Origin of the sequence: Phytohabitans rumicis (assembly GCF_011764445.1) — a bacterium.
In the GTDB taxonomy this organism is placed as follows: Bacteria; Actinomycetota; Actinomycetes; order Mycobacteriales; family Micromonosporaceae; genus Phytohabitans; species Phytohabitans rumicis.
The window spans coordinates 7,967,300-8,197,985 of the sequence record NZ_BLPG01000001.1 but is presented as its reverse complement, the minus strand read 5'-3'; the positions used below and the strand labels follow the sequence as shown (position 1 = coordinate 8,197,985).

At 72.1% G+C, this 230,686-nt stretch carries 204 protein-coding genes and 15 pseudogenes (2 of these 219 cut by a window edge); 129 read left to right on the top strand and 90 right to left on the bottom strand.

Annotated features, from left to right (window positions below; genetic code table 11):
* Positions 1-1,246, bottom strand: partial view of an aminotransferase class I/II-fold pyridoxal phosphate-dependent enzyme gene (locus Prum_RS37150; protein WP_218577551.1) — the 5' portion only. The gene continues 245 nt to the left of window position 1, outside the view; 1,246 of the gene's 1,491 nt are visible here — the first part of the coding sequence; it begins with the start codon at positions 1,244-1,246; the stop codon falls past the left edge of the window.
* A gap of 89 nt (positions 1,247-1,335) precedes the next feature.
* Positions 1,336-4,347, bottom strand: a complete 3,012-nt coding sequence (locus tag Prum_RS37145; protein ID WP_173081237.1) for a putative bifunctional diguanylate cyclase/phosphodiesterase — start codon at positions 4,345-4,347, stop codon at positions 1,336-1,338.
* Positions 4,348-4,441: 94 nt separating this feature from the next.
* Here Prum_RS37145 and Prum_RS37140 point away from each other — a divergent pair, with 94 nt between their 5' ends.
* Both Prum_RS37140 and Prum_RS37135 read left to right on the top strand, forming a co-directional pair.
* Entirely contained in the window at positions 4,442-5,185 is a 744-nt protein-coding gene (locus tag Prum_RS37140; protein WP_173081235.1) for an N-acetyltransferase, read from the top strand.
* Between the two features lie 100 nt (positions 5,186-5,285).
* Complete coding sequence (locus Prum_RS37135) at positions 5,286-6,239, top strand: hypothetical protein (protein ID WP_173081233.1); 954 nt, start codon at positions 5,286-5,288, stop codon at positions 6,237-6,239.
* Between the two features lie 665 nt (positions 6,240-6,904).
* On the opposite strand, the gene Prum_RS37130 is transcribed toward Prum_RS37135, so the two are convergent.
* Positions 6,905-7,309, bottom strand: a complete 405-nt coding sequence (locus Prum_RS37130; RefSeq protein WP_218577550.1) for a winged helix-turn-helix transcriptional regulator — start codon at positions 7,307-7,309, stop codon at positions 6,905-6,907.
* A gap of 94 nt (positions 7,310-7,403) precedes the next feature.
* Between Prum_RS37130 and Prum_RS37125 the strand changes: the two genes are divergently transcribed.
* Both Prum_RS37125 and Prum_RS37120 read left to right on the top strand, forming a co-directional pair.
* Complete coding sequence (locus Prum_RS37125) at positions 7,404-7,979, top strand: dihydrofolate reductase family protein (protein ID WP_246278345.1); 576 nt, start codon at positions 7,404-7,406, stop codon at positions 7,977-7,979.
* Entirely contained in the window at positions 7,973-8,782 is an 810-nt protein-coding gene (locus Prum_RS37120) for an MBL fold metallo-hydrolase (RefSeq protein ID WP_173081229.1), read from the top strand. The genes Prum_RS37125 and Prum_RS37120 overlap by 7 nt, the downstream gene beginning before the upstream one ends.
* On the opposite strand, the gene Prum_RS37115 is transcribed toward Prum_RS37120, so the two are convergent.
* The 5 genes from Prum_RS37115 to Prum_RS37095 all read right to left on the bottom strand — a co-directional run bounded on the left by Prum_RS37115 (position 8,779) and on the right by Prum_RS37095 (position 13,699).
* Positions 8,779-9,444 carry a response regulator gene (locus Prum_RS37115; protein ID WP_173081227.1) on the bottom strand — a complete coding sequence of 222 codons (666 nt, stop codon included), beginning with the start codon at positions 9,442-9,444 and terminating at the stop codon, positions 8,779-8,781. The two genes, Prum_RS37120 and Prum_RS37115, sit on opposite strands and share 4 nt — an antisense overlap.
* Positions 9,441-10,562: a sensor histidine kinase gene (locus Prum_RS37110; RefSeq protein ID WP_173081225.1), complete on the bottom strand. Its 1,122-nt coding sequence runs from the start codon at positions 10,560-10,562 to the stop codon at positions 9,441-9,443. Before Prum_RS37110 ends, Prum_RS37115 begins: the two co-directional genes overlap by 4 nt.
* An 18-nt stretch (positions 10,563-10,580) precedes the next feature.
* A complete protein-coding gene (locus tag Prum_RS37105; RefSeq protein WP_173081223.1) occupies positions 10,581-11,309 on the bottom strand; it encodes a class I SAM-dependent methyltransferase in 729 nt (242 codons plus the stop codon).
* 73 nt (positions 11,310-11,382) lie between these two features.
* Positions 11,383-12,843: a benzaldehyde dehydrogenase gene (locus Prum_RS37100; protein WP_246278344.1), complete on the bottom strand. Its 1,461-nt coding sequence runs from the start codon at positions 12,841-12,843 to the stop codon at positions 11,383-11,385.
* 61 nt (positions 12,844-12,904) lie between these two features.
* Positions 12,905-13,699, bottom strand: a complete 795-nt coding sequence (locus Prum_RS37095) for an IclR family transcriptional regulator (RefSeq protein ID WP_173081220.1) — start codon at positions 13,697-13,699, stop codon at positions 12,905-12,907.
* 121 nt (positions 13,700-13,820) lie between these two features.
* On the opposite strand from Prum_RS37095, the gene Prum_RS37090 reads away from it, so the two are divergent.
* Genes Prum_RS37090 through Prum_RS37065 form a run of 7 tightly spaced genes read left to right on the top strand, consistent with a single transcriptional unit; the run spans position 13,821 to position 19,763 of the window.
* Positions 13,821-15,131, top strand: coding sequence for an ABC transporter substrate-binding protein (locus Prum_RS37090; protein ID WP_173081219.1), 1,311 nt, complete (start codon positions 13,821-13,823; stop codon positions 15,129-15,131).
* Positions 15,128-15,412 (top strand): ATP-binding cassette domain-containing protein, encoded by a 285-nt coding sequence (locus tag Prum_RS54085; RefSeq protein WP_218577549.1) that lies wholly within the window; start codon positions 15,128-15,130, stop codon positions 15,410-15,412. Before Prum_RS37090 ends, Prum_RS54085 begins: the two co-directional genes overlap by 4 nt.
* Positions 15,370-15,852 (top strand): ABC transporter ATP-binding protein C-terminal domain-containing protein, encoded by a 483-nt coding sequence (locus Prum_RS52535; RefSeq protein ID WP_281369083.1) that lies wholly within the window; start codon positions 15,370-15,372, stop codon positions 15,850-15,852. The genes Prum_RS54085 and Prum_RS52535 overlap by 43 nt, the downstream gene beginning before the upstream one ends.
* Positions 15,849-16,559, top strand: coding sequence for an ABC transporter ATP-binding protein (locus tag Prum_RS37080; protein ID WP_246278343.1), 711 nt, complete (start codon positions 15,849-15,851; stop codon positions 16,557-16,559). The genes Prum_RS52535 and Prum_RS37080 overlap by 4 nt, the downstream gene beginning before the upstream one ends.
* Complete coding sequence (locus Prum_RS37075; RefSeq protein WP_173081217.1) at positions 16,556-17,434, top strand: branched-chain amino acid ABC transporter permease; 879 nt, start codon at positions 16,556-16,558, stop codon at positions 17,432-17,434. The genes Prum_RS37080 and Prum_RS37075 overlap by 4 nt, the downstream gene beginning before the upstream one ends.
* Complete coding sequence (locus Prum_RS37070; RefSeq protein ID WP_173081215.1) at positions 17,431-18,417, top strand: branched-chain amino acid ABC transporter permease; 987 nt, start codon at positions 17,431-17,433, stop codon at positions 18,415-18,417. The genes Prum_RS37075 and Prum_RS37070 overlap by 4 nt, the downstream gene beginning before the upstream one ends.
* Positions 18,411-19,763 carry an aldehyde dehydrogenase family protein gene (locus tag Prum_RS37065; protein ID WP_246278342.1) on the top strand — a complete coding sequence of 451 codons (1,353 nt, stop codon included), beginning with the start codon at positions 18,411-18,413 and terminating at the stop codon, positions 19,761-19,763. Before Prum_RS37070 ends, Prum_RS37065 begins: the two co-directional genes overlap by 7 nt.
* A 154-nt stretch (positions 19,764-19,917) precedes the next feature.
* On the opposite strand, the gene Prum_RS37060 is transcribed toward Prum_RS37065, so the two are convergent.
* A complete protein-coding gene (locus tag Prum_RS37060; protein ID WP_173081213.1) occupies positions 19,918-20,502 on the bottom strand; it encodes a TetR/AcrR family transcriptional regulator in 585 nt (194 codons plus the stop codon).
* A 21-nt stretch (positions 20,503-20,523) separates the two neighbouring features.
* Here Prum_RS37060 and Prum_RS37055 point away from each other — a divergent pair, with 21 nt between their 5' ends.
* Both Prum_RS37055 and Prum_RS37050 read left to right on the top strand, forming a co-directional pair.
* Positions 20,524-21,156 carry a hypothetical protein gene (locus tag Prum_RS37055; RefSeq protein ID WP_173081211.1) on the top strand — a complete coding sequence of 211 codons (633 nt, stop codon included), beginning with the start codon at positions 20,524-20,526 and terminating at the stop codon, positions 21,154-21,156.
* A gap of 203 nt (positions 21,157-21,359) precedes the next feature.
* On the top strand, positions 21,360-22,637 hold the full coding sequence (locus Prum_RS37050; protein WP_173081209.1) for a vanadium-dependent haloperoxidase: 1,278 nt from the start codon (positions 21,360-21,362) through the stop codon (positions 22,635-22,637).
* Between the two features lie 505 nt (positions 22,638-23,142).
* On the opposite strand, the gene Prum_RS37045 is transcribed toward Prum_RS37050, so the two are convergent.
* The 10 genes from Prum_RS37045 to Prum_RS37000 form a co-directional block, all read right to left on the bottom strand.
* Positions 23,143-24,366, bottom strand: coding sequence for an alanine racemase (locus Prum_RS37045; RefSeq protein WP_246278341.1), 1,224 nt, complete (start codon positions 24,364-24,366; stop codon positions 23,143-23,145).
* Positions 24,367-24,378: 12 nt separating this feature from the next.
* Positions 24,379-25,134 carry a hypothetical protein gene (locus Prum_RS37040; RefSeq protein ID WP_173081207.1) on the bottom strand — a complete coding sequence of 252 codons (756 nt, stop codon included), beginning with the start codon at positions 25,132-25,134 and terminating at the stop codon, positions 24,379-24,381.
* The gene (locus tag Prum_RS37035; protein ID WP_173081205.1) at positions 25,095-26,279 is read right to left on the bottom strand and encodes a hypothetical protein; all 1,185 of its coding nucleotides are present in this window, start codon (positions 26,277-26,279) and stop codon (positions 25,095-25,097) included. Before Prum_RS37035 ends, Prum_RS37040 begins: the two co-directional genes overlap by 40 nt.
* A gap of 34 nt (positions 26,280-26,313) precedes the next feature.
* A complete protein-coding gene (locus Prum_RS37030; protein WP_173081203.1) occupies positions 26,314-27,129 on the bottom strand; it encodes a hypothetical protein in 816 nt (271 codons plus the stop codon).
* A 30-nt stretch (positions 27,130-27,159) separates the two neighbouring features.
* Entirely contained in the window at positions 27,160-27,591 is a 432-nt protein-coding gene (locus tag Prum_RS37025; protein ID WP_173081201.1) for a hypothetical protein, read from the bottom strand.
* Positions 27,592-27,686: 95 nt separating this feature from the next.
* The gene (locus Prum_RS37020; protein ID WP_218577547.1) at positions 27,687-28,745 is read right to left on the bottom strand and encodes an ABC transporter ATP-binding protein; all 1,059 of its coding nucleotides are present in this window, start codon (positions 28,743-28,745) and stop codon (positions 27,687-27,689) included.
* Positions 28,730-30,313 (bottom strand): ABC transporter permease, encoded by a 1,584-nt coding sequence (locus Prum_RS37015; RefSeq protein ID WP_173081197.1) that lies wholly within the window; start codon positions 30,311-30,313, stop codon positions 28,730-28,732. The genes Prum_RS37020 and Prum_RS37015 overlap by 16 nt, the downstream gene beginning before the upstream one ends.
* Positions 30,310-31,305 carry an extracellular solute-binding protein gene (locus Prum_RS37010; RefSeq protein WP_173081195.1) on the bottom strand — a complete coding sequence of 332 codons (996 nt, stop codon included), beginning with the start codon at positions 31,303-31,305 and terminating at the stop codon, positions 30,310-30,312. Before Prum_RS37010 ends, Prum_RS37015 begins: the two co-directional genes overlap by 4 nt.
* A gap of 39 nt (positions 31,306-31,344) precedes the next feature.
* A complete protein-coding gene (locus Prum_RS37005; protein ID WP_173081193.1) occupies positions 31,345-31,632 on the bottom strand; it encodes a helix-turn-helix domain-containing protein in 288 nt (95 codons plus the stop codon).
* A gap of 85 nt (positions 31,633-31,717) precedes the next feature.
* On the bottom strand, positions 31,718-32,296 hold the full coding sequence (locus Prum_RS37000) for a helix-turn-helix domain-containing protein (protein ID WP_173081191.1): 579 nt from the start codon (positions 32,294-32,296) through the stop codon (positions 31,718-31,720).
* 179 nt (positions 32,297-32,475) lie between these two features.
* On the opposite strand from Prum_RS37000, the gene Prum_RS36995 reads away from it, so the two are divergent.
* The 11 genes from Prum_RS36995 (at position 32,476) to Prum_RS36950 (ending at position 40,592) form a co-directional block, all read left to right on the top strand.
* The gene (locus tag Prum_RS36995) at positions 32,476-33,519 is read left to right on the top strand and encodes an NADH-quinone oxidoreductase subunit B family protein (protein ID WP_246278340.1); all 1,044 of its coding nucleotides are present in this window, start codon (positions 32,476-32,478) and stop codon (positions 33,517-33,519) included.
* A gap of 6 nt (positions 33,520-33,525) precedes the next feature.
* Positions 33,526-35,289, top strand: a complete 1,764-nt coding sequence (locus tag Prum_RS36990; protein ID WP_173081189.1) for a nickel-dependent hydrogenase large subunit — start codon at positions 33,526-33,528, stop codon at positions 35,287-35,289.
* Between the two features lie 35 nt (positions 35,290-35,324).
* Positions 35,325-36,170: a NifU family protein gene (locus Prum_RS36985; RefSeq protein ID WP_173081187.1), complete on the top strand. Its 846-nt coding sequence runs from the start codon at positions 35,325-35,327 to the stop codon at positions 36,168-36,170.
* Entirely contained in the window at positions 36,167-36,823 is a 657-nt protein-coding gene (locus tag Prum_RS36980; RefSeq protein WP_173081185.1) for a DUF5947 family protein, read from the top strand. The genes Prum_RS36985 and Prum_RS36980 overlap by 4 nt, the downstream gene beginning before the upstream one ends.
* On the top strand, positions 36,823-37,464 hold the full coding sequence (locus Prum_RS36975; protein WP_173081183.1) for a DUF6084 family protein: 642 nt from the start codon (positions 36,823-36,825) through the stop codon (positions 37,462-37,464). Before Prum_RS36980 ends, Prum_RS36975 begins: the two co-directional genes overlap by 1 nt.
* On the top strand, positions 37,461-38,669 hold the full coding sequence (locus Prum_RS36970; RefSeq protein ID WP_173081181.1) for a hypothetical protein: 1,209 nt from the start codon (positions 37,461-37,463) through the stop codon (positions 38,667-38,669). The genes Prum_RS36975 and Prum_RS36970 overlap by 4 nt, the downstream gene beginning before the upstream one ends.
* A 100-nt stretch (positions 38,670-38,769) precedes the next feature.
* On the top strand, positions 38,770-39,135 hold the full coding sequence (locus Prum_RS36965; protein WP_218577545.1) for a hydrogenase maturation protease: 366 nt from the start codon (positions 38,770-38,772) through the stop codon (positions 39,133-39,135).
* A 2-nt stretch (positions 39,136-39,137) separates the two neighbouring features.
* On the top strand, positions 39,138-39,242 hold the full coding sequence (locus Prum_RS55415) for a DUF6893 family small protein (RefSeq protein WP_371871317.1): 105 nt from the start codon (positions 39,138-39,140) through the stop codon (positions 39,240-39,242).
* A 14-nt stretch (positions 39,243-39,256) separates the two neighbouring features.
* Positions 39,257-39,595, top strand: coding sequence for a hydrogenase maturation nickel metallochaperone HypA (locus Prum_RS36960; protein WP_173081179.1), 339 nt, complete (start codon positions 39,257-39,259; stop codon positions 39,593-39,595).
* 8 nt (positions 39,596-39,603) lie between these two features.
* Positions 39,604-39,858: a HypC/HybG/HupF family hydrogenase formation chaperone gene (locus Prum_RS36955; RefSeq protein WP_173081177.1), complete on the top strand. Its 255-nt coding sequence runs from the start codon at positions 39,604-39,606 to the stop codon at positions 39,856-39,858.
* A complete protein-coding gene (locus Prum_RS36950) occupies positions 39,855-40,592 on the top strand; it encodes a DUF6390 family protein (protein ID WP_218577544.1) in 738 nt (245 codons plus the stop codon). The genes Prum_RS36955 and Prum_RS36950 overlap by 4 nt, the downstream gene beginning before the upstream one ends.
* A 731-nt stretch (positions 40,593-41,323) precedes the next feature.
* On the opposite strand, the gene Prum_RS36945 is transcribed toward Prum_RS36950, so the two are convergent.
* From Prum_RS36945 to Prum_RS36935, 3 genes are all read right to left on the bottom strand, one after another.
* A complete protein-coding gene (locus tag Prum_RS36945) occupies positions 41,324-43,531 on the bottom strand; it encodes a glycoside hydrolase family 3 N-terminal domain-containing protein (protein ID WP_218577543.1) in 2,208 nt (735 codons plus the stop codon).
* Complete coding sequence (locus tag Prum_RS36940) at positions 43,477-43,734, bottom strand: hypothetical protein (RefSeq protein WP_173081175.1); 258 nt, start codon at positions 43,732-43,734, stop codon at positions 43,477-43,479. Before Prum_RS36940 ends, Prum_RS36945 begins: the two co-directional genes overlap by 55 nt.
* Before the next feature lie 113 nt (positions 43,735-43,847).
* On the bottom strand, positions 43,848-45,362 hold the full coding sequence (locus tag Prum_RS36935) for an LLM class flavin-dependent oxidoreductase (RefSeq protein ID WP_173081173.1): 1,515 nt from the start codon (positions 45,360-45,362) through the stop codon (positions 43,848-43,850).
* Positions 45,363-45,473: 111 nt separating this feature from the next.
* On the opposite strand from Prum_RS36935, the gene Prum_RS36930 reads away from it, so the two are divergent.
* Positions 45,474-45,908: a MarR family winged helix-turn-helix transcriptional regulator gene (locus tag Prum_RS36930; protein ID WP_246278339.1), complete on the top strand. Its 435-nt coding sequence runs from the start codon at positions 45,474-45,476 to the stop codon at positions 45,906-45,908.
* A gap of 60 nt (positions 45,909-45,968) precedes the next feature.
* On the opposite strand, the pseudogene Prum_RS36925 reads toward Prum_RS36930, so the two are convergent.
* The 3 genes and pseudogenes from Prum_RS36925 to Prum_RS36915 form a co-directional block, all read right to left on the bottom strand.
* A pseudogene (locus Prum_RS36925) lies at positions 45,969-47,452 on the bottom strand (M20/M25/M40 family metallo-hydrolase).
* 85 nt (positions 47,453-47,537) lie between these two features.
* Positions 47,538-47,951 carry a VOC family protein gene (locus Prum_RS36920; RefSeq protein ID WP_173081171.1) on the bottom strand — a complete coding sequence of 138 codons (414 nt, stop codon included), beginning with the start codon at positions 47,949-47,951 and terminating at the stop codon, positions 47,538-47,540.
* 37 nt (positions 47,952-47,988) lie between these two features.
* Entirely contained in the window at positions 47,989-48,705 is a 717-nt protein-coding gene (locus tag Prum_RS36915) for an SDR family NAD(P)-dependent oxidoreductase (RefSeq protein ID WP_173081169.1), read from the bottom strand.
* A gap of 77 nt (positions 48,706-48,782) precedes the next feature.
* Between Prum_RS36915 and Prum_RS36910 the strand changes: the two genes are divergently transcribed.
* The 4 genes from Prum_RS36910 (at position 48,783) to Prum_RS36895 (ending at position 51,978) form a co-directional block, all read left to right on the top strand.
* Positions 48,783-49,403, top strand: a complete 621-nt coding sequence (locus Prum_RS36910; RefSeq protein ID WP_218577542.1) for a TetR/AcrR family transcriptional regulator — start codon at positions 48,783-48,785, stop codon at positions 49,401-49,403.
* A 253-nt stretch (positions 49,404-49,656) separates the two neighbouring features.
* On the top strand, positions 49,657-50,127 hold the full coding sequence (locus Prum_RS36905; protein ID WP_173081167.1) for a hypothetical protein: 471 nt from the start codon (positions 49,657-49,659) through the stop codon (positions 50,125-50,127).
* Positions 50,128-50,131: 4 nt separating this feature from the next.
* A complete protein-coding gene (locus tag Prum_RS36900) occupies positions 50,132-50,764 on the top strand; it encodes a PadR family transcriptional regulator (protein WP_173081165.1) in 633 nt (210 codons plus the stop codon).
* Positions 50,761-51,978, top strand: coding sequence for an FAD-dependent oxidoreductase (locus Prum_RS36895; RefSeq protein ID WP_173081163.1), 1,218 nt, complete (start codon positions 50,761-50,763; stop codon positions 51,976-51,978). The genes Prum_RS36900 and Prum_RS36895 overlap by 4 nt, the downstream gene beginning before the upstream one ends.
* On the opposite strand, the gene Prum_RS36890 is transcribed toward Prum_RS36895, so the two are convergent.
* Genes Prum_RS36890 through Prum_RS36880 form a run of 3 tightly spaced genes read right to left on the bottom strand, consistent with a single transcriptional unit; the run spans position 51,947 to position 54,623 of the window.
* Positions 51,947-52,714 carry a putative protein N(5)-glutamine methyltransferase gene (locus tag Prum_RS36890; protein WP_173081161.1) on the bottom strand — a complete coding sequence of 256 codons (768 nt, stop codon included), beginning with the start codon at positions 52,712-52,714 and terminating at the stop codon, positions 51,947-51,949. The two genes, Prum_RS36895 and Prum_RS36890, sit on opposite strands and share 32 nt — an antisense overlap.
* A gap of 28 nt (positions 52,715-52,742) precedes the next feature.
* On the bottom strand, positions 52,743-53,159 hold the full coding sequence (locus Prum_RS36885; RefSeq protein WP_173081160.1) for a hypothetical protein: 417 nt from the start codon (positions 53,157-53,159) through the stop codon (positions 52,743-52,745).
* Positions 53,160-53,213: 54 nt separating this feature from the next.
* On the bottom strand, positions 53,214-54,623 hold the full coding sequence (locus tag Prum_RS36880) for a hypothetical protein (RefSeq protein ID WP_173081158.1): 1,410 nt from the start codon (positions 54,621-54,623) through the stop codon (positions 53,214-53,216).
* Positions 54,624-54,695: 72 nt separating this feature from the next.
* On the opposite strand from Prum_RS36880, the gene Prum_RS36875 reads away from it, so the two are divergent.
* The 6 genes and pseudogenes from Prum_RS36875 to Prum_RS36850 all read left to right on the top strand — a co-directional run bounded on the left by Prum_RS36875 (position 54,696) and on the right by Prum_RS36850 (position 62,828).
* Positions 54,696-55,604, top strand: a complete 909-nt coding sequence (locus Prum_RS36875; protein ID WP_173081156.1) for a LysR family transcriptional regulator — start codon at positions 54,696-54,698, stop codon at positions 55,602-55,604.
* A gap of 681 nt (positions 55,605-56,285) precedes the next feature.
* A pseudogene (locus Prum_RS36870) lies at positions 56,286-58,807 on the top strand (sensor histidine kinase); the annotation flags it as partial.
* Positions 58,808-58,917: 110 nt separating this feature from the next.
* Positions 58,918-59,598: a response regulator gene (locus Prum_RS36865; RefSeq protein WP_173081154.1), complete on the top strand. Its 681-nt coding sequence runs from the start codon at positions 58,918-58,920 to the stop codon at positions 59,596-59,598.
* Positions 59,599-59,670: 72 nt separating this feature from the next.
* On the top strand, positions 59,671-61,347 hold the full coding sequence (locus tag Prum_RS36860) for an aminotransferase class V-fold PLP-dependent enzyme (RefSeq protein WP_173081152.1): 1,677 nt from the start codon (positions 59,671-59,673) through the stop codon (positions 61,345-61,347).
* 22 nt (positions 61,348-61,369) lie between these two features.
* Positions 61,370-61,843 (top strand): Pycsar system effector family protein, encoded by a 474-nt coding sequence (locus Prum_RS36855; RefSeq protein WP_173081150.1) that lies wholly within the window; start codon positions 61,370-61,372, stop codon positions 61,841-61,843.
* Positions 61,844-61,883: 40 nt separating this feature from the next.
* Positions 61,884-62,828 carry an acyltransferase domain-containing protein gene (locus Prum_RS36850; protein ID WP_173081148.1) on the top strand — a complete coding sequence of 315 codons (945 nt, stop codon included), beginning with the start codon at positions 61,884-61,886 and terminating at the stop codon, positions 62,826-62,828.
* A 185-nt stretch (positions 62,829-63,013) separates the two neighbouring features.
* Here Prum_RS36850 and Prum_RS36845 read toward each other — a convergent pair whose 3' ends face one another.
* Positions 63,014-63,739 carry a GGDEF domain-containing protein gene (locus tag Prum_RS36845; RefSeq protein ID WP_173081146.1) on the bottom strand — a complete coding sequence of 242 codons (726 nt, stop codon included), beginning with the start codon at positions 63,737-63,739 and terminating at the stop codon, positions 63,014-63,016.
* An 81-nt stretch (positions 63,740-63,820) separates the two neighbouring features.
* Between Prum_RS36845 and Prum_RS36840 the strand changes: the two genes are divergently transcribed.
* Positions 63,821-64,021 carry a DUF397 domain-containing protein gene (locus Prum_RS36840; protein ID WP_173081144.1) on the top strand — a complete coding sequence of 67 codons (201 nt, stop codon included), beginning with the start codon at positions 63,821-63,823 and terminating at the stop codon, positions 64,019-64,021.
* 132 nt (positions 64,022-64,153) lie between these two features.
* On the top strand, positions 64,154-65,038 hold the full coding sequence (locus Prum_RS36835) for a Sco1979 family transcriptional regulator (RefSeq protein WP_503826932.1): 885 nt from the start codon (positions 64,154-64,156) through the stop codon (positions 65,036-65,038).
* Between the two features lie 458 nt (positions 65,039-65,496).
* Here the strand turns inward: Prum_RS36835 and Prum_RS36830 are convergent.
* Positions 65,497-66,263: pseudogene (locus Prum_RS36830) on the bottom strand (SAM-dependent methyltransferase).
* 88 nt (positions 66,264-66,351) lie between these two features.
* On the opposite strand from Prum_RS36830, the gene Prum_RS36825 reads away from it, so the two are divergent.
* Entirely contained in the window at positions 66,352-67,248 is an 897-nt protein-coding gene (locus Prum_RS36825; RefSeq protein ID WP_173081142.1) for a ketopantoate reductase family protein, read from the top strand.
* Positions 67,249-67,409: 161 nt separating this feature from the next.
* Here the strand turns inward: Prum_RS36825 and Prum_RS36820 are convergent, their stop codons facing one another.
* Positions 67,410-68,375, bottom strand: a complete 966-nt coding sequence (locus Prum_RS36820; protein ID WP_173081140.1) for a zinc-binding dehydrogenase — start codon at positions 68,373-68,375, stop codon at positions 67,410-67,412.
* Positions 68,376-68,419: 44 nt separating this feature from the next.
* Positions 68,420-69,178 carry a S1 family peptidase gene (locus Prum_RS36815; RefSeq protein ID WP_246278337.1) on the bottom strand — a complete coding sequence of 253 codons (759 nt, stop codon included), beginning with the start codon at positions 69,176-69,178 and terminating at the stop codon, positions 68,420-68,422.
* 33 nt (positions 69,179-69,211) lie between these two features.
* Here Prum_RS36815 and Prum_RS36810 point away from each other — a divergent pair, with 33 nt between their 5' ends.
* Positions 69,212-70,315: a sulfite oxidase gene (locus Prum_RS36810; protein ID WP_173081138.1), complete on the top strand. Its 1,104-nt coding sequence runs from the start codon at positions 69,212-69,214 to the stop codon at positions 70,313-70,315.
* On the opposite strand, the gene Prum_RS54670 is transcribed toward Prum_RS36810, so the two are convergent.
* Together Prum_RS54670 and Prum_RS54665 are read right to left on the bottom strand one after the other, a co-directional pair.
* Positions 70,316-71,068 (bottom strand): metallophosphoesterase, encoded by a 753-nt coding sequence (locus tag Prum_RS54670; protein ID WP_308785404.1) that lies wholly within the window; start codon positions 71,066-71,068, stop codon positions 70,316-70,318.
* A complete protein-coding gene (locus Prum_RS54665) occupies positions 70,984-71,490 on the bottom strand; it encodes a hypothetical protein (RefSeq protein WP_308785403.1) in 507 nt (168 codons plus the stop codon). The genes Prum_RS54670 and Prum_RS54665 overlap by 85 nt, the downstream gene beginning before the upstream one ends.
* Positions 71,491-71,568: 78 nt before the next feature.
* On the opposite strand from Prum_RS54665, the gene Prum_RS36800 reads away from it, so the two are divergent.
* Positions 71,569-72,372: a DUF1206 domain-containing protein gene (locus Prum_RS36800; protein WP_173081136.1), complete on the top strand. Its 804-nt coding sequence runs from the start codon at positions 71,569-71,571 to the stop codon at positions 72,370-72,372.
* 10 nt (positions 72,373-72,382) lie between these two features.
* Here the strand turns inward: Prum_RS36800 and Prum_RS54080 are convergent, their stop codons facing one another.
* Positions 72,383-72,508: a hypothetical protein gene (locus tag Prum_RS54080; protein WP_281369082.1), complete on the bottom strand. Its 126-nt coding sequence runs from the start codon at positions 72,506-72,508 to the stop codon at positions 72,383-72,385.
* A 15-nt stretch (positions 72,509-72,523) separates the two neighbouring features.
* Positions 72,524-72,676 (bottom strand): hypothetical protein, encoded by a 153-nt coding sequence (locus Prum_RS36795; protein ID WP_173081134.1) that lies wholly within the window; start codon positions 72,674-72,676, stop codon positions 72,524-72,526.
* Between the two features lie 17 nt (positions 72,677-72,693).
* Between Prum_RS36795 and Prum_RS36790 the strand changes: the two genes are divergently transcribed.
* A complete protein-coding gene (locus tag Prum_RS36790; protein WP_173081132.1) occupies positions 72,694-73,317 on the top strand; it encodes a hypothetical protein in 624 nt (207 codons plus the stop codon).
* Between the two features lie 420 nt (positions 73,318-73,737).
* On the opposite strand, the gene Prum_RS36785 is transcribed toward Prum_RS36790, so the two are convergent.
* Positions 73,738-74,073, bottom strand: a complete 336-nt coding sequence (locus Prum_RS36785) for a DUF952 domain-containing protein (protein WP_173081130.1) — start codon at positions 74,071-74,073, stop codon at positions 73,738-73,740.
* A gap of 40 nt (positions 74,074-74,113) precedes the next feature.
* On the opposite strand from Prum_RS36785, the gene Prum_RS36780 reads away from it, so the two are divergent.
* Positions 74,114-75,016 (top strand): SMP-30/gluconolactonase/LRE family protein, encoded by a 903-nt coding sequence (locus tag Prum_RS36780; RefSeq protein WP_173081128.1) that lies wholly within the window; start codon positions 74,114-74,116, stop codon positions 75,014-75,016.
* Here Prum_RS36780 and Prum_RS36775 read toward each other — a convergent pair.
* Positions 74,985-76,256 carry a chloride channel protein gene (locus tag Prum_RS36775; protein WP_218577541.1) on the bottom strand — a complete coding sequence of 424 codons (1,272 nt, stop codon included), beginning with the start codon at positions 76,254-76,256 and terminating at the stop codon, positions 74,985-74,987. The two genes, Prum_RS36780 and Prum_RS36775, sit on opposite strands and share 32 nt — an antisense overlap.
* A gap of 80 nt (positions 76,257-76,336) precedes the next feature.
* Between Prum_RS36775 and Prum_RS36770 the strand changes: the two genes are divergently transcribed.
* The 4 genes from Prum_RS36770 to Prum_RS36755 all read left to right on the top strand — a co-directional run bounded on the left by Prum_RS36770 (position 76,337) and on the right by Prum_RS36755 (position 79,569).
* The gene (locus tag Prum_RS36770) at positions 76,337-76,549 is read left to right on the top strand and encodes a rhodanese-like domain-containing protein (RefSeq protein ID WP_173081126.1); all 213 of its coding nucleotides are present in this window, start codon (positions 76,337-76,339) and stop codon (positions 76,547-76,549) included.
* A gap of 18 nt (positions 76,550-76,567) precedes the next feature.
* Entirely contained in the window at positions 76,568-76,792 is a 225-nt protein-coding gene (locus tag Prum_RS36765) for a hypothetical protein (RefSeq protein WP_173081124.1), read from the top strand.
* A 642-nt stretch (positions 76,793-77,434) separates the two neighbouring features.
* On the top strand, positions 77,435-78,970 hold the full coding sequence (locus Prum_RS36760; protein WP_173081122.1) for a DHA2 family efflux MFS transporter permease subunit: 1,536 nt from the start codon (positions 77,435-77,437) through the stop codon (positions 78,968-78,970).
* Entirely contained in the window at positions 78,967-79,569 is a 603-nt protein-coding gene (locus Prum_RS36755; protein WP_173081120.1) for an acyl-CoA-like ligand-binding transcription factor, read from the top strand. The genes Prum_RS36760 and Prum_RS36755 overlap by 4 nt, the downstream gene beginning before the upstream one ends.
* Here the strand turns inward: Prum_RS36755 and Prum_RS36750 are convergent.
* From Prum_RS36750 to Prum_RS36740, 3 genes and pseudogenes are all read right to left on the bottom strand, one after another.
* Positions 79,566-80,390 (bottom strand): YhjD/YihY/BrkB family envelope integrity protein, encoded by an 825-nt coding sequence (locus tag Prum_RS36750; protein WP_173081118.1) that lies wholly within the window; start codon positions 80,388-80,390, stop codon positions 79,566-79,568. The genes Prum_RS36755 and Prum_RS36750 overlap by 4 nt on opposite strands.
* Positions 80,391-80,778: 388 nt before the next feature.
* Positions 80,779-81,096: pseudogene (locus tag Prum_RS36745) on the bottom strand (class I SAM-dependent methyltransferase); the annotation flags it as partial.
* A 113-nt stretch (positions 81,097-81,209) separates the two neighbouring features.
* Complete coding sequence (locus Prum_RS36740; protein ID WP_173081116.1) at positions 81,210-82,712, bottom strand: hypothetical protein; 1,503 nt, start codon at positions 82,710-82,712, stop codon at positions 81,210-81,212.
* A gap of 100 nt (positions 82,713-82,812) precedes the next feature.
* On the opposite strand from Prum_RS36740, the gene Prum_RS36735 reads away from it, so the two are divergent.
* Both Prum_RS36735 and Prum_RS36730 read left to right on the top strand, forming a co-directional pair.
* A complete protein-coding gene (locus tag Prum_RS36735; RefSeq protein WP_173081114.1) occupies positions 82,813-84,048 on the top strand; it encodes a clostripain-related cysteine peptidase in 1,236 nt (411 codons plus the stop codon).
* Positions 84,049-84,105: 57 nt separating this feature from the next.
* Complete coding sequence (locus Prum_RS36730; protein WP_173081112.1) at positions 84,106-85,689, top strand: CHAT domain-containing protein; 1,584 nt, start codon at positions 84,106-84,108, stop codon at positions 85,687-85,689.
* 27 nt (positions 85,690-85,716) lie between these two features.
* Here Prum_RS36730 and Prum_RS36725 read toward each other — a convergent pair whose 3' ends face one another.
* Positions 85,717-88,074 (bottom strand): ABC transporter permease, encoded by a 2,358-nt coding sequence (locus Prum_RS36725; RefSeq protein ID WP_173081110.1) that lies wholly within the window; start codon positions 88,072-88,074, stop codon positions 85,717-85,719.
* Positions 88,071-88,762, bottom strand: a pseudogene (locus Prum_RS36720) (ABC transporter ATP-binding protein). Before Prum_RS36720 ends, Prum_RS36725 begins: the two are co-directional and overlap by 4 nt.
* A gap of 132 nt (positions 88,763-88,894) precedes the next feature.
* On the opposite strand from Prum_RS36720, the pseudogene Prum_RS54075 reads away from it, so the two are divergent.
* Positions 88,895-90,076, top strand: a pseudogene (locus Prum_RS54075) (sensor histidine kinase); the annotation flags it as partial.
* A gap of 72 nt (positions 90,077-90,148) precedes the next feature.
* Positions 90,149-90,877 (top strand): annotated as a pseudogene (locus Prum_RS52525) (response regulator); the annotation flags it as partial.
* 165 nt (positions 90,878-91,042) lie between these two features.
* Here the strand turns inward: Prum_RS52525 and Prum_RS36705 are convergent.
* Positions 91,043-92,644 carry an LTA synthase family protein gene (locus Prum_RS36705; RefSeq protein WP_173081108.1) on the bottom strand — a complete coding sequence of 534 codons (1,602 nt, stop codon included), beginning with the start codon at positions 92,642-92,644 and terminating at the stop codon, positions 91,043-91,045.
* 88 nt (positions 92,645-92,732) lie between these two features.
* Here Prum_RS36705 and Prum_RS36700 point away from each other — a divergent pair, with 88 nt between their 5' ends.
* From Prum_RS36700 to Prum_RS36690, 3 genes are read left to right on the top strand one after another with little or no spacing between them, the layout of a single operon-like run.
* Positions 92,733-93,125 carry a GntR family transcriptional regulator gene (locus Prum_RS36700; RefSeq protein ID WP_173081106.1) on the top strand — a complete coding sequence of 131 codons (393 nt, stop codon included), beginning with the start codon at positions 92,733-92,735 and terminating at the stop codon, positions 93,123-93,125.
* An 11-nt stretch (positions 93,126-93,136) separates the two neighbouring features.
* On the top strand, positions 93,137-94,030 hold the full coding sequence (locus Prum_RS36695; protein WP_173081104.1) for an ABC transporter ATP-binding protein: 894 nt from the start codon (positions 93,137-93,139) through the stop codon (positions 94,028-94,030).
* The gene (locus Prum_RS36690) at positions 94,027-95,001 is read left to right on the top strand and encodes an ABC-2 membrane transporter-related protein (RefSeq protein WP_173081102.1); all 975 of its coding nucleotides are present in this window, start codon (positions 94,027-94,029) and stop codon (positions 94,999-95,001) included. The genes Prum_RS36695 and Prum_RS36690 overlap by 4 nt, the downstream gene beginning before the upstream one ends.
* A 63-nt stretch (positions 95,002-95,064) precedes the next feature.
* On the opposite strand, the gene Prum_RS36685 is transcribed toward Prum_RS36690, so the two are convergent.
* Positions 95,065-96,069, bottom strand: a complete 1,005-nt coding sequence (locus tag Prum_RS36685) for a LacI family DNA-binding transcriptional regulator (RefSeq protein WP_246278335.1) — start codon at positions 96,067-96,069, stop codon at positions 95,065-95,067.
* Between the two features lie 91 nt (positions 96,070-96,160).
* Between Prum_RS36685 and Prum_RS50080 the strand changes: the two genes are divergently transcribed.
* The 9 genes and pseudogenes from Prum_RS50080 (at position 96,161) to Prum_RS36650 (ending at position 105,863) form a co-directional block, all read left to right on the top strand.
* On the top strand, positions 96,161-96,775 hold the full coding sequence (locus Prum_RS50080; RefSeq protein ID WP_218577540.1) for an MFS transporter: 615 nt from the start codon (positions 96,161-96,163) through the stop codon (positions 96,773-96,775).
* Complete coding sequence (locus Prum_RS50075; RefSeq protein ID WP_371871411.1) at positions 96,775-97,302, top strand: MFS transporter; 528 nt, start codon at positions 96,775-96,777, stop codon at positions 97,300-97,302. The genes Prum_RS50080 and Prum_RS50075 overlap by 1 nt, the downstream gene beginning before the upstream one ends.
* A 260-nt stretch (positions 97,303-97,562) precedes the next feature.
* Positions 97,563-98,222 carry a slipin family protein gene (locus Prum_RS36675; protein WP_218577538.1) on the top strand — a complete coding sequence of 220 codons (660 nt, stop codon included), beginning with the start codon at positions 97,563-97,565 and terminating at the stop codon, positions 98,220-98,222.
* Positions 98,223-98,252: 30 nt separating this feature from the next.
* Positions 98,253-99,152, top strand: coding sequence for a CE1 family esterase (locus tag Prum_RS36670; RefSeq protein WP_173081098.1), 900 nt, complete (start codon positions 98,253-98,255; stop codon positions 99,150-99,152).
* A gap of 226 nt (positions 99,153-99,378) precedes the next feature.
* A pseudogene (locus Prum_RS52520) lies at positions 99,379-99,741 on the top strand (Rieske 2Fe-2S domain-containing protein); the annotation flags it as partial.
* The gene (locus Prum_RS50065; RefSeq protein ID WP_371871409.1) at positions 99,657-100,706 is read left to right on the top strand and encodes an RHO alpha subunit C-terminal catalytic domain-containing protein; all 1,050 of its coding nucleotides are present in this window, start codon (positions 99,657-99,659) and stop codon (positions 100,704-100,706) included. The pseudogene Prum_RS52520 and the gene Prum_RS50065, both read left to right, overlap by 85 nt.
* Positions 100,703-102,148, top strand: coding sequence for a glutamine synthetase family protein (locus tag Prum_RS36660; protein WP_218577535.1), 1,446 nt, complete (start codon positions 100,703-100,705; stop codon positions 102,146-102,148). Before Prum_RS50065 ends, Prum_RS36660 begins: the two co-directional genes overlap by 4 nt.
* A gap of 8 nt (positions 102,149-102,156) precedes the next feature.
* Positions 102,157-103,581: an aldehyde dehydrogenase family protein gene (locus Prum_RS36655; RefSeq protein WP_173081096.1), complete on the top strand. Its 1,425-nt coding sequence runs from the start codon at positions 102,157-102,159 to the stop codon at positions 103,579-103,581.
* Positions 103,578-105,863, top strand: coding sequence for an FAD-dependent oxidoreductase (locus Prum_RS36650; RefSeq protein WP_173081094.1), 2,286 nt, complete (start codon positions 103,578-103,580; stop codon positions 105,861-105,863). The genes Prum_RS36655 and Prum_RS36650 overlap by 4 nt, the downstream gene beginning before the upstream one ends.
* Before the next feature lie 5 nt (positions 105,864-105,868).
* Here Prum_RS36650 and Prum_RS36645 read toward each other — a convergent pair whose 3' ends face one another.
* A complete protein-coding gene (locus tag Prum_RS36645) occupies positions 105,869-106,564 on the bottom strand; it encodes a GntR family transcriptional regulator (protein WP_173081093.1) in 696 nt (231 codons plus the stop codon).
* A gap of 73 nt (positions 106,565-106,637) precedes the next feature.
* Between Prum_RS36645 and Prum_RS55410 the strand changes: the two are divergent.
* From Prum_RS55410 to Prum_RS55405, 13 genes and pseudogenes are all read left to right on the top strand, one after another.
* A pseudogene (locus Prum_RS55410) lies at positions 106,638-108,502 on the top strand (primary-amine oxidase).
* A 122-nt stretch (positions 108,503-108,624) separates the two neighbouring features.
* Positions 108,625-110,250, top strand: a complete 1,626-nt coding sequence (locus Prum_RS36635; protein WP_173081091.1) for an ABC transporter substrate-binding protein — start codon at positions 108,625-108,627, stop codon at positions 110,248-110,250.
* The gene (locus Prum_RS36630) at positions 110,243-111,079 is read left to right on the top strand and encodes an ABC transporter permease (RefSeq protein ID WP_218577532.1); all 837 of its coding nucleotides are present in this window, start codon (positions 110,243-110,245) and stop codon (positions 111,077-111,079) included. The genes Prum_RS36635 and Prum_RS36630 overlap by 8 nt, the downstream gene beginning before the upstream one ends.
* Entirely contained in the window at positions 111,076-112,101 is a 1,026-nt protein-coding gene (locus tag Prum_RS36625) for an ABC transporter permease (protein ID WP_173081089.1), read from the top strand. The genes Prum_RS36630 and Prum_RS36625 overlap by 4 nt, the downstream gene beginning before the upstream one ends.
* 48 nt (positions 112,102-112,149) lie before the next feature.
* Positions 112,150-112,782 (top strand): alpha/beta hydrolase, encoded by a 633-nt coding sequence (locus Prum_RS36620; protein WP_173084562.1) that lies wholly within the window; start codon positions 112,150-112,152, stop codon positions 112,780-112,782.
* A 125-nt stretch (positions 112,783-112,907) separates the two neighbouring features.
* Positions 112,908-113,888, top strand: a complete 981-nt coding sequence (locus Prum_RS36615) for an ABC transporter ATP-binding protein (protein ID WP_173081087.1) — start codon at positions 112,908-112,910, stop codon at positions 113,886-113,888.
* A gap of 100 nt (positions 113,889-113,988) precedes the next feature.
* A complete protein-coding gene (locus Prum_RS36610) occupies positions 113,989-114,945 on the top strand; it encodes an ABC transporter ATP-binding protein (protein ID WP_173081085.1) in 957 nt (318 codons plus the stop codon).
* Positions 114,942-115,703, top strand: coding sequence for an amidohydrolase family protein (locus tag Prum_RS36605; protein ID WP_173081077.1), 762 nt, complete (start codon positions 114,942-114,944; stop codon positions 115,701-115,703). The genes Prum_RS36610 and Prum_RS36605 overlap by 4 nt, the downstream gene beginning before the upstream one ends.
* Entirely contained in the window at positions 115,700-116,137 is a 438-nt protein-coding gene (locus Prum_RS36600) for a cytidine/deoxycytidylate deaminase family protein (protein ID WP_173081075.1), read from the top strand. Before Prum_RS36605 ends, Prum_RS36600 begins: the two co-directional genes overlap by 4 nt.
* 7 nt (positions 116,138-116,144) lie before the next feature.
* Positions 116,145-116,921, top strand: coding sequence for a creatininase family protein (locus Prum_RS36595; RefSeq protein ID WP_173081073.1), 777 nt, complete (start codon positions 116,145-116,147; stop codon positions 116,919-116,921).
* Positions 116,922-116,934: 13 nt separating this feature from the next.
* Positions 116,935-117,675: a cyclase family protein gene (locus Prum_RS36590; RefSeq protein WP_173081071.1), complete on the top strand. Its 741-nt coding sequence runs from the start codon at positions 116,935-116,937 to the stop codon at positions 117,673-117,675.
* Positions 117,572-119,119, top strand: coding sequence for a gamma-glutamyltransferase (locus tag Prum_RS36585; protein ID WP_246278334.1), 1,548 nt, complete (start codon positions 117,572-117,574; stop codon positions 119,117-119,119). The genes Prum_RS36590 and Prum_RS36585 overlap by 104 nt, the downstream gene beginning before the upstream one ends.
* A pseudogene (locus Prum_RS55405) lies at positions 119,116-119,625 on the top strand (MBL fold metallo-hydrolase); the annotation flags it as partial. The gene Prum_RS36585 and the pseudogene Prum_RS55405, both read left to right, overlap by 4 nt.
* Before the next feature lie 717 nt (positions 119,626-120,342).
* Here the strand turns inward: Prum_RS55405 and Prum_RS36575 are convergent.
* The 5 genes from Prum_RS36575 to Prum_RS36555 are packed head-to-tail and all read right to left on the bottom strand — an operon-like array spanning position 120,343 to position 126,126.
* Positions 120,343-121,308, bottom strand: a complete 966-nt coding sequence (locus Prum_RS36575; RefSeq protein ID WP_173081069.1) for an ABC transporter substrate-binding protein — start codon at positions 121,306-121,308, stop codon at positions 120,343-120,345.
* A 34-nt stretch (positions 121,309-121,342) separates the two neighbouring features.
* A complete protein-coding gene (locus Prum_RS36570; protein WP_218577531.1) occupies positions 121,343-122,347 on the bottom strand; it encodes an ABC transporter permease in 1,005 nt (334 codons plus the stop codon).
* Positions 122,344-123,903, bottom strand: a complete 1,560-nt coding sequence (locus Prum_RS36565) for a sugar ABC transporter ATP-binding protein (protein WP_246278333.1) — start codon at positions 123,901-123,903, stop codon at positions 122,344-122,346. The genes Prum_RS36570 and Prum_RS36565 overlap by 4 nt, the downstream gene beginning before the upstream one ends.
* Entirely contained in the window at positions 123,900-124,847 is a 948-nt protein-coding gene (locus Prum_RS36560; RefSeq protein WP_173081067.1) for an aldo/keto reductase, read from the bottom strand. The genes Prum_RS36565 and Prum_RS36560 overlap by 4 nt, the downstream gene beginning before the upstream one ends.
* Positions 124,840-126,126 carry an enolase C-terminal domain-like protein gene (locus Prum_RS36555; RefSeq protein WP_173081065.1) on the bottom strand — a complete coding sequence of 429 codons (1,287 nt, stop codon included), beginning with the start codon at positions 126,124-126,126 and terminating at the stop codon, positions 124,840-124,842. Before Prum_RS36555 ends, Prum_RS36560 begins: the two co-directional genes overlap by 8 nt.
* 390 nt (positions 126,127-126,516) lie before the next feature.
* Here Prum_RS36555 and Prum_RS36550 point away from each other — a divergent pair, with 390 nt between their 5' ends.
* The 3 genes from Prum_RS36550 (at position 126,517) to Prum_RS36540 (ending at position 129,667) form a co-directional block, all read left to right on the top strand.
* Positions 126,517-128,121 (top strand): phosphatase PAP2 family protein, encoded by a 1,605-nt coding sequence (locus Prum_RS36550; RefSeq protein WP_218577530.1) that lies wholly within the window; start codon positions 126,517-126,519, stop codon positions 128,119-128,121.
* A 23-nt stretch (positions 128,122-128,144) separates the two neighbouring features.
* Positions 128,145-128,825, top strand: a complete 681-nt coding sequence (locus Prum_RS36545) for an MOSC domain-containing protein (protein ID WP_173081063.1) — start codon at positions 128,145-128,147, stop codon at positions 128,823-128,825.
* Between the two features lie 80 nt (positions 128,826-128,905).
* Positions 128,906-129,667 (top strand): NPP1 family protein, encoded by a 762-nt coding sequence (locus Prum_RS36540; RefSeq protein WP_173081061.1) that lies wholly within the window; start codon positions 128,906-128,908, stop codon positions 129,665-129,667.
* Between the two features lie 161 nt (positions 129,668-129,828).
* Here the strand turns inward: Prum_RS36540 and Prum_RS36535 are convergent, their stop codons facing one another.
* On the bottom strand, positions 129,829-131,052 hold the full coding sequence (locus tag Prum_RS36535; protein WP_246278332.1) for a glycoside hydrolase family 27 protein: 1,224 nt from the start codon (positions 131,050-131,052) through the stop codon (positions 129,829-129,831).
* A 48-nt stretch (positions 131,053-131,100) separates the two neighbouring features.
* Between Prum_RS36535 and Prum_RS36530 the strand changes: the two genes are divergently transcribed.
* Positions 131,101-133,773, top strand: a complete 2,673-nt coding sequence (locus tag Prum_RS36530; RefSeq protein WP_246278331.1) for a beta-L-arabinofuranosidase domain-containing protein — start codon at positions 131,101-131,103, stop codon at positions 133,771-133,773.
* 77 nt (positions 133,774-133,850) lie between these two features.
* On the opposite strand, the gene Prum_RS36525 is transcribed toward Prum_RS36530, so the two are convergent.
* Both Prum_RS36525 and Prum_RS54070 read right to left on the bottom strand, forming a co-directional pair.
* A complete protein-coding gene (locus Prum_RS36525; RefSeq protein ID WP_173081059.1) occupies positions 133,851-136,169 on the bottom strand; it encodes a DUF1707 domain-containing protein in 2,319 nt (772 codons plus the stop codon).
* The gene (locus Prum_RS54070) at positions 136,051-137,676 is read right to left on the bottom strand and encodes a DedA family protein (RefSeq protein ID WP_173081057.1); all 1,626 of its coding nucleotides are present in this window, start codon (positions 137,674-137,676) and stop codon (positions 136,051-136,053) included. The genes Prum_RS36525 and Prum_RS54070 overlap by 119 nt, the downstream gene beginning before the upstream one ends.
* A gap of 409 nt (positions 137,677-138,085) precedes the next feature.
* Here Prum_RS54070 and Prum_RS36515 point away from each other — a divergent pair, with 409 nt between their 5' ends.
* Entirely contained in the window at positions 138,086-139,192 is a 1,107-nt protein-coding gene (locus tag Prum_RS36515; protein WP_173081055.1) for a glycoside hydrolase family 5 protein, read from the top strand.
* 3 nt (positions 139,193-139,195) lie between these two features.
* Here Prum_RS36515 and Prum_RS36510 read toward each other — a convergent pair whose 3' ends face one another.
* Together Prum_RS36510 and Prum_RS36505 are read right to left on the bottom strand one after the other, a co-directional pair.
* The gene (locus Prum_RS36510) at positions 139,196-139,696 is read right to left on the bottom strand and encodes a hypothetical protein (protein ID WP_173081053.1); all 501 of its coding nucleotides are present in this window, start codon (positions 139,694-139,696) and stop codon (positions 139,196-139,198) included.
* A gap of 20 nt (positions 139,697-139,716) precedes the next feature.
* The gene (locus Prum_RS36505) at positions 139,717-142,605 is read right to left on the bottom strand and encodes an ATP-binding protein (RefSeq protein ID WP_173081051.1); all 2,889 of its coding nucleotides are present in this window, start codon (positions 142,603-142,605) and stop codon (positions 139,717-139,719) included.
* 108 nt (positions 142,606-142,713) lie between these two features.
* On the opposite strand from Prum_RS36505, the gene Prum_RS36500 reads away from it, so the two are divergent.
* The 4 genes from Prum_RS36500 to Prum_RS36485 are packed head-to-tail and all read left to right on the top strand — an operon-like array spanning position 142,714 to position 147,295.
* The gene (locus Prum_RS36500) at positions 142,714-144,558 is read left to right on the top strand and encodes a hypothetical protein (protein ID WP_173081049.1); all 1,845 of its coding nucleotides are present in this window, start codon (positions 142,714-142,716) and stop codon (positions 144,556-144,558) included.
* 23 nt (positions 144,559-144,581) lie between these two features.
* Positions 144,582-145,436 carry a DUF72 domain-containing protein gene (locus Prum_RS36495; protein WP_503826931.1) on the top strand — a complete coding sequence of 285 codons (855 nt, stop codon included), beginning with the start codon at positions 144,582-144,584 and terminating at the stop codon, positions 145,434-145,436.
* A 48-nt stretch (positions 145,437-145,484) separates the two neighbouring features.
* The gene (locus tag Prum_RS36490) at positions 145,485-146,837 is read left to right on the top strand and encodes an FAD-dependent monooxygenase family protein (RefSeq protein WP_173081047.1); all 1,353 of its coding nucleotides are present in this window, start codon (positions 145,485-145,487) and stop codon (positions 146,835-146,837) included.
* Positions 146,834-147,295: a DUF1304 domain-containing protein gene (locus tag Prum_RS36485; protein ID WP_173081045.1), complete on the top strand. Its 462-nt coding sequence runs from the start codon at positions 146,834-146,836 to the stop codon at positions 147,293-147,295. Before Prum_RS36490 ends, Prum_RS36485 begins: the two co-directional genes overlap by 4 nt.
* 229 nt (positions 147,296-147,524) lie before the next feature.
* Here Prum_RS36485 and Prum_RS55400 read toward each other — a convergent pair whose 3' ends face one another.
* Both Prum_RS55400 and Prum_RS55395 read right to left on the bottom strand, forming a co-directional pair.
* Positions 147,525-148,223, bottom strand: a complete 699-nt coding sequence (locus Prum_RS55400; protein WP_371871408.1) for a S1 family peptidase — start codon at positions 148,221-148,223, stop codon at positions 147,525-147,527.
* 15 nt (positions 148,224-148,238) lie between these two features.
* Positions 148,239-148,712: pseudogene (locus tag Prum_RS55395) on the bottom strand (snapalysin family zinc-dependent metalloprotease); the annotation flags it as partial.
* A 270-nt stretch (positions 148,713-148,982) separates the two neighbouring features.
* On the opposite strand from Prum_RS55395, the gene Prum_RS36475 reads away from it, so the two are divergent.
* Positions 148,983-150,083 carry a DUF418 domain-containing protein gene (locus tag Prum_RS36475; protein WP_173081041.1) on the top strand — a complete coding sequence of 367 codons (1,101 nt, stop codon included), beginning with the start codon at positions 148,983-148,985 and terminating at the stop codon, positions 150,081-150,083.
* Positions 150,076-150,864: an inositol monophosphatase family protein gene (locus tag Prum_RS36470; RefSeq protein WP_173081039.1), complete on the top strand. Its 789-nt coding sequence runs from the start codon at positions 150,076-150,078 to the stop codon at positions 150,862-150,864. Before Prum_RS36475 ends, Prum_RS36470 begins: the two co-directional genes overlap by 8 nt.
* Positions 150,865-150,879: 15 nt before the next feature.
* On the opposite strand, the gene Prum_RS36465 is transcribed toward Prum_RS36470, so the two are convergent.
* Positions 150,880-151,632, bottom strand: a complete 753-nt coding sequence (locus tag Prum_RS36465; RefSeq protein WP_173081037.1) for a hypothetical protein — start codon at positions 151,630-151,632, stop codon at positions 150,880-150,882.
* Positions 151,586-153,010: a hypothetical protein gene (locus Prum_RS36460; protein WP_173081035.1), complete on the bottom strand. Its 1,425-nt coding sequence runs from the start codon at positions 153,008-153,010 to the stop codon at positions 151,586-151,588. The genes Prum_RS36465 and Prum_RS36460 overlap by 47 nt, the downstream gene beginning before the upstream one ends.
* 24 nt (positions 153,011-153,034) lie before the next feature.
* Here Prum_RS36460 and Prum_RS36455 point away from each other — a divergent pair, with 24 nt between their 5' ends.
* Entirely contained in the window at positions 153,035-153,553 is a 519-nt protein-coding gene (locus Prum_RS36455; RefSeq protein WP_173081033.1) for a hypothetical protein, read from the top strand.
* Here the strand turns inward: Prum_RS36455 and Prum_RS36450 are convergent.
* The 3 genes from Prum_RS36450 to Prum_RS36440 all read right to left on the bottom strand — a co-directional run bounded on the left by Prum_RS36450 (position 153,522) and on the right by Prum_RS36440 (position 156,304).
* On the bottom strand, positions 153,522-153,941 hold the full coding sequence (locus Prum_RS36450) for a DUF3037 domain-containing protein (RefSeq protein ID WP_218577529.1): 420 nt from the start codon (positions 153,939-153,941) through the stop codon (positions 153,522-153,524). The genes Prum_RS36455 and Prum_RS36450 overlap by 32 nt on opposite strands.
* Entirely contained in the window at positions 153,938-154,783 is an 846-nt protein-coding gene (locus tag Prum_RS36445) for a HipA family kinase (protein ID WP_173081031.1), read from the bottom strand. Before Prum_RS36445 ends, Prum_RS36450 begins: the two co-directional genes overlap by 4 nt.
* 186 nt (positions 154,784-154,969) lie before the next feature.
* Entirely contained in the window at positions 154,970-156,304 is a 1,335-nt protein-coding gene (locus tag Prum_RS36440; protein WP_173073357.1) for an IS4 family transposase, read from the bottom strand.
* A 242-nt stretch (positions 156,305-156,546) separates the two neighbouring features.
* On the opposite strand from Prum_RS36440, the gene Prum_RS36435 reads away from it, so the two are divergent.
* Positions 156,547-157,050, top strand: a complete 504-nt coding sequence (locus Prum_RS36435; RefSeq protein WP_173073568.1) for a winged helix-turn-helix domain-containing protein — start codon at positions 156,547-156,549, stop codon at positions 157,048-157,050.
* The gene (locus Prum_RS36430; protein ID WP_173073570.1) at positions 157,017-157,610 is read left to right on the top strand and encodes a transposase; all 594 of its coding nucleotides are present in this window, start codon (positions 157,017-157,019) and stop codon (positions 157,608-157,610) included. The genes Prum_RS36435 and Prum_RS36430 overlap by 34 nt, the downstream gene beginning before the upstream one ends.
* A gap of 406 nt (positions 157,611-158,016) precedes the next feature.
* Here Prum_RS36430 and Prum_RS36425 read toward each other — a convergent pair whose 3' ends face one another.
* Positions 158,017-160,470: a S8 family serine peptidase gene (locus tag Prum_RS36425; RefSeq protein ID WP_281369081.1), complete on the bottom strand. Its 2,454-nt coding sequence runs from the start codon at positions 160,468-160,470 to the stop codon at positions 158,017-158,019.
* Positions 160,389-161,318 carry a S8 family serine peptidase gene (locus Prum_RS54065; protein WP_173081029.1) on the bottom strand — a complete coding sequence of 310 codons (930 nt, stop codon included), beginning with the start codon at positions 161,316-161,318 and terminating at the stop codon, positions 160,389-160,391. The genes Prum_RS36425 and Prum_RS54065 overlap by 82 nt, the downstream gene beginning before the upstream one ends.
* Positions 161,319-161,412: 94 nt before the next feature.
* Between Prum_RS54065 and Prum_RS36415 the strand changes: the two genes are divergently transcribed.
* From Prum_RS36415 to Prum_RS36405, 3 genes are read left to right on the top strand one after another with little or no spacing between them, the layout of a single operon-like run.
* Complete coding sequence (locus tag Prum_RS36415) at positions 161,413-164,469, top strand: AAA family ATPase (protein WP_173081027.1); 3,057 nt, start codon at positions 161,413-161,415, stop codon at positions 164,467-164,469.
* On the top strand, positions 164,382-165,578 hold the full coding sequence (locus Prum_RS36410; protein ID WP_308785445.1) for a WD40 repeat domain-containing protein: 1,197 nt from the start codon (positions 164,382-164,384) through the stop codon (positions 165,576-165,578). Before Prum_RS36415 ends, Prum_RS36410 begins: the two co-directional genes overlap by 88 nt.
* 12 nt (positions 165,579-165,590) lie before the next feature.
* Positions 165,591-166,892 (top strand): LacI family DNA-binding transcriptional regulator, encoded by a 1,302-nt coding sequence (locus tag Prum_RS36405; protein ID WP_173081025.1) that lies wholly within the window; start codon positions 165,591-165,593, stop codon positions 166,890-166,892.
* A gap of 7 nt (positions 166,893-166,899) precedes the next feature.
* Here Prum_RS36405 and fahA read toward each other — a convergent pair whose 3' ends face one another.
* The 4 genes from fahA to Prum_RS36385 are packed head-to-tail and all read right to left on the bottom strand — an operon-like array spanning position 166,900 to position 173,661.
* Positions 166,900-168,108 carry a fumarylacetoacetase gene (fahA, locus tag Prum_RS36400; RefSeq protein ID WP_173081023.1) on the bottom strand — a complete coding sequence of 403 codons (1,209 nt, stop codon included), beginning with the start codon at positions 168,106-168,108 and terminating at the stop codon, positions 166,900-166,902.
* Between the two features lie 18 nt (positions 168,109-168,126).
* Complete coding sequence (locus Prum_RS36395) at positions 168,127-169,557, bottom strand: pectinesterase family protein (protein WP_173081021.1); 1,431 nt, start codon at positions 169,555-169,557, stop codon at positions 168,127-168,129.
* A gap of 2 nt (positions 169,558-169,559) precedes the next feature.
* Positions 169,560-171,014: a pectate lyase family protein gene (locus Prum_RS36390; RefSeq protein WP_173081019.1), complete on the bottom strand. Its 1,455-nt coding sequence runs from the start codon at positions 171,012-171,014 to the stop codon at positions 169,560-169,562.
* Between the two features lie 52 nt (positions 171,015-171,066).
* Positions 171,067-173,661 carry a family 78 glycoside hydrolase catalytic domain gene (locus Prum_RS36385; RefSeq protein WP_173081018.1) on the bottom strand — a complete coding sequence of 865 codons (2,595 nt, stop codon included), beginning with the start codon at positions 173,659-173,661 and terminating at the stop codon, positions 171,067-171,069.
* Between the two features lie 109 nt (positions 173,662-173,770).
* Here Prum_RS36385 and Prum_RS36380 point away from each other — a divergent pair, with 109 nt between their 5' ends.
* The 5 genes from Prum_RS36380 to Prum_RS36360 are packed head-to-tail and all read left to right on the top strand — an operon-like array spanning position 173,771 to position 177,523.
* The gene (locus Prum_RS36380) at positions 173,771-175,015 is read left to right on the top strand and encodes a Tm-1-like ATP-binding domain-containing protein (protein ID WP_218577527.1); all 1,245 of its coding nucleotides are present in this window, start codon (positions 173,771-173,773) and stop codon (positions 175,013-175,015) included.
* A gap of 4 nt (positions 175,016-175,019) precedes the next feature.
* Positions 175,020-175,841 (top strand): phosphoenolpyruvate hydrolase family protein, encoded by an 822-nt coding sequence (locus Prum_RS36375; RefSeq protein WP_173081014.1) that lies wholly within the window; start codon positions 175,020-175,022, stop codon positions 175,839-175,841.
* A 9-nt stretch (positions 175,842-175,850) separates the two neighbouring features.
* On the top strand, positions 175,851-176,276 hold the full coding sequence (locus Prum_RS36370; protein ID WP_173081012.1) for a cupin domain-containing protein: 426 nt from the start codon (positions 175,851-175,853) through the stop codon (positions 176,274-176,276).
* Positions 176,276-176,674, top strand: coding sequence for a cupin domain-containing protein (locus Prum_RS36365; protein ID WP_173081010.1), 399 nt, complete (start codon positions 176,276-176,278; stop codon positions 176,672-176,674). The genes Prum_RS36370 and Prum_RS36365 overlap by 1 nt, the downstream gene beginning before the upstream one ends.
* A gap of 3 nt (positions 176,675-176,677) precedes the next feature.
* A complete protein-coding gene (locus tag Prum_RS36360; protein WP_173081008.1) occupies positions 176,678-177,523 on the top strand; it encodes an NAD-dependent epimerase/dehydratase family protein in 846 nt (281 codons plus the stop codon).
* On the opposite strand, the gene Prum_RS36355 is transcribed toward Prum_RS36360, so the two are convergent.
* Genes Prum_RS36355 through Prum_RS36335 form a run of 6 tightly spaced genes read right to left on the bottom strand, consistent with a single transcriptional unit; the run spans position 177,487 to position 184,197 of the window.
* Entirely contained in the window at positions 177,487-180,348 is a 2,862-nt protein-coding gene (locus Prum_RS36355; RefSeq protein ID WP_173081006.1) for a glycoside hydrolase family 2 TIM barrel-domain containing protein, read from the bottom strand. The genes Prum_RS36360 and Prum_RS36355 overlap by 37 nt on opposite strands.
* On the bottom strand, positions 180,345-181,169 hold the full coding sequence (locus Prum_RS36350; RefSeq protein WP_173081004.1) for an aldo/keto reductase: 825 nt from the start codon (positions 181,167-181,169) through the stop codon (positions 180,345-180,347). Before Prum_RS36350 ends, Prum_RS36355 begins: the two co-directional genes overlap by 4 nt.
* Positions 181,166-181,993 carry a carbohydrate ABC transporter permease gene (locus Prum_RS36345; protein WP_173081002.1) on the bottom strand — a complete coding sequence of 276 codons (828 nt, stop codon included), beginning with the start codon at positions 181,991-181,993 and terminating at the stop codon, positions 181,166-181,168. Before Prum_RS36345 ends, Prum_RS36350 begins: the two co-directional genes overlap by 4 nt.
* Positions 181,993-182,877: a carbohydrate ABC transporter permease gene (locus Prum_RS36340; RefSeq protein ID WP_173081000.1), complete on the bottom strand. Its 885-nt coding sequence runs from the start codon at positions 182,875-182,877 to the stop codon at positions 181,993-181,995. Before Prum_RS36340 ends, Prum_RS36345 begins: the two co-directional genes overlap by 1 nt.
* 13 nt (positions 182,878-182,890) lie before the next feature.
* Entirely contained in the window at positions 182,891-183,049 is a 159-nt protein-coding gene (locus Prum_RS50045; protein WP_218577526.1) for a hypothetical protein, read from the bottom strand.
* On the bottom strand, positions 183,046-184,197 hold the full coding sequence (locus tag Prum_RS36335) for an ABC transporter substrate-binding protein (protein ID WP_218577525.1): 1,152 nt from the start codon (positions 184,195-184,197) through the stop codon (positions 183,046-183,048). The genes Prum_RS50045 and Prum_RS36335 overlap by 4 nt, the downstream gene beginning before the upstream one ends.
* A 189-nt stretch (positions 184,198-184,386) precedes the next feature.
* Between Prum_RS36335 and Prum_RS36330 the strand changes: the two genes are divergently transcribed.
* Together Prum_RS36330 and Prum_RS36325 are read left to right on the top strand one after the other, a co-directional pair.
* Positions 184,387-185,139 carry an SDR family NAD(P)-dependent oxidoreductase gene (locus Prum_RS36330; RefSeq protein WP_173080998.1) on the top strand — a complete coding sequence of 251 codons (753 nt, stop codon included), beginning with the start codon at positions 184,387-184,389 and terminating at the stop codon, positions 185,137-185,139.
* 9 nt (positions 185,140-185,148) lie between these two features.
* Entirely contained in the window at positions 185,149-185,541 is a 393-nt protein-coding gene (locus Prum_RS36325; RefSeq protein ID WP_246278329.1) for a carboxymuconolactone decarboxylase family protein, read from the top strand.
* A gap of 298 nt (positions 185,542-185,839) precedes the next feature.
* Here Prum_RS36325 and Prum_RS36320 read toward each other — a convergent pair whose 3' ends face one another.
* Positions 185,840-186,580 (bottom strand): SMP-30/gluconolactonase/LRE family protein, encoded by a 741-nt coding sequence (locus Prum_RS36320; RefSeq protein ID WP_218577524.1) that lies wholly within the window; start codon positions 186,578-186,580, stop codon positions 185,840-185,842.
* A 61-nt stretch (positions 186,581-186,641) separates the two neighbouring features.
* Between Prum_RS36320 and Prum_RS36315 the strand changes: the two genes are divergently transcribed.
* The 7 genes and pseudogenes from Prum_RS36315 to Prum_RS36290 all read left to right on the top strand — a co-directional run bounded on the left by Prum_RS36315 (position 186,642) and on the right by Prum_RS36290 (position 192,155).
* Entirely contained in the window at positions 186,642-188,354 is a 1,713-nt protein-coding gene (locus Prum_RS36315) for a dihydroxyacetone kinase family protein (RefSeq protein WP_173080996.1), read from the top strand.
* A complete protein-coding gene (locus Prum_RS36310; RefSeq protein WP_173080994.1) occupies positions 188,351-188,818 on the top strand; it encodes a ribose-5-phosphate isomerase in 468 nt (155 codons plus the stop codon). Before Prum_RS36315 ends, Prum_RS36310 begins: the two co-directional genes overlap by 4 nt.
* Positions 188,731-189,255: pseudogene (locus tag Prum_RS52505) on the top strand (triose-phosphate isomerase); the annotation flags it as partial. The gene Prum_RS36310 and the pseudogene Prum_RS52505, both read left to right, overlap by 88 nt.
* Positions 189,234-189,524 carry a triose-phosphate isomerase gene (locus Prum_RS55390; protein WP_371871314.1) on the top strand — a complete coding sequence of 97 codons (291 nt, stop codon included), beginning with the start codon at positions 189,234-189,236 and terminating at the stop codon, positions 189,522-189,524. The pseudogene Prum_RS52505 and the gene Prum_RS55390, both read left to right, overlap by 22 nt.
* Complete coding sequence (locus Prum_RS36300; protein ID WP_218577522.1) at positions 189,521-190,273, top strand: sugar phosphate isomerase/epimerase family protein; 753 nt, start codon at positions 189,521-189,523, stop codon at positions 190,271-190,273. The genes Prum_RS55390 and Prum_RS36300 overlap by 4 nt, the downstream gene beginning before the upstream one ends.
* Positions 190,270-191,112 carry a phosphogluconate dehydrogenase C-terminal domain-containing protein gene (locus Prum_RS36295; protein WP_173080992.1) on the top strand — a complete coding sequence of 281 codons (843 nt, stop codon included), beginning with the start codon at positions 190,270-190,272 and terminating at the stop codon, positions 191,110-191,112. Before Prum_RS36300 ends, Prum_RS36295 begins: the two co-directional genes overlap by 4 nt.
* Positions 191,113-191,129: 17 nt before the next feature.
* Positions 191,130-192,155, top strand: a complete 1,026-nt coding sequence (locus tag Prum_RS36290; protein WP_173080990.1) for a LacI family DNA-binding transcriptional regulator — start codon at positions 191,130-191,132, stop codon at positions 192,153-192,155.
* On the opposite strand, the gene Prum_RS36285 is transcribed toward Prum_RS36290, so the two are convergent.
* Both Prum_RS36285 and Prum_RS36280 read right to left on the bottom strand, forming a co-directional pair.
* A complete protein-coding gene (locus Prum_RS36285; protein WP_173080988.1) occupies positions 192,140-192,667 on the bottom strand; it encodes a hypothetical protein in 528 nt (175 codons plus the stop codon). The genes Prum_RS36290 and Prum_RS36285 overlap by 16 nt on opposite strands.
* Before the next feature lie 43 nt (positions 192,668-192,710).
* Positions 192,711-194,123: an MFS transporter gene (locus Prum_RS36280; RefSeq protein ID WP_173080986.1), complete on the bottom strand. Its 1,413-nt coding sequence runs from the start codon at positions 194,121-194,123 to the stop codon at positions 192,711-192,713.
* A gap of 83 nt (positions 194,124-194,206) precedes the next feature.
* Between Prum_RS36280 and Prum_RS36275 the strand changes: the two genes are divergently transcribed.
* Entirely contained in the window at positions 194,207-194,779 is a 573-nt protein-coding gene (locus Prum_RS36275) for a TetR/AcrR family transcriptional regulator (protein ID WP_173080984.1), read from the top strand.
* Positions 194,780-195,454: 675 nt separating this feature from the next.
* Here Prum_RS36275 and Prum_RS36270 read toward each other — a convergent pair.
* Positions 195,455-197,839, bottom strand: a complete 2,385-nt coding sequence (locus tag Prum_RS36270; RefSeq protein ID WP_173080982.1) for a M64 family metallopeptidase — start codon at positions 197,837-197,839, stop codon at positions 195,455-195,457.
* 46 nt (positions 197,840-197,885) lie between these two features.
* Between Prum_RS36270 and Prum_RS36265 the strand changes: the two genes are divergently transcribed.
* Positions 197,886-198,650: an aminotransferase class IV family protein gene (locus Prum_RS36265; protein WP_246278328.1), complete on the top strand. Its 765-nt coding sequence runs from the start codon at positions 197,886-197,888 to the stop codon at positions 198,648-198,650.
* A gap of 61 nt (positions 198,651-198,711) precedes the next feature.
* On the top strand, positions 198,712-199,173 hold the full coding sequence (locus tag Prum_RS36260) for a carboxymuconolactone decarboxylase family protein (protein ID WP_173080978.1): 462 nt from the start codon (positions 198,712-198,714) through the stop codon (positions 199,171-199,173).
* Here Prum_RS36260 and Prum_RS36255 read toward each other — a convergent pair.
* From Prum_RS36255 to Prum_RS52480, 6 genes and pseudogenes are all read right to left on the bottom strand, one after another.
* Positions 199,170-200,381, bottom strand: coding sequence for an FAD-dependent monooxygenase (locus Prum_RS36255; RefSeq protein WP_173080976.1), 1,212 nt, complete (start codon positions 200,379-200,381; stop codon positions 199,170-199,172). The genes Prum_RS36260 and Prum_RS36255 overlap by 4 nt on opposite strands.
* Positions 200,374-201,923, bottom strand: a pseudogene (locus Prum_RS52500) (class I adenylate-forming enzyme family protein). The gene Prum_RS36255 and the pseudogene Prum_RS52500 overlap by 8 nt, the downstream one beginning before the upstream one ends.
* A gap of 61 nt (positions 201,924-201,984) precedes the next feature.
* A complete protein-coding gene (locus Prum_RS55385) occupies positions 201,985-202,287 on the bottom strand; it encodes an AMP-binding enzyme (protein ID WP_246278675.1) in 303 nt (100 codons plus the stop codon).
* Positions 202,288-202,464: 177 nt separating this feature from the next.
* Positions 202,465-203,456 (bottom strand): annotated as a pseudogene (locus Prum_RS55380) (AMP-binding protein); the annotation flags it as partial.
* Positions 203,453-205,524, bottom strand: a pseudogene (gene pabB / locus Prum_RS55930) (aminodeoxychorismate synthase component I). The pseudogenes Prum_RS55380 and pabB, both read right to left, overlap by 4 nt.
* Entirely contained in the window at positions 205,466-206,170 is a 705-nt protein-coding gene (locus Prum_RS52480; protein ID WP_246278326.1) for a putative antibiotic biosynthesis monooxygenase, read from the bottom strand. Before Prum_RS52480 ends, pabB begins: the two are co-directional and overlap by 59 nt.
* A gap of 587 nt (positions 206,171-206,757) precedes the next feature.
* Between Prum_RS52480 and Prum_RS36235 the strand changes: the two genes are divergently transcribed.
* The 6 genes from Prum_RS36235 (at position 206,758) to Prum_RS36215 (ending at position 210,491) form a co-directional block, all read left to right on the top strand.
* Positions 206,758-207,558 carry a DUF3050 domain-containing protein gene (locus Prum_RS36235; RefSeq protein WP_173080974.1) on the top strand — a complete coding sequence of 267 codons (801 nt, stop codon included), beginning with the start codon at positions 206,758-206,760 and terminating at the stop codon, positions 207,556-207,558.
* Between the two features lie 156 nt (positions 207,559-207,714).
* Positions 207,715-208,158, top strand: coding sequence for a GNAT family N-acetyltransferase (locus Prum_RS36230; RefSeq protein WP_246278325.1), 444 nt, complete (start codon positions 207,715-207,717; stop codon positions 208,156-208,158).
* A 2-nt stretch (positions 208,159-208,160) separates the two neighbouring features.
* Entirely contained in the window at positions 208,161-208,838 is a 678-nt protein-coding gene (locus tag Prum_RS36225; RefSeq protein WP_173080972.1) for a DUF4097 family beta strand repeat-containing protein, read from the top strand.
* A gap of 80 nt (positions 208,839-208,918) precedes the next feature.
* The gene (locus tag Prum_RS36220; protein ID WP_173080970.1) at positions 208,919-209,455 is read left to right on the top strand and encodes an RNA polymerase sigma factor; all 537 of its coding nucleotides are present in this window, start codon (positions 208,919-208,921) and stop codon (positions 209,453-209,455) included.
* 17 nt (positions 209,456-209,472) lie between these two features.
* Positions 209,473-209,607, top strand: a complete 135-nt coding sequence (locus Prum_RS54050; RefSeq protein ID WP_281369079.1) for a hypothetical protein — start codon at positions 209,473-209,475, stop codon at positions 209,605-209,607.
* Positions 209,604-210,491 carry a CU044_5270 family protein gene (locus tag Prum_RS36215; RefSeq protein WP_173084539.1) on the top strand — a complete coding sequence of 296 codons (888 nt, stop codon included), beginning with the start codon at positions 209,604-209,606 and terminating at the stop codon, positions 210,489-210,491. The genes Prum_RS54050 and Prum_RS36215 overlap by 4 nt, the downstream gene beginning before the upstream one ends.
* A 46-nt stretch (positions 210,492-210,537) precedes the next feature.
* On the opposite strand, the gene Prum_RS36210 is transcribed toward Prum_RS36215, so the two are convergent.
* The 3 genes from Prum_RS36210 to Prum_RS36200 all read right to left on the bottom strand — a co-directional run bounded on the left by Prum_RS36210 (position 210,538) and on the right by Prum_RS36200 (position 214,784).
* Positions 210,538-212,517: a family 43 glycosylhydrolase gene (locus tag Prum_RS36210; RefSeq protein ID WP_173080968.1), complete on the bottom strand. Its 1,980-nt coding sequence runs from the start codon at positions 212,515-212,517 to the stop codon at positions 210,538-210,540.
* A 17-nt stretch (positions 212,518-212,534) separates the two neighbouring features.
* On the bottom strand, positions 212,535-213,998 hold the full coding sequence (locus tag Prum_RS36205; protein WP_173080966.1) for a glycoside hydrolase family 62 protein: 1,464 nt from the start codon (positions 213,996-213,998) through the stop codon (positions 212,535-212,537).
* A 201-nt stretch (positions 213,999-214,199) separates the two neighbouring features.
* Positions 214,200-214,784: a DUF6368 family protein gene (locus tag Prum_RS36200; RefSeq protein WP_173080964.1), complete on the bottom strand. Its 585-nt coding sequence runs from the start codon at positions 214,782-214,784 to the stop codon at positions 214,200-214,202.
* Between the two features lie 76 nt (positions 214,785-214,860).
* Here Prum_RS36200 and Prum_RS36195 point away from each other — a divergent pair, with 76 nt between their 5' ends.
* The 4 genes from Prum_RS36195 to Prum_RS36180 are packed head-to-tail and all read left to right on the top strand — an operon-like array spanning position 214,861 to position 217,598.
* Positions 214,861-216,018: an iron-containing alcohol dehydrogenase gene (locus tag Prum_RS36195; RefSeq protein ID WP_173080962.1), complete on the top strand. Its 1,158-nt coding sequence runs from the start codon at positions 214,861-214,863 to the stop codon at positions 216,016-216,018.
* A 9-nt stretch (positions 216,019-216,027) separates the two neighbouring features.
* Positions 216,028-216,645, top strand: a complete 618-nt coding sequence (locus Prum_RS36190) for a hypothetical protein (RefSeq protein ID WP_173080960.1) — start codon at positions 216,028-216,030, stop codon at positions 216,643-216,645.
* Positions 216,642-217,046: a hypothetical protein gene (locus Prum_RS36185; RefSeq protein WP_173080958.1), complete on the top strand. Its 405-nt coding sequence runs from the start codon at positions 216,642-216,644 to the stop codon at positions 217,044-217,046. Before Prum_RS36190 ends, Prum_RS36185 begins: the two co-directional genes overlap by 4 nt.
* Positions 217,047-217,049: 3 nt before the next feature.
* Positions 217,050-217,598 carry a hypothetical protein gene (locus tag Prum_RS36180; protein WP_173080956.1) on the top strand — a complete coding sequence of 183 codons (549 nt, stop codon included), beginning with the start codon at positions 217,050-217,052 and terminating at the stop codon, positions 217,596-217,598.
* Between the two features lie 295 nt (positions 217,599-217,893).
* Here Prum_RS36180 and Prum_RS36175 read toward each other — a convergent pair whose 3' ends face one another.
* Positions 217,894-218,724 carry an ion transporter gene (locus Prum_RS36175; protein WP_246278324.1) on the bottom strand — a complete coding sequence of 277 codons (831 nt, stop codon included), beginning with the start codon at positions 218,722-218,724 and terminating at the stop codon, positions 217,894-217,896.
* Positions 218,725-218,984: 260 nt separating this feature from the next.
* Between Prum_RS36175 and Prum_RS36170 the strand changes: the two genes are divergently transcribed.
* The 9 genes from Prum_RS36170 to Prum_RS36130 all read left to right on the top strand — a co-directional run bounded on the left by Prum_RS36170 (position 218,985) and on the right by Prum_RS36130 (position 228,303).
* Positions 218,985-220,616 carry a glucuronyl esterase domain-containing protein gene (locus Prum_RS36170; RefSeq protein WP_173080952.1) on the top strand — a complete coding sequence of 544 codons (1,632 nt, stop codon included), beginning with the start codon at positions 218,985-218,987 and terminating at the stop codon, positions 220,614-220,616.
* A 93-nt stretch (positions 220,617-220,709) separates the two neighbouring features.
* A complete protein-coding gene (locus Prum_RS36165; protein WP_173080950.1) occupies positions 220,710-221,093 on the top strand; it encodes a hypothetical protein in 384 nt (127 codons plus the stop codon).
* A gap of 299 nt (positions 221,094-221,392) precedes the next feature.
* A complete protein-coding gene (locus Prum_RS36160) occupies positions 221,393-221,764 on the top strand; it encodes a hypothetical protein (protein ID WP_173080948.1) in 372 nt (123 codons plus the stop codon).
* Positions 221,765-221,798: 34 nt separating this feature from the next.
* Positions 221,799-222,287, top strand: a complete 489-nt coding sequence (locus tag Prum_RS36155; protein WP_173080947.1) for a MarR family winged helix-turn-helix transcriptional regulator — start codon at positions 221,799-221,801, stop codon at positions 222,285-222,287.
* Positions 222,288-222,361: 74 nt separating this feature from the next.
* A complete protein-coding gene (locus Prum_RS36150; RefSeq protein ID WP_173080945.1) occupies positions 222,362-223,825 on the top strand; it encodes an MFS transporter in 1,464 nt (487 codons plus the stop codon).
* A gap of 85 nt (positions 223,826-223,910) precedes the next feature.
* Positions 223,911-225,236, top strand: coding sequence for an extracellular solute-binding protein (locus tag Prum_RS36145; RefSeq protein ID WP_246278323.1), 1,326 nt, complete (start codon positions 223,911-223,913; stop codon positions 225,234-225,236).
* Positions 225,233-226,159 carry a carbohydrate ABC transporter permease gene (locus tag Prum_RS36140; RefSeq protein WP_246278322.1) on the top strand — a complete coding sequence of 309 codons (927 nt, stop codon included), beginning with the start codon at positions 225,233-225,235 and terminating at the stop codon, positions 226,157-226,159. The genes Prum_RS36145 and Prum_RS36140 overlap by 4 nt, the downstream gene beginning before the upstream one ends.
* Before the next feature lie 2 nt (positions 226,160-226,161).
* A complete protein-coding gene (locus tag Prum_RS36135) occupies positions 226,162-227,004 on the top strand; it encodes a carbohydrate ABC transporter permease (protein WP_173080943.1) in 843 nt (280 codons plus the stop codon).
* Between the two features lie 291 nt (positions 227,005-227,295).
* The gene (locus tag Prum_RS36130; RefSeq protein WP_173080941.1) at positions 227,296-228,303 is read left to right on the top strand and encodes an OmpA family protein; all 1,008 of its coding nucleotides are present in this window, start codon (positions 227,296-227,298) and stop codon (positions 228,301-228,303) included.
* A gap of 119 nt (positions 228,304-228,422) precedes the next feature.
* Here Prum_RS36130 and Prum_RS36125 read toward each other — a convergent pair whose 3' ends face one another.
* On the bottom strand, positions 228,423-230,003 hold the full coding sequence (locus tag Prum_RS36125; RefSeq protein WP_173080939.1) for a DHA2 family efflux MFS transporter permease subunit: 1,581 nt from the start codon (positions 230,001-230,003) through the stop codon (positions 228,423-228,425).
* Between the two features lie 140 nt (positions 230,004-230,143).
* Between Prum_RS36125 and Prum_RS36120 the strand changes: the two genes are divergently transcribed.
* Positions 230,144-230,686, top strand: the 5' portion of a protein-coding gene (locus tag Prum_RS36120; protein ID WP_173080937.1) for a thioesterase family protein. Its footprint extends 219 nt past the window's final position; the window shows 543 of its 762 coding nt (coding positions 1-543); its start codon is at positions 230,144-230,146; the stop codon falls past the right edge of the window.

The window sequence follows — 230,686 nt, the reverse complement described above, 5'->3', positions numbered from 1 at the left end:
GCGTCGCCGCGCGGAAGAGCCCCTGCTCCGCCAGCTCGGTCAGCGCGTCCGTCAGCGCCGCCACGTCCGCGTCGGTGTGCGCGGCCGTCAGCTGTACGCGTACGCCGACGTCGGCCCGGGGCACCAGCGGGTACGGCGCGAGCGTCACGTAGATGCCCCGGTGCCACAGGGCGTCGGCCACGCCCAACAGGTCCTCGCCGGCCGCGATCGGCAGCTCCACGATCGGGGTGCCGGTGGTGTTCGGTGTGGACAGTCCCAGCTCGTGCACCCGGTCGAGCACCCGGCCGGTCAGGTCGTACAGGCGGGCGCGGAGGGCGTCGCCGCGGGCCTCGTTGACGGCCAGGCCGGCGAGCACGGTGGCCAGCGAGGCGGTCGGTGACGGTCCACTGTAGAGGTACGGCGGGGCGGCCACCTTCAGGCCGTTCTTCGCCGCGGTGGGCAGCGCGATGAACGCGAGCAGCGACGAGTACGCCTTGGACAGCCCGCCGACGAGGACCACGTGCTCGTAGCCGGCGTCGAAGTGGCGGACCACCGCGTTGCCCCGCGCGCCGTACGGGGTGGCCTCGTCGGGGCGGCGCTCGCCGAGTACGCCGAACCCGTGCGCGTCGTCGACGTACAGCAGCGCGCCGTACTCCTCGCAGAGCCGGACGTGCGCGGGCAGGTCGGGTGGGTTGCCGGTCATGCTGTTGACACCGTCCAGGCAGACCAGCCGCGGTCCCGCGCCAGCCGCCTTGCGCAGCAGGTCCTCGAGCTGGTCCAGCCGCCCGCTGCGGAAACGGTGGACGGTCGCGCCCAGGCCGCGCGCGTACCGGCAGGCGTCGTAGATCGTGCGGTGCGCGGTGTGTTCCAGCAGCACGGTGCCGGTGCCGGCGAGCAGCGGCACGACCGCCATGTGGATCAGTGTGACGGTGGGCAGCACCAGGGTGTCCGGCGAGCCGAGCAGCTCGGTCAGCCGTTCCTCGATCTCGGGGTAGAGCCGCGGGCTGCCGAGCAGCCGGGACCAGCTCGGGTGGGTGCCCCAGCGGGCCACCGCGCCGCCGATCGCCGCCGCGATCTCGGGGTCGAGGTCGAAGCCCAGGTAGTTGCACGACGCGAAGTCGACGAGCCAGTCGTCGCCGACGCGGATCCGCCGGCCGTCCACCTCGTCGATGACCGCGTCGAACATCGGGCTGCCCGCGCGCAGCCGTTCCAGCTCGGCCCAGCGGCCGTCCTGGCCGATCCGCGCCGCGACCGTGGAGCTGCTCATGCCGCCCTCCCGCCAAAAACCGCGGAACATTCGCGCTGCGCGCTCATGCCACCCTCCGCCAAAAACCGCGGAACATTCGCGCTGCGCGCTCATGCCGCGACCTGACGGGCGCCGACCAGCCAGTCCATGACCTGCGGCAGGGCCAGCGGCCGGCAGAAGAGGTAGCCCTGGCCGTACGGGCAGCTCACCTCGGCGAGCGCGTCGCGGTCGGCGGTGTGCTCGATGCCCTCGGCGATGACGGTCAGGTCGAGCGTGCTCGCCAGTCGCATGATGCCCTCGACCAGGGCACGCTGCTGATGGTGGGCGGCGATCGAGTCGATGAACGACTTTTCGATCTTGAGGATGTCGGCCGGCACCTGCCGCAGATAGCTGAGCGAGGAGTAGCCGGTACCGAAGTCGTCGATCGCGACGCGTACCCCGATGTCGCGGAGCGTCGCCAGGTCCTGCCGGACCTGTTCGTCGTCGCGCAACAGCAGGCTTTCGGTGATCTCCAGGACCAACCGGTCCGGCGGCAGGCCGGCGGCGGTGAGGTGGCGCCGCACGGACGCCACGAAGCCCGCGTCGCGGAACTGCCGCGCGGACACGTTGACGCTGACATACGGCGCGGCGTCCGCGGGCAGCGTCCGCCACCAGGCCGCGGCGTCGCGCAGCGCCTGCGCGAGGACCCAGTTTCCAATGGGTACGATCAGGCCGCTCTCCTCCGCCACGGCGATGAAGTGGTCCGGGGTGAGGACGCCCCGCTCCGGGTGGTTCCAGCGGACCAGCGCCTCCAGGCCGGCCGCGCGGCCCGTGTCGAGCGCCACGATCGGTTGGTAGTGCACCACGAACGACTCGCGCGCCACCGCCTTGTCCAGCTCGGCGCGCAGCTCAAGCCGTTCCAGGAAGGTGTTGTGCAGCGCGGCCTGGTAGCGCCGCCACTGGCCCTTGCCCTCGCCCTTCGCGACGTAGAGGGCGAGGTCGGCCTGGCGCAGCAGGTCTTCCCCGTCGTGCGCGTCGGCGGTGGTGGCGACGCCGACGCTGGCCGCGCCGTTCACGATGCTGGCGCCGACGACGTGCGGCTCCGCGAACGCGGCCACCACCCGCGCCGCCACCAGCTCCACCTCGCGGGGGTCGTGCGCGTCCTCGACCAGCGCGGCGAACTCGTCTCCGCCCAACCGGGCCGCGGTGTCCCCGGCGCGCAGCGCACCGGCCAGCCGCTTGGAGACCGCGATCAGCAGTTCGTCGCCCGCCGCGTGGCCCATCGTGTCGTTGACGACCTTGAAGTCATCCAGGTCGATGAAGAGGACGCCGACCATGGTGCCGTTGCGCGCGCCACGGGCCAGCGCCTGCTGGACGCGGTCCTGGAAGAGCACCCGGTTGGCCAGCCCGGTCAGCGAGTCGTGGAACGCCCGGTGCGTCAGCTCACGCTCCAGGCGGCGCCGCTCGGTGACGTTCCGCAGCGTGATCACCAGGCCGGCCACGGTCGGATCGGCGCGCAGGTCGCGGCAGGACGCCTCGACGTCGACCTGGACGCCGTCGCCGTTCACCACGACCCAGTCGTCCTGGGTGGTGCGGCGGTCGCCGGTGCGGATCACGTCGAGCACCCGCCGCGCGACCCGCCGGTGCCGCGGGTCGATGATGTCGTACACCGGGACGCCGACCAGGCCGTCCGCGCCGAACATCGGCACCGCCGACGGGCTCGCGTACTGGATCCGGTCGTTCGCGTCGACGATCAGGATGACGTCCGTGCTGTTGTGCACCAGCGTGCGGAAGTACTCCTCGCTGCGCCGCTGGGTGACCTCCCAGGTGAGCGCGATCCGCTCCAGCGCCAGCGCCGCCTGCGACGCCAGCACCACCATCGCCTCCTGGAGCGTGGCCAGGGCCGCCTCCTCGGCGGCGATGTAGAGCGTGCCGATGTGCGGGTCGCCGGACGCCCGGTTGGCCACGACGAGCCGGCACTTCGCGACGACCTCGATGCCGCCGAGCTGCGCCGCCACCTCCGGTTCGAGCATCGACGTGTAGACGAACCTGGTCCGTGGCACGTCCGGATCCGGCGGCGCATCGCTGGGACTGTCGAGGGCCAGGACCACGCGGTGCTCCGTACCCGGTGGCAGGAGGCGCGCGACGGCCGCGCGCACCGCGGAGGTCACGTCGTCGACCTCGCTGGCGGACACCAGCGCCGCGCCGGCCTCGCGCAGCCCGCGCTCGCGCGACACGGCGGCGCGGTAGACGTTCACGGCGCCGTAGAGCCGGGCGAGCACGAGCAGGAACATCACCGCGGCGACGAGCGCCCCGGTGCGCGTCGGCTCGATGATCAGAACGATCGGCGGGACCAGCGCGGACAGGGTGAGCAGGGCGACCCGCCGGACGTTGAACCCCGGGCGCGCGGGCGCCCGCGGGTCGGTGATCGCGACCATCGACGGGTGCAGCGCGACCAGGCCCATCGCCGCGTAGAAGACGATCCACCCGAGGTCGATCGGCCCGCCCATCAGCCATTGCGCGCCGAGGCCGAGCCGGGAGAAGCCGTACAGCACGTCGGCCACGAGCAGGCCGAACCAGCCGATCGTCAGCAACAGCACCGCCGGGCTGCGGCGCAGCGCGATCACCAGCCTTGCCACAATCGCCAACACGAGTACGTCGTACAGCGGGTACGCGATGGAGATGCCCTTCTCCACCGGAGTGAGGTCGTCGGCGTGCACGTACGGGTCGACCAGGAACATCCAGGTCAACAGGCCGAATCCCACCGTCAGGGCGAGCGCGTCGAGCAGGCTTTCCCGGTCCCGGGCGGCGGCGCCGGACCGCGCCAGGCCGATCAGCCCGGCGGCGGCGAGCGGAAAGAACAGCGCCAGGTAGACGACGTCGGCCAGCGACGGGAACGGCGCGTCCTGCCCCAGCACGTCGGTGAGCACCAGGTACGTGGTGTCGCCCAGCGCGAACGCGAGGACCGCCCCGGCCAGCAGCAGCCAGGGCAACCGGCGGCGCGGGCGGTTTCGGGTGGTGCCGATCGCGACGGTGGCCGCACTGGCCGCGCCGATGGCCGTCCAGGTCACGATGTGCCAGGAAGGGAACGCGTAGTACACCGCGGTTAGAACCGCCATCAACAGTGCAAAAACCGCGATCATCCGACGGCTCGTCACGACCCTCCTCCCGGCAGTGTTCCGGGGGTACCCGTAGGTTAGCCCGCAAATGATCGTCCGGTAGTGGTACGAGAACCTTGTGGACCTTCTAGTCACCACGATCGCCGAGCGTCCCGATTTGGCGCCCCGGCTGGCCGATTTCCCGGACACGTGGCCGACGTTTCTGCACCACCACCTGCTGTCGGCCCTGTTCTACCACTCAGCGACGGCGGATTTTGCCGACTTCTGTCTCGTCGCGGTAGATCGTGATCTGCCCGATATGCCGGTAGCGGTGGCGTACAGCGTTCCGGTCAGCTGGGCCGCCGCCGAACTTCCACCGGAGGGCCACGACGCGGTGATCCTGCGGGCGACCGAGGATCGCCTGATCGGCCGCCCCGGCCGCGTCGTCGCGGCCATCGAGGTCACCGTCCAGGTGGCGTGGCAAGGCCGGGGCGTCTCCCGGATCATGCTGGAGTCGTTGCGCGTCAACGCCGCCCGCCACGGGTACGCCGACCTCGTCGTACCGGTCCGGCCGACACTCAAACACGAGGACCCGCACGCCTCGCTCGCGGAGTACGCCGCCCGGGTACGCCCGGACGGGCTGCCGGTCGACCCGTGGCTGCGCACCCACGTACGCGCCGGCGGCGAGATCGTGGGCCTCGCCCCGTGCTCGATGACGCTGGCCGCCCCACTGGCCGCCTGGCGCGAATGGACCGGGCTGCCGTTCGCCGCGACCGGCCCGGTACTGGTCCCCGAGGCGCTGGTCCCGGTCCACTGCGACGTCACCCACGACCACGCCGTCTACGTGGAGCCGAACGTCTGGGTGCGGCACCGCGTCGGCTGACGGGTTCACGACAAGGATCCCCCGCACCCAACCGGCGAGTCCGGGCGTGTTGTCTGCGCGGTTCACGGGGAGCCGCACCAACACGAGGGGAACCAAAGGCATGTACAGAAACCTGCGCTGGCTGGTGGCCGCGCTCGCCGGCACGGTCGCACTGGGGCTGGGCGTGGCGCCCGCGGCGGCGGCGACGTCGTCCGGCACCGCCGATCGCGTGCGGCATGGGAACGCGTCGGCCACGTTCGAGCGGCTGATCCTGGCGCCCACCGCGCGCGGATACGAGGGCACGCTGCCCGTCACCATCCACAATGGTGGGACCGAGGCCAGCTACTTCCGGCTGCTCTTCCGCGAGCCGGTGGCCGGATCGTTCAAGCAGACCACGCCGCAGCAGTTCTGCCAGACCGTGGTCGGTGACACCGGCGACCGCAGCACGTACGAGTGCTTCCTCGACCGGATCGCGCCCGGCGGCGACCTCACCGTCCACTTCACGTTCCGCGCCCTCACGGCGACCAAGCCGTACCCGATGCGGGCGGACGGCGGCCGGATCGCCATCTCGGACAGCACGTCCCTCGACGCGCCGCGCAGCACGTACAGGGGGTTCACCACGCTCTTCCGGTCCACCCGCGGGGCGCTCCACCCGGCACGGACCTACCAGCAGGACCAGCACGCCGACGCCCGGCTGACCGTGGCCGGCGAGGTACGGCTGACCCGCCAGCCCAACGGCTGGTACACCGGGACGCTGCCGGTGACGGTCCGGCACGGCACCGACGCCGCGCACTGGGGCCTGCGGGTCGGCGTGACCGTGACCGACGACCGGGCGACACTCGTCGGCACCGAACCGTCCGAGGTGCCCTGCTACTACACGTGCGACGCCCCCGGTGACCTCTTCATGGAGGGCGAGGAGCGCTCCTTCGACCTGCTCTTCGAGGCCCCGCCGGACGCGGTGCCGGGCACCGTCGAAGCCACCGCCACCCTGACGACGTACTGGCGCTACGACGAGGTGACCGAGCGCACCCCGGCCGACAACACCGCAACCTTCCGCGTGACAATCGCTCCGTAACCCCGCAAGGGCATCCCTGCCGCTACTCGCCGCTGCCCGCCGATCAAGGGCACCCTCGCCGCGATGCCCGCCGATCAAGGCCGTGCTCGCCGCGATGCCCGCCGATCAAGGGCATCCTCGCCGATCAAGGGCGCGCTCAGCGCGATGCTCGCCGATCAAGGGCGTACTCAGCGCGATGCTCGCCGATCAAGGGCATCCTCGCCGATCAAGGGCAGATGGTCGTGGTTTGATCTCGGATCCACGACCATCTGCCCTTGATCGGCGTACAAATCCTTGATCGACGGGCGGCGGGCGGCGCCCTCTCGACCCGCCGACGGGGATCGGGACGCCTGGGGACCTGGGACCGTCCCGGCCCGCCGATCAAGGAATTCTGCGTCGATCAAGGGCATATGGTCGTGGTTTGGAGATCAATGCACGACCATATGCCCTTGATCGACGCGCCAGGCCGGGCGCGCGCCCGGCGCGAGACCGGGGACGCGGACAGCGCCAGGCCGGGCGCGGGCACGGCGCCAGGGCGGGAGGCGGGCACGGCGCGAGACCGGGGACGCGGACAGCGCCAGGGCGGGGCGGGCACGGCGCGAGGGCGGGGCGGGGGGGCTAGCTGGTGTGGGTGGCGGCGAGGCGCTCGAACGGGGGTGGACCGTCGTGCGGCTTCGGCGGGGCGGCTAGGTGGCGGACGCGGAGTTCGTCCATGAGTTCCTCGATGAACGCCGGACCTTCATCGCGCATGAGCTGCTGCCGGCTCCGGAGCTCGGCGCTGCCGGGGCGCCAGTCGAGGCCCCAGTTGCCGAGCGCGTAGATGATCGGAAGAGTCTGGATGCCAGCTTCGGTGAGGCTGTAGCGAGCGCGCTGCCCCGGGCGGCGGCGCCGCGGGTGAGGATTCCGGCGTCGACGAGGCGCACGAGGCGGTCGGCGAGGATGTTCGAAGCGATGCCCTCGATCGACCCGGTGAGCAGCGCCCGGAAGTAGCGGCGGTCGCCGAAGATGACATCGCGAAGCACGAGGAGCGACCAGCGATCTCCGAGCACCTCGACGGCGGCGTTGATCGGACACCCGGACCGTGGTTCCACGCTTCCTCCTTGACAGGTATTTCGCCCTCACTATAGTAGTTGCAGAACGCAATCACTTGGGGGTGGGAAGAGGATGGGCCGCTTCATTTATTCGATGAACGTGTCCCTCGACCTGCGGATCGAGCAAGTTCCTGGGGACAACGGCGCCGGCGAGTGGCTGCGCATCGACGAGGAGCTGCACCGCGAGGCCAACGCGCAGACGCGGGCGCTCGCGCTCATGGTCCATGGCCGGGTCTTCTACGAGACGATGGAGGAGTTCTGGCCACGGGCGGGCGAGGACGCGTCGCTGCCGGACTACATGCATGAGTACGGCGAGATCTGGACCGCCAAGCCCAAGGTGCTCGTCTCCCGCACCCGCCACGCCGCCGATCACAACACCCGGATCATCGGCGGAGACGACGCGATCGAGCAACTCGCCGCCCTGCGGGCCGGGACCGACGGCAGCATCAGTGTGGGCGCCGCGGCGCTCGCGACGCAGCTGCTCCGGGCGGGGCTGCTCGACGAGCTGATGCTCTGGACCCACCCGGCGATCCTCGGCTTCGGCAGGCCGCTGTTCGACGACTACGACGTGCCGATCGACCTCGACCTGCTCGAGCAGCGATCGTTCAAGCAGGGCGTCACGATGCACCGTTACGCCGTCCGGGATGCGAAGGAGGCGGGCTCGTGCTGAGGCAGGTCGCGGAGGGTGTGCTGGTCCACCAGAGCGAGTTACTCCAGAACAACACCGTCGTCGTGCGAGGCCGGGCCGGCGTCTTGCTCATCGACCCCGGAATAACGGGCGACGAAATGGCCTGCCTCGCGAACGACCTGTCCGATTCGGGCCAGACCGTCGTGGCAGGCTTCTCGACGCATCCTGATTGGGATCACGTGCTCTGGCACGCCAAACTCGGCGAAGCGCCGCGTTACGGTACGGCCCGCTGCGCGGCTGATATGCGAGATCTGCTGTCGAACGCGGACTGGAAGGCCCTCGCCGCCGAGGGGTTGCCCCCGGAGATCGCTGAGGAGATACCGCTGGACCTATTCGGCCTCATTGCCGGGCTGCCCGCCGAAGCTACGCAGATTCCCTGGGATGGCCCTAAGGTCCGGATCATCGAGCATCAGGCGCATGCCCACGGCCATGCGGCGCTATTGATCGAGGAACGCAGGGTTCTCGTCGGCGGCGACATGCTTTCTGATGTCTTGATTCCGATGCTCGATTTGAGCGCCGCTGACCCGATCGAGGACTACCTCGCCGCGCTGCGGCTGCTCGACGGCGTGGCAGACGACGTCGATGTCTTCATCCCGGGTCACGGGTCCGCCGGCGGAGCCGATCAGCTACGCGCACAGATCGACCAGGATCGGGCGTACGTGCAGGCCCTGCGCGACGGCGCTGCTCCCGATGACCCGAGGATCGGCCCATCGGCCAAGGACGGCTGGGAGTGGGTAAGCGATGTGCACAACGGGCAAGCGCAGCGCCTCGCCCAAAGGGGCTAGCGGGAGCCGGCGCGTACCCGGTTGGTTTCGTAGGCCCATATGGCGATCTCGACGCGGTTTCGGACGCCGAGCTTGGCCATGAGGCTGGCGATGTGGGTCTTGACGGTGCTCAGCGTGATGTAGAGCTCGTCGGCGATCTCGCTGTTCGTACGCCCGCGCGCCACGGCCGCCAGCACCTGCTCCTCCCGCTCGGTGAGCACCTCGGTGGGTTGGGCGGGCGGGGCGGCGGGGCCGGTGCTGGCGAACGCGGTCAGCAGGCGCGCGGTGATGCTCGGGGCGATGAGCGCGTCTCCACTGGCGGCGGCGTGTACGGCCTGGGCCAGCAGGGCGGGGCCGGCATCCTTGAGGAGGAAGCCGCGGGCGCCGGCGCGCAGCGCGGCGTACACGTAGTCGTCGAGGTCGAAGGTGGTGATGACGACGACCGCGAGCGGATCCGCGACGGTGGGGCCGGCGAGCATGCGGGTGGCCTCGATGCCGTCCACGCCGGGCATGCGGATGTCCAGGAGGCAGACGTCGGGGCGCAGGCGCTGGGCGAGTTCGACGGCGCGCTGCCCGTTGGCGGCCTCGGCGACGACCTGGATGTCCGGCTGGGCGTTCAGGATCATGGTGAGCCCGGTGCGGACGATCTCCTGGTCGTCGGCGACGAGCACCCGGACACTCACGTCGCCGCGCCGGTGCGGGGCAGGGTGGCGGTGACGGTCCAGCCGCGGTCGGGGTTGGGGCCGGCCTCGAAGGTGCCGCCGAGCAGGTCGGTGCGCTCGCTCATGCCGACCAGGCCGTAGCCGGCCAACGCCGCGGGGCGTACGGCGCTGGCGTCGCCGTCGTCGCTGACCCGCAGGTGCACCGAGGTGTCGTCGGCGGCGACCAGCACCTCGATGCGGGTCGCGTGCCGGGCGTGCCGCCGGGCGTTGGTGACGGACTCCTGGGCGAGGCGGTAGATCGCGGCGCCCACCGGCGGCGGTACGTCGTCGACGTCGCCGAGGATCGCCACGTCGACGGGGAGGCCGGAGCGCGAGGCGAGCCGCGCCAGGTCGGCGATCCGCGGGGCGGGCGTCCGGTCGGCCGGCTCGTCGCGGCGCAGGACGCGGACCATGGCGCGCATCTCGGCGAGGGCCCGGGTGGCCTCGGCCTCGATGAGGCGCAGCGTCGGGAGAGCGGCGTCCGGCTGGGCGATGCCGGCCTGGGCGCGGATCGCGATCGCGGACACGTGGTGGGCGACGGTGTCGTGCAGGTCGCGCGCCAACCGCTCGCGTTCGAGCAGCTTGACCTGGTCGAGCTCCCGCGAGCGCAGCACGGTCCGGTAGCGCACCGCCGCGCCGAGCGCGCTGGCCGCGAAGAGGACGATCACGCCGGCGGCCGTCTCACCGAGCGTGAGGTGACCGAGGAGCGCGGAGACGACCAGCTTGGCCAGCATGATCGCCGCGCCGCCCACCCACTCGCGCCCGGAGCCCCACCGGAACAGCGCGTACGGCAGCAGCGCGACGTACGCCATCGCGTTCAGGCCCGGCTGGTCTCCGCCGGCCAGGAACGGGGCCACCCCGCAGGCGCCGAACGCGATCGCGACCATCAGCAGCGGGTGGGTCCGGCGCCACAGCAGCGTCGGCACCAGCCCGACGGTGAGGATCACCGCGATGGCCCGCGCCGGCACGTCGGGCCGCAGGAAGCCCTCCAGCAGCGCGGCCGGCACGAGGACCGCCACCAGGGCCCAGTCGCGCCACACCCGCGACGGCGGGTGTGGGGGACGCGGCTCGTCCCACACGGCGCGCAGACGTTCATGCACGCACCGATGGTACGACGCTTACGTGGCGCGGTGGGCGGCCAACAAGATCATCCCGGTATATCCCCAGTCCGGCAGGGCCGGGTCGGCGTCGATGCGGCGGACCGCGAGCCCGGTGACGTGTGGTGCGAACACCTCGGCCACCGCGTCCGAGTCCACGGGCACGCCCGGCCACGACCGGCCGCCGTTGATGGAGTACCGGCCCATGTTCTCCATGAACGCCGCGACCAGCTGCCCGCCGGGGCGCACACAGTGGATGAACGCCCGGCACAGCGCGCCGAACTCGGCCCGGTCCTCGGTGACGCTCTCGGCGACGAAGTTCATCGACGCGAGGCCGTACCGCCCGGCGGGCAGTGTCGCGGCGTCGGCGCGCGTCACGCGTACCCGGGAGAGGGCGTCGGCCAGCGCCGGCGGCAGCGCCGGATTGCGCAGCCGGCACCGCGCGTAGAACGGGTCCCAACTGGAGTCCGGGCCGGCGCGGAGCTGGCCGCGCAGGTAGGCGACGCCGGCGGCGCTGCGCTCGACGGCGTGCACGAGCCGGCTCGCGGCGGCGGCCAGCGCGAGCGGGTACAGGTTGGGTCCGGCGCCGAACTCCACCGAACGGTCCACAGTGTCCGGTCCGAGGCGCGCGTAGACCGCGCTGTGGTGGTCGATCACCGCCTCGTCGGCGCGGTGCAGCACGCGGTAGTTCTCCGCGAGGTAGTCCGCGACCGGCCAGGCGTCCCAGTCGACGTCAGCGTTCCGGCGCACACCACAGATGTTAGGCCGTGTCCGCCGGTCGGCGCCCGCGCACGATGGTGGCGCGGACACGGCTGAAGCCAGCTCAGAACGGATACTTGGGTGGCTGGCTGCGCACGGTGACCCAGCGGGTCTCGGTGAACGCGTCGACGTTGGCCTCGGCGCCGCCGAACCGGGCGCCGGTGCCGGAGGCGAGCACCCCGCCGAACGGGGCGTTCGCCTCGTCGCTGACCGTCTGGTCGTTGATGTGCACGATGCCGGTCGGGATCCGGTCGGCCAGTTCCAGGCCCTTCAACACGTCGCGGGTCACGATGCCCAGCGACAGGCCGTACTCCGAGCCGGCGGCGAGCCGGACCACCTCGTCCACTGTGGAGAAGCGGAGCACCGGCGCCACCGGGCCAAAGATCTCTTCGGTGTACGCCGGCGCGCCCGGCGGCACGTCGGCCAGCACGGTCGCCCGGTAGAACAGCCGGTCGTGGTCGCCACCGGCGGCCACCCGCGCCCCGGCGTCCACACTGGACGTCACCAGCCCGTGCACCTTGTCCCGCTGGCCGGCGTCGATCAGCGGGCCGAGCGCCACCTCCTCGCGGGCCGGGTCGCCGACCGGCAGCGCCGCCGCCTTGGCCGCGAGCCGCTCGACGAAGTCGTCGTACAGCCGTTCGTGTACGAGGTGGCGGCCGGTGGTCATGCAGATCTGGCCCTGGTGGAAGAACGTGCCGAACGCCGCGAGGCCGGCCGCCTCGTCCACGTCGGCGTCGTCCAGGACGACGAGCGCCGAGTTGCCGCCCAGTTCCAGGTGGGCGCGCTTGAGGTGCCGGCCGGCGAGCTCGCCGACCCGGCGGCCGGCGGCGGTCGAGCCGGTGAACGAGATGACCCGGACCAGCGGGTGCGTCACCATCGCCTCGCCGACGTCGGCACCGCCGGGGAGCATCTGCAGCACGCCCGGTGGCAGGCCGGCCTCCTCGAAGACGCGGGCCAGCACCACGCCGCCGGTCACCGCGGTGCGCGGGTCGGGCTTGAGGATGACCGCGTTGCCGAGCGCGAGTGCCGGCGCGACCGAGCGGATGCCCAGGATGATGGGCACGTTGAACGGCGAGATGACGCCGACGACGCCGGCCGGTACCCGGCGGGCCATCGAGAGCCGGGGCTCCTCTGTGGACAGCAGTTGGCCGTACGGGCGGCTGGGCAGGGCCGCCGCCTCGTAGCACTCCTGCTCGGCGACGTGCAGCGCGAACCCGGCCATCGCCGGGACGGCGCCCACCTCGCGGACGTTCCACCAGGAGATCTCCTCGGCGTGCTCGGACCAGAGTTGGGCCGCGCGGCGCAGCACGGCGGCCCGCCGCGGGTGCGGGGTCGCGGCCCACTCCCGCTGGGCCTGCGCCGCGCTCTCCGCGGCCGTCGCGAGATCGTCGGCCGTCGCGAGGCCGACCTGCCCGAGTACGGCGTCGGTCGCCGGCTCGCGCACGTTGAGCCAGCCGCCGGAGCCTGTCGTCCAGGCCCCGCCGAGGAAGATCCGGTTACGCCAGGTGGCTTCTTCGAGGAACACGCGCTGACCGTACGGCGGCCTTTCCACATAATCAACCTGGCGTTTCATATATTCGAACGGCTCAAATGCTTGAACGGAATCCTAGGCTCGTCGAGATGTCGGCGACCGCGTGCCGGAGCGGGCCCTCCAGCCGGCTCACCACCGACTCGACCGAGGCGTTCCAGACGGTCAGGTGCACGGCGATGTTGACCGCCGCGACCACCTTGCCGGACCGGTCCCGCACGGGCGCGGCCACCGAGCGCAGGCCGGCGGCGAGCTCCTCGTCGTTGACCGCGATCCCGGTGTGGCGCACCCGGGCGAGCGCGGCCATGAGCTGCTCCCGGGCGGTGATGGTCTTGGGCCCGCGGCGGGCGAAGTCGGTGCGGTCCAGCAGCGCCCGCAGCGCCACCGCCTCCTGGTACGCCAGGAGCACCTTCCCCATCGAGGTGCAGTACGCCGGCAGCCGCGAGCCGACGTGCAGGTTGAGCCCCATCGCGAAGTTGTTGGCCCGACCGCTGCGCCGGCGGTCGACGTACACGATGTCGGGGCCGTCGAGGACCGCCATGCTGACCGTGTAGCCGGTCTCGTCGGACAGCTCCTGCAGGTGCCGCCCGGCGACCCGGGTGATCTCCATCGAGTTGATCGCGGCGAAGCCCAGGTCGACGACCCGCGGGCCGAGCGAGTACTTCTTCGTGTCCGGATCCTGCTGCAGGTAGCCGAGCTTGGCCAGGGTGGCCACGTACCGGTACGTGGTGCTCTTGTTCAGCTCGACCGAGCGGGCCAGATCGGCGATGCCCAGCAGCGGCCGGGTCTCACTGAACGACGACAGGATCTGCAGGCCGCGTTCGAGGGACTGGGAAAAGGCTGGCTGGGTCACGGCCGCATGATACCGCCAAGTGTTTCAGATACTCGAACGCAGTGTTGACTTGCGGCACACGCGCTCGTACGTTCCCTCCCACCCCGGTTCCCCCGCCGCGGGTTCATCCAGGAGGTTCCCGATGGAAGCTTCCACTCCCTTCAGCCGCAGGCGGCTCCTGCGCTCGGCCGGTCTGGGCATCACCGGCCTGGCCCTGCCCGGACTCGCCGGGTGCGAGATCGGCAGCGGCAGCAGCAGCGACGAGAGCCCCACCTCCGCCCTCAAGATCGGTTTCGTCAGTCCCCGCACCGGTCCGGCCGCCGGCTTCGGCGAGCCGGACGGCTACGTGCTGGAGCTGGCGCGCAAGGCGTTCGCCGGCGGCCTGACCCTCGGCGGCAAGAAGTACGACGTACAGATCGTCGACAAGGACAGCCAGTCCAACCCGCAGCGCTCCGCGCAGGTCGCCAACGACCTGATCAACGCGGACGGCGTCGACCTGATGCTCACCACGTCCACGCCGGAGACGGTCAACCCGGTCTCCGACGCCTGCGAGGCCGCCGGCGTGCCGTGCGTATCCACCGTGGTGCCGTGGCAGGCGTGGTACTTCGGCCGGGGCGCCAAGCCCGACCAGACCGACGCGTACAAGTACACCTTCCACTTCTGCTTCGGCGTCGAGCAGTTCCACTCGGCGTACACGCACCTGTGGCCGCAGGTCTCGACGAACAAGAGAACCGGCGTGATGTGGCCGAACGACTCGGACGGCAACGCGATCCGGGCCGCGCTCGGGCCGCTGCTGGCCAAGGACGGGTACACCATCGTGGACCCCGGCGCGTACACCAACGGCACCAACGACTACAGCTCCCAGATCGCCAAGTTCAAGGCCGAGGGCTGCGAGATCTTCAATACCTTCCCGATCCCGCCGGACTTCGCCACCTTCTGGCGGCAGGCCGCCCAGCAGGGCTTCAAGCCGAAGATCGCCCAGGTCGCGAAGACCGGCCTCTTCCCGTCCCAGATCGAGGCGCTGGGCCCGATCGGCGTCAACCTCGGCGGCGGCTGCTACTGGTCGCCCACCTACCCGTACACGTCCTCGCTGACGAAGGTCTCCGCCAAGGACCTCGGCACCGGGTACCAGAGCAGCGCCGGCAAGCAGTGGAACCAGCAGCTCGGCCCCAGCCTCGCGCTCTTCGACGTGGCGGCCGCCGCGTTCGCCGCCGCGGCCGACCCGAAGGACAAGGCCGCGGTCGCCAAGGCCATCGGCACGCTGGCGGTGCAGACCCCGGTCGGCCGCTTGCAATGGGGCAAGGGCCCCAACGCGAACGTCGTCACCACCCCGATCCTGGGCGGCCAGTGGATAGCGTCCACCGATGCCAAGTACACAGTGGAGTTCGTCATCTGCGAGAACTCCTCCGACCCCAACGTGCCGGTGGCCGGGCAGTTGAAGCCATACGCATGAGCGATCCCGTCCTGGCCGGCCGCGGCCTGTCCAAGCGCTACGGCGACCTGCTCGTCCTCGACCGGGTCGACTTCGCCGTGGCGCGCGGCGACGCGGTCGGCATCGTCGGCCCGAACGGCGCCGGCAAGACCACGCTGCTCAGCGTGCTGGCCGGCGCGGTCGCCCCGTCGGCCGGCACCGTGCACATCGACGGGCAGGACGTCACCCGCCTGCGCCCGAGCTGCGTTGCCGCCGGGGCGTGGGGCGGGCGTTCCAGATCCCGCGCCCGTTCGGCGGCATGACGGTGCTGGAGAACGTCCTCGTCGGCGCGGCGTACGGGGCCGGCCTGTCCCGGGCCGCCGCGTACGAGCGGAGCGTCGAGGTGCTGGACCGGTGCGGCCTGGTCGAGCACGCCAACCGCCGCGCCGACAGCCTCGGCCTGCTGCACCGCAAGCGCCTGGAGCTGGCCCGGTCGCTGGCCACCGACCCGCGGGTGCTGCTGCTGGACGAGATCGGCGCCGGGCTGACCGACGCGGAGGCGGCCGAGCTGGTCACCACCATCCGGGAGCTGCACAAGCTGGACATCGCCATCGTCTGGATCGAGCACATCGTGCACGTCCTCGTCCAGGTGGTCGAACGCCTGGTGTGCATGGACGCCGGCCGGGTCATCGCCGACGGTCCACCCTCGACGGTGCTCCGCGACGCGGTCGTCGTGGACGCCTACCTCGGGAAGGCTCTGTGAGCGTGCTGCTGGAAGTGTCCAATCTGGTCGCCCGGCACGGTCTGCTGATCGCCGTGCGCGACCTCTCACTGTCGGTGTCCGAGGGCGAGGTCGTCGCGCTGGTCGGCGCGAACGGCGCCGGCAAGTCCACGCTGCTGCGCACGGTCGCCGGCGCGCACCCGGCCGCCGGTGGCTCCGTCCGCTTCGACGGCGCCGACCTCACCGGCGTGCCCGCGCACGCGCGGGTGGCCCGCGGCCTCGCGCTCGTCCCCGAGGGGCGCAAGCTCTTCCCGGACCTGACCGTCGAGGAAAACCTCCTCGTCGCCGGCCGCCGCGCCCGCCCCGGGCAGTGGCGCCTGGAGACCGTGCTCGACGCGTTCCCGATGCTGAAGCCGCTGCGCCGCCAACGGGCGTCCACATTGTCCGGCGGGCAGCAGCAGGCGACCGCCATCGGCCGGGCGCTGATGACGAACCCCCGGCTGCTCCTGGTCGACGAGGTCTCGCTCGGGCTCGCGCCGGTCGCCGTCGACACCGTGTACGAATCGCTGTCCACGCTCATCGCCGGCGGCGCCACCCTCGTGCTCGTCGAGCAGGACCTGGCCCGCGCCCTGTCCGTGGCGGACCGGGTGGTGTGCCTGCTGGAGGGGCGGGTGGTGCTGGAGGCGGCCACCGGCGACGTCACCCGGGAGCAGGTCACCGAGGCGTACTTTGGTTTGGAGCTCACATGACCGTCGTCAACGCGATCGTCCAAGGCGTCTTCCTCGGCGGCCTGTACGCACTGTTCGCGTGTGGACTGTCCCTCATGTTCGGGGTCATGCGCATCATCAACCTCGCGCACGGCGACATCGCGGTGCTCGGCGCGTTCCTGGTTTGGTACGTGGCCACCGAAGCGGACGTGTCCCCGTTCCTCGCCCTGCTGCTGGCGCTGCCGGCGATGCTGGCGCTCGGCTACGTTCTGCAGTGGGCGGTGCTGGCACGCAGCCTGCGCTCGGGGATGCTGACGCCGTTGCTGGCCACGTTCGGGCTGGCGATCGTCGTGCAGAACGCGCTCCTGCAGGTCTTCTCCCCCGACGTGCGCTCGCTGGGCGCCTCCACCGGGGCCATCTCCACCGGGAGCTGGCGGCTGACCGACCAACTGTCCATCCCGTACCTCGGCGTGCTGATCCTCGGCGTCGCCGTGGCGGTCCTCGGCGGCCTGCAGTTCGTGCTGCGCCGCACCGGCTTCGGCCGGGAGATGCGGGCCACCGCGCAGGATCCCGACACCGCGGCACTCGTCGGGATTCCGGCCTCCACTGTGTACGCCAAAGCCACCGCGATCGCCGTGGCGACCGCCACCCTGGCCGGCGCGTTCCTCGCCATCAACTCCACGTTCGACCCGTCCAGCGGGCCGACACAGCTCATCTTCGCGTTCGAGGCGGTGATCATCGGCGGCCTCGGCTCGCTGTGGGGCACGCTCGCCGGTGGGATCGTGCTCGGCGTCGCCCAGACGCTCGGCGCGACGATCGACCCGCAGTACTCGATCCTCGCCGGGCACCTCGTCTTCCTCGCCGTCCTGGCCAGCCCGCGCGGCCGGCTCATCGTCACCCGGAGCGCCCGCGCATGACGACCTGGACAGTGCAACGCTCGACCCGTTCGTCGCGCATCGGGTCCACCGGGCTGCTGATCACCGGCGTCGCGCTCTTCGCGGTGCCTCAGGTCCTCGGCGCGAACGTCGTACAGCAACTGACCAGCCTGCTGATCTTTCTCATCATGGCGGCTATGTGGAACGCCCTCGCCGGGTACGCCGGCCTGGTTTCGGTGGGCCAGCAGGCGTTCATCGGGTTCGGCGCGTACGGGACGATCTGGCTCACGCAGCGCGGCGTCGCGCCGTACCTGGCCGTCGTGCTGGCGGCGCTCGCCTCGGCGGTGCTCGCCGCGGTCCTGTCCCCGCTCGTGCTGCGGCTGCGCGGCGGGCAGTTCGCGGTCGGCACCTGGGTCGTCGCGGAGGGCATCGCGCTGCTGGTCGTCCTCGACGAGAGCCTCGGCGGCGGCACCGGCGTATCGCTGCGCGGGCTGAACGTCTACGAGCCGCAGGTGCGCCGCGCGCTCACGTACTGGCTGGCACTCGGTTTCGCGCTCGTCCTGCTCGGGCTGCTCTTCCTGCTGCTGCGGCACCGCACCGGCGCCGCCCTGCAGGCGATCCGCGACGACGAGGACGCGGCCGCCTCGCTGGGCGTGCGGGTCATGCCGCTGAAGTTCCTGCTCTACGTGCTGGCCGGCTTCGGCTGCGGTGCCGCGGGCGCGCTGACGCTCGCCAACACCCTCTTCATCCAGCCGCAGTCCATTTTCGGCGTGCAGTGGTCGGCGTACATGATCTTCATGGTGCTGGTCGGCGGGCTCGGCACGTTCGAAGGTCCGATCGTCGGCGCCCTGCTGTTCTTCGCCATCCAGTACCAGTTCGCCGACCTCGGCGCCTGGTACCTGATCGGGCTCGGCCTGGTCGCCGTCGGGTTCGCACTCTTCCTGCCGCGCGGCGTGTGGAGCCTGGCGGGTGGCCGCCTCGGCGGCAGCCTGCTGCCCGTCGGATACCATCTGGCCAGATGGTAAGGACAATTCGGCACCACATCGATGGCGACTGGCGCGACTCAGTCAGCGGTGCGACGTACCCGGATCTCAATCCCTGGACCGGCGAGACGCTCGCGACCGTCGCGGCGGGCGACGCCGACGATGCTCGGCGGGCCATCGCCGCGGCGCGCGCGGCCTTCGAGACCTGGGCCGGGGTACGCCCCGCCGACCGCCAGCTGGTGTTCCTGCGCGCGGCCGACGCGCTCGAACGGCGGCGTGCCGAGATCTTCGACCTGCTCGCCGCGGAGACGGGGTGCGGCGCGCACTTCGCCACGGTCCAGGTCGACTTCAGCGTGTCGCTGCTGCGCCAGGCGGCCGGGCTGGCGTACGCCCCGATCGGCCAGGTGCTTCCGTCCGATGTGGACGGTACGCGCGCGCTCGCGCTGCGCCGGCCCGTCGGCGTGGTGGCCGCGATCGCGCCGTGGAACTCGGCGCTGGTGCTGGCCGGCCGCAGTGTCATCGGGCCGCTGGCGCTCGGCAACACCGCGGTGCTCAAGCCCTCCGAGGAGTCCCCCATCACCGGCGGCTCGCTGTGGGCCGAACTCTTCGCCGAGGCGGGACTGCCGCCCGGCGTCCTCAACGTGGTCACGCACGCGCCCGGGGACGCCGGCCGGATCGCCGAGGAGCTGATCGCCAACCCGTCCGTGGCCCGGATCAACTTCACCGGCTCGACCGTCACCGGCCGGCGGCTGGCCGAATCGGCCGGGCGCCACCTCAAGCGGGTGGTGCTTCAGCTCAGCGGCCAGAACCCGTTGCTCGTCCTCGCCGACGCCGACCTCGGGTACGCCGTCGACGCGGCGGCGTACGGCGCGTTCGTCCACACCGGACAGATCTGCATGTGCGCGCGCCGGATCTTCGTGGAGCGGGCGGTCGCGGACGAGTTCACCGAGCGGTTCGCGGCGAAGGTCGCCACGCTGCCGGTCGGCGACCCGGGCGACCCGGCCACGGTGATCGGGCCCGTGATCAACAAGTGGGCGCTGTCGCTGATCACCCGCCGGGTCGAGGAGGCCGTCGAGATGGGCGCCCAGGTGCTGGCCGGCGGCACCCCGGCGCCGCCCTGCTACCCGGCGACCGTGCTCACCGGCGTACCGCCCGAGGCCGAGCTGGCGTTCGACGAGACGTTCGGGCCGGTGGTGATCCTGGAGGTGGTCGACGACACCGACCACGCCGTACGCCGCGCCAACGAGTCGCGCTTCGGCCTCACCGCCGGGGTGCTGACCGGCGACCCGTACCGCGGGCTGGCGATCGCGCGGCGGCTGGAGTCCGGCATCGTGCACGTCAACGACCAGCCGGTCAACGACGAGCCGCAGATGCCGTTCGGGGCGTGAAGGACAGCGGGTGGGGACGGTTCGGCGTCGGGTTCGCCGCCGAGGAGTTCTCCGAGCTGCAATGGGTCACCGCCCGCGACTCCCCCGCCCTTCCCGTTCTGAAGAGCAAGGAAGGGCACCTTGTTAACGCTTTCTGCATAGCAAGGGTCCCCTCCTAACCTCCCTCGAAGATCAGCGCGAGCTGGGCGTCGAGGGCGGCTAGGGCCTGGTCGGCGGTGACGTGGGCGCCGAGCAGGTACACGCCGAGGCCCTCCATCATGGCGAGCAGCCCGGCGGCGGCGGCCGGGGCGTCAAGGTCGGGGCGAGCCGTCGCGATCAGGCCGGCGACGAAGGCCAGCATCCCCTCGGTGTCGGCGCGCAAAGCGGCGGCCGCGTCCGGGCGTACCGCGGCATAGGCGAGGAAGGCGAGCGCGACGCGGCCGTCCGCGCGACGCTGCTCGTCCAGCGGCAGGATCTCGGTCAGCAGCGTGCGGACCAGGTCGCCCGGCGCGGGCGCCGGGCCGAGCCGGCCGGCGGCCGCGGCGACCCGCGCCTCGGTGCGCTCCCGCACCACGGCCATCGCGAATCCCATCAGCTCGTCCTTGGTACGGAAGTAGTGCTGCACCATGCCCGAGGTGACACCCGCCTCGGCCGCCACGTGGCGCAGGCTGACCTCCTCCAGTCCGCGCTCGGCCGCTACCCGCATGAGCGCGTCGGCGATCAACGTGCGGCGCTGGTGGTGGTCGACAATCTTCGGCATGCCTGTTACATTACACTCGAAATGGAAACGACACAGCGCCCCTCCCTCGCCCGCCGCGCCATGGCCTACGAGTCGGCCATGTGGCGCAGCTTCTTCCGGTGGATCCTGCGCCGCGACACGACACCGCCACCCGGCGTCCAGGCGTTCGGCTACGTCGGCGTGGTCCGGCCGATCCTGATGGCCTTCATCGTGCTGTCCGGCGTCGAGATCCCCATCTTCGACCTGATCATCAGCCGGCTGGTGCCGTGGGAATGGGTCCGGTGGACCGTCCTCGGCCTCGGCATCTACGGCTTCATCTGGATGCTCGGCCTGCTCGCGATGCTCACGCTGCACCCGCACCTCGTCGACGACACCGGCATACGGATCCGCAACAGCATCTCGCTGGATCTGACCATCCCGTGGGACAACATCGCCGCGGTCAACGGCCGGTACCGGTCGCTGGCGTCCAGCAAGGGCGTCCAGATCGAGCACGACGACAGCGGCCCGATCGTCAACCTCGCCGCGGCGGGCCAGACCAACGTCGACATCACCCTGCGCGAGCCCGCCGCGCTCCCCCTGCCCAAGGGCCCGAGCGAGCCCACGACCCGGGTACGCATCTACGCCGACCAGCCCGACGCGTTCGTCGCCTCGGTGCGGGAGCGTGTCCTTCGCTAGAGCCGGCGTCCGTCCGTCGATCATGCCTCCGTCTGTCAGTACGGCCACATCGGGCAATGGCTGTCGAATGTGGAGAGACCGAAGCCGGGACGGCGACTTGACTGAGTGTGCAGATCATTTGACGGACAGCACGTCCGGCAGCAAGGTCATATATGGCCGTGAGTATGGCGGTGGCCGATCAACCCGATTCGATAGGGGGAAACATGACACTTACTGGTCGGATACGCCGGAAAAGCCTGCGCGCGGGCGTCGCGGCGGTACTTGTGCTCGTGCCAGGGTTCGTGCTCGCGTCGCCCGTCCAGCCAGCCGCCGCCGCTTCTACCAACTCAGTGATCGTTTGGGACGAGTACGCGCAAAAGTCCATATGGGACGTTGCCGCTCAGGGGCCGAACGTCCAGGGGCGCAGCTTCACCATGGTGCACGGCGCCATCTACGACGCCGTGAACGCGATCTCCGGCAAGCCGTACCAGCCGTACCTGGTCGCGCCGCCGGCCACCGGCACCGAGTCCAAGGACGCCGCGGTGGCCGCCGCGGCCCACCAGGTGCTGCTCTCGCTCTTCCCGGGGCAGCAGCCCGCGCTCCAGGCCCAGTACGACGCGTACCTCGCCGGGATCCCGGACGGCCCGGCGAAGACCGGCGGCATAGCCATCGGCAACCAGGCCGCCGCCGCGATGATCGCCGCCCGGGTGAACGACGGCTATCTCGGTCCGCAGACCTGGGTCCACGGCGCCACACCCGGCGCGTGGCGGCCGGTCCCGCCGAACTTCGGCTCGGACGGCGCGTGGACCGGCTTCATGAAGCCGTTCGCGATCCCCAGCGCGGCGGCGTTCCGTACCGCCGGCCCGCCGGCGTTGACCAGCAACGCGTACACGAAGGACTTCAACGAGGTCAAGAAGATCGGCGCGGTCAACAGCACCACCCGTACCGCCGACCAGACCGACTCCGCGAGGTGGTGGCACGACCGGCGCCTGACCGAATGGGAGATCAAGCGGCAGGTCGCCACGAACCGGGGGCTGAACACCCTCCAAGCGGCGCGCATGTTCGCGATGGCGGACGTGGCCGCGACCGACGCGGTGATCGCCTGCTACGAGGACAAGTACTTCTGGAACTTCTGGCGCCCGGTCACCGCGATCCAACTCGCCGACACCGACGGCAACGCCGCGACCGTGGCCGACCCGACCTGGATGCCGGTCCTGGTGACGCCGCCGTTCCCGGACCACCCGTCCGGACACACCTGCTACACGGCGGCGACGATGGCCACGCTGGCGTACTTCTACCAGCGGGACAACATCTCGTTCAGCGCGTTCAGCCCGGCCTCGAACTCGACGCGGTCCTTCACCAGCTTCTCGTCCGCGCTCATTGAGGTCATCAACGCGCGGGTATGGGGCGGCATCCACTTCCGTACCGCCGACAACCAGGGCGCACTGCTCGGCGCCAAGGTGGCCGCCTACACCATCGCCCACTACTTCCGCCCCTCGTAGCCCCGCCGCCCTCCCTCCCCTCCTTCCGTCGATCAAGGACAAATGGTCGTGCTTTGATCTCCGAACCACGACCCTTTGCCCTTGATCGACGGGCTTTCCCTTGATCGACGCGGTGCGGGGGTGGGAGGTGTTGGCGTGGGTGGGTGGGCTCGCCTTGCCCGCTCGGCGCCTTGCCCCAGTAGGGGTCCCCTCTTGGGGTTCCGGCGTGAGTAGGGCTCCCCTATACCCGCGAGGACCGGTATAGGGGAGCCCTACTCACGTCGGGTCGCCCAGAAGGGGACCCCTACTGGGGCAAGGCGCCGAGCCCGCGCCCCGGCAAGCCCGCAAGCCCGCAGCCCCGGCGGGCGCCAGATCAAGGAAAGGCGCGTCGATCAAGGGATTCCACGCCGATCAAGGGCAAAGGGTCGTGGTTTGGAGATCAAAGCACGACCGTTTGCCCTTGATCGACGGCAAAAGCGGCGGCGCCGGCAAAGGAGCGGCGAAAGCGGGGGGCGCGGGGGAGGGGTTAGAAGTGGGTGTGGATTAGGTCTATGACCTTGTAGGCGGGATCTACTACGGGGATCACTTGCCACTTGTCGAAGGCGGTGCAGGGGTGGGAGATGCCGAAGGCGACCAGCTCTCCCGGGACCAACTCCACGTCGGGCGGCACCTCGACGTACGCGTGATGGTCGTTGATGGCCGTGACGCGCAACCCGTCGGCGGCGCGCGCCGTGCCGTCGAGGCCGCGGATCTTGCGGGGCACCGGCAGGCCCTCGTCGTACGGCGCCTCGCGCTTGCCCATGCCGACGATGGCGAGCCCCTTCTCCGGGGTGGAGGTCACCTGGGCCCAGATCTCCAGCGCGGCTTCGAGGGCGCCCTCGCCGGGGACGCGCCGGAACGGGGTCTGCTCGCGGTACGTGCCGTCGTCGTGGCTGATGTACGCGCCGCTGCGCAGGATGGTGCGCAGTTGGTAGCCCGGCAGCCAGGATCCGGCCAGTTTCGACGCGACCAGGTCGAAGTACTTGCTGCCGCCCGCGGTGACGATCACCGGGTCGGGCAGCAGGCCCTCGTCCGCCAGGTCCCGGACGGCGGCGCGCAGCCCGTCCAGGTACGCGGCGACGGCGGGCGCGTCGGGCAGCCCGCCCTCGTACCCGGCGACGCCGGCGAGCGTGAGCCGGGGCGCGGCGATCACCGCCCGCGCGACCTCGGCCAGTTCCTGCGGGGTACGGCAGCCGGTGCGCCCGCCCGGGTGACCCAGCTCGACGAGGACGCGGAGCGGCCGGTCGCCCGGCACCGATGCGACCGCTGACGACATGGCCCGCACGCCGGCGAGTGAGTCGGCGTAGCAGAGGAAGTCGAAGCCCCGTTCGACCTCCTGGGCGACCCAGCGCAGCGGGCCGGGGTCGACCAGTTCGTTGGCGAGCAGCACGGCCGGTACGCCGAGCGCCCGGCAGGCGAGCACCTGGTTGGCGGTCGCGACGGTGATCGCGCAGGCACCGGCCCGCAGTTGGGCCTCGAACAGCGACGGCGCCATGGTGGTCTTGCCGTGCGGGGCGAACTCCAGCCCGTGCCGCGCGCAGAACGCGGCGAGCGTGTCGATGTTGTGCGCGATGGCGGCCCCGTCGGCGACCAGCACCGGCCAGGTGAACGCCCCGCCGAAGAGGTCGTGCCGCGCGGCGGCGAACTCGGCGGGGGTGACCGGCGGCCCCGGCCACCAGATGCCCTTCGTCCGCCAGTCGATCTTGTCCACGACGCCAGCATGTCATATCTGGGCTGGCAGAACGTCATCCTCATCGCCCGCGAGCGCCTCCCGGACGACCGCGTCGTGGTAGACATACGCCGTGGTGAGCGCGACGAACGGCATCGCCAGCAGGTAGACGAGCCCGGCGACGACGTTGACGAGGGTGAACGGCGCGTCGGTTCCGAAGATCAGGATCATGCCTAGCACCGGGCCGAGCACCAGCGCGATCGCGGCGCCGGCGACGACCAGCGACGTGGTCTTGAACCAGCGCCGGCGGACCAGCCGGCCGCTGCGGCGCAGGGCGCCCAGCACCGACTCGCCCTCCAGCTCGACCGCCTGGGCGAGCAGCGCCCACCGCCCGGCCAGCCAGATCGCGACCGGCAGCAGCGCCACGCTCAGCCCGAGCAGCACGACCGCGCCGACCGCGATCGCCAGCGCCCCGAGCAGCGCCGGGAAGCGGCCCAACGCCATCCGGTACGCCCGCAGCGGCCCGATCGGGCGCCCGGCGTCCACCTCGGCGAGCGCCCGCGCGGTGGCGGCCTGCACCAGGCCGACGCCCCCGAGCGTGAGGAGGGCGGCGACCGCGACGGCGAGGGACGCGAACACCCCGCCGCTCTCGCCGGACGTGTCGATCCCGGCGATGCTGGCGCTGCCGAAAACGGCGGCCTCGACGGCCGCGATGACCAGCGCGATCGGTATGAACACCGCCGCGATGCCGATGAACAGCGGCCACCGGGTCAGGTACATCCGCGCCGCGGCGGCCAGTACCTGCCCCACGCCCGCCGCCGCGCCACTCGCAGCGGCGCGGCGGGCCGCCAGGTCGTGGCCCGGATCGCGAGCGCCGCGACCACCAGCAGCAACGCCAGCGGCAGCAGCGTCTGGGAGGGATCGTCGACGGTACGCCGAAGCGTGTCCGAGCCGGTGCGCAGGGCCGAGCAGAAGAAGTCCGTCGCCTCGGTGCCGAGCAGCCCGCCGGCCGGCACCGCGTAGCTGCGGTTGCGCCAGTCCTCGGTGTACGCGATCGGCTCGGTCCACTGGCGCTTGAGGTTCGGGCCGGTCGGGCCGTTGTAGAAGGCCGTCTGCAGCTCGCCCCAGCGCCCTTCGTACGCGATCCACGGGAACTCCCGGTGCGCCGCCGCCGGGTCGCTCGGGATCGTGCGTACCCGGGGCCGCAGCTCGACGGTCGGCGTGGTCGCGTCGTCGCAGCCGACCCCCTGCTGGCCGGAGCTGCCGAGGTAAAGCCCGTCCTCGAAGAAGTTCGCGTGCGAGCCGGCGGCCGGGTGTACGACCGGGTGGGTGCCGTCGACCAGCGCCAGCTTGTCGGCGCCCCAGTCGGCCCGTTCGGCGCCCTCGTGCTGGCTGTAGCCGACCTCGGCCGGCGTGACCGCCAGCGCCTCGGCCGCGTCGCCGGCGTCGAAGACGATCTGGATCATCTCCCAGTCGCCCTCGTGGGTGTTGTTGAAGTCGTTGAACGCGTAGAAGAACCAGTACTGCAGGGCCAGCTTGCCGGGTGCGCCCGGGTCGGTGGCCACGTGCGCGTACACGGTCGGGAGGCGGCCCTGCGTGATCTGGTCGGCCCACTGCTCGTACCCGCATCCCGGCTGCAGCGGGTTGCCGGGAAAGTCCAGGTGGTACTCGTACAGGTCGCCGGCCAGGTCGGGCGCGGTCGGCCCGATCTTCACCAGGTCGGCGCCGGTCCAGGGCCCGCGCAGCGCCACGGTCGGCTGGTCGAAGAGCGCGTCCACGTCCATCGGCCAGTACGGCTCGCCGTATCCGCATTCCTCGGTCTGCGCGACCAGCCGGACCACCGGCGCGTACCGCTCGGCGAGCGCCGTCTCGTCGGCGAGGTCGGCGCGGGCGGGTGACACGACGGCGAGGGCGGCGCCGATTCCGGCCACACCCGCCCATACCCACCGGACCATAGCCCGGATTCTCCCCACGGGGCGCGGCGGTATCTCAGGAATCGGTGGCCGGCGGCGCCGGACGCTGGACGTTCACCAGTGAGATCAACGCGACGAACAGCATGGCGAAACCGACGGAGGCGCCTTCGAGGCTGATGACGAAGGCGGCGTACTCGTACCAGCCGCCCGCCGCTCCGGCTCGGCTCTGCATGGGCAGCGTGGTCAGCGCCATCGCCCCGCCGATGCACAGCACGGCGACGGTGACGATCGTGACCGCGCGGCCCAGCGGCTGGCTCGCGTATCTCTGGAAGAACCGCGCCTCGAACCCGATCGCGATGAGCAGCAGGGGGATGACCTGGCTGGCCTGCGCGAAGTACTCCTGGCTGATGGTTTGCGGCGCGTCGCCGGCTCCTCGGGAGAGGGCGTCCCAGTACTCCGCTCCGATGTAGGCGGCGAAGGTGCCGAGGGCGAGCGGGGTCAGGGTGCTCAGTCGGGAGCGCGGGCTTTCCGCCGGGAAGAGGAGGGCCGCGAAGAGCACCAACAGCGCGACGTACGCCAGGGACATCGGGATGACGAACAGGAAGCGGTCACGCCACCCGTCCGGCGCCTGCCAGGACACGACGTCGAGGGCGAGGTAGAGGCCCGCGCCGAGGGCGTACCCGCGCCACGGGACCGCGGCGCGGCCCAGTGCGAGAAGGAGTGCCGCCAGGACCCCCAGGAGCAGCGCGTCGACGACGACGAAGAGCCAGGCCGGCTCCTGCCACCGCCCGCCCGCGGCCGCCGCCTGGACGAAGTCTTCGCTGAAGGCCAGCGGGATGAAGAGGGTGAACAGCGCCGCCGTACGCAGTTTCGCGTCCCACGCGTCAGCCATCCGCCGGTCCTCTCGGTATGCAGGGAGAGGCTACAACACCGTCAGGATGCGATCCGCGTGTAAGAGATCCGACAGCCGGATGGCGATCTCGGGCGCCGCCCTCGCCGATGTGATCACTATTGGCAGGGCGCCGCACTCCATCAGCTCGTCCAGCAGGGCGCCGTCGCGCCACTCCATCACGTCGGCGGACGGCCGCAGGTGGATGACGACCAGGTCGTGCCGGGGCAGGCAGTCGCGCAGGCCGGCCAGCACCGCGTACGCGTCGACGCCCGGCCGGCGATCGGCCGATCCGAAGACGACCAGCAGTTCGTCGTTGACCGCGAGCTCGGCCAGGCGCGCGACCAGGGTGGCCGCGTCGGGCCCGGTCCGCGGCTCGCCAGCGACCGCGATGGTCATTCCCGTCAGACCCGGCTCCGGGCACAGGTACGGGCGATGTCGCGGGAACGGCCGACTGGTTGCCATCCGTAATATCGTGCACACAGTTCGTGCATGGTCGCCATAGTCAGTGTTGACCGGCCACCCCTGCGGTGGCCGCCGGACACTTCTGTCCGCGCCGGTCAGGGGACCGGCCACGCCTCGCAGAGCGTCCACATGACATGGTCGCCGGGGGCGTGCCGGGACGATCCGCTCCCCCGGACCACCACCTGGCCGGCGGCGGTGTCCAGGTGGATGTCGGTGTGCGGGCCGGCGAACCGCACGGACGCGACGGTCGCCGGCAGGTCGCCGCCGAGGCGTACCCAATCCGGCCGGACAACGGCGGCTCCCCCGCCGCCCGGCGGCGCCGAGGTGGCCACGGTGACGCGGCGGTCGCCGGCGCGGATCGTGACCGACTCCGCCGTGCGGTCCAGCACCGCACCGTCCAGGACGGACGCCGGCCCGGACAGCCGGGCGACGGTGCGATCCACCGGGCGCCGGTACACCTCGTCGGGCGTGCCGACCTGGGCGGCCCCGCCGCCGTGCAGGACCGCGACGCGGCCGGCGATCGCCAGCGCCTCGGCGGCGTCGTGCGTGGCGTACACCGCCGCCGCGCCGGCCTCCGCGCGCCGGCGGGCGACCTCCGCCAGCACGATGGCCCGCAGGTGGGCGTCGAGGTGCGCGGTCGGCTCGTCGAAGAGGAACAGCGCCGGGTCCGCGGCCAGCGCCCGGGCCAGCCCCACCCGCTGCTGCTCGCCGCCGGACAGCTGCGCGGGGCGCCGGTCGGCCAGGTCGGACAGGCCCATCCGGTCCAGCAGCTCCCCGGCGGCGTCGCGGGCCGCTGCTGCCGGCACGCCGCGGCGCCGCACCGGGTACGCGACGATGTCCCGCACCGCGAGGTGTGGCCAGAGCGCGTAGTTCTGGAAGACCACGCCGACCCGCCGGCGCTCCGGCGGCAGGCAGCGCCGCGGCGTGGACGCCAGCACGCCGCCCAGCCACAGCTCACCGGTACGCGGCGCGACGAACCCGGCCACCGCGTGCAGCAGCGTCGTCTTTCCGGACCCGGACGGGCCCAGCAGCGCCAGCACCTCGCCCGCGCCGACGTCGAGGTCCACATCGGACAGGATCAGGGCGCTACCGTCGTACCCGAGGCCGAGCCCGCGGCAGGACAGCGCGGCGGGCGCGTTCACCGGCGTCCCCATCGGACCAGCCCGGCGGCGACCAGCGCGACCGGGCCGGTCTGCACCAGGGCGAGCGCCGCCGAGGTGCCCACACCGCCCAGCTCCCGCTGGTTGAGGATCACCACCGCGAACGTCTCGCTCCCCGGTCCATAGAGGATGGTGGACATGGTCAGCTCGTGCGAGGCGTACAGGAACGCGAGTCCGCCGCCGATCGCCGCCGCGGTGGCGAGCGGCGGCAGCGTCACGGTCCGCAGCGCGGTGACCGGCCCGGCGCCGCTGGCCCGGGCGGCGCGGGGCAGGTCGGGCGGCAGGCGGTCGAGCGCGGCCTGGACCGGGCGGTGGCCGAACACCCAGAACTTCGCCAGGTACGCGAGCAGGATCAGCGCCGCCGAGCCGGCGAGCAGCCGGCCGTACCCGATGAGGATCCCCACGGCGAGCGCCGAGCCGGGGATCGCGAACGCCAGCACGACGGCGGTGCCCAGCGGCCCACGGGTGGCTCGCCCCGGCAGCCCGGCGACGGCGGCGCCCAGCAGCGGCACCAGGACCGCGGCCGCCGCGGCGAGCCACAGCGTGCGGGCGAGCGCCGGGCCGGTCACGCCGGCGAACGCGGCGTCGAAGTTGGCGAGCGTCCAGTTGGCCGGCACCGGCGGCAGGCCGGGTGCGGCGGTCACCGCCGCCAGCGCGACCGCCACGAGGGGCAGCCCGACGGCGAGCGTGGCGTACGCGTACACCACCGCCGCGGTGGCCCGGCCGGCCCGCCCGGCGGCCGCGGCTTCCGGCCCGGTGCGTACCGCCGGCCGGGCGCCGGCCCACAGGTCGGCGGGCCCGACCGCGAGCAGGGCCAGCGCCACCATCGCGAGGGCGACCACGGTCAGCTCGCGGAACGCCTCCGGGTCCGCCGCGAACGCCAGGTCGCTGTAGACCACTGTGGACATCGTGCCAAAGCCGGCGGGCGTGCCGAGCAGTTGCGGGATGGCGAAGGCGTTGACGACGCTGACGAACACCAGCGCGGCGGCGGCCACAATGGACATCCGCAGCAGCGGCAGGGTGACGGTTCGCAGCGCCACCCACGCCGAGGCGCCGGCCGCCCGCGCCGCGCGCACGAGGTCGGGTTCCGCGCGCGTGGCCAGGCCCGCGGCGACCGCGAGGTACGCCAGCGGCACGCCGTGCGCGGCGAGCACGGCGGCGATGCCGACCGGGCCGTACAGCCCCGGCAGGGCGAGGCCGGCGAGCCGGTCGGCCAGCCCCGCCGGCCCGTACGCCTCGGTCCAGCCGAGCCCCAGCACCAGATCGGGTACGACCAGCGGGGCGGCGATCAGCAGGCGCAGCCGGCCGCGGTGGCGCACCGACCCGCGCTCGACGGCCAGCGCCAGCGCCACCCCGGCCGCGACCGCCGGCGCGGTCACCACGACGCCGAGCACGACCGTGTGCCAGACGGCGGTGCGCACGTACGGCGTACCGAAGGCGCGCGCGACCCCGCCGGCACCGCCGCCGACCGCCTCCCGCAGCAGCGCGCCGAGCGGCACGGCGACGAGGGCGGCCAGCAGGGCGGCGACCAGCAGCCACCAGCCCCGCCGCACCGTGGTCACCCGCCGAAGATCGACTGGTACTCCCGGAGCAGGTCGCGCTGCTTGCCGTACAGCGCCGGCCAGTCCGGCGACACGGAGGTGGCCCCGGCGGGGCGCTCCGGGCCGGGGATCTGGGCCAGCACGGGCTGCCAGCCGGTCTTCGCGATGCGCCGCTGGCCGTCCTCCGACAGGACGTACGCCAGGAACGTCCTGGCCGCGTCCGGCTGCTTGCTCGTGGCGGTCGCCGCGATCGGGCTGTAGACCGCGATCGCGCCCTCCTTGGGCCAGGCCAGCGTCACCGGCGAGCCCTTGGCGGCCGCGGCGCGCACCTCCGTGTCGAGCGTGATGCCGAGCCGGTAGCGGCCCTGGGCCACGGCCGTCACGACCTCCGGCGGGGTGGCCACCTGGACGGCGCCGTTGGCCGCCAGCCGGCGGTAGTAATCCATCCCGAACCCGGGCGCCTGGCTGAAGTAGCCGAGCGCGGCGAACGCGGAGCCGGCCGTCGCGGGGTCGGGCACGGCCACCTTGCCGCGGTACGCCGGGTCGGCCAGCGACGCCCAGCCGGTCGGCGCCGGGGTCAGGTCCTTACGGGCGACGACGACCACGAAGAGGACCCGGGTGCCCCAGAACGTGTCGGTGCGGAACTCCTCCGGCACGCCCGCCAGGTCCGGCAGCGGCCACGCCGCCAGCAGCTTCTGGTCGGCGTACGCGTGCATCGACAGTGGATCGGTGCCCCACATGACGTCGGCGCGCAGCCCGCCGGAGCGCTGGTCGCCGGCGACGCGCGCGTTCAGCGCCCCGGTGGCGGCGCGGAAGACCTCGACCTCGGCGCCCGGGTGCGCCTCCTTGAAGCCGGCGACCACCGCGTCCACGGTGTTCTGGGTGACCGAGGTGTAGAGCGTGATCCGCGGCGGCGTGGTGGAGCTGGCGGAGCCCGCCGGCTCGGCGCCGCACGCGGCCAGGGTGAGTATCGCCAGTACTGCGAGCAGGCGCGGGTGGGACCGGAACGGCATCACGATGGCCTCCGGGAAAGGGGTAACGGCGGGACGCCGTCAGGGCGATTCGCTGCCCAGGGGCACGTCGGGCTCCCACCGCAGGGGGTCGGCGGTGAGGCCGAGCAGGTATGTCACCGAGCAGCTGAGCACGGCGGCGAACTCGGGAAGCCGCCTCAGGTCGAGGCCGCGCCCGTTCTCCATCGCGCTGAGCGTCCTATTTGTCAGGTTGACGCCGCGGCACGACAGGCGGCGTACCAGTTCGGTCTGGGTGAGGGAGAGCTGCAACCGGCGCTCGCGCAGGCGGCGGGCGCAGACCCACTGTCGCTCGGCGATCGGGTCGGTCATCGCGACTCCCTCTCCGTCGGGGTCCAGTGTTCGCCGACTCGTGGAAGGGCCACAACCGATTCAGCCGGAAGGGGTACGCGCCGGGTCAGTGGAAGGGGAGCTCACCGAAGATCTCCCGGATCCGGCGCAGGTCACGCAGGCGGGGCTCGGTCGTACCGCCGACCCAGCGGCTCACGGTCTTCACCGAGACGCCGAGCTGGCGTGCCGCGGCCTCCATGGTGAGCCCTTGGCGGCGCAGCACCCCGCCCATCCAGTCCGCGAAGGAGGTGCCGTCCGGGCCGCTTTCGACCAGGCCGGCGCCCGGCCACCGGTCGACCGCGGCGGGGGCTTCCGCGGCGTCGGCGGGCGCGGTGCCCAGGAACGACGCCAGTTCCTCGGGATTGGGCGCGCCGGGCGTGGGTTGGGACTTGAGCACGTCGACCTCGGCGTGGTCCGGAAAGATCCGGAAGGACACCTGGATCGTGCCGGTCGGGCCCGCGGCGTCGAGCAGCGCCCGCGCCACCGCCTCGCCCACCGCCCGGTTGTCCTCCTCGGATAATGGGGACTGCGCGAGCGATCGCCGCACGAAATCGCGGATTCCTGGAATGGAGGAAGGGCGGGCCGGAAACGTTTGCGACAGGACGACGACGGGGGTTACCTCGATGTTGTCGTGGATCGGATCCATTCGCCCTCCCGGGGGACCGATCAATGAGACAGATGTGTCCGGTAGGACGACTATTCAGTCTAGCGTGATCTGTATCACACCCCTATAGTGCCTTTACATGGTCATTTTGGCTGTCACTTTTCTTTCACAGTTCCAGAAAAACACATGACCTTGCCCAAACCAGGAGTGGCATCGTGACGGTGACGCGAAATCAGGACGAGCCGGTGGTGCACATCCTCTGGATGAACGGCGGCCTGTCCTGCGACGGCGACTCGGTCGCCCTGACCGCGGCCACGCAGCCGAGCATCGAGGAGATCGTGCTCGGTGCGCTGCCCGGACTGCCCAGGGTGTCCGTGCACTGGCCGCTGATCGACTTCGAGTGCGGCCCGGAGCAGGGCGCCGACACGTTCATCGAGTGGTGGCACAAGGCCGACCGGGGCGAGTTGGACCCGTTCGTGCTGGTGGTCGAGGGTTCGGTCCCCAACGAGGCGATCAAGGACGAGGGCTACTGGTGCGGCTTCGGCAACAACCCGGAGACCGGGCAGCCGATGACGACCAGCGAGTGGCTCGACCGGCTGGCCCCCAAGGCGACGGCGATCCTGGCGGCGGGCACCTGCGCGACGTACGGCGGGATCCACGCCATGGCCGGCAACCCGACCGGCGCGATGGGCGTCCCCGACTACCTGGGCTGGGACTGGAAGTCCAAGGCGGGGCTGCCGATCGTCTGCGTGCCCGGCTGCCCGACCCACCCGGACAACCTCTCCGAGACCATCCTCTACCTGCTCTACCAGGTCGGCGGCCAGGCCCCGATGATCCCGCTGGACGAGGCGCTGCGCCCGCGCTGGCTCTTCGGCGCCACCGTCCACGAGGGCTGCGACCGCGCCGGGTACTACGAGCAGGGCGACTTCGCCAACACCTACGACTCGCCCAAGTGCCTGGTCAAGCTCGGCTGCTGGGGGCCGGTCGTGAAGTGCAACGTGCCCAAGCGCGGCTGGATCAACGGCGTCGGCGGCTGCCCCAACGTCGGCGGCATCTGCATCGCGTGCACGATGCCCGGCTTCCCGGACAAGTTCATGCCGTTCATGGACGAGCCGCCGGGCGCGCGGGTGTCCACCACGGCGAGCACGCTCTACGGATCGGTCATCAAGACCCTCCGCGGCGTCACCGCCCGCACCGCGGATCACGAGCCTAAATGGCGCCAGAAGAGCTCGGAACTGCTCACCGGCTACCAGAAAACGTGGTGATTCTTTATGACCGGGGCCGAGTCCGATCTTGTCGAGATGGCGTGGGATCCGATCACCCGCATCGTCGGCAGCCTGGGCATTTACACGAAGATTGACTTCAAGCAGAAGCGGGTCGTCGAGTGCCACAGCACCTCCTCGATATTCCGCGGCTACAGCCTTTTCATGCAGGGTAAAGATCCGCGCGACGCCCACTTCATCACCAGCCGGATCTGCGGAATCTGCGGCGACAACCACGCCACCTGCTCGGTGTACGCGCAGAATATGGCGTACGGCGTGCGCCCGCCCCACCTCGGCGAATGGATCCTCAACCTCGGTGAGGCCGCCGAGTACATGTTCGACCACAACATCTTCCAGGAGAACCTGGTCGGGGTCGACTACTGCGAGCGGATGGTCGCCGAGACCAACCCCGGCGTGCTGGAGCTGGCCAACCGCACCGAGTCGCCGCACGCGGGCGACCACGGCTACCGCACCATCGGCGACATCATGCGCTCGCTCAACCCGCTCGAAGGCGACTTCTACCGGGAGGCGTTGCAGGTCAGCCGCTCCACGCGGGAGATGTTCTGCCTCATGGAGGGGCGGCACGTGCACCCCTCCACGCTCTACCCGGGCGGGGTCGGCACGGTCGCGACGGTGCAGCTGTTCACCGACTACCTGACCCGGCTCATGCGCTACGTGGACTTCATGAAGCGGGTCGTGCCCATGCACGACGACCTGTTCGACTTCTTCTACACCGCGCTGCCCGGGTACGAGGAGGTCGGCCGCCGGCGGGTCCTGCTCGGCTGCTGGGGCTCGCTGAACAACCCGGACCACTGCGACTTCCGGTACGAGACGATGACCGACTGGGGCCGGCAGATGTTCGTCACCCCCGGCGTCATCGTCGACGGGAAGCTGGTCACCACCGACCTCGTGACGATCAACCTGGGCATCCGGATCCTCCTCGGCTCCTCGTACTACGAGGACTGGGAAGACAAGGAAATGTTCGTCACCCGCGACGCGCTGGGCAACCCGGTCGACCGCCGGCATCCGTGGAACCAACACACCATCCCGCGGCCGGCCAAGCGCGACTTCGACGGCAAGTACAGCTGGACCATGTCGCCGCGCTGGTTCGACGGCACCGACCACCTCGCGCTCGACACCGGCGGCGGGCCGATCGCGCGCCTGTGGGCCACCGCCCTGGCCGGCCTCGTCGATTTCGGGTACGTCAAGTCGACCGGCCACAGTGTCCTGATCAACCTGCCGCGCACGGTCACCCGGCCGGAGACCACGTTCGAGTGGAAGATTCCACAGTGGAGCAATGCGATCGAGCGCAACCGGGCCCGCACGTACTTCCAGGCGTACTCCGCCGCCTGCGCGGTCTACTTCGTGGAACGGGCGCTCGCCGAGGTACGCGCCGGGCACACGAAGACCTGGGAGCCGTTCACCGTGCCGAAGGACGCCCACAGCGTGGGCTTCACCGAGGCGGTCCGCGGCGTGCTGTCGCACCACATGGTGATCCGCAATGGAAGGATCGCCAACTACCACCCGTACCCGCCGACGCCCTGGAACGGCAGCGTCCGCGACACGTACGGCACGCCCGGACCGTACGAGGACGCGGTGCAGAACACCCCGATCTTCGAGGAGAACCCGCCCGATCGGTTCAAGGGCATCGACATCATGCGGGCCGTACGCAGCTTCGACCCGTGCCTGCCCTGCGGCGTACACATGTTCCTCGGCGACGGGAAGGTCATCAAGACCTCGCACTCGCCGATGGGCGTCACGCTCGCCACCTGACCGACCACATCCACAACCTGGGAAAGGCGCAATACATGTCCGATGGACAGGACGTACGGGCCGTCGGCCTGCGCGTCGAGCAGCTCCTCGGCGAGCTGCGGGCCGGCGGGTCCGCCGACCCGGCCGCGGTGGCCGACGAGCTGGTCGGCTCCGTCGTCCAGCTGTACGGCGCGGCGCTGCGCCGGATCGTCGGCGTGGTCGGCCAGGACACCCTCGACAAGATGCTCGCCGACGACCTCGTGGAGAGCCTGCTGATCGTCCACGACCTGCATCCGCTGGACACCGGCACCCGGGTCCGGCGCGCCCTGGACAAGGTGCGGCCCTACCTCGGCTCGCACGCCGGCGGCGTCGAGTTCCTCGGCATCGACGGCGACGGCGTGGTGCGGCTGCGGCTGGAGGGCACCTGCCACGGCTGTCCATCCTCGACGGTCACGGTCCGGCTGGCGATCGAGCGGGCCATCGAGGACGCCGCGCCGGACACGACCGGCCTGCACGTCGAGGGGCTGGTGGCCGAGCCGCCCGGGCCGAAGCTGCTGCAGATCGGCCGCCGCCCGCCCGGTGAGCCGGAGCCCGGCTGGGTACGCGTCCCCGCCGGCCAGCTCGGCGACGGGCCCCGCTCGGTCGACGTCGACGGCGTACCCGTGCTGGTGCTGAGCCTCGACGGCGTCTGCTACGCGTACCGCGAAGCCTGCCCGGCGTGCGGCTCCGCCCTGGCCGGCGGCGCCCTCGACGGCCCGGCGCTGGCCTGCCCAGCCTGTGGCGCCCGGTACGACGTGCGCCGGGCCGGCGCCGGGCTCGACGACCCCGGCCGGCACCTGACCCCGCTGCCGCTGCTCGCCGACGACGCCGGCGTCCGCATCGCCGCCGGAGCGTCCCGGTGACGGCCGGGCTGCGCCGCTTCGCCCGGCCGCAGGCGGCACCGGCCGACCTGCCGCGGATCGGCCGGCGCCGGCGCGACGAGACCGCGGAAAGCTGCGAGATGTGCGGCGCGAGCCTGCCGCCCGACCACGGCCACGTCGCGGAGCCGCAAAGGCGTTCGCTGTCCTGCGTCTGCCCCGGCTGCTACCTGCTCTTCACCGCCGACGGCGCCGGCCACGGGCGGCGCCGCGCGGTGCCGCGCCGGATCCACCACGACCCGGCCACGCCGCTGACCCTCGCCGAGTACGACGAGCTGGGCGTGCCGGTCGCGATGGCGTTCTTCTTCCGGAACTCGGTGCTGGACCGGATCGTCGGCTGCTATCCGAGCCCCGGCGGGGCGACCGAGTGCGAGCTCGACCTCGCCGCGTGGGACCGGCTGGCCGCCGACCACCCGCTGCTGGCCGCGCTGGAGCCGGACGTGGAGGCGGTGTTCGTCGACCGCCGCCCCGACGCGATCGAGGCGCACCTCATCCCGATCGACGCCTGCTACGGGCTCATCGGGCAGCTCCGCATGCGCTGGACCGGCTTCGACGGCGGCGACGAGGTACGCAGGATCCTGGCCGACTTCCGGGACGACCTGCGCGCGCTCAGCACCCCGCTCCCCGGGCGGGCATGATGACCGACCTCGTCTTCGACTGCGTCGGCGCGCGCGCCGAGCGGTACGCCGTGACGCCCACGCTCACCCTCGCGCTGCGCATCGCCGAGACCTCCGGCGCCGACGTGCACGCGATCGCGCTGCGCTGCCAGATCCGCATCGAGCCGCACCGCCGCCGGTACACCGCGGAGGAGGCCGCGCGCCTGCACGACCTGTTCGGCGACACCTCGCGGTGGGCGGACACGCTCAAGCCGCTGCAGCTGACCACGCTCGCCGTGATGGTGCCGAGGTTCACCGGGGCCGCCGACGTCGACCTGCCCGTGCCGTGCACGTACGACCTGGAGGTCGCGGCCACCCGCTACTTCTCCTCGCTCGACGACGGCACGGTGCCGCTGCTGCTCCTGTTCAGCGGCACCATCTTCGTCAAGACCCCGTACGGGTTCGCCGTCGAGCAGGTCCCGTGGAGCCACGAGTCCGCGTACCGGCTGCCGGTGGCCACCTGGCGGGAGATGGTCGACTACCACTTTCCCAACAGCGGCTGGATCCGGTGCGACCGCTCCACATTGGACGCGCTGGCGAGCTACAAGTCCCGCAACGCGCTGCCCACATGGGACAGTACGCTGCGGGCCCTGCTCGCCGAGCCGGAAGTGCCCCGGCCATGAGCATCGACGTCGCGCGCGCGGTGGCGGACACCGTCCTCTACGAGGGGTACGTGCTCTACCCCTACCGGGCCTCGGCGCAGAAGAACCGGAGCCGGTGGCAGTTCGGCGTGCTCATGCCGCCCGACTTCGCGGCCGCCGACCCGTCGGAGACGTCCGGCGCCCGGGCCGAGGTCGTCGCGGCGGTCGCGAACGCGTTCACCGTGCGGGTCGCGCTGCGGTTCCTCCAGGTGCAGCGGCGCTCGGTGCACGCTGTGCGCGCCGGCGCCATCCCGGTGACCGAGTGGGACGAGGCGGTCGAGCACGAGCTGACGTACCTGCTCGACCGCGCCCGTCCGCGACACGACGTGCGCATACCCGGCGGCGTCGAGCGGGAGACGCGCTACGACAACGGCGCGGTGGTCGCCGAGGTCGTCCGCGAGCGGCTGCCGCTGTCCGCGACACTCACGCTCACCGCGGAAGACCTGCCGGGCACGCCGCGCGCCGTCCGGCTGCGGGCCCGCGTCGACAACCACACCGATTCGGGTACGCCGGCCGGCGCGCGCACCGACGCGCTGCCCGCCGCGCTGGTGGCCGCCCACCTGATCCTCGCCATCGAGGGCGGTGCCTTCGTATCCATGGTGGACCCTCCACAGTGGGCAGCCGAGGCGGTCGCCGGCTGCGGCAGCTCCGGGCTGTGGCCGGTCCTCGCCGGGCCGCCCGGCCGCGCCGACGTCATGCTCGCCGCGCCGATCATCCTGTACGACCACCCCGAAGTCGCCCCGGAGAGCCCGGCCGACCTCTACGACGCCACCGAGATCGACGAGATCCTGCTGCTGCGCACGCGCGCCCTCACCGACGCCGAAAAACGGGAGGCCCGGGCCACCGATCCGCGCGCTGCCGCCGTACTCGATCGGGCGGATGCGCTCGACGGGCCGACACTCGCGCGACTGCATGGCACGCTGCGCGAGGCCGCGCCTCTCGCGGTCACTGTGGACGGTCGCCGGGTGGCGCGCGGCGCCACCGTCGTGCTGCGCCCGGGCACCCGGCGCGCCGACGCGCAGGACATGTTCCTCGTCGGGCGCACCGCGCTGGTCGAGGACGTGCTGTTCGACGTCGACGACCGGCCGTACCTCGCGGTGACGCTCACCGACGACCCGGGCGCCGACGTGATGCGCGGCCACGGGCGGTTCCTCTACTTCGCACCGGACGAGGTCGAGCCGGCATGAACAGGACCGTGGTCGCCGGCGTCGGGAACATCTTCCTCGGCGACGACGGGTTCGGCGTCGAGGTGGTCCGCGCGCTCGCCGGGCGCCCCTCCCGTCCGGCGTGGAGGTCATCGACGTCGGCATCCGCGGCGTCCATCTGGCGTACGACCTGCTGGACGGGTGCGACCTGCTGGTGCTCGTCGACACCGCCCAGCGCGGCGTGCCGCCGGGCACCGTCAGCGTGCTCGAACTCGACGCGGTCGCCGCCCCCGCGGCCGAGCCGGGCCGGCCGCCGCTCGACCCGCACGGGATGGCCCCGCGCCAGGTGTTCGACCTGCTCACCCGGCTCGGCGGCAGCCCGTCACGGACGCTCGTCGTGGCCTGCGAACCGGCCGACCTGGACGCCGGCATGGACCTGTCGGAGCCGGTGCGGGCCGCCGTACCGCGGGCGGTGCGACTGGTCGAGGACATCCTGAAGGGAGGGTGACGATGCTGGGCAAGCTGGTGAAATTGGCCCTGGTCGCGGCGGTTCTCGCGGTCCTGGTGCAGTCCATTCCGGACATCAAGCGATACCTCGAGATCCGGGCCATGTGAGGGAGGCGGCACGCGTGCACGAGATCGGGCTGTGTGAGGGCGTGGTGGAGACCGTGCTGCGCCGCGCCGCCGGCCGGCCGGTACGGCGGATCAGGCTCCGCGCCGGCGTCCGGCACGCGATCGTGCCCGAGTCGATGAGCCAGGCGTTCGCGCTCGTCGCCGCCGGCACCGAGGCCGCCTCGGCGACCGTCGACCTGGTCACGGTGCCGGCCCGGCTCCGGTGCGAAACCTGCGGCGCCGAGGCCGACACGGTCGACCTGCTCGCGGTGTGCCCATCGTGCGGCAGCGACCGGGTACGCCTCACCGGCGGCGACGAACTGGTCCTCGAATCCATCGAGTACCGGGCCGGGTGAGGTCGCGTATGTGTCTGGGCATTCCGGCCCGCGTGCTGAGCGTCGGCGTCGACCACCCCGACCTGGCCTCCGTCGACATGGTGGGCGCCACACGCAACATCAACGTCGGCCTGCTCGACGAGGGCGAAAGCGTGCGGGTGGGCGACTGGATCCTCGTACACATGGGGTTCGCCCTGCAGAAGATGACCGAGCAGGAGGCGATCGACGCGATCGACGCGCTCAGCGCCGAGCGGACGGCGCTTTCCGACTGGGAGCCGACGTGAACGGTGCCCTGATGTTCGTCCGGTACGCGTACCCGCCGAACTCGATGGGTTTCTGCGGACCGGCGGACAGCACCGGGTTCCGGCAGTACGCCGAGGCCGGCGTGGTCGACGGCGGCCTCGTACGCCTCGCGCAGGCGTTCTCCGGCGCCTGGCCGTACCTGGAGATGATCGCGCACGGCGTGGGGATCGCCGACCCGCTCGACCGCCGCGTGGTCGAGGCATACTGGGTCGGAAACGGCCTGCTCGACGCGCTGCCGCTGGGGTTCCTGGCCAACACCCTGGAAGACCGGTTCCGGCCGCGGATCGGCAACCGGTTCGGCCGGCTGGCCGAGGGCCTGCTCGCCGGTGGCGTGCCGCACCACAGCTTCCACGTGTTCGGCGTCTACCCCTGGGTCGGGCTGCTCGGCGACGACCGCAAGGCCGACCGGGCGCTGACCGTGCTCGACCGCTGCCGCATCCGATGGGGCCAGGTCACCGACGTCCACGGCGCCCAGGTCACCGTGCGGTCGCGCCCCCTGCTGTGGGACGGCCGTACGCTGTCGCTCGGCCCACCCGAGCCGGAAACCGCCGACATCGCGGTCGACACGCCACTGCAGCCGGGCGACTGGGTGTCGCTGCACTGGAACTGGGTCTGCGACCGGCTCACCAGCCGGCAGCTACGCGCCCTGCACGCGTACTCCGCCCGCCACGTCCACATGATCAACCACTCCGCCCCACTAGCCGCGTTGACCTAACCCCCGCCCCTCTACGCCGTCGATCAAGGGCAAATGGTCGTGCTTCGATCTCCAAACCACGACCATTCGCCCTTGATCGACGCAACATCCCTTGATCGGCCCAGCACCGGACGGCGGCCACGAGCGCTCCCAGCGGTGGTCGCCGACCAGCTCCTCTCGAAGCGGCCCAGGGCATCCGCCCGTACCGGTGGCCCGCCCCGCGCGGTGATCATGAACTTAGCGGGGGCGGAGAGCGCTTCCTCCGACGACAACTCCATGATCACCGCACTGGTGTCGAATGATCCCCCATGCGCTGGTCGACAAGGGGGCGATATGCCGCCTTTGCCCACTCGAAGAGAGGTCACCAATCGCGCGCACATAGATATTGGCCACCTGGCGCTGCTCCGCGTCGCGGCCCGAGGGCGCCCTGGTTGGGGGTTGCCGCGTGAGTGGGGCTCCCCTATGCACGCCTGGGAAGGCATAGGGGAGCCCCACTCACGGCGCGATGCCCAACAGGGGTCCCCTCTTGGGGCCGGACGCGACAGGCCGGACGCGACGCCGAGTACCGACGTCGCGCGCCCACACCGAACGCCCCACCGCGCGCACCGATCAAGGATTTCCGCGTCGATCAAGGGCAAACGGTCGCGGATTGGAGATCAAACCACGACCATTCGCCCTTGATCGACGCGAAGAGGACGGCGAGAAGAGGACGGCGAGGAGGACGGCGAGGAGGAGGGCGAGAGGGAAGGGGGTCAGGTCAACGTGCAGGGGGTGGTGTTTATGGTGGCGGTGCGGGGGGAGCCGGTGGGGCCTTCGGCTTGGAAGCCGAATGAGGTGCTTTCGCCGGCCGCGATGATGGCGTTCCAGTCCAGGTTGGTCGCGGACACCTGGTCGCCGCTCTGCGTCACGGTCGCGTTCCAGGCGTTGGTGACCGTCTGGCCGCCGGGGAACGTGAACCGCAGCGTCCAGCCGTCGATGGCGGCGCTGCCCGCGGTGATGCGGATGTCGGTCACGAAGCCGGTCGGCCACTCGCTGGTCACGGCGTACCGCACCGTGCAGGAGGCGGCGACCGCGGAGGCCGTCGGCGACGGGGTCGGTGCGGCGGACGGGCTGCGCGTGGGGGTGGGCGTCGGGCGCCGTGCCGGTGAGGCGCTCGGCGTGGGCCGGGGCGGGGACGGCGGGGACACGGACGGCGACGGGGACGGCGTGGGGCCGCCCGGGTAGCTGAGCCCGAAGCCGTACGGGAAGAGGGCCGGCTTGCCGTCGCCGACGTTGATGGGCTGCTGGGACGCGTTGGCCATCCACGTCACGGGCAGCTTGCCGGTCGGGTTGTAGTCGCCGAACAGCACATCGGCGACGCCCTGGCCCTCGGTGCCGGGCAGCCACGCCGCCACCAGCGCGGCCCACCCGCCGAGTTGGGTGGCGATGTCCAGCGGCCGCCCGGACACCAGCACCACGATCACCGGTACGCCGGTGGCCCGCAGCCGGGAGAGCGTCCGCAGGTCGGCGTTGTCCAGACCCATCGAGCCGGTACGGTCGCCGCGGCCCTCGGCGTACGGCGTCTCCCCCACCACCGCGATCGCGGCGCGGTAGGAGCGGTCGATGCCGGCGCCGTCCCGGTTGTACGTCACGGTGGCGCCGGACCCGACGGCGTTCCGGATGCCTTGCAGGATCGTGGTGCCCGGGGTGGTGTTGCCGCTGGCGCCCTGCCACGAGATGGTCCAGCCGCCGGACTGGTTGCCGATGTCGTCGGCGCTCTTGCCGGCGACGAAGATCTTTCCGCCGGTCTTGGCCAGCGGCAGCGCGTTGTTGGCGTTCTTCAGCAGCACCTGCGAGCGGCGGACGGCGTCCCGGGCCAGCTCGCGGTGCGGCTGACTGCCCACTGTGGAGGTCAGCGCGCGGTCGGTGAAGCGCCGCTCGAACAGGCCCAGCTCGAACTTCTTGGCGAGGATGCGGCGGTTCGCGTCGTCGATGCGTTCCGCGCTGATCCGGCCGGCCTGCACCTCGGCGCGCAGCAGGGTCAGGAACTGCCGGTAGTCGGTGGGCACCATGACCATGTCGACGCCGGCGTTGATGGCAGTGGCGATCTCGTTGCCGGTGAAGCCGCGCGCGCCGTCGATCTGGTCGATGCCGGCCCAGTCCGTGACCACGAAGCCGCTGAAGTGCAGCTCGCCCTTGAGCAGGTCGGTGATGAGCTGCCGGTGCCCGTGCAGCTTCTGGCCGTTCCAGCTGCTGAACGAGATCATCACGGAGCCGACGCCCTGCGCGACGGCCGCCTGGAACGGCGGCAGGTGGATCGCGCGCAGGTCGGCCTCGGAGAGCTGGGTGTTGCCCTGGTCGTCGCCACCGGTGGTGCCGCCGTCGCCGACGTAGTGCTTGGCGGTGGCGAGGATCGAGGACGGCTCGGCGAGGCTGGCGCCCTGTAGCCCGCCGACGATCGACGTCATCGACGCGGGGATCTCGGGCAGCTCGCCGTACGACTCGTAGGTGCGCCCCCAGCGGTCGTTGCGGGCGACGCACAGGCACGGCGCGAAGGTCCATTTAGGACCGGTCCCGGCGACCTCCTCGGCGGTGGCCCGGCCGATCCGCTGGACCAGGGCGGGGTCGCGGGTGGCGCCGAGCCCGATGTTGTGCGGGAAGATCGTCGCCCCGCGTACGGTGTTGTGCCCGTGCACGGCGTCGACGCCGTAGATGATCGGAATCCCGAGCGGGGTGTTCTGGGCGGCGCGCTGGTAGCCGTCGTACATCTCGGCCCAGCCGTTGGGGCTGTTGTCGGCCGGCGCGGAGCCGCCGCCGGACAGGACCGAGCCCAGCCGGTACGTGGCGATGTCCTCCGGCGCGGTCAGCGCGGCGCGATCGACCTGGACCAGCTGCCCGATCTTCTCGTCCAGCGACATCCGGGACATCAGGTCGCCGACCCGGTTGAGCGTCGGCTGGGCCGGATCCTGGTACGGCAGCACGGCCGCGGCGGCCTCCTGCGCCCCGCGCGCTGGGCCGGACCGATCATGTCGAGCGCCGAGGCGACGAACGTGCCGGCGACCAGGACGACGCTGATGATCGCGGCGATGATCATCGTACGGCCGTGCCGGTCGAGGCGCAGGACGAGCCGGTGACTGACCGGGGCGTGCGGGGTGGTGTCGCCCTCGTCGGTCGATGGGGGCATGCAGGGACTCCTTTTGGGCATCACATGAGGCACAGTGCGCCGGTCATGGTCGACCGGCGCGGATGCCCGGAATCCCGCAGTGACTCGAATCTATGCGTGCCGCCCCGAGTTGGTCAAGTGAGCCGCGCGAGCGGCTCGACCAGTTCCCGCTCCTCGTACGACAGGTGCGACAGCAGGGTGTCGGTGAGCAGATCCAGCTCCTCCCGCACGCGGACGATCCCGGCCGGCTCGCTGACCAGGGCGACGAGCGCGGCGTCGAGGCGTTCGAGCACGTCCGCGATGACGTGGTGCTCCGCCTCCAGCCGGTCGATCACCGGGGCCAGCCGCGGGTCGGCCCGGCGCAGCTGCGGAAACATGCTCCGGTCCTCCAGCGTGTGGTGCGTGGTGACCAACCGGCAGTAGGTCTCGCAGAACGTGCCCAGCGTCCAGTTGTTCTGCCGCAGGGCCATCGTATTGATCATCGAACGCACCCGGCCGGCGTCGACCGCGCCCGCCGCCACCTGGCGTACCAGGTCATGGAGCTGGGCCAGCTCCTGGCGCAAGTGGTCGTGCACCTCGATGAGGTGCTGGCCGTTGGCCCGCCCGGCGGCGCTGTAGCGGACGTCCGGGTCGGGCGCGGGCCCGGATGGGCGCGCCGCCTCGTCCCACAGCCGCACCGCGGAGCGGCGGAGGCCGTCGTCGGGCGTGGGCGTCACACCCAGGCCACCAGGCTCCGCGGGGCGCGCGGGCCGCGCGGACCCCGCACGCTCCGCGGCAACCAGTTCTTTCACCGCGGGTACGACGTCCGCCGCGAACCGGCGCAGGTCGTCATCGCCGCCCGCGTCGACCATCAGCACGAACCCGCTGATGCCCTCACTCACCGCCAGCTCGGCCAGCTGCTCGACCCAGATCTTGGGCGGGCCCTGCAGGAACGCCTGGCCGCTGCCGGCGAACGTACCCGCGATGTTGTAGAGCCGGCGGACCGCGGCGGGCTCCCGTCCGGCGGCGGCCGCCGCGTCGTCGATGATCTTGTTGGCCTCGGCCAACTGCTCGGGTGGCAGGTACGGCGCGCTCGGCAGCCAGCCGTCCGCGGCCCGCCCGGTGAGCTGGAGCATCCGCTTCTTGTACGCGCCGAGCCAGATGCCGATGGGGTGCGCGGCGACCGGCCCGGGACGCGCCCCGGCGAGCCCGTAGTGCTCCCCCTCGGCCCGCGCCCCACGGCCGGTTGTCCACAGTGCCCGGATCACCGCGATCGCCTCCTCCAGCGCGGCGACCGACTCGCCCGCGGTGCGGCGCGGGCCGCCCATCGCGGCGATCCCGTCCCAGAACGCGCCCGCGCCCAGGCCCAACTCGACCCGGCCGCCGCTGAGCACGTCCAGGCTGGCCGCGGCCCGCGCGAGCATCGCGGGCGGGCGCAGCGGCAGGTTGGCGACGTTGGGGAACACGCTCACGCCGGTGGTCTGGGCGGCGATGAACGACAGCAGCGTCCACGCGTCGAGAAACCCGCCGTTGTACGGGTGGTCCTGCACGCTGACCAGGTCGAGTCCCAGGTCGTCGGTCAGCCGGGCCAGCCGGAGCGCCTCGTCCGCGGTATCGGCGGCGGGCGGGACGAAGGTGCCGAATCGAAGGTCGTGACCGTAGTCGGGCATGCCTTCATTTCTACAGATGTTCTGTGCCACAGACTATCGGTTGTGCCGCTTATCTCACCGTACGATGGTGGGCATGACCTTGCAGGACGACCTGGGCTGGACGCTGGGGTGGTGTTCCGCGCCTACCTGCGGTCCGCGAGCGCGGTGACGGAGGGCCTGCCCGGCGGCCACCGCGGCTACCAGGTGCTGACCGCGGCGGCGCGCTCGGCGCCGGGCAGCCAGTCCGCGCTCGGCAAGCAGCTCGGGATCGACCGCACCGTGATGACGTACCTGCTCGACGACCTGGAGCGGGCCGGCCTGGTGGAGCGCCAGCCGGCGCCGGGCGACCGGCGTACCCGGCATGTGGTGGCCACGGCGCACGGCCAGAAGCTGCTCGACGACCTGGACGCCCGGCTCGCGCACGCCGAGGCGCACCTGCTCGCCGGCCTGCCCGAGCCGGACCGGGCCACCTTCAAGTCCCTGCTGTGCCGCCTGGCCACCCACGCCAACTCGCTCGACCCCGTGGCTGACGCCTGCGCGATCGTGGAGGAGCTCCGCACCCTGTGAGTGCAAGGAAGGGCACCTTGCTATCGCTTTTTGCATAGCAAGGTGCCCTTCCTAACACACCTACTGGCTGGTGATGCGGGCGTCGTCTACGCCGGCCTCCACCAGGCTCGCGGTCGACGCGTCGGCCGCTTCGACCAGGATCCGCACCGACTGCCCGGCGTACGCGGTGACGTTCCAGGAGCCGGTGGCCCAGGCGCCGTTGCGGTTGCTCGCGGCGCCGGCCTGGGTGAACAGCGCCGTCGTCCCTGCGTTGTGGACGATCGAGACGCGGAAGAAGTCGGCCGAGGACGCGTTGCTGCCATGGGCGAGGTACCAGGACAGCGACAGGTTCAGCGTGCCGGTGGCCGGGAGCGCGATCGCCGGCGAGCGGACACTCGTGGTGCCGCCGTCGATGTCGTGGTCGCCCGCGGCCGCGCCGGCGAGCCGGCCGGTCACCAGGTCGTTGGTGCCGGACACGGTCGTACCCAGTTGCTTGGCGCCGCTGGAGGTGGTGGCCTCCGGGTCGCCGCGCTCCCACACGCCGGTGGTGGCGGTGTCGGTGCCGTTCGGGTTGGTGGTCCACCCGGTGGCGGTCTCGAAGGTGTCCGACCACACCGTGGTCGGCAGGGTGCCCGTGGCGAGGGTCCACAGCGCGTACGCGGCGGCGTCGCCGGACCGGTCCAGCACCGTGTCGGAGATGTTGGTCGGGTACCGGTCGCACGCCTGGTGGTAGCAGGGTCGAACGCGCTCTGCGTGCCGCCCCACTTGGTCACCTGGGCGGCGGTCTTCACCCGCGAGGCGCCCGCGGCGACCCCCGAGGTCTGTACGCCGATGGTGTTGAAGGACGCGTCGTCGGAGCGGCCGGCGCCCTCGGTGTTCTCCTCGGTCTGCACGCCGATCGAGTCGTAGTACGCCTTGAGCACCAGCCCGGGAGCCGAGGTGATCCGGTTGATGAAGTAGCCGCCGTTGGTGGAGGCGACCATGTCGAAGTTGAAGTACGCCTTGATCTTCGCCCGCTCGGCGGTCGGCAGCGTGTTGGCGTAGAACTCGGACCCGTTCAGGCCCTGCTCCTCGTCGGTCCAGAAGGCGAACCGGACGTGGCTGGCCAGGGTCGGGTTGGTGGCCGCCAGCGTCAGGGCGATCTCCAGCAGCGTCGACGAGCCGGACGCGTTGTCGTTGATGCCCGGACCGGCGGTCACGCCGTCCAGGTGGGCACCGAACATGTACACGCTGTTCGGGTCGCCGCCGGGCCAGTCGGCGATCACGTTCGGGCCCGCGCCAGCGGTGCAGCCGGAGGTGCAGTTCTGCCGGACCACGCTGTACCCGGCGGCGGCCAGCCGGTCGAACACGTAGGTCACCGAGGCGGTGTAGCCGGCGGTGGTCGACCGACGGGTGCCGCCGTTGGCGGTCGCGATGTTCTGGAACTGTTGCAGATGCGCCTTCGTGTTGGTCAGCGAAATGTCGGGTGCTGCCAGCACCGCGGCCGACGCGGGTACGGGCACCGCGACCGCGGCCGCGAGCAGCGGCACGGCCAACATCCCGCGCAGGATCGACGAGGGTCTCATCGCGCACTCCTAGTGAAAAGGGGACTGCCGGGGGTGACCGGCAGCCCGCAGGATATGCGGCGCAGAGACCGATGTGAATAGCCGGTCAGGCCGGCGGCTGTCCGATGTTGACCATCCAGGCGATGCCGAAACGATCCATGCACATCCCGAACTCGTCGCCCCACATCTGCTTTTCCAGGGGTACGGTGACCGTGCCGCCGCCGGAGAGCTTCGCCCAGTAGCCGCGCAGCAGGTCGGCGTCGTCTCCGCTGAGGCTGATCGAGATGTTGTTGCCCGGCTCGTGCTCCGTCCCGGGTGGAGTGTCGGCGCCCATGAGCGTGAAGCCGTTGTCGGCTTCCAACTGGCCGTGCATGATCTTGTTCGGGTCCACCGATTCGGGCGCACCGTATTCGCCGAACGTGTGCAGCCGGAGGTCGCCGCCGAAGACGCCCTGGTAGAACTCCAGGGCTTGGCGCGCCTGGCCGTCGAAGCTGATGTACGGGTTGAGACGAGAAGTCACCGTTACCCCCTAGTCGTACCGGATGCTCCCTCGCAGGCTAGCCCGCTACCGCCGTGGCGGAGGCGAATGCGTCGAAGACCTCCTCCGGCCGGGTGCGCTCCGCCGCCATCCGCCAGGCGGTCTCCGCGATCGCGTCCGGGTCCAGCGTCGGCATCCGGTGGCCCTGCTCGGTGACCGTCCGGTGGATGTCGCCGCCCGTGATCAGGCCGCCGACCGTCAGCGCGCCGACGTAGACGCCGCGGTCCGCCACCGTCGCATGCAGCGTGAGCGCGTACATCCGCAGCGCCGCCGACGCCGGCGCGAGGTTGCCCAGCATCGGCATCGGGCGCAGTCCACTGAGGCCACCGGCGAACAGCAGCGTCCCGGCGCCCCGGTCCAGCATCGCCGGCAGGACGGCCGACACGAGGTGCACCGCGGGCAGCAGGATGTTCTCCAGCGGTTCGCGTACGTCCTCGGGGTCCGCGGCAGCCAGTGGCGTGATGCCGCGGGCGCCGGCCGCGGCGGGTCCGAAGTAGACGGTGTCGATCCCGCCGTGGTCGTCGGCGATGCGCGCGACGACGGCGCGCTGCGCGACCGGGTCGGTGAGGTCAGCGGTGTACGCGCGGGACTCGATGCCGGCGTCCGCCAGCTCGGCGCGGTACGCCGCGTGGCGCGCGTCCGACCGGGACACCAGCGCCACGGCGTGGCCCTCCCGGCCGAAGCGCCGGGCGATCGACAGGCCCAGACCGGGCCCGACCCCAAGTACAGCAATCACCAAGGTCTCCCTAAGTTGAAGATGTCCTCAACTTAGCCTCAACATGAGGGCATCGTCAACTTCGGTAGAGTGGGCGCGTGGACAGGACGGCACCGCTGCGCCGCGACGCACAGCGCAACCGCGAGCGGCTCGTCGCCGCCGCCCGCGAGGTGTTCGCCGAACGCGGCCTCGACGTCGCCCTCGACGAGGTGGCCCGCCGGGCCGGGGTGAGCATCGGCACGCTCTACAACCGCTTCCCCAACCGGGCCGAACTGGTCGCGGCCGTGTTCGCCGACCGCGAGGAGACCGTCGTCCGGATCACCGAGCACGCGCTGGCGATGCCCGACCCCTGGGCCGGGTTCGCGCACCTCGTGGAGCAGATCTGCCGCCTGCAGGCCGCGGACCGCGGCTACAACGACCTCGCCGCCCGGCGGGTGCCGCAGGTCGCCACCCCGCCACGCGGCCACACGCTCATGACCCAGCTCATCGCCCGCGCCCAGGACAGCGGCGCCCTGCGCGCCGACTTCGTACTCGAAGACATGATGTTCGTGACCTGGGCCATCACCCGGACCATCGAGGCCACCAGCCAGATCAGCCCGAACGCCTGGCGCCGGCACCTCGCGCTCATCCTGGACGGCCTGCGCGCCGGCGCCGCCCACCCGCTCCCCGAGCCACCACTGCGCCCCGAGCAGGCCGTTCAACTGCTCCGCGACCGCTAGGGACACTTCCCCACCACCGCGCCCGCGCTCAGCGCGCGGCGCGTCGATCAAGGACTTCTGCGTCGATCAAGGGCGAACGGCCGTGGTTTGATCTCCAATCCGCGACCCTTTGCCCTTGATCGGCGGGAAAGTCCTTGATCGACGCACAAGTCCTTGACCCACACCGCGGACGCCCGGCCCCGCGCGGAGGCCACGAGGCGCTAGTCACGCGAAAGTAGTTGACTCTGACTAGTCAGGGCTGGATACTCGGAGCATGACTACTGCTATAGCCACCGATGCTGGGGCCGTTCGGGTTCCGGCACACCACACCGTCACCAAGCGGCTCGGTCACTGGACCACCGCACGCGAGTTCGAGGTGCGCTCCCACCACGGGTTCGCCGTGCTCGACCTGCGCTCCCCGCGGATCCCGGACGGCGAGATCCGCATCGACGTCGACCTGGACCGGGCCGTGCTCAAGCTGCTGGTCGCCGACGACGCCGTGATCGACGACTGGGACCTGCACCGGGTCGGCCGCGGAAAGGTCAAGGACGGCCAGGGCCCGGGTACGCCCGGCGGCCGGCGCATCGTGCTCACCGGCCGGATGCGGCGCGCCGAGGTACGGGTCCACCGCGGCGGCGTCGCCATCCTGTCGGCGATGTTCTCCCGCGCGTACCTGGACGACCTGCGCCGGGCGCACCGGGAGGGCGGGTTCCCGACCGTCGACGACCCCACCCGGAGCGCCTGACCCGATGGCGAAGAAGCGCAAGGTCGGCAACCTGCTGGCGCTGGCCGTCCTGTCCTACCTGACCCAGCGGCCCATGCATCCGTACGAGTTGGGCCGCACCCTGAAGGACAACGGCGACGCCCGCAGCATCAAGTTCAACCACGGCTCGCTCTACATGGTCGTCGGGCAACTGGCCAAGGCCGGGTTCGTCACCGAGGTGGAGACCAACCGGCAGGGCCAGCTCCCCGAGCGCACCGTGTACGCGCTCACCGACGCGGGCCGCGCCGAGCTGAAGGACTGGCTGTGCGAACTGCTCGGCGAGCCGCAGCACGAGTACCCGCACTTCGTGGCCGCGCTGTCGCTGGTCGCGGCGTTACCGCCCAGCGTGGTGCTGCCGCTGCTGCGCCACCGGCTAGACCTGCTCGCACAGCAGCGGACCGAGATCCGCGCCATCGTCGACGGCGCGCTCGCGGGCGGCGTACCCGGGCTGTTCCTCGTCGAGGAGGAGTACCGGCTGGCCCTGCTGGAGGCCGAAGTGTCCTTTGTCCAGCAGTTCATAGATCGGATTACGGATCCAACATCCGGCTGGGGTCGCATGTGGGCCGAGTTCCACGGCGAGCCCGACCCGACCACCTACGCAGAAGGGCAACAGTCATGACGTACACCCGCACCGCACTTGTCATCGGCGGCGGGATCGCCGGCCCGGTGGCCGCGATGGCCCTGCAGAAGGCCGGCATCCAGGCCACCGTGTACGAGGCGTACGACGGTCTGGCCGACGGCGTCGGCGCCGGGCTGAGCATCGCGCCCAACGGGCTGAACGCGCTCGGCATCCTCGACGCGGACGAGGCCGTACGCCGCATCGGGATCCCGATGACCGCGATCGTGCTGCAAAGCTGGACCGGCAAGTGCCTCGCCGAGCTGGCCAACCCACCCGACCTGCCCACCATGCAGTTCGTGTGGCGCCCCGAGCTGTACCGGGCGCTGTACGACGAGGCCGCCCGCCGGGGCATCCGCACCGAGCACGGCAAGCGGCTGGTCGGCCTCGCCGACGCCGCCGATGGCGTGACCGCGCACTTCGCGGACGGCAGCACGGCCGAGGCCGACGTCCTGGTCGGCGCCGACGGCATCCGGTCCGCCACCCGGTCGTTGATCGACCCCGCCGCGCCCGCTCCCCGGTACGCCGGCCTGCTCAACTTCGGCGGTCGGCTGGACGCGACCGGGCTCGCCTCCACCGGCGGCAAGATGCACATGGTCTTCGGCAAACGGCTGTTCTTCGGCTACCAGGTCAACGACGACGGCAGCGGCGGATGGTTCATCAACCTGCCGCGTCCGGAGCCGATGACGCTGGCCGATACCCGGACGGTGCCGGCCGAGCGGTGGCTGCACACGCTGCGCGACGCGGTCACCGACGACCGCGGCCCGGCGGCGACGCTGCTGGACCGCACCATCCCCGACGACCTCATGGTCATCGGCCCGATGGAAGACATCCCCACGGTGCCGACCTGGAGCAAGGGGCGCGTGGTGCTGATCGGCGACGCGGCCCACGCGACGTCGCCCAGCTCCGGCCAGGGCGCCTCGCTGGCCATCGAGAGCGCCGTGCAGCTCGCCCGCTGCCTGCGCGACCTGCCGCACGCGCGGGCGTTCGCCGCGTACGAGGGGCTGCGCCGGGAACGGGTCGAGAAGATCATCGCGAACGCGGCCCGTACCAACAGCAACAAGGCCGCCGGTCCGGTCGCCCGGGTGCTGCGCGACCTGTTCCTGCCGGCCATCATGCGTTCGCTCGCCAAGCCGGAGAAGTTGGCGTGGCAGTTCGGCTACCGCATCGACTGGGACGCGCCGGTCAGCGGCCCGGCGCCGGTGCCCGCCCGATGACCACCGTCGCGGCCAGCTCCGCCGAGCTGGCCGCCCGGGCGGTGAGCCCGGCGGCGGCGACCGCCTCGATGGCCCGCGGCGCCTGGCGTTCGCTCGTCTCGAAGAAAAGGTGGCCGCCCGGCGCCAGCCAGCGCGGCGCCGCGGCCACCACCCGGCGTGCGACGTCGAGCCCGTCGGCGCCGCCGTCCAGCGCCACCCGGGGCTCGTGGTCCCGGGCCTCCGGCGGCATCAGCCCGACCTCCTCGGTGGGCACGTAGGGCACGTTGGCGACCAGGACGTCGACGCGGCCGAGCAGGGCGGTGGGCAGCGGCTCGTCGAGGTCGCCGGCGTACACCCGGCCACCGGCCGCGGCCACGTTGCGGCGGGCGCACCGCACCGCGACCGGGTCGACGTCGGCGGCGTACAGCTCGATCCGCCCGACCGCCGCGGCCAGCGCGGCGCCGATCGCGCCGGATCCGCAGCACAGGTCGACCACGACGGCTCCCGGGCGGCTGACGGCGGCGGCCTGCCGGACCAGAAACTCGGTGCGCCGGCGGGGGACGAAGACCCCGCGCTCCAGCTCGATCCGCAGCCCGCAGAACTCGGCCCAGCCCAGGACCTGCTCCAGCGGGAGTCCGGCCACCCGCCGCTCGACCATGGCGTCGAGCTCGTCCGGCGTACGCGCGGAGCCGGCGAGCAGCCGTGCCTCGTCCTCGGCGAAGACGCAACCGGCCGCCCGCAGCCTGGTGATGATCATTGAGTCGGATACGGCGGCAACGCTACCGCTACCACCGCGCCAACCACGACCACTTTTCGTCGAGCCAGTCGTGCACCCGATCGACCTCGTTCGTGCCGCTGTTCGGCCAGGTGAACTCGCCGGTCATCGCCACCAGCCCGATCACGATGGCGGCGACGGCGGCGAGCAGGCCGAGCACCACCAGGCCGTGCCCGGTGACGTACGGCTTGTCGACCGCACGCAGGCCGACCAGGCAGATCACCACGCTCACCACGCCGAGGGCGGCGCCCTGCGGGGCGAGCAGCCCGGTCAGCGACGCGACGAGGGCGAGAATGCCGGTGATCAGGCCGAGCGTCGCCGACGTGCTGACGTGCGTCCACTGGTACTGCGGGAACCCCAGGTCCGCGGTGACATCGAAGTCGTCCAACAAGCGCCCGTTCGCCGCGTTGTCGGTCTTTGGTCTCATGGCAGACCCCCCTCGATCCGCCTGGTGTTGATCAGGGAGCGGTGCCCCCTCCCGCTATCGTCGCACCGCCGCGACCACCACGTCGCCGCGTCCACCGGAGGCGTGCACGTTGCGCAACTCCGCTCCCCCGCCGCCGGTCACCCGGACCGCCGTGCCGTCGGCCGCCCGCACCTCGGTGTCCCGCAAGACAAGGGTGCCGCCGCCCACAAACACGGCGTCCGCGGCCACACCGGCGGACCGGATCCCGCCGGCAACGCGCATCCCGGCCACCTCTCCGTGTACGTCCACCGCCGCCACCTCATCGCCCGAGGTAGCCAGCTCGCCGCCCACCTCGACGGCGCCGACCCGGCCGCCCGGCTGGACGCTGAGGGCGTGCGCCGACAGCCGTACGATGGCGCCGCGCACCAGCGAGTCGCCGGCTCCCCCGGCCGTTTTGATTCCATTGTGGATGGTGATCCGGCCGACCGGCTGTCCTATCTGGATCCCGATCGCGGCGTCGCCGTACGTGGTGATCCGGTCGAACTCGGCCTCCCCGACCGTCGGCCCGGTGAACCCGTCGAGGCGGTACACGTTGAAGCCGCGGGCGCCCACCCCGTGCGTTTCTATTGGAGATTGGATCCTTAATGCGGTAATCGAGCCAAAGTTGACCATGCCCACGCCGCTGCGCCCGTACGACGTCAGCGGCGCCTCGGCGGTCCACCGGTCGACCTCGCCCCAGTTGTCCAGCACCATGTCGTTGACCCCGTACGTGGTGACCGGGCCGGCGGCGAGCACTTCGCGGGCGTGCACGCCGTACCCGACGAACACGCCGCCGCTGATCGTGTCCGCGGTCCCCTCCGGGATGCCGCCGTCGGTGAAGACCGGCCCGGTGACCAGTGCGCCCACCTCGACCCGCCCGCCGTCCGGACCGGCGCCGAAGACGAAGACGCCGCTGCCGCGTACCGGTGCGCCGGTGGTGCCGGCCCGGACGCCGCGCAGCTCGGCGGTGAGCAGCGCGGCGGGGTCGTCCTGCCTGTTCCACAGCGTGAACGCGCCGGGAAGCACGCCGACGCCGAGCAGCGCCGGCCGCGCGGCCGCGTCGCGGGTGTCCGCGGCGACGACGTCGAGGCCGTCCACCTCGACGTGCCCGCGCCGCACCCGGTCCTCGGCGACGATCCGCACCTGCCCGACCGCGGTGACACCGGCCAACCGCAGCGTGCCGAGGTCGTCCACGCCGGTGTCGTTGTGGATCGCCCGGCGTCCCGGCTCGACCTCGATCCGCAGGCCGGACACCTCGTTGTCGCGGGTCAGCCGGATCCCGTCCACGCCGGGCGCGAACGCGAGCACCCTGCCCTCGCCGGCCAGCCGCTGCCCGGGCGCGAGCGTCAGCGCCGGCAGGCCGCCGATGTCGCCGCGTACGACGATCCGGCGCGCACCCGTCGCGGCCAGCAGATCTTCCCGGCTCTTGACCACCATCTCGTCCATACCGCCGAGTGTGCGCGCCAGTCGAGCATCAGGTCCAGTTCACGTTTGTGAGGCTTAGCGTAAGCTGAGCTGATGCTCGACGTGCACCGTCTACGCCTGTTGCGCGAGCTCGCCTACCGCGGCACCATCGCCGCCGTCGCCCAGGCGCTCGCGTACACACCCTCGGCGGTCTCGCAACACCTGTCCGTCCTGGAGCGGGAGGCCGGCGTACCGCTGCTGGAGCGCACCGGGCGGCGGGTGCGGCTCACCGCGGCCGGGCGGGTCCTCGTCGAGCACGCCGAGCGGGTGCTGGCCGGGCTGGAGGGCGCCGAGGCCGCGCTGGCCGCGGCGCGGCACGGGCTGACCGGGACGCTGCGGCTCGGGGCGTTCCCCTCGGCCGCGCGGGCGTTGCTGCCGGCGGCGCTGGTCGCGCTCGGCCGCGACCATCCCGGCCTGGAGCTCATGGTCGAAGAGCACGACCCGGCGCACGCCGTCGAGGCGCTGCGCGCCGGAGGGCTCGACGCGGCGCTGACCCACGACTACGACCTCGTGCCGGTCCCCGAGCACCCGGCCGTGGAGTCGACCGTCGTGCTGACCGAGGCGATGCTCCTCGCGTCCAGCCGGGCGCCGGCCGACCCCGCCGACCCGGTCGGATCCTTTCGCACTGGAGATTGGATCCTGGGTAAGGAACACAATCTATGCGGGCTCGCCGCGCGCCGGATCTGCGAGGCGGCCGGCTTCCAGCCCCGGATCCGGCACCAGACCGACGACTTCCCCACCGCGCTCGCGCTCGTCGCGGCCGGCCAGGGTCAGGCGCTGCTGCCCGGGCTGGGCGCCACGCACCTGCCCGCCGGCGTCGTCCTGACCCCGCTGGCGGTCACGGCCCGGGTATCAGTCACCCACCGCCGGGGCGCCGGCACGCATCCGGCGATCGCGGCGTTCCAGGCCGCCGTGCGCCAGGCCGTCGAGACCTACCTAGCCACCACGCGTACCGGTCGGTAATCGCCCACCCACCCGACCCTGCCGGCCCGCCCCACGCCAGCCCACCCGACGCGGCTGCGTCGATCAAGGACTTCCCCGCCGATCAAGGGCATACGGCCGTGCTTCGATCTCCAAACCACGACCATATGCCCTTGATCGACGCAGGAATCCTTGATCGACGCGCCGCGCGGGGACGCGAGCGAGGCCCGCCCCCACGCCCGCCTCACGCCCGCCCGCCTCGCGCCCGCCCGGCCCACGCCCGCCCGGCCCACGCCCGCCCGGCCCACGCCCATCCGACGCGGCCTGCGCCGATCAAGGACTTTCCCGTCGATCAAGGGCAAACGGTCGCGGATTAGAGATCAAAGCACGGCCATATGCCCTTGATCGACGCAGGAATCCTTGATCGACGCGGACCGGCGCGGGCGCGGCGCGGGCGCGGGCGCGGCGCGGGCGCGGCGCGGGCGCGGGCGCCGCAGGGCGCGGGCGCCGCAGGGCGCGGGCGCCGCAGGGCGCGGGCGCCGCAGGGCGCGGGCGCCGCAGGGCGCGGGCGCCGCAGGGCGCGGGCGCCGCAGGGCGCGGGCGCGGCACGGGCGCGGGCGCGGGCACCGCAGGGCGCGGGAGGGCCGGGGTGCGGGGCGTCAAGAAGTTGTAGGTATTCGCGCGGCGCGTCGACTTCGGGCCGTGGCGCGGGAAGATCGATGCATGGCACGTGGTCAGCTACGCGTCTATCTCGGTGCTGCGCCCGGGGTGGGCAAGACCTTCACCATGCTCGAGGAGGCCCATCGTCGCAAGGGGCGGGGCACGGACGTGGTGATCGGGTACGTGGAGACGCACGGCCGCGAGCACACCGCTGACATGGTTGGCGACCTGGAGGTGGTGCCGCGCAAGGCGATGGGGTACCGGGGGACGACGTTCGAGGAGATGGACGTCGACGCGATCCTGGACCGCCAGCCCGAGGTGGTCGTCGTCGACGAGCTGGCCCACACGAACGTGCCGGGTTCGCGGAACGGCAAGCGGTGGCAGGATGTCCAGGAGTTGCTGGAGGCCGGCGTCACCGTGCTGTCCACGGTGAACATCCAGCATCTGGAGTCGCTCAACGACGTGGTCGAGCAGATCACCGGCGTGGTCCAGCACGAGACGGTGCCGGACGACGTGGTCCGGCTGGCCGAGCAGGTCGAGCTGGTCGACATGACGCCGGAGGCGCTGCGCCGGCGGATGGTGCACGGCAACGTGTACAAGCTTGACAAGATCGACGCCGCGATGGGCAACTACTTCCGGGTCGGCAACCTCACCGCGCTGCGCGAGCTGGCCCTGCTGTGGCTGGCCGACAAGGTGGACGAGCAGCTCGACCGGTACCGCGCGGACAACAAGATCGGCACGACCTGGGAGGCCCGCGAGCGCGTCGTCGTCGCGCTGACCGGGGGCCGGAGGGTGAGACGCTGGTCCGGCGGGCCGCCCGGATCGCCGCGCGTGGCAAGGGTGCGGACCTGCTGGCCGTACACGTGGCTCGGTCCGACGGGCTCGCCGGCGCGGACCCGGCGCTGCTGGCCCGGCAGCGGGTCCTGGTGGAGAGCCTCGGCGGCAGCTACCACCAGGTTGTTGGATCCGATATCCCGCGCGCGCTGCTCGACTTCGCCAGCGGCGTCAACGCCACCCAGCTCGTGCTCGGGGCCAGCCGGCGCGGCCGGTTCGCCCAGATCTTCGCGCCGGGCGTCGGCGTGACCACGACCGCGCTGTCCGGGCCGATCGACGTACACCTGGTCACCCATGACGAGATCGGGCGCGGGCGGCTGCAGATCGCGCTCGGCGGCGCGCTGTCCCGGCGCCGCCGGCTCGTCGGCTTCCTCCTGGCCGCGCTCGGGCTGCCGGTGCTGACGGTCGCGCTCCACCTCGTCGGCGACGACCTGTCGCTGGCCAGCGACATCCTGCTCTTCCTAGCCGCGGTCATCGGCGTCGCGCTCGCCGGCGGCATGTGGCCGGCCCTCTTCGCGGCCGTCGCCGGCTTCCTGCTGCTCAACTATTTTTTTACCGCGCCGATTCACCGGTTCACCATCGCCGAGACGGAGAACCTGCTCTCCCTCATCGTCTTTCTGGTCGTCGCCGCGGCGGTCAGCGCGGTCGTCGACGCGGCGGCACGGCGTACCCGGGAAGCAGCTCGTGCCAGCGCGGACGCCCAGACCCTCGCGACCGTCGCGGGCAGCGTGCTGCGCGGCCATCGGCCGCTGACCGCTTTGCTGGAACGGCTGCGCGAGACGTTCGGCCTGGTGTCGGTGGCCCTGCTGGAACGGCTGCCGGACACCCCGCCCGGCCCGGAACTGCAACGGGATCCGGGCGCCTGGCAGGTGGTGGCCCAGGTGGGCGGCTCGCCGTGCCGCGCGCCCGCGGACGCCGACGCGGACGTGCCGGTCGACGACACGCTCTCGCTGGTCCTTCGTGGACACACGCTGGCCGCCGAGGACCGGCGCGTGGTGGAGGCGTTCGCCGCGCAGGCCGCGCTCGCGCTGCGGCAGGAACGCCTCGCCGAGGAGGCCGCCACCGCCAAGCCGCTCGCCGAGGCGGACAAGATGCGCACCGCGCTGCTCGCCGCGGTCAGCCATGATCTGCGTACCCCGCTCGCGTCCGCCAAGGCGGCGGTGACCAGCCTGCGCAGCGAGGACGTGGAGTTCTCCGACGACGACCGGGACGAGCTGCTCGCCACCGCCGACGAGTCGCTGGACAAGCTGGCCCGGCTGGTCGACAACCTCCTCGACATGAGCCGCCTGCAGGCCGGGGCGCTCGGGCTGGCGCTGGCCGAGATCGGCCTGGAGGACGCCGTGCCCCGGGCGCTGGATGAGTTGGGCCCGCACGCCCGCGTGGTCGGCGTGCGGATCCCGGCCGAGCTGCCCGCCGTGTACGCCGACCCGGCCCTGCTGGAACGCGTCCTGGTCAACGTCATCGGCAACGCCCTGCGGTTCAGCCCTCGGGAGCGGCCGCCGATCGTCACCGCCAGCGAGCACGAGGGCCAGGTGGAACTGCGCGTCATCGACCACGGGCCGGGCATCCCGGAGACGGAACGGGACCAGATGTTCCTGCCGTTCCAGCGGCTCGGCGACCGGGACAACCACTCCGGCGTCGGGCTCGGCCTGGCGCTGTCCCGCGGGCTCGCCGAGGCCATGGGCGGCGGCCTCACCCCCGACAACACCCCGGGCGGCGGCCTGACGATGATCCTGACCCTGCCGTCGGCCGAGGCCCGCGACACCGTGCCCGACGACGCCGGCGCCGCCGCGGTACGCGCCGCCGACGAGGCGATCGTGCACCAGTTCCGGCGCCGGCCGCGTACCCATGAGGAGAGTGAATGACCCGCATCCTGGTGGTGGACGACGAGCCGCAGATCCTCCGCGCGCTCCGCATCAACCTGCGCGCCCGCCGGTACGACGTGGACACCGCGCCCGACGGGGCCAGCGCCCTGCACGCCGCCGCGAGCCGGCATCCCGACCTGGTCGTCCTGGACCTCGGCCTGCCGGACATGGACGGCGTCGACGTCATCCGCGGCCTGCGCGGCTGGAGCACCGCGCCGATCATCGTGCTGTCCGGCCGGGCCGGCAGCGCGGACAAGGTCGCCGCCCTCGACGCCGGCGCCGACGACTACGTCACCAAGCCGTTCGGCGTCGACGAGCTGCTCGCCCGCATCCGCGCCGCCACCCGCCGGGTCGCCGGCACCCCCGCCGGCCAGCCGGCCCTGCGCATCGGCCGGCACACCATCAACCTCGCCGACCGGCTCGTGTCCGACGCCGACGGCACCCCGGTACGCCTCACCCCGACCGAGTGGCACCTGATCGAGATCCTGGCCAACAACCCCGGCAAGCTGGTCAGCCAGCGGCAGCTCCTGGAGCAGGTGTGGGGCCCCACGTACCGGACCGAGACCCACTACCTGCGGCAGTACATGGCCCAGCTGCGCCGCAAGCTCGAAGACGACCCCGGCCACCCGCAGCACCTGCTCACCGAGCCGGGCATGGGCTACCGGTTGCGCGCCTAGTGTCCGGTTCCTGATCTTCCAGATGGCCGAAAGGTCCTGGCGGCGTCCCGCATAGTGGCGCACTCTCAAACTATGACGGGGGTGATCGCACCACCAAGGGCAGCGCTGCTGGAACGGATCCGGGCCGGCATCATCGGCGAGGGCGAGGTGCTCGACGGGCCGTACGGGCCGCGCCGCATCACGTACGCCGACTACACCGCGTCCGGCCGGTCGCTGGACTTCATCGAGGACGCCATCCGCACCCAGGTGCTCCCCCGGTACGCCAACACCCACACCGAGAGCTCCGGCACCGGGCTGGCCACCGGCCGGCTGCGCGAGGACGCCCGCGAGATCATCCACGACGCCGTGGGCGGCGCCGACGACCATCTGGTGATCTTCTGCGGCTCGGGGGCCACCACCGCGGTCAACAAGCTGATCGGCATCATGGAACTGCGCGGCGCTGCCCCGTCCGGGCCGCGCCCCGTGGTTTTCGTCGGGCCGTACGAGCACCACTCCAACGAGCTGCCCTGGCGGGAGACCTACGCGGACGTGGTGCCCATCGGCGCCGACCGGGACGGCCACATCGACCTGGCCGAGCTCGCCGCCCAGCTCCAGCGGCACGCCGACCGCCCGCTGCGGATCGGCAGCTTCTCCGCCGCCTCCAACGTCACCGGCATCCTGTCCGACGCGGACACCATCGCCGCCCTGCTGCACGCGCACGGCGCGCTGTCCTTCTGGGACTACGCCGCCGCCGGCCCCTACGTCCAGATCCGGGTACGCGAGTCGGCGCCTGGCGCGCGCGACCACAAGGACGCCATCTTCCTGTCCCCGCACAAGTTCATCGGCGGCCCGCAGACCCCGGGCGTCCTGGTGGTACGCCGGGAGTTGGTCCGCAACGCGGTGCCGACCGTGCCCGGCGGCGGCACGGTCGCGTTCGTCGACCCCGCCTACCACCGCTACCTCGACGACCCGGTCGCCCGCGAGGAGGGCGGCACCCCGGCCATTGTGGAGTCGATCCGGGCCGGGCTGGTCTTCGCCCTGAAGGAGTCCGTCGGCGCCGAGGCCATCCAGGCCAACGAGGAACGCCTGTGGAAGCGGGCGCTGCACCGCTGGTCCGGCAACCCGCACATCGACCTGCTCGGCAACCCCGACGCCCGGCGACTGTCCATTGTGTCGCTGCGGATCCGGCGCGGCGAACGCTATCTGCACCACAACTTCGTCGTCGCGGTCCTCAACGACCTGTTCGGCATCCAGGCCCGCGGCGGCTGCTCCTGCGCCGGCCCGTACGGCCACCGCCTGCTCGCCATCGACATGGCCCACTCGTTCGCCTTCCGCCAGGAGGTCGGCCAGGGCTGCGAAGGCATCAAGCCCGGCTGGACCCGGATCAACTTCAACTACTTCATCTCCGACACCGTCGCCGACTACCTCATCGACGCGGTCGACCTCATCGCCCGGTACGGCCACCGCCTGCTCGTCGACTACCGCTTCGACCCGCACACCGGGCTGTGGCGGCACCGCGACGGCGTGGCCCGCACGCCGCTGCGCCTGCACGACCTGCGGTACGCCCCGGACGGCACCCTGCTGTGCCCCGGCCGCCGCCCGTACGCCGGCGAGGAGGCGCTGGAGGGCTACCTGCGTACGGCGAGGGCGTTGCTTGCGACGTACCCCAAGCAGATCGACAGTGGACCCACGGGCCTGGACAGCGACTTCGAGGCCCTGCGCTGGTTCCACCTGCCCCCGGCGTGCCTGGGACGCACCGCGTCCCATTGACTTCGGGCCCTAACCTGGCGCCATGGCTGGGGAATTTGACTTGTACGAGGAGTTCAAGTTTGCCCGGGAAGAGGTGCGGACCGCCGACCAGAAGGCCGGGCACCTGCTCACCGCCGTCGGTCTGCTGGCCGCGGTGGGGTTGGCGACCGTCACCACCGCCCCCGACCAGGGCTGGCCGCGGTGGCTCCTCGTGGCGGCGCTGGTGTGCGCCTTCTCCGCCATGTTGCTGTTGCTGGCGGCGCTGCGCCCCAAGACGCCCCGGGTGATCGGGCCGCATCGCTACTTCCGCTACTACGCCAGCCTCAAAACAGACGCCGACAGATTCCTCGCGGACATGCCGACGCTCGTGGAAGACCGGCGACAGGCCACCATGATCCTGGCCGCCGCCCGGCTCGCCGCCTTCAAGTACCGGCTCATCCGGGTGGCCGTCGCCCTGATTCAGCTGTCCGTCGTCATCGCCGTTGTCTCACTTGCCTTGTACGCGATCCGCGGTTAGCTGGATCCGGCCGGCGGGACGGGCCGGTAGGGTCGTCCGCGTGGATCTGGACGACACCGCCGCCCGGCTCGGGGTACCCGTCGAGGACGTCGACCGTGTGTACCAGCTCGCCGGCGACCGCCCGTCGGCTCCGCTGCCCGCCAAGGCCGACGCGCCCGCGATCCTCGACCGGCTCGCGGTGCGGCCGGACGACGCCGCCGAGATCATGGCGGGCTGGCCCGACCCCGACTCCCCACTGTGGACTCCGGAGCTGCGCTGGCTGCTCGACCGCTCGATCGCCCTGGTACGCGCCGATCTCGGGGGCCACGACTGGCTGCCGCCCGGTCCGGAGCTGCCACGCGAACGGGGCCCCGCCTGGCGGCATCTCTACGTGTACGCGTACCTGGCCCTGGTCGACGTCGTCACGGGGTACCACCGCGAGCACGGCATCGCCGATGCCGTGTCCTGGGCGACCCTCGCGGACCTGGGCCGCAACCTCGCGATCGACCGGCGGATGCGCCGCGAGGGCTGGCCGGTCATGCAAAGCTGGCTGACGCTGCACGCGCGCGGCGCCGTCTACGAGCTGGGCCGGCTGCAGCACCAGCGCGGCGACACCGCCATCGGTCTGCACATCACCGAGTCGGGGCCGATGACCCCGGAGGCGGTCGCGGCCTCGCTCGACGGGGCCCGCGCGTTCTTCCCGCGCCACTTCCCCGACGAGAGCTACACGGAGTTCTCCTGCGGCTCGTGGCTGCTCGACCCGCAACTGCTGGAGTACCTGCCCGAGGACTCCAACATCGTCCGGTTCCAGCGCAGGTTCGAGCTGGAGCCCTACGAGGAGCCGGAAGGGATCGACGCCGACGTCGAGGTGCTGCGGTTCGTGTTCCGCACCCTGACCACGCCGCTGGACCAGCTGCCGCGCCACACCGTGCTGCAGCGCGCGATCGTCGACCACCTGACGGCCGGCCGCCACTGGCAGTGGCGCCGCGGCCACTTCCCGATCTAGAGACGCCTCGCTGTGAAAGGCGGGGAAAATCGAAAAGATGTTGAGCTGCCGCGACGCCCGTCGCGGTCCAGGCCGTTGCTCCCGCGGCCTCACCCTCCGCGGTCCACAACCCGTCCCGGCCCGCTTGGCCGGCAACCACGGTCGGCAGGGCCATAGCCTCAGCCGGCTGGTTGAGTGTCGGCTACCTACGGGAGCGCCGGGGTTTGCCCGCCCTGGTGCCACGCCAGCTTCTGGTGCGGCGCCAGCCGGCCGGGCGAGGAGTGGCGCCGGGGCTGGGTCGTCCGCTTGCGGTGGCCCTTCGCGCGGTACATGGCGGCGTCGGCGCGGCGCAGCACGTCCGCGAGATCCGCGCCGCCGCGTACCGGCGCCAGCCCGACCGACACGGTGACCAGGACGGTGCCGTCCCGGACCGGGATCGGCGTGGCGAGCGTCGCGGCGAGCCGCTCCTCGGTCTCGCGCAGCCACTGATCGTCGACGGTGCCGCCCGCTTCGGTGGCGAGGAGCCCGACGAACTCGTCGCCACCGAAGCGGGCGACCGGGTTGCGGCCGGCGTACCCGGCGAGGCGGCGGGCGGTGTTCACCAGCACCTCGTCCCCGGTGGCGTGGCCGTACCGGTCGTTGACCTGCTTGAAGTGGTCGATGTCGACCACGACCATGACGAGGTGCTGGCCCTGCGGGTCGGCCATCAGCTCGGCGCCGCGCCGGTAGAACTCGCGCCGGTTGAGCAGCGCGGTGAGCGGGTCGCGGCTGGCCACGTCACGCTCCGCGCGCAGTGCCTGCATCAAATCGGCGGCCACGGCCTCGGCCAGCCGCGCGCGGCATCGCCAGTGTCTGCTCGTCCCCAGAGCTACGCCAGCGACGAGGACAGACGCGACAAAGAGCGCAAATACCACCGGCGCCGGCCAGTCCATATACGTTATCATCACGGCTGTCACACGCAGAAGCAAGTGCGGATGCACGTGCAGAAGAACTAGCGGAGTGGGAGTTATCAAATGCATGCTCTCCACTGGCAGAAGAGTCGCCGCAGCAACCCGAGCGGAAACTGCGTCGAACTGGCGCGGTTGCCCGAGGGCGGGATCGCCGTGCGCAACTCCAGAGATCCCGGTGGTCCGGTGCTCGTGTACACGTTGGACGAGGTCGCAGCGTTCATCGCCGGCGCGCGCGACGGCGACTTCGACGACCTGATCCACTAGCCCCACACCGCCGCTCCGCGACTCGGGTCAATGGCTGACTCGCGTCGTCGTACCGTCATGGCATGCTTGCTTGGCACATGAGGACCATGGCTGTGGCGGCAGCTGTGTCGGGCTTGCGGGAGGTCGACAACGGTGACGGCGGCTGGCTGGGAGGGCGGTAGCGCCGCCGGCCCGACGGTGCAGCGCATGCTGCTCGGCGCACATCTGCGCAGGCTGCGCGAGGCTCAGGGGGTCAGCCGGGAGGACGCCGGATGGGAGATCCGGGCGTCCGAGTCAAAGATCAGCCGGATGGAGCTGGGGCGCGTCGGCTTCAAGGAGCGCGACGTCGCCGACCTGCTCACCCTGTACGGCGTCGACGACACGGAGGAGCGCCAGCGCCTGCTCGCCCTCGCCCAGGACGCCAACACCCCCGGCTGGTGGCACCGGTACGGCGACGTGCTGCCCAGCTGGTTCCAGTCGTACCTGGGACTGGAGGCGGCCGCGGCGCTGATCCGGTCGTACGAGGTCCAATTCATCCCCGGGCTGTTGCAGACCCGCGACTACGCCCGCGCCGTCGTAATGCTGGGCCACGCCCGGGCGCCGCAGGAGGAGATCGGGCGCCGGGTCGACCTGCGGATGCGGCGCCAGCAAGTCCTGACGCGGGCGGAGCCACCGCAGCTGTGGGCCGTGCTGGACGAGAGCGCGCTGCGCCGCCCGATCGGCGGGCCCGAGGTGATGCGCGGCCAGATCGAGGCGCTCATCGACGCCACCAAGATGCGCCACGTACGGCTCCAGATCGTGCCGTTCGCCGCGGGTGGGCACGCGGGCGCGGGCGGCTCGTTCAGCATCCTGCGCTTCCCGGAGCGCGACCTGCCCGACGTCGTCTACATCGAACACCTCACCAGCGCCCTCTACCTCGACCGGCGCGAGGACGTCGAGGAGTACACCGTCGCGATGGACACCCTCTGCGTCGAGGCGGACACCCCCGACCGCACCGTCGACATACTCACCCGCATCCTGCGCGACCTCGACGCCTAACACCGCACCACCCGTCCTTGGCCCGTCGCCGCTCCTTGGCGCACCGCCGCGTCTTGGCGCGTCGATCAAGGGCTCGTGCGTCGATCAAGGGCAAATGGCCGTGCTTGGATCTCCAAACCACGACCGTATGCCCTTGATCGACGGGCTTTTCCTTGATCGGCAAGGTGGGTGAGGGGTTGAGCCGCAAGAGGGGTCCCCTGCTGGGCGCTCCGGTCGCCCAGGAGGGGTCCCTACTCGCGGGTAACAAGCCCCCGGGCGCCACGCCGCCGCGTACCGCCCCCGCACAGCCGCGCCGATCAAGGGAAAGTCCGCCGATCAAGGGCATACGGCCGTGGTTTGGAGATCAAAGCACGGCCGTTTGCCCTTGATCGACGCGCAAAGCCTTGATCGACGCGCGCGCGGGCGCGGGCGCGGCGCGCACAGGGGCCGCGGACGCGGTGGGGCACGGGAGGGGGTGGTTAGGGCTTGATGGCTACGCCGCCGTGCATGAAGACGTGGGCGTCCGGTACGGCGGAGGCGGCATCGTCGGCGTGCCAGTGGTTGACCAGGGTGACGCCCGGGTCGACCAGCTCCATGCCGGTGAAGAACTGCTCCACCTCGGCCCTGGTGCGCGGCTTCATCGGGATGCCCTGCGCGTGGTAGCCGGCCGCGGCGCGGGCCACTTCTTCCGGCGCGCTGTCGGCGGTCGCCGTGGACAGTGCCAGCGCGCTGCCGGGTGCCAGCGGCTTCATGAGCCGGTCGATGACGCCCTGCACCACCGAGTCGTCGGGGATGAAGTGGACGATCGCGAGCAGGCACAGCGCGATCGGCTGGCTCAGGTCGAGGATCTCGAACTCGGGGGCGTTGAGGATGGCCGCCGGGTCGTGGAAGTCGGCGTCGATGTACGCGGACCTGCCCTCCGGCGAGCTCGTCAGCAGGGCGCGGGCGTGCACCAGCACGATCGGGTCGTTGTCGACGTAGACCACCCGCGACTCGGGGGCGACCCCCTGGACGACCTCGTGCAGGTTGGGGCGGTGGGCAGCCCGGTGCCGACGTCGAGGAACTGCCGGAAGCCGCACTCGGCGGCCAGGTAGTGGGCCACCCGGGCCATGTAGTTGCGGTTGGCGCGCATCGACGTGGGCAGGTTGGGCGAGCCCTTGGCGATGCCGGCCGCGGCCTCGCGATCGGCCTGGAAGTTGTCCTTGCCGCCGAGGAGATAGTCGTAAATCCGCGCCGAGTGGGGCACATCCGACTTTAGATCCACAGCAGACACCCGCGACCTCCCGATTCGATTTCGGGCGAGCTTACCAGCCCCCGCCCATAGGCTGAGACGCGTGACGGAGCTGTGGAACTTTGCGGTGGTGGGCCCGGGTGGCGTCGGCGGATTGCTCGGCGCGGTGCTGGCGCGGGCCGGGCACGCGGTTCAGTATGTGGCCCGGCCGGACACCGCGGCGGCACTGAACGAGCGCGGGTTGAGCGTGCACAGCGCGCAGTTCGGCGACTTCCATGTGCCGGCGCCGGCCGTACCCCGGCTCGCCGGGCCGGTCGACGCGTGCCTGGTGGCGGTCAAGGCCACGCAGCTGGACGCGGCGCTGGAGTCGCTGCCGGCGCAGGCGGTGGGCGACGGCCTGGTGTTGCCGCTGCTCAACGGCGTCGACCACATGGAGGTGCTGCGCGGGCGCTATCCGGCCGGGCAGGTGGTCGCGGGCGCGATCCGGGTGGAGTCGACCCGTACCGCGGCCGGCCGGATCGAGCACACCAGCCCGTTCTCCTGGATGGAGTTGGCGAGCCACACCGCGCCGCCCGAGCGGGTCGACGCGCTGGCCGCCCGGCTGCGGCAGGCCGGCTTCGAGGTGACGGTCCGTGACGACGAGACCGCGCTGCTGTGGGACAAGCTCGCCTTCCTCGCACCGCTGGCGCTGCTCACCACGCACGCCGCCGGCCCGGTCGGGGAGGTACGCGAGCATCGGCGGGACGACCTGGAGGCGGTGATCGGCGAGGTCACCGCGGTCGCGGGCGCGGCCGGCGCCCAAGTGGACCCGGCGAAGATCCTCGACATGTTCGAACGGGTCCCCGCCGGCATGAAGTCGTCCATGCTCCGCGACGCCGAGGCGCACCGCCCGACCGAGCTGGACGCGATCGGCGGCGCGGTGCTGCGCGCGGCGGACCGGTACGGGGTGCCCGCACCGGTCACCGCCCGACTTGTCGAAGACCTCCGCACCAGGCCCTAGGGCGTGTCTGGCGGATCTTTGTGGGGCTGCGGCGGGCCCAGACGGCGACCAGCGGCACCGGTCGGAAGGCCACATACAACACCGGTATGCGACCTTCCGCCCGGCACCACCGGACGCCGCCTGGACCTCGCCTCGCACCCACAAGATCCACCAGACACGCCCTAGACCACCAGCAGCGTCTTTCCCACGGCGGCGCGCGTCTCGATAGCGGCGTGCGCCTCGGGCGCCCTTTCCAGCGGGTACGTCTGTCCGATGAGCGGCCGGAGCCGTCCCGCCGCGGCTTCGGCGAGCGCTCGCGCGGCGTACCCCTGGAATTGCTCTGGGCTGAGCTGGACCTCCGCGATGCCGGTCGCGATGATGCCCCTGGTCTTCGCGTCGTCCGGGTCGACGGCGGCGAACTCGCCGCTCGGGGTGCCGTGCGCGGAGAACCGCCCACCGGGCGCGACCAGGTCCAGCGCGGCCCGGCCGTACGCGCCGCCGGCGCCGTCGAAGACCACGTCGAGGCCGCCGACCGCGGCGCGTACCCGGTCGATCCAGTCCGGGGTGGAGTAGTCCACGACGGCGTCCGCGCCCTGCTGGCGGACGCGTTCGAGCTTCGCCGCGCCGCGCCCGGCCGCGACGACCCGCGCGCCCGCGGCGTGGGCCAGCTGCACCAGGAGTACGCCGAGGCCGCCGCCGGCGGCGGTGACGAGCACCCGGTCGCCCGGCTCGATCCGGACGATGTCGGCGAGGGTGAGCGCCGTGACGCCGTCGTGCAGCAGCGCGGCCGCGTCGCGCAGGTCCACTCCGTCCGGCACCGGGATCAGCCCGGCGGCAGGCACCAGCGCGCGGTCGGTGTAGCCGCCGTGCTCCCCCGTCCGGCTGATGACGCGGCGGCCGAGCCAGGCCGGGTCGACGCCGTCGCCGGCGGCGGACACCGTGCCGGCGACCCCGACGCCCGGCCGGTACGGCGGCTGGACGGGGAAGTACGGCGCGCCGTTGCCCTGCCGGATCCGTGTCTCGACCCACAACACGTCGGCCGCCGCGACCTCGACCAGGACCTCGCCGGTGCCGGGCACCGGCGCGGACGCCTCCCGGACGACCAGCACCTCGGGCCCGCCGAACTCCGCTATCTCGATGAAACGCATGGATCCACCGTCAGACCTCAACCGCTGTTGAGGTCAAGGGTGAGCTACGCCATGGCGCCGCGGATCCAGGGCAGGATGTTGTCGATCCGGGCGGCGGTCTCCACCTGCGTGTGCGGGCAGCTCGGCCCGGTGCTGACCACCGCCACCAGCTCGGCCCAGCCCTTGTACCGCTCGCGGAAGTACGGACCGCCGGAGTCGTACGGGCAGGGGGTCGTGTCCGCCGCCGGCCGCCAACCGGTCATCCCGACCGTGGTGGTGGTCACCGCCGCGACCTTCATCTGCCCCATCCGCAGCCGGGTCACCGGTGCGGGGTTGGCGCTGGTGGTCGAGCCGTACCCGGTCACCCGGACCACCTCGGCGACGCGCGGCACCGCGGTGGTGAGGCGGATCGGCGCGATGTCGGTGATCACCCGGTCGATCTTCGCGAGCGCGACGTCGTTGGTGGGCGACTGCCGTACGGCGATGACGGTCGCGACGTACCCGCCGGTGCCGTTGAGGTCGGTGCGGCCGACGGTGGCCGTGGTGAGGTCGGCGACCGGCCGCTCCACCCGGTTGCCGTTCGCGTCGCGGAAGCAGTGACCCGCGGTGATCACCCACTGCGGGGCGATCAGCGCGCCGGAGCAGGCGCTGTTGCGCCGGCCGCCGTCCGGCGTCGGGATCCCGGTCATCGTCAGCTTGACGGAGAACCGGTACCGGCCGATCGGCACTTCCTGACCGTTGGCGATCGCGTTGGCCGGGACGGCGCTGCCGATGGCGAGGAGCACGGCGGCCACCACGGGGGCGGCGAGGCGGCGGAAACGCACCCCGGCACGATACCGGAATCTAGAGTGGGAGGCATGACCACGGTCGATGATCTGAGCGGGCCGGCACGGGTCGCCGAGGCCGGCGAGGGCATCACCGCCGAGGAGCTTCGCCTCGCCGCGCGCAACCACGGCATGCCGCTGGAGGCGCTACGGTACGACGTCACCCCGGCCGGGCTGCACTACCTGCTCATCCACTACGACATCCCGGACCTGGACGCGGCGAGCCACACGCTCACCGTCGACGGGCACGTGGACACCCCACTGCATCTGGACCTCGCCGCGCTGCGCGCCCGCCCGCGGGTCACCCGGCGGGTCACGCTCGAGTGCGCCGGAAACGGCCGCACGCTGCTCGAACCGCGTCCGGTGAGCCAGCCCTGGGTGCTGGAGGCCGTCGGCAACGCCGAGTGGACCGGCACCCCGCTCGCGCCGCTGCTGCGCGAGGCGGGCGTCGGCGACGGCGCGGTCGACGTGCTCTTCACCGGCGCCGACCACGGGATCGAACGCGGCGTCGAGCAGGACTACCAGCGCGGCCTCCCGGTCGCCGAGGCGCTGCGCGAGGAGCCCCTGCTGGCGTACGAGATGAACGGCGCTCCCCTGCTCCCCCAGCACGGCGCGCCGCTGCGCCTCATCGTGCCCGGCTGGTACGGCATGGCCCACGTGAAGTGGCTGCGCGGGATCACGGTGCTCGACCGGGCGTTCGAGGGCTACCAGAACGCGGTCGCCTACCGGCTGCGGCAGGAGGCTGGCGAGCCGGGCGTACCGGTGACCCGGATCGAGCCGCGGGCGCTGGTCCGCCCGCCCGGCTTCCCGGACTTCATGTCCCGCGCCCGGGTGCTGCGCCCCGGCCCGTGCGTGCTGGACGGCCGGGCCTGGTCCGGGCACGCCCCGATCACCCGGGTGGAGGTCACCACCGACGGCGGCGACACGTGGGCGGACGCGACCGTCGTGCGGAGCGACGACGAGTGGGCCTGGCGGCGCTGGGAGTACCCGTGGACCACGGAGCCGGGCCGGTACACGGTCAGCGCGCGGGCCACCGACGCGTCCGGCCGTACCCAGCCGGTGCGGCCGCAGTGGAACCGCGGCGGCTTCGCCAACAACCTGGTCCAGCGCGTGGACGTCGCGGTGCTGGCGGGTTAGTCAGGCGGACCGCAGCGTCAGCAGGGTGATCTCGCTCGGCGCGAAGATCCGCAGCGGCGGCCCCCAGAAGCCGGTGCCGCGGCTGGTGTAGAGCTGGGTCCGCGCGCCGTGCCGGGTCAGCCCGCGCACCACCGGCTGGTCGAGGCGCACCAGGTAGTGGAACGGCCAGATCTGCCCGCCGTGCGTGTGCCCGGAGATCTGCAGGTCGACGCCCGCGTCCACGGCCGCCCCGATCTGCTTCGGCTGGTGCGCCAGCAGGAGTACGGGCAGGTCCGGGTCGGCGCCGGCGAGCGCGGTGGCGTGGTCGGCGCCGTGGCCGGGGCGCCCCGACGACTTGGCCGTCCGGTCGTCGACACCCGCGACGACCAGCCGGGAACCGCCGCGCTCCACCACGATGTGCCGGTTGTGCAGCGCCTCCCAGCCGAGCTCGCTCATCCGGGCGAGCCAGCCCTCGGCCTCGCCGAAGTACTCGTGGTTGCCGGTCACGTACGTGCGGGCGTACCGGGCGCGGACGTCGCCGAGCGGGGCGGACTGCGCCCGCCGAGCGGCCACCGTGCCGTCCGCGATGTCGCCGGTGTGGCACACGATGTCGGCGTCCAGCCCGTTGACCACGTCGACCACCGCCGACGACCAGCGCGCCCGGTCGATCGGCCCGTAGTGCGTGTCGGTCAGCAGCACGACGCGTACCCCGTCCAGGCCGGCGCCCAGCCGCGGGATCGTGACGTCCACGCGGGCGACGCGCGGCACGCGCATCGCCTCGGCGTACCCCAAATGAGCAGGACCAACGAGACGGCCGCGACCGCGGCGGCGACGATGCGGGAGCGGGCCGGGTCCGCGACGCCCCCGGCGGCCAGCGCGAGCCGCAGGACGTTGCCGGCCAGCGCCCACACGAACACGACCCAGATCACGCCGAGGATCGTGTCGCCGGTGCGGGCCGCCCAGTCCCGTCCCCGGCCGTGGCCCTGAAACATCAGCACCGGGAACGCCACGAGCGCCCCGGCGAACACGACCGTGCCGGCGGCGGCGACGCCGGCCGGCCACTGCGCCGCCGAGATCAGCGTCCACCACGGCACGCCGAACAGCAGCGCCAGGACGGCGGTCAGGGTGAGGACAAAGAGCACCGGTCGCAGCGAACGCCGCGCGGGCGCCTCCTGCACCATCTCGCCAGCGGACATGGTCGCACTATGACACGTCAACCCGGACATCGACCACGATGACGTTTGGGAACGGCGCCCGCAGGTCAATCACCATCCATGACCGTGACCGCGGCGCGCGCCGCCAACAGCACCACCCTGGAGGCGCTCGCCCGCTTCGGCTTCCTCGGCTACGGGCTCGTGCACCTGCTTTTCGCCTGGCTGATCCTGCAGCTCGCACTGGGCCAACCCGCGGACGAGGGCGACCAGTCCGGCGCCCTGCGCACCCTGGCCCAGCAGCCGCTCGGCAGCGTCCTGGTCGGCGCGGTCGTAGTGGGCCTGCTCGCCATGGCGGTCTGGCAGGCGTTGGAGGCAGCCATCGGGCATCGCGAGGACAGCGGTGGGGAACGCACGTTCGAGCGGCTCGCCTCCGCCGGCCGCGTCGCGGTGTACGGCTACTTCGCCTGGACCGGATACAAGGTACTCAAGGGGGCGAACTCCGACAGCGCGGACAAGCAGCAGTCCCTCAGCGCCGACCTGATGGGATCCGAGGGCGGCCGCTGGCTCGTCGGGCTGGGCGGGATCGCGCTCGCCGTCCTCGGCGCCGGCCTCGTCTGGTACGGCCTGGTCAAGCGGTTCGAGAAGCACCTGCGCATCCACCAGATGAGCGCCGCCGCGCGCACGCTCTCCCGCCGGCTCGGCGTCGCCGGATACACCAGCAAGGGCATCGCGTACGGCATCGCCGGCGTGCTCTTCGTGGTGGCCGCCGCGACGTACGACCCGAGCAAGGCGCGCGGCCTCGACTCCACTTTGGACACGCTGCGGCAGCAGACGTACGGCACGCTCCTGCTGATCCTCATGGCGCTGGGGATCGGCGCGTTCGCCGCGTTCTGCGTGATCCAGGCCCGTTACCGCAAGGTCTGACCGCGGCGCCTCACTGCGGCGGGCGGATCACGTTCGCGGCGATGCTGGCGACGGCGGCGGGTCCGGCCGCCAGCGCCAGCGGCGACAGCCCCATCGCGACGGCCGCGATGACCACGATCACTCGACGGATGCGCATGGATCCTCCCTTGGCCTACGGCGCTGTCTCGGCGGCCCGCTCGCGCAGCTTCGTGCGGATCTCCTCCGGGGTGTACGCCCGCCGCCGGCGCTCGGCGCGCGCGATCACCACCCCGGTCGCGGCGACACCGACGAACGCGGCCAGTCCGGCAACCTTCCACCAACGCATCCACTTAGGGTAGTGGCGTGTCAACCCTCGGCCTCGACCAAGCCGTCGACCTGTCCCGCACCGGGGACCTGTGGCTCTTTCGCGGCCGGTCCGGTCCCGACCGCGCCATCCAGTTCACGACGAACAGCCCGGTCAACCACGTCGGCATGGCGGTCGTCATCGAGGACATGCCGCCCATGATGTGGCACGCCGAGCTCGGCAAGTCCCTGCCCGACCTGTGGTCCGGCACCCACCAGCGCGGGGTCCAACTGCACGACCTGCGCGCGGCGGTGCTCGTCTGGGCCCGGCGGTACGGCCAGCGGGCCTGGCTGCGCCAACTCGAGCCGCCACCCGGCCACGACCAGGAAAACGCGGTCCTGCGGACGATCGCCCGCCTGGACGGCACCCCGTTCCCGTCAAGCGCCCAACTCGCCTGGCGCTGGCTGCGCGGCCGGGTGCCGGTCCGCCCGCACGAAGCGGGCCTGGAGAGCGCCTACTGCGCCGAGGTCGTGGCCGTCACGTACGAGGCGATGGGCCTGCTGCCCGCCGGGCGCAACCCCAACTGGTACGACCCCGGCCGCTTCTGGAGCGGCGACGACCTCCCCCTGACCGGCGGCTACCGCCTAACCACCGAACTAGCCGTAGACATCCCCACTCCCTAGCCCCGCCCCTTTCTAGCCCCGCCCCTTTCTCGTCGATCAAGGGCATATGGCCGTGGTTTGATCTCCAATCCACGGCCGTATGCCCTTGATCGACGCTGAAAGCCTTGATCGACGCGGTGTGGCTGCGCCGTGGGGCGCTCGGGCCGGCGGGGCGGGCCCTACGGCGCGGGGCCGCGCATAGGGGCGCAGAGATGGCGGGCGGCGCCGGTGGATTCGCGGCGGCGTACGACGTGGGGTGCGGTCCCGGAGCACTTCGCACTCCACCTCTGGCCCTGCCGGCCGAGGTTGCCGGCCCTGCGGGCCGGAGCTGTGGGTTGTGGACCCCGGAGGGCGAGGCCGCGGGAGCAACGGCCCGGACCGCGACGGGCGTCGCGGCAGCTCAACATCTTTGATTTTCCTCACCCTCACCGCAAGACGTCTCTAGTCGCGTGGGAGGGCGGCGTCGACGTGGGCGGCGCCGGCGACGCGGTGGATGGCGACCACCGCGCTTCGGGGTACGGGGGTGTAGATGTGCGGGAAGGGCTCGCCGTTGGAGGCGGGCTCCCAGCGCACCGCGTCACCGAACGTCTCGGCGTCGAGGGACACGACCACCAGCTCCGGCTCCCCGGCGAACACGCGCAGCGCGGTGCTGCCCACCTGATCGCGGGACGAGCAGTGGATGAACCCGCTGGTGTGGTCGAAGGGCGAGCCATCGAACTGGCCTGTGGCCTCGAACTGGTCCCACTCCGCAGGCAACAAGATCTTGTAGATCAGCACGGGCCTACGATGCCATGTGAACACTCTCTAGGAGGTTGCCGTGGCGGACGTCGTCAAAGCCGTGTTCGAGGTGCTGGACGAGCGGTTCCGTCCGATCAACGGCGACGACCTGATCCAGCGCCTGCATACCGGCTGCCGCTGGGCGGAGGGCCCGGCGTACTTCCCGGCCGGCCGCTACCTGGTCTTCAGCGACATCCCGAACGACCGCATGCTGCGCTACGACGAGACCACCGGCGCGGTCGGCGTGTTCCGGTCGCCGGCCGGGTACACCAACGGGCACACCGTGGATCGGCAGGGCCGCCTGGTCAGCTGCGAGCACGGCAACCGGCGGGTCACCCGCACCGAGCCCGACGGCTCGATCACGGTGCTGGCCGACCGGTACGACGGCAAGCGCCTCAACAGCCCGAACGACGTGGTGGAACGCGCCGACGGCTCGATCTGGTTCACCGACCCGAGCTACGGGATCGACAGCGACTACGAGGGGCACAAGTCGCCGAGCGAGATCGGGGCCTGCCACGTGTACCGGATCGCGCCGGACACCGGCGAGGTCAGCATCGTCGCCGACGACTTCGTCCGGCCGAACGGGCTGGCGTTCTCCCTGGACGAGCGGCAGCTCTACATCGTCGACACCCGGAACAAGCACATCCGGCTGTTCGACGTCACGCAGGACGGCGCGCTGTCCGGCGGGGCGGTCTTCGCGACGTGCGACGCGGGGTCGTTCGACGGGATCCGGCTCGACGACGCCGGCCGGATCTGGGCCGCCGCGCACGACGGCCTGCACTGCTTCGACCCGGACGGCACGCTGATCGGCAAGCTGCACGTCCCGGAGATCGTCGCCAACCTCACGTTCGGCGGACCGAAGCGCAACGACCTGTACATCACCGCGACGAGCTCGCTCTACACCCTGCGCGTCAACGTGACTGGGGGTCGCTACCCGGCGTGAGCCGGGCGGTGAACACGTACGACACCACGACGGCCACGATCACCACCGGCATCGCGGCGAGGCCGTCCTCCGCCATCAGCAGCGTCGCCAGCAGCACCGCGGTCAGCGGCAGCCGGAGCATCGCGGCGCTCATCGCGCCGATGCCCATGGCCACGGCCGGCACCAGTTCCAGTCCGGGCAGGTGGGACAGGAGGATGCCGCCGGCAGCGCCGAGGTACAGCGACGGAAAGACCGGCCCGCCACGGAACGCGCTGAGCGACACGGCGTACCCGAGGCCCTTGGCGGCCAGCAGCGCCAGCAACGCGCCGACCGAGTAGCCGGTGCCGGTGGTCACCAGGTCGGGGAGCGCCTCCTGCCCGGAGAAGAGCACGTCGCTGACGGGATGGCCGGTGCTCTCGGCGTACCCGATGGCCAGACCGGCCACGACGAGCCCGGCGGCCGGCGTCAGCAGCAGGAGCCGGCGCTCGACGTGCGGCCGCGACAGCAGCGCGAGCCGCCGGACCGCCGTGCCCGCCAGGGCGCCCAGCAGGCCGAACACGATGGCCCAGCCGAACTCGGTCACGTCCGGCCGGTCGTACTCCGGCAGGCCGGGCAGCGCCAGCGCGAACGTGCCAAGGCCGGTCCAGGCGTCCAGCCCGATGAAGATCAACGCGCCGACGCCGGCGGCCAGCAGGCCCGGCATCAGCACCAGGATGAGCGTCGCCCCACCCAGTCCGGACGCCTCCATCAGCAGGAACGCCCCGAGCAACGGCGAGCCGAGCAGCGCGCTGATGGCGGCGAAGCTCCCCGCGGAGGCGACCACCGCCGCCGCCCGATCCGGCGTGTCGCGCTTCGCGAGGCGCACGGCGAGCAGGCCCAACCCGCCGCCGATCGCGATCAGCGGCGCCTCCGGGCCCAGCACCGCACCGAGCGGCAGAGAGATCAGGGCGGCGAGGGCGACGCCGGGCAGCGCGTTCAGGACGGGCAGCCCGCCGGGCGCGAACCCGTCGGCGGGCGAGTGGCCGCCCCGCCCGGGCAGGTAGCGGACGACCAGGCCGACCAGCAGGCCGGCGCAGCCGAGCAGCGGGATCGGCCACCACCACGGCGCCCCGTCGAAGTAAATCCACTTCTGGAGATACGACACGAGGGCCAGGAAACCGTAGGCGGCCGCCGAGATCGGGACGCCGATGACCGCCGCGAGCACGAGCAGCCGCAGGTACTGCGGACTGCGGAGCATGGCGTTCGCATCATCCCTGGTCAACGCCCACATCGTACGTCCGGCGGGCGCCCCGGGTACGCGGATCTGCGTACGACGGGTGCGGCTTCGCGGCGGACGGCGCCGTGACCGTGGTCGACGCCCTGCCGGCCCTCCCGTACGGGCAGCGGCACCTGCCCCGCGCGCTCAACGCGGCCATCGTCACGGACTCGACCAACGCCTTCTGCGGCCGCGGCGAAGGGCTGGCCGCGCGCCTGGAGGCGCTCGGCTACACCGACGTCCGCGTCCACCGGGCCGGCATCGCGGACTGGGTGAACGCCAGACTGCCGCTGGAATAGGCAACCTACGATGCCCGCATGCTTCCTCGACTCTCGACCACGCCCCTGAACGTCGCGCTCTACGGGCTCGCGCTGTGCCTCGCCGGCGTCGCGGCGAGCCTGGCGACCGGCGGCCTCGCCACCCTGGCGACCGCCGGCGCCGCGCTCACCGGCGACCCGCTCGCCCTGCTGAGCGCCACCCTCCACCAGGTCGCCGCCATCGACCCCCGCCTAGTCGCCTGCCCCACAGTCATGAACATGTAACCCCGCCACCGCCCGCGTCCCCGCCGCCCGCGCTGCCGCCGCCGCCCGCACGGCGCCGCCGATCAAGGACATGCGCGTCGATCAAGGGCATACGGCCGTGGATCGGAGATCAAAGCACGACCATTCGCCCTTGATCGACGAACAAGCCCTTGATCGACGCACGCCGACCGCCACGCGGTCGACGACCACCGCCGCGCCAGGGCCCACGGGCCGCCGCCGCCCGCACGGCGCCGCCGATCAAGGACATGCGCGTCGATCAAGGGCATACGGCCGCGGATCGGAGATCAAAGCACGACCATTCGCCCTTGATCGACGAACAAGCCCTTGATCGACGCACGCCGACCGCCACGCGGTCGACGACCACCGCCGCGCCAGGGCCCACGGGCCGCCGCCGTCCCGCTCGGCGCCGCCGATCAAGGACTTGCGCGTCGATCAAGGGCATACGGCCGCGGATCGGAGATCAAAGCACGACCATTCGCCCTTGATCGACGGCACAGTCCTTGATCGGCGCGCGTCACGGCCGGGCCGCCGCGCGGAGGGCCGCCGCGCGGGGCCCGCCGTGCGTGGGGCGGGCGAGGGGGCGGGTGTGAGGTGGGTCACGAGGGGTGACGGTTACCCGCTTTTGGGGGTTACTGTCGTTTCATGGTAGCCGTCAAATCTCGGTGGTGGGCGCTCGGTGCGCTGTCGCTCGCCACCCTCGCGATCGGGCTGGACGGCACGGTGCTGAGCGTGGCGCTGCCGACCCTGGCCCGGGACCTGGACGCCTCCACCGGCGACCTGCAGTGGTTCACGAACGCGTACCTGCTGGTCATGGCCGCGGCGCTGCTGCCGGCGGGCATGCTCGGCGACCGGTTCGGGCGCAAGCGCATGCTGCTCGGCGCGCTGGCGCTCTTCGGTGTGGCGTCGGCGGCCTGCGCGTACGCGACCTCCACCGGCGGCCTGATCGCCGCCCGCGCGGTCCTCGGGCTCGGCGCGGCGGTCCTCATGCCGCTGTCCTCGGCCGTGCTGACCGTGCTCTTCGACGAGCAGGAACGCGGTCGCGCGCTCACCGTCTGGGTGACCGCGAACGCCCTGGGCGTCCCGCTCGGGCCGCTGGTCGGCGGGTGGCTGCTCGACAACTTCTGGTGGGGCTCGGTCTTCCTGATCAACCTGCCGCTGGTGGTGGCCGGGCTCGTCGCCGTGGCCCTGCTCGTACCCGAGTCGCGCGGCGACGAGCGGCGCCGCTTCGACCTGGCCGGGGTGCTGCTGTCCGCGGTCGGCCTGGTCACCCTGACGTACGGGGTCATCGAGGCCGGCGAGCGTGGCTGGGACGACGTCCGGTCGCTGGCGACGATCGCGGCCGGCGCCGTGGTGCTCGCGGCGTTCGTGGCGTGGCAGCGGCGTGCCCGCCAGCCGCTGGTCGACCTGAGCCTCTTCCGGTCCCGCGGGTTCACCTGGGGATCGATCCTCGCCACGGTCGGCAACTTCGCGATGTTCGGGTTGCTGTTCGCGCTGCCGCAGTACTTCCAGGCGGTCAACGGCGCGGACGCGTTCGGCACCGGGTTGCGCCTGCTGCCGGTCATCGGCGGGCTCGCCGTCGGTGCGCGGGTCGCCGGCCGGCTCGTACCCCGGATCGGCGCGAAGGCCGTGGTGGCGACCGGGCTGGCGCTGACCGGCGGCGCTCTCGCCGCCGGCGCTCTGACCGGTGCGGACACCGGATACGGGTACGTCGCCGCGTGGGTCTCGGTGACCGGCCTGGGCCTGGGCTTCTCGCTGCCACCGGCCATGAACGCCGCGCTCGGCGCCCTCACGGCGGAGCGCAGCGGCGTCGGTTCCGGCCTCATCCAGGCCCTGCGCCAGGTGGGCAGCGCGATCGGCGTGGCCATCCTCGGCACCGTGCTCAACGCCGTCTACCGCGGCCAGGTCGACGTCGCCGGCCTGCCCGAGCCGGCCGCCGAAGGCGTGCGCGGCAGCGCGTCGTCCGGGATCGCGATCGCCGACCGGCTCGGCGCGCCGGCCGTGGCCGAGTCGGTGCGGGCGGCGTTCACCAGCGGAATGGCCGCCGCGCTGCTGGTGTCCGCCGCGCTGGCCGCCGCCGGCGCGGTCCTCGCGCTGCTCTACCTCCCCGGGCGCTCGCGCTCCGCGCAGCCGCCCCAGCCCATCCCGGACCCCGTGCTGCCGGCAGAATCGAGGGTATGACCTCGATGCAGGCCGGCCTGCGGGAACGCAAGAAAGCCAAGACGCGTGCCGCCATCCAGCGGCACGCGCTGCGGCTCTTCCAGGAGCAGGGGTACGCGGCGACCACCGTCGACCAGATCGCCGCGGCGGCCGAGGTGTCGCAGAGCACGTTCTTCCGGTACTTCCCGACCAAGGAGGACGTGGTCCTGCTCGACGACTACGACCCGCGCATGCTCCAGGCGCTGCAGGAGCAGCCGCCGGACGTACCCCCGGTCCGGGCGATCCGCGGCGCGATCCGGCGGGTCTTCGAGGCGATCGACGCCGCCGACTGGGAGCGGGAGCAGCAGCGGCAGCGGCTGATCCAGACCGTGCCGGAGCTACAGGCCCGCGCGATGCAGCAGTACGTCAAGACGATCGAGCTGCTGGCGGTGGCGCTGACCGAACGGGAAGGGCTCCCGATCGACGACTTCAACGCCCGGGTGCTGGCCGGGGCCGTGATCGGGGCGTCGATCGGCGCGACCATGCACGCGGTGGGCGGGGAGTACGAGCTGAGCGACATGGACCTCGTCGACCAGGCCCTGGGGCTCCTCGAAGACGGCCTGCCGCTCGGCGGATCCTAGGGCGTGCGCCGCCAGCCGTCGGGCTCCCGGGTGCCGCGGCTCCACCGGCCCACCACCCCGTCGGCGCGGGCGAGGGCGGCACCGACGGCCGCGCTGACGACCAGCGCCCCGCACACCACCACCAGCCATGACTCGACCGCGAAGACCACCCCGATCGGCCCGTACCGCGCCTCGTTGCCACGGATCGTGCGCGGGATGACCGCCGCGGCGACCAGGCTGACGGCCAACTGCCCGAGCGCACTCGCCGCCGCGCCGCAGGCCAGGGCCCGCCAGCGCACCCGGCCGCCGAGCAGCAGGTACGGCGTCCACCACCACAGCATGAGCCCCATGAGCGCGCCGACCAGGCCGCCCACGCGCAGACTGCGGCTGAGCTGGACGGCGAACGCCAGCACCGTGAGGTAGCCGATCATGCCGGCGAGCCACGCCACGCCGCGCCACCACCCGCGCAGGCCGAGCTTCGGCAGGTCCCAGGCCCGCTCGTACACCCGCTGCAAGGCCCGGGTGAACGCCGTCGCCGAGCCCAGGACCAGCAGGACGCCGACCACCGACAGGCTGCCGCGCAGCGCGTCCCGGTCCACCAGCAACTGCCGTACCGCGCTCGCAGAACCGCCGCCCAGGCCGAACCGGTCCCGCATCGAGTCCAGCAAGCCTTCGGCCACCCGGGGCGGCGCCACCGCATACACCAGGATGACCAGCGGGAAGAGGGCGAGGAACGCCTGTGCGGCCAGGACCAGCGAGCTCTCCACCACCAGCGTGGCCCGCAGCCGCGCCAGCACGGCCAACGCGAGCCTTCCCGCCGGGTGGGCCGTCAGCCGCGACATGCCGTACGACGTTACGCCACAAAACGGGCGAGACGGCCCCCGCTAGATCGCGTTGATCAGGGACCCGCTCCCCTGGCGCGCCGCAACACGCCCGAGCCGTTCCCTGATCAACGGGGAGGGCCGGGGAGGCCGGGGAGGCGGGGAGAGGCGGTGAGGACGGCGAAGGCGTTTGCGTGCCACAGGGGAGGCGGAAGGGGCGCCAGGACACGGTCACGGTGTCGGCGCCGAAGACATGCCTCGCCTGCGCGAGCAGGGAGGGGAAGTGGTTGCGGTGGTCCAGGGCGGTGACGATGCGGTAGAGGTCGGCGATGCCCTGGCGGCGGGCGGCGCGGCCGGACGTGATCGCCTTGCCCACCCGGTACGCCATGCCGGGGTCGGTCGGCAGCAGGATCGTGACCAGGCCGCCGGGCGCGGTGACCCGCCGCATCTCGCGCAGCGCCGCGAACGGGCTGCCCAGGTGGTGCAGCAGGCAGGTCGCGATCACCCGGTCGAAATGCCGGTCGGGGTACGGCAACGCCTCCACGTCGCACGCCTCCACGCGCAGCCGCGGGTCGGCCGCGAGCGCCTCGTCGGGGCGGGGCCGGCGCAGGTCGGTGAGCCAGTACTCGTCGTACTGGTGCCGCACGTACCGGATGTGCTCGCCCCGGTTGCCGCCGACCTCGAGCACCCGGGAGAAGCGCACGCCGCTGCCGTACGGCGCCTCCATCGACGCGTGCAGATAGCGCTCGAAGAGGGAACCGTCCGCCGTCGCCGCCGTGGTCGAGTAGTAGTTCTCGTACCAGGTGGTGAGGATGTCGTCGGCGGTCTGGTCGGGTTGGCTCACTCGCGGAGCGTAGCAACGAGGTCGGACCGCGGTCTGGGCCAGGCGAGCCGGGTGAGTTGGCCGACCGCGATCGTGGCGACCATGCCGATCCCGCCCAGCAGCACGGCCAGCCGCGCGGCCGTCGTGTGGTCGTCGGGGGAGCCGGCCGACCAGCCGATCATGGGCTGCATCGCCACCATCACCGTCCCGGCGCCGAGCAGCAGCACCACCGCGGCCCGCGCGACGTGTGCCCCGCCGCCCAGCGCGTACGCCGCGACGCCGGCGACGATCAGCAGCGCGTTGACGACCACGATGCCCAGGGCCGGCATGCCCAGGAACACGCTGGCGCCAGCGAACAGCACCATAGCCAGGCCCACGGTGAGGCCGACCGGGATGGCCAGCAACCAACGGCCCGGCCGGCCGCCGCCGAGCAGGCCGAAGCCGACCGCCACGGCGATCGTCAGCATCGCGACCAGGTACTCCGACGCCAGGCGGGCCCCGCGCTCGGTCAACGCGGGCACCGGGCTGGCCCGGTACCCGGCGGGGGCTTCCACCGGTACCGGAAAGCCAACCCGGCGCCACTGCCCGGAGCCGTCCCGGACCAGCAGCCCGTCCCGGCCGTTGGCCACCGCGACGACCGACCCGCCGGGCCGCGGCAGCGCCGCGACCGCCACCGACACGAACGGGCCGGTGGCCGGCTCCGGGTACGCCCGAGCGAGGAACCGGCGCCGCCCCTCGGACAGGCTCCACGCGGTGGCCCAGGTGGCACCGCCGTCCACCGACTGCTCCACGCGCATGGCGCCCTCGACGATCCGGAAGCACTCCGTCCCCGCGCAGGCCATGGTGGACGGCGTGGACATATTTAGCGCCTGCTGCTCGGCCTCGGTGGCGACCCGCCAGGTGCGCCCGTCGGTGGTCGCGATGACGTGGACGTACCGCCCGCCGACCTGGAAGGTCTCGCCACCGGCGGCGAGCAGGACGCCGTCGCGCACCATCACCCGATTCGCCGTCGGATACGCCGCGGCGCTGGTGGCCGCCACGGCGAGCGTGACGAGCGGCAGCACGACGGCGAGCCGGACCGCCCGGACCAGCCGCTCGGGCGCCGGCTCCCGGCGGCTCAGGTGGTACGCCCACCAGGCCAGCGCCAGCGCGGGCAGGGTCAGCAGGTCAGTGCGATCGGCTCGGATCACCGAGCCGGCGCGTACCAGAGACCAGGTGGCAGAGGCGGCGGCAGCGCCGGCCGAGGTGGCCTTGACCGCCGCGAACGCCAGGCCGGTGAGCCCGAGCGCGCCCAGCGCGCCGGCGTGCCCGGGCAGCCGCGGCGCGACCAGGCCGGCGACGAACGCGACCAGCGCGGGCGCCGCCACCAGGCCGGCCACGTCGCTGAGCTTTCCGGTCACCAGGCCGGGCGCGGCGGCCTTCAGCACGTGGTCGTTGATCAGCAGGATGAACGTCGCGACCACCGTCACCGGATGGCAGAGCCACGCCAGTGACGCCTCGCCCAGCCGAGTCCCCGTCATTGGTCTGACCTTGACGGTCGTCAGTCACGTTCCGGCGGATGTGCTGTCAAGAATGTGCAATATCGAGTCCACAAAGGCCGGCCGAGACTAGCCTTCGACCATGGAAGCAGCGTGGACGTTCATGGTCTACATGGCCGCGAACAACAGCCTGTCCGGCGCCGCCGGCGTCGACCTCGAAGAGCTGCGGGCCGTCGGTTCCTCCGAGCGGGTACGCGTGCTGACGTTCGTGAAGCAGCGCACCGGCACGGCGCAGTACATCGAGGTGAGCAACGGCGACGACGAGGTCCGCGAGGATCTCGGCACGATCGACTCCGGCGACCCCAACACCGTCACGGATTTCGTGCGCTGGTGCCTCGAGCACGCGCCCGCCCGGCGGTACGCGCTGGTCCTGTGGAACCACGGCGGCGGCTGGGTGCCCGACGACATCGAGCAGCTCTACCAGGAGATCCGCGACGAGGAGCAGGACACCGGCGTCACCCGCGGCGAGATCAACTTCCTGACCAAGGGCCGGGTCGGGCGGGCCGTCTTCACCCCGTCGATCAAGCGGATCCTGGCGCTGCCCACGGCCCGCGACCGGGCGATCTGCAACGACGACACCAGCGGGCACTCCCTGGACACCATCGAGGTGGAGCGCATCCTGCGCACGGCCACCGGGCTGATCGGGCGCCCGCTGGACCTCTTCGGCATGGACGCCTGCCTGATGAGCACGCTGGAGGTCGCGTACCAGCTCCGCGACCTGACCCGGCACGTGGTCGGCTCCGAGGAGCTGGAGCCCGGCGACGGCTGGCGGTACGACGCGATCCTGCGCGCGCTGGCGGACAATCCCGAGATGGACGGCCGGGCGCTCGCCGAGACCGTGGTGCGCACGTACGTCGACTCCTATCGGGACATGCAGGGCCAGTGGCCGGTCACCCAGTGCGCCGTCGACACGGCCCAGATCGGCGCGTTCACCGACGCCCTCGGCGCGTTCCAGCGGGCGGTGACCGCCGAGCTGGCCACCGCCTGGCCGATGCTGCAGCGGGCGCACGCGCGGGCCACCCGCTTCCAGTTCGACCTGGTCGACCTGAAGACCCTGTGCGAGCACCTCGCCGCGATGGAGGTCGGCGACGAGCTCCAGGACGCGTGCCAGGCGGTCATCGCCGCGCACAAGCCCGGCGGGTACGTCGTCGCGGAGGGCCACCTCGGGCCGACCGTGGAGGGTTGCGGCGGCATCTCGCTCTACCTGCCGTCGCCGCTGGACGAGCTCAACCGGTACTACGACGACCTGGCCTTCGCCAAGGAGCTGGGCTGGGACGACCTGCTGCGCGACTACCAGCGGGCGGTCCGGGAGGGGTAGGCCATCGAGGTCTCGGTCGTCCAGGGCGACATTCTCGACGTCCACGCGACCCTGCTGGTGGTCAACCACTTCAACGGGTTGACGCCGAGCGGGGCGGAGGGCGCGGTCGACCGCTGCCTCGGCGGCGCCATCTCGCGCCGCGCCGCCCGCGGCGAGATGGACGGCCGGTTCGGCGCCACCACGTTCCTGCCCGCGGTCAGCGCGCTGCTGGCCGCCGAGGCGATCCTGGTGCTGGGGCTGGGCGAGCCGGAGAAGTTCGCCCCCGACCGGCTGCCCGAGCTGGGCGCCGCGCTGGTGGAGGCGGTCGCCGCCCTCGGCATCAAGGACGTGGCGACGGTGGTGCACGGGGCGGGTACGACCACAGTGGACGCGGAAACCGCCACCCGCCTGTTCCTGACCGGGGTACGCGAGGCGCTGGCCACCGTGCCGGGCGCGGACTGCCTCCGGGAGCTGACCATCGTGGAGCGGGACCCGGACAAGGTGCCCGCGATCCGCCGGGGCCTGCCCGTGGGCGGGCTGGCGGTACGCCCGGCGCCGTCGCAGTCGCCGGCCGCACCCGTTGACGGCGACGTCGTGCCCTGGCACCTGCGGATCGGGATCACCCGGGCCGGTTCCGGCCTGAAGGTCACCGTCATCGGCCACGGCAGCTTCGACGTGGCCGGCGAGTGCCCGTACCCCGCGGACGAGGCGACCCGGGTGTTCCGCACGCTGCGCGACGAGGTGCTGCACGCGGGCGAGGCCAGCCAGCGCGCCGAGGCCCTGGCGAGCATCGGCCACCAGCTCGCCGAGACGTTCCTGCGCGCGCCCGAGCTCAACCTGCCGGGCCTCGCGGAGCAGCTGAAGGAGCGCGCCGGCGGGTACGTCATCGTGCGGCTGGACCGGTGGACCGTCGACCTGCCGTGGGAGATCGCCTTCCTGGACGGCGGCTTCCTGAGCCGTACCCACCTGCTGAGCCGCCAACTGGAGATCAACTCGCCGGGCCGGCCGGCGCCGCCCGCCCCGACCGGCGAGACGCTGAACGTCCTGGTGGTCGGCGATCCGATCGGCGACCTGCCGGCGGCCCGCCAGGAGGCCGAGGCGGTCACCGAGCGGCTCCGCGCCCTCCCCCACGTCGCCGTGACCTCCCTCGTGCACGGCGTCTCGTACGCGGACGTGTCGCGCGAGCTCGACACCACCCGGTACGACGTCCTGCACTACGCGGGGCACGCCCGGTTCGACGCCGCGGGGCACGGCCGGGGCGGCTTCGCGCTGGCCGACGAGCTGCTGACCGCCGAGGACCTGTCCACCCGGCGGTACCTGCCCCGGGTCGTCTTCGCCAACGCCTGCCAGTCCGCCCGTACCCAGGATTTTGCCCCCGCTCGGGCTGAGGCCAACCCGTTCGCCGGCGGGACGCAGACCATCGACCTGGTGACCGGCCTGCTCCGGGCCGGCGTACGGGCGTTCGTGGGCAGCATGTGGGACGTCGACGACGCGGCGGCCCGCACGTTCGCCGGCACCTTCTACACCGGACTGCGCGAGGGCGCGTCGATCGGCGCGGTGGTGGCCCGGGCCCGCGAGGCGGTGATCACCTCGCACGGCCCGGGCCAACCCGCGTGGGCCGGGTACGCCCTCTACGGCAGCCCCTGGCTCCGCCTCCTGTAGCTACTCGCTGCGCAAGGCCATCGCGAGCTACTCGCTGCGCAGGGCGGTCGCGACGCCGGAGCGCGCCGCCCAGCCGGCCGGGACCATGGCGCCCACCACGGCCAGGAGCACGCCGGCCAGGGCCAGCACCGCCAGCGGGCCAGGATGGTAGACGTCCAGCACGCTGCGCGGCAGGTCGGTCTGCGCCGCGTCGCCCATCACCGGCAGCACCACGCCGTGCAGGGCGTACCCGAGAGGGACCGCGATGAGCCCGGCCACCAGCCCGATGCCGGCCACCGAGGCGATCACCATCGTACGTACCTGGCGGGGCGTCATGCCGACCGACTTGAGCACGCCGATCTCGTGCGTGCGCTCGCGGGTGTTGAGCACCGCCGTGTTGAACACGCCCAGCGCCGCCACGACCGCCAGCACCAGGGTCAGGGTGGCGACGAGGGCGCGCATGATGGCGAGGCTGGAGAACTCCTCGTCCCGCACCTCGACGTGGACCGACTGGCCCTCCAGCGCCTCGGCGAGCTTGTTGGCGTACGACGTGGCGTCGGTGCCGGGCTTGAGGCCGACCTCGAAGCTGTCCGGGCGGGTCTCGGTGGTCAACCCGGTCAGCACCGAGTCCGCGCCGTACAGCGCGAAGCCACCGTTCTCCCGGGCGAAGACCTGGCCGACGACGCGCAGCCGGCGCTGGCCCACCCCCGAGGTGACGGTCAGCGTGTCGCCCACCGAGCGGCCGGTGACCCGCAGCAGGTGCGAGCCGGCCACGACCTCGTCGGCGCCGGCGTACCAGCGGCCGGAGACCAACTCGAACCCCAGCCAGCTGGCGTCGGCGCCGTAGCCGATGACCGCGATCGGCTCCTCCACCCCGGCCAGCGGCACCTGGACGGTCCGGACCGGCATCACCTTCGCCGTACCCGGCTGGGCTTCGATGGCCGCGCGCACCGTCGCCGGGTCGGCCCGGGGGCTCTCGCCGGACGCCGGGGACTTCATCGGACCGCCGAACTCCACCACCCCCGACATGCCCACCGCGATCGGCACCTGCGCGCTCCGGCCGAACGCGTCCACGACCCGGTTCAGCGAGCTGGTCAGGCCCACCGCGAACACCACCGTGATCGCGCCGACGAGCACCGCGAGCAGGGTCGCGACCGAGCGCGCCGGCCGGGCGAACGGCGTACCCAGGCCGAAGCTGACCGGCCGGGGCAGCCGCGTCCGGGCCAGCGCGCGGCGGGCGTGGTAGCCGCGACCGTTGCGCGGCGCCCGCCCGACGCTGATCGCCTGCACGGCGGCCAGGCCGCCGGCCCGCCACGCCGGTGCGACGGCGGCGGCCCCGACCAGGGCCAGCAGCACGAGTACGACGGTCACGTTCACCCACGGCGGCAGGATCGCCGACGCCTCCGCGCCGTACGCCTCCTGCGCCTCGCCGAGCAGCGGCATGGCCAGCGCGTTGCCCAGCGGGACGCCGAGCAGGCAGCCGACCAGCGCGGGCGCGAGCACCTGCCCGGCGTACACGGCGACCACCTGCCGCGGGGTGAAGCCCAGCGACTTGAGCACGCCGATGATCCGGTAGCCGGCGACGACCGCGCCGCTGACCACATTCGCGACGATGAGCACCGACATCACCAGGCCCAGCACGGCGAACGCGACCACGAACGGCACCATCGGCCCCACGCCGGTGTCGGCCGCGTTCTTGCTGGTCAGGTACGACTGGGCGTCCCGCAGCGCGCCCGCGGGCAGCCCGGCGACGGTGCTGTCCACGCTCTTCTGTACGGCGGTCTGGTCCGCCGCGGACGCGAACCGGTACAGCATCTGCCGCCCGGTCATCGCGCCCTGCGCGTGCAGCACGTCGTCCTGGGTGGGCCAGACCCAGGCGCTGGCCGTACCCGTGATGGAGTGCGCGACACCGACGACCCGCAGGCTCGGCGAGCCCGGCAGGTCCAGCGTCACCGAGCTGGAGATCGGACCGCTGCCCCGGGCCAGCACGATCTGCCCGGGCCCGGTCAGCCAGTGTCCACTGTCGAGGCTGAGCTTGTCGACCGGTCCGTTCTGCTCCGCGCGGCCGGCGATCACCACCGGGGGCCCGGACCGCCCCTCCGGCTCGTTCGGGCGCTGGAGGCTGGCCAAGACGGTGTCGAACGGGCCGGCCGCCGCGGTCACCCCGGACCGCGTCGCGGTGCCCGCGAGGGCGTCCGCGCCGACCTTGTCCGCGTCGAAGGTCGCGGTGGCGTGCGCCCCGGACAGCCGGGCGAAGGCGTTGTCGAAGGGGTCCTGGGAGACCACCAGCAAACCCACTCCGAGTACGGCGGTGCCGGTGGACAGCAGCAGCACCACGCCGACCACGAGGCTCTGTACGCGCCGGCGGGCCACCGCCGCCCGGATCGCCGCCGCGACCGCCCTCACGACGACACTCCTGCGGGCGTGGAGGCGACGACCCGCCCGTCGGACAGCTCGACCACCCGGCCGGCGCACCGGTCGGCCATGGCCCGGTCGTGGGTGACCAGCAGCAGCGTCTGGCCGTCCCGGTTGAGCTCGCGCAGGATCTCGGTGACCTGCGCGCCGGTGCGGGCGTCCACCGCGCCGGTGGGCTCGTCGGCGAGCAGCAGCGCCGGCCGGTTCACCAGCGCCCGTGCGATGGCCACCCGCTGCCGCTGCCCACCGGACAGCCGTGCCGGGTACGCGTTGGCCTTCTCCCCAGGCCCAGCGCGTCCATCAGCTCGGTGGCCCGGGCCCGCGCGGTCCGCGGCGGCACGCCGGCCAGCTGCGCCGGCAGCAGCACGTTGTCCCGCACGGTCAGGTCATCCAGCAGGTGGAAGAACTGAAAGACGATCCCCACATGGGTACGGCGGAAGACGGCCAGCCGCTTCTCCGAGAGCCGGCCGAGGTCCTCCCCGGCCACCTCCACCGTGCCACTGGTCGGCCGGTCCAGCCCGCCGACCAGGTTGAGCAGCGTCGACTTGCCGCTGCCTGACGGTCCCATGACCGCCACCGCCGCACCGGTGCCCACCTCGACGCTCACCTCGTCGAGCGCGGGCGGCCCGGTCGTCTCGTACCGCTTGCTGACTCCGGTCAGCCTCACCAGCTCTGTCATGGGCGGTGACGCTATGAGGACACTGTGCCGCCGGGCGTCGGGCGCGGGATTGGTTCCGGCGCCCGGCGTCAACCAAACGGTGTACGCGCCGCGATCGACGCGGCCGGCCGGGGGCCCGGCCAGAATGGGGGCATGCTCCGGCACGTACCCGAATGGGCCGCCCGTTACCGGCGCTGGGCGGACCCGGCGCTGGCGCTGCTGTTCGCCGTCGCGGCGCTGTGGATCGCGCTGCTCGGCGGGGACGAGCCGAACGGCGACGTCTACCAGGTGCCGCTCGACGGGCTTCCTCCCCTGCCCGCGGAGGAGTCCCGGCCGATGGCCCGCATCGTCCTGGCCACCCTGCTGGTCACCGTCCCGCTGGCGGGTCGGCGGCGCTGGCCGCTGGCGGTGTTCGCGGTGCAGTTCGCCGCGGTCATCGGCCTGCGCGGGGACAACACCTGGGTGACCCTGCTGGCCCTGCTCGTCGGCGCGTACTCGCTGGCCGCCTACAGCCCGTCGCCGCTGGTGTCGATCGGCGCGCAGGTGACGGCCGCGACCGGCGTGGCGATCGGTTCCGACTCCATCGAACTGCCGGTGCCGGACTGGACCGCGGCCTTCATCATCCTGCTGCCGGCCGGCCTCTTCGGCATCACCGTCCGGGCGCTGCGGGCCAAGGCCGCCGCCTCCGCCGAACGCGCCGAGGCACTGCGCGCCGGCCAGCAGGCGGCGACCCGGGCGGCGGTGGCCGAGGACCGCGCCCGCCTCGCCCGGGAGCTGCACGACGTGGTCAGCCATCATGTGAGCGTGATGGTGATCCAGGCCGGGGCGGCCGACAAGGTGATCGGCGCCCGGCCCGACCTGGCCCGCGACGCCCTCACCGCGATCGGCGCCAGCGGCCGCCAGGCCATGGCCGAGCTGCGCCACCTGCTCGGCGTCCTCGCCCCGGACGGCGGCGAGGACCTGCTGCACCCGCAGCCCGGCCTGGACCAGCTCGGCGCGCTCGTCGAGCAGGTACGCGCGGCCGGGCAGCCGGTCACCGTCGAACACACCCCGGTCAGCGTGCCGCGCGGCGTCGACGTCGCCGCGTACCGGGTGGTGCAGGAGGCGCTGACCAACGCGCTGCGGTACGCCCCCGGCGCGCGTACCACCGTGATCGTGCGGCCCGCGGACGGCGTGCTCACCGTCGAGGTCACCGACGACGGCGCCCAGGTCAACGGCGGCTCCGACCCGGTCGGCGCCGGCTCCGGTCTGCGCGGCCTGGCCGAGCGGCTCCGGGTGTACGGCGGCACCCTGCACACCGGCCACCGGCTGGCCGGCGGCTTCCGCGTGCTGGCGACCTTCCCCTGGAGGCGCAGTGAGCGTGCGAGCCACGGTCGATCTTGGACTTGTCAGCCCAGGATGCCCGAAATGGCACCTGATAACTCCAAGATCGACGGGTGGGCCGCACGCGAGCCGGGAGGCACAGTGACCCGCGTGGTGATCGCCGACGACCAGGCCCTGGTGCGCAGCGGCTTCGCGATGATCCTGGCCGCGGAGGGGATCGACGTCGCTGGCGAGGCCGCCGACGGGGAGCAGGCCGTCGCCGCCGTACGCCGGCTGCGCCCCGACGTCGTACTGCTCGACATCCGGATGCCGGTCATGGACGGGCTGGAGGCGACCCGCCGGATCCTGGCCGACCGCCCGACGACAGCGGCCGGCGAGCCGATCCGGGTCATCATCCTGACCACCTTCGACCTCGACCAGTACGTCTACGCCGCGCTGACCGCCGGCGCCAGCGGCTTCCTGCTCAAGGACGTCAGCCCGGACCACCTGGTGCACGCGGTGCGCCTGGTACACACCGGCGACGCGCTCCTGGCGCCCGCCATCACCCGCCGGCTGGTCGAGCGCTTCGCCCGCCCTGACCCGCAACGGTCCACCGCGCACCGCGACCTGGAGGCGCTCACGCCGCGCGAGCGCGAGGTGCTGACCCTGCTGGCCGGGGGCCTGAGCAACGTCGAGCTGGCCGAGCGGCTGCACCTGAGCGAGGCGACCGTGAAGACCCACATGACCCGCATCCTCACCAAACTCCAACTCCGCGACCGCGTCCAGGCCGTAGTACTCGCGTACGAGACCGGCCTAGTAACCCCGGCGGCCCCCCACCCCCTTAACCCCACCGATCAAGGCCCTCCCCGCCGCGCCGATCAAGGCCCTCCCCGCCGATCAAGGACATATGGCCATGCTTGGATCTCTTTTCCACGGCCGTTTGCCCTTGATCGACGCAGAAAAGGGGACGCAGGGGCAAGCCGCGAGGAAGGGGGCGGCCTAACCGTACGCGGTTAGGAAGTTGTCGCGGAATTCGTCCATTCGCCAGACGGGGGACTGCGGGGTGGGTTTGAGGCCGTCCTGCCAGCCCCAACTGGAGATCCGGTCCAGCACGGCCGGGTCGTGGGCGACGATCGTGATCGGTACGTCGCGGCTGGCGTTCTCGCCGACGATGAGCGGGGACGCCTGGTGGTCGCCGAGGAAGACCAGCACCAGGTTGTCCTTGCCGTACGTCTCGACGTACGAGATGAGCGTGTTCAGCGAGTACTCGATGGACCTGCGGTACTCCTCGCGCACCCGGTCGTCGTCCTTCCACACCTCGTCGACCGAGAAGCCCTCCTTCTTGATCTCGTGGAAGATCGAGCCGTCGCCGACCTCGTCCCAGCCGACCATGCGCGGGATCGGCGCCCACGGGTTGTGGCTGGACAGCAGCGCGATCTCGGCCATCACCGGGCCGCGGCCGGGCGTGCCGTACTCGTTGCGCTGGAACGCCGAGAGCGCGAACTGGTCGGGCATGGTGGCGAAGCCGAAGCCCGGGCCCCGGTAACCGATGTTGCGCAGGTCGTAGACCTTGTCGTACCCGAAGAAGTCGCCCTCGGGCCAGGCGCGGGTGATGCCCGGCTTGACCGCGACGGTCCGCCAACCCGCGCGCCGGAAGGCGCTGTTGAGGGTCATCCGGTCGCTGGAGACCAGGTTGTTGTAGCGCTGCTGGTTGTTGATCCACAGGCCGCAGGTCAGCGTGGACTGCGCCAGCCAGCTGCCGCCGCCGGTGGTGGAGGAGGTGAGCCAGCCGCTGCGGGAGTGGTATCCGGCCGCGACCAGCCGCCGGTTTCCCTCCGCCAGGAGGGCGCCGACCTGTGTCGCGTACACCGGGTCCTCGACGGCGTCGCGCCCGTAGCTCTCCACGAACGTGAGCAGGATGTCCTTGCCGCGCAGCGCGGTCAGCAGCTGGTCGTCCGGGGTGTGGAGGAAGTGGTCGACGGCGGCGAGCTTGGCGAACTCCTCCTTGTCGTTCAGGCCGGCCCGCACCTGCTGCGCGCGGTCGTACGTGAGGGCGGCCACCGGCACGTCGGGGGCGATCTGCACGCCCAGCACGAGGAAGGAGATCCAGGCGACGGTGAACGCGGCGGTGGTGCGGGTCGCGGCGGTGGGGTGCTGCCGGATGAGGCGGGTCAGGCGCAGCGCCGCCAGGGTCATGAGCACGGGTACGGCGATCGCCAGCACCACGGCCGCGACCACGGCGGCGACCGCGCCGGTACGCCCGAACGACTGGTCGAGGAAGTCCTTGGCGTTGCCGAAGAAGCTCCAGTCCAGCACCAGGTTGAACGGCCGGTCGAGGGTCGCCAGGAAGCCCATGTCGGCGACCTTCACCAGGGTCAGCGCGCCGAGCAGGGCGCCGGCGGGGATGGCCAGGTATCGCCGCGCCCGCGCCGGCAGGGCGAGCAGCAGCGCCACGAACACCAGCGCCTCCACCGGGATGCGCAGGAACGCGCGGGCGTCCAGATCGTCCAGGTCGTTCGGGGCGATGAGGGCGAAGAGCACCAGCGCGGTGGCCAGGAGGGTGAGGACCCAGGCCGCGACGCGGCGTACGTGCTCCTTCATCGGCTCAGAGGGTACTCGTTGGGTTTTGGTGGCAACCTGTCCTATAGTCCTACTGTCATAGGACAACAGGGAAGCGGGTTGGTCGCGGGTGATCGAGTTCGTGCTGGACGGCCGATCGAAGGTCAACACCTACGTGCAGCTGGTGCAGCAGGTGCGGCAGGCGCTGCGGGTCGGCCTGCTCGTGCCCGGCGACCAGCTGCCGAAGGTCCGCGACGTCGCGCAGTCGCTGGCCATCAACCCGAACACGGTGCTGAAGGCGTACCGGGAGTTGGAGATCGAAGGGCTGGTGGAGGGCCGGCCCGGCGTGGGGACCTTCGTCAAGGCCACCCTCGCCGGCGCCTCCCTGCCCAACCAGGCCGAACTGCGCGAAGACCTGGTGGCCTGGCTGCGGAGGGCACAGGCCGCCGGGCTGACCACCGACGACATCACCGCACTGGTGGACACCACGATGCGGGCGACACTAGCCGCCGAACCGGTATGAGGAGAACGGGAATGGAACTGGCGCTGGAGACAGACCAGCTCGGTAAACGGTACGGAAAAGCCTGGGCGCTGCGGGACTGCTCGCTGCACCTGCCGGCCGGACGAATCGGCGCGCTGGTCGGGCCCAACGGGGCGGGCAAGAGCACGCTGCTGCACATGGCGGTCGGCCTGCTGCGGCCGGACGCCGGGGCGGTGCGCGTCTTCGGCACCTCGCCGTACGACAACACCGCCGTCCTGCCCGACCTCGGGTTCGTCGCCCAGGACACCCCGCTGTACCGGGACTTCACCGGGGCGGAGCTGATCACCATGGGCGGCCGGCTCAACAAGCGCTGGGACGGCGCGCTGGCCCGCAACCGGCTGGCGCAGATCGGCATCCCGGCGGACCGCCCGGTCGGCAAGCTCTCCGGCGGGCAGCGCGCCCAGGTAGCGCTCGCCCTCGCGCTGGCGAAGCGGCCCAAGCTGCTCCTGCTCGACGAGCCGGTCGCGAGCCTCGACCCGCTGGCCCGGCGCGAGTTCCTGCAGGCGCTGATGGGCAGCGTCGCCGACTCCGGCACCACCGTGCTGCTGTCCTCGCACATCCTCGCCGACCTGGAACGGGTCTGCGACTACCTCATCGTCCTGAACGCGGCCCGGGTGCGGCTCGTCGGCCCGGTCGACGACCTGGTCGGCGCGCACCGGCAGCTGACCGGCCCGCGCCACGACGGCAGCCACATCGCCGGGGTCGAGGCCGTCCTCAAGGCCAGCCACACCGACCGGCAATCAACCCTTCTGGTACGCCTCGGCGGCGCCCTCACCGACCCCTCCTGGGCGGTGCACGACGTGACCCTCGAAGACCTCATCCTGGCCCACCTCGCCGACAGCGACACCGAGCAGGCCAGCCCGGCGGCATGGGAGGTGCCCGCATGATCTGGCTGACCTGGCGGCAGTACCGCAAGCAGGGGCTCTACACCCTCGTCGGGCTCGCGGTCCTGGCCGCGGTGATCATCCCGACCGGCGTGGCGATGCGGAACGCCTTCGCCGAGAAGGGCCTGGCGGCCTGCATCGACGTCAACACGGAGGCGTGCCGGCAGGCGCGCAACCAGTTCTGGGATCAGTACGACATATTGATGCTGATGGGCATCCTGTTCCTCGCCCTGCCGGTGCTGATCGGGCTCTTCTGGGGCGCCCCGCTGGTCGCCCGCGAGGTCGAGCACGGCACCCACCGCCTGGTCTGGACCCAGGGCATCAGCCGGCGGCACTGGGCGCGGGTCAAGTTCGGGCTCATCACGGTCGCCGCGGTGGTCGCCGCGGTGCCGTACGGCCTGGGCCTGTCCTGGTGGCTGGGGCCGCTCAACCAGGGCGGCGAGCAGAGCCGGCTGGGCTACCTGTTCTTCGACATGCAGGGCGTGGTCCCGATCGCGTACACCCTCTTCGCGGTCGCGCTGGGCATCACCGCCGGCACGATCTGGCCCAAGGTGGTGCCCGCCATGGGGGCCGCCCTCGCCGGGTTCGTCGGCCTGCGCGTCGCCGTCGAGGTGCTGGCCCGGCCCCGCTACCAGGCCCCCGAAACCCTGACCTACCCGATCACTGACGCGTCCGCCGAGGGTCAGGCGGAGGGCGGCTGGATTCTCGACAACGGCATCCGCGACGCCAGCGGCAAGATGGTGGCGCGCGGTGTGGGGGTCGTGTGCCCGTCCGGCGCTGCGGGACCCGGCGGCGCGCCCGGCGGCGCGCCCTGCGGCTCCCGGCTCGGACTCGGGCCCGGCGCGTACAACTGGGTCCTCTACCAGCCCGGCGACCGGTTCTGGCTGTTCCAGACCATCGAATCCGGCATCTTCGTCGCCCTCGCCGCCGCGCTGCTCTTCTTCGCCATCCGCCGAGTACGCCGGATCGCCTAACCCTTCGCTCAACGAGGCGGTGCCACCAGGCCCGCCTCGTACGCGGTGCCGCCGGCGGCGCGCCTACGTGGTGCCGCGGACCATGAGCGTGGGGGTCAGGACGGCCGGGGGTGGGGTCTCGCCGGCCAGGAGCACGCGGACCTGGTCGACGGCCAGCTCGCCGAGGCGGCGCTTGTCGATGTGGACGGTGCTCAGTGGAGGGTCGAGCAGCTCGCCCAGGCTCAGCCCGTCGAAGCCGATCAGCGCGCAGTCGTCAGGCACCCGCACGCCTTGCCGGCGGGCCTCCTGGAACGCGCCGATCGCCACCAGGTCGTTGAACGCGTACACCGCGGTCAGCTCGGGGTTCGCCGCGCGCAACGTGGCGAACCCCGCGCCGCCGCCGTCCATCGTCTGCGTGGTGTGGACCACGTCCGCCTCCCCCACCGGCAGGCCGTGCTCGGCGGCCGCCGCCAGGAACGTCTCCGGCCGTACCAGCGGGTCGCAGACCGCGTCGCAGTCGATCATGCCGATGCGCCGGTGTCCGCGGTCGACCAGGTGACGCACGGCGGCGCGTACGCCGGCCGCGAGGTCGACCCGCACGATGCCGTGCGCCGACGGCTCCGGGCCGCGGTCCACGACCACGAGCGGCAGCCCTTCCGCGTACGGCGCGAGCTCCGCGTCCGAGTGGCTGAGGTACCCCACGACGGCGTCGACCTGGCCGCCGAGCGCGCGCACCAGCGGCAGTTCGCGGCGCCGGTCGTTTTGGGTGCTGGCGACCACGACCTGCCACTCCTGGGCGTCGGCCGCCTGGATGACGCCGGCGATGAACTCGGGGAAGAACGGGTTCACCACGTCGGGGACGATCAGCCCGACCGTGACCAGGCCGGGGCGTACCAGCCCGCGGGCGTGCCGGCTGGGCCGGTAGTGCAGCGCGCGGGCGGTCTCCAGCACCCGGCGCCGGGTCTCCGGGTCGATCTCGCCCTTGTCGTTGATCGCCCGGGACACGGTCTGGTGGGACACGCCGGCGGCTCGGGCCACGTCCCGCAGGGTGGCCCGGCGAGGCGACGCGTCCTGCCGGTTGTTGTCCACGATGCCCCCGATCGTAGTGCGATCTTGACGGATCACGCGCCCCGACCCCAGACTACCGTGAACGTTCACGTGATCGTTAACGGAGGCTGGGATGAAGTGGTTCGGCGTGGTCAGCGCCTGCGTGGCGTTCGTGCTCATCGGCGCCCTCCAGGCGCTGTACGGGCCGGCGCTGTCCGCGTTCCGCGCCGACTTCGGCATCTCCGTGCCGGCCGCCGGCCTCGCGCTGAGCGCGCACTTCGTCGGCGGCATCGCCGGGGTCCTCGGGTACGCCCGGTCGCCGTGGCCCGGTACCGGAAAGCTCGCCGCCTCGCTCGTCGCGATGGCCGCCGGCGCTGCGGGCGTCGCACTGGCACCCACCTGGCCGCTCGCCCTGGTAGCGGCGTTCGTGGCCGGCGTCGGCTTCGGCGGCATCGACTACGGCTGCAACGACATGTTCGCGCGGGCCTTCCAGCGGCGCGGATCGGCGATGCTGAACGTCCTCAACGCCCACTTCGGAGTCGGCGCGATCGCCGGGCCGCTGCTGATCGGGCTGCTCGGGCCGGACCGGTACCCGGCGATCTTCCTGGGCTTCGCGGCGGTTTCGCTGCTCCTGCTGGCCGGGCTGCGCGGGACGGCCGAGGCCCCCACCGCCGAGCCGGCCCCTCCCCCGCCGCGCCGCGCATCGGGCAACGAGGGCTGCTGGCCGCGTTCATCGTGCTCTACGTGATGAACGTGGGTGTGGAGGCCGGCGTCGGCGGCTGGGAACCCACCCACCTGGAGGCGCTCGGCCACAGCGCCTCGGGCGCCGCCACCGCCACCTCGGTCTACTGGCTGATGATGACGCTCGGCCGGTTCCTCGTCGTACCGCTGACCCTGCGCCTGTCCGACCGCACCATCGTCATCGGCAGCTGCCTCGGGATCGCGGTCTGCCTGGCCCTGGCGGCCGTGCCGGGATTCGCGATCGTCGCGTACGCGGGCGTCGGCCTGTTCATCGCGCCGGTCTTCCCCACCGCCCTGCCGTGGCTGCACCGCAGCGTGCCGGGCGCCAGCCGCGCCGGCGCGTACGTTTTCGCCGCCTCGATGCTGGGCGGCGTCGCGTTTCCGCCACTGCTCGGCGCCGGCATCGACGTGGCCGGCGCCGGGTCGGTTCCGGTGCTCATCTTCGTCGTCAACGCCCTGTGCCTGGCCGCGATCTGGCACATCGTCCGCACCGAGGCGGCGCGGCGGAAAACCGAGTATGCCGCGACCGGGTGATCCCGTACTCTTCCGGCTGGAGATGCCAAGCGGCGCACCGGCATCGCCGGCCCGCGTCCCGCGCGTCGGGGTCTCCGCCCCTTTCAGGTACGGCCGACATGGCCGAGGTTCAATTCCTCGCTAGGGTGGCTCCGCGCGACCGCGCCCTCGGGCGGCGGCGGTACGGCTCTGCGGGCTCGCGACCACGGTCGCGGACGCCCCCGCCGGCACCGCCGTGGTCCGCGCGGGGCCACTCCCGGCCCAACACGGAGGTGAACGACATGGCGAAGAAGACCATCATGGACTGGCAGCGCGGCCTGCTGTTCACCGATGGGCGGTTCACCCGCGAGTGGGGGCCCGGCCGGCACCGGTACAGCCGGTGGCGCACCAAGGTGCACGTCCTGGACGTGCGGCCGCAGAGCACCGTGGTGTCCGGCCAGGAGTTGCTCACCGCCGACGGCATCACGCTGCGGGTGTCCACTGTGGCTAGCTGGCGGATCAGTCAGCCGCTGGCGTTCCTGACCGCGTCGGTCGACACCGCGCAGGAGCTCTACACCGCCGTGCAGTTGGCCATCCGCGACGCGGTCGCCGCGGTGAGCTTCGACGATGCGCTCGCCGACCGCGGTCGGCTCTCCACCGGGCTCGCCGAGGCGGTCGCGCCGCGCGTGGCCGACCACGGCATCGAGCTGATCTCGGTCGCCGTCAAGGACCTGATGCTGCCCGGCGAGCTGCGCCGGGCCGCGACCGAGACGCTGCTGGCCCGCGAGAGCGGCAAGGCCGCGCTGGAGCGCGCCCGCGCCGAGGCCGCCGCGCTGCGCACCCTCGCGAACGCCGCGCGCCTGCTGGAGGAGCACCCGGCCCTGCTGCACCTCCGCACGATCCAGGCCGCCACCACCCCCGGCGCCACGGTCGTCCTCACCCCGGACCCCACCCACCGCTAGTCCCGCGATCGGTCGGGCAGTATCAACGGTATGGACGTGCGTAGGGGAATGGCCGCCGCGCTGGTCCTGCTCTGCCTGGCGGCGTGTGACGCGTCGCCGGACGGCGATGGCGAGGCCGCGGCGGGTACGACGGTGACGGTCGACCTGGACGGCCGGCCGTTCCAGCTGCACGTGCCGGTCGGATACGACCCGGCCCGGAAGGCTCCCCTCGTGGTGCTGCTGCACGGTTTCCAGTCCAGCGCCGAGGCCCAGGAGAGCTACTTCCAGCTCACCGCCGAGTCCGACCGCCGCGGCTTCCTGTACGCCCTGCCGGACGGCACCCGAAACAAGGCCGGCGACCGGTTCTGGAACGCGACCGAGGCGTGCTGCGACTTCTACCGCTCCGGCGTCGACGACTCGGCGTACCTGAGCCGGCTGATCGACACGGTGGCGGCGGGGTACCCGGTGGACGAGCGGCGCGTCTACCTCGTGGGCCACTCCAACGGCGGCTTCATGGCGTACCGGATGGCCTGCGAACACTCCGGTCAGATCACCGCGGTCGTCTCGCTCGCGGGCGCGGCCACCGACGATCCCGCGCGGTGCACGCCGGAGCGGCCGGTCAGCGTCCTGCAGATCCATGGCACGGCCGACCGGACCATCCACTTCGATGGCGGCGACGCCGGTGGCCCGTACCCGTCCGTCGGCGACACGCTCGCCCTCTGGCGCCGCAACAACGGCTGCGGCGACCGGGCCGACGCGTCGGCCGCGCCGATCGACCTCGAGGCACGCCTGGCCGGTGCCGAGACCACCGTGACGACGTACCGGACCGGCTGCCGCGACGGGACCCGGGTGGAGCTGTGGACCATCCGGGAGGGCAGCCACGTGCCGGCGTTCACCGCGGGCTTCGCCCCGGCCGTCGTCGACTTCCTTTACGCCCAGGTGTCGGCATAGGTCACGGATCAAGGACTTCGACGCCGATCAAGGGCGAACGGTCGTGGTTTGGAGATCAAAGCACGACTATATGCCCTTGATCGACGGAAAAGCCGGCGGGCGTGGCTGCGCCGGGTGCTCGGCGAGGCCGGCCGCGAGGTCGCTCGGACGCCGGTGATGTGATCCACCAGCACTTCCCCGCCGGGATGCGATATGCAAGTATTGGATCCAATCTTGGCGACATCGGATGCGGGTGGGTGGTGCGGTGCTGAAGCGTGAGGAGAACGAACGGGTGACGCGCACGGGTCCCGGTACGCCGCTGGGCCGGCTCATGCGGGCGTACTGGCAGCCGGCGGCGCTGGTCTCCGAGATGCCCGCCGACCGGCCGGTCAAGCCGGTCCGGCTGCTCGGCGAGGACCTCGTGCTGTTCAGGACGGACGATGGCGGCTGGGCCCTGGTCGGGCGGTTCTGCGCGCACCGCGGCGTCGACCTCGCGTACGCCCGGCACGAGGACGGCGGGCTGCGCTGCCTCTACCACGGCTGGCTCTACGGGCCGGACGGCCGCTGCCGCGAGCAGCCGGCGGAGCCGCCGCACAGCCGGTTCGCCGAGAAGGTGCGCATCCCCAGCTATCCCTGTGTGGAGCGCAACGGCATCGTCTTCGCGTACCTCGGCGAGGGCGACCCGCCGCCGTTCCCGGCGTACGACTGCTTCGGCGCGCCGGACGAGTACACGTTCGCGTTCAAGGGCTGTGGGACTGCAACTGGCTCCAAGGGCTGGAGGGCGGCATCGACCCCAGCCACGTCTCGTTCCTGCACCGGTTCATCGACGAGGACCCGCGCGACGCGTACGGGCAGCAGTTCAGCGAGGTCGTGGAGGGCACCGGGCAGAAGCTGTCCAAGCTGGTCGGCGACGCGTACCGGCCGGACATCGAGGTGGAGGCCGCGCCGCACGGGCTGCGGGTGTACGCGCTGCGGCGGCTGACCGACGAGGTCCGGCACGTCCGGATCACCAACCTGGTGTTTCCCAACGCGTTCGTCGTGCCGTTCGGCAACAGCAAGGTCTTCATCCAGTGGCACGTGCCGGTCGACGACGAGCACCACTACTGGTACATGATCTTCTACGACTTCGCCGAGCCGACGGACAAGGCCACGCTGCTGGCGCAGCGGCTGCGCGAGGTGTCGCTGCCGGACTACCGGCCGCTGCGCAACCGGTCCAACAACTGGGGGTACGACCCGGGCGAGCAGCGCGACCTGACGTACACAGGAATGGGCCTGGACATCAACGTCCACGACCAGTGGGCGGTCGAGAGCATGGGGCCCATCCAGGACCGCACCACCGAGCGGCTGGGCGTGTCCGACCGTGCCGTCACCGCGAACCGCCGGCTGCTGCTGCGCGCGATCGACGCGTTCGAGCAGGGCGGCGCGGTGCCCGCCCGGCCGGTCGACGCGACCGATGCCGCCCTCCTCACCGGGCCCCTCGCCGTCGACACGGTCGCGCCGGCCGACGGCTGGGAGGACGCCTGGCGGCGCCGCGAGGCCGAGCGCCGCGCGCGGTCCCCGTGGGCGAAGCCGTGACCAGCGTCGACGAGCGGCCCGTCGCGGAGGGCGGGGACGGCGCGTCCGCCCGCCCGATGCTGGCCGGCGAGCGGGGCGGGTTCGTCGAGCGGCACGACCTGTGGAGCCCGGCCCAGTACGCCGCCGCCGGCCAGCTGCGCCGGGTCATCGACGAGGTCGGCCTGGACCTGGTCCGCTTCGCCTTCGCCGACCAGCACGGCGTGCTGCACGGCAAGACGCTGACCCGCGAGGCGGTGCCGGGCGCGCTCCGCTCGGGCGTGACGGCGCCCAGTTCGCTGCTGCTCAAGGACACGTCCGGCCGTTCGGCGTTTCCGGTCTTCTCGGCCGACGTCGGGGTCGGCGTCGAGGGCTTCGCCGGGGCCGGCGACATCGTGCTGGTGCCGGACCCGACCACGTTCCGGGTGTTGCCGTGGGCCGGGCGCACCGGCTGGGTGCTCTGCGACGTGCGCTTCCCCGACGGTTCGCCGGTGCCGTTCTGCACCCGGAGCCTGCTGCGCGCACAGCTGGATCGGCTGGCCGCCGCCGGATACGACATGACCGTCGGCGTCGAGCTCGAGTTTCACGTGTACGCCGGCGGCCTGGCACCCACGTCCGCGGGTGGGCAACTGCTGCACGAGGAGGCCCTGGACCGGCTCGACGACGTCGTGGGCCTGTTGCACCGCGGCCTGACCGGGCTCGACCTGCCGCTGCGCTCGATCGAGCTGGAGTTCGGGCCGAGCCAGCTGGAGATCACGCTGGCCGCGACCGACGCGCGGCTCGCCGCCGACCACGTCGTACTGGCCCGCTCGGCGATCCGCCAGCTGTGCCGCCGCGCCGGCTACCACGCCACGTTCATGTCCCGGCCCGCCGGCGCCACCAGCGCCTCCACCGGCTGGCACCTGCACCAGTCGCTGCGCGACCGGGCGACCGGGCGCCCGGCGTTCGACACGGACACCGACGTCATGGCGCACTACCTGGGCGGCCTGCTCGCGCACGCGCCGGCCGCCGCCGCGTTCACCACCCCGACGGTGAACGGCTACAAGCGGTACCTGCCGTACTCGCTCGCCCCGAACCGGGTGGTCTGGGGCGTGGACAACAAGGGCGCGATGGTCCGGGTGGCCGGCGCGGGGAGCGACTCCGGCGTACGGCTGGAGAACCGGTCCGGCGAGCCGGCCGCCAACCCGTACCTCTACATCGCCTCGCAGGTCGCCAGCGGGCTGGACGGCCTGCGCCGCGGCCTGGACCCGGGGCCGGCGGCCGACAGCCCGTACGCCGCCGACGCCGTACGCCTACCCGCCTCGCTCGGTGCCGCGGTCGACGCGCTGGCGGCGGACCCGGTCTTCGCCGAGGCGTTCGGCGAGCGGGTGGTCGCCTGGTACGCCCACCTCAAGCGCGAAGAGTTCGCCCGCTACCTGGCGCACGTCTCCGACTGGGAGCAGCGCGAGTACCTGGACCTGTTCTAAGGAGCACGATGGAACCGTTCCTGATCGACGGCGAGTGGATCGCCCCGGGCGACCGGGAGACGATCCCGGTCGTCGACCCGGCCACCGGCGCCCCGTTCACCGCCGTGGCGCAAGCGACCACAGTGGACGTCGACCGGGCGGTCGCCGCCGCCGCGCGGGCGTACGCCGACCGCCGCTGGTCGGGGCTGGCGCCGCTGGAACGCACGCGCGTGCTGACCCGGATCGCCGACCTGATCGAGGAGCACCTGGAGGAGCTGGCCGTCCTGGAGACCCGGGACAACGGCAAGCCGATCGAGCGTTCCCGCGCCGACGTCGCCTTCGCCGCCAAGGACTTCCGGCACTTCGCGGGCGCGCCCGGCCGGCTGACCGGCACCGTGATCCCGATCGACGGCGGCGCTCACCACGTGTACACGGCGCTGGAACCGGTCGGCGTCGCGGCCCTGGTGCTGCCGTGGAACTTTCCGATCATGACGGCCGCGCACAAGCTGGCGCCCGCGCTGGCCGCCGGCTGCCCGGTGGTGGTCAAGCCGGCCGAGCAGACCCCGCTGACGATGCTGCGGCTGGCCCGGCTCTGCGCCGGCGCCGGCCTGCCGGACGGCGTACTGAACGTGTTGACCGGCGACGGCCGGGTCGGCGCGGCGCTGGTGGCGCACCCCGGCGTGGCGAAGGTGTCGTTCACCGGGTCCACAGAGGTCGGTCGGCTGGTGATGGCCGCCGCAGCCGACACCACCAAGCGCCTCACCCTCGAACTGGGCGGCAAGAGCCCGAACATCATTTTCGCGGACGCCGACCTGGACGCCGCCACCGTGACGGCGATGCGGGCGTCGTTCGGCCACTCCGGACAGATGTGTACGGCCGGCAGCCGGATCCTCGTGCAAAGGTCCATTGTGGAGGAGATGACCGCGCGGCTGAGCGCGGCCACCCGCCGCGTCCCGGTCGGCAACGGGCTGGACGGCGGCGTCTCGGTCGGCCCGCTGGTCTCCGAGGAGCAGCGGCAGCAGGTGCTGTCGTACATCGCGAAGGGCACCGCGGAGGGCGCGACGGTCACGGTCGGCGGCGGGGTGCCGGACCGGCCCGGCTACTTCGTCGAACCGACGCTCTTCACCGGCGTCACCAACGACATGGTGATCGCCCGGGAGGAGATCTTCGGTCCGGTGGCCGGCGTCATCGCGTTCGAGGACGAGGCCGAGGCGGTCGCGATCGCCAACGACACGGCGTACGGGCTGGCGGCCGGCGTCTGGACCCGCGACCTGTCCCGCGCGCACCGGATGGCGGCGGCGCTGCGGGCCGGCACCGTCTGGGTCAACACCTACAACATCTTCGACCCGGCCCTGCCGTACGGCGGCGTCCGCGACTCGGGCCTCGGCCGCGAGTTGGGCGACGACGCCCTGAAGGCGTTCTGCGAACCCAAATCCGTCGTGATCGCCCTATGACGCTGGATACCGCAGCGCTGCGGGCGGCTACGCCGGGGACGCGGTACGCGCGGCACTTCAACGCCGCGGGCGCGGCGCTGCCGAGCGAGACCGTGCTCGCCACCGTCGTCGAGCACCTGCGGCTGGAGTCGCGGATCGGCGGGTACGAGGCGGCCGAGGCCGCGCGCGACCGCAGCGAGAACGTCTACGCCCTGGCCGCCCGCCTGCTGGGCGCCCAGCCGGACGACGTCGCCCTGGTGGAGAGCGCGACGGTCGCCTGGCAGCGGGCCGTCGAGGCGCTGCCGCTGCGCCCCGGCGACCGGATCCTCGCCGCGGCGTCCAGCTACGTCAGCTCGGCGCTGCACCTGCTGGAGCTGCGCCGCAGCCGGGGCGTCGTGGTCGAGGTGCTGCCGTGCGACCGCACCGGCGCGGTCGACCTGGACGCGCTGGAGAAGGCGCTGCGGGAGCCGGCGGCACTCGTCACGGTGGCCCACGTGCCGACCTCCTCGGCGCTGGTCGAACCCGTCGCGGCGGTCGGTGCGCTGGCCGCCGCCGCGGGCGTGCCGGTGCTGCTGGACGCCACCCAGTCGGTCGGGCAGCTGCCGGTCGACGTGGCCGCGATCGGCTGCGACATCGCGGTGGCGACCGGGCGCAAGTTCCTGCGCGGCCCGCGCGGCACCGGCCTGCTGTACGTCAGCCCCGCGATGCGGGCCCGGCTGCGCCCGCCGCATCCGGACGTACGCGGTGCGCACTGGAGCGGCGACCAGGAGTACGACGTGACGGCCGGCGCCCGGCGGTACGAGACGTGGGAGTCCGCGCACGCGTTGCGGCTCGGGCTCGGTGCCGCGCTCACCGAGGCGCTGGAGCTGGGCGTGGCGCGCATCGGCGAGCACCTGACCGCGCTCGCCGGCCGGCTGCGCGCGGCGCTCGCGGACGTCCCCGGCGTACGCCTCGCCGACCCGCCCGCGGGCGGCGGCGCGATCGTCACCTTCGTCCACGATGGACACTCCCCGGCCGACACGGTACGGCGGCTGCGGGCAGCCGGCGTGCACCTGGTGTCCGTGCCGGCCAGCCACGGCCAGTGGGACCTCGGCCGGCGCGGCCTGCCCGCCGTGGTCCGCGCCTCGGTGCACGTCTACAACGACGACGGCGACGTCGAGGCCCTGACCAACGCCCTGCGCGGCCCCCGCACGGCAACCACACCCTCTCTGCTGCGCTCCGGGGACCGCGCGGACGTGGCCGTCATCGGCGCGGGCGTGCACGGCCTGTCGGCCGCCTGGCAGCTGGCTCGACGTGGCGCCCGCGTGGTCCAGCTCGACCGGTTTCCGGACGGGCACACCGAAGGGTCGTCGCACGGGCACACCCGGATGATCCGCCGCGCGTACCCGGATGCGGCGTGGGACGACCTGGTGGACCGCGCGTACCGGGCGTGGGACGAGCTGAGCGCCGCCGCTGGGCGGGCGCTGGTCACCACGACGGGCGGTCTCTACGCCCGCCCGGGACCGCCGGGACTGCGGGGACCGGGGTGCGAAATCGTGGATCCGGCGCGGGCCGCCGAGTTGTTTCCGGGGCTGCGGCTGGGCCCGGACTTCACGGCCGTCTACGACCCGGCGGCGGGCATCATCGACGCCGCGCAGGCGATGCGGTCGCTGCGCGAGCTCGGCCTGGCGCACGGGGTGGTACGCCACACGGCCTGCCCCGCCGAGAGCTGGACCGCCGACGGGAGCGGGGTGGCGGTGCACACTCCGCGAGGGACTGTCTACGCGGATAGGCTCGTCATCGCCGCCGGACCGTGGACCGGCGCGCTCGTCCCCCGCCTTCGCGAGGCACTGCGCGTGGTCCGGATCGTGAACGTCCACATCGGAGCGTCCGACCCCACGGCGGTGGCGCCGCCAAACCTCGGCACCTTCTCGGTCGACGTGCCCGGTGTGGGGCTGCTGTACGGCATTCCGGCCTTCGGCGGCAGCGCGGTGAAGGTGGGCCTGGACCACGGCCCGCCCGCCGACCCGGACCGTCCACAGTCGCCGGTGACCGCGGCGGAGGCGGGTGAGCTGCTAGCGCTGGCCCGCCGCTTCGTGCCCGGCGCGGACGGCGACGTGGTGGACACCGTCGCCTGCCGCTACACCATGGCCCCGCGCAACCGCTTCCTGGTCGGCGCGCTCCCCGAAACCCCGCAGGTCCTCGTCGCGTCGGCATGCTCGGGCCACGGCTTCAAGTTCGGTCCCGCGATCGGCGCCATCGTGGCCGGGGATCCACCGCCGATCTTGGACTTGTCAGGTGCCATTCCGGACATCCCGGCATGACAACTTCAAGATCGACGGAGCAAGATCGTCGCGCTGCGGCGTTCGTACCAGCGCGCGAGCTGTTCTCCGGCGCTCAACACGTGGGACTGCATTTCGTGGCGCGCGGTTGCGGCGTCTTCCGCCGCGAGGGCATCGAGGATGCGGGCGTGTTCGGCGAAGTTGTCTACGCGGTGGCGGGGGTTGTCCTGCAGGACCAGGGCGGAGACGTTGCGGGGGAACGCCTCGTTGATCTCCCGGATCACCTTGGCCAGGCGCTCGTTGCCGGCGATCTGGTGGATCAGCGTGTGGAACCGGTCGTTGGCGGCGTGCGAGGCCGGGTTGGGCGGCGCGTCACCCGGCCGCAGCAGCTCGTTGGTGGCGCGCAGCTCGTCGAGGGTGTCCCGGCTGATCCGGTCGACCGCGCGCACGCAGGCCAGCCCCTCCAGCTCGGCGCGCACCTCGTACGCCTCGCGCACCTCCCACGGCGCCGGCACCCGCACGACCGCGCCCCGGTTGGGCACCACCTCGATCAGGCCGCCGGCCTGCAACTGGCGCAGCGCCTCGCGGACCGGGGTGCGGCTGACCCCGAGCGTCTTGGCCAGCTCGGCTTGGCGCAGCTGCGCCCCGATCGGGATGTCGCCGGACATGATCCGGGCCCGAATCGCGGCCGCGGTCTCGTCGACGAGCGCGCTGCTCGTGCCCACCTCTGTTGTGGCGTCCATCATGTCCCTCGTCTGAGAACTTTGGATCCACTTAGAGTAGCTTAGGATCCAACTCCAGGATAGGAGCCGGCCGATGCGGTCCCACCCTCTCGACCCCCCGAACGCCACCGAGATCGCCCTCGCCGTCGCCGCGGCCCGCGCGGACGGCCGGCTCGGCGCGCGCACCCGGTTCTGGGGCGCCACCCTCGACGAGGCGCACGCCCGCCGGGTGGTCGCCGGTCAGGCTACCGGTACGCGGCTGGGCTTGGTGGCCCTGCACGCGGAAGCCGCGTGGGAGGTCGACGTGCTGGTCGACGGCGGCGAGGCGTCCTGTGTGGATTGGCGGCCGATCGACCCGCGCCGGCCCGGCATCACCTCGGACGAGGCGCGCGCCGCCGCCCAGGCGTGCCGGGCGAGCCCGCTGTTCCGCGCGGCGCTCGCCAAGCGCGGCATCCACGACGTCTCCCTCGTCATGGTCGACGCCGAGTCGATGGGCGGCTTCGAGCCGGAGAAGTACAAGGACCGCCGGGTCACCTGGGGCACCGTCTGGCACCGCACCACCGAGGACGACAACGGGTACGCCCGGCCGGTGCAGGGCGTCATCCCCATCATCGACATGCACACGATGGAGGTCCTGGAGGTCGAGGACCACGGCGTCGTACCGGTCTCCGATGAGGCCGCGCCGCTGAAAAACAAAGAACAAAGGCCCGGTCTCAAGCCGCTCGACGTCGTGCAGCCGGACGGGCCGAGCTTCACCGTGGACGGCTGGCGGGTGAGCTGGCAGGGCTGGACGTTCCGGGTCGGCTTCACCCACCGCGAGGGCCTGGTCCTGTACGACCTGGAGTTCCTCGGCCGCTCCGTGCTCAAAAGGGCCGCCTGCAACGAGATGTACGTGCCGTACCTGGACCCCAACTCGACCCAGTACCGCAAGAACTTCTTCGACTGGGCGAGTACGGCGCCGGTCCGCTCACCAACTCGCTCGCCCTGGGCTGCGACTGCCTGGGCGTCATCCACTACTTCGACGGCACGTACCTGGGCGGTGCCGGCGAGCCGCAGACGATCCGGCAGGCCGTGTGCATGCACGAAGAGGACGCCAGCATCCTCTGGAAGCACAACGACCTGCGCCGCGGGGTCAACGCCGTGCGCCGCTCCCGCCGGCTGATCATCTCCAACTTCCAGACCGTGGCCAACTACGACTACGGCTTCTACTGGTCGCTCTTCCAGGACGGGCGCGTCGAGTTGGAGGTCAAGCTGACCGGCATCCTGTCCGCCTCCGGGATCACCGAGGGCGAGCAGGTGCGGTACGGCCGGGTCGTGGCCCCGCGCGTGCAGACGCCCATCCACCAGCACTACTTCGGCATCCGGCTGGACATGGCGGTCGACGGTCCGCGAAGCCGGCTCGTCGAGGAGCACGCGGAACCCGAGCCGGACCCGGCACTCAACCCGTACGGCAACGCGGTCCGCTACGTGCGTACGCCGCTGGCCACGGAGACGGGGCGGCGTACGGACCCGACCGTCGCCCGGCACTGGCGGGTGGAGAGCGCCACCGCCACCAACCGGTACGGCGAGCCCACCGCGTACCGGCTGCGCATCCCGGACACCACCCGCTCGTTCGGCGACCCCGGCTCGGTGATGGCCCGGCGGGCGCCCTTCATCCACCAGCACCTGTGGGCCACGCCGTACGACGAGGCGGAGCGCTTCATCGGCGGGCAGTACCCCAACCACGCCGAGCCGGGCGAGGACGGCGTACACGTGTGGCAGCGGCAGGAGCGCTCGATCGACGGGGTGCCGCTGGTGCTGTGGCCGGTGCTGGGCACCCACCACCTGCCGCGCCCGGAGCAGTGGCCGGTGATGCCCGTCGAGACCATCCACCTCGTACTCGAACCGGACGGCTTCTTCGACCGCAACCCGGCGATGGACGTCCCCGACCCGTCGACCGGGCACTGCCACGCGGGCTGAAACAAGAGCTTCACAAACGTGACACGGGCCCGCAGCGACCAGCACCCATAGTTGGATCCAATGTTGGTCAGATTAGATCCCAGATGGACTTGATGAGATACCAGTAACGCCATAGGAGAGCGATGATCCAGCAACCCGTATCCCGGCGTGCGCTGCTGCGCGGTGCCGGCCTGCTCGGCATGGGCATCGGGGCCGGCATGACCGGCCTGCTCAGCGCCTGCGGTGTGGCCGCCGACGAGGCCGACGGCGATTCCGCGAAGACCGGTGGCACCCTGACGCTCGCCATCGACGGCACCAGCGCCGTCAACGACCCCGCCTTCTACACCACGCTCGGCGACTGGATGGCGGTCGACTGCATCTGCCGTGGCCTGACCTTCATCTCCTTCGAGTCGAACGAGCCGGAGCCGGACCTGGCCGAGAGCTGGACCATCTCCGACGACCAGCTCACCTACACGTTCAAGCTCCGGCAGGGTGTGACCTTCCACGACGGTACCCAATTCACCTCGGCGGACGTGCTGGCCAGCCTGAACCGGCAGTTCGACGACACCGACAAGACGCTGCCGGAGGGCTCGTCCCGGCCGCTGCGCAGCGTCGGCACGAACCTCGCGTCGATGACCGCGCCCGACGCCCAGACCGTCGTGATGGTGCTCAAGGCCCCGGACCGCACCCTGCTGGACCAGCTCTCCGACATCGGCGGCCGGATCATCTCCAAGGCGGCGCTGGACAAGTACGGAGCCGACATCGGCAAGAACCTGGTCGGAACCGGGCCGTTCAAGTTCGCATCGGCCACCTCGGGCCAATCCGTCGTGCTGGCGGCGTTCGACGGGTTCCGGCTCGGCAAGCCGCCGATCGACCGGCTCGTGCTCCAGCAGGTCACCGACCCGTCCACGATCGTCGGCTCGCTGCTGTCCGGCGACATCTCGGCCACCCAGTTCACGCCGTACTCCGCGCTGGACCAGCTCAAGGCCGACAAGTCGGTCACCGTGTACGACACGCCGACCACCTTCGACGCGTTCATGATGATGGACGCCCGGCGGATCCCGGAGCTGGCGGTGCGCAAGGCGATCAACCTGGCCATCGACCGGCAGGCCATCATCGCCCAGGCGTTCTTCGGCGCCGGCACGCTGCCGCAGAGCTACACCATCCCGCCCGGCCTGACCGGCCACGACACCAGCCTCGCCGACCTGAGCACCACCAACGTCGAGGAGGCCAAGCGGCTGATCCAGCAGGCCGGCGCCACCGGCCGGGAGATCCGCCTGATGGCCGCCAGCGACAGCTGGCACCCGAAGGCGGCGCAGATCGTCGCGCAGAACCTCACCGACATCGGGCTCAAGGTGGTGACCGCCTCGGTCGACCCGGCCGCGTACTTCAACCGGCTCCTGGACCCGAAGGACGAGTTCCACGATCTGATGATCTGGGAACGCAACATCTACGTCCCGGACCCCGACGACATGATCGGCTCGCTGGCCATGCCGTCCGGGGTCTACGGCGACTTCATCTCCGGCTTCAACACCCTCGACGGATCGGCGAAGTTCGCCGACGACCTGTTCACCGCCAAGAACCTGCCGGACGCGTCGGCCCGCGCGGCGGCATACAGCGGCATCCAGCGCCGCTGGGCGGAGAACTACATGCTGCTGACGATGCTGGCGTACGCGGCGAACCCCGTCGTCAGCGGCGCGAGCGTCAAGGGCATGAACGTGCAGGCCCTCGGCAACCACCGGTGCTACATGGAAAAGGCGAGTGTCTGACGTGCGGACCCGTCGCCGCCTGGGGCGTGGTTGGCTCGCCGCCACGTCCTGGGCGGTGGTCGCCGTCTTCGTCCTGCTCGCCGCGGTCGGGCCGCTGTTCGTCGGGGCGGACCCGACCCGCAACACCAACGACACGCTGCTGCCGATCGGCGCGCCCGGACACCTGCTCGGCACCGACGACCTGGGCCGCGACGAGCTGGCCCGGATGCTGCACGGTGCCCGGCCGCTGCTGCTGGTCTCCTTCCTGGCCACCGCCCTCGCCGCGGTGGTCGGGGTCAGCATCGGGCTGGTCGCCGGGTACGCCGGCCGCCGGGTCGAGTGGGTGCTGATGCGGCTGATGGACCTCGCGCTGGCGTTCCCGTCGATGCTTTTGATCATCCTGGTGGTGACGGCCTGGCAGCCCGGGGTGGCCAGCCTGGTGGTGGGCATCGGCGCCGCGCTGGCGCCCGGCCTGGCGCGGCTGGCCCGCGCGCTGGCCGCGCGGGAGGCGGGCCGCGACTACGTGCTCGCCGCGCGGCTCGGCGGCGCCCGCACCCCGGGCATCCTGGTACGCGAGGTGCTGCCCAACATCGCCGGGCCGGTGCTCGCCCAGGTGGTGATGACGCTGTCGATCGCGGCCGGCTTCGCGGCGGGCCTGTCCTACCTCGGGCTCGGCATCCAGCCGCCGACCGCGGACTGGGGCTACATGGTGCAGGCCGGGCAGGAGTTCCTCTACCGGGCGCCGCGGCTGGTCGTGCTGCCCGCGACGGCCACCCTGCTCTTCGTGGTGGCCTGCAACTTCGTCGGCGACGACCTACGCGATTCGCTCGATCACCGGAGCTCGGCATGAAGCTGGTCGTCAAGCGGCTGCTGGCCGTACCCGTGGTGCTGCTGGCCCTGGCCACGCTGGTCTTCATCGCGATGCGCCTGCTGCCCGGCTCGGCCGCGACCACGCTCGCCGCCGGCGGCGCCAGCGGCCAGCAGAGCGCGGCGGAGATCGCCCAGGACCAGGCCAGGATCAGCGCGGCCCTGGGGCTGGACCGGCCGCTGTGGGAACAGTACGTGACGTTCCTCGGCGACCTGGTGCGCCTCGACCTCGGGCGCTCGTTCTTCGGCGGCAACGACGTCACCGGGCTGCTCGCCGACGCGCTGCCCGCCACCATCGAGCTCACCGTGGCGGCCATGCTGATCGCGGTGCTGATCGGCCTCGTGACCGGCGTGCTCGCCGCGCTGCGCAAGGACACCTGGGTCGACACGCTGACCCGGACGGCCGGCACGGTCAGCTTCTCGCTGCCCTGGTTCGCGCTCGGCGTCCTCGGAATCGTCGTCTTCGGCGTCTGGCTGCGCTGGCTGCCCGTCATCGGGCGGCTGCCGGGGAGCCTGGACTACCAGCCGTTCACCAACTTCGTCCTGGTCGACGCGGTCCTGCTGGACCGCCCCGACCTGATCCTGCCGTGGCTGCGGCACCTGATCCTGCCGGCGACCACGCTGGCCCTGTCGATGGCGGGGTTCATCACCCGGATCGTGCGCGCCTCGGTGCTGGAGGTGCTCGGCGACGACTTCGTGCGTACGGCCCGGATGAAGGGGTTGTCCCCGGCGGCGATCCTGCGCCGGCACGTGCTGCGCAACTCGTCGCTGCCGATCGTCACGGTGCTCGGGCTGCAGTTCGGGTCGCTGCTCGGCGGCTCGGTCATCACCGAGACGGTCTTCTCCTACCCGGGCGTCGGCAACCTGCTGGTCAACGCGATCCTGCAGCGCGACTACCCCATAGTGCAGGGCGCGGCGCTGGCCATCGCGCTGCTGTTCACCCTCGTCAACGTCGGCGTGGACCTGCTCTACCTCGCCCTCGATCCCCGGCTGCGGAAGGCGTGAGCGCATGCACATCGTCCTGGTCCACGGTGCCGGTGGCACGCCTGCCACCTGGACGGAGGTGGTGCCGCTGCTCACCGCCGCCGGCCGGGCCGTCACCGCGGTCACCAACCCGCTGCGCTCGCTGGCCGGCGACGTCGCGCACACATCGTCCATCGTGGACGCCATCGGGGCCCGGTGCTGCTGGTGGGCCACTCCTACGGCGGCGCGGTCATCACCAACGTCGGGCGCGCGGCACCGGTCAAGGGCCTGGTGTACGTGGCCGCGTTCGCGCCGGACGAGGGCGAGACGGTCAACGGGATCGTCGAGCGGTACCCGCCGGCCGAGGTGTCCAAGTACATGCGGCGCGGCCCGAACGGCGAGTGGGAGTCCGAGCACACCGCGGCGTACTGGGAGGAGATCGGCTGGGACGTCCGGCCCGAGCAGCGCCCGGTCTGGGACGCCGAGTCCCGGCGCAGCGAGAACGCCATCTTCACCGAGCCGACCGGCGTACCGGCCTGGCGCACCCTGCCGAGCTGGTACCTGGTCGCCGCCGACGACCGCACGTTGCGGCCGGAGATCCAGCGGGACATGGCCGCGCGGATGGGCGCCGACACCGTCGAGGTGCCGGGAAGCCACTTCACCCCCCGGGTACGCCCGGAGTTGGTGGCCACGCTCATCGAACGCGCCCTGGAGTCACTGTGAGTGAGCGCAGCGGCGCCGGCGGCGCTTTCCCAGCCGCGTCACGAAACGCGCCTCCCGCGGACGCCGCCGCGGCTGGGAAGGCGCCGCCTCCAGGGCGCCGCTGCGCGAGCGAACCATCAGGCGCTGTGACGCCGGTCCTTGAAGTCAAGAACCTGCGGGTCGAGTTCGACGTGCCGGGCGGGCGGCTGCCGGCCGTGGACGGCGTCGACCTGAGCGTCCGGCGGGGCGAGGTGCTGGCGCTCGTCGGTGAGTCCGGCTCCGGCAAGTCGGCGCTCGCCATGAGCCTGGTCGGCCTCAACCGCGGACCGCGTACGCACATCGGCGGGCAGGTCCACTTCGACGGGCGGGACCTGGTCGCCGCGAGCGAGAAGGAGCTGCGCGAGGTGCGCGGCCGGGACATCGCCGTGGTCTTCCAGGACGCGCTCGCGGCCCTCAACCCGACGCAGCGGGTGGGCGCCCAGGTGGCCGAGATGATCCGCACCCACCGGCGGCTGCCGCGCACCCAGGCGTGGGCGCGGGCCGAGGAACTGCTGCGCGAGGTCGGCATCGCCAACCCGGCGCGCACCGCGCGGGCGTACCCCCATCAGCTGTCCGGCGGCATGCGGCAGCGCGTGATGATCGCGATCGGCCTGGCCAACGACCCGGCCGTGCTGATCGCGGACGAGCCGACCACGGCGCTGGACGTGACGATCCAGGCGCAGGTGCTGCGGCTGCTGGGGCGCCTGCGGGGCGAGCACGACACCACGATCATCCTGATCACCCACGACCTCGGGGTGGTCGCCGAGGTCGCCGACCGGGTCGCGGTCATGTACGCCGGGCGGATCGTCGAGCACGGCACCCGCGACGAGGTGCTCTTCGAGCCGCGGCACCCGTACACGAAGGCGCTGCTCGACTCCGTACCCCGGGTGGATGGGCCGGTGACGCCGCGGCTGCCGGCGATCGCCGGCAGCCCGCTGACCGGCGTGCGGCGCCCGCCGGGGTGTGCGTTCGCGCCGCGGTGCGCGTTCGTCCGCGACGAGTGCGCGGCCGCGCCGCCACCATTGCGTTCGCGGTACGCGGACAGCGGTCACCTGGACGCGTGCGTGCTCGCGGAGGTGCCGGCATGAGCGAGCGAGCTGGCGCGGCGGCGTCTGGACTGAGGAGCGCAGCGACGAGGGAAGACGTCGCCTTCAGCGCCGCGCGAGCGAGCGAATCAGCAGGCACAGCATGAGTGCGCAGCCGTTGCTGCAGGTCTCCGGGCTGCGCGTGGACTTCGGGCGGACCCGCGCCGTCCGCGACGTCGACCTGGAGATCCTCGAGGGCGAGACGCTCGGCCTGGTCGGCGAGTCCGGGTGCGGCAAGTCCACGCTCGGCCGCGCCCTGGTACGCGTGACCGAGCCGACCGGCGGGACGATCCACTACCGCGGCCTGGACATCACCCGGCTGTCCGGCACGGTGTTCCGGCGCACCCGGGCCGAGCTCCAGATGGTCTTCCAGGACCCGTTCGGGTCGCTGAACCCGCGGCGGCGCGTCGCGGACATCATCGCCGAGCCGCTGCGGCGCGCCCGCGGCATGTCGCGAGCGGCGGCCCGGCCGGTCGTCGACGACCTGTTGGACCAGGTGGGGCTGGGCCGGGAGGCGGGCGAGCGGCGGCCGCACGAGTTCTCCGGCGGGCAGCGCCAGCGCGTCGGCATCGCGCGCGCCCTGGCGCCGTCACCGCGGTTCGTCGTGGCCGACGAGCCGGTCTCCGCGCTGGACGTGTCGATCCAGGCCCAGGTGGTCAACCTGCTCGCCGACCTGATCCGCGACCGCGGGCTGACCATGCTGTTCATCTCGCACGACCTAGGCGTGGTACGGCACATCGCGGACCGGATCGCGGTCATGTACCTGGGCCAGATCATCGAGATCGCCGACCGGGACGCGTTCTTCGCCGGGCCCGCGCACCCGTACAGCGAGGCCCTGCTGTCCAGTGTGCCCACCGTGAGCCGGGCGCCGGCGCGGGAACGGATCGAGCTCACCGGCGAGCCGCCCGACCCCGCCGACCCGCCCGCCGGGTGCGCCTTCCACCCCCGCTGCCGCTACGCGATCGACACCTGCCGCACCTCCCCTCCCCCGCTCCGCCCGTTGCCCGGCGGCCGTTCCGTCCGCTGCCATCTGCCGCTACTCGAAGAGGTGACCACGTGATCATCGATGCGTACAACACCACGCAGGACGTGCGGGGGCGCTCGGACTACCTGACCGGCGCGCGCCCCGGGCAGGCGCCGCCGCCGTATGCGCCGTTCGACCCGCGCCGGATCCTGGACCGGATGGACGCGGCCGGCGTGGACATGGCCATGGTCTGCTCGCTCGCCCAGCGGATCGAGAACGACTTCATCATCGACCTGGTCAAGTCGTACCCCGACCGGCTCTTCGGGTTCGGCCAGGTGATGCCGCAGGCCGACGACGCGCTCGACGAGATCGCCCGGATCGCGGCGGCCGGGCTGTCCGGGCTCAAGCTGCACCCCAGCCTGCACGGGTACCACGTGGCCGACCACGGCCTGCTCGACCCGGTGTTCGAGGCGTGCGCGGAGCACGGGCTGCCGGTGCTGATCAACGCGCTGGACGACGCGTTCTGCGCGCCCCTGGCCATCGAGGAGATCGCCAAGCACCACCCGGGAGTGCCGACGATCATCGCGCACATGGGCGCGGTCTGGAACGTCCCCGAGGCGATCATCGTGGCCGAGCGGAACCCGCACATCTACCTGGAGACGTCCGCCACGCTGCTCAGCGACGTGCGCCGCGCGTACGGCCGGCTGGGGCCGACGCAGATCCTGATGGGCAGCGAGTGGCCGGGGTCGGACTTCGACCTGGAGCGCATGAAGATCGCCAAGGCGATTCCCGTCGATTCGGACCGCGCGCTCGTCGAGGGCGGGAACATGGCCCGCATACTGGGGCTTTCATGATCGCGCCGGTGACGCCGCCCGCCACCATGTCCGCCGCCGACGCCGAACTGCTGACCCGAGCCCAGGAACTGCTGCGCCGGGTGTGGACCGCGGGCCGGCACGAGGTGGCCACCGCGCTGCGCACCGCCGACGGCGGCGTCCACGTCGGCGTACACGTGGAAGGCTCCTGCCGTCGCAGCTCGATCTGCGCGGAGGGCGTCGCGCTCGGCGCCGCCCTGTCATCGGGTACGCCGTTGCGGGTCGACAGCGTGGTATCGGTGCAGGTCAAGCCGGCCGACCGGTTTCGGGTCATCGCGCCGTGCGGGGTGTGCCGGGAACTGATCAGCGACTACAGCCCGGACGCCCGGATCTGGCTGACCAGCCCGGCGTCTGACGAAATCGTGGCGAGACGGGCGCTCGACCTGCTGCCCGAGAAGTCCCAGCGGATCTGGTGAGGTGGACATGTCCGAAGTAGACCTGGGCGGGACCGGCACCCCGGTGCGGTGGGCCGAGCTGACCTGGCCGGAGAGCGGAAGCGCCGCGGCGGCCCTCGACGCGGTCATCATTCCGGTCGGAGCGACCGAGCAGCACGGCCCGCACCTGCCGCTCAATGTGGACAGTCTGATCTGCGAGGCGGTCGCGCTGGAGGTGTCCGCGCTGACCGGGGTGCCGGTCGTACCGACGCTCACGTACGGCGTGTCCGCCTCACACGGCGACTTCGCCGGCACCGTGGCACTGCGCCCGGAGACGCTGATCGCCGTGGTGGAGGACGTCGTCGACTCCCTGCACGCCTCCGGCATCCGGCAGTTCGTGCTGCTCAACGGGCACATCTGGAACAACGGGTCGCTCGACGTGTCGGCCGAGAAGCTGCGGGTGCGGCACCGCGACAGCCGGGTGCGGGCGCTCGGCTACGTGACGATGTACCCCGGGCCGGAGGTCGACGGGCACGTCACGTACGGGCGCGCGCTCATGCACGCCAACTACTTCGAGACCTCGGTGATGCTGCACCTGCACCCCTCGCTGGTACGGATGGACCGGGCCACCTCGCACCGGGACGTCGACTCGTTCTGGGACTACCGGATGGACCAGGTCAGCTCCACCGGCGTGTGGGGACGCGACGTGTCCGAGGCCAACGCCGAGCACGGCAAGGCCGAGTTCGAGCGGTGCGTGCTGACCACCGCGCGCGCCGTCGCCGCAGCCGTACGCGAGCCGTGGCCGACGCCGACGCACCGTCCCTGAAGGGTTGTCCACTATGGAGATCTACGACATCACGCTCCCGATCCACCCCGGCATGCTGCACTGGGGCCGCAAGCCGGAGGTGGAGATCGTCGAGTCGCTGGCCAACGGCGACGCCTCCAACGTGACCCGCTGGCGGCTCGGCGCGCACACCGGCACCCATGTGGACGCCCCGGCACACTTCGTCGACGGCGCCACCCCGATCGACAAGGTGGACCTGCACACGCTGGTCGGGCCGGCGCTGGTGGTCGACCTGACCGGGGTGACCGGCGACGTGACCGTGTTGGATCTGGAGGCAGCCGGCGTAGCCGGGCACCGCCGGGTCCTGCTGAAGACCGCCAACTCCGCCGGGCCGCTCAAGCAGATCGAGCGCGCACCGTCGTGGGTCGGTCTGTCCCCCGAGGCCGCCGCCTGGCTGATCGCGCAGGGCGTCGTGCTGGTCGGCATCGACTACCTGACCATCGAGAGCCACACCCACACCGACACCTGGGACGCGCACCACGCCCTACTGGGCGCCGGCGTGCTCATCCTGGAAAACGCCGACCTGGATGGCGTGCCCCCCGGCGACTACGAGCTGGTCTGCCTCCCCGCCAAGCTGGTAGACGCCGACGCCTCCTTCGCCCGCGCCATCCTGATCCGCCGCGCCGACCGCGATGACCGCGCGGACCGCGCCGACCGCGATGATCAGGGAGTGGCTCGGGCGTTTCGTGGCGCGGCGGGAGAGCTGGTCCCTGATCACCGCCAGGGGTTGGCATGATCGCGCTCGCGGCGCCGCACTCCGGGGCCGTTGCGGCCGGGATGACGGTGGCCGCGGCGGGGGCAACGCGCTCGACGCGGCGCTCGCGGCCGCGGCGGCGCTGACCGTGACGTACCCCCATCAGTGCTCGGTCGGCGGCGACCTGGTGGCCATCGTGCGGCCCGCGGGCGGGACGCCCCGGGCGGTGCTGTCCATCGGCGCGGCGGCGGCCGGCACCGACGTGGCAGCGCTGCGGGCACGCGGCGACCGGATGCCCGCCGGCGGTCCGGACACGGTGACCGTGCCGGGCGTGGTGGCCGGCTGGGCCGCGATCGCCCGGCTCGGCGCCCGCCTGCCGCTGGCGGATCTGCTCGCGCCGGCCATCGCGCTGGCCCGGGACGGCGTACCGGCCAGCACCGGGCTGCGCCGCGCCATCGCCGCCCGGCGGGACGCGATCCGCGCCGACCCCGGCCTGCGGGCGGTGCTGCCGGCGGACGGCGAACCGCTGGTGCAGCCGGCGCTCGCGGACACCCTCACCGCGATCGCCGCCAACTGGCGCACCTTCTACAAGGGACACCTCGCACACCGGCTGGTGGCCGGGCTGCGCGCGCTCGGCAGCCCACTGTCCATCACGGACTTCGCCACGCACCGGGCGGAGGTCGTCGAGCCACTGTCGACCACAGTGGACGGTGTGCGCTGGTACGCCGCTCCCCCGCCCGCACAAGGGGCGACACTGCTCGGCATCCTCGGCTCCGCCGACCTCGTGACCGCCGCGCGGCAGGCTCAACTACGCCGGGACGCGCTGCTCGGCGATCCGCGTACCGGGCCGGTCGACGTGGACGCGCTCATGCTGCGGCGTACGGTCGCGGCCGCCGCGACGCCGGCCCTGGCGCGACCGATGGGCGACACCGCCGCGGTCACCGCGGTCGGCGACGACGGCACCGCGGTGACGCTCATCCAGAGCGTGTACCAGAGCTTCGGCGCCGGCATCCTCGACCCGGCCACCGGGATCGTGCTGCACAACCGCGGCTCCGCGTTCAGCCTGGACGAGACGCACCCGGGCGTGCTGCGTCCCGGCTCCCGGCCGCCGCACACGCTCTGCCCGGCGCTGGCCCTCGCCGGCGACGCCGTGGTGGCGCTCGGCTGCCAGGGCGGCCGGTCCCAGCCGTGGATCCTCGCCCAGGTCGCCGCCGACGTACTGGCGGCCGGCGACCTCCCGGCGCTGCTGTCCCGCCCGCGCTGGGTCATCGGCGCCCGCGACATCGGCCGCACCGACCCGACCCTGCTGCTCGAACCCGGCACGCCGGGCGGGTTCTCCGCGACGGCCGAGCGGCTCGGCCTCGACCTCGCCACCACCTCCGGGCCGCACGACGACGCGGGCCACGTCCAGGTGGCCCGGCTGCGCGGCGGCACGCTGGACGCCGCCAGCGACGTACGCGCCGACGGCCGCGCGGTGGTCCGATGACCGGGGTACGGCGGGTCGTCCCGCTCACCCTCGGCTGGGAGGAGCTGCCGAAGTCCGTCTCCGTACACGGTGCGCCGCGCACCGAACGCGTACGCGAACCGGTGCCTGGCGTACTGCTCGAAGTGGACGGTGGCTGGCTGCTGCTCGACACCGGCTTCAACGCGGCGCTCCTGCGCGACCCCGCGCTACGCCGGCGGTTCTACCCCAGCCCGAATTACCAGCCGGTGCTCCCCGGCCCCGGCGAGCCCCTCGAAGAGGCCCTGGCCGCCGCCGGCATCGACATCGCCCAGGTGTACGCCGTAGCCGTCAGCCACCTGCACGTCGACCACGCCGGCGGGCTCAAACACTTCGCCGGCCGGGTACCCGTGCACGCCCAGCGCGCCGAACTGGCGTACGGCCTGTCCAACCACCCGGAGCCCGAACGCAACGCGATGGCCCGCATCGACTACGACGACCCGCGCATCGACTGGCGCCTCGCCGACGGCGACGCCGAGATCGCACCCGGCGTGACGGCCGTGCTGACCGCGGGGCACACCCCCGGGCACCAGAGCTTCGTCGTCGACCTCGACAAGTCGGTGGGCGGCGGCGGGTTCGTCTTCGCGTTCGACGCCGCCGACCTGACCGAGAACATCGCCGAGGAGCGGGCCATCGGGTCGTACATCGGCGTGACCCCCGAGGAGACCGTCGCCCAGATCCGCCGCCTGAAGCAGATCGCCGCCCGCCGCGGCTACCCGGTGATCCCCGGCCACGACCCGGTCGCCTGGCCAACCCTGACGCGGGACCTCGCCACCCGCTTCCCTCCCCCACCCCCACCCAATCCTGACCCCGCCACGCGAGGGCGCGCGGCGCGCGGCGCGCCTCGCGCCTCGCGCCTCGCGCCGATCAAGGACTTCCTCGTCGATCAAGGGCGAACGGCCGTGGTTGGATCTCTTTTCCACGACCGTTCGCCCTTGATCGCGGGTGTTTCCCTTGATCGACGAGGCTGGCGCCGGATCGACGGGCCGGGCTGGACCCGGGCCTCCGGCGCGGGACCCCGGGCATGCCCGCGGGCGCCGTCGATCAAGGAATCGTGCGTCGATCAAGGGCGAACGGTCGTGGATCGGAGATCAAACCACGGCCGTTCGCCCTTGATCGACGGGGAGAGCCCGAGGAGAGCCCGAGGAGAGCCCTCGACGGGAGAGCCGGGCGCCGGGGCGCTGGCGGCGAGCGGAGAGGGGCGGGCGCTACTTGTAGAGGACGGCTTGGATCTCGGGGGAGTCGATGTTGGTCTTGTCGTACCAGAAGTAGCCGGTGTCGATGGTCTTCGGGAGCGAGGTGCCGTTGAGGGCGTCCACCGCGGCCTTGACCAGGGCGGCTCCCATGCCGACCGGGTTCTGGGTGATGGCGCCGGCCTCGGTGCCGTTCTTGATGGCGTCGATCTGGGCCTGGCCGGAGTCGAAGCCCACCACGACCACGCCCTTCTTGCCGCTCTCCTCGATGCCCTTGATCACGCCGATCGCCGAGCCCTCGTTGGCGCCGTAGATGCCCTTGACGTCGGGGTTGGCGCGCAGGATGGACTTGGTGATGTCGGCGGACTTGGCCTGGTCGCCGCCGCCGTACTGGACGGGCAGGACCTGGATGCCGGGCGCGTTGGCCTTCATCCAATCGGTGAAGCCGTCGCGCCGGTCCCGGCCGGTGACGCTGGTCTGGTCGTGTACGACGAGAGCGACCTTGCCTGATCCGCCGATCAGCTCGGACAGGTGCTTGGCGGCCTCGCCCGCGGCGGCCTTGTTGTCGGTCGCCGCGGTGGTCAGCGGTACGTCACTGTCCACACCGGAGTCGAAGGCGATCACCGGGATGTTGGCGGACTTGGCCTGCTCCATGAGCGGTGCGGCGGCCTTGCTGTCCAGAGCGGCGAACCCGATGGCGTCCGGCTTCTTGGCCAGGGCGTTGGTGAGCATCGTGGTCTGGGCCTCGATGTCGGCCTCGGTGGCCGGGCCCTCGAACGTGATGCGTACGCCCTGCTTGGCCGCCTCGTCCTCGGCGCCCTTCTTGACGGCCTGCCAGAACTGGTGCTGGAAGCCCTTGGAGACGATCGCGATGTACTTCTGATCACTGCCGGTGCCAGTGGACCCGTCGTCGCCACACCCGGCGGTGACGAGGGCGATGGCGGTCACGGCAACGGCGGCGAGAATTCGATTTCTTTTCATGGTTCGTGCTCCCTTGTGTCCGTGGGTGGTCACGTCAGGCTTCCTTCTTGCGCACCATGTCGGCGTAGACGGCCACGAGGATGACCAGGCCGAGGATGACGTTCTGCCACTCCTGCGGGATGGACATGATCTGCAGGCCGTTGTTGAGGACCGAGATGATGAGGGCGCCGATCACGGTGCCGATGATCGAGCCCTTGCCACCGGCCAGCGACGTACCGCCGATGACGACGGCGGCGATGGCCTGGAGTTCGTAGCCCATGCCGGTGGCGGGTTGGGCGGAGCCGAGACGGGCCGAGATCATCACGCCGGCCAGGCCGGTGAAGAGCCCGGCGAGGGTGTAGATGACGACCTTCCATCGACGTACGTCGATGCCGGACAGCGCGGTGGCGGCCTCGTTGCTGCCGATGGAGTACGTGTAGCGGCCGAGGAGCGTCTTGCTCAGCACGAAGCCGGCGATCACCGCGGCGGCGAGCAGCACGAGTACGGCGTTCGGGATGTTGAGCGCCGGGATCAGCTCGCCGGTCGAGATCTTGATGTAGCCGGGGTGGTCGCTGAAGTAGATCGGCGCGCTCTTGGAGATCACCAGGGCGAGCCCCTGCGCGACGAGCATCATCGCGAGGGTGGCGATGAACGGCGGGATCTTGAGGACGGCGACGTTGAAGCCGTTGATCAGACCGATCAGGCCACCGAAGAGGATGGCGAGCGGCACGCCGATGACGACCGGCAGGCCGGCGTTCACGATGAACACGCCGGACATGACCGCGCACAGCGCCATGCCCGTACCGATGGACAGGTCGATGCCGCCGGTGATGATGACGAACGTCGTGCCCAGCGCGAGCGTCCCGATCACGACGGTGCTGAACAGGATGTTGATGACATTCGAGTACGTCGGGAAGGCCGAGTTCGCGAACGAGAAGAACGTGAAGATCACGATGAGGCTCGCGAAGGCCAGCAGTTGCTGGAGGCGGTTCATGACGGCGGCCAGCCAGGCGGACCTGTCGGCGCCCGTCGCGCGGGTGAGCTGGAACGCCATCGTCATACCGCCTTCGGGCCAGAAGTGAGGTCGAGGAGGCCGAGTTCGGCCGCGTCCTCCGGGTTCTCGTTGGGGCGCAGGGTGGCGAGGTGCATGACGCTCTCCTGGTCGGCCTCCTCGGCGGAGAGGATGCCGCTGACGCGTCCCTCGGTCATGACCACCACCCGGTGCGACATCCGGAGCACCTCGGGCAGCTCCGAACTGATCATGATGATCGCCTTGCCCTGCGCGGCGAGGCTGTTGAGGAGCTCGTAGATCTCCTCCTTGGCGCCGACGTCGATGCCCCGGGTCGGTTCGTCGAAGATGAGGATGTCGCAGTCCTTGACCAGCCACTTGGCGATGACGACCTTCTGCTGGTTGCCACCGGAGAGAAACTTCGTCGTCTGGCGTACCGATGGGGTCTTGATGGTAAGGCGGCGTACCACATCTGCGGCGGCGCGGCGGGCCGCGAGCCTGTCGACCAGGCCCCAGCGGCTGAACTTCTCGCGCAGCGAGGACAGCGTGATGTTGTCGCTCACGTCGTGTTCGAGCAGCAGGCCCAGCTGCTTGCGGTCTTCGGACAGGTAGCCGATGCGATGCCGGGCGGCCTCGGCCGGGTTGTGGATCCGCACCTGCCGGCCGTGCACGTGGATGGTCCCGGCGGTCGTCTTGTCCGCGCCGACGATCGCGCGGGCGACCTCCGTACGCCCCGCGCCCATGAGCCCGGCGAAGCCGAGGATCTCCCCCTTGCCGAGCGTGAACGTGACGTCCCGCAGCAGTTCCTTTGTGGACAGGCCGCGCACGTCGAGGACGACCTCGCGCTCGTCCCGCACGTCGACGGGGCGCGCGTCGCTGGTGAGGGTGCGGCCCACCATGAGCGTGATGACCTCGCGCGTGGTGGTCTCGGCGGTGTCGAGCGTGCCGATGTACCGGCCGTCCCGGATGACCGTGATGCGGTCGCTGATCGCCTTCAGCTCGTCCATCCGGTGGGAGATGTAGATGACGGCGGTGTCCGCGTGCACGAACCGGCGGATCAGGCCGTGCAGGGTCTGCACCTCGGCGTCGTTCAACGCCGCCGTGGGCTCGTCCATGATGAGCACCCGCGCGTCGTACGACAGGGCCTTGGCGATCTCGACCATCTGCTGGTTGGCGACGGTCAGATCGGCGACGGTGGCCCGGATGTCGAGCGGCAGCCCCAGCCGGGCAACGAGTTCGGCCGCGCGGCGGTTGAGCTCGCGGTCAGACAGGATCAGGCCGCGCCGGGGCTCGCGTCCGATGAAGATGTTCTGCGCGACGGTCAGGTGCGGCATCAGGTTGAACTCCTGATGGATGATGCTGATGCCGGATTCCAGTGCGTGCTTGGGGCTCTGCGGCGTGAACGGCTCGCCGTGCAGCCGGAACGCGCCCTCGTCCGGCACGTAGCTGCCGGACAGCAGCTTCATCAGCGTCGACTTGCCGGCGCCGTTCTCCCCCACCACGGCCAGCACCTCGCCGTAGCGCAGGTTGATGTGCATGTCGTCGAGGGCCTGCACGCCGGGGAACGCCTTGCGCACGCCTTCGACCTCGAGCAGATACTCGCTCACGCCACCAGCCCTTCCGCGCGCAGCCGCTCCCACATCCCTTGCGGCACGTCCAAGGCAAGGTCCGCGGCATTCTGCCGGACCTGGTCCGGGTTGTTGGCGCCCACGACCACCGCGCGCACCACAGGCTCCAGCAACGGGTACGCCAGGGCAGCGGCACGCAGCGGCACGCCGAACGATTCGCACACTTCCGCGATCCGCCGTGCCCGGGCCACGACCGCGCCCGGCGCCGGCCGGTAGTCGAATGTGGACGACGCGGTCAGCGGCTCGGCGAGCAGGCCACCGTTGAACACGGCCGCGGCCACGATGCCCACGCCGTTCGCGCGGCACGCGTCAAGGAGCTCGGCGGCGCCGGACTGGTCCGCGAGGGTGTACCGGCCGGCCACCATGAGCAGGTCGGCCACCCCGGACCGGGCCGCCGCGACGAGCGCCTCGGTCCCCATCGAGCCGATCCCGATCGCCGTGGCGAGGCCCTCCTCCCGGAGTTGGACGAGGGCCGGCAGCCCGTCGGCCAGGCCGCGGTCCAGGTCCCAGCGCTCCGGGTCGTGCAGGTACAGCACGTCGACGCGGTCCAGCCCGAGCCGGCCCAGCGACTCCTCCAGGCTGCGCCGCACGCCGGCCGCCGAGAAGTCCCAGACCCGCCGGTACGCCGCCGGCACCACAAAGTCCTCGTCGTCGAGGGCGCCGGCGCCGGCCGGGTTCGGCTCCAGGAGCCGGCCGACCTTTGTGGACACGGCGTACTCGTCGCGCGGCTTGCCGGCCAGGAACTGCCCCAGCCGCCACTCCGAGAGCCCCAGGCCGTAGTGCGGCGCGGTGTCGAAGTGCCGGATCCCGGCGTCCCAGGCCGCATCGAGGATCTCGGCGGCCTCGCCGTCGGTCAGCGGCACGCGGTGGTTGCCGATGCTGGCCGTGCCGCATCCCAACCGGGTCAGTCGTAGCTCACGCATTGCCGGTGAACCTATACCGATCGATGGACACCGCCAGCATCTCCGCGCCGGCCCCCGGTGCGACCGGGGTCACGTAGTGCCCGTCCCGGATCGTCACGGGGGTGACGAAGTGCTCGTGGAGGTGGTCCACATACTCGATCATGCGGTCGTTCGTCGTACCCGTGACGGCCACATAGTCGAACATCGACAGGTGCTGGACCAGCTCGCACAGGCCGACGCCGCCGGCGTGCGGGCAGACCCGCACGCCGAACTTGGCGGCCAGCAGGAGCATCGCGAGGTTCTCGTTGATCCCGGACACCCGGGTGGCGTCGATCTGCAGCACGCCGAGCGCCCGCGCCTGCAGGAACTGCTTGGCCATCACCCGGTTGGCCATGTGCTCGCCGGTCGCCACCGGGATCGGCGCGATGGCGCGCGCGATGGCCGCGTGCGCCAGGACGTCGTCCGGGCTGGTCGGCTCCTCGACCCAGGCCACGTCGAACGGGGCCAGCGCCGCGATCCAGTCGATCGCCTCGGCCACGTCCCAGCGCTGGTTGGCGTCCACGGCGATCCGCACGTCCGGTCCGACCGCCTCGCGGGCGATCCGCAGCCGGCGTACGTCGTCGTCGCGGTCGCCGCCCACCTTGAGCTTGATCTGGGCGAAGCCGCTCCCGACCGCCTCCCGGCAGAGCCGGGCGAGCTTGTCGTCGTCGTACCCGAGCCAGCCCGGCGTGGTGGTGTACGCCGGATAGCCGGTGCGGATCAGCTCGGTCTCGCGGTCGGCCCGGCCGGCCCGCGCCTCCTCCAGGATCTTCAGCGCCTCGTCCCGGGTGAGCGCGTCGGACAGGTACCGGAAGTCGACCAGGTCCACGATCTCGGCCGGCGACATCCGGGCGAGCAGTTGCCACAGCGGCAGGCCCGCGCGCTTGGCCTTGAGGTCCCACAGGGCGTTGACCACGGCACCGACCGCCATGTGCATCACACCCTTTTCCGGCCCGAGCCAGCGCAGCTGCGAGTCGTGCACCAGCTCCCGCCAGAAGCCGCCGAGGTCGGCCAGCAGCGCCTCGGTGTCCCGCGCGACGACGTACGGCGCCAGGCTGCGGATCGCGGCGACCTGTACGTCGTTGCCGCGGCCGATGGTGAACACGAAGCCGTGCCCGGCCAGCCCGTCGCCGGCGTCGGTACGCAGGCGCACGTACGCGGCCGAGTAATCCGGATCGGGGTTCATCGCGTCCGAGCCATCCAATGACAGGGACGTGGGGAACCGGACGTCGTCGGTCTCCAACGAGACGATGGTGCTCACGTGCCGGACGCTAGAGATCCGATGTCTATCGTGTCAAGGTGCCGTACCAGCTTTGTTACGCGAACGTTGACACCGAAACGACCCGATGTCTGAACGAGGGCTGACCCTTTGTTAGGACATTTTCTGATCACCGGGTACGCTCCAGCCCCACTGCCCTCGGCTGCCACGTTCTCACGGAGAAGACATGACAGAGCGCACCAAACTGAATCGCCGGCGGTTCCTCGGTTACGCGGCTGGCGCCGGGGCGGGTGTCATCGCCGGCCCCGTCGCCCTGTCGTGGCTGTCGAGCGCGCACGCGGCCGCACCACTGTCCTTTGTGGATGACTACCTGACCAACACGACCGCCAACCTCTCCCCGAGACCAACGCGGCGATCCGCATCCTCACCGGGATGCAGCGGCTCTGGAAGACCGGGCCGACGTGGGACTCCGGCATCCCGCTCCAGTTGGACGTGCTGCGCGCCAACATCCGGTACTGCGCCACCGTCACCGCCGCGCGCACCGACGAGGAGGCGAAGCGGTCGTTCATCATCGACCGGCGGCACCAGAGCTACTCGGCCATCGACGGCCTCGGCCCGCTGGCGGCCGCGTACCGGGCCGGCGCCAAGGCGGTCACCGGCATCACGTCCGCGCCCGACGGCACCCCGCCCGCCCGGATCAGCGACGCCCTGCCGGCCGACGCGCCGGCCGGTTCGGCCCTCGGCGCCGGCTCCCAGACGTCCGCGCTCGGCGCCGTGGTCCGGCTCGTCGACACGCTGCGCGGCCCGCACGCCTCCAGCAACCCCAGCAAGCTCTACTACCAGTACCCCCGGCCGTGGCGGATGACCGCCGACAACCAGGTGATCGCCACCGGCGCCACCGACGCGCTGGGCTTTCCGGTGTACGACTCGGAGGTGGCCGTCGCCCCGCAGCTGCTGCGCCAGCGCGGCACCGACCCGGCCGACGACGGCGGCTTCGTCAGCGGCCACACCAACGCGCTCTACCTGGCCGCGCTGGCGTTCGCGTACGCGGTCCCGGAGCGCTTCCAGGAGCTGCTCGCCTGTGCCGCGGACTACAGCCACACCCGCATCGTCGCGGGCATGCACTCGCCGCTCGACGTCATCGGCGGCCGCACCCTCGCCACCGCGCTCGCGGCCGCGGCCCTGCACGACCCGCAGTACGCCGGCCTCAAGGCGACCGCCCGGCAGCAGATCCTCGACTACTTCCCCGGCGACCTCCTCGCCCAGGCACACTCGTCCACTGTGGACACAGACCCGTACGCCGACCGCGCCGCGAATGCCGCCCAGTACACGCCCCGCCTGACGTACATCCTGCCCCGGTGCGGCGGCGGCACCGCGATGGCCGTCCCCACCGGCGCCGAGGTGCTGCTGGAGACGCGGCTGCCGTACCTGGACGCGGCGCAGCGGAGCGAGGTGCTCCGCACGACCGCGCTGCCGTCGGGCTACGTCCTGCTGGACGGCCCCGAGCAGTGGGGCCGCCTCGACCTGTTCGCCGCCGCCGACGGCTACGGCGCGTTCGACCGGGACGTGGACGTCACCCTGGACGCCGCGCGCGGCGGCTTCCACGCGGCCGACGCGTGGCGCAACGCCATCGACGGCCGCGGCGGCCTGGTCAAGCGCGGCACCGGCACGCTGACCCTGACCGGCCAGAACCGCTACCGCGGCGACACCAGGCTCGTCGCCGGCGGCCTGATCGCCGGCTCACCCACCGCGTTCGGCCAGGGCGACCTCGACGTGTACGCCGGCGCGACGCTCGGCGTGACCGTGCGCCGGCCCGGCCACCCCGGCCTGCTGGTCGGCGGCACCCTCACGGTGAACCTCGGCAGCACGCTCGACCTCCACCTGGACGGCGACCTGCGCGCCGGCGCGGTGCTCCGGGTCATCGACGCGCAGCGGCTGCGCGGCCGGTTCGCCGCCATCACGGTACGCGCCGAAGGGCTGCGGGCCGTGCCGATCTATAACGGGAACGGCCTGTCCGTCCGGCTGGTCACCGCCTAGCGCGACCCGGATAACATCGACGCATGCGAATCAACCAACTGTGGCGGTACCCGGTGAAGTCGATCGGCGGCGAGCAGCTGGGTGCCGCCACGGTTGGCACCATGGGAATCGAGGGTGACCGCCGCATCGCCGTACACGATGAGCGGGACGAGCTCACCTGGGCCGGCGCCATCCCGGGGCTCATGCGGGTGCGGGCCGAAACGGCCGGCGTCGGCGTGGCGGAGCTGATCCTGCCGAACGGCGAGCGGTTCCGGTCCGACGCGCCGGACGCCGGCAGCCGGCTCAGCACCGCCGTGCAGGCCAAGGTCTCGCTCGTCGGGCGCCAGCCGGACTGGGCCGACGGCGCACTGCACGTGCTGACGACCACCGCGCTGGACACCCTCGCCGCGGCGCTGCCGGACAGCGCGGTGGACGTCAGCCGGTTCCGGCCCAACCTGGTGCTGTCCGGGGTGCCCGACGAGTCCGGCACCGGGTACCCGGAGCACGACTGGATCGGTCGCCGGCTGGCCGTCGGCACGATGCGGTTGCGCTTCACCCAGGGCTGCGAGCGGTGCGTCATGATCACGAAGGAGACGCCGACCGTCCCGCACGACCGCGCCACGCTGCGCTGGGTCGCGCGCGAGCTCGGCAACATCATGGGGATGTATGCCGCCGTCGAGGTGCCCGGCGAGATCCGCGTCGGCGACGAGGCGCGCTTGATCTAGCTTTTGAGGGGGACTCTAGCTTTTAGGGGGATTTGCCGGGACACTCTTTCGCACGGACCAAACGTGAAGGAGTTTCTCGTATGGCGTACCCCCGCGCCCTCCGACCCCTGATCGTCGCAGGCAGCGCCCTCGCGATCGTCCTCGTCACCGCCGGCGTCGCCCTCGCCGCGCCACCCGCCAAGCTGCCCGGCAACGCCGAGGCGGCGGAGCAGAAGTGGCAGCCGGCCTACGACTACGACACCGACGGCTGCTACCCCACCCCCGCCATCGGCCCCACCGGCACGCTCAACGGCGGCCTCAAGCCCACCGGCGCGCTCAACGGCCAGTGCCGCGACCAGTCCGACCTGGACAACACCAACGGGTACGCCCGCTACAAGTGCAACAACGGCTGGTGCGCGTACGCGTACGCCCTCTACTTCGAGAAGGACCAGCTCGTCGCCAACATCGAGAGCGGCCACCGGCACGACTGGGAGCACGTCGTGGTGTGGGTCCAGAACGACCAGGCCCAGTACGTGTCCACCTCCGCCCACGGCGCCTTCACCGTGCACGCCAGCAGCGCGGTCCGCTGGGAGGGCACGCACCCCAAGATCGTGTACCACAAGGACGGCGCCGGGTCGCACGCCTTCCGCCTCGGCAACGCCAACGACGAGCCGGCCGAGAACCACTACCACGTGTGGCAGTACCCGACCCTGGTCGGCTGGAACGGCTACCCCGCCGGCATCCGCGACATCCTCAGCGCCGCCGACTTCGGCTCCGCCCTCTTCGACCTCAAAGACACCCGCTACAACGCCATGCTCGCCCGCGCCCAACCGTCCGGCATCCCCTTCAACCCCGCCGCCTGACCCCCGCCGCGGCGGGCGCCGATCAAGGGCTTGTGCGTCGATCAAGGGCGAATGGTCGTGCTTTGATCTCCAAACCACGGCCGTTTGCCCTTGATCGACGGCGGAGTCCTTGATCGGCGCACGGCGGGCAAGGTCGGCGGGGCGGGCGGCGGGACGAGGGGTTAGGTCACGCGGTAGAGGGCGGAGCCGTGGGCGGGGAGGGTCACGGCGGAGGGCGCGTTCTCGCCGGTCCAGAGGTCTACGGCGTGGGTGCCCGCGGGGAGCGGGAGGTCCAGGTCCAGGGGGTGGTCGCCCACCGCGAAGACGGCGAGGTACCGGGCCTCACGGTCGGTGGCCTCGGCGGTCCAGATCACCAGGTCGCCGTCGCGCCGCTCCTGGCGGTTGCCGCGGCTGTGCTTGAGGACGGCGAGCACGTCGGCGTTGGTCAGTAGGTCGATGGTGCGCGGGTCGCTGGTGGGCAGGTCGCCGCCGAACATCAGCGGCGAGCGGGACACGCACCACAGCGTCATGAGCGTGCGCTGCTCGTCCCAGGTCAGCCGCGAGGCCCGGTCGGTGCCGCGCTCGGCACGGATGCCGATGCGCCCGAGCGGGAGCATGTCGGCGTCGGCCCAGCCGTCGGGTCCGCTCAGCGGCGCCCACCGGGCCATCCGCTCGAACTGGGCGTACACGTCCTCCCAGCGGTCCCACAGGTCGTCGGAGACCCGCCACAGGTGGGCGTACTCGCGCAGGTGGTCGATCCGCTCGACGGCGAGGCCGGTGCCCGGGGAGAGGCTGAGCGCCATGGGCCGGCCCGTGGCGCGCAGCGCCCGGGACAGCGCGGCGATCTCCGCCTCGTGGTACGGCACGAGCATGTCGTCGGCCTTGACGTAGTCCACGCCCCACTCGGCGAACATCCCGGCCAGCGATTCGTAGTACGCCCGGGCGCCGGGATGGGTGTGGTCGAGCCCGTAGTTGTCCGGGTTCCAGGGGCAGGTGGAGGCGCGGTCCGCCACGTCGCCGGCCCGATAGGCGGTGCCGAGGACCGGCAGGTTCGCGGCGACCGCGCGGCGGGGAATGCCCCGCATGATGTGCAGCCCGAAGCGCAGGCCGAGGTCGTGCACGCGGGCGGCGAGCGGGGCGAAGCCGCGGCCGCCGGCGGCGGAGGGAAAGCGGTTGGGCGCCGGCTGCGGCCGCCCGTACGCGTCGAGCACCAGCGGGGCGTCGGCGTTGTACCCGCCGGCGCGGGCGGTCGGCTCGTACCACTGGATGTCCACCACCACGGTGTCCCAGCCGTACGGGGCGAGCCGCTCGGCCATGAACTCCGCGTTGGCGACGACCTCGTCCTCGGTGACCGTGGTGCCGTAGCAGTCCCAGCTGTTCCAGCCCATGGGTGGGATGCGCGTCATAGCGTCAAGGATCTTGACACAGTCGTCGCGGCGAAAACAAACTCGACCGTGCATCCGTTCGCACTCAAGGACGTGGCCCTGGGCCCCGGCATCTTCGCCCGCAAGCGCGACCTGATGCTGGACCACGCCCGCGGGTACGACCCGGACCGGCTGCTGCAGGTCTTCCGGGCCAACGCCGGCCTGTCCACCCGCGGCGCGGTCGCCCCCGGCGGCTGGGAAGGGCTCGACGGGGAGGCGAACGGCAACCTGCGCGGCCACTACACCGGGCACTTCCTCACCATGCTGGCCCAGGCGTACGGCGGCACCGGCGAGGCGGGCTTCGCCGACAAGCTCGGCTACGCGGTCGGCGCCCTGGTCGAGGTGCGGGAGGCCCTGCGGAGCGCCCCGGCGGTGCTCAGCGTGCCCGGCCGGTTCGGCGCGGCCGCGGAGAACGTCCGCGGCTCCCACCAGTACGTGGAGCTGCCGCCGACCGCGCTGGACGCCTCGGCCGCGATCACCCTCGCCGCGTGGGTGCGGCCGGCCCACGACGCGAACTGGGCGCGGGTCTTCGACTTCGGCGACGGCACCACCCGGTACCTGTACCTGGCGGCCCGCAACGCGTACGGCGTACCGCGGTTCGCGGTCAGTGCCAGCGGCCCGGTGGGCGAGCAGGGCATCGACGGCACCGCGGCGCTGCCGTTGCACCGGTGGAGCCACCTCGCCGTGACCATCGCGGGCGGCACCGCCACCCTGTACGTCGACGGGGTCGCGGCCGGCGTGAACACCGCGGTGACGCTCAGCCCGGCGGTGCTCGGCGTGCTGGCCAACAACTGGCTGGGCCGGTCCAACTTCGCCGCCGACCCGGTCTTCGCCGGCGCGTTCGACGAGGTCAACGTCTGGTCGCGGGCGCTGGGCGCGGACGAGATCGCCGACCTGCAGACCACCCACGCGGCCGGCTCCGCGGCGGGCGCCGGCGACCTCGCGTCGTACGGCTTCGAGGAGACCGCCGGCGGAGCCTTCGCCGACGCGTCGGGCCGGGCGCAGCACGCCACGCTGCGCCGTACCTGGGGCGGGCCGAGCCACCCGGGCTTCCTGGCGGCGTACCCGGAGACGCAGTTCATCGACCTGGAGTCGCGGACGGAGGGCGACTACACGGTGGTGTGGGCGCCGTACTACACCGCCCACAAGATCCTGCGCGGGCTGCTCGACGCGTACCTCCACACCGGTGACGCGCGGGCGCTCGACCTCGCCGAGGGCATGTGCGACTGGATGTACGCGCGGCTGTCGAGGCTGCCGGCGAGCACCCGGCAGCGGATGTGGAACATCTTCTCCAGCGGCGAGTTCGGCGGCATCGTCGAGGCGATCTGCGACCTGTACGCCGTCACCGGCAAGGCCGAGCACCTCGCGCTGGCCCGCCTGTTCGACCTGGACAGCCTGACCGACGCGTGCGCGGCCGGCACCGACATCCTCGACGGCCTGCACGCCAACCAGCATTTGCCGATCCTGGTCGGGCTGGTCCGGCTGTACGAGGAGACCAGCGAGGACCGCTACCTGGCCGCCGCGAAGAACCTCTGGGACATGGTCGTGCCGACCCGGATGTACAGCATCGGCGGCACGAGCACGCTGGAGTTCTGGCGCGCGGCGGGCGCGATCGCCGGCACGCTCAGCGACACGAACGCGGAGACCTGCTGCGCGTACAACATGCTGAAGCTGAGCCGGATGCTCTTCCAGCACGACCGGGACCCGAAGTACGTCGACTACTACGAGCGGACGCTGTACAACCAGATCCTCGGCTCCAAACAGGACCGTCCGGACGCGGAGCGGCCGCTCGTCACATACTTCGTCGGGCTGCTGCCGGGCCACGTGCGCAACTACACCCCGAAGCAGGGCACCACGTGCTGCGAGGGCACCGGGCTGGAGAGCGCCACGAAGTACCAGGACTCGGTGTACTTCCGCACGGCCGACGGCACGGGCCTGTACGTCAACCTCTACAGTCCGTCCACACTGGACTGGGCGGGCAAGGGCGTCACCGTCACCCAGACCACCGGCTTCCCGGTCGAGCAGGGCAGCACGCTCACCATCACCGGACAGTCCACATTCGACCTGCACCTGCGGGTGCCGGCGTGGGCGGGCGACGGCTTCGCGGTCACGGTCAACGGCGAGGCTCTGCCCGGCCCGTTCACCCCCGGCACGTACGCCACCGTCTCGCGGGCCTGGCGTACCGGCGACACCGTCCGCGTCACCATGCCGTTCCGGCTGCGGGTGGAGCGGGCCCTGGACAACCCGGCGCTCCAGGCGCTCTTCTACGGGCCGGTCAACCTGGTCGCCCGCGACCCGCGCACGACATACCTGCCGTTCGGCCTCTACCGCAATGCGGGCCTGTCCGGCGACCTGGCTGGCGCGCTCACCCCGGTCGAGGGCCAGCCGCTGCACTACACCCTGGACGGCGTCGCGATCGCACCCTTCTTCGAGGGCACCGAGGATCCGACGCACGTGTACTTCGAGCGGGTCGAGCCGCGGATCGCGTTCGGCGGCGTCGACGCGGGCGTGGCCAACCCGGCGAAGGACGACGGCACCACGCTGCTCGACGAGGTGTGGGCGGCCGCCCCGTTCCACAGCCGGGACGACCTGGTCGACCACGTCGCGCGTACCGCCGAGGCGTGGGTGGCGACCGGCCGGCTCGGCGCCGCGGACGGCGATCGGGTCGTGGCCGCCGCCCGCGACGCCACCTACCTGCCCTGAGCCGGCCGGCTACTCGGCGCGATACTGGTCGTGCTGGGCGGCGTGCTCGAGGTCTGGTAGGTCTAGCCTAGACGGACTCAGCCGAGCACGAGGGCCGGCGGCGGTCCGGCCGACCCCTCCACGTGGCTGATCGCGTACCGGTCGCCGGCGGGCCACAGCTCGTACGGTCCGTACACCGAGTCCTCCGGGGCATCGATCCGGGTGTCGCCCAGGGCGCGGCCGTCGGCGGCCGAGAAGGCGCGGATTCTCGCGTCGGTGGTGGCCACGACGAAGCGTTCGCCGTCGGCGGTCGCGGTCGCGACCGGCGCCCCGAGCTCGACCTGCCACAGCCGGCGCCCGTCCGCGAGGGAGAACGCGGCCAGCCGGTCCTCGCCCGTGCCACCGGCCAGCATGACCGGCGCGATGAGCGTGTCGCCGAAGACGGCGAACGCACGCGGTGGCCGGGCGATAAACGAGTCCGACCACCCGAACGGCGCGGGAAGCTGGTGGGGCGCCACGTCGAGGTCGTCCTGCGACAGCGGTACGGTCGCGCGCCGCCGCCCCTGCCCATCGAACGAGATGACCGCGTCGCGCGTACGGCTGCCGTCGTCAGAGGTGCGGACGACCAGTGGCGTGGTCGACAGCACGATGGTGGTTTTCTTGTTCTCCACCACGGCTACGAGATGGTCGTCGTCGTGCAGTCGAAGGTCGGTGCCGAAGCGGACCCGGCCGGATGCCGGATCCACCATGGACAGCCGGGCGGACTTGTCCTCGCACGCCGACAGCAGCGCCACGTCGGTGCCGGAGGCGGTCACCGAGTACGCCGTGCACGACTCGCCCCGCACCGCGGTGCGCCATTTCTCCTTGTTGTCGCGCAGGCCGACGGCGACGAAGCCGGCCGGCTCCTTGACGATGGCTGTGCCAGCCGCGATCCCGACCTCGTCGCTGACCGCGCCCTGCGCGGCGGAGCCGCCCTCGTACACCTTGCGGGACCGCTGCCACAGCAGCTGGCCGGTGCCGAGGTCGAGCGCGGCGATGGTCGTGCACTTCACGCCGCTGTCGTCCGGGCCGAAGCCGATCAGACCGATGCCGTCCTCGGTCTCCCGGCTCATCGTGCACAGCTCGTTGCGGCCGGGCACCGGGAAGGTCCACCGCACCCGCCCGTCCGCGAGGTCGTACGCGGTGACCTGGTCGGTGCGGGCCCGGATGAGTGCCGAACCCGTCACCCAGTTGCCGACGGCCTGGATGCCCGTCGGGCGGTCCAGGGGCGCCGCCCACGCGACCTTGACATCGGTCCGGGCGGCCGGGGTACCGGGTGCCGGCGCCGGGTCGCCGGAGCGCCAGGCGACCACGCCCAGCGTCCCGGCGACCAGCGCGCCGGCCACGGCCAGCACGCCGAGCAACCGGCCCGGAGCCGACCGCCGCGCCGCCTTGTCCGGCCGCTCGGGGGCGCCGGCCGGGGCGACGACGTCGACCAGCAGCGGCCGGAGCTGGGCCGCCTCCTGCGCCGCGTACGCGTCGCGCACCCGCTCGTCGTACTCATCGAGGTCCAGGCGGCCCTCGTGCAGGGCGCGTTCGAGCGCCCGCGCGGTCTGCTTGCGCTCGGCATCGGTGAGCAGGTGCTTGGCCAGTGTCGACTTGGCCCGCCCGACGATCCACTCGGGGGTCGCGCCCTTGGCCGGCTCGGTCAGCCCGTCGAGCAGCGCCCGCAGGTCGGCGTTGCGCCCGGCCACCTTGGCGGCGCTGGTCCGCCGTTCGTGGTCGGCCGCCCCGATCTGGCCGTCGGCGTACGCGGCGTCCAGCCGCCGGATCACCTCCGCGCGCGGGTCCTGGCCGGCGGACTCGTCCAGCGCGGCCGACGCCCGGTCCAGGTCGCCGTACCGCTTCGCCGCCGCGACGGCGTCCCGGAGCTCGGCGTGGTCGTCCGCCCCGATCCGGTCGTCGGCCAGCGCCCGGGCCAGCCGGGCGGTCAGGCGTTCGCGGTCCGTCGCCGTGACGAACAGCCGCTCGCGGACCGTGCCCGGCGGGCCGGGTACGCCGTCGAGCTGCTTCCTCAGCGACTCGTACGTGACCGCCGCGGCGATCTTCGCCAGCCGCCGCTCGTGCTCCTCGGCGGTCAGCACGCCCGCGGCGAGCCCGTCCCCGAGCCAGGTCGTGGCCCGCTGGCGATCGGTGGCCCGGATGCGCAGGTGGTCGGTCCACTCCCACACGCCGGGGCGGTCCGGCAGGTCGGCCACCAGTTTCGCCAGCTCCCCGGGGCGCTTGGCGGCCTGCGCGGCGCGTACCCGGGTGTCGTGCTCACGCGGGTCCAGCCGGCCCTCGTCCAGGGCGGCGTCGAGCAACTCCACTGTGCTCCGCCGGTCGGCGTGTGTCGCCCGCAGGCTCACCGCCCGGACTGCGCCCCGATCGTCTCCCACGGGCGAAGATCATATTCGATCGATGCCGGCGGTTCGGTGCCGCGCCCCCGGTACGCCGGGCGGACCAGATCGCCGCGTTGAACGCCGTCCACGCCGCCCCGAGCAGGAGCGCGGCGACCGTCTCGCTGGTGCGGCTCCAGCCGATGAAGACCCACCCGCCGCCGCAGACCACGACGTACCCGATGGCGGCTGTCCAGGCCGCGACCCGCAGCGGACGCGGCGCGCGCCGGGTCAACAGCCAGGTCAGCAGCCCGACGGCGGCGGCCAGCAGCGCCGTCTCACCGGCGGCGAGGCCGGCGAGCGCGCCAGCGGCGTCGGCCGGCGGGAGTTGGCCGTCGAACTCGGCCACCGGCGGCAGCACGATCGACTCGGGCGCGCGCCACCCGTCCGGCGCGAGGCCGCGGGCGGTCGACACCGGCGGGATCAGCGCCTCCAGGACGGCCGCGAGGAGGACCACTGGCAGCACCGGTCCCAGTGCGGCGAGGATGCCGACCGCGTCGTCGCGGCGCAGCCGGTGCCCGCCGCGCCACCAGACCCAGCACCAGCGCGCGATCGACACCACGGCGGCAGCCCCGATCACTCCCTCCGGCGCGACGCTGGTCGCGGCGGAGAGCGCGAACAGGTAGGTGTCCGACGCCCATTCGGAGCGGGCCCAGGCGGCGACCGACGCGTCCACCGCGTCCAGCCCGCTGAACCGCACGATCACCGGCGTCGCGACGACGAGCAGGGCGGCCAACGCGGACAGCAGCGCCACGCTGAGCGCGACGTCGAACGCCGGGCCCAGGAGCGGGTACCGGCGTTCGAGGCGCCCGCGCCACGACCACGCCGGCGCGTCACGGCCGGCCACGGCCCGGACCAGCGGGAGGCGGCCGAGCAGCGCGCCGGACGCCCGGATCGGGTCGGGGTGCCGGCCGATCCACCGGCCGGCGAGCACGAGTACGACGATCATGCCGACCAGGACCGCGAGGGCGCCGCTGGCGTGTCCGAGCCGGCTGGCGACCCGGTCGTACGAGGCGCCCAGGCCGTAGCTCGCGCCCACCAACCACACCGCCCACAGCACCGCCGCCGGCGTGTGCCAGGCCGCGAACCGGCGGTACGGCACGCCGTTCATCCCGGCGAGGCGCGGGACGAGGGTGCGCGCGACCACGACCCACTGGCCGAGGAAGAGGGCGCGGCCGCCGTACCGGGTGAAGAGCCGGTCGGCGCGTTCCCAGCGTCGGGGCCCGATCCAGCGGCCGAAACGGGTGGTGCGGGCGCGCGACCCCAGCCGCCGGCCCGACCGGTACGCCAGCGTGCCGCCGAGCCAGGCCGCTCCGACCGCAACGCCGAGCGACGGCGCGATGTCGACCGTTCCCGCGTTGGCGAGCAGGCCGAGCGCGATGAGCGCGGTCGCGGCCGGCAGCACGAGGCCGGCGGTGACCGCGACCTCGCCGGCGACGAGCGCGCCCACGACGGCGTACACGAGCACCGGCGGCAGCCCACCGAGTAGATCGTTAAGCCACTGCACAAGATCAATACCCTAGAGACGCCCCGGGAGCCCGACCATCGGTGATCACCCTGACGCGTCCCCCGGTTCCCACCCCTCCCGTTCCCCGTCGATCAAGGACTTCCCCGTCGGTCGGTGCTTCCTCGATCAACCCCATGCACGTCGATCAAGGACTTCGCCGTCGATCAAGGGCAAATGGTCGTGGATCGGAGATCAAACCACGGCCGTATGCCCTTGATCGACGCGGAAGTCCTTGATCGGCGCGGCAGAGGCGGCCGCGGACGGAGGCGGCGCGGACGGAGGCGGCCGCGGACGGAGGCGGCCGCGGACGGGGGCGGCGCGGGGCGGAGGGGTGAACTGTGGGGGCTCAAGGTCCGTAGTAGGGGGCATCGACAACCGCGAACCTGCGCACGCCCCCGGAGCCCGCCCTATGCCTCGACGCCGCAACCTCGCCATCGCCGCCATCGCCGCCGCCGTCGTCGCCGCCGGGTGGGCGGTGCTACCCATCGCGAACGCCGAGACCGAGGGCGACACGGTGCGCATGGTCCAACCCGAGAGCACGGCCGAGACGGCGGCCGCGCCCGAGGTGCTGGCCGGGCCGGCGGGGTCGCCGGTCGCGGTCAACGGGCAGCTGCGCGTGTGCGACGTCAACCTCTGCAACGAGGCCGGCGAGCCGATCCAGTTGCGCGGCATGAGCAGCCACGGCATCCAGTTCTTCCCGGACTGCCTCAACCCGGACTCGCTGGCGGCGCTCCGCAACGACTGGCTGGCCGACTTCGTCCGCATCTCGATGTACGTGCAGGAGGGCGGCTTCGAGACCGACCCCGCCGGCTTCACCAGCAAGGTGAACGAGGCCGTCGAGACGGCGACCACGCTGGGCCTCTACGCCATCATCGACTTTCACATCCTCACGCCGGGTGATCCCAACTTCAACCTGGAGCGGGCGAAGACGTTCTTCGCGGACGTCGCCGCCGCGCACGCCGACAAGCCGAACGTCATCTACGAGATCGCGAACGAGCCCAACGGGGTGAGCTGGGATGACATCAAGAGCTACGCCGAGCAGGTCATTCCCGTCGTACGCGCGGCCGACCCGGATGGCGTGGTGCTTGTCGGCACCCGTGGCTTCTCGTCGCTGGGCCTGACCGACGGCAGCGACGAGAGCGAGATCATCAACGACCCGGTCGACGCCGACAACATCATGTACACGTTCCACTTCTACGCCGCCTCGCACGGTGCGGACCGGCGTGCGGTGGTCGACCGGGCGGCGGCGAGCCTGCCGCTGTTCGTCAGCGAGTTCGGCACCCAGACGTTCACCGGTGACGGCCCCAACGACCTGGCGAGCGCGACCGAGTGGCTCGACCTGCTGAAGAGCCACAAGATCGGGTACGCGATGTGGAGCTTCTCCGACGGCCGGGAGAGCAACTCCGCGTTCCAGCAGGGCACGTGCCAGGGCACCGAGTACGCCGGCACGGACGTGCTCACCGAGTCCGGAAACTTCATCCGGGACCGCATCCGCTCCGGATCCACCAGCCAGTAGCCGTCACCCGCCGCCGGAGCTGGAGCCCGAGCCCGACGAGGAGCCGGAACCGGAAGTGGAGCTGGCGGTGGAGTCGCCGCCGGAGTGCGAGTGGGTGGCCGAGTGCGAGTCGGATGTCGTATGCGAGTGCGAGTCGGCGGCCGTGTGCGAGCCGCTGTCGGCGTGCTGCGCCGAATGCGACGGCTCGGGCGGGTACGGCGGGCTGGTGTGCGCGTCGGCGTCGGCGCGCGGGCCGGCGTCGCTCTGAACCCCGATGCCGGCGTCGTCCGTGGCGCTGTCCGTGCCGATGTCGGTGTCCGCGTCGTCGTCGATCAGCTCCGGGCCTTCGTCGTCGCCGGAATCGCCGGGCAGCCGGTCCAGCGCCGACCGGTGGTCGGCCCGGGACTCGAACTCGCCACCCGTGTCGACCGTCATGTCCCGCTCGGGCTGGTCGGCCTGCTCCGATCCGCGCTCGTCCGGCCGGTCGTCCTCGTGCGTGCTCTCGCGCTCCAGCGTGCTGCTCATGTCGCTCCTCCGGGGGTGGCTTAGGGCGGCGGGGCGCCGAGATAGCGCCGCGCCCAGCGGGTGTTGGGAAAGTCGGCCAGGGCTCGGTCCAACCGGGCCGGCCAGGGGTCGTCCGGGGCCGTGGCGGCGAGCACCGTCTCGATCGCGGACGGCCGGTGGGTGCCGAAGAAGACCTCATGGCGGGTCCGCTTGTCGCGCTCGTCGTCCTGGTACCACTGCTGGACCGTGGCCAGCTGGTCCGCGGCGCTGGTCCGCGGGAGCGTGCGGCCGTACCGCTCCTGCCACTCGGCGGCACGCGGGTGCGGCGGCGCGTCCGGCCGGTCGCGGGCCGTCCGCTTGAGCTCGTCCCAGACCAGGCTCCAGCGGAAGGACCGGGCCAGCCACTGCGGCTCCTCCGCCGCACAGGGTGTGGCCCGGGTGAGCTGGGCGCGCATGGTGTGCGCGATGTGCGCGGCCAGCGCGTCGGGGTCGGCGGACCGCGTCACGATCTCCGACCGTACGGCGACCGCGGCGTCGGCGAGGTGGCCCACCACGCAGTCGAACGTCCGCCGGGGCAGGCCACGAGCCCCGGCGAGCAGGTCGGCGCGCGGGCGCGGCGCGGTCCATCCGGTGAGGTGCGCGACCACGCACAACTCCGCCCAGAGCCGCCACCACGACCGTTCCGGGCCACGGGGAAGCTGGCTGGCGATGCCGATCTCGGCCAGGCTGCACGGCCGCCGTACGCACTCCGGTCCGCAGGTGGCGCTGCGCCGGCCGACCAGCCGCGCGGGCGTTCCCGGCGCGACGGGCACGGCCTCCCGGGCGGTGCCGTCCGGCATGCGGGCCAGCACCGGATAGTCCATGCCGTCGGTGAAGACGGCGGCGGTGCCCGGTGGCAGCGTGACGAGGTACGCCGACTGCCCGTCGGTCAGGTTCATCGTGGCGCCGACGGCCTGCCGGTCGTCCAGGGCCGGCAACCGGTGCAGGATCTTGACCGCGGTGTTCTTGATGACGTCGGGGATGAGCTTCGTCGGGATCTGCTCGGCGATGACGATGCCCTCGCCGTACGCGCGGATCTCCGCCAGCAGCGCGGCGAACATCTCCACCGCGTGCGCGCCCGGACCCTGCTCGGTCTGGCGGCGCAGCAGCCGGTGCGCCTCCTCGATGACGGTGAGGTGGCGCAGTTCGGGCCGGCCGGACCCGCCGTCCGCCCGCCGGCTGTCCACCCGCAGGTGCTCGGTCAGCCGGATGAGCAGGGTGCCCATGAGGAACGCCTTGTCCTGGTCGTCGCCGACGTCCTCCAGCTCGAAGATGACCGGGTTGCGCAGTACCTCGGCGAAGTCGAGCGGGTGGCCGCCCTCGAAGAACCGGCCGGTGGTGCCCAGCCGCAGGCTCGCCAGGCGTACCCGGATGAAGCCCCGCACGTTGTCGGTGACCTCGCGGCCGTACCCGATGTCGGCGACCACCTCCTCGGCGGCCCGCTGCAGATCCGTCAGGGTCGGGTAGCGCGGCCGCCGCGCGCCGTCCTGCGGCCGGTTGAGCGCCAGGTGCCAGCCCTGGCGTTCGTAGCAGCGGATGAGCGCGGCGCTGAGCACCTGCGGAAACGGCTCTTCCGCGTCGAACGCGGCGTTGAACAGCGCGCGCACCAGGTCGACGTGGGTCTGCAGGGGAAACCCGGCCGCCGGTTCGAGGGGGTTCAGCCCGGCCGGCGCGGTGTCGACGTCGCCGGGGCGGACCACCATCACCGGCACGCCGGGCAGGCGCGCGGCCATCGCCCGGTACTCCGCTTTGGACGGTTCGATGACGAGCCACGGCACGCCGATCCGGGTGGCCTCTTCCAGCAGGTTCCGGACGGTCTGCGACTTGCCGGCACCGGTCGCGCCGGCGACGAACACGTGCCGCACCAGGCTGGCCGCGGCGACCGGCAGCGCGCCGACCGGTGCCCCGTTGCCGTCCAGCACCCGGCCGAGATGCACCACGTCCGTCCCGGCCAACGCGTCCGCCTCCGGTGTGGTGTCGAAGTCCGGCGGCAGCCGCAGCCGGAGGCCCGGCACCTCCCGGCGCGGCGGCTCCAACAGCGCCGCGACCAGGCGCGACGGGGCGAAGAACGGCGCGTCGGCCGGAGCCGATCCCCAGGCCGGGTGGTACAGCGCGTCGTCGAGGGGACCGGTCACCCCGGTCGGCACCAGCACGTGCGGCAGGCCGGCCAGGTCGGCCGCCCCGGCGAGCGTCGCGCCGATCCGCCGGGCCGAACGCTCGTCCGTTCCGCCAGCGAGCAGGTGCACCCGCCACAGCCCGGTCGTGGACGCGAGCCGCAACTCGCCGAGCTGGCGTTCGAGCCGGGTCGAGCGCACCGCGTACTCCGCCGAGGACTGCGCCCGCGACCTGGCGTCGCGTGCCTGCTCCGCGATGTCGGCGGCGCGGTCGGCGATCTCGTCGAGGCTGACCGCCGTCGCCGCGATCAGCCAGGCGAACGGCTCGTGCCACACCGCCAGCAACGCCTCCGGCAGGGACAGCCGCGCCTGCGCCCGTTCGGGCCCGTCGCCGGTGTCCAGCGCCAGCGCGTCGGCGATCGCGCCGACGCGTGTCCACACTGGAAGCGACCGCAGTTCGGCCGCGACGCCCTCCGGTACGGCGGTCGCGCGGGCACCGATCGGCAGGCTCAACGTCAGGCCGCCGTCGACGGTGCGGGAACCGATCACGTCGCCCAGCGCCCACACGCCGACCGGTTGCTGCGCGGACGGCCGGCACCACGCGATCCCGACCGTGGCGGTTTCCGGCCCGGCGGCGTGGAAGGCGGCGGCGACGGCCGCGGCCCGCTGCCGCTGCCCGCCGTCGTCGGGGGCGGCACCGTCGAGCCGCGGCGCAGGTCTGGGCAACTCCCGAACGGCGAACGCGGCTAGGCCGTCCAGCCATCGTTCGTCACCCATAGCGACAGTCTAGAAACAGAAGGCCGCCATACGTACCATCGACCGTGCGTAGCGCTGTGTAACGGCTACCCACGGTCACCCGTTCGTGTGCCAGTGCAGGGGGCCTGCATGACGAAGCCATCACCGGACGACGAACGAGAACGGGTGCGTTTGCTCTTCGCGGCCGGGCGCCGGCTGGGATGGGTCTTCGAGGACCCCTGGCAGGCGTTCCGCCCGTACCGCCGGCCCCGGCCGGTGCCCAACCCCGACCCGGATCCGGACGAACGCCGGAAGCTGGAACGCGCGGTTAACTGGGCCCGGGACAACCGCGTGCCGGTCGTCCTCGGCGGTGCCATGGCCGGCCTCATCGGGCTCGGGTGTGTCACTCTTTTGGCTGACATCCGGCTCGCCGCCCTCGTCTTCGTGGGCATCGTCGGCGTCGCGGCGGTCCTGGCGGAGTTGCCGGTACGCCGCGCTCGCGCCGATGTGGACGCCTTCGACCGGCGGTGCGCCGACATCCGTACGGGCAACGTTGTCAACCGGGCCTCCTGGGAGCAGGCCCGCGAGCGACACGAGGCGCAGGAACGGGACCGGATCGAGGAACTCGCCGAGTGGCGCGCCCAGGAGTTGCCGCCGACCAGCCGCCGCCTCGACGTGTTCGGCGGCACGCACTGGGGCTGGGAGGGGCTGCTCACGGTCTTCGGCTCGTCCACGCTCGGCGCCGGCGTGCCGCTCACCGTGGTCGACCTCTCCGGCGCCACGGTGACCGAGGACCTCGTCCGGTTGGCCCGCGAGCACGGCCACGACACGCGCGTGTGCCACCTCCCGGACGACCTGCCCGAGTTCAACCCGTTCGCCGGCATGGACGCCGAGCAGACCGTCGACACCCTGGTCGATCTCATCAACCCGGGGCCTGACGCGACGATCGACCACTACCTGCTCACCGAGATCTGCGCCGCGCTCGGTACCGACATCACGATCAACCGGATCCTCGCCGCGGTACGGGTGGCCGCCGGCCAACGCCCCGACAGCCGGGGCCCGGCGGGCGCCGACCCCGGACCGCTGGGCCGCGAGGAGCGCCGGCACATCGCCGAGGAGATGTTCACCGACGAGTACCGGCAAGGCGTCATCGGACATCTGCAGCGCATCGAGTCGGAGCTGTCGCCGCTGCGGCGGCTGGGTGAGCGGCCCACCGGCGGCGTCGAACCGCCGGACAGCGGGCTGCTCAGCATCGTCACCCCGCCGCAGCTCGGCGCCACCCGCCGCCGCATGTTCAGCGACCTGCTGGTGCGGTGGCTGACGCACAAGGTCCACACCGGCGCGCAGCGGCCACGCAGCACACTGGTCATCGCCGGCGCCGACGACATCGCGACCGAACGCATGGAACGGCTGGCGAGCGCCTGCGACCGGCGCGGTGTGCACCTGGTGACCTTCCACGCCCGCCTGCGGCGCGACCCGCGGCAGGCGATCGGCAGCGGCGCGGTGGCCTTCATGCGTCTGGGTGACGACACCGAGGCCGCGGCGGCCGCCCAGTTCATCGGCCGCGATCACCGCTTCGTCCTCAGCCAGCTCACCCACGGCGTCGGCCAGTCGGAGTCGCTCACCGTGGGCGGCACGCCCGGGTGGCGCTGGGTGAGCAGCGTCAGCGTCACGGAGCAGCAGAGCCGGTCCAGCGGCCAGTCCCGGCAACGGGTCTACGAGTACGCGGTGGAGCCGACGACGCTGCAGAGCATCCCCGAGTACGCCTTGCTGCTGGTCACGCACCAGCAGGGCAAGGCGGTCGTGCAGGCGGTCGAGTGCAGCCCGAGCATCGTCCTGCAGGAGAAGTTCCTGCCGCTGGCGCAACGGGTCCGGGCCGAGGTGCCCACCAGCGCCGACCGTTCCGCCCTCGATCGGGACGCGCCGACGGATGATCTGTCCACCATGGACGTCCCGATTCAGCGGCTGAGCGGCACCGGCATCCACGACGACTGAACGGCCCGTATATCGTGGGCCCGATGCGCCGCCTCCACGTGGGATGCGCGATGTGGACCCACAAGCCATGGCAAGGACGCTTCCTCCCGCATCCGCTTCCGCCCGACGAACGCCTGCGGGCCTACGCCAGCCACTGCAACGCGGTCGAGGGCAACACGACGTTCTACGCCACCCCGGCGCGCAGCGCGGTGGCCTCGTGGGCGCGCCAGACCGACCCCGACTTCCGGTTCGTGGTCAAGCTGCCCAAGACCATCACCCATGAACGCCGGCTGGCCGGCGCCGACGAGGAAGTGCGCGCGTTCCTGGACGCCATCGAGCCGCTGGGCCCGCGGGCCCACGCGCTCTGGTTGCAACTGCCGGGCTCCTTCGCGCCCGACGACGTCCCGGTCCTCGCCGGCTTTCTGCGCCGCCTGCCCACCATCCACCGGTACGCCGTGGAGGTCCGCCATCGCGCCTTCTTCGAGGATGCCCGGTCCGCGACGGTGCTCGAAGACGTGCTCGCCCGCGCGGGCGCGGAGTGGATCCCGTTCGACACGGTCGCGTTCTTCCAGCGCCCGCCGACCAGCGACGCCGAGCGGGACGCCTGGACCAAGAAGCCGCGCATGCCACGCCGGTCGCGCGCGCTGACCGACCGCCCGATCGTCCGGTACCTCGGCCGGGACGCCACCGCGAGCACCGTCGAGGGCTGGCGGCACTGGGTCGAGATGGCCACCGGGTGGCTGCGCGAAGGCAGATCGCCGACCGTGTTCATCCACACCCCGGACAACGCCGACGCGCTCGCGCTCGCCCGCCGCTTCCACGACGAGGTACGCGCCGGCGTGCCCGACCTCGCCCCGCTGCCCGAACCGGTGCCGGCCGCACCCCCGACTCTCTTCTGAGCACTTTGGAAGACGGCTGACGCGCCGGGCGCGCATAACGTCCGGCACATGGCTTCTACGGGAACGGCGGTAGTGATCGGCGCGAGCATGGGCGGGCTGTTGACGGCCCGCGCGCTCCGCGAGGCGTACCAGAAGATCGTGATCGTGGATCGCGACGCGCTGCCGGAATCGGCGGCGGCCAGGCGCGGCGTGCCGCAGGGCCGGCAGCTGCACGTCCTGCTCTCCCGGGGGCGCGAGGCGCTGGAGGACCTGTTTCCGGGGCTGACCGAAGACCTGCGGCGGGCCGGCGCTCCGCTGGTCGACCTGCACGGCGAGGTCTCCTGGCACAACGACGCCTACCTCATGCGCCGGGCGCCGTCGCCGCTGGTGGCGCTAGGGCTCAGCCGGCCGCTGCTCGAACACGCGGTCCGCGAGCGGGTCACGGCCCTGCCCGGCGTCGAGATCCGCACGGGGACCGAGGCGGTGGGACTGGCCACCAGCCCGGACCGCGGGCGCGTCACCGGGGTACGCCTGGTGGACGGGACCATCCCGGCCGACCTGGTGGTGGACGCCGGCGGACGGGCCTCCCGTACCCCGGTGTGGCTGGGCGAGCTGGGCTACCCGGCGCCGGCCGAGGAGCAGGTACGGGTCGGCGTCACCTACGTGACCCGGACGTACCGGCGGCACCCGGGCCTGATCGAGGACCTGCTGGGCGCCATCACCAACGCCGTGCCCGGCTCGCCCCGGGCCGGCATCGTCGCGGCGATGGAGGACGACCGGTTCGCGATCGCGCTGAGCGGCATGCTCGGCGAGGAGCCGCCGACCGACGACGCGGGCATGGCCGAGTTCGCCGGCACGCTGCCGCTGCCCGAGCTGACCGAGATCCTGCGCACCGCCGAGCCCGCCACGGACGCGGTGAAGATGCGCTTCCCTGCCACCGTGCGCCGCCGGTACGAGCGGTTGCGCCGCTTCCCCGACGGCTACCTGGTGGTGGCCGACGGCCTGTGCAGCTTCAACCCGATCTACGGCCAGGGCATCACCGTCGCGGCGCTGGAGGCCCAGCTGCTGCGGCGCCTGGTCACCGCCGGCACCGACGACCTCGCGCGGCGGTTCTTCCGCGGCGCCGCCCGGCTCATCGACGCGCCGTGGGCCATCGCGGTCGGCACCGACCTGCGGTTCGCCGAGGTCGACGGGCCCCGCGGGCCACGGGTGAGGTTCGTCAACGCGTACATCCACCGCCTGCACCGGGCCGCCACCGCCGACCCCGTGCTCGGTGCCGCGTTCCTCCGCGTGGTGAACCTGGTCGACCCGCCCACCCGGCTGCTCGCGCCCGGCATCGTGCTGCGCGTCCTGCGTGGATTCCTGCGCCGACCCTCCCCCACCGCACCGGCGGCGGCGCCGCCCGCGAGAATCGCCGGATGAACGTTGTCGCGCAGGTAGCTGCCCTGGTCGCCGGGCTGATCCACATCATGATCTTCAGCATGGAGAGCGTGCTCTTCGGCCGGCCGGCGGTGCACGCCACGTTCGGCGTCCGGGCCGGCGACCTCGCGGCGGTCCGGCCGTGGGCGTTCAACCAGGGCTTCTACAACCTCTTCCTCGCCCTGGGCGCGCTGGGCGGCCTGGTCGTGGTGTGGTCGAGCGACGACTCGGCCGGCCGCGCGGTGGTCGTCTTCGCTTGCGCCAGCATGCTCGCCGCCGCGCTCGTGCTGCTGGCCAGCAACCTCCGGATGGCCCGCGCGGCGGCGATCCAGGGACTGGCCCCCTGGTGGCCCTGGCTTTCGCCTTCGCCTGAGCCCGGGTGGGGTTTTGGGGGGCCAGGGCGCCCTGAGAAGCCCGTCAGGCTTGATGTCTTCTCAGGTCACCCTGGCCCCCAAAACTGACCTGGTCCAGCTAGGAGCGACAGTCACGCTTTAAAGACTCTGGAGTTGCCGCCGGGGTTTGGGTCCCTGGAGACTCAAAGGTCGGCGGGGACTCCTTTGTGGGTGAGGTTGTCGACTGGGACGCCCTGGTCGGGTTTTGGGGCCGGGGTGACTCGCGAAGACATCAAGCCTGACGGGCTTCGCGAGGCGCCCCGGCCCCAAAACCGCCCTAGAAGGTTGGGACAGTCAACTAAGCGGGGAGGCCGCCTACCTGGGTGTTGATCCAGGAGCGGATCGACGGGAGGTCCTCGTAGATGGACGGGCCCGTCGCGCAGACCGCGCTGCCGTTACCGGACCGGCTGGTGGCGCCGATGAGGTTCCAGCGGCCGCTGATCATCCGCACCTGCGGGCCGCCGGAGTCGCCGTAGCAGGCGCCGGCGTTGCCGTTCGTGTTGTTGGTGCAGATCTCGTACGTGCCGTTGATGCCGACGCACCGGCTGTCCGCGACGATGGACGTGTCCAGCTCGTTGGCGACCACCGGCGCCGAGCCGCAACCCCGGGTCGGGCAGGTCAGGCCCCAGCCGATGATCCGGGTGGCGGTGCCCACCGCGCCGGACGTGGTCGGGATGGGCGCCGGCGCGTACGTCACCGAGCTGCTCAGCCGCAGCAGCTTGACGTCGATGCTCGGATGGTTGACGGCCCCGGCGACGGAGACGACGGTCCCGCCGCTGGTGCGGTTGACGCTACCGACGCGTACGGAGGACGGGGTCGGGCAGTGCCGCGCGGTGACCACCCAGTTCGCCTTGATCAGCGAGCCGGTGCAGCCGGACGTGTAGACCAGGAACGGGTAGTTCTCCGTCGCCGGCCGGCCGTTGACGATCATCGTCTGGAAGTCGCCGCCGGACTCGGTGCCCGCCCAGTCGTACGCGCGGGCGCCGGTCGTCGCCAGGGTCGCGAAGTTTCGGTTGACCTGGCTGGCCTCAACGCTGTTGGGGTACGCGTTGGTGCACGAGACGGCCGCGCTGCTGCCGGACATCAGGTCGGCGCACAAGCCGGTACGCCGGTCGGGCAGGCCGAGCAGGTGCCCGAACTCGTGCGCGGCGATGCGCGGCGGGTGGTAGCCCTGGTTGACCGCCTGGCGGCCCATGTACCAGTAGCCGTTGCCGAGCGACGAGGTGTACGCGCGTGGCCAGCCGTTGTCCGCGTATACGGTGATGTTGGCCCGCTGGCCGGCCGGGACCGGCTCCAGGCGTACGTTGCTGACGCGGCTGTTCCAGTTCTGCGCGCCCTGGTGGACGACGGCGACGAACTCGGCCGCCCGGCTGGCGTCGTAGTACAGCACCCGGGGCGCCGCTTGTGCCGGCGCCGCGCTGGCGATCTGGAGCGCCGCGATCACGGCCGCACCGAGTACCGCTGCCGACAGTCTTCTTAGGAGCATGGGTGACCTCCTGAATGTCGTTGGGCGGGTAGCCCCGACCACGCTATCCATTAAGTCAGATGCTTCGATGCATCGGGCAATACCGGAAGTTGCCCTATCGCAGGATGATGGTGGGCCTAGGCCCACCCCGAATACGGGGTCTTGGCCCAGGGACTTCACCGCCGTTGCCGGCGAGCCTGGGCTCATGACAATTACTGCGGCTACGAAACCCACCGCGGGGCCCGTCCCCGCGCCGGCCGGGCGCTCGCCCCCGACCTCGCTCGCGGCGCCATGCTGCTGTTCATCGCGCTCGCCAACGCGGCCAACTTCGCCTTCGCCGGCCAGCCCGGCATCGACGGTACGCCGCACGGCCTCCACCGGTTGGTCAACTTCTTCATGGTCACCTTTGTGGACAGCCGGGCCTACCCGGTGTTCGCGGTGATGTTCGGGTACGGGCTGGTGCAGCTCGCCCGGCGTACCGAGGCCACCGGGGCCAGCGCGCGCCGGATCCTGTTGCGCCGCAACGCCTGGCTCATCGCCTTCGGCCTCGTCCACGCCACGCTGCTGTACTTCGGGGACTTCCTCGGCGCGTACGGCATCGTCGGGATCATCGCCACGCTCCTCCTGCTGCGCCGCGGGGACCGCTTCCACCGGATCGTCGTGTGGCTGTGGGCGCTGATGACCGGCTACCTCGCCGTCGTCGTCGCGATGGTGGCCACCCAGGCCGAGGGCGGCCACGCGGTTCTCGTCAACACGCCCAACCCGTCGCTGGCCGCGACGTCGTACGGGCAAGGGGTGCTGGACCGGCTCGCGGAGTGGCCGGCGCACACGGCCACGGTGGTGCCGTTCATCTTCATCGTCTGGCTGGGCATCTGGGCCGGCCGCCGCCGCATCCTGGAGGACCCGGCGGCGCACCGCGTCCTGCTGCGCCGCACCGCCATCGGCTGCCTCGCCATCACCCTGCTCGGCGCCCTGCCGTACGCGCTGGTCGCCGCCGGCGTGGTGCGGGTCGATCCGGACACCCTCGACGCGGTCACCTACCTGCACGCCATCAGCGGCGAATACGGCGGCCCGGGGTACGTCGCGCTCTTCGGCCTGCTCGCGCTGCGGTTCTCCGCCGGGCGGCGGCGGCCGGTGGTGAGCGCCGTCGCCGCGCTGGGCCAGCGGTCGCTGAGCGGGTACCTGTTCCAGTCGGTGGCCTGGACCGCCATCTTCATGCCGTTCGCCCTCGACCTGGGTGGCTCCACGTACATCGCGGTCGCCGCCGCCGTGACCGTGTGGGCGGTGTCGGTGCTCGCCGCGCGGGCCATGGACGAGCGGGGCTACCGGGGGCCGGCCGAGCGGGTGCTGCGCCGGTTGACGTACCGGCCCATAGGATCAAGGAATGTCTGACGCGCAACTCGCGATCACGGCGGCGGAAGCGGGCGCCGCCGTGGTGCGCGCCCACTTCGGCCGGCCCCTGGAGCGGTACGCCAAGGTCGGCAACGACTTCGCCACGGTCGCCGACCTCGAAGCCGAGAAGGCCATCCTCGACGTGTTGCGGGCCGCCCGGCCGGACGACGCCGTGCTGGGTGAGGAGTCCGGCCGCACCGGCGACCCCGCGGCCGACCGCGTGTGGCTGGTCGATCCGCTGTGCGGCACCCTCAACTTCGCCGCGCGGACCCCGCTGGTCGCGGTCAACGTCGCCCTGCGTACCGGCGCGGGCGTCACCGCCGCGGCGTCGGCCGCCCCGTTCACCGGGGAGGTCTTCTGGACCGACGGCGACCAGGCGCTCCTGCGCCACGACGGCGCCGACCGGCCGCTCACCCCCACACCGGACGTACGCCTGGTCGACATCAACCTCGAACCGCCGTTCGCCAACGGGCCGGGCTTCCGGGCCGTCCGGCTGCTCAGCGATTTGGCGTTCACGCAACAGTTCGGGGCCCGGGTGACGTCCACGTCGCTGGCGCTGCTGTGGGTCGCGGCCGGCCGGCGGGCCGCGTACGTCGCCGACAGCGACATACGCGACAACGTGCACTTCGCCAGCGCCGTCGCGGTGTGCCGGGCCGCCGGCTGCGTGGTGACCGGCCTGCGTGGCCAGCCCGTCGAGGCGGGCGCGGACGGCCTGCTCGTGTCGGCGGATCAGCCGACGCACGACACCCTGCTCGCCCTGATCGGCAAGCAGTTTCGCTGAGGGGCCGCTCAAGCCCTACGGGAGCGGCTCGACGAGCAGGGGGCGGTGGGTCGCCTCGGCGGGCAGGGCGATGCCCTCGACGGCGCCGGTGCGCACGTCGACCCGGACCAGCGGCACGCCGAGCCGGTTGCGGCCGTGCTCGGCCGGGACCAGCACGTGGTGCGGGTCTTCCCAGGCCGGTCCGCGGTAGGCGGCGTTGCCGGTGTCGCTGCCATCCGGCAGCGCGACCGTGACGACCTCCGCCGGCGCGCCGACCGGCACGAGTGCCAGCGCCGTCGGCCGCTGCGTCCAGGAGTAGAAATGCCCGGCGCCCGGCGCCAGCAGCGTCCGCGGACCGGCGGCGACCCGCCGGATCCCACCCGCGGCGTCGATGAGCATCCGGCCGGGTTCGCCGTCGTCGGCCAGCAACATTCCGGTGTACGCGTCGACGTGGCGCACCGCGTACGGCAGCGGCTCCGGGTCGGTGCCGGGTCGCCACCGCCAGGTCCGCTCGGCCATGTGGTCGCCGCGGACGTGGACAACGCCGTCGTACACCCCGATGACGCCGAGGAACTCGTGCTCCTCGGCCGTCGGCATCGTGGTCCGGTCGCCGTTGGCGAGGTCGATCAGGTGCAACCGGGCCCACGAGCGCCGGCCGACGTGCGACTCGACGAAGGCGAGCAGGCCGCCCGCCGGGTCGACCGCGGCGCGGTAGTGCGTATTCGAGGCCAGCAGTCGCAGGTCACCGTCGGGGCGTACGAGGGCGGTCTGGCCGCCGCCGATCAGCACGGTGCCGACCCGGGTCTGCAGTGCCTGGCTGACCTGGACCCCCGGCCACCGGGCGAGGACGACCGGCGCGCCGTCCCGCCAGACGATCAGCTGGCCGCCGTACCCGACCACGCCCGCGCGCGGCGGTGCACCGGCCGGCGGCGGTGGCGGTGGCGTCCGATCCCGGTGCGCCGACGCCGCCCGGGTGGCGAGCCGCTGGATGATCCGCACGTCGCGGCCGGCCTCGGTCGCCCGGGCCGGACGTGACGGCGGGGCATCGTGGCCGGCTTCGGCATCGGCGGTGGCGGCGTCTCCCGCCGCGGCTCGCGCGACCGGACCACCAGGGCCACCTCGACGTCCGCGGCGTCCGGCGGTTCCACCGGCTCGAACAACCGGACGGACACGGCGTACCCGATGATGTCGCGCACGACGGCGGGTGAGGTGCCGAGCCGGTCGGCGAGCCAGCCGACGGTGACCGTGGTGCGGCCCTCCCCGCCCACAGCACCAGCGCGACCAGGTCGGAGGCGGCGGCGCAGTACCGGCTGCGGGCGTCCTGGTGGCGCATGGTCTTGACCCGCTCCGCCGGCAGGCGCAGCGCCTCCCAGGCCGGCCGCGGCGGGGTCGTCACCCGGTACCGGGGCGGATCGCCCTCGGCGGCCAGCAGCCCGGCGGCGACCAGCAGTGGCAGCAGGTCGCCACGGGTGACCGGCGCGGCGACGCCAAGCTGACCGGCGATTTCGGAGAGGTCGTCCGGCGACGGCTCGTCCAGCCATGACGCCGACCGCCGATGCTCCACCGCCCACGCCACGATGTCCTCAGTGGACGCCGAACTCTCGCTCGCCGCGGCGTACACCACGGCGTGCAGGTCCATGGCCGGCGAGCCGAGCGCCTCACGCCATCCAGGGTTGCCCTTCTCGACCAGCGCAGCGCTGCGCTTGACCCACCGCGGCGGCTCGGGCGGCGCGTCGACCGGCCAGAACTGGAGCCGGTACTCGTCGCCCTCGTCGGCGAGCCGGCGCGCGAACCGTACCCGGTAGAGGCCGGGCCCGCCGAGCCGGAACGGATCCCGGCCCGGACCGCCGGTGACCATCGTCAGCCCGACGGCGCCGCCGCTGACCATCGGGGTCTCGACCACCTCGGCCCAGTCGCCGGCGTCCGGCCCGGGCGGGCCGTCGTGCAGCTCCAGCCGCACCGCGTGGTGCCGGTCGGTGGCTGTTCCGTCGAGCCACCCGTCACCGCCACGGGCCACCGACCCGCACGGCTGGCTGTCGACCGCGTACTCCGCGAGCAACGGATCCACCCGCGGCCGCACCGTCTCATGTGGAACGCTGTCCCGGACCAGGAACGTGCCGTACTCCGGCCAGTATTCGTTGTCTTCGAACCCCCGCAGCAACGTCATGGACCCGCATACTACAAAGGACACATGGACCTCACCGACCTCGAGCGCGAAATGGCTCGGCTGGACGCCATCTACCGGCCGGTGGCGACCAGGCCCGTCGACATCACGGACCGCGACGCGTTCCAGAATATCGGCGCCCGTATCGAGGCGGACCTCGCGCGGCTCGGCGTCGCCGACCAGGCCGAGGCCGTCCTACGCGCGATCATCAGCGGGTACGCCGGCGGCGACGACGCGGTCCGCGCCGCGATCCGGCGGCTGTTCGACCGGTACAAGTCGTTTCGGTGGGCGGTGCACCTGCCCCGGCAGTGGCACACGGCGGAGGACTTCCGCGCCCGCCTCATCCACATGTCCGCCCGGGACCAGGGTGCGGACACCCGCGACGAGATCCTGGCACTACAGGACATGTGCGAGCGGGCCATGACGGCCGGCATCGACGTCGGCCCGATCCTGGACGAGGTGGCCGCGATGTCCAGCGACGTGGACCGCTACGGGATGGGCTCCATGAAGGACGTCATCCTCCAGTACGGGAGGCGCCCGGCGTGACCGGCAGGACCAGCAGGCGCAGCAGGCGGTCGGCGTCCGCGTCGGGGTCGCTGGTCAGCCCGGTGTGCACCGGGCCCGGCTGCACGACCGTGCTGCGCGGGGCGACCAGCCAGCGAAAGCGCCGCCCCGGGTCCTCCCGGCCGGCCGGGCCGGCCTCCGGGGCCGCGGCACAGACGTTGACGACCGATCCGAGGGCGCGCTCGATCGCGGCCGGATCCGCCGCCGGATCCAGCGCGCGCAGCCGGGCCGCGTCGAGGTGCACCCGGGCCCCCAGGTAGTCCAGGGCGCGGCAGTACACCAGCACGCCGGCGTTGATCGCCTCGCCGCGCTCGGGCCGGGGCACGATCCGGAGCACCGCGTACTCGAACGGGTGGCGGCGCGCGGTCACCGGGCCGTCCTTCCGGTCAGCCAGCTGGGCCGGTTTCCGCCCGGCCGGGACGGCGCCTGCCGGTCGCCGCCTTTGGCCGCCGCGGCAGACACCAGCGCGGGCAGCCACCGCGGGCGGGCCCGCAGCCGCGCGGTCAGCTGCTCGCCGTACGCCTCGCGCACCTGATCCGGGCCGTCGAACCCGGGCTCGTCGGCCAGCCACACGTCCGGCACCCGTGCGACGGTGTCCCGCACCAGGTCCGGCGTGACCATCGGGGCGAGGTCCGCGTCCGCCGCCTCGACCAGCGGCCCGAACTCGACCAGCACGTGGTCCTTCGCGTCGTACTCGCGGGTCACGGCGGCCGCCGCGCCCGGCCAGTGGTGGTGGAACGTCAACGTGGCCCCGTGGTCGATCAGGTACGCCCGCCCGTGCCACTGCAGCATGTTCGGATTGCGCCAGGAGCGGTCCACGTTGCCCACCAGCGCGTCGAACCACAGCACCCGGCCGGCCAGCGACGCGTCCACACCAAATGCCGCCGGGTCGAAGTCCAGCGCCCCGGGCAGGTAGTCCATGCCGAGGTTCAGCCCGCCGCTGGCCCGCAGCAGATCCTGCACCTCCTGGTCCGGCTCCGCCCGCCCGAGGACCGGGTCGACCTCGATCGCGACCAGCTCCGGCACCGGCAGCCCCAGCGCCCGAGCCAGGCCGCCGCTGATCACCTCCGCCACCAGCGTCTTGCGGCCCTGCCCGGCGCCGTGAAACTTCACCACATAGCTGCCCAGGTCGTCCGCCTCCATCAACCCCGGCAGCGAACCACCCTCGCGGAACGGCGTGACATAACGCGTCGCCGACACAGTACGCAGCACAAACGCCGAGTCTAGAGTAGGGCGCCCCGCTTGGGCCCGCACGCGGACGGTAGCCCGATCGCCGTGGTGATCATGAGGTTAGCGTCAGGGCAAGCGCTCTCCCCAACGCCAACCTCATGATCACCGCAGGAGCCGGGTCACTCGTCTAGATCCAATGCCGCTCAGTTAAGGCGTGGTGTGGCGTCGTCAAGGGCTCTGGGGCACGAGGATGTCGATGCTGATCGTGGCCTGGTAGGTCTTCCGGTCGATGTTGGGGCCTTTGGCGTTGTACTTGGAGATCGCTCGTTTGACGATCCGCGGGGCGCGCCTGGTCCGACGCTCGGGCATGAGGTTGGCTAGGACTCGCCGGCCGATCGCGCCGACCAGGTCGATCACCGCGCCGGTGATGGCGTTCGCCGCCTGCACGACCAGGTCACGCGCCGCGCTCAAGGCGGTAGTGAAGCAGGCCCGGTCGGGGTCAAGGTCGGGCTGGGTGTCGGTGGCGTCGGCCATGGCCAGGCGGATGGCCTGGTAGGTCACCAGCAGGGCGTAGACCTCCTGGCGGACCCCGGCCGGGGTCCTGGCTCGTAGTACCCGCCCGCCCAGGATCGTCGATTTCAGTTCCAGGAACGCTGTTTCGACCTCCCACCGTTCGTGGTAGAGCCGGACCAGGTCGAACGCCGGATAGTGGTGGTGCTCAATCAGCGTGGTGACGAGGCGGTACATGGTCGTGGCACGCCCGGCCGTGGTCTGCACGTGGATTTGACACTCCACCACGCGGACCCGCAGTTGGCCGATCACCGATAGGTATGAGCCGTCCGGCAGCCGCTGTATCACCGGCAGTTTCCGGTTGTCCTTGACCCGCACCACCAGGTATGCCCTGGCCTGCGCGATCGCCTCGATCAGGTCCGCCGCCCCAAAGGCCCGGTCCAACAGCACGACCATCGACGGACGCAGGCTGGCCACCAACCGTTTGGCGTAGGGCATCTCCCCCACCCCGGTGGGCCCGAAGATCGCGTCGATGACGGTCCGGGTTCCGCAGCACACCAACACCAGCAGCCGCAGCTTCGGATAGCCCGACCCGCCATGGTTGCAGCGATGCGGGGTGTACTCGGCCAGATTCGCCGCGCTGGCCGGGACAGCCGCGCTGGTCCCGTCTATAGCGCAGACCAGCAGCCCTCGCCACCACCGCCCACGGGTACGCGGCGCCGGACCCGGTCCCCGCACCAGGTCGAACAAGGCCCGCAAAGGAGCCGGTCCCATGCGTTGGCGGGCCTGGGCCAGCACACCCGAGGTCGGGTTCGCCACCGGCACACCGTCCAGGGCCGCTACCAGCTTGTCCCAGACCTGCCGGTAGCCCACCTCGGCGAACAACGCGCCGGCTAACAGCAGGTAGACCACAACCCGGGCTGGTACCTCACGCACACGGGACTTACCCAGACCGGCCTCCGCCAACGCGGCATCGACCATCTCGAACGGCACATGCTGCGTCAACTCCCCAACGTGCCCTGGGGCGAACACACCCGCAGCGACCTTGATCATCCGGCGGGTGACAAAATACGTGGACAGCGAGGCTCCCTACAGATCATGACCGTCTTGTGAGGACAGCCATGTCTACCGGAGCCTCGCTGCCCGTCTACCCCGGCCCCATCAACAACGCCCGGCCAGACCCTTAACTGAGCGGCATTGCGTCTAGAGAGCTTTCGGGTTAGGGTTTGTTGTCTGTCCACAATGCTTCTTGCGGGTGATCGCTTTCTGCTGGTTTGTCCGCTTGGCTTGGGGGTATGAGGTACGGCGATGGCGGCGGCGTCAACCAGTCCGCGCGAGTGCGGCGCGAGCAGGTCCGCCGGCAGGCCGCGGACCTGTTCGCCCAAGGGGTGGCGCCGGTCGAGGTCGCCAAACGGTTAGAGGTGTCGCAGAAGTCGGCGTACCAGTGGCGGCGGGTCTGGCAGGGCGGTGGCGTGCAGGCGTTGGCGTCCAAAGGTGCGCCGGGCCCGGACCCGACACTGTCCGACGCGCAGTTGGCCAAGCTCAAGGCGCGGCTGGAACTAGGTCCGGCCGCGGCTGGTTACCGCGAGGACCAGCGCTGGACTTTGGCCCGGGTCGCGGCGTTGATCGGGTTGATGTTCAAGGTCCGGGTCAGCGTGACCACGACCTGGGAAGCGATGCGGCGGCTCGGGTTCAGCCCACAACTGCCGACCCGGCGAGCGATCGAGCGGGACGAGCAAGCCATCGCCCGCTGGCGCCGATATCAGTGGCCAGCGGTAAAAGACTCGCGGGCAGGCTGAACGCCTGGATCTGTTTCGCCGACGAAGCCGGCCAAACTCTTCACCCCGCCAAGGCGACCACCTGGGCCCCACGCGGCCACACCCCGGTCGTCAAGGTCACCGCCAAAGGCAACGTCCGGGTATCGATAGCCGGGCTGGTCTGCTACCGGCCCGGCCACCCCAGCCGACTGATCTACCGCACCCGCACCTACCGCGGCCGCAAAGGCGACCCGAAGGGCTTCCGCGAACCCGACTTCGCCGACCTGCTGGACGCCGCCCACCGACAACTCGCCGCGCCGATCGTGTTGGTTTGGGACCGGCTATCAGGACACAAGTCCACACGGATGCGCGCACTGATCGCCGACCGGCCCTGGCTGAGGGTCTACCTGCTGCCCGGCTACGCCCCTGAACTCAACCCGGTCGAGAAGGTCTGGTCCACGATGAAACGCAGCCTGGCCAACCTTCCCGCCACCACCGCCACCGCACTAACCGCAGCCGTGAAGAACCGCCTCAAACGCATGCAATACCGCGCAGGCATCATCGACGGCTACCTCACCGCTACCGGACTATCCCCACCCTGACCCCGAAAGCTCTCTAGATCTACCACCAGCTTCGACTTGGCCAGGGTGGGCCGGGCTTGCACCCGGATGTATCCGATATAACCGGCCGCTGGATCTGGGTCCGCCCACCGGGCCGGTGATGTGATCGACCGCGGAGCCGACCTACGCCGCGACCGTGGCGAACAGTTGCCCCTGGGAGGGCAACTTCTCGACACAGTCACCAAAGTCGAGGGCGATGGCCGCGTCACATCAGCGCTCGACACGGACCCGATTCCCTTAACCACCCGGCCCTGGGGCGCCCCACTCATGGGGAGTTGCGTCGATCAAGGGATTTCGCGTCGATCAAGGGCAAACGGTCGTGGATCGGAGATCAAAGTACGACCGTTTGCCCTTGATCGACGGGGAAAGGGCGGGGAAGGGGCGGGGCTCAGCGGAGGAGGTAGGCGCGGATTGTGGTCAGAGTGGACTCGTTGCCGGCGCGGTCGGTCGCGACCGCGCGCAGTGAGACGTGCGCGCCGCCGGCCGGGTGGGTGACGGTCGCCCGCCAGTTCCCGCCGCCGCCGCTGACCGCCGCCGGATGCCAGGTCGCACCGTCGTCGTACGACACGTCGACGGTGAGCCTGGTGACGGCCGGTGCCCGGGAGCCGGCCTGGTGCTCGACCCGTACCGGGATGGTGAACCGGCGACCCGCCGGCGCGGCGTAGCCGGCGTCCAGCGCCGGCGCGTACCGCACGGTCATCAGCGGTAGGACCGTCATCGGCTCCGCCGCGTGCGCGGAGCGGAACGACCAGGCGCCGGTCACCTTGGTGGATATCTGGGCCGACTCGCCGCGGTCGATCTCCGCCGCCAACCGGTACGCCGCGTCCTCGCCGGGCAGCGTCGCCGTGACGCTCCCGGGCAAGCCGGAGCTCGCGACGAGTTCACCGTTCCGGTACAGGGCGGTGCCGCCGCCGTTCGCCTTGAGCTTGGGCACGCCCCACCGGCCCGGCACCGGGTCCACCAGCATGCTGAAGTACGCGCTGAACTCGTCGCCGGAGCGGGTGACGCCGGCCGGCGAGGTGCTGCCGGCGGGACGGGCGTAGAACGCCGGGCCGAATACCGCCCTGTTCCACTCTTCCCGGTAGGTCTTACCGGCCCGGTACACCCGGTCGGTCTGGGCGGCGAAGGTCACCGTGGTGGGCTTGTCGAGCGGGCCCATGTCGACGAAGTCGGTCTCCCAGGTCACGTCCGTGCCGCTGAAGTAGTCGGTCCGGCCGGCGGGCAGCCGGGAGCGGACCGAGGCGGACAGGAACGCCCCGCGGACCCGCGAGCCCAGCGCGCCGGCCGTACCGGCGAACCCGCGCATGGACTGATGGACGACGGCCAGGTCCCGGGCGCGCAGGTGCCGGGTGAGCCCGGTCGGGACGCCGCCCTTGGTCCCGATGCCCACGTTGTACATGTACGGCGTGTCCCAGAAGCTGCCGGTGCCGTCCGGCCGGGCCCAGTGCGTGGCGACCAGGGAGCTGAACGCCGAGCCCTTGGCCGCCGGACCGACCTGGCCGAGGAAGAGCCGGCCGGTTCCCTCGTACAGGAAGTAGTAGTCGAGCCCGTCGCCGCCGGGCGTGGTGTAGCTGGCCAGTGACATCACCGGTGCGGCGCCGGGTTCCGGCACGGTGATGTCGACCGCGCCGGCGGTCCGGGCGTCCAGCACGACCGTGGCGTCCGCGTTCAGGCGCAGCCGGGGGCGCGCCAGCATCGTGATGGTCTGCTGGTCGGTGTCCGGGTCGGTCGCGATGACGGCGCCCACCGTGTAGTCGCCCGCCGGCAGCCGGGTGGTGTAGCCGTCCGGCGTCATCGCGTACCGCACCTGCTCGCCGGTCCAGGACGTGATGGCGCTGTTGTACGCGTTCGAGGCGGCGCCGTGCCGGTCCAGCACCCGCACCACGACGTCGTAGCTCTCCGGTTCGCGGAACACGGAGACCAGGGTCCGCGCCGAGTGCTCGCCCGCGGTGGCGGTGATCTGGCCGGTGTACCGGCCGTCCGGTGTGGACACCGACGTGTCCACGGTGACGGTGACGGTGGCCGTGCCGCCGGCCGGGATCGTCACCGACGCCGGTGTGACCGTGAGCATCCCGGCCGGGGCCTGGCTGCCGCCGGGGCCGGTCAACGCCCCGGTAACGGTCACCGCAGCCGCCGCCTTGCCGGTGTTCTGGTACGTCAGGACCGTGTCCACCGCCGGGTCGTCCTCGTGCGGCCACAGTGTCCGACCGACGTTGAGGCTTCCCCGGTCCACGACCACCGGCGCCGCGGTGGCCGCCGCGAGGTCGACCCGGCCGGCGCCTTGCCGGTCGAGGGCCACCCCGTCCAGAGCGCGGGAACTGCCCATCAGCGCGGCCTTCAACTGCGCACCGTTCCACTGTGGATGCGCCTGGGCGAGCAGTGCCGCGGCCCCGGCGACGTGCGGCGCCGCCATGGACGTCCCGCTCATCCGCGTGTAGTGGTCGTCCACCGGGTCGCTGTTTTCCGGCGGGGCCTGCCCGGAGCGGGCGGCCACGATGTCCGTACCGGGCGCGGCGATCTCGGGCTTGAGCGCCAGGTCGCCCTGCCGGGGACCGCCGCTGGAGAACTCGGCGATGGCGTCCTGCCGGTCCACGGCCGCCACCGACAGCGCGGCGTCCGCTGTGGACGGTGACTCCACCGAGTCCGCGCCGGAGTTTCCGGCCGCGATCACGAAGAGCGTGCCGTACTGGGCGCTGAGCCGGTTGACGGCGTCCTCCACGATGTCGACCCCGGCGGTGTCCGGCCCGCCGATGCTCACGTTCACCACCGAGGCGCCCTGCTCGGCGACCCACTGCATGCCGGCGAGCATCGCCGACTCGGCGCAGTACTCCTCCCCGCACACCTTGCCGGCCAGGATGGTGGCCTCCGGCGCGATGCCCTTGTACCGCCCCCGCTGGCCGCGCCGTTGCCCGCCATGGTGGAGGCGACGTGCGTGCCGTGCCCGTGCGTGTCACCGGGCTCCGGCGAGTCGGTGAAGTTCTCGCTGGCGCGGATCCGTCCGGCCAGGTCCGGATGGCTGGCGTCGACACCGGTGTCCAGCACGCCGACCACGACGCCCCGCCCGGTGCGGCCGGCCTGCCAGGCGGCCGGCGCGCCGATCTGTACCGCGCTCTCGTCGAGCAGGAGCCGCCGGACCCCGTCCAGCCGCACCGCGCGTACCGCGCCCTGGTCCAGGCCGGACCGCAGGCCGGTCCAGACCACACCGGCGTCCCGCTTGGCGGCCCGCACCGCGAACGCGTCGACCACCGGCACCTCGGCGGTCACCGTCGCCCGCAGGCCGGCCAGCTGCCGCGCGCCCGCGCGCTTCGCGCCACCGCCGTGCTGGACGATCAGCGGCAGGCTGTCCCGCCGCCCATCGCCGTACCCGGCCGCGAGCAGCCCGGTCACGTCGAACAGGCGCCGGTCCAGCCGGTCGGCGGCCAGCAATCCGAGTACGTCGGACGGGTAGACGTACTGGTGGCCGGCGCGCCGCTCGGCCACGAACCCGACCCGGTCCCGTCCCGTGCCCGCCTCGACGGACACCACCCGGCCGCCGCTGGCGCGGACGACGTCGCCGGTGACCAGCGTGACCGCCTCGTCCGGCGGTGCCGCCGCCGGACCGGCCGCCAGCGTCGCGCCCGACGCGTGCGGCAGCGGCCCGACCGCCAACGCCACGCTCACGGACACCGCGAGCCAACGAAGTACCCTCACAGAGCCTCCCTGAATGCTGGATCAGTGCGATCCCTCCGGGATTAGGTGCCGGCCGGCTCCCCATTGCGTTGCAGGCTTCGGGCAGAATCGATGGGTGCCGCCAGAGGAATATCAGGATCCCGGCCAGGACGCCGCCGTCGAGCGGGCGCGTGGCGGGGTCCGGGCCTGGGTGCGGAGCGCCGGGCTGCGGGCCACCCGCACGACGCCGTACACCGTCCTGGCTCTGCTGGTCGCGGCCGCGGTCGCGCCGGTGGCGGCGGTGACCCTGGGCGCCGGCGCGGCGTACACGGCGCTGCTCGGGCAGCTCGGCGCGATCGGCGCGGGGCACTTCGGCGCGTTGCTGTCGGAGACCGCGAACCGCGTGCGGCGCCGCACGCCGCAGCCTACGGTCGAGCAGTGGCGGGACGCGGTGGCCGAGGCGCTCGGACCGGTGCTCGCGGCGGACGACGAGCGGGCGCGGGCGCTGCGTGCCGAGGTGAGCCAGGTGCTACGGCACGTCGACGCGGTCGCGGTGGCGTTCGCCGAGTCCAGTGAGGACAGCCAGGAGCTGCGGCAGCAGCTGGCGGCGGCGGTGTCGGTGCTCGGTGTCGAGGTCGACGAGCTGCGCTGGATGGTCCGGGACGCGGTGGCCGCGCTGGACGGGCTGCAGGAGGACGTCGCGGTGCAGAACAGCGTGCACCGCGAGCAGGTCGACCTGACCCGGCGGGTGTTCGTCGCCGTCACCCAGCTGCGGCAGGAGGTGCTGCGCGGGCCGGTCGCCGCGCTGCCCGAGGCGTCCCCGCCGGCCACGGCGGCGACCACCCCGCCGGATCCGTTGGCGGCCTCCCCGTTCCCGGGCCTGGCCAGCTTCCAGCCGGAGGACGAGGAGTGGTTCTTCGGCCGGGAGACGCCGACGGCGGAGCTGCTGGCCCGCCTGGCGGAGCAGCTGACCGGGGGCGGCCCGCTCATCGTCACCGGCGCGTCCGGCGTCGGCAAGTCCTCACTGGTACGCGCCGGCCTGCTGCCCGCCGTCGCGCGGGGCGGCCTGCCGGCGGCCGGTTCGGGGGCGTGGCCGTGGCTGCTGATGACGCCCGGCGCCCGGCCGATGACGGAGCTGGCCGCGCGTACCGCGGCGCTCGCCGGAGTGTCCGCGGTGGACGCGCTGCGGCAGCTGCGGGACGCCCCGGACGCGTACGGCGCGCTGGCCGCGCAGGCCGGCATAGTCGACGACGACCGGGCCCGCCTCGTGGTGGTGATCGACCAGTTCGAGGAGCTGTTCACGCTGTGCGCGGACCCCGCCGAGCGGGAAATGTTCGCCACCGCGCTGGCCAGTGCCGGGCCGGCGCTGGTCGTGCTGGCCGTACGGTCGGACTTCTTCCCGCAGTGCACCCGGCTGCGGCCGCTGTTGCCGGCGCTGGCCGCCGGGCCGTTCGTGGTCAGTCCACTGGGGATGGACGACCTGCGCGACGCGGTGGTCCGCCCGGCCGAGCGGGCCGGCCTGGAGCTCGAGGCCGGCCTGGTGGAGCTGCTGCTGGCCGACCTCGGCGCCCGGGACGGCGGCTACCCGTCGGGCGCGGTGCCGCTGCTGGCCCACGCCCTGCGCAGCACCTGGCTGCGGCGGGCAGGCCACCGGCTCACCATCGAGGGATACCGGGCCGCGGGCGGGGTCCGCAACGCCGTGGCGGACACGGCCGAGCGCATCTACGTTTCGCTCGACGGCGGCGACCAGGCCCGGTTGCGGGCCGGGCTGCTCGGCCTGGTCGCGATCGTCGACGGGGCCGGCGCGGTACGCCGCCGCGGGCCGCGGTCCAGCATGACGCCGGCGGTGCTCGACCGGTTGGTCCAGGCCCGGCTGGTCACCGCCGACGAAAACACCGTCGAGATCAGCCACGAGGCGCTGCTGAGCGCGTGGCCCCGCCTGGCGAACTGGGTCGAGGAGGACCGCCAGGCGATCGTGACGCGGCAGCGGCTGGCCGAGGCGGCGTACTACTGGGTGGAGTCCAATGAGGACGGCGACGTCCTCTACCGCGGCGCCCGGCTGGCCGCGGCCCAGGACTGGGCGGCGGGGCGAGCCGACGTCGGCGAGGTCGAGCAGCGGTTCCTGGTGGCCAGCGAGCGGGCCGCCGAGGTGGTGCTGGCGACCGAGCGGCGGCGCGGTCGGCGGCTGCGCCGGCTGGTGGCGGGGCTGGCGGCCGCGCTCGTGGTCGCGTTGGGCGCCGGCGGGTTCGCGGTGGAGCAGCGGGCCGAGGCGCAGCGGCGGGCCGACGACGCGCTGTCCCGCCAGTACGCCGCCGAGTCGCTGGTCAGCGCGGAAGGCGACCAGGCGCGGGCGATGGGGCTGGCGCTGGACGCCTGGCGGACCAGCCACACGCCGGAGGCGCGCGGCGCGCTGCTGTCCGCGCAGATGATGTCCTTCACCGGGCGGCTGGGCAGCCAGCCCGGCGGCATCGCCGTGGCGCTCAGCAGCGACGGCTCGCGCGCGGCGGTCGGTCACGGCGACGGCACCGTACGGCTGTGGGACGGTGCCGACCACCGCACGATGCGGGAGCTGACCGGCCACGGTAAGCAGGTCACGTCGCTGGCGTTCGCACCCGACGACAGCATGCTGGCCACCGCCGCGCTGGAGCGGGACGGCGTACGGGTCTGGGCCGCCGACACCGGCCAGCTGATCCGGGTGCTGCCCGCGGTCGGCTTCGCCACCTGGCTGCCGGACGGCCGGCTGGCCGCCTTCGGGTTCAGCGCCGCGGAAAAACCGGTCATCAAGCTCCTGGACGCCCGCACCGGCGCCACCGCGGCCGAGTTGCCGGTCGGCGACATCGTGTCCGACCTGGCGGTCAGCCCCGACGGCCGGTACCTGGCGGCCGGGCTGCCGACCGGCGGCACCATCCGGGTGTGGCGCCTGTCCGACGGCGCCCGGGTCATCGACCTGCACCTCGACCAGGGGGAGTTCGCGATACCGCTGGCCTTCTCCCCACCGGGGAGGTGGCCGCCGCGGGGGTGGACGGCGACGTCCGGATCTGGCGGCTGCCCGACGGCGCGCCGCTGCGCACCCTGCACCGGCTCGACGGTGGCACGGTCGGGCAGGTGGCGTACACCCCGGACGGATACCTGCTGGCCACCGGCGGCGGCCGCGACCTGGCCGCGTGGGACGCGAGCACCGGCGTGCCGCTGACCTCCTACGTCGGGTTCGACGGCACGCCGCTCGACGTCGCGGTCGCGGCCAACGGCAAGGTGGTCGCCGCCACCGGCATCGACGACTCGACGATCCTGTGGCAGCGGGCCACGGCGTGGCTGCCGCACACGGCCGCCGTGTTCGACGCGCGGTTCGACCCCACCGGGCGCCGGCTCGCCACCGCCGCCACCGACGGGGTGGTCCGGCTGTGGGACACCACCTCCCACGCGGTCGTCGCGACGATCCCCCACGGGTCGGCGGTCGAGGACATCGCCTGGTCACCGGATGGCACGCTGGCCACCACCACGGCCGCCGGCACCGTCCATCTGTGGGACGCCGACGGCCGGGAACGGCATCGCTTCAGCATCGCGCCGCTGCGGCCGGAGTCGCTGGCGTTCGCGCCGGACGGGGGCACCCTCGCCGTGGCGGCGGGCCGGCCGCTGGAGGGCATCGCGACCACCGAGGAGGAGGCCGGCCCGGAGTACGTCCTGCACGTCTGGGACGCCCGCACCGGGACCGAGCGCCGCGCCCTCGACCTGGGCTCGGCCGGTACCAGCGCGATCACCTTCACCCGCGACGGGGCGCAGCTGCTCGCCGCCACGTACGACCTGGAGCTGCTCTCGGCCACCGAGACCCGGGCGGACGCGGTGCTGCGCCGGTGGCGTGCCGACGATATGAGCGAGTTGGCGAGCGTGCCGCTGGGCGACGAGCAGGTGCTGGACCTGACGGTCAGCCCGGACAACCGCAGCCTGGCGGTGGTCGGCACCGGGCGTTCGGTACGGCTGTGGCGGCTCGACGGCAGCGGCGGCTGGCGGGAGTTCGCCGAGCATCCCGCCACGATCCGGGAAGCGGTGTTCTCGCCGGACGGCGCCACCCTGGCCACCATCACCAAGAGCGACCGGGTCGTCCGGCTCTGGGACGTCCGCACCGGCGCGCTCTCGGCCAACCTCACCGGGCAGTTCAGCCTGCTCAACGCGGTCGACTTCGCGCCCGACGGCGGCACGCTGGCCACCGCGGCGGCCGGCGCGTCGGTGGGGCTGTGGACGCTGGACGTCCCGCAGGCCGTCGACCGGCTCTGCGGCGTACTGGGCGATCACCGGTCCTGCTAGTACGGTACGGCCATGTCGCGGGCGCGCGGTGAGATCGAGACCCTGCCGAGTGGGTCGCTGCGGGTGCGGGTGTACGCCGGGGTCGATCCGGTCTCGAAGAAGCGGCAGTACCTCGTGCAGACGGTCCCCGCCGGGCCACGGGCGATCCGGGAGGCCGAGGAGGTGCGCGCCCGCCTGCTGCGTGAGGCGTCGCAGCGCCGGGCGCCGGGAGACCCTGGCGCCGACGGCGAGCGCGCGACCGGGCCCGGTGCGCCGCCGGCGGGATCGGCCGGTCGGCGATCCCGCGGCACGCTGACGGTCGCGACGATCGCGAGGCTGGCGGGCGTCTCCCCGCCTACCGTGTCGAAGGTGCTCAACGGGCGCTCCGGCGTGGCACCGGACACCCGCCGGCGGGTGGAGGATCTGCTGCGCGAGCGCGGCTACCGGCGCCCGGAGAAGGTCGCGCGGGCCGCCTGCGTGGAGGTGGTCTTCTACGGCGGGATGAGCCACCTGACGGTCGAGATCATGCGGGGCGTGAAGCAGGTCGCCGTCGGGCACGGCCTGGCCGTCGGCTTCACGGACGCGTTGCGGGAGGCGTCGACCGGGCGCAGCTGGGCCCAGGACCTGCTGGCCCGCCGCCCGACCGGCGTCATCGCCGTGCACACCGGCGCGATGCCCGAGCAGCACGGCCTGCTGGACGCCAGCGCGATCCCGCTGGTGGCGGTCGACCCCACCAGCGAGCCGCTGCAGCCCGTTCCCTCGGTGGCGGCGGCCAACCGGCGCGGCGCCTTCGCCGCCGCCCAACACCTGCTGGATCTCGGCCACCGCGGGATCGCGGTGATCACCGGACCATTGGAACGCGTGTGCGCGCGGGCCCGGCTGGAGGGCGCGCGGGCGGCGCTGGCGGCCACCGGGATGCCGCTGGACGAGCGCCTGCTCCGCGCCGGGCTGTGGTTCTCGTTCGAGGACGGGCTCAGCCACGGCCGGGAGCTGCTGCGCCTGCCCGACCCGCCGACGGCGGTGCTGTGCGGCAACGACCTGCAGGCGTTCGGCGTCTACGAGGCGGCCCGGCAGGCCGGCGCGCGCATCCCGCACGACCTCAGCGTGGTCGGCTTCGACGACATCTCGTACGCGCGCTGGTGCGGGCCGCCCATGACCACTGTGCGGCAGCCGTTCGCCGAGATGGGGGCCACCGCCGCCAGGATGGTCCTGGCCTTGGCCGCGGGCGAGGCGATCACGCAGACCCACATCGAGCTGGCCACCGCCCTGGTGGTCCGGGACAGCACCGCTCCGCCCGCTGCCGAAACGATCCCTGCCACCGCCGATCGTTTCTGAGACACCGTCAACGGGAGGGGGCGACCCGGCCGCGTACCTCGCCGAAGCCGATGCGCTGGCCGCCGGGGCCGGGTGCGGTGGCGGTGATGGTGACCTCGTCGCCGTCCTCCAGGAAGGTGCGGGCCTCGCCGCCGGGCAGCGTCAGCGGGTCGCGGCCGTTCCAGGTCAGTTCGAGGAGCGAGCCGCGCTGGTCCGGCTCGGGGCCGCTGACGGTGCCGGAGGCGAAGAGGTCCCCCGTGCGCAGCGATGCCCCGTTCACGGTCAGGTGGGCGAGTTGCTGGGCGGCCGTCCAGTACATCGTGGCGAACGGCGGCCGGGCGATCACGTGCCCGTTGAGGCGTACCTCCAGGGCGAGGTCCAGGCCCCACGGCGCGGCCTCGTCGCGCAGGTACGGCAGCGGCCGCGGGTCGCGGGCCGGCGGCGCCACCCGGGCGGCCTGCAGGGCGGCGAGCGGGACGATCCACGGCGACACGGACGTGGCGAACGACTTGCCGAGGAACGGGCCGAGCGGCACGTACTCCCATGCCTGCACGTCGCGGGCGGACCAGTCGTTGACCAGGCAGGCGCCGAAGACGTGGTCTTCGAACGCCGCCAGCGGCACCGGTTCGCCGAGGGTGGATGGGACCCCGACCACGAAGCCGACCTCGGCCTCGATGTCCAGGCGCCGGGTGGGGCCGAACGCCGGGGCCGGCTCGTCGGGCGCCTTGCGCTGCCCCTGCGGGCGGACGACCTCGGTGCCGGACACGACGACGGTGCCGGCCCGCCCGTGGTACCCGATCGGCAGGTGCGTCCAGTTCGGCGTGAGCGGCGCGGAGTCGGGGCGGAACATCCGGCCGACGTTCTCGGCGTGGTGCCGGGACGAGTAGAAGTCGACGTAGTCGGCCACCTCGAACGGCAGGTACATCCGGAGCCCGTCCGCCGGCACCAGGTGCCGGCGGACGGCGTCCGCACGCCGTGCCTCGCCCAGCCACTCGCCGATCTGCTCGCGGACCTCCCGCCAGGTGGCCGGCCCGGCCGCGAGCAGCGGGTTGAGCACCGGCCCGGCCACCAGCGGGGCCCACCCCGCGCCGAGCCGCTCGGCCAGCGCGGACAGGTCCAGCACCGCGTCGCCGACGGCGACCCCGACCCGGCGGTCCCCCTCCTCGCGGCTGAAGACGCCGTAGGGCAGGTTCGCCAGGCCGAACGGGGTGTCCAGCGGCAGCTCAAGCCAACTCACGCGACAACCGTAGTACGCCTACATCGGGTTCCAGCCGTCGGTGCCGGCGAGGTACCTCTGGGGCGTGTAGTTGGCCGCGGTCGCGTCGCTCATCTGCGGCCGGTTGCCGTTGACGCCCGCGCCCGCACCGGTGTTGCGGTACTCGGAGAACCGCGCGTTCTGCCACGGGTTGGCTGACATGTCGGACCAGGGCTGGGCGGTCTTGATGGTCGCGCTCAGGTTGGACTCGCGGTACAGCACCTGCGCGCTGGCGCCCCACGGGCGGCCCAGTCCGGTGACGTTGTTCGCCGCGCCGGTGACCGTGCACTTGTAGAACAGCAGCCCGTACGTCTTGGCCGGGTCCGTGGCCGCCGCGGTGATCGGCCCGCCGGTGCTGCGCTTCTCGTAGATCGTGCTGGCGTTGAAGACCGCCGTGCCGCCGCCGAAGACGAAGTCCACCGTGCCCTCGACGTAGGAGTTCGCGACGTACGCGCGGGCGTTGTTGTTGACCAGCAGCGTGTCCTGGTTGCCGAGGAAGCGCACGTTGGTGAAGACCAGCCGGTCGGCGTTCAGGTTGGCCGCCACCGCCTGGCTGCCCTCGCCGTAGTCGTTCGCCATGGTCAGGTTGGTCGCGACGAAGTCGCGGCCGTTGACGAAGACGGTGGCGCTGCCCGACGTCCCCCAGCCGCCGGCGGAGCTGTGGTTGTTGACGATGACCGTGTTGCCGGCCGACGACCCCAGCCCTTGGAGGGTGATGAACGGCTTGTTCGACGGGACCGTCACGATCTCCCGGTAGGTGCCCGCCTTGATCGTGATGACCCGCCGGGTCGTGTTGTTCGCCGGCACCGCGTCGATGGCGGCCTGCACGGTCCGGTAGAGGCCCGTGCCGTCCGCGGCCACGGTCGGGGTGGACGCCGAGCCGACGAGGTTGAACGCGAACTGCATGCGGGCGACGTCGGCGCAGCCCTCCTGCACGATCGGGTTGTTGCCGGCGGTGGAGCCGTCCTTGTCGCTCACGCACATCGAGGTGGCCGCGCTGGCGATGCGGTACTTCCCGGCGGCCGCCGCCGAGGCGGTGAACGTCCACAGTTGATTGTTCTGCGCGGCGCCGCAGCCCCACTGCTGCAGTTGCAGCCCCGAGGTAGCGGCGCCACCGGGTACGTCCATGCACTGGTTGCTGTTGACGTTGACGAGGTGGAAGCGGCCGGAGTTGGCCACGACCCTCCACTGTTGACGGATCGCCCCGGCCTCGCATGCGGCCTGGGTCAGCCGGGTGCCGCTCGCGGTGGACCCGGCCGGCACCTCGACGCACTTGCCGCTGGCGGCGGGGACGACGGTATAGACGCCGCCGTCGACCGGGGTCGCCGCGGCCTCGGAGAGCCCGGCGGCGAAGACGACGGCCGCCGGTACCAGCAGCGCCAGGGCGGCGAGGGCGCCGCCACGGCGTACCAAGAATGGTCTGATCCGCATGGTCAGACCCCGATGCTGGCTTGCGGGCCGGTGTGCTGGCGCAGCAGCGCGGGCACGTCGGCGGCCGGGTGCAGGGTGTACGAGTAGAAGCTGCTCGGGTTGAACGCCGAGCCCTTGGAGGTGACCTTCCCCGAGTCCCAGGGGCTGTTGACGGTGATGTTGCCGCGCTGCACCAGCTCACCGGCCTCCACGTAGTACGGGTTGCGCACGTTCTCGTAGTAGCTGTTTTCGATGACGGCCTTGGTCAGGCCGCGCACGTAGTTGCCGTACGAGGAGCAGTTCTGCAGGTAGTTGTTGTACATGTGCAGGTTCGCGATGTTGTCCCCGCTCGGGTTGCGGGTGACGGTGTTCTGGAACCAGTTGTGGTGGATGGTGATCCGCGCGGTGACGTTTTCGGTCCAACCGATCCCGAAGGTCTTGTTGTTGTTGTTCAAGTGGTTCCAGGACACGGTCAGGTTGGTGGTGTCCTTGCGGCTGTCGATGAGGCCGTCGTTCATCCTGGACAGTCGATTGTGGTCGATCCAGATGCGGTTGGCGGTGTCCAGCTGGATGGCGTCGTAGTCGTACGCGTCGTCGCCGGGGTCGTCGTCGGGCATCAGCGTGTCCCGGATGGTCAGGTTGCGGATGATGACGTTGCTGACCCCGGCCGCGAGGAAGAACCCGCCGCCGACGATGTGGCCGCTGGTCCCGACACCGATGATCGTCTTGTTCGACGCGACCCGCAGCTCGGTGCCCTTCGGGCTGATGTTGATCGTCGCGGCGACCCGGATGACGTACGGGGTGCTGGCGGTCACGTACTGGTTGAGCTGCGCCTGCGTGGTCACCGTTACGGTCTGGCCGCCCGCGCCGCCGGTCACGCCCTGCGCGAACCCGTCCGGCGCATTCCCGTACGGCACACCCGGCGCCGGCGTACCGCCGACGAGGTTGAACGTCCACTGCATCCGGGCGACGTCGGCGCAGGTCTCCTGGATGACCGGGTTGCCGCTCGCGGTGGAGCCGTCCCGGTCGCTGACGCACAGGCTGGACACGCCGCTGGCGATGCGGAACTTGCCGGCCGCCGCGCTCGACGCGGCGAACGACCACAGTTGGTTGACCTTGGTGCCGTCGCCGCAGCCCCACTGCTGTAGCTGCACGCCCGAGGCGGTGGAGCTGGACGGGACGTCCGCGCACCGGGTGCTCTTGACGTTGACGAGGTTGTACCGGCCGGCGCTGGCCACGACGCGCCACTGCTGCTGCGTGGCGCCGGCGGCGCAGGTCGCCTGTTGCAGCAGGGCGCCGTTGTCGACCGAGCCGCCGGCGACCTCCAGGCACTTGCCGCTCGCGCCCGCGACGACGGTGTAGGTGCCGCCGGCGGCGGGATCGGCGGCTGCGTCGGCGGGTCGGATGGCCAGCAGGATGGTCGCCGGCACCAGCGCGGCACCGACGGCGGCGAGGGTCAGAACTGATCTTCTACGCATGGCGGATCCCTTGTCGAGGGGAAGCAGGCGCGGACCACTCTAACGATCGCCATCAATTACCGTCAATGGCTTTCCCTAATTCACGGTGGGTGCCGGGGCCGAGGGTGCGCGGCTCCTGACCGGCCAGGTCGAGGACGGCGGTGGTGCCGCTCGGCACGGTGACGTCCACGGTGAGCGTGCCGTCGGCGGCCAGGACCCACGCGATGGCGGCCCGCCCGTACGGCGTGTCGTGGGCGGCCGACGCGTGCGTGAGGCCACCGCCCGGCCGCGGCCGGAACAGGATCTCGCGGTACCCGGGCGCCGCCGGGGCCACCCCGGCCACCGTCCGATGTAGCCAGTCGGCGACCGCGCCGAACGCGTAGTGGTTGAACGACGTCATCTGCCCGGGGTTGACCGTGCCGTCAGTCAGCATGCTGTCCCACCGTTCCCAGATCGTGGTGGCGCCCTGGGTCACCGGGTACAGCCAGGACGGGCAATCCCGCTGCAGCACCAGGTCGTACGCGGTGTCCAGGTGACCGGTGCGGGTCAGCGCGTCGGCGACCAGCGGGGTGCCGAGAAAGCCGGTGCCGATCCGGTTGCCGCCGGCGGCGACCAACTCGGCCAGCCGGGCGCCGCACGCGCCGATCTCGCCGGCGGGTACCAGGTCGAACGCGACGGCCAGCGCGTACGCCGTCTGCGTGTCGCTGGTGAGCCGGCCGGGTCCGACCACGTACCGCCGCTGGAACGCCCGCCGCACCGCGCCGGCCAGCCGCGCGTACCGCTCCGCGTCGGCCGCCTCGCCGAGCACCCCGGCCATGTCGGCCAACCGCCTCGCCGACCACGCGAAGTGCGCGGTGGCCACCAGGTACCGGTCGGTCGCCGCGGCCGCGGGATCGTCGGCGGGCGCGCTCGGGTCGAGCCAGTCGCCGAGTTGGAACCCCTCGTCCCACAGGTGGTCCGGGCCGGCGAGCCGGTCGACGAGGTCGACCCACGCCTTGGCGCTCGGGTACTGCCGGGCCAGCATCGCCACGTCGCCGTACCGCTCGTACAGCGTCCACGGCAGCAGTACCGCGACGTCGCCCCAGCCGGCACCCGGCCGGATCGGTGTCCACATGTGGTGCGCCGGGATGACCGGCACGTACCAGGGCACGGTGCCGTCCGGCAGCTGCTCGGCCGCGACGTCGACCAGCCAGGAGGCGAGCATGCCGGCGCAGTCGTAAAGGTACGCCGCGGTCGGGCCGAAGACCTGGATGTCGCCGGTCCAGCCGACCCGCTCGTCCCTTTGTGGACAGTCCGTCGGGATGTCCAGGAAGTTGCCGCGCATGCTCCAGACCACGTTGTCATGCAGGCGGTTGAGCAGCGGCTCAGAGCACTCGAACCAGCCGGTGCGGGTCATGTCGGTGTGGTAGACCCGGGCCACCACGTCGCCGGCCGCCACCGCCGCGTCGAGGTCGCCCGGCCAGCCGTCCACGTCGACGTACCGGAAGCCGTGGAAGGTGAACCGCGGCTCCCACTCCTCCACCCCGGCGCCGGCCAGGACGTACACGTCGGTGGACTCCGCGTCGCGCAACGGCCGCCGGTACACCTCGCCGTCCTGCATGACCTCCGCGGTGCGCAGCGTGACCGTGTCACCGCGCGCGCCGCGGACCCGGATCCGCGGCCGGCCGACCAGGTTCTGCCCGAAGTCGAGCACCCGGCGCCCGCCCGGCGTACGCAGCACCGCCACCGGCCGGATCTCGTCGGTCGCGCGGACCGGCGGTCCCATCGGCGCGACCAGCGTCGCCGGGTCGCGCTGCCCCACCCGCACCGGGGTCCAGCCCTCGTCGTCGTACCCCGGGGCTGACCAGCCGGTCAGCTCGTCCCGGGCGTCGTAGACCTCGCCGTCGTAGTTGCCGGACCGCACGATCGGGCCGGGCGCCGCCCGCCACCGGGGGTCGGTGGCCACCACCTGGCGGCGGCCGTCCGCGTACGTGATCTCGAGCTGGGCGAGCAGCGACAGGTCGGCGCCGAAGAGGTTGCGGAAGCCGCCGCGCCAGCCGAGCCGCCCGCGGTACCAGCCGTCGCCGAGCCACGAGCCGATCGCGTTGGCGCCGGCGCGCAGGTGCCCGGTGACGTCGTACGTGTAGTAGCGCAGCCGCTGCGGGTAGGCGGTCCAGCCGGGCGACATCGCGTCGTCGCCGACCCGCCGACCGTTGATCTCGATCTCGTACAGGCCGTGCGCGGTGGCGTAGAGGCGCGCGGCGACCACCTCACCGCCGACCTCGAAGGCACGCCGTACCAGCGCGGGCCGGCGTTCGTCGGACTCGGCCTCCTCCGGCCAGTCCGCGCCGACCGGGACCGCCCGCCAGTCACCCGGCTCCAGCAGCCCCGCCTCGATCGCGGTGGGCGGGCTCCAGCCGGAGTACGCGCCGTCCGCGCCCCGGACGCGCACCCGCACGGTGACCCGCTCCCGGGACCGCAGCGGCTCACCGGGCCAGGGCACGAGCACCTGATCGGGCGAGTCGACGGCCACGACCGTGGACCTGCCGTCGCGGACCACGTCGATCTCGTACCCCGTCTGGTGCCAGCCGGGCGGCGCGTCCACGCGCCAGGACAGGCGCGGCCGCCGCTCGCCGATGCCGATGGGCACCCGGTGGTGCTCGACGGACGGTCGCGTGGGATCGGTCATCGGTCCGGTGTCCTTCCGCCGCGGGCTACTTTACACGTTTCAAGTCGATCAGTCACGGAGTTTAGCGGATCGGTTGACACGTTTCAGAGTAGGTCGCAGGATGGAATCCGTGACCCTACTCATACGGCCGGCGGTCGCGCTCGTCGGCACGCTCGACACCAAGGGCGCCGAATACCAGTGGGTGGCCCAACGCCTGGCCGGACACGGCGTCGACACGGTCGTCATCGACACCGGGATCCGCCCGCCGGACGGCTTCACCGGCCCCGTCGCGGTCGGCCAGGACGAGGTCGCCCGGTCCGCCGGCACCACGATCCAGGCGCTGCGCGACGGGAACGACCAGGGCGCGGCCGTCGCCGCGATGGGTGCGGGCGCCGCGGCCGTCCTCGCCGGGCTGGCCGCCGAAGGCCGGCTCGACGGCGTACTCGCGCTCGGCGGCAGCGGCGGCTCGTCGATCGCCGCGCGCGCCGTCCGCGACCTGCCGATCGGGCTGCCCAAGCTGATCGTCTCGACGATGGCCGCCGGCGACGTCTCGCCCTACGTGGGCGCCGCCGACGTCACCATGATGTACAGCGTCGTGGACATCTCCGGCATCAACCGGGTGTCCCGCGCGGTGCTGGGCAACGCCGCCGCCGCGATCGCCGGCATGGCCACCGCCCACGCCGGCACCGCGGCCGAGGAGGGCGACCGGCCGCTGATCGCCGCGTCGATGTTCGGCGTCACCACACCCGCCGTGGACGCCGCCCGGGCCCGGCTGGAGGAGCTGGGGTACGAGGTGCTCGTGTTCCACGCGACCGGCGCGGGCGGCAAGGCCCTCGAAGCGCTGGCCCGCTCCAGCCTGCTGGCCGGGGTGCTCGACCTGACCACCACCGAGTTGGCCGACGACCTCGTGGGCGGGGTGCTCAGCGCCGGACCGGCCCGGCTCACCGCGGCCGGGGCCGCCGGGGTGCCGCAGGTGGTCAGCCTCGGCGCGCTCGACATGGTCAACTTCGGCCCCGAGGACACCGTGCCGGCCGAGTTCGCCGGCCGGACGTTCTTCGTCCACAACCCAACCGTCACGCTGATGCGTACCACCGTCGCGGAAAACGCGGAGCTGGGCCGCCGCGTGGGCGCCAAGCTGGCCGCGGCGGCCGGGCCGACCGTGCTCGTGGTGCCCCGCGGCGGAGTGTCCGCATTGGACACCGACGGCGCCGCCTTCCACGACCCGGCGGCCGACGCCGCGCTCTTCGACGCGGTCCTGGACACGGTACGCGGCAGCGCCGTGTCGGTGCTCGACTCGACGCGGCACATCAACGACGCTGAGCTGGCGGTCGAGGCCGCCGACCGGCTGCACGCACTCATCGGCAAGGAGGTTTGAGGGCATGGACCGCGCGAGCGCGCTCGCCCGGCTGCGGGCCACCATCGCGGCCGGGCAGCCGGTGATCGGGGCCGGCGCCGGCACCGGCATCTCCGCCAAGGCCGCCGAGGCCGGCGGCGTCGACCTCATCATCATCTACAACTCCGGCCGGTACCGGATGGCCGGTAGGGGTTCGCTCAGCGGCCTGCTGGCGTACGGCGACGCGAACCAGATCGTCGTCGACATGAGCCGGGAGGTGCTGCCGATCGTCCAGGACACGCCCGTGCTGGCCGGCGTGAACGGCACCGACCCGTTCCGGCTGATGGGCCGCTTCCTGGACGAGCTGGCCGGGCTCGGCTTCGCCGGCGTGCAAAACTTCCCCACCGTCGGGCTCATCGACGGCGTGTTCCGGCAAAACCTCGAAGAGACCGGGATGGGGTACGGCCACGAGGTCGAGATGATCCGGCTGGCCCGCGAGCGCGACCTGCTCACCGCGCCGTACGTCTTCGACGTCGAGTCCACAGTGGCCATGACCGAGGCCGGTGCCGACATCGTCGTACCCCATATGGGTCTGACGACCAGCGGGACCATCGGCGCGAAGACCGCGCTGACGCTGGCCGAGTCGGCGGAGCGGGTGCAGCGGATGCGCGACGCGGCGGTCGAGGTCAACCCCGACGTCATCGTGCTCTGCCACGGCGGTCCCATCGCCGAGCCGGACGACGCCCGCTACGTCCTCGCCCACACCACCGGCGTGGCCGGCTTTTTCGGCGCGTCCTCAGTGGAGCGGCTGCCGACCGAGCGCGGCATCAAGCAGCAGATCGTCGATTTCAAGTCCATCCTCGACTAGGGAGTCCCCATGACGTCCACCATCCCCCAGCGCCGGCCCGACGAGGTGCCGACCCGCACGTTCGACTGGGGCACCATCAAGTGGCTGGTGACCCCGCACCTGGACGAGGGCGCCGGGCTGACCACCGGCGAGGTCATCATCTACCCGGCCCAGGGGCACGCCCCGCACGTGCACCCCAACGAGGAGGAGGTCATCTACGTGATCTCCGGCGAGGGCGAGCAGACCGTCGGCGACGGGCCGGCCTTCCCGATCCGCGAGGGCGACGCCGTCTACATCCCGGCGAACACGCTGCACTCGACCTACAACACCACCTGGCGGCCGCTGCGGCTGGTCGTCATCTACACGCCGGGCGGCGCCGAGACCGGCCTCGACCAGCTCCCCGACGCGCAACTCCTCGACCCGGGCGTCGCGCCCGCGTGGCGGCGGGTGTCCTGATGCCGGTGTACGGGCCGGGCCGCTGGCTCAACCCGACGGACCGCCCGGAGTGGTGCGAGGTCGCCGCGGCCGGGCGGTTCGCCGTCCCCGTCGAGGGCGGCCGGTTCGACCGGCACTACCACGACGACCACGAGATCTGGTTCGTCAGCGAGGGCAAGGCGCGCATCCTGGTGGACGGCGCCGAGCGGTACGCGCAGGCCGGTGACGTGGTGCTGATCCAGGCCGGCGACCCGCACGACGTCGTCGAGGTGTACGAGACGCTGCGCGGCTTCTTCGTGCAGACCGGACACCCGGCGGGCGGCCGGGCCGGGCACCTGCACCGGGACCCGGCCGACGCCGGCGGCCACCCGGTGCCGGCTCGGCCCGTGCCGGCCGACTTCCCTTCCCGGGTGGGCTGAGCCGTGCGGATCGCGGTCACCGGTAGCTCGGGCAAGCTCGGCACCGCCACCGTGGCGCGGCTGCGGGCGGACGGGCACGACGTGCTCGGGCTGGACCTGGCCGGTACGCCCGGCGCCGGCTTCACCCGGGTCGACCTCGCCGACTACGGGCAGGCGCTCGACGCCCTGCTCGGCGTCACCGCCCGGCACGCGGGCCTGGACGCGCTCGTGCACCTGGCGGCGATCCCGGTCAACGGCCTGGTCCCCGACGTCACCACGTTCCACACCAACATGACCGTCTCGTTCAACGTGTTCCACGCGGCGCTGCGGGCCGGCATCACCACCGTCGTGTACGCCTCCAGCATCACCGCGCTGGGCTTCCCGTTCGACGAGCCACCCGCGTACCTGCCGCTGGACGAGGCGAGCGAGCCCCGCGCCAACAACACGTACGGCCTGGTCAAGGTGCTCGAAGAGACGATGGCGGCGCAGCTCGTGCGATGGCGGCCCGAGCTGTCCATCACCGCGCTGCGGTTCACCAACGTGACCGGCCCCGGCGACTACGCGACGTTCGCCGAGCGCGGGCACGACCCCGCGTACCGCCGGGTGCTGCTGTGGAGCTATGTGGACGCCCGGGACGCGGCGACGGCCGTGGCGCTCGCCCTGGCCGCGGCCCGCCCGGGTTTCGCGGTGTACAACGTGGCGGCCTCCGACACCGGGCTGACTGTGCCGAGCACGGAGCTGGTGGCGGGCGCCTTCCCGGACGTACCGCTCCGCAAGGAGCTAGCCCGGCACGAGACCCTGCTCTCCATCGACGCGGCCCGACGCGAGCTCGGCTACGAGCCCGTGCACCTGTGGCGCTCCGAGCTGTAGCAGACCGAGAGCACGGTGGTGAAGGAGTACGGGGCCACGGGGAGGCGGTAGCGGTCCGGGAGCGCGGGGCCGCAGGAGGCGCTGCCGATGCCCTGCTGGGCGTGGTCCACGTTCAGCCACACGCGATCCGAAGCGTGCAGGTCGGACGGCTTCGTGGCGCGGTCCAGGGCTTCGCTGGTCCAGCGCCGTACGGTGAAGTCGAACCACGGGTCGCCCCGTACGCCCAGCGTGGGCAGGTCCGGGCCGGTCAGCTCCAGCCAGCGGGTCCGCACGTGGTTGCCGTTCTCCTGCGGCCACGGGTACGGCGTCTGCATCGCGTCGATGTCCGCCGCGAACCGACCCACCCGCGCCGCCGCCTGACTGTCCACGTAGGACTCCCCCGGTCCGCGGCCGAACCAGGTGGCCCGCGCGAGCCCGGCCGGCAGCGCCAGCCGTACGCCGAGCCGGGGCAGGGTGACGTCCGCCCAGTCGCCCTCGGGCTCGACGGTGACGGCGAGCCGGACCGCGTGGTCGCCCGCCGGCTCCCAGACCAGCTCGGTGCGCAGGCCCAAGGCCCGGCCGGCCGGTGCGCTGCGGCCGCGCACCACGAGCCGGTCGTCCGCCACGCACACCTCGTCGACGCGGTGCAGCATCCGGTCCAGGCCAACGGTGCGCCACGCCTGCGCGAGGTTGTTGCGGCCGCCCTGGCCGAGGTCGTTCTCCACGGGGGCGCGCCAGACGTCGAGCATCGGCCCAGCGACGGTCAGGTCGCCGAGGCGTACCAACTCGCCGGTGCGCGGGTCGAAGCGAGCCGGTCCGCGATCGAGCGAGCCGCGCCGGGCGGGCGCGGGGGCGGCGGCCGAGATGAGGCCCTGGCCCCAGGCCACCTCATGCCCGGCCGGTGCCCAGGCGGTGTCGGTGGCGAGCACCGCGCGGACGGTGAGCCACCGCTCGGACCGCCCGGCCGGCACCACCGGCATCGCCACGGAGCCAAGTCCGCGAGCCGGCAAGTGCGGCACCGCCAGCGAACCCGATTCCACCGGTACGCCCCCGTCCTCCACCGTCCACTCCAGACGGAGGTGGGACAGGTCGACGACGTCGTACCGGTTGCGCAGCGCCACCCGCCCGCCCGCGACGGTGATCTCCACCGGCTCGATGGCCTTGGCGTACTCGGCCAGACCGGGTGACGGGGTCCGGTCGGCGAAGAGCAGGCCGTCCAGGCAGAAGCGCCCGCCGCTGGGCCGGTGGTCGATGTCGCCGCCGTGCCACAGGCCACCGTCGGGGGCGCGCAGGCCGTGGTCGATCCACTCCCAGACGAAGGCGCCGCAGAACCGTTCGTGCGCCTCCAGGATGCGCTGGTAGTCGACCAGCGAGCCGGGGCCGTTGCCCATCGCGTGGGCGTATTCGCAGAGCAGGAACGGCAGCCCGCGGCGGCGCTCGTCGTCGGGGGATCCGGGCTCGACGCCCTCGGGGGCCGGCTCCTCGCGGCGGCCGATCGCGTCGAGGTCGTCCAGCGACGGGTACATGACGCTGGCGAAGTCGGAGTGCCGGTACGTCCGGTCCCGCTCGTAGTGGATGGGCCGGCTCGGGTCGCGCGCCCGGATCCACCGCGACGCCTCACCGAAGGCGGCGCCGGCCCCGCTCTCGTTGCCGAGCGACCAGACCACCACGCTCGGGTGGTTCTTGTCCCGCTCGACCATCCGCTCGATCCGGTCGGCCAGCGCGTCCCGCCAGGCCGGCTCGTCCGGCGGGTTGCCCCGCCAGTCCGCGTAGATGAAGCCGTGCGTCTCGATGTCGCACTCGTCGACCACCCACAGGCCGTACTCGTCGCACAGCCGCAGGAACTCGGGGTGCGGCGGGTAGTGGCTGGCGCGTACGGCGTTGATGTGGTGTCGCTTCATCAGCACGACGTCCCGGAGCATCGTTTCCCGGTCCAGCGCCCGGCCCCGGTCCGGGTCGTGCTCGTGCCGGTTCACCCCGCGAAAGAGCACGGGTACGCCGTTGACGAGCAGCCGTCCATCCACGATGGAGACCGTGCGGAAGCCGACGGCGAGCGCGATCCGTTCCCCGCCTGCGGTCAGCGTGCCGCGGTACAGCCGGGGCGACTCGGCGCTCCACGGCTCGACCGGGACGGTCACCTCGACGCCGGTCGGTACGCGTACGCCCAGCTCGGGCAGCTCGACGGTGCCCGGCCGGTCGGCGTCCACCCGCAGGGTGCCCTGACCATCCAGGTAGGACGCGTGGACGTAGAAGTCGTCGACGCAGCCGTCCGGCCGCGCCAGCAGCTCCACGTCCCGGAAGATGCCGGGCAGCCACCACATGTCCTGGTCTTCCAGGTAGCTGCCGGAGGACCAGCGGTGCACCCGTACGGCCAGCAGGTTGCCGGCCGGTCGCAGCAGCCCGGTCACGTCGAACTCGAACGGCAGCCGGCTGCCCTTGGAGTGCCCCAGCGACGTGCCGTTGAGCCAGACCCGGGCGCACGAGTCGACGCCCTGGAAGCGCAGCACCGCGCGGGCGTCCGGCGGCCACCCGGCGGGCAGGTCGAAGTGCCGGCGGTAGTCGCCGGTCGGGTTCTCCGCCGGCACGCGCGGCGGATCGAGCGGGAACGGGTACGCCGTGTTCGTATACAGCGGACGGTCGTACCCCTCAAGGACCCAATGCGAAGGGACCCGCAACCGATCCCAGCCGCTGTCGTCCATGTCGGACGCGCCGGCCGCGGTCGGCGAGAGCCGGAAGCGCCAATCGCCGTTCAGGGACAGGCGCGGCGCGTCCGAGAGGAAGTCGGCCCGCGGCCGGCGGCGCCCCTCGCCCGGCGCGTACGACTCGACGTACGCGAAGTCGCTCAAAGCTCGGCCACCGCCGCGAAGAAGCCGTCCGGGATCGGGTACGCCACCAGCGTGTCCAGGTTGGCGAGCTGCTCCGCGCTGGAGACGCCGACCACCGTGGAGTCGACGTCCGGCGCGGTAAGCGAGAAGTGCAGGGCGGCGGCCGGCAACGGCACCGTCCACTCACGACAGAGGGCGGTCAGCCGGCCGACGTACGCCAGCAGCTCGGGGGTGGCCGGGCGGTAGGCGTACCGGCCGGCGGAGCGGGTCGACCCGGCCAGCAGCCCGCCGCCGAACGGGGCGGCGTTGAAGACCAGCATCCCCCGCTCGCGGGCGGCCGCGATGAGCCCGGCCGCGCCACGGTCCACGAGCGTGTACCGGTTGTGGGTGAGCACGGCGTCGAAGGCACCCGTCCGCACGTACTCCTCGACGAGGTCGAGCGGCCCGGCGGCGATGCCGATGGCGTCGACCAGCCCTTGCTCGCGCAGGCCCACGAGGGCCTCGATGGCGCCGCCCGGCGCGGCCGCCTCGGCGAGCGTGATGGTGTACGGGTCGTGCAGGTGGTACAGCGGCAGCCGGTCCACGCCCAGCCGGGTGACCGACTCCTCGAACGAGCGCTTGACCCGGTCGCCGTCGAACACCCCGGTCACCGGGTCGGCGTCGGCCTTGGAGAAGATGACGGTGCCCGCCCCGACCGCACGGAGCGCCTCGCCGAGCACCGCCTCGCTGCGCCCCCGCGCGTACGCGTTGGACGTGTCGACCTGGCCGTACGGCGAACGGAGGATCGCGAGCGCGAGGTCCACACTGTCCAACCCGGACGTGCCGATGGTGACCGGCCTCATCCCTTCACCGACCCCGCCGCTAGGCCCGCCATGATCTGCTTGTTCAGGAACAGGTACAGCACGAGGATACCCAGGACGTTGATGCTGATGGCGGCGAACAGCGGCCCGTACTGGGTCGATCCGTACTCGTCGCTGAACTGCAACAGCCCCACCTGGACGGTCGCCAGCTCGTCCCGGGTGGTGAAGGTGAGCGCGATGAGCAGGTCGTTCCACACGCTGAAGAACTCGACCAGCGCGATGGTGACGATGGCGTTGCGCATCATCGGCACGGCGATCCGGAAGAACGAGCGCAGCATCCCGGCACCGTCCACGGTGGCCGACTCGAAGACCTCGCGCGGGATGGCCCGCAGGTACGCGGCCATCAGGAACACGGTCAGCGGCAGGCCCATCACGGTGTACGTGATGATGAGCGGCCACAGCGTGTTGGTCAGGCCGATCTCGAAGTACACCGTGAACAGCGGCACCAGGATCATCTGGCCCGGGATCATGATGCCGGCCAGGAAGGCGAGCAGGACCGCGTTGCGCCCGCGCCACACCATCACTTCCAGCGCGTACGCGGCGGCGACGCCGAGCGCGATCATGAGGACGAGCGCCGGCACGGTCACCAGCACGCTGTTGAGCACGTTGCGCCCCAGGCCGCCGGCCGCCCACGCCTCGGTGTAGTTGTGGAAGTCCAGCTGTTCGGGCAGCGCCCAGGTCGGCTTGGAGAAGAACTCGTCCTGCGTCTTGAACGAGCCGAGCACCAGCCACACCAACGGATACAGCTCGACGGCCACCAGCAGGGTGAGGCCGATGCGCAGCGGCAGACGGCGCAGAAACCTCATCAGGACCCCGTGATGTCGCGTCGGGCCGACCGGAACACGACGAGCGTCACCATCAGGCACATGATGGTCAGGACGAGCGCGATCGTGCTGCCGTATCCGTAGTCGGCGTAGTTGAACACGGTGCGGTACATGTAGAGCGTCAGCGGCGTGGTCTCCCCGCCCGGCCCGCCGTTGTTGAGGGCCAGCAGGGTGTCGAAGACCTTCAGCGTGTTGTTCACGCTGAAGATGACCGTGGACAGCAGGATCGGCAGGGACAGCGGCAGGACCACGTGGCGTACCAGCCGCCATCCGGTCGCGCCCTCGATCCTGGCCGCCTCCAGGGTCTCCTCCGGGATGTCGAGGAGGCCGGCGTAGAGCAGGACGGCGAAGAAGCCCATGGACCGCCACAGCTCCATCACGATGGCGACCACGAACGTGCCGCCGCCGGTGGAGAACCAGTCCACCGAGGACAGTCCGGCCGCCTCCAGCCCCGCGTTCACCGGTCCCTGCTGCTGCCCGGTCGCGAACAGGCTGTTGAACAGCAGCGCGACCGCGACCGTGGGCAGCACGGTCGGGAAGAACACGACGGTACGCACGAAGTTCGACGCCCGCCGGAGCACGAAGACGTACAACAGGGCCAGCGCGTACCCCAGCACGATCTGGCCGACCGACAGCACGAACGCGTACTTCAGCGTGAACCACAGCGCCGACCGCGCCTGCGGGTCGGCGATGAACCGGCTGAAGTTGTCCAGTCCGACGAACTCGAACCCGCCAAGCGGGTTACCGGTGTAGAAGGTCAAACCCAACGACCAGAACACCGGCACCAGCTTGACGAGCGTGTAGACGAGCAGCGCGGGACCGAGAAGGATCAGTACGGCCTTCTTGTCACCCAGGACGCTGTGCAACGTGGTCCTTCCCTCAGCGCGCCTGGTCCAGGTCGGCCTGGAGCGTGGCCATGTACTTGTCCGGCGATACCTTGCCGGTGAGCAGCAGGGCCACGTTGGTCTGCGCGTCCGAGGTCGTCTTCGCGTCGAAGAGCGCCTCGAACCACAGCACCGTCGCTCTGGCCTGGCTCACGATTTCCTGCAGCTGCTTGGTGAGCGGGGGACGTTGCTGACCGGCTGGTTCAGCTTGAAGCCGGAGATCACGCCCTGATTCTGCATGACGCTGCTGCCGTAGTTCTCGGCGACGCACTTCAGCCAGTCGCCGACCTTCGGCCCGTACGCCTTGGTGGACAGCGCGGTCGCCGCACCGGCGTTCGCCGGCCACTGGCCGCTGTCGCCCTTGCCGCCCGCCACCGTCGGGAACGGGATGAACCCGACGTTCTCCGCACCGACCTTGTTCTGCTTCGGGTCGTTGAGGTTGGCCAGGAACCAGGAGCCGTTGTACATCATGGCCGCCTGCCCGTTGAGGAACTGGGCGTTCGCCGCGTCGGTGCTGCGGGAGGTGACGCCCTCGCCGAAGTACCCGGCGGCGCCCAGGTCGGCGACGGCCTTGGCGGCCGCCACGTACTGCGGATCGGTGAGCTTGGCCTGGCCGTTCTTGACGGCGGTCAGCGCGTCCGGGCCGAGGCTGCGGAAGATGTACATGCCGATCAGCCGGGTGATGGGCCAGCCCTGGCTGCCGGCCTCGGTGATCGGCACCACGCCGGCGGCCTTGAGGGTCTGCGCCGCCTTGACCAGGTCGTCCCAGGTCTGCGGCGCGGTGACACCGTGGTCGGCGAAGAGCTTCTTGTTGTAGAAGATGCCTTCGATGTTGTACTGGAACGGCAGGGACGCCATGGAGCCGTACGCCGACTTCACGGTCGACGCGGCGGCGGGCAGGATGTCGTCCCAGACGCCGAGGTCCTTGAGCGTCTGCTCGTAGTCGACGATCAGCTTGCCCTTGCCCAGGTCGCCGGTCGGCTTCACCTGGGCGGTGCCGGCCACGAACATCACCGGCAGGGCGTCCTGGCTGGCCAGGAGCGTGATCTTCTGGACGACGTCGGACTGTGCGACGGTCTCACTATTGAGCGGCAGAGCCTGCTCGGCCGTGCCGCACGCGTTCTTGGACAGCGTGGTCAGCTCGTTGCGGATGATCGCGTTTTCGGCCGGGGTCAGCAGGGTGAACTTGTCCGGCGTGGAGCCACCGCTCCCGGAACCGCCGTCCGACGCACACCCGGCCAGCACCAGCGCCGCCCCCGCTGCGGCCGTCAGCCGCAGGGCCCAGCCGCGGCGCCCTGTCATTGCAACCGACACATTTCCTCCTCGTGAAGCGCGGCGGGACTTTGAAGCGTTTCAAAGGGGAGGCTAGACCGGCGACCGACGGACTGTCAAGGATCTCACATGTCCAGAGGCTACTCCGCAGTCTCGGCGAGCCCGCGTAACAATGGCCGGCGTTTGACAGGTTTCAAGTAACGACCGAACAATGGCGAGGTGATCTCTCTGTCGGGCAACCGAGCCATCGTCACCGGCGCCGCGGGCGCCCTGGGCACCGTCATCGCCGAGCACCTGGCCGCCGCGGGCGCCCGGGTCGCCGGACTCGACCTGAACGCCGACGGCCTCGCCGCGGTCGCCGAGCGGGTCCGCGGGCACGGCGTCGACGCGCTGGCCGAGCCGGTCGACCTCACCGACTTCGCGGCCGTCCAGGCCGCCGTCGGTCGCGTCGCCGACGAGTGGGGCGCCGTCGACATCCTGGTCAACGGCGCGGGCGGCGGCGCGGTGCAGTTCTTCCACGAGATGAGCTACGAGACCTGGACGACCCAGGTCAACCGCAACCTCACCACCGTCTTCAACGTCACCCGGGCCGCCCTGCCGTCGATGCTGGCCCAGCGGCACGGGCGGATCGTCAACATCGCCTCGGTCGCCGCCATCGCCGGCGGCCGGCTGGTCCGCGGCGCCACCGCGTACGCGGCCGCCAAGGCGGGCGTGGTCGGCCTGACCAAGGCGCTCGCCATCGAGGTGGCCGAGCAGCGCGTCACGGTCAACTGCCTGGCCCCCGGCGCGCAGGCCACGCCCGGCCGGGACCGGGACACGCCGGAACGCCGGGAGGCGCTGCTCGCCCAGATCCCGACCCGGCTGCTCGGCGAGCCGGACCACCTGGCCGAGGCGGTCGTGTTCCTGGCCTCGCCCGCCGCCGTCAACATCACCGGTGTCGTCCTGCCGCTCGACGGCGGGCATTCGATCTGAGGGGTATCCGTGACAGACAGGCTGGAGCAGGGCAAGCGCAAGTTCGAGGAGCTGTACGGCGCGGGAAAGGCGGACGGTCTGATCGCCATGCAGACCGGCCTCGCCCAGGATCTGGCGCGCTACGGCATCGAGTTCAACTTCGGCGACATCTACTCGCGCCCGGGCCTCACGCTGGCCCAACGCGAGATGATCACGCTCGGCGCCCTGGTCGCGCTCGGTGGCCTGGAGCCCCAACTGCGCGGCCACACCAGAGGCGCCCTGAACGCCGGCCTAACCCCCACCGAAATCCTAGAAACCGTCATCCACGTGGTCCAATACGCCGGCTTCCCCCGCGCCCTCAACGCCATCCGCGTGGTAACCGACACCTTGATCGAGTGCGGCGCCGAAATCCCCCGCCCCTAGCCCCCTGACCCCTCCCCCTCCCTCTCCCCGCCCCGCGCCCCCGGGTCACCCACGCGGTGATCATGGAGTTAGCAGCACTGAGAGCGCTCTCCCACGCAGCTAACTCCATGATCACCGCTAGATATTCAGGGCTGCCGCGATGTCCGTCGCGGTGCGGGCCGTTGCTCCCGCGGCCTCACCCTGCGCGGTTCACACCCAACCCCGAGGGGGAGGCGGTAGAGGGAGGTTGCCGCCGTTATGTAGAGGTAACCGGGGGCGAAGCAGAGGTTGGAGACGGGTTCGGGGACGGGGATGCGGGCTACCTGGGCGCCGTCTGGGTTAGGACTTGGACGGAGTCCGCGCTCGACGTCCAGAGGCGGCCCGCGCCGTCGACGCGGAAGCCGTCCGGGCAGCCGGGGTCGATCTCGGCGAACACCCGGCCGCGCGAACACTTCCCGGCGACCACGTCGTAGGCGCGGATGTGGTGGTGGCCGTCGGGGCGGTGCAGGACCGAGGTGTCCGACACGTACAGGGTGCGGCCGTCGGGGGCGAAGGCGAGCCCGTTGGGGTGGACCATGTCGGTCACCATCGGCGCGATCCGGCCGGTCCGCTCGTCGTACCGGAAGACGTAGCAGCCGTCGTACTCCGGCTCGGCGACGTGGCCCTGCTTGTCGGAGAGGATGCCGTACGGCGGGTCGGTGAACCAGATCGCGCCGTCGGCGGCGACCACGACGTCGTTCGGCGAGTTGAGCCGCTTGCCGTCCCACGCGTCGACGATGGTGGTCGCGGCGGCGCCGGTGTCGCGTTCGACCGCCCGCCGGCCGTGTGAGCATTGCACCACCGCGCCGGCGTGGTCCAGGGTGCGGCCGTTGGCGAAGCCGGCCGGGGCGCGGTAGACGGACGTCTGGCCGGTGTCCGGCGCGTACTCCAGGATCCGGTCGTTGGGGATGTCGCTCCACCGCAGGCGCCCGGTCGCCGGCAGCCACACCGGGCCTTCGCCCCACCGCGTCCCGCTGTACAACGTTTCAAGCTCAGCCCTGGCAGCCACCAGCTTCAGCATGTAGCCAAGTATGACAGGGGTCCTGCTATGCTTGACACGTTTCAAGTACGGAGGTGCCCTGGTGACCCACCTGGCGAACGACCCGACCCGCTTCGCTGACGAGTCCGCGGCCGGGTTCGCGCGGGCGTTCGCGCCGTGGGTCCGGCGCAGTTCGGGCGGGGTGGTGCGCCGCACCGCCGAGGAGGCATCCCAGGTCGCGCTCGTCATCGGCGGCGGGTCCGGCCACTACCCCGCGTTCGCCGGCCTGGTCGGCCCCGGGCTCGCGCACGGCGCGGCGATGGGCAACCTCTTCGCCTCGCCGTCGGCCCAGCAGGTGTACGCCGTCGCCATGGCCGCCCAGCGGGGCCGCGGAGTGCTGCTCTCCTACGGCAACTACGCCGGCGACGTGCTCCACTTCGACCAGGCCCAGGCGCGGCTGCGCGCCGAGGGCATACCCTGCGAGACCGTCCTCGTCACCGACGACATCTCCAGCGCTCCCCCGGACCGGCGGGACCTGCGCCGCGGCATCGCCGGCGGGCTGGTGGTCTACAAGGCGGCCGGCGCCGCGAGTGCCGAGGGCCGCCCGCTGGACGAGGTGGCGCGGATCGCGCGGCGGGCCAACGACCGCACCCGCACGCTCGGCGTGGCCTTCGGCGGGTGCACCCTGCCCGGCGCCGGCGAGCCACTCTTCACCGTCCCTAGTGGACGGATGGCGGTCGGCATGGGCATCCACGGCGAGCCGGGCATCGACGAGACGGACGTGCCGACCGCGCGGGAGCTGGCCGGCCGGCTCGTCGACCCGCTGCTGGCCGAGCTGCCCGACGACCTGCCGGCGGCCCGGGGCGCGCGAGCGGTCGCCGTCCTCAATGGACTCGGCTCGGTCAAGTACGAGGAGCTGTTCGTCCTGTACGGCGCGGTCGCCGACCGGTTGGAGGCGGCCGGCGTGGCGGTGGTCGAGCCGGAGGTCGGCGAGCTGGTCACCAGCCTCGACATGGCCGGCGTCTCGCTCACCCTGTGCTGGCTGGACGAGGAGCTGGAACGGCTGTGGCACGCCGGGGCGAGCACGCCCGCGTACCGCAAGGGCGGCGCCACCCCGCCCGCCAGCGAGCGACCAACCGGCGAGCCCGCTGGGCGTACTCAGATCATCAAGGTGGCACCCGATGGCAGCCGGCGCGGCGCCGCGGCCGTGCGGGACGCGTTGGCCGCGGCGGTTTTGACGGTCGACGCGCACGCGGACGAGCTCGGCCGGCTGGACGCGGTGGCCGGCGACGGCGACCACGGCATCGGCATGCGGCGCGGGGCGCACGCGGCGCTCGACGCCGCCGGCCGCGTGGTCGCGGCGGGCGGCGGCACCGGCACCGCGCTGCGGCACGCCGGGGACGCCTGGGCCGACCGCGCCGGCGGCACCTCGGGCGCGCTGTGGGGTGTGGCCCTGCGCGCGTTCGGCGAGAGCGTGGGCGACCGCGCCGAGCCGGACGCGGCCGCGCTGGCCGCCGCCGTCGACGCGGCCGTGGCCGCGGTGGTGGCCGCCGGCGGCGCGAAGGTCGGCGACAAGACGATGGTGGACGTGCTGGTGCCGTTCCGGGACGCGTTTCGGGCGGCGGCGTCCGAGGGCGCCCGTGCCGCGCTGGCGGCTGCGGTGCCGGTGGCCGAGCACGCCGCCCGGTCGACCGCGGATCTGCTACCGAAACGAGGCCGGGCGCGGCCGCACGGCGAACGCAGCCGCGGCACCCCGGACGCCGGCGCGACGTCGCTGGCCCTGATCCTGCGCTCAGTAATGGAGGCAAACGCATGAGCGGGTGGCGAATCGTCGTCGGCTCCGACGACGCCGGGTACGACTACAAGGAGGTCCTCAAGCGGGACCTGGAGTCGAGCGACCTGGTTGAGTCCGTTGTGGACGTTGGCGTTGCCGCGGACGGGCGCACCGCCTACCCGCACATCGCGGTCGCCGCCGCGCAGCTGATCGCGGCCGGGCAGGCCGACCGGGCGCTGCTGGTGTGCGGCACCGGCCTGGGGGTGGCGATCGCGGCGAACAAGGTGCGCGGCGTGCGGGCGGTGACGGCGCACGACTCGTACTCGGTGGAGCGCGCGGTGCTCAGCAACAACGCACAGGTGCTCGCGCTCGGGCAGCGGGTGGTCGGCCTGGAGCTGGCCCGGCGCCTGGCCCGCGAATGGCTCGGCCACCGCTTCGACGCCACGTCGCCGTCCGCGGAGAAGGTGCGGGTCATCGACGGGTACGACACGGAGGCGCGATGCTGACGATCGGGGTCAGCCTGAAGCTGTATCTCGACATACCGTCCACTCTGGACTGGTGTGAACGGGTGCTGGCACTGCTCGCCGACCGGCCGTGGGTCGCCGGCCGGGTACGGCTGTGGGTCGCGCCGAGCCTGCCCGCCTTGCCGCTGGTCGCCGAGCGGGTACGCGGTTCGGCGCTCGCGGTGGGGGCGCAGGACCTGTTCTGGGCCGAGCGGGGGCCGTACACGGGCGCGGTCAGCGGCGCCGACCTGGCCGCGCTCGGCTGCCGGTACGCCGTCGTGGGGCACGCCGAGCGGCGCCGCCTCTTCGGCGAGGACGACGCCGTGGTGGCGCGCAAGACGGCGGCGGCCCTGCGCACCGGGCTGACCCCGGTGATCTGCGTGGGCGAGGCGCACCCGGGGCCGGCGGCGGCGAAGGAGTGCGTGCGCCAACTCGACGCGGCGCTCGGGTCAACGGATCCCGCCCCGTGGTCGTCGCGTACGAGCCGGTGTGGGCGATCGGCGCGGCCGAGCCGGCCGGCGTGGACCACATCGCGGCGGTGTGCGATGCGCTGCGCGCGCGCGTCCCCGACAGCCCGGTCGTCTACGGCGGCAGCGCCGGACCGGGCCTGCTGACCCGGCTACGCGGCGCGGTCGACGGGCTGTTCCTCGGTAGGTTCGCGCACGACCCGGCCGCGCTCGCCGATGTCCTGGACGAGGCGGCGCCGTGATCGGGCTCAGCACGTACGCGTTCTTCTGGGAGCCGCTCACCGTCGAGGACATGCTCGACCGGACGATCGAGCTGGGCGCGGACGCGTTCCAGATCTGCGACCACCCGGCGGTGGCCGACTTCGACGCGGCCCGGCTGGACGCGCTCGCCGCCCGGGCGCTCGCCGGCGGGGTCGCCCTCGAACTCGGCACCCGGGGCACCGCCGTCGCCCACCTCGACGCGTACCTGGGGATCGCCGAACGGCTCGGCGCGCGGCTGGTGCGCACGATGGTGACGGGGCCCGCGGCCGATGAGGAGCTCACCGAGGTCCTCCCCCGGTACGCGGCGGCCGGCGTGACGATCGCGCTGGAGACGTACGAGAAGGTGCCGGCCGCCGACCTCGTCGCGCTCGTCGAGCGGGTCGGGCACCCGAACCTCGGCATCTGCCTCGACCCGGCCAACGGCGTGGCCGCGCTGGATCACCCCGACCGGGTGGTCGACGTGACCGCCGCGCACGTGGTGAACCTGCACGTCAAGGACTTCGCCTTCACCCGGGACGAGGGCTGGGTCGGCTTCCGGCTGGCCGGCTGCCCGCTCGGCGAGGGCCAGCTCGACCTGGACCGGCTCTTCGCCCGGGTCCGGCCCGCTGAGCGCGGGATCAGCCAGATCATCGAGCACTGGCTGCCCTGGCAGGGCGACGAGGCCGCCACCGTGGCGCTGGAGCGCACCTGGACCGCACACAACCTGGCGTACCTGAGGAGGAGAGCATGACGCAGCGACGCACCATCGCGGTGGTCGGCGCCGGCGGCAAGATGGGCATGCGGATCTCGGACAACCTGGCGCGCACCAGCCACGACGTGCGCTACAGCGAGACGTCCCCGGCCGCCCGCGAGCGGGTCACGGCCGCGGGTCGCACGCTCAGCGACACGGGTACGGCCGTACCCGATGCGGATGTCGTGGTCCTCGCGGTGCCGGACGTCGCCCTCGCCGCGGTGTCGGCGGACGTCGTCCCGCTGCTGCGGCCCGGCGCCATCGTGCTCACGCTGGACCCGGCGGCCGCGTACGCGGGCGTGCTGCACCGGCGCGACGACGTGCACTACGCGGTCGCCCACCCGTGCCACCCCTCGGTGTTCCTGGAGCGCACCACACCGGAGGAGTACGCGGACAGCTTCGGCGGCGTGGCCGCGCCGCAGGACGTGGTCGCGGCGTTCGAGGGGCCGGACCTCAAGAGGGCGGTCGCCGAGGAGGTCATCCGGGTCATGTACGGCCCGGTGCTGGACGTGCACTGGGTCAGCGTCAAGCAGCTCGCGGTGCTGGAGCCGACCCTGGTCGAGACGGTCGCCTGCATGGTCGGCGACCTGCTCCGCGAGGCGCTGCACGAGGCCGTGCACACGGTCGGCGTGCCGTCGGCCGCCGCTCGCGCGATGCTGCACGGGCACATCCAGGTGGCGCTGAGCAACACGCTGCGCGGCGCCAACCCGTTCTCGGACGGGTGCCGGATCGCGATGGACTACGGCCGCGAGACGATCGTCCGGCCGGACTGGAAGAAGATCTTTGACGACACGGAGCTGGACCGGGTCATCGCCCGGATGCTGCAGCACGTTTACTAGTCAATATGAGGTCCGAGATGCCAAGGGTAGGAATCCGGGAGGTCGCCGCGGCGGCCGGCGTCTCGATGGGCACGGTGTCGCACTTCCTCAACCACCCCGACCGGGTGTCGGCGGAGAAGGCGAAGCGCATCCAGGAGGCCATCGACCGGCTCGGCTTCGTCCGCAACAACGCCGGCCGGCAGCTGCGGCTGGGCCACAGCATGACGGTGGCGTACATCGTCCCGGACGTGAGCAACCCGTTCTTCGCCACCATCGCCGAGGGCGTCGAGCAGCGCGCCGCGCAGGCCGGGCTGTCGGTGTTCGTCGCCAACTCCGGCGGCGACCAGGCGCGCGAGGACTCGTACCTGGACCTCTTCGAGGAGCACGGGGTCCGGGGCATGCTGGTCGCCTCGCCGCGGTCGATCGAGGCCCGGCTGGCCGCGATCCGGGGCCGGGGCACCCCGTCCGTGCTGGTCGGCCAGCGGGCCGGCACGCCCGCCCAGCCGTCGGTGTCCATCGACGACGTGTCCGGCGGGTACCAGGCCGCCCGCCACCTCGTCGAGATCGGCTGCCGGCACATCGCGTTCGTCGGCGGGCCGCTGGGCATCCGGCAGGTCGCCGACCGGTTGCAGGGCGCGAGCAACGCGATCCGCGAGTCCGGCGGCGCCGCCACCCTGGAGGTCATCGAGGCCGAGCCGCGGGTCATCGCCACCGGCCACAAGGTCGCCGCCGAGCTCACCGGACGCCCGGCGGGGCGGCGCCCGGACGGCATCTTCGCGGTCAACGACCTGTTGGGCATCGGCCTGGTGCAGACCCTGGTCACCGGCGGGGTCCGGGTGCCGGAGGACGTCGCGGTCGTCGGCTATGACGACATCGAGTACGCGGAGAACTCGCTCGTCCCGCTCACGTCGGTGCGACCGCCGCACGAGGAGTTCGGGATCGCGGCCATCGACCTGCTGCTCCGGGTGCTCGGTGAGGCGCCGCCGGCCCCGGACCACCAGGTCGTCTTCACGCCCGATCTGGTGGTCCGCCGCAGCAGCGACCGGGGTCAGTCCGGCAAGTAGGGCCCGTACCAGGCCGCGAACCGGTCACCGAACTCGTGCTGGGCCGCCTCGACCACGGCCTCCGGGTCGTCCGCGGGCGCCAGCCCGAAGTGCTCGTCCAGCCACGCCACGTACGCCTCGTGCCCGTCGGTGTGCTCGTGGTCGTCGCCGCGGTAGAAGTACGCCTCGTCCCAGTCGACGGAGATCTCGCAGTCGTAGCCCAGGAGTTGAAGCAACTCCCGAAGGTCGCGGGCGACGACGTGCTGCCCGCCCTCGTCGCCGAACACGACGACCGGGAGCGTGGCGAGGTCGGTCCGGTCGTCGAGACGCCAGAGGGCGTACATGGATCCGCTGCCGTTCGCCTGGGCGAACGGCTCCAAGGCGCGGACGAACTCGGGGTCCTTCGACCAGCCCGCCTCGATGCCCGAGGTGTCGCCGAATTCGGTGAGCCCGAATCCGTCGGCATAACTCTCGAACCCGAGCCGGTCCTGCAACTCCATCAACAGGTTGAGCTCCGGGACAGGCGCGTACATCGTTCTCTCCATCGTGGACGGGACAGCGTTGGACCCCCTTAGCCTACGGGGCGTTCCCGCGGACGTTGCTCGCGCGGAGCCCGATGAACGCGGCGGCGGCCAGGAAGACCGCGGCGGCCAGCAGTGCCCGTGCGAGGCCGCCGGTGAGCGCGTCCAGCGCGGGCGCCCCGGCTGCGGCCAGGGCGTCGGTCCGCGCGGTGGCCATGGCGGAGAAGATGGCCAGCCCGAGCGCCGAGCCCAGCTGCAACGACGTATTGAGCAGGCCCGCGGCCAGCCCCGCCTGCTCGGCCGGGACACCCGCGTTGGCGGCGGCGGTGACGGCCACGAAGACGGCGCCGAGCCCGAGCGACATCACCATGAGGCCGGGCAGCAGGTCGGTGAGGTACTCGCCATCGCGCGGCACATGGGAGAGCAGGTATGTGCCGGCGGCGGCGACGGCGGTGCCCGCCACGATGAGCGGCCGCGTGCCGATCTGCGGGATGAGCCGGGTGGACAGTCCGGCGGCGACGACGATGCCGGCGGTGACCGGCAGGTACGCCGAGCCGCTGCGGATCGGCGAGTAGCCCAACACGTTCTGCATGTAGAGGGTGAGGAAGAAGAACATCGAGATGAACCCGGCGAACGCGATGAGCTGGGTGGCGTCGGCGGCGGCGAGCCCGCGGATCCGCAGGATCGCGAACGGGAAGAGCGGGTCGGCGGTCCGCCGCTCCACGACGACGAACGCGATCAGCAGCAGGGCGGCGACGGCCAGCTCGCCGAGCGTGCTCGCGGTGGCCCAGCCCGTTTCCGGCGCGCGGACGAGCGCGTACACGAGGAGCAGCATCCCGCCGGTGACCAGAACCGCGCCGGGCAGGTCGAAGCTCCTGGGCCGGTCGGCGCCCCGGTCGCCGGGGACGAGGCGGAACGCGGTGGCGGCGATGAGCGCGCACACCGGCACGTTGACGAGCAGGACCCAGCGCCAGCCCGGTCCCTGCGACAGGACGCCGCCCAGGAAGACGCCGGCGGCGGCGCCCACCCCGCTGATGGCGCCCCACACGCCCAGCGCCTTGGCGCGGTCGCCGGCCGTGCTGAACGTGGTGGTGAGGATGGACATGGCGGCCGGTGCCATCAGCGCCGCGCCGATCCCTTGCAGGGCGCGGGCGCCGACCAGCATGCCGGCGTTCGCTGCCAGCCCACCGGCCAATGAGCACAGTGCGAACAGGACGGTGCCGGCCACCAGCATCCGGCGGCGGCCCAGCAGGTCGGCCGCCCGGCCACCGAGGAGCAGGAACCCGCCGTACGTGACGAGGTAGCCGCTGAGCACCCACTGCAGGCTCTGCTGGGAGAACCCGAGATCGCCGCGGATCGACGGCAGCGCCACATTCATGATCGACGAGTCGACGATGTCGAGGAACTGGACCGCCGAGAGCAGCAGCAGGGTGAGCACGCCGCGCCGGGTGGCGAGGAGGGTGGTCATGCACGACTCCGATCGGTAAGTTAGTGAGCTGACTAACTCACGCTAGCAGGGCCGGCTCGCCGACCGCTATCCTGCTGAGTGAGATGACTGACCAACGGGCTTCCGGCAAGCGCGAGCGGCTGGTCGCGGGAGCGAGCGAGCTCCTGCACCGCCAGGGCGTCGCGACCACGACACTCGCCCAGGTCGCGCACGCCGCGGCCGTGCCGCCGGGCAACGTCTACTACTACTTCAAGACCAAAGACGACCTGGTACGCGCCGTGATCGACGCGCGGGTGGCCGAGGTCCGCGCCATGCTCGCCGACTTCGAACGCCAGCCGACGCCCGCCGCGCGCCTCACCGCCCTGGTCGGACAGTGGGTCGAAATGCGCGAGCTGGTCGCCCGGTACGGCTGCCCGTTCGGCACCCTCACCAGCGAACTGGACCGCCGCGACGACGGCCTCGACCGCGAAGCGGCCAAGCCGGTCGACCTGATCCTGGACTGGGCCGAGGGCCAGTTCCGCGAGCTGGGCCGAACCGACGCACGCGCGCTGTCCGTCGCGCTCTTCGCCGGCGTACAAGGCGGCGCCGTGCTGAGCAACGCGCTACGCGACCCCGAGATCATGACCACCGAGGTCCGCCACCTGGAACGCTGGATCACCTCCCTACCCACGCCCTGAGCCGCCGCCGCGCGTCCGCGGCCCGCTCGCGGGCTGCGGGCTTTCTCGTCGATCAAGGCTTTTCTGCGTCGATCAAGGGCGAACGGCCGTGCTTTGATCTCCGATCCACGACCGTTTGCCCTTGATCGACGCGGAAACCCTTGATCCACGCGCCACAAGGGCACGCCAGCCCCGCCGGACCCGCAGCCGTCACCACCCCCGCGCGAGCCGCGCCGATCAAGGACCTTCTCGCCGATCAAGGAGGAACGGCCGTGCTTCGATCTCCGATCCACGACCATTCGCCCTTGATCGACGCGGAAACCCTTGATCCACGCGCCACAAGGGCACGCCAGCCCCGCCGGACCCGCAGCCGTCACCACCCCCGCGCGAGCCGCGCCGATCAAGGACTCGCCCGCCGATCAAGGACGAACGGCCGTGCTTCGATCTCCGATCCACGACCATTCGCCCTTGATCGACGCGGAAACCCTTGATCCACGCGCCACAAGGGCACGCCAGCCCCGCCGGACCCGCCAGCGTCACCACCCGCGCGCGGGCCGCACCGATCAAGGACTCGCCCGCCGATCAAGGGCGAACGGCCGTGCTTTGATCTCCGATCCACGACCGTTTGCCCTTGATCGACGCGGAAAGCCTTGATCGACGCGCGACAAGAGCGAGGGCGGGGGCGCGCGCCGCGGGCTAGGGCGCCGCCCGGGGCAGGGCGGCGCACTGGCCGGTCTTCGATCCGCGTACATCGTTGCGGGCGCCGAAGTCCGCGACGGCGCCGTTGCCGGTGCACGCCAGCGCGCCGTCGACCCGGTTGCCCGCCAGGATCACCGGGCGGTCGCCGGTGCGGTTGCCGGACAGCGTGACCGCGCCGACCAGCGTGCTGCCCGCCGCGGTCACGTCGGTGGTCGTACCGGCGATCCGGATCGCACCGTTGACCGTCGTGTCGAACAGGTGTACGACCGCCGCCCGGTCGGTGGTGAGCGCGCCCGCGATCGATCCGCCGGACACCACCAGCGAGGCGCCGGGGCGTACGGTGACGCGGCCGGCCACACGGGCGCCGTCGAGGCAGGTGACGCCGCTGGTCACGACCAGGTTGCCAGGGCGGTTTCCGGTCAGCGTGGTGGTGCAGGCGGGCGCGGTCCCGGGCAGCACCGTCGCCCGAAACTCGTCCGCCGTACCCACGTTGCCGGCGGCGTCGATGGCGCGGTGCTCGACCGTGTGCGTGCCGTACCCCGGATCGGTCTGCTCGAAGACGGCCTTGGACAGCCCGCCGGAGCCGAGGTTGCCGTAGACCAGGGATTTGATGATCGTGCCCGTCGGGGTGAACAGGAACGGCGTGCCGGGCGGCGCGTCGGGCCAGCCGAAGTAGTTGAACCAGCCGTCGCGGTCGAGCCGGAACTCCCCCACCGTGAAGCCCATCCGGTCGTCGGTCGGGTCGAGCCCCATCGTGAAGCGCTCGAAGTACACGTGGTGCGGCGTCCTCCCGGGCAGGGTGGCCAGCGGCTCGGACAGGTTGGCCGGCGCCGCGGCCTCGACGTTGTCGACCGTCCATGTGCGACTGTCCGAGGCGCCGCCGGGGGCGGCCGGGTCGGTGACGGTCGCGGTCAGCTGGTACGTCCCCGGGCCCAGGTTGAGGGCGCCGAGGTCGACGTTGCGGCTCTGGTACGGGTTCGGCAGCGCCCGGCCGTCCAGGCGCCACGTCACGTCCAGCACCCGGTCGGCCGGGTGGGTCGTCTCGACGTACACGACGTCTTGGCCACCGACGGCGCCCTCGCCGGCGGGCGTCGAGCCGGTCGGCGTCGAGCCGGTGATCGCGACCGGGACCGGGACCGGCGTGGTCGGCTCGGCCCGTACGGTCCACTGCCGGGTCTGGGTCAGGGCGGCGCCGTTTCTGATCGCGGGGTCGCGGACGAACTCGGTCGGGTCCTGCACGGTCACGCTCACCGTGTCGCCGGCCCGTACGCCGAGGCCGGCGAGGGCGAGGTTGCGGCTGTTGTGGGTGCCCGGCACGGCCGTGCCGTTGACCGCCCAGGTCACGGTCAGCTCGTGGTAGACGGGGTGCTGGGTCTCCACCCACAGCACGTCGGTGGGCCCAACCGGCTGGCCCGTCGGGGTCGACGACAGCGCCATGGCGTTGGTGTCCCGCCGGCCGGAGATGCGCTGCGTCATGACCTCGCGGCTCACCTGGTCGTAGTGGAAGCCGATCCAGCGCATGATGGAGTGCGCGCTGGGCCGCCACACGGCCGACGTCCGGTACATGCCGCCCTCGTACCGGCCGATGACGCCGCCGGATTCGCTCTCCTCACCCAGCCAGCGCCACCACTTGGCCTGCTGGTCGCGCATCTGCTGCTCGGTCAGCCGGGTGTGGTGCCGCGAGGCCGGCTCGGAGCACGCGGTGGTGCAGTACGGGCCGCCCGGCGTGGGCCGGTCGCTGTACGGGTACTCGTCCTGCAGCTGGCCGAGCGAGTGCCCCAGCTCGTGCGGGCTGATCAGTGGCCCCTGCGGCGCGCCGCCGGACGTGGTGGCGTTGGTGCCGCCGATCCCGCCGTACGTGTCGGTGTTGGCGATCGCGAGGACCTGACGGTTGCTGGCCGTGACGCCCAGCGGCGCCACCAGCTCGGCCAGGTAACGGTTGAGCGCCTGCGTGCCATAGCTCTGGAACGTGATGCCACGGGCGAGCGGGTTGACGCAGCCGTCCGCGTAGTGCAGGCCGAGCGGTGTGATGCGATCCGGGTTGGGCGGGTCGTCGTCGGGGTCGCACCGGATGCCGGACTCGCCCGAGACCATCTCGATGGCGTACACGTTGAAGTAGTTGCGGTAGCTGCGGAACGGCTCGATGCTCCATTGCACGTTGAGGTGCCGGTCGACATCGGCGCGGAACTTGGGAATCTCGGCGGCGGTGTAGCCGTCGCCCAGGACCACCAGGTTGAGCCGCTGGCTCGCCGGACCCGTGATCTGCAGCGGTACGAGAGTGGCGCTACCGACTTCCGGCTCGGCGGTGGCCCACGCGGTCTGCGGTGCGGTCAGCAGCACGGCTGTGGCCGCGCTAACGAGCGTCATGAATGTACGCCTCATCGTTCGAGGCTAACCAAAAACGTCGATGTGATGGGATGACAGCGTGATGGAGTTTGACGGTCGCGCCGTGACGCCGGACGAGTTGGCCCGCCTGGCGTTGGTGAACTACGGCCACTTCACCACGATGCGGGTCGACCGGGGGCGCGTCCGTGGCCTGTCGCTGCACCTGGAGCGGCTGGTCCGCGACTGCCGCGCGCTCTTCGACGCCGACCTCGACCCGGCGACCGTCCGCCGGCTCGTCCGCCGGGTCCGCGGCGACTCCCCCATCATGGTGCGGGTGACTGTCTTCGCCCCGGACCTGGACCTGGGCCGTCCGGCGCGGTTTGTCGAGCCGCGCCTGCTCGTCAGCACGCGGCCGGTCCAGGATCACGACCTGCCGCCGCTGCGGCTACAGACTTCCGGGTACGAGCGGGACCGCCCCCGGGTGAAGCATGTGGGCCTGTTCGGTGCCATGGAGCAACGGCGGAAGGCGCAGCGGAACGGGTTTGACGATGTGCTTTTCGTCGACCGGCACGGAAACGTCTCCGAGGGAGCCACCTGGAACATTGGTTTCATCGAGGGGGAAAGTGTGGTGTGGCCCGCCGCCGAGCAGTTGCCGGGTGTCACCATGGCGCTGCTGAAGGGCCTCAGCCAAACAGCGATGGTACGACCGATCGCGGAGCCGGCGTCGATGTCGGCCGCGTTCGTCACCAACGCCGCGGTGGGTGTGCGCCCGGTCGGCCAGATCGACGACACCGCCTTGGCGAGCGACGCCGCAATAATCGGCGAACTCCAGGCGGCGTATTTGGCAATCCCGGGCGAGGAACTTTGATCCGCGGCGGTGGGCCAAGCGTCCGATCACCGATCCCCACAGTCGTGGATACGATCGCGCCATGACGACCGACACGATGACCGCCCGAGTGACCCTCAAGAAAGTCACACCCGACGTGTCCGCCGCGATGCGCGCGCTGAACGCCGCCACGGTGTCGGCGGCGACGTCGGCCGGGCTGGACGCGTCCCTGCTGGAGCTCGTGCGGATCCGGGCGTCACAGATCAACGGCTGCGCCTACTGCCTGGACCTGCACACCCGGGAGGCGCGGGCGGCGGGCGAGACGGAGCAACGGATCTACACGCTGAACGCGTGGTCGGAGGCGCCGTTCTACACCGAGCGGGAGCGGGCCGCGCTCGCGCTGACCGAGGCGGTCACGCTTGTCCACGATGGACGCGTGCCGGATCCGGTGTACCAGCAGGCGTCCGAGGTGTTCAGCGAGGCCGAGGTGGCCGCGCTGATCTGGGCGGCGACGGTGATCAACGCGTACAACCGGATCGCGATCGCGACGCGCATGACCCCCTAGTAGCGGCGGCTCGTGGCTGTCTGGCGCGGCCCGTACGGGGCGTGTTCGAGCCACGAGCCCAGCCGCGGCAGCATCGGGACCAGCGCCGCGGCCATCCGCTGCCGGGCCCGCATCACCCGGCCGGGGCGCAGGTGCGCCAGCGCCGTGCCGGCCGCCGCGCTGTTGAAGAGGGCGGCGGCCCGGCGGTCGGCCGCGAAGCCGTCCACCGCCTGCGCCGCCCGGCCCGGATCGGCGACGGCCGCCGCGATCGCGTCCGCCGCGGCGACGGCGTCCGCGATGCCGCTGTTCATGCCGCGCGCGCCGAACGGCGGGAAGAGGTGCGCGGCCTCACCCACCAGCAGGACCCGGCGCCGCGGATCGGCGAACGCCGTCGCCACGACCTGGAGGAAGCGGTACGTGGAGACCCACAGGATCTGGTCCTCATAGCCCGCGCCGACCACCGCCGGCAGCCAGCGCCGCACCGCTTCGGCCGTCCCGTACGCCTCGGGCGGGTCGTCGTCGCGGCACTGCAGGTCGACCTGGAACCCACCGGCGAACGGCACGCGCAGCACGGTGCGCCCACCCAACGCCGGGTGCTCGTAGTGGAAGACCCGCTCCGAGGGCGGCGGGGCGTACGGCAGCTCGGCGACGTCCACCACGACGTGGCAGCCCTCCGTGCGCGTACCCGACATCGGGATGTCCAAGGCCCGCCGCACCACCGAGCGGGCGCCGTCCGCGGCGACGGCGTACTCCGCTGTCCACTCCCGACCGTCCGATGTGGTCAGTGTCACACCGGCCGGCGTGACGGCCACGCCGGCGACCCCGGCGTCCCACTCGAACCGGACGCCCGCCGACGCGCAGGCGGCGAGCAGGTGCCGTTCGGTCTCCACCTGGCGCAGGCTGGCGAACGGCGGTAGCGCGTCCGGCTCCGGCGGCGCGAGACTGCGCTCGTACACCTGCCGGCCCCGGTAGAGCGTCCGCCGGGTGTGCCAGGTCACGCCGTGGTTGGCGATCGTCGTACCCAGCCCCGGTCTGGCCCGTTCCAGCAGGGCCAGCGACTCGCGGTGTACGAAGAGCGCCCGGCTGCCCGGCCGGATCCGGTTTTCCGGGTCCGCCTCCAGCACGGTGGCGGGCAGGCCGCGGGCGCACAGCGCGAGCGCGGTGGTCAGGCCGACCGGGCCGGCGCCGACCACGAGGACCGGTGCCGCCGCGGGCCCGGGCTCAGCCACCGTAGCGGACCGCCGGGACGGCGCCGCTGGCGAGCATGCGGGCGATCTCCAGCTTCTTGATCTTCCAGGTGGAGGTGCGGGGTAGGTCCTCGAAGCGCCACTGCATCGGACCGGCCAGTGCCGGGAGGTCCTCGGTGGCGCGCTTCCACCGGTCCGGCGCCAGCGGTTCGTCGTTGCGGGTGCACACCACCGGCACCGCCTCCCCCGCGCCGTTCGGCACGACGATCACCTCGCGCAGCTCCTCCAGCCGCGACATGAGTACGTCCTCGATCTCCAGGCTGCTGGCCACGGAGTCGATCTGGTCGACCTCCCGGTCGATCAGATGCAGGGCGCCCCACCGGTTGAGGTAGCCCATGTCGCCCATCCGCCACCAGTCGCCGTCGAGTTGGCGCTTGTAGAGCTGCTCGCCGCCGAGGTACGTCAGGCAGCGCCCGTACGTGCGGGCCTCGATGTGGCCGTGGGTGCCCGGCTTGGCGCGGTTGCCGTCCTGGTCGACGACCCGGACGCGGGTGAAGCCGGGTAGTCCGATGCCGACCAGCCGGCTGTTCACCTTCCGCGCGCTGCGGCGGGTGTACCACCAGGCCGAGACCGGTCCGGTCTCGCTCTGCCCGTAGAGCTGGGTCAGCCACGGCGAACCCCGTTTCGACGCGCCCAGCAGCCGGCGCACGGTACGCGGGTGGATGGCGTCGAAGGTGCTCCCGAAACAGCGGACGCTGGCCAGCGGCGCACCGGGCGCGTCGGCCAGGTCCTCCCACAGCACGTACGTGTTGGGGTGGGTCTCCAGGATGCCGGGCCGGGTGCTGGTGAGGATCTGGCCGACGCTTTTCGGATCCGGGTCGACCAGCAGCACGAGCGGGCTTCCATAGTGGAGTAACACGCCCAGCGCATGGTAGAAGCGCGAGTGCACGAAGGACATGTGCAACGCCGCGGTCTCGCCGCGGGTGGGCCAGCCGAGCATCTTCTGCGGTACCAGCCGGTGCCACATCGCCTGCGCGCAGTGCACCGCCAGCTTCGGCACCCCGTGGTCCCGGAGCTGTGCGTCACCAACACCGGGTCCTGCGGTGCGAGCCGTACCGGTCCGCGCCGGGACGGGTCGGGGCTGAGCCCGCTCAGGTTGGTCACGCCGAGCACCTCGCCCGCTAACCGGCCCACCGTCAGCACCCGCCGGGCCAGCTCGCGCACGCCGACGTCGGCGAGCGGCCCGGCCAACTTCGCCTCGTCGGTGACCAGCCAGGGGCGGTCGATCCGGGCCAGCAGTCCGGCCACGACGACGCCGCTCAGGGCCGGCGACAGCATCGCCGGCACCGCGCCGATCCGGGAGACGGCGCAGGCCAGCAGCGCGATGTCGACGTTGTCGGTCTTGTGGATGGCGACGTGGTCGGCGGGCCGTACCCCGGCCGTCCACAGCCGGCCCGCCAGGTCGTCGACGATGTCGGCCAGGTCGCGGTACGTGTAGTGGCGCCGGTACTCGTCCGCCACGTCGAGCGGGCGGTCGAGGGTGACGCGCACATCGGGATGGCGGGCCGCCGCCTGCGCGAACATCAGCCCCAGGTAGAAACCGCGCCCGGAGAAGAACCGTTGCCACAACATGTCGAACCCCTTCTCACCACGTGCCGTTGCGGATCTCGTAGCGGCGTAGCTTGCCGCTGGGGGTGCGCGGCAGCGCCGGCACCGTCTGCACCGAGCGGGGCACCTTGAACGCGGCGAGCCGCCGCTTGGCCAGCGCGATCAGCTCGGCCTCCAATGCCACCGGGTTGACGGCCGCGCCCGACGTGACGACGTACGCGCGCAGTTTGGTGGCGCCGCGCTGATCCGCGACGGCCGCGACGGCGACCTCCCGGACCACCGGGTGCTCCACGAGTACCCGCTCCACCTCCAGCGGTGACACCGTGATGCCGCCGACCATCTCCATGTCGTCCATCCGGCCGGTGTGCCGGTACGCGCCGCCGGCCAGCCGGCACGCCCGGTCCCGGGTGTTGAGCCAGCCGTCCACCAGCACCGCCGCGGTGTCCTGCGGCCGGTTGAGGTACTCGCGCAGCAGCGTCGGCCCGCGTACCCACAGCTCGCCCTCGGCCCCGTCCGGGACCTGGTCGCCGCCGGCGTCGCGCAGGGCCAGCTGGTACCCGGGGACCGGGCGCCCGATCGTGCCCGGGACGTTCTGCGCCACCGAGTTGGCGCAGAACGCGTGGCCGGCCTCGGTGGAGCCGATCTGCTCCAGGATCGGGGCGCCGATCAGGGCGGCGGCCCGGTCGCCGACGGCCGCCGGCAGGGCCTCGCCGGCCGACACGGCGGCGCGTACCGAGGAGAAGTCGCCGTCGCCGGCATCGTCCACCAGGGCGGCGTACGCGGATGGCACCGCGTACAGGAGGGTGACCTTGTGCTTGGCGGCCAGTTCGCGGACGCGGTCGGGGTGGGGCGGTCCGGGGTGAGCACCGCCGCCGAGCCGGAGTAGAGCGGGAAGGCGAACGTGTTGCCGAACCCGTACGCGAAGTACAGCCGGGAGACCGACAGCGTCACGTCGGTGGGGCCGACGTCGAGGACGCGCTCGCCGACCGTGTCGTGGTAGAGCCCGGGGTCGCGGTGGCAGTGCACGACGCCCTTCGGCGTACCCGTGGTGCCGGAGGTGTACTGGATGTACAGCGGCGTATCGGGCTTGCTCCGGTGTGCTCCGGTACGGATGGCGGCCGCCGCCGCGACCAGCAGCCAGTCGATGTCCATCCACTTTCGACGGTCGAAGTGCTGCTCCAGGTCGGCGCGGGTCACGCACAGCGCGGCGCGGCTGTCGGCCGCGAGCCAGGCGTGGTCGTCGGCGGGCAGCTCCGGGTTCACCAGCACCGCGGTCGCGCCCAGCCGGGCCGCGCCGAGAAAGGCGACGATCCACCCGATGCTGTCCGGGAGCGCGAGCAGCACGCGGTCGCCGGGACGGACACCGCACGCGGCGAGCACCGTGGCCGCCCGCGCGGCCAGGTCGTGCACCTCGCCGTGCTTCCACGCCCGGGAGGAGGTGAGGAAGGCCGGTCGGGCCTCCCATCCGTTGCGCCGCGCCCGCTCGGCGAGGTCGGTGGCAAGGTTCATCGGGCTCTCTCCCGGGTCTGGGGGCCGGCTAGCGCGATCCGTCCGGCGTCGGGGGCGCATTCCTGGTACGCCCGCATCGGCGCGGCCAGCTTCAGCAGCATCTCGGCGTACTCCTCATCCGGGTCGGAGTCGAGGACGATGGCGCCGCCCGCGCCGAGGTGCAGGCGACCGTCCACAAAGACCGCGGTGCGGATCACGATGTTCAGGTCGGCCGCCCCGGTGCAGCTCAGGTAGCCGATCGCTCCGGAGTAGACGCCGCGCGCCTCCGTCTCCAGCTCGTCGATGATCTCCATGGTGCGCAGCTTCGGCGCGCCGGTCATCGAACCGCCCGGGAAGCACGCGCGGATGCAGTCGACGGCGTCGGTGCCGTCCCGCAGCCGGCCGCGGATCGTGGAGACCAGTTGGTGCACCGTGGCGTACGTCTCGGTGGCCATCAGCCGGGGCACCTCGACGGTGCCGACCTCGCAGACCCGGCCCAGGTCGTTGCGGAGCAGGTCGACGATCATCAGGTTCTCGGCGCGCGCCTTGGGGCTCTCGGCGAGGGCGGCCCGCAGCGCTTCGTCCTGCGCCGGCCGGCGGCCGCGGGGTGCGGTGCCCTTGATGGGCTTGGCCTCGACCGTGCCGTCCGGCTTGATGCGCAGGAAGCGTTCGGGCGAGGAACTGGCCACGTCGACGCCGCCGAAACGCAGGAACGCCGCGTACGGCGCCGGGTTGTGCCGGCGCAGCCGCCGGTAGAAGTCGGCCGAGTCGGCGGGGGCGGGCAGCCACGCGGCGTTGGTGAGGCAGATCTCGTAGCTCTCCCCGCCTCCAGGGCGCGCTTGCAGGCGGCGATGTCCGCCAGGTACCGCTGGCGGTCGCGGACCAGCCATGGCTCGATCCCGGTGGTGTCCACAGTGGCCGCCGGTGGCGCCGCGGGCGCGGCGGCGACGGGCAACGCGGCGACCTTGATGCTGACGCTGTCCAGCCAGCGCCGCGCGCCGTCCTGTCCGGCCGGGGTGTCCTCGGCGAGGCAGAGCACATAGCTGGCCCCGTTCAGGTGGTCGACCGCGACCATCCGGTCGGCGAAGAGCCAGCAGGCGTCCGGCGTCGCCGCCTGGTGCCGGTTCGGGGCACCGCAGTCGGCCTTCAGCTCGTAGCCGAAGTACCCGACGTACCCGCAGGTGAAGTCGAACGGCAGGGGCGGTGCGTCGATGCGGCGCTGCGCCAGCTCCCGCTTGAGATAGTCGAAGACGCTGCCCGCGACCAGTTGGGTCGGGCCGCCGGCGCGTTCCACCTCGACCGTGCCGGCGCGTACGTCGTACCGGACGAACTCGGCGTGCGGACCGGTGCCGTCGCCGAGGAAGGAAAACCGCGCCTCGGTGCCCTCCGGCCGGGCGGTGTCCAGCCAGAACGCCCGGGACGCGCCGGCGAACAGCGTCGTGAACACCGCCTCCGAGTCGACCGGCCGCGGGATCATCCGGGTGTGCAGCCGGTACCGGGCGGCGCCGGCCGGCGTACGGGCGGGCGCGGGACCGGACACCGCGTGACCCCGGGCCGCCGGGCGCCACCGCGCCGACGTTCCGCGGGTCAGGTCCCGGAAGTTGGTCAGCAGCCGGTGGCCGTGCTCGGTGAGCACCGACTCCGGATGGAACTGCACGCCCCACAGTGGACGCTCGCGGTGCCGTACCCCCATCAGCACGCCGTCCTCGGCCCAGGCGGTCGCCTCCAGCGTGGACGGCAGCGGTGAGTGGACGCACAGCGAGTGGTACCGGACGGCGGTGAATTCCTGCGGCACGTCGCGGAAGATGTCCTGGCCGTCGTGCCGTACCCGGGTCAGGTGGCCGTGCCGGGGCGCCGGCGCCGGTCCCACCTCGCCGCCCTCGCCGACCGCGATTCCCTGATGCCCCAGGCAGACGCCGAGCACCGGGACGGTGGCCTCGGCCAGGACGCGGGCGCAGGCGCCGAAGTCGCGGCCGCGCCGCGGGTGCCCGGGTCCGGGCGAGATGACGACGTTGTCGAAGTCGGCGAGGTCAAGGCCGGCCGAGCGCGGGTCGTCGTTGCGCAGCACCGTCGGTGGCACGCCGTTCACCTCGGCGATGAGCTGGAACAGGTTGTACGTGTACGAGTCGTAGTTGTCGAGCAGGAGGGTCCTCATTCACGCTCTCTCCGGAACACGGGGCGGCTGTCCGCCGCTGGGAAGCTGGCGTCGCGAGCGGGCCACGACTGGCGGCTGGGCGACGCGCGCTGCGCCGGGCGCGCCGGCGGGTACTGGGCGGGACACCGCCCGGCCGGACCGCCCGCTGGCGGCCCGCGAGCGGGTAGAGGAACGTCCGGAACCACTTCTGCAGGCGGGGCATCAGCACGTACGTCGTGACGGCGGTGACGGCCACGCACAGCGCCGCGCTGCGGGCGACGACCGAGAAGCCACGCAGGAACGGGATCAGCGTCACGTTGAACAGCAGCACCGGCGGGAACACGGCGCTCAGCGTGACGATCGCCAGCTTCCACTTCGGCGGCGGCGGCCCAGGCGCCGGCGGTGGCGCCGGCGGGGCCGGTGCGGCCGGGGAGTCGGGCTCCGCCAGGACCGGCTGCGGTGCCGGCATCGGCGGGACCAGGTCCGGCTGCTCGCGGTCCGGCTGCTCGCGCCGGCGGCGCCGGGTCGGCGGGCCGCTGATGCGGGCCTTGCCGACCTGCCACCGGACGCTGCGGACGAAGGACGCGTCCCGGGTGCGCATGAACGAGTCTTCCCATCGCAGTGCCGCCTCTTCGTCGTCGAAGGTGATGACAATTCGCCAGTCGCGGTCACCGGCTCCGGGGCCAATACTCCGCCCCCTTGATGGCCGCCTTGCAGCGAGGAATCTGCCAATTCCCGTAAGGCCCAGGAATGGAAATCCGCCTCATGCCCGGTAGCAACACGAAAGGCGATGGTCACCGTGACCGGTTCGGCTTCCACTCCTTACAACCTCCTGACATCCGGTACGGATTCAACGCCGGGAAGGTTCAAGGGTCAACCACCTTAAGAAACTTGCAGAACGCCTAAGGAATGCACGACAGCGAGTCGATCAACTAATTACGGACGGTAAATTTTTCAATATGATCAGTCGCTCCTCAATGGACTTTGACCTGCGATTATCGGCTTATCCGCGAGCAGTGTGGCCAACCCTCGGTACTTGTCGGATCGGGCGGGGCGATGCACGCTTGAACGACGCCTCAGGCGCCGACCACAGGTGTCTCGGTCGCCCGGTCGCCACGCTTCAGTGAAATCCGCCAGGACGGATAATGCGACGCGACCACACCATCGAGGACCAAGGAAAGGACAGCCTTGTCTCGCTACGAATGGGGTCAGACGCATCCCGGTATTGAACGGATCCGGGCCGAGATCGCACCCGCCCGGGATCGGGTGACCAATCATCCGATCTATCGCGGCTTGCACGACCGGCGCGATCTGCTGACATTCATGGAGCATCACGTGTTCGCCGTGTGGGACTTCATGTCCCTGCTCAAGTCGCTGCAACGCAGCCTGACCTGCGTGAATGTGCCCTGGGTGCCGGCCGGACCGGCGGCGAGCCGGCGATTGATCAACGACATCGTGCTGGTGGAGGAGAGCGACGAGCTCGGCAACGGTTTCACCAGCCACTTCGAGCTCTATCGCTATGGCATGGCCGAGGCCGGTGCCGACATCCGGCCCATCGACGCGTTCCTGGCCCTGCTTTACGCCGGCAGCGACGTGCCGTCCGCGCTGCACTCCGCGGGCGCCCCCGCCCCGGCCGCGGAGTTCGTGCACACGACCTTCGACATCATCGCCAACGGCCCCGTGCACTGCCGCGCCGCCGCGTTCGCCTTCGGCCGCGAGGACCTCATCCCGCAGATGTTCGACCAGGTCATCGCCGTCGACGGGGACGACGGCCGGTTCGCCGCCTTCCGCGACTACCTGGCCCGGCACATCGAGGTCGACGGCGAGCAGCACACCCCGATGGCCATGCAGATGCTGGCCGACCTGTGCGGCGACGACACCGCCAGGTGGGACGATTGCGTACACGTGGTGAACCGGGCGCTCACCGCCCGTACCCGCCTCTGGGACGGCATCGTGTCCGCCCTGCAGGCAGACCGCGTCCTGACCTAGCCCCGCGCCCGCGCGGGCGCCCCCCTTTTTGCGTCGATCAAGGGCAAACGGCCGTGGTTTGATCTCTTTTCCACGACCATTTGCCCTTGATCAACGCGAAAGTCCTTGATCGACGCGGTCCGGCGGGAGGGCGGGAAATCGTCTAGGGTGCCGGGGATGGCTCCGATCATTAGCGTTGGCCCGCTCCAGCCCGGCGACCGCGCCGGATGGGAGGACCTGTTCGGCGGCTACAACGCGTTCTACGGACGCACCTGGCCGGCCGACCGGTACGAGCAGGCGTGGCAGGAGTTCCAGCAGGGCGGGCGGATACATGCGCTCGGGGCGCGGCTGGACGGCCGACTGGTCGGCATCGTCCACTTCCTCGTCCACGCCAGCACCACGTCATCCGACGTGTGTTACCTCCAGGACCTGTTCACGGCTCCCGAGGCGCGCGGCAGGGGTGTGGCCCGCGCGCTGATCGAAGCGACCGGGGCGTGGGCCCGCGACCAGGGCTGTGCGCGGGTGTACTGGCACACGAAGGAGGACAACCACGTGGCCCGCGGCCTCTACGACCGGGTCGCGGAAAACCGGGGCTTCATCCAGTACGTGGTGCCGCTCTGACCATGCGCCGGCTTCCGATCGTGCTGCTGGTGCTGGCCTGCGCCGGCTGCGACACCTCGCCCCTTCGCGACGCCGAGGACCTGACCAGGTACGCCGTGCCCGGCACCGTCACGGCGCTGGACCTGCGGGGCGGCTCCGGCGCGGTGGAGATCGTGGCCGTCGAGGGCCCGCTGCGGGTCCAGGAACGGCGCTTGTACGCCGACCTGCCGCCGCTCACCAGCCACCGCGTCGAGGACGGCACGCTGTACCTGGTGGACCGCGGCTGCGGCAAGAAGGCCGACGCCGCCGGGCAGTGCGAGACCCACTACCGGGTCGAGGCGCCACCGGGCATCGCGGTGACCGTGCAGGTCGGCACCGCGCCGGTCACGCTGACCGGCATCACCGGCCCGGTCCAGGTCACCACCGAGGTCGGGGCGATCACGGGGTCGGGCATGGCCGGCGCGACCAAGGCCAGCACCAGCGTCGGCGACATCGAGCTGCGGTACGCGGCTCCGCCGTCCGCTGTGGACGTCACCAACGACGTCGGCGCCACCCGGGTCTACCTGCCCGCCGCCGGCGCGTACCGCATCGAGGCCAAGACGGACGCCGGTGCGGTCGTGGATCTGCCCAGCCGGCCGGACGCAGCCAACAAGATCACCGTACGGGCCAGCACCGGCGAGATCACCGTCGGACCGGCCTAATCCTCACCGCCGCGTAATCCTGCCGCGGGCGCCGACACATACAGGGGTGGAAGCGTCGTCGAGGGCAGTCAGGAGTGCGGATGCGATCGTCGGGAGAACGCGGAGAGGGCTGGTTCACCGACCTCTACGCCACCCACCACGCGCAGGTCGTCAGATACGGGCTACGCCGGCTGGCCGACCTGGATGCCGCGGTGGATCTGGCGCAGGAGGTCTTCGTCATCGCGTGGCGCCGGCGGGCGCAGGTGCCGGACCACGGCCTGCCGTGGCTGTACGGGGTGGCCCGGCGCCTGCTGGCGAACCAGTGGCGGGCCCGCCGGTCCGCTCCGGAGATCCTGCCGCTCGGCACCGGGGACGCCGGCCACGACCGCCGGGCCGGCGAAGGCGCCGTGGACCAGTTGGGCGACGTACGCGCCGCGCTGGCCACGCTGTCCGACGCGGACCAGGAGATCCTCCGCCTGATCGGGTGGGAGGAACTCACCGTGGCGGAGGCGGCGGTCGTGCTGGGGTGCCGCCGTCAGACCGCCGCCGTACGCCTGCACCGGGCGCGGCGACGCCTGATCGACGCCCTGGGCCCGGCTCCGGTCGACGACGCCAACACCGCTGCGATCCGACGGTAGATGAGGGGATGTCAGACATGCATGACGTACAGGGGACCAGAACACTGCTCGGCCCGGCCGACCCGGCCCGCGACATCGCGGTGCCGTATCCGCGTACCGCGGCGGCCGACGTCATCGCGCTCGCCGAGGCGACCACCCGGGGGCGGACCTGACCCGCCCGGCCCTAGCCGGGCGCCGGCTCGTGCTGGCCGCGGCGGTGCTCGCGGTGGCGGCCGGCGTGACGGCCGGCGCGGTCGCCCTCACCGCCGACGGGCCCGCCCCACCCGGGCAGGCCGGCGAGCCGCCGCGCGGTGACCTGCTCCTCGGGCCGGTCGTGCAGCCGGTGGCGGTGCAGTACGCGCTGGACCCGCCGAGCGCCGGCGACGGGCTGCGGCGACTCGCCGACGGCATCTCCGCCGCACCGTACGACGGCAAGTCGGGCCGCTACACGTACATCCACACGGTGGGCTGGAACGCCGTCATCGACGCCGAACCCGGCGGCGACTCGCAGGTCATCTACCCGCAGGACAAGCAGCGCTGGTACCTGGCCGACGGATCCGGCCGGATCACCGTGACCCCGCTCGCCCCGGTGTACCCCAACGAGCGGTCCCGCCAGTACTGGCAGCGGCACGAGGCGGATCCGACCCCGGGCGTCCAGCACGACGACCTGCCAGCCGGCAAGGCCGGGCCCCGCCAGCCGCTGTCCACCGGGGCGGACCGGCTCGCCAAGCGCCTCAGCATGGGGGCCGACCCGCAGAGCGTCTTCCTCGCCGTCCGCGACGTCTACTCCTACTACGCCGTACCCCAAGAGGCCCGGGCGCGGATCCTGCACATCCTGGCGGACGTGCCGGGCGTCTCCTGGCGCGGCACGGTCACCGACCGCGCCGGCCGGCCCGGCCAGGCCGTCAGCGTCGACACCGCCACCACCCGGGAACTGCTGATCTTCGACCCCGAGACGGGCGCCCTGCTCGCCTGGGAACAGGTCGAACGACCCACCGAAACCGTCGCCGGCGCCACCGTCATCGTCGGCTACGACCGCACCGACCGCCTCGGCTGACCAGGCCCTAAGGCGCGCCCCGTCGAAACGACGACGGGGCGCGCCGTCACGGCGTCGTGAGGTCGAATTTGCGTACGGTCACCGCACCGCCCAGGGCCTGGGTGGCGTGGTTGAAGATGCCGTAGCGGTAGCCCATGAAGAACTGCCAGGCGTTGTTGAGCGTGAACGCGGGTCCGAGGGTGGTGAAGGTGGTCCCGTCGGTGCTGTACGAGAAGCGGGCCTGTCTACCCGCGCCGGGTCTGATGTCGGCGTTGACACGGAGCCAGATCCGGCCGCCGGTGATGGCAGCGCCGGCCTGCTCGGTACCGGTGCCCGTGGTGTTCCAGCTGCTGTCCATCGTGAGCCCGGTGGTCATGGCGACCCGGGTGGCGCCGTTGTCGCGTTTGACGCCGATCCAGGCGGACGAGTCCCGCAGCATCGCCAGTCCGGCCCGGTCGCCGCCCGCCATCGTCGAGTAGTCCAGCTCGATGGTGGCGGTGGACGTCGGCCCCTGGATGCGGTGGGTCAGGGTGTTGCGGGCCGCGTACAGGTCGTTGGTGACGGTCGCGGTCTGCAGCCGCAGGCCGTTGTTGACGGACCAGCGGGCGTTGTCGGGGTTGTGGTTCCACTCCCACTGCGGGCCGAGGGTCGTGCCGGCGAACGTGTCCGTCCCGATCATCGGCTTGACGGTCCGCGAGGTTTGGATGTTCGGCTTCGGGTACGTCGCTCCCCAGCGACCGTTGACGGTCTGCAGGACCGGCCAGCCGTCCGCCGTCCAGGTGATGGGTGCCAGCGCCGGCACCCGGCCGCCCGGGAAGGCGTCCACAAAGGACATGTAGTACCAGTCGCCGTTCTGTGTCTGCACGAGGCCACCCTGGTGCGGCACCCCACCGCCGGTGATGGGGCCGGGCAGGTCGAGCAGGACCTGCCGCATCTCGTACGGGCCGAACGGGTTGTTGGCCTTCAGCACGTACTGCCCGTTGGCGGGCCGGGTGAGCCAGATGTAGTAGCTGCCGTTCCTCTTGTAGAACCGGGCGCCTTCGAGGGTCCCGACGCTCGACGGCGTGGTGAAGACCTGCTGGGCGCGCACCTGGGACAGCCCGTCGGCGGACAGCTGCGCCACGCTGATGTTCGTGTTGCCGTACGCGACGTACATCGTGTCGTTGTCGTCGACGAGCAGGCCGGCGTCGTAGTAGCAGTTGTTGATGCGCGAGCGCTTGGTCCACGGCCCTTCGACCGTGGTGGCGGTGTAGACGTAGGTGCGGTTGAACTCGACACAGCCGATCCAGTAGAAGGTGCCGTTGCTGCGCCGGTAGTTCAATGTGGACGCCCAGATGCCTTTGACGTACGCCCGACCGCCGGACAGGTTGTAGTTGGCCGACTCGAAGTCCAGGCTGGGCACCGAGTGGCCGGCGAACTCCCAGTTGACCAGGTCGTAGGAGCGCAGGATCGGCGCACCGGGCGAGTAGTGCATCGTGGACGCCGAGTAGTAGTACGCGTCACCCACCCGGATGATGTCGATGTCCGCGAAGTCCTGCCACAGCACGGGGTTGGTGAACGTGGACGGCGGCGCGGACGTGGGCGGTGCGGAGGTGGGCGGCGCGGAGGTGGGCGGCGCGGACGACGTCGGCGGGACCGACCCCGTGCAGATCACGCCGTTGAGGGCGAAGCTCGTCGGGACCGGGTTCGACGACGTCGACGTGCCGTTGAAGCCGAAGCCGACCGAGCCGCCGGTGGGGATGCTGCCGTTCCAGGCGGCGTTGGTCACGGTCACCTGGGCACCGGACTGCGCGAACGAGCCGTTCCATAGCTGGGTGATCGTCTGTCCGGCGGCGAACGACCAGGTCAGCCCCCAGCCGGTGACCGGGTCGCCCAGGTTGTCCACCGTGACGCTGGCACCGAAGCCGCCCTGCCACTGGTTGGTGACGGTGTAGGTGACCTTGCATCCGGCGGCGGCCTGCGCCGACACGGCGGTGACGACTCCGGCGGCCGTGACCGCGGCGACCGCCGCGGTCACGAGCCAGAGCCGAGGGCGCGCGAAGTGCACGAAGCCCTCCTCCCTCACTAGCAGGTCGAGTTGGTTTGGGTGAGCAGGCCCATGCGCCAGGGCAGCCGGATGTAGTCGCCGCTCGCGTTGGGGTCCATGCCCTGGTACAGGAACCGCATCTGGCACGGGTTGAGGGGCACGGTCTGGTCGTTGCCGGCCCGGATCAGCTCGCCGTGGCTGAAGTCCCGGGTCCACGCGGTACCGGAGAACGTCACGTTGTTGGAGCGGGCGAACGGGTTGGCCTCCGTCGCCAGGTGCGGGGTCCACGACCCGGCGAGGCTGCTGGACGTGAACGACCGGTACCAGCGTTTGCCGTCGGAGCCGATCGCCTCCTGCAGCAGCAGGTACTGGTTGCCGCTGCCGACCTTGTAGACGGCGCTGCCCTCGAAGAGGTTGAACCGGTTGGAGTCTTGCAGGGCGATGACCGTGTTGCCGAAGCCGTTCGGGAAGCTGGCCATGGTGGTCTGCGACCGGTAGATGTGGCCGTTGTCGTCGCTGGAGAACAGGTAGCAGTTCGCGCTGTCACAGATCATCCAGAAGTCGAGCCACGAGCCGCTGCCCTTGTTCTGCGTGACGATCGCCGGTTCGCTGCCGATGAAGTTGCGCGGCGTGGTCCAGGAGCGCGGGTTGCTCGGGTCGGTGCTGGTCGAGTACGTGGGCAGCGGGGTCTGATAGACCATGTACCACAGGTTCTGCGGCGCGAAGTAGAAGATGTGCGGAGCCGCCCGGTATCCGGTGCCGATCGGGGTCGCGGTGTCCAAATAGGTGTGTGTGGCGGCGTTCGCCTGCGGCCAGTCCGGGAACGAGAAGTGCACCAGGTTCCAGCCCCGCGCCGGGCTCGCCGTGGTCGCGTAGACCTGCCAGGCGTTGTTGTGCCGCACCACCGTGTAGTCCTTGATCGCCGCGATGTCGCTGTGTGCCGCGTCTGGCTTCGGACCGGCCAGCACGCCGCTGGAGCTCCACCGCAGCGTCGACGGCAACGTGCCGGTCGGCGGCGGCGAGGTGGGCGGCGGCGTGGTCGGGGGCGGCGTCGTCGGCGCGGCGGACGTGGGCGGCGCGGACGTCGGCGTGACGCCGCCGGTGCACGCGGTGCCGTTCAGGGTGAACGCCGTGGGCACCGGGTTGCTGCCGGCCCAGGCCCCGTTGAAGCCGAACGACACCGTCGCGTTCGTGGCGATGCTGCCGTTGTAGGAGACGTTGCGCGCGGTGACCTGCGCGCCGGACTGGGTGTGGGTGGCGTTCCAGATCTGCGTGATGCTCTGGCCGGCGCCGAAGCTCCACACCAGGTTCCACGAGGAGATCGGGTCACCGAGGTTGGTGACCGCGACGCTCGCGCCGAACCCGCTCTGCCACTGGCTGGTGACCGCATAGCTGACCCGGCAGCCCGCGGCGGCGTTCGCCGTCGTGACGGTCAGCGCGGTGACCGCCAGCGCGGCGACCGCCCCCGCGGCCAGCAGGGATTTCGTTCGTTTCGCGGACATGCCACTCTCCGTTCCACCGCCTCGATGGCGGCACGGTCGGTGTTAGCGTTAACATCTGTCGGGGCCCGACCGGTCGACAACCATGCGGCAGCTGACCAGGCGGGATCACGCAGGGATGCCCTCGCCCTGCGCACGTGCCCAGCTCGCGAAACAGTTGCAAGTATCGATGGAAAGGCTTCCACTCGCAAGCCCTGGGACGACTCACATGCGAAAGCTCGGGTGACGCAGCCACGCCGCCAGGAACTCCGCGTCCACCACGTTCACGATCACGGGCTCGCCCCGCATCGACACGTACGGGGCCTCGTAACAGCGACCGGGCATGCCGGCCACCCCCGTACGGTTGGCGGCCAGCCACCGCTGCCGTCGCTGCGCCTCGGTCTCCGGCTGGGCGGCAGCCGGCGGCGCGAACTTGACCATGCCGTCCACCTCGATCAGTCCGCCGTAGCAGCCGACCAGGGCCAACGCCAGGTGGGCGAGGAGTCGGTGCTCGCCGTCGCGGCCGCCCTCCATCGCCAGGCCGATCTCCGCGACCGGCACGAAGCCCACCGCCGCCGCGTACGTCGCGGGCACCTCGGGCTCGTCGCGACCCGACCACGGGCCGGGCTCCACCAGCACCGCACCGGTCGGCTCCGACGGGCACGGCAGGCCGACCGCGTCCGCGTCACGCAGCAGCCACCAACCGTCGTCCTCCGCGCCGAACCCCTTGGCCAGCCACGCGTACAACGCGTTGACATCCGCATCGGACAGTGGAGTGCGCAGAAGCACCAAGACACTGGGTCCCGTCATCCGTCCATTCTCCGTTCTGTCGTCAGGTCTCCGTTCTGTCGTAGGGACGCGAGATCGGAGACTAGGCTGTCATCGCATGAGTACGGCGCCGTTCGAGTTCGCCACCGCCGGCCGGCTGCTGGTCGGTCCCGGCCGGGCCGCGGAGTTGCCGGCGGTCGTGCGCGGCCTCGGCACGCGGGCGCTGGTGTGCACCGGCGCCCACCCGGACCGGCACCATGAGCTGATCGCGCGGCTGGCCGTGCCGTACGCGGTGTTCCCCGTGACCGGCGAACCCACCGTCGACCTGGCGCGTGCCGGCGTGGCGGCGGCCCGGGAGCACCGGGCCGACGTCGTCGTCGCGATCGGCGGCGGCAGCGTCCTCGATCTGGGCAAGGCGGTGGCCATGCTGCTGGCCAACGGCGGCGACCCGCTGGACTACCTCGAGGTGGTCGGGCAGGGGCACCCCATCGCCAAGCCGTCCGTGCCGTGCGTCGCGGTGCCCACCACCGCCGGCACCGGCTCGGAGGTGACCGCCAACGCGGTGCTCGCCTCGCCCGCGCACGGGCTGAAGGCGAGCTTGCGCGCGCCCGGGATGATCCCCCGCGTCGCGCTCGTCGACCCGCTGCTGACCATCGACTGCCCGCCGGCGGTGACCGCGGCCAGCGGGCTGGACGCACTCACCCAGTGCCTCGAACCGCTCGTCTCGATCCGCGCCAATCCGGTGACCGACGCGCTGGCGCGCGAAGGGCTCCGCCGCGCGGGCAGCGGCCTGCGGCGCGCCTACGCGGACGGCACCGACGTCGACGCGCGCACCGACATGGCCGTCTGCGCGCTCCTGGGCGGGATGGCGCTCGCCAACGCCAAACTCGGCGCGGTACACGGGTTCGCCGGCGTGATCGGCGGCGTCCTGGACGTGCCGCACGGCCTCGCCTGCGCCGCGCTGCTCGTCCCCGTCATCGAGGCGAACGTCGCGGCACTGCGCGCCCGTCAACCCCACCACCCGGCGCTGACCCGGTACGCGGAGAGCGCGGCGCTGCTCACCGGGAACGCCCAAGCCTCCACAGCGGACGGTATCGCCTGGTTGCGCGAAACCCTGAGCCTGCTCCAGGTGCCGGCGCTCGGCGCGTACGGCCTGCGCGCCGAACACGCCGACGACATCGTCGCCAAGACCGCCAAGGCCAGCAGCACCCAGGGCAACCCCGTCGTCCTCGAAGCAGCTGAATTACACGCCATCCTGGCCCACGCCACGCGGTAGCCTGTGGCCATGCACGTGCATAGCGCGTGGTACGTGTTTGACGGCGTGGCCCCGGAGCAGGTCGTCTTCAACGGCGCGCCGCCCGCCCTCCCCGGCGGCGACCCCACCTGGATGCGCGTCGACTCCGGGTACGCCTCGCTGGGGCGCGGCTGGATGGCGTACGAGGGATTGGAGGCCGCCTGGCTGTCGCCGCGGTCCGACTTCACGGTGGCCGCGTACGTCCTGGACGATCCCGGGTTGTCCGAGCGGATGGCCGGCGCCGTTGTCGGCGTCGCCGGCCCGGTCGCGGCCGCCAACCTGAGCGTCGCGGCGCGGTGGCGCCCGACCGCCGGGCACGAGATCCGGACGGACTTTCACCAGGCGTACCACGCCGACGGTGTCGTGCTGGCCCTGCGATTTCAGGACCCGCTCGGCACGCATGTCGTGGATCTCGCGGATCCTCGGCCGCTGTACGACGCCTTCGGGATCCCGGAGGCGCGCGCGGTGAACGGGTTGACCGTGCGACTGGCGGACGGCATCGTCAACCTCTTCGACGACAACCAGATCTTCCTTACGGATGTCGCGCCATCGGCGGTCCCGCGGATCGTCACCGTGGTAGGTACGGCCTTCTGGGAGCCTCGGCTATGACCAAGAGCTACGACAACCGCAACTTCATCCAACTGGTCGCGGAGAGCGCGCCGGACCCGATCCCGGCCATGGGCAGCGTGCACAAGGCCGTCCTCGACAACCACACCGGCTGCGACCTCTTCGATGCCACGTTCAGCTTCGCGCTCACGCCGCCCGGCGATCAGATCCTGGCGTTCGGCCAAGCCGGATGCTCGACGTGGTCCCACCGCGGCGGTCGGGTGGCCGCCCGGTGCGGGGTCCCCGCGTCGGTCGGCGTGGTGCTGGTCAACCCGCCGCCGAGCCCGGTCGTCGCCGACCTGGACACCACCGTCACCTGGACCTTGAGCGCCAGCCAACCGCTGAGCGGGCACCCGGCCAAGGTGTACAGCCGGCACTGCGTACCGACGCTGACGGCGAGTTGACCGGTGACCGCGGCGTCGGCGGCCTCGATCCTCCTGGCGGCCGTCTCGGCGCTGCAGGCGGTGCTGACCGCGCTGTGCGGTCCGCTGTTTGACCGGTTTTGGCAGCACCTGTTGCGGGCCCATCTGGATGAGGACCGCCACGACGAACTTGGCCTACGCGCCTTCCTGAAGAACCCCGATGCCGGCGCCATGCGTACGGACGTCGTCATCCTCCTGATGCGCCGCGCCTCGGGCGTCACCGCCACCCTCGCCACGCTGCTGGGGCTCGTCGTGGCCGGCATATTCGCGACGGTGGCGGGCCTGTCGTTCGGACGTGGGGTGCTGGCGTGGTGTGCCGTCGCGGCGACGCTCGGGGCGGTCGCCCTGTTCGTCGCGTTGCTCATCGTGGCCGCACTCGGCCGCGTCAGCGAATACCGTGTCGGCAGCGCCGCAAGGGGCGGAGTCCGCGGCTTCCTCGACACGCGGTGCCCCACGACCCTGACGTTCTACCGGGACACGTCTCTCGTCCTCGGCTGCGCGCTGATCGCGGTAACCACCGCAATGACGATCTAGAGACCTTTCGGAGTCGAGGGCCCGGCTGATGACGGGTCCGGCGCGTCGTAACGATTCTCAGGCAGATTTACCCCGGTCCGCGTCACCTGCGGACCGCATGCTCCCGCGGGCACCGCGCAGGTCGGCGGCTCGCAAAGCGAGCCGAAATCCCCGACCAGCGCTGCCAGGTCCGCGGGACAAGCGCGCCGAGGGGTATGGGTCGTCAACCGCGGAGGGCGAGGCCGCGGGAGCGACGGCCTGGACCACGACGAGCGTCGCGGCAGCCCAAATCCTGACCCTGACCCAATATCTCTAGCTAGTCGTCCCTGGAGCGTTCGGTGACGTCGCGGTTGATGCGCAGCTCGCGTTCGAGTTCGGCGACGACCGTGCGCAGGTCGTCGAGGCGCTGGCTGATCGCGATCCGGTCCAGCTCATCGGGTACGCCGTCGCCGTCCTCATCGGAGGCCATCCGCTCGGTCATCTCCAGGCGGCGGGCCTCCTCCATCGAGTTGACGATGACGGCGATGAGGATGTTGAGCAACAGGTTGGCGGTGATCAGTACGTAGCTGACGTAGTAGACGAGGGTCCATGGCGACAGTGCCATGCCCTGTTCGATCAGTTCGGGCAGGTTCTCCAACGACAGCAGCACGAAGAGGGTCAGCACGGCGCGGCCGATGGTGCCGTACTGCTCCGGGTAGGTCTCCTCGAAGATGAGCCAGCCGGCCATGCCGTACACGTAGAGGGTGACCATCGCGAGGGCGAGGAAGCCGCCGACGCCGGGCAGGCTGCGCCACAGCGCGGCCACGATGGTGCGCAGGCCGGGTGAGAAGCGCACCAGCCGCAGTACGCGGGCGATCCGCACGATGCGCAGGATGGGTGACTCGCCGTGCAGGCCGGGGATGAACGCGGCGGCGATGACGATGAAGTCGAAGACGTTCCAGCCGTGCCGGAAGAAGTCCTGGGGCCGGCGCCCGTAGGCGAGGATGCGCACCGCGATCTCGGCCACGAAGACGGCTCGGAACGACCACTCCAGTCCGCGCAGCAACGGCGTAGCCGCCCCGAGGTGCTCGTAGGTCTCCAGGCCCAGGACGACCGCGTTGGCGCCGATGATGATGACGATGACCGCGTCGAAGGGGCGCGATTCCACGATCCGCGCGCACCGGGCGGCCACCCGCGACAAGCGCGACGCCGCCGGTTCCGCGGATCGCTGTCTCGGCACGGGCATCAGGGAAGTCTAGTCGGTATTCACTTTCGGAAAGTTTCCGGGACTCGTCGTTGACACCCCGCAAGATCTTGTCCGACACTTGTCATAGTCGATATTTGCGATCGTCGATTGACGTCCTCCCTTCATCATCCCCGGAAGGAGCCCCAGTGATCATCAGCTCGGGCCGCTCTCAGGTCCGTTCCATGATCGTCGCGCTGGCGATAGCGGCACTCGCGGCCGCCGGAGCGGTCACCGCGGCGAGAACCACCACCGCCGTGGCAGCCGCCGGCACCCTCGCGCTCGCCGCGGCGGTCGAAGACGAGGGCGCCGACTGCGCGGTCACCCTCCCGGGATCGCTGACCGCCAACTCCAGGCTCCCCGACCCGTTCCGGCGGGCGGACGGCTCGCGCATCGCCACCAAGGCCGACTGGCGCTGCCAGCGGGCGCAGATTCGGGAGATGGCCGAGCGGTACGTCTACGGCGACAAGCCCGCCAAGCCGGCGAGCGTCACCGGCACGGTCTCCGGCAGCAACATCACGGTGAACGTGTCGCAGAACGGCAGGACCGCCAGCTTCTCCGCGGGCGTACAGCTGCCGACCGGCACCGGCCCGTTCCCGGCGGTCGTCGTCTACGGTGGCTTCGGCGCCGACACCGCGACGATCCGCGCCGCCGGCGCCGCCGTGATCAGCTACGACCCCTTCACGGTGGGGCGCGAGGGGACGGCGCGCAACAACAAGCAGGGCGCGTTCTACACCATCTACGGCAACACCAGCAGTACCGGCCTGCTGATGGCCTGGGCCTGGGGCGTGAGCCGGATCATCGACGTGATCGAGCAGTCGGGCGGCAACGTCCTGCGCGCCGACGCGACCGGCGTCACCGGCTGCTCCCGATACGGCAAGGGCGCCTTCGTCGCCGGCGTGTTCGACCAGCGGGTGGCGTTGACCATGCCGATCGAGTCGGGCAGTGGCGGTGCGCCCATCTTCCGCGGGATCCCCGGCGAGTCCGGCTCCCAGCCCCTGAGCAGCGCGTACGGGGAGCAGCCGTGGCTGGGTGACGCGTTCAGCGCGTTCACGGGCAACCCGACCACGCTGCCGGTGGACACCCACTCCGCTGTGGCCATGGTGGCGCCGCGCGGACTGTTCATCATGGAGAATCCGCACATCGACTGGCTGGCCGCCCGGTCCGGAAGCGTGGCGGCGTTGGCCGGCGCCGAGGTGTACAAGGCGCTCGGCGCGGGTGACAACATCACCTACTGGTCCGACATCGCGGACGGCAACCACTGCGCGGTCCGGCCCGAATGGCGGACGCCGCTGCAGCAGTACATCCAGAAGTTCCTCCTGAACACCGGCAGCGTCACCGGCGCGATGAGGATCTCGAGCAGGAAGCTCGGCAACCTGGCCGAGTGGCGGGACTGGCAGACGCCGACCCTCGCCGACGGCCCGACCACGCCGCCCACCACACCCCCGACGACGCCTCCGACCACGCCGCCCACCACACCTCCGACCACCCCACCGACGACGCCGCCGACCACTCCGCCGACCGGCGCCGGCTGCTCGGCGACGGTGTCGCTCAACCAGTGGACCGGCGGCTTCGTCGCCACGGTGCGGGTCACCGCCGGCTCGTCGCCGATCACCGGCTGGACGGTCTCCCTCACCCTGCCGTCGGGCGCCAGCGTCACCAACGCCTGGAACGCCAACCGCAGCGGAAACACCGGGGCGGTCCAGTTCACGAACGTCGCCTACAACGGCTCCGTCGCCGCTGGCCAGTCGACCGAGTTCGGCTTCCAGGGCGCCGGTACCGGCACGGGCATGACACCCACCTGCACCGCCCGCTAGGTACTCACGGTCCGGTGTGGCGGCGACAACCCTCCACACCGGACTCGGCCTGCCGACAAACCCGATGTTGCGGGGTTGTGCGAGCATCTAGGCGTGTCTTCGCGGAAGAAGCGAGCGAGGCGTCCCTCTCCCGAAATTGCCGCCGCGCGAATACTGGCCGAGGCCACCGAGAAGGAAGCCCTGATCAAGGCAGCGGCGATGGAGCGAGCCGCGATCATCGGGGCCAAGGCGAGAAGACGAGATAGCTGGCTCGCCGTGGCAGCGACGCTGATCGCCGGCACCGTACCCGTGTGCGCCAGCGATCCGGACGACACGCTCGCGGAGCGCACGTGGAGCACCATCGCCACGCGCGTCAAGGAAATCGACATCTATCTGCCGGACTGCACCGCGCTGCCGACGCCGGAGGCGCAAAAGGCGTGTACGGAAAAGCAGCAACAGGAAGCGGCGGTGGCGGCGGTGTCGTGGCCATTCTTCTAGAGACGTCTCTCGGTGAGGGTGAGGCCGGTCGGTGGGTATCGGCCGATATGCCGCATTTGTACGTCAGCATGCATAGATCTTGGTGAATTATTGTCGCCCCAGCAACAACAAGTCACCAAGATCTATGCGTTCCCGCGACGCGCGCACCGCCCGCCGGGGTCTGTCGATTGTGGAGCGCGCAGGGTGAGGCCGCGGGAGCGACGGTCTGGAGCGCGACGGACGTCGCGGTAGCTCAGAACTCGATCCTGAACCTGAACCTAGCGTCTAGGGGTCTTGATCGGCGTCACTATGGTCGTCCCGTGCGCGAATACGGCTTACTCGTCGGGCTGACCATCGCCCAGCTGCCCTTCCTCGCTGTCCTGATCGTGGGAACGGTGTTCCTCGCGATCCGGCGGTCCCGGCTGGCTGGGCGGTCCGTCGCGCTCGCCTTCAGCGGGCTCGGCGTCCTGCTGCTCGGCTCCGTCGCCGGCGTTGTCTGGTCGATCGCGCTGCCACAGATCCTGATCAACAGCGACCTGGGGGTCTCCGACTACGGCGCGGTCGTCTGGGGCGGGAGCGCGGCGCTGTCGGTGCTGGAGACCGTGGGCATCGGGCTGCTCGTCGGCGCGGTGCTTGGCGGGGCACCGCCCGCCGTCCCGGCACCCACCAGCCAGTGGTCTTCTGTCGGATAATCTGCGACGGAACAAAGTCGGTATGCTAGCAGGCATGACCGCCATGGCACCCACCCGCACCGAACCGGACCTGTCGTTCCTGCTGGACCGCACCAGCCATGTGCTGCGGACCCGGATGGCGGCGGCGCTCGCCGAGATCGGCCTCACCGCCCGCATGCACTGCGTGCTCGTCCACGCGCTGGAAGAGGAGCGGACCCAGATCCAGCTCGCCGAGATCGGCGACATGGACAAGACCACGATGGTGGTGACGGTCGACGCCCTCGAAGAGGCCGGGCTGGCCGAGCGCCGCCCCTCCAGCACCGACCGCCGCGCCCGGATCATCGCGGTCACCGAGGAGGGCGCGCGCGTGGCGGCGCGGAGCCAGCAGATCGTCGACCAGGTACACGAGGAGGCGCTGGCGGCGCTTCCCGCGAACGAGCGGGCGGTGTTCCTCCGGGCCATGAATCGCCTGGTCACCGGGCACCTGGCCGAGCCGGTGGAGCACGCCCAGCCGGTCCGGCGAGCCCGCCAGCGCGGAAACTAGATCACAAAGAGATTGTCTCTAACGGAACTATCCACTACGGTCTCTCCTGTAGGCACGCTCAACAGGAGGACCACATGTCGACCCCCTCGGTCACGTCCCCGGCCCGGTCACGCTGGCTCGCCCTCGCGGTGATCGCGACCGGGCTGTTGATGACCATCCTCGACGGCAGCATCGTCACCGTGGCGATGCCCGCGATCCAGAACGACCTGGGCTTCTCCCCCGCCGGCCTCAGCTGGGTCGTCAACGCGTATCTGATCGCGTTCGGCAGCCTGCTGCTGCTGGCCGGACGGGTCGGCGACCTGATCGGCCGCAAGCGCATGTTCGTGGCCGGCACCGCGCTTTTCACCCTGGCCTCGCTGCTGGCCGGCGCGGCGACCTCCCCGGCCTTGCTGATCGCCGCCCGCTTCCTGCAGGGCCTCGGCAGCGCGATGGCCGCCGCGGTCAGCCTGGGCATCCTGGTCACGCTCTTCACCGAACCCCGGGAACGCGCCAAGGCGATCGCCGTCTTCAGCTTCACCGGTGCCGCCGGCGCCTCGATCGGTCAGGTGCTCGGCGGCGTCCTCACCGACGCGCTCAACTGGCACTGGATCTTCCTGATCAACCTGCCGATCGGGCTCGCCGCGATCGCCGTCGCCATCCCCGTCCTACCCATGGACCGTGGGCTCGGGCTCGCCGCCGGCGCCGACGCCGCCGGGGCGTTCCTGGTCACCGCCGGGCTCATGACGGGCATCTACACCGTCGTCAAGATCGAGGAACTCGGCTGGACCTCCGCCGCCACGCTCGGCCTGGGCGCCCTTTCCGCCGTCCTGATCGCCGGGTTCTTCGTCCGCCAGGCCACCGCCCGCAACCCGCTCATGCCGCTGCGGATCTTCCGCTCCCGCAGCGTCTCCGGGGCCAACCTGGTCCAGATCCTGATGGTCGCCGCGCTGTTCTCCTTCCAGGTCCTCGTCGCGCTCTACCTGCAGAAGGTGCTCGGGTACGGCGCCGCCGAGACCGGCCTGGCGATGCTGCCGGCGGCCGCGATCGTCGGCGCCGTGTCACTGGGCGTCGCCGCCCGGCTCAACGCCCGCTTCGGCGAGCGCACCGTCCTGCTGAGCGGGCTGGTCCTGCTGATCGGCATGCTCGGGCTGCTGACCCGCGTACCCGTGCACGCGAACTACGTGACCGACCTGCTCCCGGTGATGCTGCTCGCCGCGGGGTTCGGGCTGGCCCTGCCGGCCCTGACCACGCTCGGCATGTCCGGCGCGGGGGCGGACGACGCCGGGCTCGCCTCCGGGCTCTTCAACACCACCCAGCAGATCGGCATGGCCACCGGCGTCGCCGTCCTGTCCACGCTGGCGGCCTCCCGCACCGGGACGCTGCTCGCCGACGGCCAGAGCCAGCCGGCCGCGCTGACCGGCGGCTACCACCTGGCCTTCGCGGTCGGCACCGGGCTCCTCGTCGCCGCCTTCATCGTGGCCTTCACCGTGCTCCGCCAGCCCAAGCGCACCCCCGCCGAGCGGACGGACGACGAGAACGTACTCGTGCACGCCGGTTGACACGTCCGGTTCGGGTACATACGTTGGCTTGAATATCTCCGTAAGTTTTCCGGTACTAGCCCGCATACGACCACCGGAGGTCAGCGTGGCACACGGTTCGATGTCCCGGCGGAACTTCCTCAACCTTGCGGCTGGCGCCGGCGCGGGGGTGGCACTCGCCTCTTGCGGCAGCTCAGGCCCGAGCCAGGGTGGAGGCGGTGCGGAGGCCAGCTACTGGTTCCTCACCGCCGCACCCGGCGAGGTCATCCGGAAAAACGCCGTCAGCCGCTTCAACAAGGCGAACCCCGACAACCAGATCAAGCCGACCGCGTTCGAGAACGACGCGTACAAGACAAAGATCCGGACCGCGCTCGGCGCGGGCCAGGCGCCGACCATCATCTGGGGCTGGGGCGGCGGCGGGCTGAAGAGTTGGGTGGAGGCCGGCCAGGTCGACGACCTGACCGACTGGTTCGCCCAGAACGCCGCGGTCAAGGACCGGCTGTTCCCCTCGTCGTTCGGCGCCGCGACGGTCAACGGCAAGATCTACGCGATGCCGTGCGAGACGGTCGAGCCGATCGTGCTGTTCTACGACAAGCGGGCGTTCGACAAGATCGGGGCCGAACCGCCGCAGTCGTGGGGCGACATCATGGACCTGGTGCCCAAGTTCAACGCCAAGGGCATCGCGCCGTTCTCGCTCGCCGGGCAGTCGCGGTGGACGAACATGATGTGGCTGGAGTTCCTCTTCGACCGGATCGGCGGCCCCGAGGTGTTCCAGGCGGTCTTCGACGGCCAGAAGGACGCCTGGTCCCACCCGGCCGCCCTGGATGCGCTCGGCAAGGTGCAGGAACTGGTCAGGGCCGACGGCTTCGTCAAGGGCTTCTCCTCTGTCGTCGCCGACGCCAACGCCGACCAGGCACTGCTCTTCACCGGCAAGGCCGCCATGATGGTGCACGGCACCTGGACGTACGGGCAGATGGCCGAGGAGGGTGGCAACTTCGTCTCCGGCGGCAACCTCGGGTACATGAACTTCCCGCCGGTCGACGGCGGCAAGGGCGACCCCAGCAACACGGTCGGCAACCCCGCGCAATATCTGGCGATCTCCACCAAGTCCAGCGCGGAGCAGAAGGAGACCGCCAAGAAGTTCTTCACCACCGGCGTGCTCACCGACGAGGAGAGCGCCGAGTGGCTCGACACCGGTGGCGTGCCGATCGTCAAGGGCAGCGAAAGCAAGATAGCCAGCTCCAAGGACCCCGCCTTCCTCAAGTTCGTCTACGACACGGCGAGCAACGCGAAGGTCTTCGCGCAGTCCTGGGACCAGGCGCTGAGCCCGACGGCGGCGGAGAAGCTGCTGGACAACATCGCCAAGCTCTTCCAACTGTCGATCACACCGCAGCAGTACGTGGACAACATGAACCAGGTAATCGGCCAGTGAGTGGGCTCGCTCCGCCCGCCGTCCGGGTACGGGCGGCGACCGGCTCGGCCGGCGGGCGTAGCGGGTCACTCGGGTGGATGGCGCTGCCGGCGCTCGCCATCTTCGTCGCCTTCGGACTGGTCCCCCTCGTGGGTGTGCTGGCGCTCAGCTTCACCCGGTGGGACGGGATCGGCGCGATCCACCCCGCCGGCCTCGACAGCTGGCGGACCGTGCTCACCGACCCGGGCCTGCCGCACGCGCTGTGGGTGACGTTCCTGGTGATGGCGCTGTCGTGGGCGTTCCAGACGCCGATGAGCCTGCTCATCGGGGTGTTCCTCGCCGGGCGCCAGCGCTATCGCGAGTTCCTCGCGGTGCTCTACGTCATCCCGCTGCTCTTGAGCTCGGCGGCGATCGCCATCACGTACAAGGCGTTGCTGGACCCCAACTTCGGCCTCGGCGCCGGGCTGGGGCTCCCGTTCCTGGTCCAGGACTGGCTGGGCCGCAGCGGCCTCGCGCTCGGCGTCGTGGTGTTCGTGGTGTCCTGGCAGTTCATCCCGTTCCACGCGCTGATCTACCAGGGCGCGGTACGGCAGATCCCGGTGACCCTGTACGAGGCGGCGCAGATCGACGGGGCCGGCCGGATCAGGCAGTTTCTCAGCATCACGCTCCCCCAGCTCAAGTACACGATCATCACCTCCTCGACGCTGATGGTCGTCGGGTCGCTGACCTTCTTCGACCTGATCTTCGTGCTCACCGAGGGCGGCCCCGGGGACGCGACCCGCGTGCTCGCCCTCGACATGTACAAGCGCGGCTTCCAGGCCAACCTGATGGGGCCGGCCAGCGCCATCGCGGTCATCCTCGTCCTCGCCGGTCTCGCGCTGGCCCTGCTGCTGCAGCGGCTCGGCGGCCGCGACGCCAGTGCGAGCCAACTGGAAGGGGCGTAAGAGTGTCGACGAGGGCCGCCGCCGGCTGGCGCTTCAACGTGCTCGGTGGCGCGGCCGGCTGGCTCTGGCTGGTGATCGGGGTGGTGCCGATCTACTGGATCGTGATCACCAGCCTGAAGTCGCGGAGCACCTACTACGCCCAGAACCCGCTGGCGCCGCCGACCGATCCGACGCTGGAGAACTACCGATCGGTCATCGAGTCGGACTTCGCCCGCTACTTCCTCAACAGCGTCGTGGTCACCGCCGGCGCCGTCGTGCCCGCCGTCGCGGTCTCGTTCATGGCCGCGTACGCCGTCGTCCGCGGCTCGGCCGGCAGCCGGTTTCTCCGCTCGGTCAACGTGCTCTTCCTCATGGGACTGGCGATCCCCTTGCAGGCCACCATCATCCCGGTCTACCTCATCATCATCCGGCTGCACCTGTACGACACCCTGCTCGCCATCATCCTGCCGTCGATCGCTTTCGCGGTCCCGCTGTCCGTGCTGGTTCTGGCCAACTTCATCCGCGACGTGCCCCGGGAGCTCTTCGAGTCGATGCGGATGGACGGCGCGACCGAGTGGGGCACTCTGTGGCACCTCGCGTTTCCGTTGACCAGACCCGCCCTGGTCACCGTGTCCATCTACAATGGACTGACGATTTGGAACGGCTTCCTGCTGCCGCTGATCCTCACCCAGAGCCCTGAGCAACGCACGATGCCGCTTGCACTGTGGACCTTCCAGGGCGAGTACGGCGTCAACGTGCCCGCCGTACTCGCCTCCGTCGTCCTCGCCACGCTACCGATCCTCGCCCTGTACGCGCTCGGCCGCCGCCAGCTCCTCAGCGGACTGACGCTGGGCCTCGGCAAGTAGCGCAGGCTGTCTGGCGCGGGACAGTTCGGTGTCGCGAGGGTGGTGGCGGGGATACCATCCATGCGCCGGCGGGTGCATTTCGCAGGGGGAAGAATGACGCGGGCATCGGGACGACAGCAGCAACCGGCGACACGGTCGACGCAAGCGGTCCGCACCGGGAGTCGCCATGGCGCGCCCGAGCGCGCCCCGGATGCCCCGGCGGGGTCCTTCGCCGCGCCCGACCTCGGCCACGACTTCGGTCAGATACCGGTGGTACGACGAAAGGGCGACCCGACCAAGGTGCCCGCGGGCATGTCCTGCCCCGTCGGTACGACGTCCCCGGCGTCGCCGGTCCTCCAGGTGCCGTTCGACAACGGTGTCGGCACGCTCAACGGGGTGGCTCAGGCTCTGGTCAGCGACTTCGTGAGCAAGCGGCCCCCGCTGAGCTTCCTGGCGCCGGTGCGCGTCGACGGATACGCCAGCGAGCCCGGCACCCAGGAGTTCAACTGGTCGCTGTCCTGCGAGCGCGCCACCAACACCGTGGCCGAGCTGACGCGACCGGGCGGCTTCATGCCCGGCATCCCCAAGACTCAGCTGTCCCTGTTCGCCCACGGCGAGACGAGCGAGTTCGGCGGCGACCCGGCGCGCAATCGGGTCGCCGTCATCTCGACGCCCAAGCTGCCCGCGCCGGCGCCACCGCGGCGGCTGTTGATCAGCACAGAGACCGGCCCGACCCCGCAGGACTGCGGCGGCTACTCCTGGTCGACCTCATTCCTTCTGAGCAAGGACTCGGACGTGGGCGGCCACATCGTGCAGCACATCGTCGTCGACTACGACATCAAGAACATGTTCGGCATCGACATCACGTCCACGATCGTCAAGCCACACTGGGACTTCTGGGAGGCATGGGACGTCCAGGCGGGCGAAGGCACCGCACGGATGGTTCCACCAACTCCCGCTCCGGCGCCGACGCCTGCTCCAGCGACGCCGACGCCCGTGCCCACCAAGGGCGGGAATCGAGCTCCCGGCTTCGCCGTTCCCTACAGCGCCGGTCGCGACAACTTCGCCGACCCCGACCACGGCACGGGCACCAAGGGCAGCATCAAAGTGACCGGCGACGCCCAGTTCTACGAGGGCCTGACCACTCTCCCGGCCCACTTCATCCACAGCAACCCGGCCACGACGGCGGGCGCGGCACCCTCGACCACCACCGACCCGAAGCTCACCGGTGGCACCCCGAACGTGGATCACGATCTGCTGGTCGAGTGGGACTGCCGGTTCGCGAAATCCAAGACCACCATCGTCAGCCACACTCCCTAGCAAAGGTGGGGTTGTGGGGACGCGGAGGGTGAGGCCGCGGGAGCAACGGCCTGGACAGCGTCGGGCGTCGCGGCAGCTCAACATCTTTTGATTTTTCTCACCCTCACCGCGAGACGTCTCTAGTGGATCATTGTGGGCGCCGGCACGGCCGCACCCTCGGCGCTCGTGTCCGCCAGCGGCTCCGGCGCCGGGCGCTTGCGCGGCAGGAACGCGATCGGGATGAACGTCGCCAGCACCAGCACGAAGCCGACCAGGAACGTCGTGGCGAAGGAGTCGGCGACGAACTCCAGGCCGCGCTGGAAGACGCCCGGAGGCAGCGGAATCTGCGCGCCGTGCTGGTTGGCGATGGCCGCGCCCGCCTCGGTGACCGGCTCGCCGGTGTTCGGGTCGGTCATGCCCGGGATCGGGGCCGAGCCGTTCAGCTGGCTGGTGAGGATCACCGACATGGTCGCGGCGCCGACGGAGCCGCCGATCTGCTGGAGGATGTTCACCAGCGTGGACCCCCGCGCCACGTCCTGGCTGGCCAGCGTGCGCAGGGCCGACGTCATGATCGGCATCATCGTGCCGCCCATGCCCAGCCCCATCACAAACAGCGAGCCGCACAGCAGCACGTACGAGGTGTCGGTGCCGACCTGGGTGAAGGTGAAGAACCCGGCGGCGATGAGCGCCATCGCGAACGGCACGGTGCGGCCGACCGGGATCTTGTCGGCCAGGGTGCCGGCGATCGGCATGGTCAGCATCGCGCCGATGCCCTGCGGCGCCATCAGCAGGCCGGCGTTGAGGGTGGACTCGCCGCGCACCTGCAGGAAGTAGCTCGGGAACAGCAGGCCGGCGCCCATGAACGCGATGATGAACACGAAGAGCGAGACCGACGCGATCGTCAGGTTGCGGTTGCGGAACAGCCGCAGGTCCAGCAGCGGGTGCCGGGGCTTGAACGAGTACAGGACGAAGCTGACCACCAGGACGGCACCGGCCAGCATCGTGGTCCAGACTTTGGTGGCGGTGATCGTGCCGGTCTCCGGCAGGGACGACACGCCATAGAGGAACAGCGCGAGGCCCGGCGACAGCATCAGCATGCCCAGGAAGTCGAACGACTCGGACGGCTCGGCGGCGTCCTTCGGCAGCGCGAAGTGGGCGTACACGAGCGCGATCGCGCCGACCGGCACGTTGATCAGGAAGATCCAGTGCCAGCCCACCGAGTCGATCAGCCAGCCGCCGAGGATCGGTCCGCCGATCGGACCGAGCAGCATCGGGATGCCGAGGACGGCCATCAGCCGGCCGATCCGCTCCGGCCCGGCCGCACGCGTCATGATCGTCATGCCGAGCGGCATGAGCATGCCGCCGCCCAGGCCCTGCAGCACCCGGTACGCGATGAGCTGGCCGATCGAGTCGGCGGTGGCGCACAGCGCGGAGCCGAGCGTGAACAGCAGCACGGCCAGCATGTAGAGCCGCTTGGTGCCGAACCGGTCGGCGGCCCAGCCGCTGAGCGGGATCACCGTGGCCAGGGCCAGGGTGTAGCCCGTCATCGTCCACGCGACCTCGGCGTACGTCGCGTCGAACTCGGTCTGGAAGGTCGGCAGCGCGACGCTCACGACGGTGATGTCGAGGATGGACATGATGGCGCCGAGTACGACCACCCCGGCGACCTTGAGCACGGCGGCGTCGAGCTTGTTGGGCGGTGCTGCGGCTTGACTTGTCACTCGACTCTCCAGGTCCACGGTGGCCGGCGGGCGATGTTGACGCGTGCGTCCAGGATCACATCGACGCCGCTGACAGGGCCGCCTGACCCGGGTAGACGTGTGCTGGGTCACGATGGCGGATGTGTCCGTAGGATTCCAGAGTGGCCTTCTACTCGCGAGTAGCCGATGACCGGTTCGAGTCTTCGGCACACACCCGCGGCCCGTGGGACGCCGACTCGCAGCACGCCGGACCGCCGGCCGCGCTGCTCGGCCGGGCTGTCGAAGCGAAGGCTCGCCCGGCGATGCGTGTCGCCCGACTGACATTCGACATCGCACGCCCGGTGCCGATCGCACCGCTGACCGTCACCGCCGCGGTCGTCCGCGAGGGCCGGCGCGCGATGGTCGTCGAAGCCGCCATCGAACCCTACATGCGGTGCACCGCCCTCCTCATCCGCACGGCGGCGAACGCCGCACCCGCCATCGGCGCGAGCGCACCGCCTCCGCTGGCGGACGCCGAGGCGAAGCCGTTCTTCCCCGTGCCGTACCAGGTCGGATACCACACCGCGATGGAGGTGCGGTTCGCCGCGGGATCGTTCGTCGAGCCGGGACCGGCCACCGCCTGGATGCGCATGCGCGTGCCGCTGGTCGACGGCGAGCAACCCAGCCCGCTGACCCGCGTGCTCGTCGCCGCCGACTCCGGCAAC

Bases quoted from the DNA above. Each gene is read 5' to 3' on its own strand.
- Prum_RS37145 (WP_173081237.1), bottom strand. From the start codon at position 4,347: ATGATCGCGGTTTTTGCACTGTTGATGGCGGTTCTAACCGCGGTGTAC.
- Prum_RS37135 (WP_173081233.1), top strand. From the start codon at position 5,286: ATGTACAGAAACCTGCGCTGGCTGGTGGCCGCGCTCGCCGGCACGGTC.
- Prum_RS37125 (WP_246278345.1), top strand. From the start codon at position 7,404: ATGAACGTGTCCCTCGACCTGCGGATCGAGCAAGTTCCTGGGGACAAC.
- Prum_RS37090 (WP_173081219.1), top strand. From the start codon at position 13,821: ATGGAAGCTTCCACTCCCTTCAGCCGCAGGCGGCTCCTGCGCTCGGCC.
- Prum_RS54085 (WP_218577549.1), top strand. From the start codon at position 15,128: ATGAGCGATCCCGTCCTGGCCGGCCGCGGCCTGTCCAAGCGCTACGGC.
- Prum_RS37075 (WP_173081217.1), top strand. From the start codon at position 16,556: ATGACCGTCGTCAACGCGATCGTCCAAGGCGTCTTCCTCGGCGGCCTG.
- Prum_RS37070 (WP_173081215.1), top strand. From the start codon at position 17,431: ATGACGACCTGGACAGTGCAACGCTCGACCCGTTCGTCGCGCATCGGG.
- Prum_RS37065 (WP_246278342.1), top strand. From the start codon at position 18,411: ATGGTAAGGACAATTCGGCACCACATCGATGGCGACTGGCGCGACTCA.
- Prum_RS37060 (WP_173081213.1), bottom strand. From the start codon at position 20,502: ATGCCGAAGATTGTCGACCACCACCAGCGCCGCACGTTGATCGCCGAC.
- Prum_RS37055 (WP_173081211.1), top strand. From the start codon at position 20,524: ATGGAAACGACACAGCGCCCCTCCCTCGCCCGCCGCGCCATGGCCTAC.
- Prum_RS37050 (WP_173081209.1), top strand. From the start codon at position 21,360: ATGACACTTACTGGTCGGATACGCCGGAAAAGCCTGCGCGCGGGCGTC.
- Prum_RS37035 (WP_173081205.1), bottom strand. From the start codon at position 26,279: ATGGTCCGGTGGGTATGGGCGGGTGTGGCCGGAATCGGCGCCGCCCTC.
- Prum_RS37030 (WP_173081203.1), bottom strand. From the start codon at position 27,129: ATGGCTGACGCGTGGGACGCGAAACTGCGTACGGCGGCGCTGTTCACC.
- Prum_RS37025 (WP_173081201.1), bottom strand. From the start codon at position 27,591: ATGGCAACCAGTCGGCCGTTCCCGCGACATCGCCCGTACCTGTGCCCG.
- Prum_RS37020 (WP_218577547.1), bottom strand. From the start codon at position 28,745: ATGGGGACGCCGGTGAACGCGCCCGCCGCGCTGTCCTGCCGCGGGCTC.
- Prum_RS37010 (WP_173081195.1), bottom strand. From the start codon at position 31,305: ATGCCGTTCCGGTCCCACCCGCGCCTGCTCGCAGTACTGGCGATACTC.
- Prum_RS37005 (WP_173081193.1), bottom strand. From the start codon at position 31,632: ATGACCGACCCGATCGCCGAGCGACAGTGGGTCTGCGCCCGCCGCCTG.
- Prum_RS37000 (WP_173081191.1), bottom strand. From the start codon at position 32,296: ATGGATCCGATCCACGACAACATCGAGGTAACCCCCGTCGTCGTCCTG.
- Prum_RS36990 (WP_173081189.1), top strand. From the start codon at position 33,526: ATGACCGGGGCCGAGTCCGATCTTGTCGAGATGGCGTGGGATCCGATC.
- Prum_RS36985 (WP_173081187.1), top strand. From the start codon at position 35,325: ATGTCCGATGGACAGGACGTACGGGCCGTCGGCCTGCGCGTCGAGCAG.
- Prum_RS36975 (WP_173081183.1), top strand. From the start codon at position 36,823: ATGACCGACCTCGTCTTCGACTGCGTCGGCGCGCGCGCCGAGCGGTAC.
- Prum_RS36970 (WP_173081181.1), top strand. From the start codon at position 37,461: ATGAGCATCGACGTCGCGCGCGCGGTGGCGGACACCGTCCTCTACGAG.
- Prum_RS55415 (WP_371871317.1), top strand. From the start codon at position 39,138: ATGCTGGGCAAGCTGGTGAAATTGGCCCTGGTCGCGGCGGTTCTCGCG.
- Prum_RS36955 (WP_173081177.1), top strand. From the start codon at position 39,604: ATGTGTCTGGGCATTCCGGCCCGCGTGCTGAGCGTCGGCGTCGACCAC.
- Prum_RS36940 (WP_173081175.1), bottom strand. From the start codon at position 43,734: ATGCCCCCATCGACCGACGAGGGCGACACCACCCCGCACGCCCCGGTC.
- Prum_RS36935 (WP_173081173.1), bottom strand. From the start codon at position 45,362: ATGCCCGACTACGGTCACGACCTTCGATTCGGCACCTTCGTCCCGCCC.
- Prum_RS36905 (WP_173081167.1), top strand. From the start codon at position 49,657: ATGACTACTGCTATAGCCACCGATGCTGGGGCCGTTCGGGTTCCGGCA.
- Prum_RS36900 (WP_173081165.1), top strand. From the start codon at position 50,132: ATGGCGAAGAAGCGCAAGGTCGGCAACCTGCTGGCGCTGGCCGTCCTG.
- Prum_RS36895 (WP_173081163.1), top strand. From the start codon at position 50,761: ATGACGTACACCCGCACCGCACTTGTCATCGGCGGCGGGATCGCCGGC.
- Prum_RS36890 (WP_173081161.1), bottom strand. From the start codon at position 52,714: ATGATCATCACCAGGCTGCGGGCGGCCGGTTGCGTCTTCGCCGAGGAC.
- Prum_RS36885 (WP_173081160.1), bottom strand. From the start codon at position 53,159: ATGAGACCAAAGACCGACAACGCGGCGAACGGGCGCTTGTTGGACGAC.
- Prum_RS36880 (WP_173081158.1), bottom strand. From the start codon at position 54,623: ATGGACGAGATGGTGGTCAAGAGCCGGGAAGATCTGCTGGCCGCGACG.
- Prum_RS36875 (WP_173081156.1), top strand. From the start codon at position 54,696: ATGCTCGACGTGCACCGTCTACGCCTGTTGCGCGAGCTCGCCTACCGC.
- Prum_RS36865 (WP_173081154.1), top strand. From the start codon at position 58,918: ATGACCCGCATCCTGGTGGTGGACGACGAGCCGCAGATCCTCCGCGCG.
- Prum_RS36860 (WP_173081152.1), top strand. From the start codon at position 59,671: ATGACGGGGGTGATCGCACCACCAAGGGCAGCGCTGCTGGAACGGATC.
- Prum_RS36855 (WP_173081150.1), top strand. From the start codon at position 61,370: ATGGCTGGGGAATTTGACTTGTACGAGGAGTTCAAGTTTGCCCGGGAA.
- Prum_RS36845 (WP_173081146.1), bottom strand. From the start codon at position 63,739: ATGGACTGGCCGGCGCCGGTGGTATTTGCGCTCTTTGTCGCGTCTGTC.
- Prum_RS36840 (WP_173081144.1), top strand. From the start codon at position 63,821: ATGCATGCTCTCCACTGGCAGAAGAGTCGCCGCAGCAACCCGAGCGGA.
- Prum_RS36820 (WP_173081140.1), bottom strand. From the start codon at position 68,375: ATGCGTTTCATCGAGATAGCGGAGTTCGGCGGGCCCGAGGTGCTGGTC.
- Prum_RS36810 (WP_173081138.1), top strand. From the start codon at position 69,212: ATGACCACGGTCGATGATCTGAGCGGGCCGGCACGGGTCGCCGAGGCC.
- Prum_RS54670 (WP_308785404.1), bottom strand. From the start codon at position 71,068: ATGCGCGTGCCGCGCGTCGCCCGCGTGGACGTCACGATCCCGCGGCTG.
- Prum_RS54665 (WP_308785403.1), bottom strand. From the start codon at position 71,490: ATGTCCGCTGGCGAGATGGTGCAGGAGGCGCCCGCGCGGCGTTCGCTG.
- Prum_RS36800 (WP_173081136.1), top strand. From the start codon at position 71,569: ATGACCGTGACCGCGGCGCGCGCCGCCAACAGCACCACCCTGGAGGCG.
- Prum_RS54080 (WP_281369082.1), bottom strand. From the start codon at position 72,508: ATGCGCATCCGTCGAGTGATCGTGGTCATCGCGGCCGTCGCGATGGGG.
- Prum_RS36795 (WP_173081134.1), bottom strand. From the start codon at position 72,676: ATGCGTTGGTGGAAGGTTGCCGGACTGGCCGCGTTCGTCGGTGTCGCC.
- Prum_RS36765 (WP_173081124.1), top strand. From the start codon at position 76,568: ATGCTTCCTCGACTCTCGACCACGCCCCTGAACGTCGCGCTCTACGGG.
- Prum_RS36760 (WP_173081122.1), top strand. From the start codon at position 77,435: ATGGTAGCCGTCAAATCTCGGTGGTGGGCGCTCGGTGCGCTGTCGCTC.
- Prum_RS36755 (WP_173081120.1), top strand. From the start codon at position 78,967: ATGACCTCGATGCAGGCCGGCCTGCGGGAACGCAAGAAAGCCAAGACG.
- Prum_RS36750 (WP_173081118.1), bottom strand. From the start codon at position 80,390: ATGTCGCGGCTGACGGCCCACCCGGCGGGAAGGCTCGCGTTGGCCGTG.
- Prum_RS36740 (WP_173081116.1), bottom strand. From the start codon at position 82,712: ATGACGGGGACTCGGCTGGGCGAGGCGTCACTGGCGTGGCTCTGCCAT.
- Prum_RS36735 (WP_173081114.1), top strand. From the start codon at position 82,813: ATGGAAGCAGCGTGGACGTTCATGGTCTACATGGCCGCGAACAACAGC.
- Prum_RS36705 (WP_173081108.1), bottom strand. From the start codon at position 92,644: ATGAAGGAGCACGTACGCCGCGTCGCGGCCTGGGTCCTCACCCTCCTG.
- Prum_RS36695 (WP_173081104.1), top strand. From the start codon at position 93,137: ATGGAACTGGCGCTGGAGACAGACCAGCTCGGTAAACGGTACGGAAAA.
- Prum_RS36690 (WP_173081102.1), top strand. From the start codon at position 94,027: ATGATCTGGCTGACCTGGCGGCAGTACCGCAAGCAGGGGCTCTACACC.
- Prum_RS50080 (WP_218577540.1), top strand. From the start codon at position 96,161: ATGAAGTGGTTCGGCGTGGTCAGCGCCTGCGTGGCGTTCGTGCTCATC.
- Prum_RS50075 (WP_371871411.1), top strand. From the start codon at position 96,775: ATGAACGTGGGTGTGGAGGCCGGCGTCGGCGGCTGGGAACCCACCCAC.
- Prum_RS36675 (WP_218577538.1), top strand. From the start codon at position 97,563: ATGGCGAAGAAGACCATCATGGACTGGCAGCGCGGCCTGCTGTTCACC.
- Prum_RS36670 (WP_173081098.1), top strand. From the start codon at position 98,253: ATGGACGTGCGTAGGGGAATGGCCGCCGCGCTGGTCCTGCTCTGCCTG.
- Prum_RS36655 (WP_173081096.1), top strand. From the start codon at position 102,157: ATGGAACCGTTCCTGATCGACGGCGAGTGGATCGCCCCGGGCGACCGG.
- Prum_RS36650 (WP_173081094.1), top strand. From the start codon at position 103,578: ATGACGCTGGATACCGCAGCGCTGCGGGCGGCTACGCCGGGGACGCGG.
- Prum_RS36645 (WP_173081093.1), bottom strand. From the start codon at position 106,564: ATGGACGCCACAACAGAGGTGGGCACGAGCAGCGCGCTCGTCGACGAG.
- Prum_RS36635 (WP_173081091.1), top strand. From the start codon at position 108,625: ATGATCCAGCAACCCGTATCCCGGCGTGCGCTGCTGCGCGGTGCCGGC.
- Prum_RS36625 (WP_173081089.1), top strand. From the start codon at position 111,076: ATGAAGCTGGTCGTCAAGCGGCTGCTGGCCGTACCCGTGGTGCTGCTG.
- Prum_RS36610 (WP_173081085.1), top strand. From the start codon at position 113,989: ATGAGTGCGCAGCCGTTGCTGCAGGTCTCCGGGCTGCGCGTGGACTTC.
- Prum_RS36600 (WP_173081075.1), top strand. From the start codon at position 115,700: ATGATCGCGCCGGTGACGCCGCCCGCCACCATGTCCGCCGCCGACGCC.
- Prum_RS36595 (WP_173081073.1), top strand. From the start codon at position 116,145: ATGTCCGAAGTAGACCTGGGCGGGACCGGCACCCCGGTGCGGTGGGCC.
- Prum_RS36590 (WP_173081071.1), top strand. From the start codon at position 116,935: ATGGAGATCTACGACATCACGCTCCCGATCCACCCCGGCATGCTGCAC.
- Prum_RS36585 (WP_246278334.1), top strand. From the start codon at position 117,572: ATGACCGCGCGGACCGCGCCGACCGCGATGATCAGGGAGTGGCTCGGG.
- Prum_RS36575 (WP_173081069.1), bottom strand. From the start codon at position 121,308: ATGAAAAGAAATCGAATTCTCGCCGCCGTTGCCGTGACCGCCATCGCC.
- Prum_RS36570 (WP_218577531.1), bottom strand. From the start codon at position 122,347: ATGACGATGGCGTTCCAGCTCACCCGCGCGACGGGCGCCGACAGGTCC.
- Prum_RS36560 (WP_173081067.1), bottom strand. From the start codon at position 124,847: ATGCGTGAGCTACGACTGACCCGGTTGGGATGCGGCACGGCCAGCATC.
- Prum_RS36550 (WP_218577530.1), top strand. From the start codon at position 126,517: ATGCAGCGGCTCTGGAAGACCGGGCCGACGTGGGACTCCGGCATCCCG.
- Prum_RS36545 (WP_173081063.1), top strand. From the start codon at position 128,145: ATGCGAATCAACCAACTGTGGCGGTACCCGGTGAAGTCGATCGGCGGC.
- Prum_RS36540 (WP_173081061.1), top strand. From the start codon at position 128,906: ATGGCGTACCCCCGCGCCCTCCGACCCCTGATCGTCGCAGGCAGCGCC.
- Prum_RS36535 (WP_246278332.1), bottom strand. From the start codon at position 131,052: ATGACGCGCATCCCACCCATGGGCTGGAACAGCTGGGACTGCTACGGC.
- Prum_RS36515 (WP_173081055.1), top strand. From the start codon at position 138,086: ATGCCTCGACGCCGCAACCTCGCCATCGCCGCCATCGCCGCCGCCGTC.
- Prum_RS36510 (WP_173081053.1), bottom strand. From the start codon at position 139,696: ATGAGCAGCACGCTGGAGCGCGAGAGCACGCACGAGGACGACCGGCCG.
- Prum_RS36505 (WP_173081051.1), bottom strand. From the start codon at position 142,605: ATGGGTGACGAACGATGGCTGGACGGCCTAGCCGCGTTCGCCGTTCGG.
- Prum_RS36500 (WP_173081049.1), top strand. From the start codon at position 142,714: ATGACGAAGCCATCACCGGACGACGAACGAGAACGGGTGCGTTTGCTC.
- Prum_RS36495 (WP_503826931.1), top strand. From the start codon at position 144,582: ATGCGCCGCCTCCACGTGGGATGCGCGATGTGGACCCACAAGCCATGG.
- Prum_RS36490 (WP_173081047.1), top strand. From the start codon at position 145,485: ATGGCTTCTACGGGAACGGCGGTAGTGATCGGCGCGAGCATGGGCGGG.
- Prum_RS36485 (WP_173081045.1), top strand. From the start codon at position 146,834: ATGAACGTTGTCGCGCAGGTAGCTGCCCTGGTCGCCGGGCTGATCCAC.
- Prum_RS36475 (WP_173081041.1), top strand. From the start codon at position 148,983: ATGCTGCTGTTCATCGCGCTCGCCAACGCGGCCAACTTCGCCTTCGCC.
- Prum_RS36470 (WP_173081039.1), top strand. From the start codon at position 150,076: ATGTCTGACGCGCAACTCGCGATCACGGCGGCGGAAGCGGGCGCCGCC.
- Prum_RS36460 (WP_173081035.1), bottom strand. From the start codon at position 153,010: ATGACGTTGCTGCGGGGGTTCGAAGACAACGAATACTGGCCGGAGTAC.
- Prum_RS36455 (WP_173081033.1), top strand. From the start codon at position 153,035: ATGGACCTCACCGACCTCGAGCGCGAAATGGCTCGGCTGGACGCCATC.
- Prum_RS36440 (WP_173073357.1), bottom strand. From the start codon at position 156,304: ATGATCAAGGTCGCTGCGGGTGTGTTCGCCCCAGGGCACGTTGGGGAG.
- Prum_RS36435 (WP_173073568.1), top strand. From the start codon at position 156,547: ATGAGGTACGGCGATGGCGGCGGCGTCAACCAGTCCGCGCGAGTGCGG.
- Prum_RS36405 (WP_173081025.1), top strand. From the start codon at position 165,591: ATGTCGCGGGCGCGCGGTGAGATCGAGACCCTGCCGAGTGGGTCGCTG.
- Prum_RS36395 (WP_173081021.1), bottom strand. From the start codon at position 169,557: ATGCGGATCAGACCATTCTTGGTACGCCGTGGCGGCGCCCTCGCCGCC.
- Prum_RS36390 (WP_173081019.1), bottom strand. From the start codon at position 171,014: ATGCGTAGAAGATCAGTTCTGACCCTCGCCGCCGTCGGTGCCGCGCTG.
- Prum_RS36385 (WP_173081018.1), bottom strand. From the start codon at position 173,661: ATGACCGATCCCACGCGACCGTCCGTCGAGCACCACCGGGTGCCCATC.
- Prum_RS36375 (WP_173081014.1), top strand. From the start codon at position 175,020: ATGGACCGCGCGAGCGCGCTCGCCCGGCTGCGGGCCACCATCGCGGCC.
- Prum_RS36370 (WP_173081012.1), top strand. From the start codon at position 175,851: ATGACGTCCACCATCCCCCAGCGCCGGCCCGACGAGGTGCCGACCCGC.
- Prum_RS36365 (WP_173081010.1), top strand. From the start codon at position 176,276: ATGCCGGTGTACGGGCCGGGCCGCTGGCTCAACCCGACGGACCGCCCG.
- Prum_RS36350 (WP_173081004.1), bottom strand. From the start codon at position 181,169: ATGAGGCCGGTCACCATCGGCACGTCCGGGTTGGACAGTGTGGACCTC.
- Prum_RS36345 (WP_173081002.1), bottom strand. From the start codon at position 181,993: ATGAGGTTTCTGCGCCGTCTGCCGCTGCGCATCGGCCTCACCCTGCTG.
- Prum_RS36335 (WP_218577525.1), bottom strand. From the start codon at position 184,197: ATGACAGGGCGCCGCGGCTGGGCCCTGCGGCTGACGGCCGCAGCGGGG.
- Prum_RS36320 (WP_218577524.1), bottom strand. From the start codon at position 186,580: ATGCTGAAGCTGGTGGCTGCCAGGGCTGAGCTTGAAACGTTGTACAGC.
- Prum_RS36310 (WP_173080994.1), top strand. From the start codon at position 188,351: ATGAGCGGGTGGCGAATCGTCGTCGGCTCCGACGACGCCGGGTACGAC.
- Prum_RS36295 (WP_173080992.1), top strand. From the start codon at position 190,270: ATGACGCAGCGACGCACCATCGCGGTGGTCGGCGCCGGCGGCAAGATG.
- Prum_RS36290 (WP_173080990.1), top strand. From the start codon at position 191,130: ATGCCAAGGGTAGGAATCCGGGAGGTCGCCGCGGCGGCCGGCGTCTCG.
- Prum_RS36285 (WP_173080988.1), bottom strand. From the start codon at position 192,667: ATGTACGCGCCTGTCCCGGAGCTCAACCTGTTGATGGAGTTGCAGGAC.
- Prum_RS36280 (WP_173080986.1), bottom strand. From the start codon at position 194,123: ATGACCACCCTCCTCGCCACCCGGCGCGGCGTGCTCACCCTGCTGCTG.
- Prum_RS36275 (WP_173080984.1), top strand. From the start codon at position 194,207: ATGACTGACCAACGGGCTTCCGGCAAGCGCGAGCGGCTGGTCGCGGGA.
- Prum_RS36270 (WP_173080982.1), bottom strand. From the start codon at position 197,839: ATGAGGCGTACATTCATGACGCTCGTTAGCGCGGCCACAGCCGTGCTG.
- Prum_RS36265 (WP_246278328.1), top strand. From the start codon at position 197,886: ATGGAGTTTGACGGTCGCGCCGTGACGCCGGACGAGTTGGCCCGCCTG.
- Prum_RS36260 (WP_173080978.1), top strand. From the start codon at position 198,712: ATGACGACCGACACGATGACCGCCCGAGTGACCCTCAAGAAAGTCACA.
- Prum_RS55385 (WP_246278675.1), bottom strand. From the start codon at position 202,287: ATGGTCGGCGGCATCACGGTGTCACCGCTGGAGGTGGAGCGGGTACTC.
- Prum_RS52480 (WP_246278326.1), bottom strand. From the start codon at position 206,170: ATGCGCACCCGGGACGCGTCCTTCGTCCGCAGCGTCCGGTGGCAGGTC.
- Prum_RS36230 (WP_246278325.1), top strand. From the start codon at position 207,715: ATGGCTCCGATCATTAGCGTTGGCCCGCTCCAGCCCGGCGACCGCGCC.
- Prum_RS36225 (WP_173080972.1), top strand. From the start codon at position 208,161: ATGCGCCGGCTTCCGATCGTGCTGCTGGTGCTGGCCTGCGCCGGCTGC.
- Prum_RS36220 (WP_173080970.1), top strand. From the start codon at position 208,919: ATGCGATCGTCGGGAGAACGCGGAGAGGGCTGGTTCACCGACCTCTAC.
- Prum_RS54050 (WP_281369079.1), top strand. From the start codon at position 209,473: ATGCATGACGTACAGGGGACCAGAACACTGCTCGGCCCGGCCGACCCG.
- Prum_RS36205 (WP_173080966.1), bottom strand. From the start codon at position 213,998: ATGTCCGCGAAACGAACGAAATCCCTGCTGGCCGCGGGGGCGGTCGCC.
- Prum_RS36200 (WP_173080964.1), bottom strand. From the start codon at position 214,784: ATGACGGGACCCAGTGTCTTGGTGCTTCTGCGCACTCCACTGTCCGAT.
- Prum_RS36195 (WP_173080962.1), top strand. From the start codon at position 214,861: ATGAGTACGGCGCCGTTCGAGTTCGCCACCGCCGGCCGGCTGCTGGTC.
- Prum_RS36190 (WP_173080960.1), top strand. From the start codon at position 216,028: ATGCACGTGCATAGCGCGTGGTACGTGTTTGACGGCGTGGCCCCGGAG.
- Prum_RS36185 (WP_173080958.1), top strand. From the start codon at position 216,642: ATGACCAAGAGCTACGACAACCGCAACTTCATCCAACTGGTCGCGGAG.
- Prum_RS36170 (WP_173080952.1), top strand. From the start codon at position 218,985: ATGATCGTCGCGCTGGCGATAGCGGCACTCGCGGCCGCCGGAGCGGTC.
- Prum_RS36155 (WP_173080947.1), top strand. From the start codon at position 221,799: ATGACCGCCATGGCACCCACCCGCACCGAACCGGACCTGTCGTTCCTG.
- Prum_RS36150 (WP_173080945.1), top strand. From the start codon at position 222,362: ATGTCGACCCCCTCGGTCACGTCCCCGGCCCGGTCACGCTGGCTCGCC.
- Prum_RS36130 (WP_173080941.1), top strand. From the start codon at position 227,296: ATGTCCTGCCCCGTCGGTACGACGTCCCCGGCGTCGCCGGTCCTCCAG.